Below are 230,686 nucleotides of genomic sequence, written 5' to 3'. Positions count from 1 at the left end.
ACATCGATGAGTTCGCGCCGATCGCGACGCTCCAGCAACCCACCGCTGACGTCTACGCCGTGATCAACGTTGACCGGGGTGATGCGACCCGCAACCTCACCCCGGATGAGGCCATGGCCCAGTTCGCGCCCGAGGGACGCAGTCCACTCACCATCAGCGAGGGCATCGCCTACTTGCTCCACTACCCGCACGCGCTGCGCAAGAACCACTGCTTCCAGACGGCTGGGTCCCGGCGCGAGGACCGCCGCGTCCCCGGCATCTGGATCAGCAACCGCGCCCCGAAGATCGGTTTCTGTTGGGCTGGGAACCGCCACACCTGGCTCGGCATCGCCTCGGCCATGGACCGCGTGCCCGCGTAGGCGCCTATCCGGCAGCCGAAGCGAGCTGCCGCCGCGGGAGCCCGAAAGCACGGCCCACTCACTACGGCCATCACGGCGCGGGATGCAGCAGCCGCCAATGCTCGGCGATATCGATGCGCCGGGTGATCCACACATGCTCGTAGGACTGGATGTGATCGAGGAACCGCTCGAGCGCCGCCGCCCGCGACGGACGGCCAACGATGCGGCAGTGCAAGCCCACCGACATCATTGACGGGCGCCCCTCCAGGCCCTCCCGGTACAGCACATCGAACGCATCCCGGAGGTGATGGAAGAACTCGTCGCCGTTCGCGAAGCCCGCGGGGGAGGAGAACCGCATGTCATTGGTCTCCAACGTGTAGGGGACCACCAGATGCTGGTGCACCGTGCCCCCGGCCTCGACGGGAGCCCAGTACGGCAGGTCGTCGGCGTAGGAATCGGCGTCATAGGCGAAGTCGCCGTGCTCGACCACGAGGCGGCGCGTGCGCGGCGAGTCCCGCCCGGTGTACCAGCCAAGCGGGGCCGCGCCGGTGATATCCCGCAGGATCGCCACGGCTTCCGCCATGTGTGCCCGCTCCGTTGCCTCGTCGACGTCCTGGTAGCTGATCCAGCGCAGGCCATGGCACGCGATCTCATGGCCGAGCTCGCCGAACGCGGCCGCGGCCTCCGGATTGCGCTGCAGGGCGCGCGCGACGGCGAACACCGTGAGGGGCAGGCCGCGCCGCTCGAAGATCCGCAGCACCCGCCACACTCCCGCGCGGGAACCATACTCATACAGCGATTCCATGCTCATGTGCCGGTCCGGGAACGCCACGGCGGGCACGATGTCGGACAGGAAGGTCTCGGAAGCGGCATCCCCATCGAGGACGCTGTTTTCGCCACCCTCCTCGTAGTTGAGGACGAACTGCACCGCGACGCGGGCGTTGCCGGGCCACCTCGGATCGGGTGGAGTGCGGCCATAGCCGACAAGGTCGCGCGGATAGCTCACTGCCCGCCACCTTCCGCTGGAGTGCCCCAGGCACGCAGCCGGCTCATGCCGCCATCGGGGAAGATGTCGAGCCGCAGATCGGTCACCACGGCGTCGACCGCCACGGGAAATCGATGCCGCGTATCCGGCTGGAGCGCCGTTCGAGGCAGGAGTTCGAGCCACTCGTCGTTGCCCGATCGTCCGCGGACCCGGGCTGAACCTGGCGCATTGTGCAGGAAGCATGTGGTGTCGAGCTCCAGCATGGTCAGCTTGCCGCTGGTGCCGAGACGGATCTCCACCCAGTCATTGTGCGCCTCCCAGTCGCTGGTGCCGAAGCGCCGCCGGGCAGTTTCCCACCCATCGCCCATGATGTGCGCGAACCCGGGCATGAGCAGGTTGTTCGGCGAGCTGTAGAACAGGTTGGAGCAATCGGTGACGTGTCCGCCATTCTCGATAGCCGCGAGATCCACAGCACCAGGGGGGCGCAGCGCGGGGTCGGGGCGGGCGATGCCGTGGACCCGCATGCGCGCGACCCCGCCGTCGGGATGCATGGTCAGCCGGACATGCGTGACGGTCCGGTGGTCGTCCACCACGAACGGGTTGAGGGTGTCGCCCTCCACGCTGCGGCGCGGCACGAGCGGGAACCAGTCGGCACTGGCATTCAACCCGCCAGCATCGGGGTATCCGTCGATGCGGGCTCCCTCGACCGAGATCTCGGGGGGAAAGTTGCCGGTGAACCATGCGGTATCCACGATCACGCCGTGCACGATGCCGGGCGCCCCGAGCCGCACGATCGCATGATCGGAACCGGGGGAGCGTCGGCGACGCGTCTCCCACCCGTCATAGACCTGCCCCTTGTGGCCGAACGTCGCCGCGGAATGCTGGGGCGCCCCGGGGCGGATGAGGTTCTCCTTCTCGGCGAAGGACTCGTCGCTCGCCCACACCACCGCACCTCCGAGCAACCGGGCCGCGAGGTCGGGGAGGCGGGTAAAGGGTGGGGGAGTGGTCACCGCTCCAACCTACTGCGGCCACGTTTCACCGGCGTGAAATCGGGCCCCGGGGCTTGCCTTGCGCGGGCGGGAGATCAGGGCAGCACGCGCGCGGCGAGGCTCTCGAGCGTGGCGCGGGTGCACGGGGGCGCGAGCGCCACCACATCGGCCTCATGGAACGCACCGGCCTCGAGGCCGCGCAGCACGATGGTGGCGAGCGCTTGCGCGGTGGCTGGCTCGTCGATCACCTCGCTGGTCCCACGTTGCAGGTAGGTGCCCAACCGGGGCGCTGCGATGCGCAGGGAATCCCGGTAGAACCGGTAGGTCGCTGCCCAGCGCGTGATGAGATGCCCGGGGTGCATGTCCCAGCCCTGGTAGTAGCCACCGGCAAGGGACCGTGATACCAGCCGGAAGTGCAGATCCAGCGCGCTGGCCTGCTGGGTGGCGCTGCCGGCCGGAACGATATTGGTGGAGCCATCGCACACCCACACCCCGGTCTGGGCGGCCGCCGCGAGCATCACGGCCTTGGCGTGATCAGCGACAGGATGCTCCAGGGTCTGGTGCTGCGGGGCGATTCCGCAGGCCGCGCTGTAGTCGAAGGTGCCATAGTGCAATCCAGTGAGGCGCGGGCCCGCGGCGTGGATGGCGCGTGCCACCGGGATCGTCCCATCGGCGGCGATGATGGCCTGGGGGGACTCGATCTGTAGCTCGAAGCGCAACTCTCCCTCGGCGAGGCCATGCGCGTCCTCGAAGTGCTCGCAGATTGCGACGATCGCCGGGACCTGGTCGTGGTGCCGCAGCTTGGGAACGGTGAGCACGAAACCAGCAGGCACGCCGCCCGCGGAGTCGAGCACGAGCTCCACGGTGCGCAGCATTCGAGCCCGCTCATGGGCCGCGAGGCCTTTCGCGCGGATGCCCACGCCGCGAGGCCGGTCCGCGCTTCCGGCGAGAAGCTCGCCCACCGCGCGGGCATGCGCATCCTCGGTGGCATCGGTGCGCCAGCCGTAGCCGTCCTCGAAGTCGTAGCGGAGGTCAGCGATGGGATCGTTGCGGAGGCGCTCGGCCACCCCGTCGAGGACATCGGCCCCCGCGAGCCCGGCAAGATGGTCGCGATGCTGGTCGAGCAGCTCGCGAGCGCGGCTACCCCAGGTGGTGACCGTTCCGGCGGCGGCGTCGGATGCCGCTACATACACGGTGTGCGGGGGCTGGCCCGGGCTGAGCACTGCGGGGTACCTCGCGGAGAGGAACTCATCCACGGGATCGAGCAGCGAGGCCAGGCGGGCGGCGAGAGGCTTCACGCATCCACCTTGTCGCGTGATGCTTGCGCTCGATCAGGCGGGGTGGTGGCGGGGCCGCGTCGCGGGGCCAGGACCAGGATGGTGACGACGGTGACGACCACGAAGACGAGGGGGAACACCGCGCGCAGCAGGATGACCAGCGCGGGATCCGGGGGCAGCAGCATGAAGGTGCCGATGGCGTAGAACACCCCGCCTGGCTGCAGCGGGTCGATGAAGGTCTGCACCCAGCTGATCGCGGGGATGGCCGCCGCCACCGGCAGGAGCCACGCGATGAGCCGGTGCCGCGAGATCGCGGCGTAGTGGCTGAGCGCGATGATCAGCGGCACGAACCACACCCAGTGGTGCCCCCAGGAGAACGGGGAGATCGTGGCCGCGGTGAGGCCCGCGATGGTGCCGGCGAGGAGTTCCTGCCCCGCGCGGTACGCCAGCCACATGGCGGCCAGCCCCAGGGCGAGGGCGAGCAGCGACAAGGATCCGACCGCCCACAGCGGTGGCTCGGCCGTGTGCATCAGATGGGTGAGCGCGCCGGTGATCGACTGGTTGGACGGGGCGTTGACCGCTCCGATCCGCTCGGACTCGAACAGGGTGCCGCGCCAGAAGCGCAGCGAGTCTCGCGGAATGACCAGTCCAGCGATGAGGATCGTTGCAGCGATGGTGCTGGCCGCGGTGACCAGAGCGCGCCACTGCCGCGTGATCGCGAGGTACACGAGGAAGAAGCCAGGCGTCAGCTTGATGCCGGCCGCGAGACCCATGCCGATGCCGCGCAGCTTGCTGCCCCTGGCGCGCGAGAGATCCCACACGACCAGGAGGAGCAGGATGAGGTTGATCTGCCCGTACCAGATGGTCGTGCGCACTGGTTCGAGCAGCGTCGCGATGACCATCATGGGCACTGCCGAGGCGAGCAGGGCCGCGCCGACCCGGTAGCCCAGGGCCTTCCACGAGAGCACGATCGTCGCGTACAGGGCCAGTGCCGAGAGCACGGTCCAGGTGACCTCGAGAGCGGTGTCCCCCAGGCCCGCGATGGCGGTGAAGAGGATCGCGGCGAACGGTGGATAGGTGAACGCCATGCGCCAGTACACCGGGCCCTCGTAGACGGCACGGTCCTCGAGCACCGCGAGGCCGCCCCCGGCATAGACATGCACATCGAGCATGTTTCTGAACAGCCCCCAGTGCTCGGTGCTGATCGGCACCACGCGGATGTGGAACCACACGGTCGCGATCGCGCCTGCCAGCAGGGCTGCATGGATCCACCATCGCGGCGCGAACTCCCGCGGTGGCGCGACCCGTCCCCCCACGTGCATGATCCCCCTCCTTGATCCCCGCCAGACGCGTACAGCCTGACGCGTATTGCTGTGTGAAAGATAGCGCGCCATTGTGACAAACCTAGGCCCCTGCCGCTACGACACGGAAAATTCCGGAGAATAGGGGCATGACTACCTCTCGAACCGGACAAACCCACCTGACCGACAATGACCTGCGGGAACTCCGCGAGCTCCAGGAAGAAGGCAAGCGCGCGACGGTCTACCTCCGCGAACCGATCGCCGGGCTCGGGCTCGATGAGGGCGCCTCGGCGCGGGTCCTCTCCATCGAGGGGAGCAGCCTCATAGTCAAGCCCACCGGTGTCAATGACGAGATCCCGTTCGAGGCGCACGAGCTGCGACGCACCCGCGCGGCGCCGCAGCCGGCCAAGCGCGCGCCACGGAAGAAGGCGGCTGCTACGGCGGGCAGGCCGCCCGCGCCGAAGGGTGCGGGGCTGGGTGCGCCTGGGCCCGGCGTCGAGGTGCCCGCGACCAAGCCGCCCGCACCCAAGCCTCCGGCGGCACCGAAGCCTGCGCCAACAGCGGGCAAGCCGCCCGCGGGCTCGTCAGCAGGCCCCGCCAAGCCATCGTCCCCCCGTGCCGCGAGCGACCGGACCGCACCAGGGACGTCCGGCAAGCCGCGTGGCAAATCCGCCGAGTGCGCCATCACCCTGCGCGCGGACGAGGAGGGCGCCTGGTCGATCGAGGTCGACCGGCCGGGCGGGCTGTCGCTGAAGCGATCGACCATCACGCCCGATGCAGTGCTGCGCGCGATCCAGCAGCTCGATCACCCCGGTGCTCTCCGTGCGGCGCAGGCCGCCCTGAACGCCGCCCGGAAAGCGGCCGAGCAGCGCGTGGCCGAGCTGCGGAAAGAGCTTGCCGAGGCCGAGTCCGCGCTCGAGTCGCTCAAGGCCGACTAGCAGGGCGCGGCGGCGGCGAGGGCGGGCTCGGCTAGACGGCTGCGAACGGGAGGCGCTCAGGCCTCACATGGCCAAAAGCACTGGAAATCGGCAAACGCGATAGAAACTCCACCCATTCCAGAGCGGCTTCTATCGCGTTTGCGGCGAGGGACGGCCAGCGACCCGCGAGGAACAGCCAGCGGTCCCGGCCTCGAGCCCCAGGGTCAGGCGAGCGCGCCCGTCGCGCGGCCGCCCCGCACGGGAACGACATCCTGGACGAAGCGGCCGATCTCGTTGATGGCGCGGGCTGCTTCGGGCACGAGGCCCGCGGCCGCCTGGAACACATGCACCTGGCGGTCCCACACTTGTAGCTGGCAGGGCACGCCGTGGTGGGCGAGCCGCTCGGCCATCATCTCGGAATCAGGGAATAGCAGCTCGGAGGAGCTGACCTGCAGGAGCGTGGGAGGCAGGCCGCTGAGGTCGCTGTCGATCGGGCACACCCGCGGACCTGGCGCGCCGTCGATGAGCAGGCGTTGCTCGATGCGGTTGGCGTACTCGGTGAAGACGCTCATGACATCGGCGGAGAAAAGAGCGCAGGTCTTGGAGTTGGGGTGCGCCATCTTGGAGGCAGGGTTGAGATTGGTCAGCGGAGCGAGGCCGACGATCCCGGCGGGCACCGGTATGCCCTGGGCGCGCAGGGCGAGGGCGACCATGAAGGCCAGGTAGCCGCCCGCGGAGTCGCCGCCGATGACGATCTGCTCGGGCCGGTAGCCGCGGCGCAGCAGCCAGCGGTAGGCATGCAGGCCGTCGGCGACGGAGTCGTTGATGGTGTAGCGCGGCAGCATGCGGTAGTCAACGCTGAGGACCGGGGTGCGCGCGGAGGCGGAGATCAGGGACACGAGCCGCCGGTGGGTGCGCAGGCCGCAGGTGACGAACGCGCCTCCGTGCAGGTAGAGCATCACGCGATGGGGGTGGGTCTCCTGGCCGCGGACCCATTCGGCCTTGCAATGGGGGAGCTGGACGGGGCGGTAGCGGGTGCCGGGCACATCGGGGAGGACCGTGCCCGCGAGCTCCACCGCGCCAGTGGGCCAGGGCAAGTGGGGCCATTTGGCCCATACGCGGAGCAGTGGCTTGACGGTATAGCGCAGCGTGTTGGCGAGGATCTGGGATTGCAGGCTCGCGCCGAAGTAGTTCTCGCGGGTGATCGGCGCTGGCTGGGACAGCGAGAGAGCGGCGGCGCCATGCGCTCCACCGGTCGCGCTGTTGCCTACGGAGTGCAGCGTCCTGATGTGATGCGTGTCATGTGGCATCGTGTCGCCTTCCCGCTTGGGCTATGCAGGGCCTGTCTGGCAGTACTCTATAACTGGTATCGGTGATTTCCGTCACTTTGTTACGCAGTTGTTTCCATAGGGTTTCCTGGGGCTTCAGCGTAATGTGAGGTTCACCACGGGGTAGGTCAGCGAACGGGAGGAAGCTGATGGGTTTGATGGCGCCGCAGGATCTGATGTTCCTCGCGATCGAGAGCCGCGAGCATCCGATGCATGTGGGTGGCCTCGAGCTCTTCTCTCCTCCGGAGGGCGCGGGCCCGGAGTTCGTGCGGCAGCAATACCAGAAGCTCATCGACTGCCCGGACGTCGGCGTGAAGTTCCGCCGCCGCCCCGGCACTCCCTTCAACACCCCGCGCAACCTCCTGTGGGCCACCGACGAGGAGATCGACCTCGACTACCACGTGCAGCTCTCCGCGCTGCCGCAGCCTGGCCGCATCCGTGAGCTGTTCTCCATGACGTCGCGGTGGCACAGCTCGCTGCTCGACCGGCACCGGCCACTGTGGGAGATGCAGGTGGTCGAGGGGCTCGACGATGGCCGCTTCGCCGTCTACACCAAGGTCCACCACGCCCTGATCGACGGGGTCACCGCGCTGCGGACCCTGCAGTCCGTGCTCTCGGACGATCCCTCGTTCACTGATTGCCCCGCCCCGTTCGCTGCGCGGCCGCGCCGGGCGATCGAGGGCAAGCGGTCCCGGCTCAACCCGCTCGGCCTTGCGAGGTCCGGGGCCGGCCTGATGGGCGACGTCGCCGGGGGAGTGCCAGCGGCTGCCCGCATCGGTTGGCAGGCACTGCGGGAGCGTGACATGGTGCTGCCCCTGCGTGCTCCCCGGACGATGCTGAACGTGCCCATCGGCGGGGCGCGGAGGTTCGCGGCGCAGTCCTGGTCGATGGACCGGATCATGGCCATCCGCAAGGCCGCCGGTTGCACCATGAACGACGTCATCCTCGTCATGTGCGGCGGCGCGCTGCGCGATTACCTGCTCAGCCAGGACGCGCTGCCCGATGAGTCCTTGATCGCGATGGTCCCGGTGTCGTTGCACTCGATGGTGGAGGGCGAGGGCGGCGGAAACGCGGTCACTGCGGTGCTCGCGAGCCTCGGGACACACCTCGACGACCCACTCGACCGTCTCGAGTGCGTCACGAATTCCATGCAGCAGGCCAAGCGCGCGCTCACCGGCCTCAGTCCCATGCAGGCGATGGCAATGGGGGCATTCATGGTCTCGCCCCTCGCGCTCGCGCCCGTCCCGGGATACGTCTCCCACTCCCGGCCTGCTTTCAACATCGTCATCTCGAACGTGCCCGGGCCACGAAAGCCCCTGTACTGGGATGGTGCGCGCCTCGACGGCATCTATCCCCTCTCGATCGCCATGGACGGGCTGGCGCTCAACATCACGCTCACGAGCAACGCGGATACGCTCGATATCGGCATCGTGGGATGCCGCAAGGCTGTGCCGCACTTGCAGCGGCTCCTGACGTTCCTCGATGACTCTCTCATCGCGCTGGAGAAACAACTCGGTATCGACAGCGCATAGCTGCGGGGATGGCCTGCTGATCGCTGCTGCGGGGTGGTTCCCATAGCGGCCGATTACCCGTACTCTTCTTAGGAAGACCCTGTCGCGTTTTCAGCTGATTCTCAGCAAGTTCGCAGTGGTCGTTCATCTTCCTCAATCATCAGTCCCGGGGAGCAGTCCACGATGCGCGCAATGCCACATGACCCGACCGCGCCAGGCACGCACGACCTCGCGCAGCTAGCGCCCGCTCCGATGACCAGCCCGGTCCCGGAGGCTGTCAGCGCGGCCACGCCCAAGCGGTCCGCGCGGCGACGCATCGAATGGGTCGACATCGCCAAGGGCACGAGCATCATCCTCGTGGTCATCCTGCATTCGGCGAACCTTCTCGTCTCCAAGGGCCTCGCTCCCGAGGTCTGGTACACGATCAACAGCTACCTGCAGCCCGTCCGCATGCCCCTGTTCTTCGTCGCCTCCGGACTGTTCGCGCAAGGCATGGTCGCGATGGCCTGGCCGCGGATGCTGCGCAGTCGCATCGCCCACCTGATGTACCTCTACACCCTGTGGCTGGTGATCTTCCTCGGCGTCCACAACGTGCTGCCCAGCGATGTGCGCCACGAGGGCTACGCGAGCTGGATGAACGTCGTGGGCGGCCTGTACATGCCCAACAGTGCCCTCTGGTTCATCTACGGGCTCGCCGTCTTCGCCGTCGCAGCCAAGGCGATGACCCGCCTGCCGCTGTGGGTTCAGCTCGGAGCGGCGGTCGCGCTGAACGTCTACTCCCAGTACCAGCCCGTGGTGAGCTGGTCCTGGAACAATCTCGCCGAGTACTTCATCTACTTCCTGCTCGGCCTGCATGCCCGCAGCCTCATCATCACTGTCAGCCGCCGCACGGCGCTGCCGTGGATCGCTGCATCCATCGCTGCCTACGCCGCGATGTACTCCATGCTCGCTGATGCTGATGCTGGCGCCCAGGGGCTCACCATCGTTCTCACCACTTTCGGGCTCGCGGCGGGCGTGCTCGTCTCGGCCGCCGTGGTGGGTACTCCGGTAGGCGAGGTCCTCAACAAGGTTGGTCGCACCACGCTGCCCGTCTACCTGATGCTGGACATGTTCATCGCGCTGCTCGGCTATGTCGTGATCAAGCTGTCGATCATCAATGAGCTGCTCGTGGTGCAGGCGATCGCCCCGCTCGCTGTCGCGGCAGGCACCGTCGTGCTGGCGCTCTACGCGCACAAGATCCTGCTCGCGCTGCGCCTGAACTGGCTGTTCGAGCTCCCGCCACGGCTTCGCGGCACCGCGATCCGCAAGCCCTGAGCAGCGGCTGGCGGCCAGGCCCCTTCTCGGGACCTGGCCGCCATGCTTCCAGCCCTTGGGGCTACGCCCAGATCTTGACGCGCTGCTCCTCGGGCAGGAACAACTCATCGCCATCCCGCACGTCGAACGCGTCGTAGAACTCATCGAGGTTGCGCACCACGCCATTGCACCGGAACTCGGGCGGGGAATGCGGATCAGTGGCCAGGCGCCGCTCGGCCTCCTCGTTGCGGACCTTCGCTCGCCACACCTGCGCCCAGCCCAGGAAAACGCGTTGCAGCCCGGTGAGCCCGTCGATCACGGGGGCCTCCTCGCCGTCGAGGGAGATCTCGTAGGCCTTGAGCGCGATGCCCAGCCCACCGAGGTCGCCGATGTTCTCGCCGATGGTGAACTCGCCGTTGACGTTCTTCCCCGGCAACGCCTTGGGCTCGAACCGGTTGTACTGGTCGATGAGCATGGCGGCGCGCTCGCTGAACTCGGCGCGGTCCTGCTCGGTCCACCAGTTGACGAGGTTGCCGTCGCCGTCGTACTTGGAGCCCTGGTCGTCGAATCCGTGACCGATCTCGTGCCCGATGACAGCCCCGATGCCGCCGTAGTTGGCGGCGTCATCAGCGTCGGCGTCGAAGAACGGGGGCTGCAGGATCGCGGCGGGGAAGACGATCTCGTTCATCCCCGGGTTGTAGTAGGCGTTGACGGTCTGCGGCGTCATGAACCACTCGCCCCGGTCCACCGGCCCACCGAGCTTGGCGAGCTCGCGATCATTCTCGGCGGCCGAGCCGCGGCGCACATTGCCGTAGAGATCCGTCGGGTCGATAGCGACGTCGGAGTAGTCGCGCCAGGCATCGGGGTAGCCGATCTTCGGCGTGAACTTGCCCAGCTTCTCCAGCGCCTTGTCGCGCGTGCCGGGGCTCATCCACGGCAAGGTCGAGATGGATCGCCGGTACGCCTCGATGAGGTTGGCGACCAGTTCCTCCATCCGGGCCTTGGAGCGGGGCGGGAAGTGCCGCTCGACGTAGAGCTTGCCCACGGCCTCGCCCAGCAGGTGCTCGACGAGCGAGACGCCGCGCTTCCAGCGCTCGCGGATGACCTCGGCGCCGCTCATGACGGTGCCGTGGAAATCGAAGTTGGCCTGGACGATCTCCTCGCCGAGGTAAGGCGCGCGCGTGTTGATGACGCGCCAGCACATCCACGCCTTCCACGCATCCAGTGGCTCGGACTGCCACAGCGAGGACAGCGTCGCGAGGAAGTCCGGCTGGCGGACCACGGTCTCGGCGAACTGCTCGGGCGTGCCGCCGATGCCAGTGATCCAGTCTGCCCAGGGGAACGCCGGGGCGGTGGCGCGCAGCTCGTCGAGGCTCACCAGGTTGTAGGACAGCTCCGCGTCGCGCCGCTTGACGACATCCCAGTGCCCGGCCGCGAGCTTGGTCTCCATGCCCAGCACTAGATCAGCGTCCACTCCGGCGCCGGTGAGGGAGATCATGCGCGCGATGTGGTCGCGGTACTTCGCGCGCAGCTCCGCGTACTGCTCGTCGCGGTAGTAGGACTCATCGGGCAGCCCGATGCCCGACTGGGTGAGGTACGGAAGGTAGCGGTCGCTGCGCTTGGCGTCGGTGTTGATGTAGAAGCCGATGGCGCCGCCCGTGCCGTCGCGCTGCAGCCGCCCCATGATGCCCGCGAGCTCGTCGATCGAGGCAGCCGACTGCACCAGGGAGAGCTCCTCTTGCAGTGGGGCCACGCCCGCCTGCTCGATCCGCGTGGTGTCCATGAAGCTGGTGTAGAGGTCGCCGATGCGTTGTGCATCCGTGCCCGCCGTTGCCCCGGCGTCGGCTGCTTCCTCGATGATCGCGCGGACGTTCCCTTCCGCCTCGTCGAACAAGGTGCGAAAAGCACCGTCGAGTGCTCTGTCGGCGGGGATCTCGTGCTCGGCGAGCCACTTGCCGTTGACGTGCTCGAACAGGTCATCCTGGGGGCGGGTGGACTCATCGCGGTGGGCGAGGTCGATCCCGGAGTTCACTTCGGTAGTCACCCCACCATCTATACCCGCGCGCACCGACGAACGGGGAGGCGTTCGTTGCCGCGATGGGGCGCGTGGGGCACGATCAAGGTGTGGAGCGGATCGAACGAGGGACGATGCCCCGTGCCCGATGACCTGGGGCCGGATGACACTGGGCCGGATGACCCAGGGCCGGACAACACTGGGCCGGATGACCTCGAGGCGTTCCGTCGCGATCTCGCCGATATCGAGCACCGGGTGCAGCGCGAGTTCGGCACCGGCGGGCGCACGGGCCGCATCCTCCTAGCGGTGGCAGGCCTGGTGGTGGCGATGCTGATGCCGCTGACCGGCTCGGCCCGCGCCTGGACGATCCTCTCGAGCGGTATTGGTGACGATGAGCTCGGCAGCGTCTTCATGCGCGTGTTCATCGTCCTGGCTCTGGCCGGGGGAATCGCGGGCTCCCTGCTCGCTCTCCTCACCAGGCGGTGGGCGGTGGCGTGGGCGACGATGTTCTCCCAGGGGCTCGGCGTGCTGTTCGGCATGTTCGCCTTGTGGGCCGAATCCACGGCCCATCCCCATGCCCGCACCCCCGCCCTCGCGCTGTACGTGGCGTTCGCGCTCACCGTCGTGCTTGCCTACCAGTGGATCCGGGTGGTGACGAACAAGGAGAACATCCTGCCACCCGTGCGCCGCTACCCGGAGCAGGATTCGTAGCTGGTTTCGGCGGTTTCGGGCTTCCCGGCCTGGGCGCGAGTGTGCGAAGAACGACAGGTGTGAGCACTGGAGCAGTCGTTTTTCGCACACTCGCGGTCGGCCTCCGTCGGCAGGCGCCCGGCACGCACCCCCTCAGCGGCCAGGCCCAGCGGTCGCTACCTCGATGCCGTGCTCCGCGAGACCATCGAGCACATCGCTGGTGATGGCGCTGGTGATAGCCCGTACTCCCCGGATCGGCGTGACGAACCGGACTGCCATCTCCAGGCAATCAGTGCCGATCCGGGAATACACGGTCGGCTCGGTATTGGTGTCCTCGAGGAGGAATCGCCCCCGCATCCGCAGCAGGGAGCGCTGCACGCCCCCGGGATCGGTCACGGCATGGCGGGACGCGGCCTCGCGCAGAACCCTCGCCACGGTTTCGCGGTCCACATCGTGGCGCAGCGGAATGCTGATCTCCTCCCAGAGGTAAGGGAACTCGCGGCTGTAGTTGAACACGGGCCGGTCGAAGATCTCGCTGTTCGCGACAGTGACGATGCGTCCGGTGTACTGGCGCGAATGCACCCAGGACTCGCTGGCGGACCCGCGCGCGGTCGGCGGCTGGCCCATCTCCATGACCGTGGTGCGGAGGAACCCGAGGCGCACGACGTCGCCCCGCACGCCTCCCATGGTGATCCGGTCGCCCACCGAGAACGTCGCCCCGCGCAGGATCACGAAGTACGCCGCGAGCGAGGTGATCACCTTCTGCAGCGCGAACGCCAGCCCGGCGGTGATGAGTCCGATCATCACGCCGAGGTCGGTTCCCGGGGTCGCCCAGATCGAGACCAGGCCAATAGCCAGGATGATGGTCGTGATCAGGAGGATCGTTTGCCGCTTCCAGAAGCGACCGCGCCGGCTCGCACCAGGGATGGCACGGTCGGCCAGGGCGATCACGATGCGACGGAGGAGCAGCACCACCGCGATGAGCAGCAGGCTGAAGGCGACCTTCACCAGGGTGGTGCTGTTCACCCCGACCAGGGTCACGCCGAAGATCTCGATGGACTCGCGCGAGAATTCCACACCCACGCCGCAACCCTAGCGCGTGCAGCGTTGTGCCCGGCGAGTGTGCGAAGAACGACAGCGGTGAGCACCCCGGCTGTCGTTCTTCGCACACGCGCGGGGAGTGCGCCTCAGCCGGAGTACCTTCCGGTTGTGCGGTCACCGGGGCTGTGGAACGATCCTCGGCAGGGAGCTGTACGCGATATAGCAACTGGACGATCGGCAATGGTCATGCGCGGGGGGAGCCAGCGCAGGGGAGGAGCGCTCGTGGGTGGTCTGGTCGACGCTGCTCTCGGCTTCCCCGCCGTCATTTTCACGTTTGCTCTGCTCGTCGTCCTCGCCTACTGGGTGCTCGTCCTGGTTGGCGGCGCAGCGCTGGACATGCTCGATGGCGATGCGGACGTCGATGTGAGCCCCGATGACTCGGGGATCCTCAAGTCCTTGGGCCTCGAGGGCGTGCCTCTGACAATCCTGCTGTCGCTGTTCGTGCTCGCGGCATGGTTCGCGAGCATCGTCGGCGTCGTGGTCCTGGAGTCGCTCGGTACCGGCGGTCTGCTCGGAGGATTGGCACTGCTCGTCATCCTCGTGGGCGCCGCGCTGATCGGGCTCGTCGTGGCCAGGGTTGGGGCGGCACCGCTGCGCCGGATCTTCCACCACGCGGCAGCTCCGAGCCGCTCGGATTTCGTGGGCAAGCTGTGCGTGGTCCGCACGAGCACCGTAGCCCCGGACTTCGGGCAGGCCGAGATCACCTCGAAGGATGGCTCGACCGCCGTCATCCAGGTGCGCCAGACCGCCGAGCATGCCGCGGGCGGCGAGCTGCGCTCCGGCAGCACCGCGTTGATCTACGACTATGACATCGACGGCGAGTTCTTCTGGGTATGCCCGGTGGATCCCTCGCTCGGTCACTACACCTGACGCTAGGTCTTCCAGCTAGATCTTCCAGATTATCGCGACGCCCGGCCGGGGGTCGCCGAGAGATGAAATGAGGGCAGTCCGTGGATGTGATCGCCACCAGCCTGGGCGTGGTTATCGCCATAGTTCTCGTCATCCTGCTCGCGGTGGCCTTCATGGTCACCCGCCTCTACAAGAAGGTGCCGCAGGGCAGCGCCCTCATCATCTCCAAGCTGCGCACCGTGGAGGTCACCTTCACCGGTGCGGTGGTCCTGCCGATCCTGCACAAGGCCGAGACGATGGACATCTCGGTCAAGACGATCGAGATCGAGCGGGTCGGTCATGACGGCCTGATCTGCCGCGACAACATCCGCGCCGATATCCGCATCACCTTCTTCGTGCGGGTCAACAAGACCGCCGAGGACGTCATCAAGGTCGCCCAGGCCATCGGCACCGAGCGTGCCAGCGACCAGACGACGATGCAGACGCTGTTCAACGCGAAGTTCTCCGAGGGGCTCAAGACCGTCGGCAAGCACCTCGACTTCGTGGATCTCTACACCAAGCGCGACGAGTTTCGCGACCAGATCATCCGCGTCATCGGCACCGACCTCAACGGCTACAGCCTCGAGGACGCGGCCATCGACTACCTCGAGCAGACACCGATGTCGCAGCTCGACTCGAAGAACATCCTTGATGCGCAGGGCATCCGCAAGATCACCGAGCTCACCGCCATCGAGAACATCGGCACCAACGACTACCGGCGCAACGAGGAGAAGGAGATCAAGCGCCAGGACGTCGAGGCGCGCGAGGCTATTCTCGAGCTCGAGCGGCAGCAGGCAGATGCCGAGGCCAAGCAGCAGCGCGAGGTCGAGACCGCGCGGATGCGCGAGGTCGCCGAGACGCAGCGCGTGCAGGCCGAGGAGCGGCTCAAGGCCGAGACCGCCCGTATCCGCACCGACGAGAACGTAGGCGTGCAGGAGCAGAACCAGCAGCGCGAGATCGCCGTGGCGGAGAAGAACCGCGAGCGCGTCATCGCTGTCGAGTCCGAGCGCATCGAGAAGGACCGCCTCCTCGAGGTCATCAACCGCGAGCGCGAGACCGAGCTGCAGCGCATCGCCAAGGACCGCGAGGTCGAGACGGAGCGGCGCAGCGTCTCCGAAGCCGTCCGCGAGCGCGTGGCCGTCGACAAGACCGTTGCCGAGCAGGAGGAGAGCATCAACCGCCTGCGTGCCGTCGAGGCCGCGGAGCGTGATCGCCAGGCGATCATCATCCGGGCCGAGGCCGAGGCGCAGCAGGACCTCGTCAAGGACATCAAGGCTGCCGAGGCCGCGGAGGCCGCCGCGAAGCACAGGGCGAAGGAACGACTCACCCTCGCCGAAGCGGCCCAGCAGGCCGCGGAGCTCGACGCCCGGGCAAAGATCCGGCTCGCCGAGGGTATGCAGGCCGAGTCCGCCGCGACGGGCCTCGCCGACGTGCAGGTCCGCGAGCGCGCTGCGGAGGTCATCGAGAAGGAAGGGCGCGCCCAGGCCCAGGTCGATCGCGAGAAGGCCCTCGCTGCGGCGGAAGGCATGCGCGAGAAGATGCGCGCCGAGTCCGAGGGCCTCACCGAGAAGGCCGACGCCATGTCGAAGCTCGATGCCGCCACCCGCGAGCACGAGGAGTACCGGCTGCGCCTCGAGATGGAGAAGGACATCCGACTCGCCAGCATCGACGTGCAACGCCAGGTCGCCGAGCAGCAGGCAGCCGTGCTCGTGGCGGGGCTCAAGGAAGCAGATATCAGCATCGTCGGTGGCGAGAGCGTCTTCTTCGACCGGCTCCTCGGCTCCATCGCCATGGGCAAGAGCGTGGACGGCTTCGTCGAGCATTCCGAGGTCGCGCGCACGCTCGGGGGCGACTGGCTCGACGGTTCCCAGAGCTTCAGCGATGATCTCGCCAACGCGATCGCCGGAGCCGGCACCGAGGACGTCAAGAACCTGACCGTCTCGGCGCTGCTGATGCGATTGATCAAGGCTGGCGGACCGCAGGCTGGCCAGTTCGAGCAGCTCCTCTCCGGAGCCCGCAAGCTTGGCATCGCTGACGCTGCCCTCGCTCCCAAGCAGCCATGACACCGCCGCAGGACCACGCTGGCACGGGGGCAGCGAGCACGGCCCGCGGCGAATCAGGCCAGGATGCGCTCGACGCGGGCACCTACGAGGTCCTGCGCGCCCGGCTCGTCGAGCATTCCGGCGAGCTCGCCCGCCGCGCCGAGCAGCTCAACGCCCGCCGGGTGGAAACATTCGGCGGCACCGAGATCGCCCTGCTCGGCAGCGAGCGCATCCGCACGGAGAACAACTGCGTCCCCCGCGACATCGTTGCCGTGCCGCTCAAGGGCGACCTGCATGGCGGGATCATGCTGTTCGGCTACAACGTGTTCATCGGGCTGAAGTCCGAGACCGCGGTATCCGACGTGTTCGCGCTGCACCGATTCGCCCGCGACGGCGATTCCTTCACCTTCTCCGATGCCAGCGGGGAACTGCCGGGCCTGCTCGACGATCCCGCGTTCCTGCGGCACTTCTCCGAGCTGTACCGCTACTACCGCGAGACGCGGCTACTGCAACTGCGCCGCACCGACACCAAGCTGCTTGCCATCTTCCAGACCGGCGCCCGCACCGAGGACATCAAGGTGCTGCGCTGGCGGATCAACGCCGATGGAAGCCTCGCCTACCAGGACAACCGGGGCGAGCGCGACCACCAGTTCCCGCCCCAGCATGACTTCGAATGGGTCGAGACCACCCGCGCTGATCACGTCCTTGGTCGGCACCCGCACATCTCCATCCTCGACACGGTGTTCGTCGAGACCGTCGGCGGGCACCTCACCATCAAGGTCGAGGACAACACCGAGACCGGGGAGGGTATCTACCAGGAGCCCGTCGACGAGCCGCTGCAGAGCCTCGCCGACGCGGACGTCCACTACGCCCAGGTCGGTCCGCTCATCCTGCTCAAGATCAAGCCGTACAACGAGACGACGTGGCGCTACCTGGTGTTCAACACGCGCACCCAGGGCATCTCCCGGCTCGATGGCATCGGCCAGGCGTGCCGACGGTTGCCCGAGGATCACGGCATCATCTTCCCTGGCGGCTACTACCTCGCCACCGGCGTTTCCCGCACCTTCGACACCGACACCGCTGATCTCGAGTACGAGCGCATCATCCGCTCCAGCAACGGCGAGGACGTTCTCTTCGTCTTCCACGCCCGCAGCGAGGGCCGGACCCTGTTGCTGTCCTACAACGTGATCCGCAAGGAAGTCGCCACGCCGCTGCCGTGCCACGGCTACTCGCTTTTCAACGACGGCACCCTCGTTGTGTTCCGAGCTGGATCCGACGAGCCCACCCGCGTGCACCCCATGCAGGTGTGGAGCACGCCCTTCCAGTCCGACGAGTACGCCGCCGCCCAGCCCGTCGGCAACGGCCCCCTCGAGCGCATCGGCAACGCGGAGCTCGTGCGCGGCATCTCCGACGCGCTGTCGCTGGCCCGCATGGTCACCGAGATGGCGCCCGCCACCGCAGTGTTCGAAGCGATCATCGCGGCGTGCGGCCGTGCCACCGACCACTACCACTGGCTCGACGACACTGAGCTGGGCTTGCTCGGCGAGCCCATCGGGCAGGTCCGTGCCACCGCTGAGCGGGTGCTCGACGAGTTCGAGAAGGTCACCGCCCTCACTGCGCAGGCGAGCAAGGCGGTCGAGGAATCCGCCACACGCATCGCCAGCCTCATCCGCATGAGCCGCGGCAGCGCCCCACGCACCGCGGACGCCTGGGTGACCCTGCTGTCGGACCTGCGGCACGAGCAAGGACACCTCGTCACCCTGCGCGACATGCGCCACGTGGACACCGCCCGGCTCGACCAGCTCGACGCCGACCTGCGCGACGCCCTCGACGAATCCGGCCAGCGAGCCGTCGACTTCTTCAGCCGCGACGACGCATTCGCAGCATTCCACCGCGAGATCAACGAGCTCATCGAGCAAGCCAGCACCCTTGCCTCCGTCGCTGAGGCGCGGCCTATCACCGAGCGGCTCGCCACCCAGTCCGATGGGCTGCAAGTAGTCACCCGCATCGTTTCCTCCCTCGACGTGGGCGATGCCGTGGTGCGCACCCGCATCCTCGAGAGCATCAGCGAGGTGCTCGCCGCGGTCAACCGGGCCCGCGCCACCGTCGAGGCCCGCCGCAAGCAGCTCCTCGACCAGGAGGGCCGCGCCGAGTTCGCCGCCGAGTTCGGGCTCCTCGGACAGGCCATCACCGGTGCTCTCGCCGCCGCCACCACCCCCGACACCTGCGACGAGCAGCTCGGTCGGCTCATGCTGCAGCTCGAGAACCTCGAATCACGGTTCAGCGAGTTCGATGACTTCCTCGACGAGCTCTCCCGCAAGCGCGAGGATGTCTACGAGGCCTTCTCCTCGCGCAAGCAGACCCTCCTCGACGAGCGCTCCCGCCGCGCCGACCGCCTCGTCGACTCCGCGCAGCGCATCCTCGGCTCCGTCACCAAGCGTGTCGCCGGGATGGACAGCGTCGACGACATCAACACCTACTTCGCGTCCGATCCCATGGTCGCCAAGCTGCGCGCCCTCGGCACCGAGCTGCGCGAGCTCGGCGACACGGTGCGCGCCGAGGAGATCGACGGCCGCATCAAGGCAGCACGGCAGGAAGCCGGACGATCCCTGCTCGACCGCCAGGACCTCTACGGCGCCGGTGGCGACACCATCCGCCTCGGACGGCACCAGTTCGCCATCAATACCCAGGCCACCGATCTCACACTGGTGCCGCGCACTGTCGACGGCGACACGCGCATGGCGTTCGCGATCACCGCCACCGACTACCGCGACGACATCACCGATCCCGGATTCGCCAGCACGCGCCCCTACTGGGACCAGTTGCTCGTCTCCGAGACCACCGACGTCTACCGCGCCGAGTACCTCGCGGCGTCGCTGTTGCTCGAAGCCGAGGCCAACGGCACCATCGATGCCCTTCGTGAGGAGGCAGCCACCGGCAAGGACCTCGACCAACGAGTGCGCAGAGCGGCCGAGGCGCGCTACGACGAAGGCTACGAGCGTGGCGTCCACGACCACGACGCCACCCGCGTCCTCGCCGAGCTGCTGCGCCTGCACGCCGGCGCCGGACTGCTCCGCTACCCCGCTGCGGCACGAGCCGCTGCGCAACTGTTCTGGGCCCACCTCGGCGACGCGCGCGACGATGCACCAGCGGCCCAGCAGGCCTGGACCGTGCGCGCCGCCTCGCTGGCCCGCGCCCGCGCCGCCTTCGGCTCGACGCCCGCGCTCACCGCGCTCACCGCGGAACTCGCCACCGCCATCTCCGGATTCCACGCCACGCTCGGCCTGCCGCTGGGCAACGGGGACGATCCGCAGCTCGCCACCCTCGCCGGCGAATACCTCATGGAGGAGCTCGCCCACGGCAACGCCCGGTTCGTCGCCAGCGCGGGCGCCCGCACCCTGCTCGACCGCTTCCAGCGTGCCCTCGGCGGCACGGTCGCGAAGTCGCGGCAGGACTACGACACCGACCTCCGCGCCCTCGAGGACGATGTTTCAGCGCGGCGCCAGCTCGTGGAGGCATGGCTCGCCGCCTATCTCGCCACTAGCGAGACCGCCGAGAACCACGCCGACCTGGACGAGGCCATCGCGATGGAGACCACGGGAGCTCGCCTCGAGCGCTACGAGTCATCCGCCGATCTCGCCGCGACCGCCGCCCCCATGCTCGGCTCGCACCCCCGCATCCGGGATCGTGCGCTGAGCCTTCGCCTCGACGAGGTGCTCGCCCGCATCCGCGACCACCAGGCCCGTCGCGTCCCCGGTTTCCGAGGTTTCCAGCAGCAACGCAACCAGCTCATCGCCACCGAGCGGCACCGCCTGCGTCTCGACGAGTACAAGCCCACCGTCATGAGCGGATTCGTCCGAAACCGGCTCCTCGACGACGCCTACTTGCCGCTGATCGGTGACAACCTCGCCAAGCAGCTCGGCACCACCGGCGACGACCGCCGTACCGACCAATCCGGGCTGCTCCTGCTCATCTCGCCTCCCGGCTACGGCAAGACCACCCTCATGGAATACGTGGCGAACCGGCTCGGTCTCGTATTCGTCAAGGTCAATGGCCCCGCGCTCGGGCATCACGTGACCTCCGTCGACCCTGCCGAAGCGCCTAACGCCACCGCCCGCCAAGAGGTCGAGAAGATCAACTTCGCCCTTGAGATGGGCAACAACGTGCTGCTCTACCTCGACGACATCCAGCACACCAACCCCGAGCTGCTACAGAAGTTCATCTCCCTCTGTGACGCGCAGCGTCGCATGGAAGGCGTCTGGAACGGCCGCACCCGCACCTACGACATGCGTGGCAAGCGGTTCGCCGTCTGCATGGCCGGCAACCCCTACACCGAGCAGGGCAAGCGCTTCCGCATCCCCGACATGCTCGCCAACCGGGCTGACGTATGGAACCTTGGTGACGTGCTCTCCGGCAAGGAGCACCTCTTCGGACTGTCCTACATCGAGAACGCGCTGACCTCCAACCCCGTCCTCGCCCCGCTCGCAGCACGGGAGCGCACCGACCTCGACCTGCTCGTACGTCTCGCCAGCGACGACACAACCGCCCGGCCCGACCAGCTCCACCACCCCTACTCGGCCGCCGAGCTCGACGACGTGCTGTCCGTCCTCCGCAAGATGCTGCACGTCCAGCGCACCCTCCTCGCGGTCAACCAGGCCTACATCGCCTCCGCCGCCACCGCGGAGAGCAACCGCACCGAACCGCCATTCCAGCTGCAGGGCTCCTACCGCAACATGACCAAGCTCGCTGGGCGCATCGCCCCCGTCATGAACACCGAGGAGCTCGAGAACGTCATCGACGACCACTACCTCGGCGAGGCCCAGACCCTCACCTCCGGGGCCGAGGCCAACCTCCTCAAGCTCGCCGAGCTACGCGGGCGGCTCACCCCCGAGCAACAACAACGCTGGGTCGACGTCAAGGCAGGCCACCTGCGCGCCCAGGCGCTCGGCGGCGCCGAGGATGACCCCATTGCCCGAGCGGTCGGCGCTGTAGGGCTCCTCGCCGATCGCGTCGGCGGGATCGAAGCGGCCCTGCGCGAGAAGTAGCAGGGGGCCGATCCGCCGTGCCCGCCGCCTAAGCGGTGGCAGTCCCCGCACCACGCTCGTCGGTGCTTCGTGCCAGGATGTAACCATGCCCCATGGTGACGGTGGGTCGATCGCCGGATTGTTCGAGACCCTTGGTGGGCAGCCGCCAGGGGTCGTCGCTCTGATCCTGTGCGGGCTGCTGATCATCCAGACGACATTTCTCGTGGGCTTGCTGCTTCCGGGCGATTTGTCCCTGGTGCTGGCCGGGATGAGCGTGTCCGGTCCCGCCGAGTGGCTGATCGTTGTTGGCGGTGGTGTGGTGGGCTGCGTGCTCGGCGCTTCCGGCTCGTATGTGCTGGGATCGCGGTGGGGGCCGGGGATTCGCCGCTCGCGCCTGGGCCGCGTGGTGGGGGAGAAGCGCTGGTCGCGCGCCGAGAGCTATCTGCAGGGCACTGATGGCGGCCCGACGATCATGGTGGCGGTGTTCATCCCGGTGGTGTTCGCGCTGACGCCGTTCACTGCGGGCGCGCTGCGAGTGCCGTACCTGGTGATGATCCGGTGGTGGTCGCTGGGAAGCCTGGGATGGGTGGCGATCTATGTGACGCTGGGCGCGGTGGCGGGAGAACTGGCTCGCCGCTATCCGGGCTGGTCGGTGCTGTTCGTCACGGGCACGGTGGTGCTGATCGTCCTGCTGGCGGGCACGATCCGGCACAAGTCGCACCAGTCGGCCCGCCCGCAGTAGGGGATGCTCTCAGTGCTTCTTGACGGCGGCGAGCACGTCCTTGACCGGCGGGTAGTGGCCGAGGGTGTGGCCGCGGTGCAGTAGTGCGATGGTGCCATCCGCGCCGAGGATGGCGAGGCCGGGGGCCTGGAGAGGATGCCCGGTGATCTTGCCCTGGCGTGCTTTGAGCGCGGCCTTCGCGTAGCGCCACCACGTCTCGGGGCTGAGCATCATCCACCAGTGGATCCGGGTGATGTCGAGGGCCTTGTACAGGGTCAGCTCGGGGTCGAGGAGCAGCGGGAAGCGCACGCCGTGGTCGATGAGGTGGCGGGCCTGGTAGTCGGCGGCACCACCGACACCAATGACGTCGGACCCCGCAGCGGTGAATTCGTCGAGGTGCTCGCTCATCTCCTTGAGGTAGGCCTGGCAGGGCATGCAGCCGTAGTAGCGGACCATGACGATGACGGTGGGGCGGGTGAGCAGCGCGTCGAGCTCGATGGGCTCGTTGTCGATGCTGTAGAGCGTGATGCCGGTGACGTGGTCGCCGACCTGGGCCTGGGTCTCCACGGTGGGATCCTCCTCTGGGTGTTGTTCCTGGGGATTTCTATTTCTGGGTGGCGGGTGCCGCGGAGGGAACCCGGCCAGGTTGCCGGGCCATTCCCGCGATGACGTGGCGGGCCTCGATCGGAACACTGAGGTTGATCGACGCTCCGGGTGGGAATGGCTGGGCGATATCGACCTCTGCCCACACGCTGGCTCCCCCTGCATCGGGGTCGATCCGCAGCCGCTGCCGCGCGCCCATCACGCGTGCCTCCATGACGGTTCCGGTGATGGCCGCACCGGTGGTTCCAGCCGAGTGAACGCGCACGCTCTCGTGCCGGAACACCAGCGTGCCCGGTCCTGGGGGCAAGTCCCCGGTGATCTCGTGATCACCCAGCACGCTGCGGTGCACCGTGCCGTCGCCGTGGCTGTGCAGCGTCCCTGGGATCTCGTTGAGCCCGCCCATCATGCGGTGCACGGCCAGCGTCGCTGGCTGGGTGTAGATCTCGCGCGGGGCAGCCACCTGCGCGAACCGGGCCTCGAGCAGCACCGCGATCCGATCGGACAGCACGGCCGCCTCCTGCTGGTCGTGGGTCACGAGCACGATCGTGGGCCGCAGCTCCGCCCGGACCTGCCTCAGCAGATCATGCATCTCGGTGCGCAGCGTGGGATCGAGCGCGCTGAACGGCTCATCGAGCAGAAGCACCCGCGGCGTGGCGGCGAGCGCCCGCGCGAGAGCCACCCGTTGTGCTTGCCCGCCGGAGAGCGCGCCCGCGCGCCGGTGCGCGAGATTCCCGAGCTGCACGACGTGCAGGTAGTCGCGGGCATGGTCGCGTGCTGCCCGCCGGCCCTTTCCTGCCGCGCGCGCGGCGAAGGCGACGTTGTCGAGCACATCGAGGTGCGGGAACAACAAGGGTTGCTGGAACATCATCGAGACGCCACGCTGCTCGGCGGGGACCGCGCTCATGTCCTGGTCGCCGAGAAGGATGGTGCCTCGAGTCGCGGTGTCGAGGCCGGCGATGATCCGCAGGATCGTGGACTTGCCCACCCCGGAGGGCCCGAGCACCGTGACGCATTCCCCGGCCTCCACATCAATGGAGACGTCATCAAGCACCACGTGCTCGTCGAACGACTTGCACAGGTGGTCGAGTCGCAGAGCCACGCTCATGAGCGGCGTCCTCTCAGGGCTAGCAGGGCAACAAGCAGCAGCAACGGAGGCAGCACGGCGGCCACCGAGAGCGCAGCGGTGATGGGCTGGTTGCCGGTGCCGGAGGCATAGGAGCCCACCAGTACCGGAACCGTCACCATGCGTCCGCCCCCGATGAGCAGCGTCACGATGTAGTCGGTCCAGCCGACAAGGAACGCGAGGAAGGCCGCTGTCGCCACCGGCGCGGCCAGCAGCGGTGCCTGGACATGGCGCATGACGAACCAACGTGATGCGCCCAGCACGCGCGCCTCCTCCTCGTAGCGCACATCGTAGGCACCGAATCCCACCCGCATCACATAGGTGGTGTAGGGGATCGCGAGGACCGTCAGGATCAGCACCACGCCAGCGAAAGCAGGAACACCGAGCCGCAGGAACAGCACATCCAGGCCCATCGCCACCGCGAACGGCGGGAACGCCAGGGGAGCGAGCAGCAGCGCCGCCACCACACCGCGGCCCCGAACCCGATGCAGGGCCAGCGCCCGGCCCGCCAGGATGCCCGCTGGCGTCGCTAGTGCTGCCACGCATGCCCCGAGCAGGGTGGATGCCACGAATGCGCTGCCCGCGCCCGCCTCGATCGCGGTGCGCGCGCCACGCAGCCCCCATTCCTGCGGCAGCACAGCGGGGAACGCCCACTGGTTCGCCAGCGCCCACAGCACCAGTGGCACGAGAGGCAGGGCGAACCACGCCACCAGTAGCCAGCGTCCCGGGCTCCATCTCCGGGGGCGGGCGCGCGTCACTACCGCCATAGCGAGGACCTCCGCGCCAGCACCAGCGCGATCGCCAGCACCGTCACCGACAGGATGCTCGACACCAGGGCCGCGGCCGCCGCGTCCGGCCTCGATGCCAGATCGATCGAGGAGAAGACCCGCACCGCCAGCACCGGCAGGGGCTCGGGATACGGACGCCCCAGCAGCAACGGGACCTCCACCGAGCCGAACGAGTACACAAAGGTGATCATCGCCGCCGCAGCGAGGGCGGGGGCCGCGAGGGGAAGCGTGACCAGCCGGAACCGCGTGGCCCGCCCCGCGCCCAGCGTGGCCGCGAGATCGGAGTAGCCCTCGATGCGGGTAGCCAGCGTTCCCGCGACGACGATCGCCACGAACGCGGATTCCTTCCAAGCGAACTCCAGGATCACCGCGACCCACCACGGCCCGCCAACGAGTTGCGGCCACTGCGCGCCCTCGATTCCAAGAAGCCGAGGAAGCAAGCCGGAATCCGCCACCAGCAGTCCGATCGCGGCAGCACCGATCAAGTGCGGCACCGGCACGGTCACCGCGGCGAGCACCGCGACCACCCGAGCGCGCGCGGCGATAGCGATGCCTGCGGCCAGTCCCACGATCACCGCGAGGACGGTCGAGGCGGCCGCGATCCACACCGACACCAGCGATGCGCGCACGAGGTCCTCGGCCTGCCCGGTGAACGCGCCCACGCTCAATGACGGCTCGCCCACCAGGGGCATCAGGCCCAGCGCTTGCAGTGCTGCCGTGCCCAGCCCGGCTCCGAGAACGAGCGCCACCGGCCCGCACGCGGGAACCAGCAGCAGTACCGGGCGCACGCGCGGCTACCGCCCGGCGAGCACGGACCGCCGCCAGCCCTCGTCGATCGCGGGCACCCACGCCGTCTCCAGCTCGGGCCGCGCATTGCGGGAGAGCTCCTCGTACGACGGCACGATCGGCGACGACGGCAGGGCCTCGAACGCCTCCCGCTCCGCTGCGCTGAGCCGGTCCAGATCGAGCACCGTGAACTGCCCCCACACCTCCGGCTTGGCCTTGCTCAGTTGCTGGTCCGGGGAGAGGGCCACGTTCGCCACCACCCGAGCGCCCGCGCTGCTGCCCGAGGTGGAGGGGATGGCGAGGAAGCTCGCGTTGCCCACCGTGCCTTCATCGAGGGTCAGCACGCGCGTGCTCGGCGGGAACGTTCCATTGGCCACGAGCTCGGTCAGCGTCGCGGGGCCGTAGGTCATGGTCATGTCGACCTGGCCATCAGCGAAGAGCTGATTGAGCTCCTCGATATCCTGCTGATACGTGCGCCCCTCCCGCCACAGCGCGGGCGCGAGATCGTTGAGCTCGTCGAACAATGCGGGCGCGTGCTCGTCGTAGGCCTCGTCGCTGTGCTGCAGCGGCACATCCTCGGACACGCGGGTGAGGACTTCCCGGATGAACACCGAGCCGGTGAAGTCCGGCGGCGCCGGGTAGGTGAAGCGACCGGGGTTGGCGCGCGCCCAGTCGAGCACCCCCTCGAGCGTCGTGGGTGGCTCGGCGATGCGTGCCTCGTCGTAGACGAGCGTGAACTGGGCCTTGTGCCAGGGGGCCTCGCAGCCATCGACGGGCGTGCCGAAATCGGAGATCAGCAGCGGATCCTCCGGATCGGTGTACTGCATGCTGGGGAGGCCGGAGGTCCAGTCGCATAGCCACGCGCCGGCCTGCTTGCCGGTGGCGAAGTTATCGCCGTTGACCCAGACTAGGTCGATCTCGCCATCGGTGATGCCGGCCTGCCGTTCGGCGAGCACGCGGTTCACCGCGTCGCCGGTATCGGAGACGGGGACGCGGCGCAGGGTCACGCCCTGCTCGGCCACCGCCGGAGCGAGGATCTCGTCGACATACCGGTTGCCCTGCTCATCGCCGCCCCACATCCACAGCGACACCGTTTGCCCCTGCGCGGACTCGACGACCTCGTCCCAGCTCCCCTCGGTGGGGGTCGGTGCATCCGAGGACGGCGCCGCGCAAGCGGACAGCATCACCGCTCCCGCCGTCGCTGTCGCCGCGAGCAGCCATCCGGCCCGGCGTTGCCTCGTCCTCATCCTTGCTCCTGACATCCTTGGCCCGTCCTAGCTCGACTGCTCCCGGCCCATCGATTGTGGCGGGAGCAACACTTCGCCGGGAACACTATGGGTAGTTCGGAGCATTCCCGTTACAGGACTGCCCACCCGAGAGGACCATCGTGAACGAACCCGCACGGCGCACCACGCTCATCAAGCTAGCCATGCTCGCGCTGCTGCTCGGCGTCGCCACGATCATCGCGCTGACCGTGGACGTGCCGGGGCCCGAGGAGATCCGGGACCGGGTCGCGGCCGCTGGGGCGATCGGCGTGATCATCTTCGTGCTCGCCTACGCGGGGCTGAGCCTCACCCCGGCACCGGCAAGCGTGTTCAGCATCGCCAGCGGGGTGCTGTTCGGCCTCGTTGGCGGCGCCCTGGTGGTGTTTTCCGCAGCCATGATCGCGGCCACCGTTGCTTACGGGATCAGCCGCTACCTGGGCGCGGAAGCAGTTGTGCGGTACGGCGGTGATCGCGCCGCGCGGGCCGTGGCATTCCTGCGCGAGCGTGGACTGGTTTCGGTGCTGCTCGCCCGGCTCATCCCGCTGTTCCCGTTCTGGCTGGTCAACTACGCGGGCGGGCTCGGCGGCATCGCGTTCCGCCACTACACGATCGGCACCGCCATCGGTATCATCCCGGGCGTGCTCAGCTACGTCGCGCTCGGCGCGTTCGGCACCGACCCGCTCTCCTGGCCGTTCCTCGCCGCCATCGCTGCGTTCCTGCTGCTCACATTGGTCGGCGGCTACTCCGCCCGCCGGATGCGCAGCAGCAAGCCGATGCTCGTGGAGGAGGCCGGGCATGCTTGACGCCCCGCTACGCGCCCGTCTCGATGCGCCGCTGGCCCGGGCAGCGAAGGCGCTGGACCGGCCGTGGATCAGCCCCGATCGCATCACCACCGCGGGACTGCTGCTCGGCCTCGGCAGCGCCGCCACCGCCGCTGCGCAACTGTGGGCGATCGCCCTGCTGCTGTGGCTGCTCTCCCGGCTCGCCGACGGGCTCGACGGGCCGCTCGCCCGGCTGCGCGCCCAGCGCTCCGGCACCGAGAGCGGCGCGGGCGGGTTCTACGACATCACCGCCGATTTCGTCGTCTACGGCACCACCGTCGTCGGTGTAGCGATCGGCGCGTCCGCCGCGTACGGCGTCTCGCTGTGGCCATTCCTGCTCGTGCTGCTCGCCTACTACCTCAACGGGGCCGCGTTCCTCGCTTTCTCCTCCATCGCCGAGCGCCACCACCGCACGCTCGACGACGGACGCTCCCTGTCCTTCCTAGGAGGCCTCGCCGAAGGCACCGAGACCATCATCGTCCACAGCCTGTGGCTGATCCTGCCCATGCTCGCCTGGCACATCGCCATCGGCTGGGCGGCGATCGTCGGCATCACCGCGGCCTGGCGCATCCACGCCGGGTACCAGGCGCTGCGATAGCGGCGGGGGGATTGCTGGGGCGGCGAGTGGAAACTTTTTCCGCTGGGAGCGGGAAAAGTTTCCACTGTCGCTGGTCAAGGGGACCAGCGCGAGGCGGCACCCCGGGAATGCGCGCGGGCAGCCAGCGGGTTCCGGAAGCTACAACCCGGAGAAAGCCCCGCCCCGCACGATGCCGAGGAGACCATGACTATCGAGATCCTGCACGTCCCGCATTGCCCGCACGTCACCACCGCCGAACAACGCCTCCACGAGGCCCACGACCGGCTCGGCCTGCCCCGCCTCGCTATTGTCCGAACCGAGCTGGCCAGCGAGCCCGAGACCCGCGATCACCCATTCGCGGGATCGCCCACCATCCTCATCAACGGGCGGGACGTGATCCCCGGCGCGCCACGGGTCCATCAGCTCGCGTGCCGCATCTACCGCACAACCGCGGGGCCGGACGGCGCCCCCAGCGTCGATCAGGTCATTGAGTCACTGCGTGCGGGTGAGTCACCGTAGCGGCGCGCGCCCCACAGCAGCCCGGCGAGCAACGCACCCACCGCCAGCGGATACAGCACTCCCCGCAGCGGCAGGAACACCGGTGCCGAGCAGCAGCAAGAACGTCGGCGCGCAGCACGCGAAACCGAGCAGGAAAACCGGAAGCACTCCCGCGAGCCGCGCCACGCCACCGGTTCGGCAGCGGGACACGTGCCGCGACGCGTGGACCGCGCTCAGCACGTTCGCCACGACCAGGATGGCCACCACGAGGCCCAGCAGCAGGTTGACCGGGCTGATGAACACGCTGGCATGCCCGCCGAGGTGCAGGGCAGCGACAGGCTCGAACACATACGGTGCCCGGGCTTGCCCCGCTGCCGACCAGCCCACGACATCCACCCCGCGCCCCGAGAGTGACCCGGACCACGAGAACACCACGTCGCCGATCGACACCAGGTACAGCGCGAGCACCACGAGCCCCGCCGCGAGACCAGAACGGCGCGCCACACGATCGGTCCAACCGCGCCTCGCCATCCGGACCGCCAGCGCAGCGAGCTCCACGATCCGGTCGCTCGCGGATTCGACGGCAGCGATCCCGCGCACTACTCGCGATGTCACCACTACCTCCGCTCCAGCAGCGTGGTCCGCGGATAGAAAGCCACCCAGGCGAACCACATTGCTTCCATGTAGTCGGCGGGCTCGCCGGTATCGGCCCGCACCACCCGCGCGGTCTCGAGCGCGGCATCCCACGAGGCGGTGCAGTGCTGCCCGCCCACCTCGAGATCCACCGTCCCGCGGTCCCGCACCACATCCTTGGGTATCGCCGCGGTCTCGCCACCGGCCCGCACGCCCAGCACCACTGATTTCGCCGACAGGGAATCATCGAAGTGCAGCGTCCGGAACATCACCGCATCATCGGCGTAGTACCCGCTCTGGTCGCGGTACGAGCCGTAGGGGTCCGAGCCATAGTTGCGCAGCGCCCCCGTATCGGTGGTCAGCACGACCGTATCGGGATGCTGCGCGCGCCACCGCCCCCACGTCGTCCACACCAGTGGGTGGGTGGGTAGCACAGTCCCGGCGAGCTTTCCGGTAATGGCGGTGCCGAGGATCTGCGGCCAGCGCGAGCCAGCCGGGCGGTCATACATCAACAGGTTCGAGTTCACGAGGTTGCCGCTAGTGCCGAACGAGACGACATCTTCGCCCGGGATCCCGGTGAAACCGACCGCCGTGCCTGTCAGCGGGCAATATGTCACCGAGATAGGTCGGCCCGCGACCGTGTCGTTGAAGATCTCATGCCACACCAGCACGAGCTGCGGGTACGCGCGATGCTCCCCGCCGAGCTCGAGGCCGAAAACAATGTCGTCATCGCGGGGGAACGTGGCATCGGAGGCCGCGACGAACCGTGGCTGGTCGATCGGCGGGATCCCATCGATGCCCGGGCCTCCCGGAGTAATTGCCCCCGCGAGGTCCGAAAGCTCGGGCGGCACCGGCGGCTCGTCATTGCACATCCCAGCACCTCTCGGAACACAGAACCTCGTAGAACTTCGTGTGCCGTGGAAACCCTGTCAACCACGGCGCGCCTTCCCAGGGGCACGCGATGCGCTCAGTGATCCCCGTGGTCGTGCTCCACCGTGCCCACCACGCCCGGGGCCGAGGACGACAGATCGATGTCGTCGAGGAACTCGCTGCTCGTCCGGTATGCCTGAGCGGCCAGCATCGCCGACTGGGAGAAATCGATGGGCACCACCCGCATGGGGCACAAGGTGGGCAGCACGATGATCGGAGCGGTAGTTGGAACCGTGGCAAGATCGGCACTGAGCTGCTGGTTCAGCACGATCGTCAACGCGTGCAACGCGATCGCCAGCGCGCTCGATGGGGACCTCTCCAGCGAGCACGCGAATCCCGTAGGCAGAACGAACACCCGATCGGCGCCTGCCTCCAGCGCCAGGCACACCGGATTGTTGGCCGTCACCCCGCCGTCGACGAGAAGCTCCGTGCCCCACCGCACCGGGGGAAGCAGCCCCGGGATCGCCGAGCTCGCCATGATCGCCTCCACCGCGGGTCCCTCCGACAAGCTCATCGCCTCGCCGGAGCGCACATTCGTCGCGATCACATGCAGCGGGATGCGGGCGTCAGCGAGGTCATCGAACGCCAGCCAGCGAGACACCAGGCGCCGCAATCCCGAGCCGGGCACCAAGTGATCACTGCGGCCGACCAGTCCGCGCACGCCCTGCATCACGCTCACCGGGAACACCTCGCGGAAGCTGATGCTCTCCCACACGCGACGCAGCTCCAGCGCAGTATCGGGGGTGGCCGCGCGCGACGCGAGGAACGCCGCGTTCAACGCACCGACCGAGGTGCCGACGAGCAAGTCAGGGACGACGCCGTGCTCGTACAGCGCGCGCACCATGCCGACCTGTACCGCGCCCGCGCTGCCGCCACCGGACAGGACGAATGCCGTCCGGCCACGGAACTCCGTCGACTCTCCCATGCGAGGTAAACCCGCGTGGCACCCCTCACCCTTCCCGGGCGCGGCACCCCGCGGGAATGCGCGCGGGCAGCCAGCGCGTTCCCGGAGCGAGACAACAGATCAAGACCTGCTGCGATCGATGCCGAGGAAACCATGACCGAGCCCGCTGTGACGTTCTACTGGCGTCCGGGATGCCCTTTCTGCACGTCGCTGCGTGCCCGGCTGCAACGCCTCGGCATCGAGCTCGACGAGCGCAACATCTGGCAGGACGAGGAAGCCGCCCGTGCGGTGCGCGCCGCCAACCGAGGCAACGAGACCGTCCCCACCGTGATGGTGGGTTCCACGCCGCTCACCAATCCGTCGCCGAAGCAGGTGCTGCGGGCAGCGCGCGCCCAGTATCCGGGGGCATACCCCGGCGCCGACGAGGCCCCGGCGGAGGGGCAGGGCACGGGGCGCGACTCCTGGCTGCTCGTGCTCCTGCCGGCCGTCGCGATCATCCTGTTGTGGCTCGTGCTCGCGGTCGCTAGGCCCGAGGCGACGTTCCACCTCGCGCCCCTGCTCACTGCCGGGATCCCTGCGTGGATCGCGAGCCGGCCGGGAGGCAGCGCGGAGCGCGCGTTCATCGTCGCCAGCGCTGCTGCCGGCGGAGCGATCACGATCATTGCCGCGACATTCCTCGAGCAGCTCGGGATGCTCGCCGGGCCCGCTCTGCTCGGCCTGCCGAACGCATGGACGGAAGCGGTCATCCTCGCGCTCGCGGGCAGCGTCCTCAGTGGCCTGCTCGGTGTGTGGCGGTCGCGCGCCTGACGCGCCATGCGGCCGTTGCGAAGGGCTAGGCTCAGGGGCATGCTGAGCCGCCCCTACCGCGAATGCGTCGTCGCCGACCGATTCGTGCTGGTCCTCGATAACCGGGTCCTGGAAGTCTTCGACCGGGGCGGGGTATCGCGCCGCTGGCACGTGCTGCACCTCGGGGTGACCGCCCGGCGCACCCGCACGGGCCTGGAGATCGTGGTGGGTGCTCGCGCGGACGAGGGCGGGCTCGAGCCGGCGAGCAAGCCCATCATTCTCGATGTGCCCGAGGACGAGTCGGCGCGCGTCGAGGAGTTCTTCGACGAGGTCAAGCGCGCCCGCGAGTAGGCAATTCTCCCCCTGGATAGACAATTCTCACAGTCTCGCGAGGCGTTGGCTGTGGCACCCTGGATGGGCAGGACTGGGGGTCCTGCGGCACGCGAAGGGGGAGGCGATTCATGGGCGCGCACGAAAGCGGCGATAGGTACCAACCATTCGGCCCGGACCATCAGGGTATTCCGCAGGATCACGATCCGTGGAGGCCACCGAGCCAGCGAGGCCCCGCCTGGCAGCCGCCCGGAATGCCGCCCGGTGCCGCGATGGGCCCGCCCCCGGCCATGCCCCACGCCGCCCACCAGGGCCTAGGGCTCCCGCGCAAGAAATCCCTGATCGGGCTGCTGATCCTGCTCGTGGTCGTCATGTTCGGCCTGCTCGCAGGGTTCATCGGATTCCTGTACTGGATCTTCGAGGTGCGCGGCGCGAGCCTGGTGCCTGATCCCGAGCCGGTGCCGGTGGCTCCCGGCGAATCATTCGACCAGCCCGCCACGCAGGATGATCCGCTGTCCTTCTCCGACGGACCAGCGCGGGAGCAGAGCACCTCCTCGCCCGCGGCGGGCGTGCGGCCCTGCCCATCCGCGCCCCGCGCAGGGGACCGCTGGCCCAGCGTGGGCGTCGGCACCACGACTACCTCGTGCGCGTTCGCCGAGCAGGTTCGTGTTGAGCTCAACACGATGGATATCGCCGTCGACGAGGTTGTCTGGACCGTGGTCGCCGACAGCCCCGTGACTGGCCAGTCCTACTCTCTGACCTGCCTCTACTACCCCGCGGGGACGGAATCGGTGGGCTGCGTGGGCGGCGATGGTGCCATTGTCAACGCCTGGTAGCGCCCTGCACGGCTAGCTGCTCCCGGAACGCGCGAGCCCCGCGCCAGCATGATTGCAGTGGCGCGGGGCAGCGGGATAGAGGCGGAGCTGGACTAGCGGTGGGCGCGACGAGCCGCGAGGGGCAGCAGCACCAGGGCGAGCACCACGCCGAACAGGATGTGCTCGGTGATGAACGTCGGGTAGCCGACCATAGTGGCCATATCGCGGATCGGATCCCCGCCACCGAGGATCGACGCGGTCAGCGGGAGCAGGACCCAGGTGCTCGCGACGAACACGGCGAAACCGTAGACGGCACCGGCGACAGTGAGCACCGCGCCGCGCAGGGCAGCGATCTTCGCGATGACGGCGAAAACGATTCCGTAGCCCGCGCCGATCATCATGTGCACCATTGCGCCCACGACCGCCGGGCCAGCGACGAACACGAAGTTGTTGCCCTCCATGGCGCCTTCCATGGACTGCATCATCGCGTCACCAGAAATGACGGAAGACGCGATGTGATAAAGCGGGGTGAAGAACCCGACGCCCTGATAGGTGACGGCCGCCATCATCGCGAACGCCGCCATCGCCAGGGAAGCAATGACACCGGCGATCGCACCGGTCACGGCCCACTTTCCCCATCCTGCGGTGTCCGTCCCATGCCCAGCAGCGTGTGGAGTGTGCGTGGTCATTTCTATTCTCCTTCGGTTGGTCCACGACCGGTCCTGGCCGTACGCAACCGAAACCCGGCCAGTGCCAGGCGGCATTCCGGTTTGGGGGAATTTATTGCACGGATTGTTGCGGTGGCGGGACGCCGTGTCATGCCACGGGCGCAGCGAGCTGGAAAGCCCCAGCGTGCCTCGGGGCGGACTTCGTTAGCTCCGTAACACGGAGCACGCTCCGGGCGATATACGGCTAAAATCACGCGTCGATTCCGCCGCGAAGTCACCGAAACACAGCGCCACAACGGGGGAGCAAGCATATGCCGCGCGCATCAACGATGGTAGGAATCGGGGCCGCAGTCCTTTTTGTCGGCGGGCTCGTTATCACACCGACGGTCGAAGAAGGGCCCGGCAGCGCTGCGGTAGAAAACACGCAGGCGCAGGCACCGACCACCAGTGCGCAGCCGCAGGCTACTGCGGCACCCGATGAGGCACAAGAGAGCAGTCGCGACAATGGTTTCAACATCCCCGATGATGCCTCGGACGAGCTGCGCCGTGCCTACCAGCAGCTTGCCTCGCTCGAGGTCAAGGGTCGCGCGCCCAAGACCGGGTACGACCGCGACCTGTTCGGATCGGCCTGGACTGACGATGTGAGGGTCGAGGCCGGTCGCAATGGGTGCGACACGCGCAACGACATCCTGCGCCGAGACCTCGACGACATTGTCATCAAGTACAACAGCAATGGGTGCGTCGCGCAGTCAGGCGCCCTCGACGGCCCCTATACAGGCCAGGCGATCTCCTTCGGGCGGGGCGGGGACACTAGCGATGTGCAGATCGACCATGTCGTAGCACTGTCGGACGCATGGCAGAAGGGTGCCCAGCAATGGAGCCCGGCCACGCGGCAGGATTTCGCCAACGACCCGCGCAATCTTCTCGCTGTCGATGCCGGAGCGAACATGGAAAAGTCAGACGGTGACGCTGCGACCTGGCTCCCCGCGAACAAGGCGTTCCGCTGCACGATGGTCGCGATGCAGGTCAACGTGAAGGCCAATTATGGTTTGTGGGTCACCCAGTCCGAGCGCGACGCGATCGAGCGGGTGCTCGACTCGTGCGCGGGGATCGACTTCCCGGGCCCGGTCCCGGGCATGATGCGCGACCGCGAGTCCGAGCCCCCAGCTCCAGTACGCACGCCGGAGCCGGAGCCGGAGCGTGCGCCCGCCCCGGAACCGGTCTACACCCCAGCACCTGAACCGGTGTACACGCCGCCTCCTGCCTCGGCTCCAGCCAGCGTGTACTACTCCAGTTGCAGCGCGGTCAAGGCGGCCGGAGCTGCCCCGATCCGTATCGGTGATGCCGGGTACAGCAGGAAGCTCGACCGTGACGGCGACGGCATCGCCTGCGAGAACTAGAAGAGAGGCAACCACGATGATCGGAAAGATCCTTGCCGGACTGTGCTGGGCCGGGCTGGTCTTTTTCGGCCTGGCGACTTTGGGCGGAGTGGCTGCGTGGCTAGTCGAGGGGGACCCGGCAGGACCTGGAATGACGATGGTAATGCTGTCGTTCGCGATGCTGTTCGGGTTCTTCCTGCTGCGCCGCCGCGAGAACAAGCACCGGAATGTCTCCGACCCGGTGCAGACGCACTTGACTGCGAGCAGCCTGTAGGCGGTTTGCTGGAGTTGTTCGCAAGCAGTATCACGCCAGCCGCATCGCCACCCGGTTTTCTGTGGCTGCTTCCACGCGGCACCCTCGGCGCAACAGGAAAATAGCGCCCCTACCGAGCGATCCTCAGCCAGGTCCGCCGCAGCGACGACAATGCCCCCATCGCGCGCTGGGCGCCAGGCGATTCGAGTTGCTCGCGGGTGTCTGCGATCGCGGCGTTCCAGATTCCGTCGTTGTAGGTCGGATACGGGTGCATCGTGGAGGCGAGATCGCGGGCGCGTAGCCCGAGCCGCACCGCGAGCGTGACTTCGCCAATGGTCTCGCCCGCCCGTGGGCTGACCACGGTGCCGCCGATGATGCGTGCCTTGTGGTCGAGGATCAGCCGGGAGAATCCGTTGGTGGAGTGCTCGGTGATTGCCCGATCGAGGTGGTCGTGGCTGATGGTGCGGGCCGTCAACCGGCTCGCGGAATCCGGATCGCTCACGCCCACCGATGCCACCTCGGGGTCGGTATAGGTGACCCGGGGGACCACTGTGGTGCCAGCCTTGCGGCGAAGCCCAAGCACCGCGTTGCTCGCGGCGATGCTGCCGAACGAGCCAGCGGCGTGGGTGAACTGGGGGAGCGGAGTGACGTCTCCTGCGGCCCAGATGCGTGGATTGGTGGTGCGCAGCGTGGGCGAGACGATGACCTGGCCACGATCGTTGGTGCGGACGCCGATCTGATCGAGCCCGAGGCCGGCGGTGCGGGCAGCACGGCCCACGCTCACCAGTACCCGGTCGAAATCGACCACCGTGCCATCGGACAAGCGCGCCCGCGAGTCCGCGATGCTCTCCACGGATGCGCCCGCAATCACAGTCGCTCCATCATTCTTGAGCGAGCGGGCCACGATCCGCGATGCATCCTCGGGCTCGCCCATCAGGATGCGGGGTGCTGCCTCAACGATCGTTGTAGTGGAGCCGAGACGCGCGAGCGCTTGTCCGAGCTCGCAGCCGATGCTTCCCCCGCCGATCACCAGCAGTCGTTGAGGCAGCTCCGTCAGCTCCCAAATGGTCTCGCTGGTCAGCGGGGCATGATCCGCGAGGCCCGGGATCGGGGGCAGCACGGGCGAAGCGCCGGTGGCGATGACGGCCTGGCGGAACCGGATGGGGTCGCCTTCGACCAGGACGGTGTCGTCGGTCGCGAATACGGCGTGGCCCGACCGCACCTCGATGCCCTCTGTCTCCAGAGCCTCCGGGGTATCGATCGGCTCGATCGTGGAGATCGCCGAGCGCACATGCCGCATCACCGCCGCGAAGTCCACAACTGGCTCGTCGAAATGCACCCCAAGGCTCGTGGCACGACGCGCGGCAGCCACATGATGGGCCGCAGCGAGCAATGACTTCGACGGCACGCATCCCGTCCACAAGCAGTCGCCACCCGTGCGGGCGGATTCGATCAGGACGGCGCTGGCACCGAGCTTGACCGCTGTCTTGGCGGCCACGATCCCCGCCGCGCCGCCACCGACGACCACGAGGTCGCGAATGTCGCTGTCACTGCTCACTGGTTCTCTCCCCTGGACAAGCGATCAACGAGCTCGTGCATGCGCTGCAACGCTGGCTCGGGCGGCAAGGACCGGCGTGCCCACGTTCCGACCGCGCCGTGCAGGAACCGGTACTCGTCCGCAAGGCCCTGGCATCGCTCGCACTGCGCGAGATGTGATTCCAGCCGGTGGGTCTCGTCAGCCGTCAGCGGCGCTGCCGGATCACGGTCCAGGTAGCGCTGGATGCGATGAGCAGACCAGTGGCAGGCCAGCATGGTGGCGAGGGTCCGGATCATTGATCATCTCCTGTACTCGGACCAGGGCAGGGCCGGGCGGTGGCAGCGGTCTGGGCGGTAGGCAAGGCACAGTAGGAAGCGGTCACGGGGAAGGAACACGATCACTGGCCGGGTTCCTTCCCCGACCACATCCTGTCGCCCGAAGCTACGCCTGCCCTGGCGAAGCACGCCACACCACGACCGCGTGACAGACCCGCGAGAACCAGGGAGCCCCATGCCCGCCATCTTCCCCTCCAAGTACACCGTGTCCGCCCGCTTCTACGACGCGATCTCCGCGGAATGGCCGGTCTACGGCGCGGGGCGTGAAGCAGCGATCCCCTTGCTCCGGCTCGACGAAGGCGCCCAGGTGCTCGACATCGGATGCGGCACCGGGCTGAACTTCCCCGGGCTGCAGCAACGCATTGGCCCCGGAGGACGCATCATCGGCGTGGACGCGAGCGCGCACATGGGCGAGCAGGCCCGCCGCAAGGCCCGCAGGCGAGGATGGTCGAACGTGCAGGTGCTCGAGGAGGACGCCACTACGGTTTCCGCCGCGCGATTGCGCGAACAGGTCGGCGGCGCGGGCTACGACGCTGTCATCGCGAGCTACGCGCTGTCGCTGATGGACGACTGGCCTGCCGCGCTCGCCACCATGGTCGCGGCATGCCGTCCAGGGGCGCGCGTCGCGATCATCGACATGCAGCCACCGCAGGGCCGAGCCGCGGTGTGGTCCCCGCTCGCCCGGCTGGCCTGCCGCGCGGGCGGCTCCGACATCCATGCGCGCCCCTGGACATTGCTCGACCAGTATTGCGAGGACATCGCCGCCCGCAGCGTGCGTGGCGGGCACATCCAGGTCCGGGTCGGAACGGTGCGGTAGGGGGTGCGGCGGGAGCGTGCGACGGGAGTGGAAACTTTTCCCGCCTCAACCGGGAAAAGTATCCACTGGCGCCCGGCGTCCGGTGCCCGAGAATGCCGCCCTACCTGACCGCGGTATGCGGGCCGAGCACGCCCTGCTCGCGGAGGCTGCGGCGCATGCGATCGCGGGCACGGCTGAGGCGCGACATGACCGTGCCAATGGGGACCCCGAGCACTTCGGCGGCCTCGGCGTAGCTGAGCGAGTCCACATCGACGAGCAGCAGCGCGGTACGGAACCGCGGATCGAGACCAGCGAGGGACCGCTCGATCTCGCTGCTCAGCGTCGCGTCGAGGACCTGGTCCTCCGGAGTGACATCGGCCGTGGCGTTGAACGCGGGGCGGGCCCGGTGCTGGCCGGCGGGGTCCTCGATCACGTCGGGGCGCTGGCGCCGGTTCATGTTGATGTGGGTGCGGCGCAGGATCGTGAGCAGCCAGGCGCGGGGGTACTGCCCGTCGAAGGAGTCGATGGCTCGCCAGGCGCGGATGAGGGTCTCTTGCACGAGGTCCTCGGCATCGCTGTGGTTGCCGGTGAGGGTGCGGGCTACCCGCAGCATCACCTCCACCTCGGGCGCGATGTGGGTGCGGAATGCTTCGGCCGGCGAGAGGGGTGATGTCATCGTTCAGCCCTCGATCCTGCCGGTTCCCGGCGCTGTGCCCTCAGCAGGACCGTGGCGGCGAGGCCAGCGGCGAGCAGCGCGGCGATGGTGAGCACTCCCACCACGCCGAGGGAGTCGACCAGGCCCGCGAGGAACTGCTGCGCGGAGAGGGCCCCATCGACGATGGGGTCGACGACGGGACCGTCGGAGTAGATCAGGCGCAGCTCCCACACCCCGTAGTAGGCGACATAGGCGCCCGCGGCGAGCATGAGCCCCCCGGCGATGCGATTGACGTGGGGGAGCAGTCGTCGCATCGACTGGACGAGGCCGGAGCCCGCGAGGACGATCGCGATCGCGAGGATCCCCACGACCACGGCCATGCCGGTGCCATAGGCGAGGAAGGCGACAAGGCCATCGAGGAACGTGCCACCACGGAACGTGACGGCGGTGACGGCGAGGAACGGCCCGATGGTGCACGACAGCGATGCGGTGGCGTAGGCGAGGCCGTAGCTGAACATCGATCCGATGTGGCCGGTGGGGGAGCCGCCCCGCATCTTCGGAAGCATCACGGTCAGCTCGCGCCCCGCGAGGAGCCAGGCCCCGAGACCGATCAGCCCGAGACCGATCACGACGGTGACGAACGGCAGGTATCGCGCGGCCTGGGACGCGAGGGGGGTGATGATCAGCCCTGCCGCGCCGAAGACAGCAAGGAAGCCCGCGGTCATGGCGGCGGTGGCGGTGAGTGCCCGGCCGAGCGACCTCGTGAGGCCCGGCTCCTCATCGCTCGAATCCTCGCCGGCGATGACCAGGGTCAGGTAGGCGGGCAGCATCGCGAACCCGCACGGGTTGAACGCCGCCACCATCCCCGCGGCGAGCGCGAACCCGAGCGCTGCGAGGTCCATGGCTAGTTCCTGGTCAGCGTGTCGAGGCGCTCGGTGAGCTCGTCTGGCGAGAGGGTGCCACGAACCACGTCGATCTCGCCGCTATCGGACACGAACGCGAACGCCGGTTGCTGCGTCACGCCGAACCCCGCCCACACCGCGGCGTTGGCATCGTTGATGTGGCTGAAAGCGCCCACGTCGTACTTGTCGACGAATTCCTGCATCGCTTCCGCGCTGTCCTGCGCGGCCACGCCCACGAAGTCGACCTCCGACCCGTAATCCTCGGCGGCATCGGCGACGTGCGGGGCCTCGCGCTGGCAGACCGGGCACCACGGTGCCCAGAACCAGAAGACAGTATCTTGACCCAGGTAGTCGCTCCCGTTCACGGGCTGGCCCTCGAGGGTCTCGGCAGCGAAGCGCAGCTCATTGGGAACCTCGACCTCCTGCCCATCGACGCTGACGCTCTCCGGTGCCGCGGGCGCGGCTGCTTGCGGCTCGGTGGTACTCGAGCCGCACGCACCGAGCGCGAGCGCGCTGGCAGCAGTGAGGGCGCTGAGGCTCGCGAAGCGTGGATTCCAACGGCGGGGCAAGCTCATCAGGGGAAGATCCTCCAGGCAGCAGTATCGATGACGCTATCGACGCTATGCAGGGGCGCCGCGCCGCGCTGCCGCCGTGTCACCGAGATGACAAACTCCTTACACCCGGGCGCGTGATCCCCCGACCGGGAGGCCGAGCAGGCACCATGGAGGGCATGGGAGTCCCGGGCTTATCACGTGCTCCGCTGGGTCGCGCCGCCGCGCTGCTCGGCGATGATCCGCATAACGACGCCGGCCTGCGCCATGCCGCGTGGGTGGCGCGGTGCGTGGGCCGGGGCGAGGCGGCACCGCTGACCGTCTCGGACGTCACAGCCCTCGCCGAGCACATCCAGGTGCGTTCCTACGAGTTCGCCGAGCGGATCTTCCACTCCGACTCCCCGCCGGGCGGGGTGTGGATCGTCAAGTCCGGCAGGGTGGAGCTCACCGTCGGCACCGGACCGCGCAAGCTCGTGGTGCAAGTACTGCGGGGCGGCGATGTCGATGGCGACGTGCAGCACTTCCTGGACATGAACATGCCCTACGACGCGCACGCCCTCGAAGGAGCGACGCTGCTGTTCCTCGACAGCAAGGCATTCGATGCGCTTCTCGCCGAGCGGCCCACCGTGGCGCGGCGCTGGCTGCTCAGTGTCGCCCAGCGTGTTGCCACGAGCCAGAACCGCATCATCGACCTGCTCGGCTGCACCCTGGCCGAGCAGGTGGCGAAGACGCTGCTCGCCGAGGCCGTCGGAGATGTGGTGGAACTGCCGCAGAAGACCCTCGCAGCGATGCTCGGCGTGCAGCGGCAATCCCTCAACCGGGTGCTCAAGAAGTTCGAGCGCGACGGGTTGGTCGGGATCCGCTACAGCGCGGTCGATATCCGGGACTCGGCACGACTAGGGGCGATCGCGCGTGCCTGAGTGGTCGCGCCCATAGGCTGGCAGCTCCAGCTTGCTCGCCGCCGCAGTATCCACGACGAACGTCGCGCGCGGATGCCATTGCAGGATCGACGCCGGGCACCGGGCGGCCAGCGGCCCCTCCACGGCGGCAGCGACGGCGGGTGCCTTGCGCGCGCCCGTCGCGATGAGCACGATCTCGCGCGCCTCGCTGATCGTGCCCAGGCCCTGTGTGAGCGCCAGTTGGGGCACGTCATCGAGGTGATCGAAGAACCGGCTGTTATCCATTCTCGTCTGCTCGGCAAGCGCCACTACGCGGGTGCGGCTCGACAGCGATGACGGCGGCTCGTTGAACCCGATGTGCCCATTCGTGCCGATGCCGAGGATCTGCAGATCGATGCCCCCATGCGTGGTGATCAGGTGATCGTAGCGATCAGCCTCGGCGATCAGATCGGACGCATCACCCCGCGGCCCCTCGATACGACTCTCGGGAATGCCCGCGGCCTCGGTGAGATCGCGGCGGATCACCTGGTGGTAGGACTCCGCGTGCCCGCGGGGAAGGCCCACATACTCATCGAGCAGGAACACCCGCGCGTGGGCGAACGACAACTCGCCGTGCTGCACCCGCTGGGCCAGCTCCTGGTAGGTGGGCACCGGCGAGGAACCCGTCGCGACGCCCAGGTTGACCACCCGGTGCCGGAGCGCGCGAGCGACGATATCGGCAGCAGCCCTGGCGACCCCGGAGGGATCGGCCGCGATGACGACCTCCACTCGTCGGTTCCTCCTTCCGGCATGCTGGGGCGCGGCCCGGCCTGCGTGGCGGCCCGCTCGATCCCATGCTGCCCCATCCTTCGTGGCCAGGTGGCCGGAACGCGATCATGGTGGTGTGCTGGGCGGGTGGCCTTGCGCGCGGGGGCCGCCATTATCGGTGAGCGGCCTGGTCGGCAAAAGCACCGGAAACGGGTAAACGCGATAGAAGCTGGCCCGGATTCCCCGCGGTTTCTATCGCGTTTGCATCCTCGCTAACACCCTCGCTGCCCGACGCCCCCTAAGCGACGCCCGCCGCAAACCCGCAGCGCTACCCCCACAGCCCGGCGTGCATCTCCCACACCAGCACCTCGGCACCATCCTCGCCAGCCGTGAAACCACCACCCGCGCCGGTGAGCCGCACGGAGTCCCCGGCCCGTAGCTCGATCTCGCCGCCAGAAGGCTCGCCAGAAAGCTCGCCGCCGAGGCGATCGCCGCCAGAAGCCGCGCCGCCGGAATCGTCCGCTACCGCCCCGCCCCGGAACGTGACAGTTCCGCGCGCCACATGCAGGTGGATCCACGGGGCCGAGGGCAGTTCGAGCGAAGTGCCCGCACCAGGCCGCACGGCGTGCAGGGCAGCGTGTGTGTTGCCGAGCGTGACGGCGGCAGTGCGCTGGTGCTCGGCCATGCCGGAGGCGAGGACGACCCACGTCCCGCCCTCGAGCGCGGTGCTGACGTCGGCCTGCGCGTAGTCGGGGGTACCACCGGTGCTGGTCGGTGTCACGGTCATCTGCAGGAACCGGACGTGGGCACTGGGCAGGTCGGTGGATCCGGGGGCGGGGTCGTTGCGCTCGGAATGCTCGATGCCACTGCCTGCGCTGAGCCGTTGCACCTGGCCGGGGCGGATGATGCCGGTGTTGCCGCTGGTGTCGCGGTGCACGAGGCTGCCCTCGAGCACCCAGGTGATGATCTCGTTGTCGCGGTGTGGGTGAAGGTCGAAGCCGGTGCCGGGCGCGAGGGTCTCGTCGTTGTGGATGAGCAGGCAGCCGTGGTGGGTGTTGGCGGGATCGTAGTGCGGCCCGAAGGAGAAGCTGTACCAGGCATCGGACCAGGTGGTGCTGGTGCGGAAGCGCTCCTCGGCGCGAACGATGCGTACCGAGGACGAGGGCCGGGGCATGGATGGCCGAGGTGATCGAGGGGGCATGTCAGCTATTCCGTTCGCGTGCGTTCTGCGGGCGCGCCCGCTGCGCCACCACCGCTCCGAACGATCGGGTGCCTACAATCGAGCCCGTGGAGCATTCGGAGTCATCGTTCAATGGCGTGCAGGGAACACAGATTGTCTACCAGGTATGGAAGCCTGATGCCGATCCCACGGCAGTGATGGTCATCGCGCATGGCCTGGGCGAGCATGCCCGGCGCTACGCGGATGTGGCGGCGGAGCTCACCGCGCGGGGCATCCTGGTGTATGCGCTGGATCATCGGGGCCATGGCCGATCGGCTGGACGTCGCATGGCGCTGCGGGAGTGGCAGGACTTCCTCGACGATCTGGGCACGATGCTGGGCATTGCTCGCGATGCGGTGCCGGACGTGCCGCTGATCCTGCTGGGCCACAGCATGGGTGGGGCGATCGCCTTGACCTACGCGCTGGATCGCCCGCGCGATCTCGATGCGCTGGTGCTGTCCGCGCCGGCGGTGAGGCTTGCCACGGGTACGCCCAAGGTCGTCATCGCGGTCGGCAAGGTGCTCGGGCGGTTCCTGCCGTGGGTGCCGGTGGAGAAGATCGATCCCGCATCGGTCTCCCGCGATCCCGAGGTGGTGGAGCGGTACAAGGCGGATTCGCTGGTGCATCACGGCATGATCCCGGCCGGCATTGCCCGGCACCTGGTGCTGACGATGGAGTCGCTGCCCGCGCGCATCCCGGCGCTGCGCGTGCCGACGCTCGTCCTGCATGGCAGCGCCGACCAGTTGGCGGACGTCTCGGGCAGCCGCATGATCCCGGAGCTCGTCACCGGCACGGAATGCACCTTGCATGTGTACGACGGGCTCTATCACGAGGTGTTCAACGAGCCGGAGCGCCAGCAGGTGCTCGGGGACCTGCTGGAGTGGCTTGCCCCTCGGCTGGTTTCGGCGCGCACGGGCTAGCTCGCTAGGAGCGCGGCCCGTCGAGCAGCAGGGCCTGCACCTCGTCGCTGTGCGCGAAGGGGCCGAACAGCCGTTGGACGATGCTTGTGAGCATGCCGTTGGCGGCGGTGAGCTCGAGGATCGGGGGAGCGAAGCGCAGCGCCTCCTCGATCATGTCGTCGCGGCTGACCCCGACCTCGTCGAGCAGTTCCGCGAGGGTCACGGCGGAGTACTTCTCGAAGAAGTAGGCCACGCCCTCGCTGACGATGCTCCGGAAATGGGTGGTCTGGCGGAAGTCGCGCCAGAACTCGAAGCCCAGGATGAGGAAGTCCTCGATGTCATCGGGGTCGACCGCAGCGATCACGGATCCGACGGGATCGCTCGAGTGCTCGTCCCACAGCTCGAGGATCGCCTCGACGAGCGGCTCGTTGTCCGAGAGGACTCCGTCCACGTGCGTGCGGGAGATCAGCCGCTGGGTGGTCCGCTCGGCGAGCTCCCGGACAGCGATCTCCAGGGAGTGGCCTGCTCGCGGCGCGATCCTCGAGGTGATCCGCTCGGTGACGTCGAGCAGCGTTCCCAGGCCCGGTAGCGCCCGCGCTGATTCGTGCTGCCGATGCAGCTTGCCCGCTGCGGACCGGTAGAGGAACAACGAGATCCAGCGCGCTGTCACCGGGCTGCTGACGATCTCCTCGAGGAGCCTGCGGAACGCCGGCAGGCTCGTGACCTTCTCGGCGAGCCCCGCGAAGTGCTCATCGTCGACGACATCACTGATGGGAGCCTCGCTGGCGAGGAGCGTGCGGGCATGCACGCGCCGCGCGATCTCCCCGGAGAGCTCCGGGATCGCGCCCTCGATGCGCCACTCGGACGCATACTTCAGGGCTACTCCGGCCACCTGCTCGGCGGTCATCACCTCGCCGAGGGTCAGCATCTCGGCAGCCTCGAGCGCATGATCGACTTCCTTGTGCACGAGCTCGACGAAGCGCTCGCCGGTCAGTTGCTCGATCATGTACCGCGCGAACGCATCGACGAGCAGGTCGGAGCTGGACGAGGATGGGGTCGCATCGGGGGTAGTCACGCACCCCAGGATAGGGTGCGCCCGGGCCGGGTGCTTGCCTGGGATTCCGGTAAGAATCACGCTGCTGGCTACGCATAGTTGAAACGGACAGGCACAATCGGGTCTGTGTGCCCCGCAGCCCTGTTCCCCGCGCGACGCCGCTACCGCGCGGCGCTGGCGCTGGCGCTCGCGGGAATGCTGGGCGCGGTGATGCTCACCGCGTGCGAGGCAGACCCTGCCGGGGCTCCCTCGCCGTTGCCGGTGATCCGGGATTTCACGACGGCCCTGGCGGCCGGTGACCTCGATGCGGCAGCGAGCCTCACCACCGAGCCCTCGCGGGCAGGCGATGGCCTTGCCGCCATCTTCGGTGCCCTCTCGGGCAATGGCGCGGAGTTCGCCGTGCAGGGCCTCGACGTGGACCGCGACGAGGCCAGCTTCACTCTGGGCGCGGCCTGGGACCTGGGCGAGAGTGCCTACGGGCCGCGACGGTGGGTGTTCTCCACGACGGGGCTCGCCTCGCAGACCAGCGATGGCTGGCGGATCGTCTGGCGCCCCGATGTCATCATCCCCGGGATGACCGATCAGCAAACGGTGCGCCTGCGGCCCGAACCGCCGCCGCCCACCGAGATCCTGGACCGCGATGGGGCTCCGCTCCTCGCGCAGTCCATCGTCCACGTGGTCACCGTGGACCCTGCCGAGGCATCGAGCAACGGCCGTCTGGCGGAGGATCTCGCGGGATTGCTCTCTCCGGTGGATCCGCGGATCACCCCCGCCTCGCTGCTGCTCGCGATCAACGCGGGCCAGGGCCAGGAGGTTCCCGTCGTCGAGCTGCGCGACGAGGACTACCAGCCGCTCGCCGACCAGATCGCCAGCATGGGTGGTGTATCGGTGGAGCAGCGGCGGGGCATCCTCACCGCTCGCGACGACCTTGCTTCGCCCCTGTTCGCCCAGCTCCGTGCCGAATGGCAGCATCGCCAGGATGTCTCCGCGGGCTGGAGCGTCGAGCTCGTCGACCGGAGCGGGGCGGTGACGGTGCTCGAGCAGTCCCCAGGGATCCCGCTGCCTGACATAACCACCGAGCTGGACCTCGATGTCCAGCTCGCCGCCCAGCGGGCCGTCGAGTCTGTCGCCGACAGCCCCGCCATGATCGTCGCGCTGCAATCCAGCACGGGTGCTGTCCTATCGGTCGCGCAGAATCCCGCCGCCGACGTCATCGGTCCTATCGCGCTCGCTGGCCTGTACGAGCCGGGGCCGGTCTTCGGGATGGTCACTGCGATCACTGCGCTCGAGAATCGACAGATCACCAACAAGTCGACGGTCTCCTGCCCGCCCGAGGGCACGTACGGAGATCGGCATGTCGCCAACCCTGGCCTGCTCGATCTCGCCGAGGTGACGTTCGCCGAGGCGTTCGCGCGATCCTGCGCCACCACCATCGCGGACCTCGCCACCGGCATGGACAGCGGTGAGCTGCACGGCACGGCGGTGCGCCTCGGCCTTGGCAGGGACTTCTCGATCCCCGGCATGACCACGGTGTCCGGAACGATCCCGATGACAGGATCGACCGCTGATCGCGTGGCCACCGCGCTCGGGGCCGGTGGCACCATGGTGTCGCCGTTCAGCATGGCGCTGATGGCGGCAACGATCGCGCGCGGCACCACGCCGGCCCCGATGCTCCTGCGGGGCCGTCCGGCTATCACTGGCGAGCCAACGGCAGGAATCGCCTATCCGGTGCTGCGGGATGCCCAGCGGCTCATGCGGGGATTCGTGGAAACGGGTGCCGCCGCGAGCCTGGCGGAGTACCGAGGCCTGATCGGCGTGACTGGCTCCGCCAGCGATGATGCCGGGAGAAGCATCAACGATTGGTTCATCGGAGTGGACGGCAACCTGGCGTTCGCCGTCCTTGTCACCGATCCGTCCGCCACGGGCGCCGTGGCGGTAGCTGGCCGGTTCCTGGATCCTCTCGTTGACAAGGAGGCCACGAGCACGGACGAGGCCGCCGTCATCACGGAAGCCCCTCTCGCGGGCGTGCCCACCACGGAACGGCCGAGCAGCGGCGGCAAGAACTAGCAGCGGCGCGGGCGCCTAGGCCGCGGCACTGGGCGCATGCCCGCCGCGCAGCCGGATGAAGATCCTGGCGATCAGTCGCCAGCCCAGCAGCAGTGCCGCGGTGATGATCGCCGCGGTCAGTATGAATGGCCACGGGATCGCGGTCGCGGTGAGCAGCCGGAGGACGATGCCGCCGGCCATGGTCCATGCCCACACCGCGACGCCCGCGGGGAACAGCTTGGTCACGTCGGCGGAATCGAGCGCGCGCAGCACGGTGAACCAGCCCGCCGCCAGCCCGATGAGGAAGGGCCAGGCTGTCTCCAGGACGGCACCGGGCGTCACGATCTCACCGTGAGTGATGCGACCGGCCGTGGCGAAAGCAATGATCGCGACAACATCAACGACGATGGCGGCAGCAACAACGCGAGGGGAATGCACGAGGCCAGACTAGCCGTTGCGACCGATCGGGGACCAGTGCGCCGCCAGCGGGCGCATCGCGCCTAGCGCGGAACGGCCAGCCTGGTCGGGGTGGGGCGGCCCCGCAGGGTCACCGCGGATGCTGGCTGCCAGCGCGCGGCCTCCGCCGCGTCGGCCTGCCGCACCACCTTGTAGGCCGCGAGGACCCGCCCGTTCCAGGACTTCGCGAGGTCGGTCAGGCGGGCGGCCTCGTTGACGGGATCGCCGATCACGGTGTACTCGAGGCGATTGCGGGCGCCAACGTTGCCCGCGACGGCCTTGCCGACGGAGACGCCGATCCCGAAGTTCAGCTTCGTCGTCGCGGGAATCCGGGATCGCAGCTCGCGGGCGGCAGCGAGCGCGGCACCGGCATGGTTGGCGCGCGCGACCGGCGCTCCGAACACCGCGAGCACCGCGTCGCCAGTGAACTTGTTGACCATGCCGCCGTGGACATGCACGGTATCGACAACGACCTCGAAGAACTCATTGAGCATCGCGGTGACCCGATGTGGTGGCCACGTCTCGATCAGGCGCGTCGAGCCGACGAGATCGACGAACATCACCGATACCTCGCGCAGCTCGCCGCCGAGCGAGCCGCCACGCTGGAGGACTTCCTGGACGACATCCTCGCCGACCCGTGCCCCGAACAGCTCCGAGATGCGCTGCCGCTCGGCGAGCCCCCGCACCATCTGGTTGAAGCCGTACTGCAGGCGGCCGATCTCCGAGCCGTCGTAGATGGGCACCGAGATGTCATAACTGCCCGACTGGACCTGGGTCATCGCGGAGCTGACCTGCTTGATGGGGTCGGCGATGGACCGCGCGACGACGGCCATGCCGAAGAACCCCACCACGATGGTGAGGAGCCCCAGGATCACCACGGCCGATGCGGTCTGCTCGGTATCGGGCAGGAACGAGGAGAAGAACCGGAACGACACGACGAATGCGATCCACACCAGGGGGATCGCGGCGGTGACGAGCCACATCATCATCAGGCGCAGCGCGACGGTCGTCGCGGACCGCGAGTCCACGCTGCGGCCGCTCATGGCGTCGGCGATGGTGCGGCGCAGGATCCGCTCCGCGACGAAGTAGCTGATCGCGCAGCAGATGATGCCGTTGGACACGAAGGTCGAGAACACCATCGCCACGAGCTGCGGGCTTCCGGTGCGCACGATGCTGACGCTGAACATGATGCCGATGGCGAACCAGAGCATGCCGATCAGGCCGGTCTGGCGGGCCGGGGCGCTGACGATCAGCTCGTACTGCCGCGTCGAGGGTATTCCGCCGTGCTTCATCCAGAAGAAGATCGGGCGCCCGTGCCAGATCGAGATGGCGCAGGCCACGGCGACCGCGAGGGGTATGGAAGTGACGAGGAGCATGGTGTTCGATGCCCGGATGTCCGGGGTCACGGCCGCATTGGCTGGCAGCGGGATGATGTAGCGCAGCAACGCGAAGCTCACGATGACGCCGACGACGTTGGTGACCGTCAAGGAAGTGACATACGCGATGGTGACGGGCTTGAGCAGCTGGTTGAGGATATCGACGAACTGCTGGGTGACGGGCCTGCGCCCGGTCCGGGTAGCGGTCATTCCGTCACCTCGTCGGGCGCGAGGGGCTCGGCGACCCGCTCGTCGCCGATGGTCACGAACGACCAGTGCGGAGACTGGCGGGGCGCGGCGAGCAGTGTCACCGCGCTTGCCACGACCCGGCCCGGGCGCTTCTTGGCCAGGTCGCTGAGACTGGCGGCAGCGATGACGGGGCCGCCCAGGATGGTGTACTCGAACCGGTTGGTGGCGCCGATGTTCCCGGCCAGCGCGGTGCCGGTGGCGACACCGATGCCGAAGTCCAGGGCGATGCGGCCACGCAGCGACTGGTGCAGCGCCAGCGCGCACTCGAGCGCCTCGTGCTCGGGATCGCTCAGGGAAATGGGCGCGCCGAAGACAGCGATCGCCGCGTCCCCCTCGAACTTGGTGACGAAGCCACCGTGCTCGGCAACCTCGTCGACGACATGCTCGAAGAACTCGTTCAGCGCGCCCACCACCTCTTCGGGAGAATGCGTGGTCGCCATCGTGGTGGAGCCCACGAGGTCGACGACAAGCGCTGTCACGGTCACCAGCGAGCCACCCCTGTTGTTCCCTTGCTCGATCGCGGACCGCGCGATCTCCTCGCCGACATGCTTGACGAACAGCTCGGAGAGCCGCCTGCGCTCGGACAGGCCGAGCACCATGCGGTTGAAGCCGGTCTGCAGCTCGCCGATCTCCGAGCCGTCGTACACATTGACCCGGATGCCAAGATCCCCAGCCTCGACCCGCGACATGCCATTGCTCACCTGCCGGAGCGGATCGGAGATCGAGCGCGATACCGCCACGATCCCGATCATGCCGATCACCATCGCGATTGCCACCTGGACGAGAACGGCGAGGTTGAGGCCCGGATTGACGGGCCCCTCCTGGTCGACGATCTGCGAGAGGGACACCAGCACGATCCCGAAGGTGGGAACCGCGGTGGTCAGGCCCCAGATGAGCAGCACGCGCGCGCCGACGCCGGGGGCATGTATCTGCTCGGGAGTCTCCACCGACATCGCGATCGCCGTCAAGGGGCGCAGGATGCGCTCGCCGAGCACGTAGTTGAGCGCCGTCGATACCGCGCCCGACATCGACAGCGTGATGATGATCAGGATGATCAGCTGGGTCGAGCCGATGCTCACGTTGATCACGACGAAGCCGATCACCGCGACGGCCCAGGTGATCGCTTCCACGACGACCTGCCGGGTGGTCTGGCGCAGCGCGACCCGTGCCTCGTGCGGGCGGGGGAGGCCGCCACGCGCCAGCCACTCGAGGTTGGCCCAGCTCAGGCGCAAGTGGATCAGGGGCGCGGTGATCGCGACGATGCTGCCGCCTACCACTGACCAGGCGACGTTGCGCTCCCAGATCCCCACTGGGTCCGGCAGCGCGGGGATAGGGATAACGGTGCCGACCAGGACCAGCGCGGTCATGGCCGCGATGAGCGAGACCATCAGCACGCTCAGGACGTAGGTCAGCACGATGGGGTGCGCGAGCTGCCGGAGCACATCAAGTCGGTTCATGGGCGCGCAGGGCTCCTCACCGGCTCACGCCCCTTCGCGATCATGCGGGCGGCGCGCAGCGGTGCCTGGCAGCTCGCGCGCGTCCGCGCCACCAGCCGGAGCAGGGGCATGCCCGGGGGCCGGCGCCGCCTGGTCCTCGCTGGCCGGGGCGGAGCGGAACATCACGAGGAACACGATCCATCCCGCGATGTTCAGCAGCACCAGGGTGACCAGCCGGTAGACGAACACCGCGGCGAGCGCCTGCGAGGCGGGCAGCCCCGCGGAGACCGTGAGCGCCACCACCAGCGTCGCGTCCACGGTGCCGATGCCGCCGGGGGCGAGCGGTACCGATGCCACGGCCTTGGACGCGGTGAACGCGATGATCAGGCCAGCGATGCGCGGATCCGCCCCCACGGCCAGGCACGCGAACCACAGGCACGCCACATCGGTGCTGCGATGCACCAATGACCACCAGAAAGTTCGCGTGGCATCCCACGGGCCCAGCCGCACGGCCTCGATCTGGTCGAGCACGGCCCGCACCCGATCGACGCCCTGGCGCGGGGGCCTGTGCCGCAACCTGTTCGCCAGCCCCACGATCCGCCGGCCCACATGCTCGAGGCGGCGCGGATTGCGCTGCGCGAACCGCAGGGCCAGCACCAGCGCGAGCACGCCCAGCAAGGACATGCTGAGCGTCAGCGGGCTGATGCTGTTGCCCACCGCGATGGCACCGATCGTCCCGACGACCGCCAGCGTGGCCGTGGCGATCACCCCGGCCATGGCAAGCTGCCAGGTCGCCACCACATGCGTGGCGCCCCAGCGTCGCGTCTGCCGATAGGTGAAGGCCGCGGAGAATACCTGTCCCGCGGGCAGCGTCAGCGTCATTGCCGTCGAGGCGTAGAGCACCGCCTCGGAGCGCCGCTGCGATACCTCCACGCCTCCAGCATGCAGCAGCACGCGCTGGACGCCCCCGAAACCGGTCATCGATAGCGCGGTGCCCGCGATGCACGCGAGGAACCAGCCGACGTGCAGCTCGCGGATGGCCCGCACCGAGTCGGAGAATGTCGGCCACAGCACCACCCCCTGGATGATGAGCAGTGCCGCGAGCACCAGGGCCGCGACCATCCGCCACCGGCGGAAGCGACCTCCCTTGCCCCGCATGGCAGCATCCACGCTAGGTGCCGTGGCCCCATCGGGGTGCTGCGCGGACGATGTCACGTCGCCAGAGTATCGACTCGCGTGCCGCCACGTGGCGTTGGTGGTGGTTTGTTATCGCGATTCAGCGCTGGAGGGAATCGCGGTGGTGGCCTGCGTGGCGCCGCGGGCGCGTGGCCAGGCCAGCTGGGTCAGCTTGATGCGTCCGCGCAGTGCAACGAGCTCCCCGAGCTCCCAGTGCTCCTGCTCCTCCTCGCTGGCGAAGTACACGGTGTGGCTGGATGCCAGCACGCTGCCGGGGCGCTTCTTCGCCAGCTCGGTCAGCCGTGCCGCCTCGTTGACGGGATCGCCGATCACGGTGTACTCGAAGCGCTCCACCGAACCGATATTGCCTGCCACGACCGTGCCGGAGGACACCCCGATGCCGATCCGCACATCGGGCAGGTCCTCGAGCTCGGCACGCAGCTCGCGCGCCGCCGACAACGCCGCGGTGGGGGCGTCCGCCCGGTACAGGGGCGCGCCGAACACCGCGAGCGCCTCGTCGCCGACGAACTTGTTGACGAACCCCCCGTGGCGCTTGACCACGCCGATCACGATGTTGAAGAACTGGTTGAGCATCGCCACGACCTCGGCGGGCTGCATCGTCGCGACGATGCGCGTGGAACCGACCATGTCGACGAACAGCACCGCCACGAACCGCGTCTCGCCACCGAGCTCGGTGCCGAACTTCAACGCCTGCCGGGCGACATCCTCGCCCACATGCTGCCCGAACAGCTGCCGCAGCACGCGCCGCTCCGCGGAGTCGGCCATCATGCGGTTGAAGCCGACCTGCAGCAGCCCCACCTCGCTGCCGTCGTACACCTCGACCTGCACGTCATCGCCCCGTTGCGCCTCGGTCACCGAGCGCGTGAGATCCCGCAGCGGGATGGAGACCTGCCCGGAGAGCAGCGCCGTAGTGATCATCGCCGCCACCATCATCACGATGGCCACGATCAGCACCGACCACGCGAACGAGCGCGGCGCATACATGTGCGGCGTGGCGAGCTGGGTGATGCACAGCGCCGCGATGGCCACCGCGGGCACCAGTGTTCCAGTGATCCAGCCGAGCGTCATGCGCAGCCGCACGCTGGGGACCATCCGCCGGTCCGGCACGCCCATCGACAGCGCGCGGGCCGAGATCGGGCGGATCAGTTGCTCCCCGATCAAGTAGGACAGGCCGAACACCACGATGCCGGCGAGCATGACGGTTCCCGCGGCGGCGCCCGTGAGCTCGGGCAGCTCCATCCTCACGAGGACCACGAACAGGATCCCGCCGACCGCCCACAGCACGAGGTGGACCAGTGCCTGGAGCAGGGGCCCGCGCATCGCCATGAGCTGCTCGCGCCGGGTGGGCGGGCCGCCGCGCACGTACCAGCGCAGGATGATGCGCAGGATCTGGATGGCGCTGCCCAGGATCACCAGCCCGCACAGCGCCATGTACGCGGACAGGATCAGCTGGCTGGCCTCGCCCTGCACGATCAGGCCCGGCCCGGGCGAGGTGGGCAGCCCGTAGCGGATGAACGAGAGCACGAACACCGCGCCCAGGAAGTTGAACGCGAGCATGAAAAGCACAAACAGCACCCAGCGAATGCTGAGCGTCCGCGACAGCGAACCCGGAATGAGCTTCACCGCTCTTACGGTACTGCCAGCGCGGGAGCATCGGCATCGGTTGCGCGCTGATGCCCTGTTGAGAGAATACTGAGAGGCCCGCGGCGGAGGACGGGCAGAGGCGAAAGGGCGTGGGCGGCGTGGACGAGAAGGACCTGCGAGTATCCGATGCCGAGCGCGAGCACATCGGCCAGCTGCTCCAGCGCGCGGTCGGGCAGGGCTACATCTCGATCGCTGAGTTCGGCGAGCGCATGGACCAGGCGATGGCGGCACGCACCCGCGGCGAGCTGAACGCCGTGGTCATCGATCTCCCCGGCATGCGCCTGCACGCCGAGGCGCGCGAGCCAGTCCCGGCCTCGCCCCTCGCGCAGCCGATCCCGGGCAGCGGGCCGGGCCAGGGGAGCGTCCTGCTCCGGGAACGCTTCGGTACGTTGACGAGGAAAGGAAGCTGGACCGTTCCGGGCCGGATCGAGCTGCGCACGCTATGCAGCGACGTCACCCTGGACTTCACCAGCGCGCGCCTCGCGAGCCCTGTCCTGCACATCGCCATCGACGACAAGGCATCGACGATCGTCCTCATCGTCAACGAGAACACCACTGTCGACACGAGCGCGGTGGAGACCATCGCGGGAACGGTGACCACCCGCATCACCCCTTCGGCGGCGGCGCCCCGGCTTGCGATCATGGTCAGCGGCAAGCTGTGGTTCGGCACGCTGAAGGTCCGCCACCCGCGCGGGACCACCCTGCGCAGGATGCTCGGCTCCTAGCCGCCCCACGTCGCCGCGCGCTTCACAGCATGCCCGCTGCCGAAGCCGCGATCACGAACGCCAGCAGCCCGCCAGCCGTGTTGGCCACCACATTGATCCCCGCGATGCCCCGCGCACGGTGCTCGGCGAGCCGCACCGTGTCGAGCGCGAACGTCGAGTAGGTGGTCAGAGCGCCGCACAGGCCCACGCCCACCAGCAGCACGAGGTCCCCGGGCAGCGCGAGCCCTGTCACCGCACCGAGCAGCCCGCACCCGGCGACATTCACCGCCAGCGTGCCCCAGGGGAACGCTCCGTCATGGAACGTGCTGATCCACCGATCAGCGAGATACCGCAGGGGAGCGCCCACCGCGGCGCCGATGACGACCAGCAGCCAGTCCATCATCGTGGTTGCCCGTCATTGGACCGCGCGAGCACGAGGCGGGCGGCGCGCGTTCCCGCCCAAGCCGCTGCCAGCGCGGCGAGCAGAGTGAGGACGAGGTACGTCCCGCCGAGCATGATGCTGCCACCGGAGAGCAGGCCCTCTGCCTCGCCCGCGTACGCGGAGAAGGTGGTGTATCCGCCGAGGAAGCCCGTGCCGAGGAATGGCCGGGCCAGCGGGGGGCCCTTCATCGCTTCGGCGACAACGACCATCAGCACCCCGATGGCGAGGCATCCGGTCGCATTGACCAGCAACGTCGCCCAGGGGAAGCCACCGGAATACGGCAGGAGCAGCGACAACCCATACCGGGACGCCGCGCCCATGGCGCCGCCGAGGGAGACCACCGCGATGGCGGGCCCCTGCCCGGCGAGAACGGTCGTGGCGCGTGCCATTGCTGGGCTAGCCGACGCGGTCCGGCACCGGGCCAGCCGTCGAGGAGTCCTCCACGGGCACGGGATCATCATGGCCGAGCTCGTCGGCGAGCTCATGCTCCTGCAGCCCGATGCGCCGCTGGATGCGCTTCATCCATTCCGGCGCCCACCAGCACTCGTCGCCCAGCATCGCCATCACCGCGGGCACGAGCAGCATGCGGATCACGGTCGCATCGATGATGAGCGCGGCGATCATGCCGAACGCGATGTACTTCATCATCGCGATCTCCGAGAGGCTGAACGCACCGGTCACCACGATGAGGATCAATGCCGCGGCGGTGATGATGTGACCAGTCTGCGCCGTTCCCATCCGGATGGCCTCGGTGGTGGACGCGCCGCGCGCCCGCGCCTCGACCATGCGGGAGACGAGGAACACCTCGTAGTCGGTGGACAGCCCGTAGATGATCGCGATGATCAGCACCACCACCGCTGCCATCAGCGGACCAGGGGTGAAGTCCAGCAGGCCCGCGCCGTGGCCCTCCACGAAGATCCAGGTGAGGATGCCGAGAGTGGATCCCAGGCTCAGGCCCGTCATGACCACGGCCTTGATGGGCAGGGTGAGCGAGCCAAACGCCAGGAACATCAGCAGCGTCGTGATGACGATGACCATCACCGCCATGTAGGGGAACGTATCGACCATCGCATCGATGCTGTCGCGCTCGATCGCCGGACCGCCACCGACGAGCACCTCGGTGCCCTCGGGAACGTCCATGGCGCGCAGCTGCTCGATCGCGGCGGCGGACTCGGCCTCATCGACCAGCCCGGCGCTGAGCATCACGGCATCGCTGTTGCGCTGCTCGAGGGTGAACTGGCCGGTGAAGCCGTCGACGGCGTTCGCCTGCCGCAGCACCTGACCAGTGGCGGAGAGATCACCGGTGATGACGACTTGCACGGGCTTGGTGCGGAACTCGGGGAAGAGCTCATCGAACTGCTCCTGCGCCTGCCGCGTCTCGTTGGCCGGCGGGAGGTACTTCTCGGACAATCCGCCGAACGCGATATTGCCGATGGGGATGATCAGCAGCAGCAGGCCAACGACGACGGGGATCGCGACGCGCATGGGTCGCTTGATGGACCAGTTGGCGATGCGCCCCCAGAACGTGTGCTGCATCTGCCCGGCAGGCAGCGTCGGGCGCAGGCGGGCGAACCCGAGAGCATCGATCCGGCGGCCCAGGATCGACAGCATCGCCGGCAGCAGCGTCACCGCGAGCAGCGCCGCGATGGTCACGGCCGCGATCGCGCCGTACGCGACGGACTTGAGGAAGCCCTGCGGGAACACCAGTAGCCCGCCGAGGCTGATCGCGATGATCGTCGCGGAGAACACCACGGTGCGGCCCGCGGTGGCCACGGTTCTTCGGACGGCATCACGCACCTCGTAGCCCTCGGCGAGCTCCTCCCGGTAGCGGCTCACGATGAACAAGCCGTAGTCGATGGCAAGCCCGAGGCCGATCAGGGAGATCACCGACTGCGCGAAGACGTTGACCTCGACCACGTTCGTCAGCAGCCGGGTCGCGCCCCAGGCCCCAGCGACGGTGAGGACGCCGGTGATCACGGGAAGCGCGGCGGCGACGACGCCGCGGAAGATGAGGAACAGCAGCACGGCGACGGCGGGGAGCGCGATCAGCTCCATCCGCTTGATGTCGTCCTCCATGCCCTTGCTCAGCGCGTTGGCCACCGGCTGCAGCCCGGCGAGCTCCACATCGAGGCTCGTATCGAGCAGTTGCGGCTCGATGGCCTGGTAGTTCTCGAGCACCTCGGTGTCGTTGGCGCCGAGCAGGCCAACGCTGGCGATCGCGTGCTGACGGTCGCGGGTAGCCATGACGCTGAAGCCGGAGGTCCAGTAGGACTCGACGAAGTGCACCTCGTCCGGGTTGCGATCACGCACCCCGGCTAGCAGTTCCTGGGCCTGCGCGGCGAACTCGGGATCATCGACGGTGCTGCCCTCGGGCGCGGTGAACAGCACGACGATGTCGCCGCGATTGTCACGGCCGAAGTTCTCGTTGACGATGCGGTCCGCGGCGACGGACTCGCTGCCCGGATCGTCCCAGCCGCTCTGCGACAAGCGATCCCCCAGGCCGAGGCCGTAGGCGCCAGTGGCGAGCAGGAGCCCGACCATCACAGCGAGGACGGTGAACCGCGCGGTGTAGACGAACTGGCCCGCCTTCGCGAACAATGTGTACTCCTTCGAACGAGCTATCCCGCTGCCGCGGCAGCCACGACCTCCAACAGTGGCAGAACGTGGCGCGAATGTCAGCGTATGGTGAGCAACGCCGCAAGCGGCCGGAACGGCTGCAGCCAGGCGCCCTCGTCGGGCAGCGACTCGAGGCTGACCCTGGGCAACGGCTCGCGGAACACCCCGGTGATGTCCTCGAGGTCGACGAACTGCAGCAGCGTCGAGGCCACCGCCCAGCTCGCGTGCTCGCGGAACCCGATGACCTGCACGGGCACATCGTCCTCGGCGAGCTCCTCGAGCGGCTCGCGGAACGCCTGGCCATCCGCGGACGCCACCATGAGGCCGGCCAGGCCGTCGGTGGCGTGGCGCATCTCGATGTGGTCGAGCATGTCCGCGTCGACATCGCTGTCATCGTCGATCTTGGGCTTGGCGAACACCGCGAAACCAACATTGCGCAGTGCCTCCACCCAGGGACGCACCACGTCGGCGCTGCCGGGGGCGATATTGGTGAACACTGTCGCCTCGGGCTCGAACGAGCCGGCGGGGGCGCCGGTGCTTCGCTCGAGCTCGGCGGTGCGCTGCAGCAGCCATCTGCCGAGGGCGTCGAAGCGGGGACGGTACGCGGCGGTGGGGCGGCCGCCAAGGATCGCGCCGAGGCCCATATCGAGGTTGGGGGCATCCCAGACGAGGAGCACGCGACGGCGATGCCCGCCCCCGCTCGGGCTGGCAGGGCCGCCCGCGTGGCTGGCAGTGTCGTCGTTGCTGAGACTCATCGTGGAAGCTTCCCCCATGCGAAGTCGGATATCGAGTTACCGATGCGGGCCGCCCGGCCCTCGAACTTGGTCTCCGGGCGGGCACTGCTCATCGGCCACGGCCACGTGACCGGACCGAGCAGGGGCTCAGCATTGCCGGATTCCTCGATGAACCCAGCGTACTCGGCATGATCGGTCGCGACGTGCACGACCCCGCCGGGCCGCAGCCGCGTCGCCATCAGGTGGAACATCGCGGTCGTGAGCAGCCGGCGCTTGTGGTGGCGCTTCTTCGGCCACGGATCGGGGAAGAAGACGCGGAAGCCATCTACGCCCTCCGGCGCGAGCATGTCCTCGAGGATCGATACGGCATCGCCGCGCAGCACCCGGATATTGGTGATGCCGTTGTCCTCGATGAGCTGCAGCAGCTTCGCGAGGCCCGGCTTGTACACATCGATGGCGACGAGGTTGATGCCCGGCTCGGCGAGCGCCATTTCTGCTGTCGCGGTGCCCGTGCCGCAGCCGATCTCGACCACGAGGGGCGCCTCCCTGCCGAACCACTCGGTGGCATCGAGCGGGGAATCGCTGGCGTCCCGGCCGAGAATGCCCCATTGGCGGTCCCACACATCCTGGCGGGTCGGCTTGAGCACACCGGTGCGGGTGCGGAAGCTCGTGATCCGCGGATGGGCGGGCGCATCGGTGTGGCCTGGGCCAGCGCTGGCGGCCTCATCGCCGGGATGCGGCGCGGGCTCGGGCGTCGACGCGGACGGGGGCTGCTGGGGGCGGGAATCACTCGGCACGTCCCTATCGTCCCTGATTCGGGCGGGAACACCATCATGGGGGCCGTCGCTTGGCGCTGCCCGGTGGGCCCGGCCACACTAGTACCGGGGAGACCGGTGGAGGAGGACGGCATGGGGGAGCAGCAGCTCGCGCCAGGCGCGGGACTGGTCCGGGTGATCGGCACGCCAGGTTCCGGGGTGTCCACGCTGGCCGGCGAGATCGCCTCCTGGTGGCCGGGCGAGGCACCATCCGGGGGGCGATGGCTCGAGGTGCGCGAGGGCCGGATCACGGTGGCGGGCACGATCGAGTGGGACGGGCCGCCGCCAGCGGCGCGCGGGGTGGTGGTCCACGTGCTCGGGCAGCGATCGCGGCCGGAGGACAATGCCGCCCCCGGCGCGCTGCCGCACGATCATCATCCGCGCGGCCAGGAATGCCCCGGCGAGGAATCCTGCTCGCGGGTCATCGCCGTGCGCGCGCGGGCCGACCTGTGGTGGCCCGCTGAGCGGGGATCGAGCGAGGAATCGCGGGTTTCGGCGCGTCACCACGCCAGTTCCACCGATCGTGATCCCACAATGGACGTGGTTGCCCTCAGTGCGCTCCACGGCCGGGCGCCCCGCGTGCTCACGCTCGCCGACCTCGAGTCGCTGCGGGCGCTCGCGAGCGCGTCGGCGTCGGGCACGGAGGCGTACTGGCTCGCCGGGGACCTGTTCGCCCGGGGAGCAACCGCTATCGAGGCCGCGCAGCGGCAGCGCCTGCTCGAGGTGCTCGACCTGACGGGCATCAGGATCGCGGTGGACGCGCTGCGGGCCAACGAGTACCTGGCGCTCGACGAATTGGGAGAGCTGATGCAGCAACACAGCGGGATCGGTGCACTGCGGGAGCGGCTCGCGCACGCCCTGTGGCGCGCGTCTGCCCTGCGGGCCGGTGACGCGCGGATCGATGGCTCCGATGCGGTGGCAACGATCCTCGACGTTCCCTGGAGCCCGATCGCGGCGGCCGTGGACCGCGCCAGGCTGATCGAGCTCGCCGCGGATGCCCGCGCCCGGGCCCGCGCCGCGATGACCCCGCGCTCGGCACGGGCAGCGCTCGCCGAGTACCAGCACATGGTGCGGCTCGCGCAGGGATGCGCGCAGTGAGCACCAACGAGGCTGTTCGCGCCGCCATCCAGGACAACGTGGCCGCGCGCATGCTGGCCGATGACCTTCATCGCACGCTCGCCGCGCACGAGCCCGACTCAGCGGCCGAGCTCTCGGGGCTGCGGTCCATCCGTGCCCCGCGCACCCGCGACGCCATCGACGTGGTGGTGATCGGGGCCGGGGACCCGGGCCGCAATGGGCTCGTCGAGGCCCTCAACGCCACTGATGCGACGGGTGGAGTGCGCTACGTCGAAAGCGAGCTCGAGCCGGGCTACGAGGACAGCGTGACGATCCCGGTGGCACTGATGGTCTTCGATGCTGCCGGGCCCATCGGGAGCACCGAGCTCGCCGAGCTGCGCGCCCTCGCCCACAGCGTCGACCAGGTCGTCTTCGCCATCACGAAGACCGATATGCACACCAACTGGCGGCAGGTCCGTGACCGCGACGCCCAGCTGCTGTCGATCCACACTCCGCGCTTCACCGGCGCCGAGATCCATCCCGTGGCGACTCCGCTCGTCCACGCCGCCAATGACCGCCGCGATACCGACCCCGAGGCCGCCCGATCGCTCGCTGACTCCGCCGGCATCGATGCGCTGCATGCCGCGGTGCTCGCGCGCCTCCCCGCGCCCAGGACCGACTACGTCGCTCGCAACGTGCTGTGGTCGATGGTCGGGGCGCTGCAGGACGCCCAGGCCGCGCGCCAGCGCATCGGCCGCGACATCCAGAACAACCCCGAGATCAACCGGTTGCACCGCGTGCGCGCGGAGCTGCTGCGCACCCGCGGCGCGGGCCGCACCGAGGACCTGACCACCGTGCGTGCCGACATCCAGCGGGCCCGGGTCGACCTCGGGCATGAGGTCACTGGGTGGGCGTCGAGCACAGCGGCGCTCGCCCGCAACGAGATCGATGCCCTCGACGGTCGCGCGCTCGCCGACTACCCGGCCCGCATCAGGAAGCTCGCCCGGGCCGGGCGGGAGCAGAACCAGGCCCGGATCACCGAGCGGGCGACCGAGCTGTTCGCCACTCGCTCGCTGCCCGTGCCCGAGCCGGTCGCCGATACCGCCGCGCAGCGGGCCAGTGACGCGCCCAGCGGCCAGGCCAGCGCCGAGGCGCCAGACATCATGCCCCGCCGCGGGCCCGAAGACTATGTGATTGCCGTCCTCGGTGCTTCCGCCGGGCTTGGCCTCGGTCGCCTGTTCCTTGGCCCGCTTGCCCTCATGCCGGTGATCGACATGATCGCCATCCCCCTGACGCTCCTGCTCGGCGTGGTCGCGGCGCTATGGATGCTGCGCGTGCGCCGCCAGGTGGTGGCACGCGGCCGCCTGCGCGAATGGACCGCCACGCAGATCAGCCAGGCGCGGGCGCTCATGGAGCGCGAGGTCGCCAACCGGCTCGTCACCGCCGAGCAGCACCTCGTGACCGCCACCAACGGGGCGCACGACCGCAGGCTCGCCAGCACCGATGAGGACATCAGCGAGCATGAGGCGAGCCTGCGGATGCTCACCGCGCGCCGGGATGACCGGCTCGCCGAGCTGACCGGCGAGATCAACGAGATGAACCGGGCGATCGATCGGGCCATGGCGTTCCTCCGAGGGCCCGGTGAGCCAGCGGAACAGGCCGGATAGCCCTAACGTGAGGAGGGTGAAGACCCGCACCCTGCTCGTGCTCGGCGCCAATGGCGACCTCGCTCACCGCCTGCTCCTGCCCGGCCTGCGCAGCCTGATCGATGCCGAGCCCGGTCTTGATGTGCGCCTCATCGGGGCGGGCCGCAAGGACGTCCCGGACGAGGACTGGAAGCAAGGCCTCGCGGAAGCCCTCGGCGTGAAGGATGAGCATGCCCCCGACGGCGCGAGCGCCCGGCCGCTCGGGGTCGTCGAGAGCTCGCGCTACGTGCAGGCCGATGTCGCTGATGCCCGCGACCTGCAGCGGCTGCTCGAGGCATGCCCCACCGCGCCCGCCGTGTACTTCGCGCTGCCACCAGCGGTGACCATCGCGGCCTGCGAGGCCCTGCGCGGGATCGAGCTGCCGCCCGGCACCGTGCTGGCGCTCGAGAAGCCGTTCGGCACGAGCGTGGTTACCGCCCGGCAGCTCAACGAGCTGCTCGCCGCCCTCATCCCGGAGGAGCAGGTGTACCGGGTCGACCACTTCCTCGGCAAGTCCACGGTGCTCAACCTGCTCGGCCTGCGATTCGCCAATCGCATCTTCGAGCCGGTGTGGAACAGCACCTCGGTCGATCACGTCGAGATCATCTATGACGAGAAGCTCGGCCTCGAGCAGCGCGCCGGCTACTACGATCATGCGGGCGCGCTGACCGACATGATCCAGAGCCACCTGCTGCTCGTCCTCGCGCTGGTGTGCATCGAGCCCCCGTCCGGCCTCGACGCCGACGACCTGCGGGGCGAGATGGCACAGGTGCTCCGCGCCACCCGGCCCTATGGGGGTGATCCGGCAGCGGCATCGCGCCGGGCCCGCTACACCGCCGGAACCATCGAGGGCCGCGCGTTCCCCAGCTATGCCGACGAGGAGGGCGTCGATCCCGCGCGGGGCACCGAGACCCTCGCGGAGCTGACGGTGGGAGTGGAGAACTGGCGGTGGTCGGGGGTGCCGTTCACGCTGCGGTCGGGCAAGGCGCTCGGGGACGCCCGCAAGGAGATCATCATTACCTTCAAGCCGGTGCCGCACCTGCCGACCGGGTTCCTGGGCTGCGCGTCGCCGCCACGGCTGCGGATCATCCTGGGCCCGGATTGCTTGCACCTCGACCTGAACATCAACGGTGCCGGGGATCCCTTCACGCTCGAGCCCGTGACCCTCTCGGCCCAGTTCGCGAAGGGGGACATGACGCCCTACGGCGAGGTCCTCGGGGGCATCCTCGACGGGGACCAGCTGCTCTCCATCCGCGGCGATGTGGCCGAGCAGTGCTGGCGCATCATCGAGCCCGTGCAGCAGGCATGGCGGGCCGGTGCCGTGCCGCTCGAGGAGTATCCAGCGGGGACCCCGGGCCCGGCCGGGTGGGGAGCGCACTGAATCCACGGGAATTCTGCGCCGGAGGGGAACCAAGCGGGAGGCTGGTGCGTCCAAGCCAGTGCGGGAGGGCTCCGCGCGAAGAGGAGGACAAGCACCATGTGGACACCGGATGAGCTCGCGGGCGGGGGATGCCTCGGCGATCTGCTCGGGGAACGGGAGGGGCGCGCCGGCGTGTCGCCGGAGCTGTGCAGGCCGGAGCTGCTGAACCCGTCGCTGGACCTCGATGGTGATGGAATCCACGACAGCGCTCGATTGCTCGTGGGGGAAAGCGTGATCGTGGCCACGGATTACTCCGCGGATGGGTACATTGACTCCGTTGCCAGCTTCGATGCTGATGGCACGTACACGGTGTGGAATGTGACGAAACCGGCAGCTAGTGAAGGTGAACAGTGGCAGATCAACGATGAGGGGCTGCTAGCCTAGGGGCGAGGTGCTGCATCGGTGCTCGACCGTGAGCGCGCGGTGGGGCCGGTGCTGCGGATCCGCTCTCACAAAGGGCTGGCTGGGTCCGCTGCGGTGGTTCCATGCGGCACTCGCAGTGGCCAGAGGCGCACAACCCCTCGCGTCGGCGCTAACCTGTTTATTAGGACACCAGGTGTTTGCATTTTCGGTCGACCGGAATCAGCATGTGCTTCCGGTTGTTCGTAACAGTGCAGGCACCGAACTGAGTGGATGCGGCAAGGCTCGCCCATCCCGGCCGCCCGGCCCGGGATACGAGCCGCGACCGGTCCCATACCAGGAGAGGCTGATGACAGCAGCGACCATTCCAGGGCTGAACGGAACGGGCGATACGGTTCCGACGAAGCATGCAGAACTTCTCGCGTGGGTGCAAGAAGTCGCCGAGCTCACCCAGCCGGATCGCGTCGTGTTCGCCGACGGTTCCGACGCCGAGTGGGAGCGACTCACCGATCAGCTGGTCGAGGCCGGGACCTTCACCCGCCTCAACGACGAGAAGCTGCCCAACTCGTTCCTGGCACAGTCCGATCCATCCGACGTTGCCCGCGTGGAATCGCGCACCTACATCTGCAGCGAGCGCGAGGAGGACGCCGGGCCCACGAACAACTGGATGGCGCCCGACGAGATGCGCCGCACCATGACCGAGCTCTACCGGGGCAGCATGCGCGGCCGCACCATGTTCGTGGTGCCCTTCTGCATGGGCCCGCTGGGCTCCGATGACCCCAAGCTCGGTGTCGAGATCACCGACTCCGAGTACGTCGTGGTCTCCATGCGCGTGATGACCCGCATGGGCAGCGCCGTCATGGATCTGCTCGGCGAGGACCGGCCCTTCGTCAAGGCACTGCACTCCGTGGGCGCGCCCCTCGAGCCAGGCCAGGATGACGTTCCGTGGCCCTGCAACGACACCAAGTACATCACCCACTTCCCTGAGACCCGCGAGATCTGGTCCTACGGATCCGGCTACGGCGGCAACGCCCTGCTCGGCAAGAAGTGCTACGCGCTGCGCATCGCGTCCGCCATGGCCCACGACGAGGGCTGGCTGGCCGAGCACATGCTCATCCTCAAGCTCATCTCGCCCGAGGACAAGGTCTACTACATCGCGGCTGCGTTCCCGAGCGCCTGCGGCAAGACCAACCTCGCGATGATCCACCCGACCGTGCCGGGCTGGCGCGCCGAGACCCTCGGCGATGACATCGCCTGGATGCGCTTCGGCGAGGACGGGCGCCTCTATGCCGTCAACCCCGAGTTCGGCTTCTTCGGCGTGGCACCGGGCACCAACTGGAGCTCCAACCCCACCGCCATGAAGACGATCGAGGCTGGCAACACCGTCTTCACCAACGTCGCCATGACCGATGATGGTGGCGCGTGGTGGGAGGATCTCGAGAACCAGCCCGAGCACCTCATCGACTGGCTCGGCCAGGACTGGACGCCGGACTCCGGGCGCAAGGCCGCCCACCCGAACTCGCGGTACTGCACCCCGATGTCGCAGTGCCCCACCCTCGCCCCCGAGTGGGACGATCCGCAGGGCGTGCCGATCTCCGCGATCCTCTTCGGCGGTCGCCGCAAGAACACGGTCCCGCTGGTCAACCAGTCCTTCAACTGGCAGCACGGTACCTTCATGGGCGCCACCATGTCCTCCGAGCAGACCGCTGCCGCCGAGGGCCAGGTCGGCTCCGTGCGCCGCGATCCGATGGCGATGATCCCGTTCCTCGGCTACCACGTGGGCGACTACCTGCAGCACTGGATCAACATCGGCAAGAACTCCGACGAGTCGAAGCTGCCGAAGATCTTCTACGTCAACTGGTTCCGCCGCGGCGAGGACAAGCGCTTCCTCTGGCCAGGATTCGGCGAGAACAGCCGCGTCCTCAAGTGGATCGTCGAGCGCATCGAAGGCACCGCGGACGCGCAGGCCACCCCCATCGGGTACGTGCCGACCGCCGCCGACATCGACCTCGAGGGCCTCGACGCCGACCGCAACGACGTCGATGAGTCGCTCTCGGTCAATGTCGACGACTGGAAGGCCGAGATCCCGATGATCGAGGAATGGCTGCAGTTCGTCGGCGACAGGCTGCCGAGCGGCATCCGTGACGAGTTCGAGGCACTCAAGGAGCGCCTCGACAGCTAAGCCGTCGCGCATCCATGCCTGCAAGAGGACCGGCCTGCTAGCCAGGCCGGTCCTCTTGTGCATCCAGGACTGCCCGCGGGGCCGCGAAACCGCTGCGCCAGCCCCGCGATCATGGGAACAATGGGGGAACCGGTAACCCCCGAGCTACAGGAGCACCCATGGCAGACCACACCTATCGCGTCTCCGAGATCGTCGGAACCTCGCCGGACAGCATCGAGGACGCCGTGAGCGGCGCTATCGGGCGTGCATCGCAGACCCTGCGCGGCCTCGACTGGTTCGAGGTCACCGAGATCCGCGGCCACATCGTCGACGGGGCCGTCGCCCACTACCAGGTAGGCATGAAGGTCGGCTTCCGCCTCGAGGAGCCCAGCTAGCCCGCCTCGCGCTTGCGCAGCACCAGCACCAGGTTGCTGGTGATCACCTCGCGCAGCACCGGTACCCGCGCTGCCCACCATGACCACCACGGGTTGTAGCGCGGGAACGCCGCCACGAGCTCCGCCGGCCCCCCTGGCGCGCTCGCGGCCCGCGCCCACCGCAGGCCGGCCGCAGCGGTGATCGGGAACAACGACACCCCAAACCGGTTCTTCGGCTCGTGGCCGTGCACGCGGCGATACCGGCGTGCCGCGAGCTCGCCGCCGAGGAAATGCCACTGACCGGTTTCGTGCCCGCCGAAAGGGCCCCACCACAGGGTGTAGGACAGCACCACCAATCCGCCCGGACGGACCACTCGCACCATCTCGTCCGCCAGCATCCACGGTGTGGCCACATGCTCGGCCACGTTCGACGAGAAGCACATGTCCACGCTGTCGCTGCGGATGGGCAGCGCCATGCCCGAGCCCCGCACCGAACCGGGGTGGCGGATGCCCGCAGCATGCATCTCCGAGGCATCAGGCTCCACCGACACATAGCGCGCGCCGAGCTCATCGAACGCCTCGGAGAAGTACCCCGGCCCTCCGCCCACGTCCAGCACGAGACGCCCCCGCAAGTCCTGGCCAGTCGCCCCGGCCTGCACCTCGGCGAGCATCAGCGCCGTATCGTCGGCGACCGCTCCGTAGAACCGGGCCGGGTCGGACTGCTCGAAGCGGAAAGCCCGCAGCAGCGACCAGGATCGTCGCAGCGACGCATGCCGTGCGAACGCGCGCGAGGCTGGCGGGGGAGCTAGGAGAGGCGACACATCGATACAGCGTAGTGACGATCACGGAACGGCACACCCTGGCCATCCGTGGTGGCAGGCAGCCGCGCACGCGTCTATCGTGTGGCAGAGCCCATCGCGGGCAGGGCACCGCCGGTGCCCGCGGCGGAGCGCTGGTCGAGGAGTTGGGAGCAACGCGTGCGCGAGGTCTTGCTGTTGTGCTGGCGCGATACCAGCCATCCGCTCGGCGGCGGCAGCGAGCGCTACCTCGAGGAGGTCGGGGCCGGACTCGCCGCACGGGGAGCCCGGGTCACCCTCCGCACTGCCCGCTACCGCGGCGCGCCCCGATCAGAGGTGCGCGACGGCATGCGCATCAGCCGCGGCGGCGGTCGCCTCACCGTCTACCCCTGGGCGCTGCTGGCCATCGCTGGAGCCCGGCTGGGGATCGGCCCGCTGCGCGGCTGCAAGCCGGACGTGATCATCGATACGCAGAATGGCGTGCCGTTCTTCGCCCGGCTGGTGGCGTCCGCGCCCGTGGTGCTGCTTGTGCATCACTGCCATCGCGAGCAGTGGCCCGTGGCCGGGCGGCTGCTGGCGCGGCTCGGATGGTGGATCGAGTCGTGGCTCTCGCCCCGGCTGCATCGCCGCGACCAGTACCTGACCGTCTCCTTGCCGTCGGCCGACGAGCTCATCGGCCTCGGTGTCGCGCCCGCCCGCATCGCGGTGGCTCGCGCTGGCGCGGACGCTCCGCCCCCCAGCGTGCCCCCCGGGACATCCGCGACCAGGTCCGCGAGCCCCACCATCACGGTGCTCTCGCGGCTGGTGCCGCACAAGCAGATCGAGGACGCGCTCGTCGTTGTCTCACGGCTGCGCGAGACCATTCCTGGCTTGCGCCTCGATGTCATCGGTGACGGATGGTGGCAGCCCCGGCTGCGCCGAGAGGTCGCTGCCCTGCGGATCGACGACGCGGTCACCTTCCACGGCCATGTCGACGAGGAGACCAAGCATCGCCTCCTGTCGCGCTCCTGGCTGCACCTGATGCCCTCCCGCAAGGAAGGGTGGGGCCTCGCCGTGATCGAGGCGGCCCAGCATGGGGTACCGACCATCGGCTACCTCTCTTCGCGCGGCCTGACCGACTCGATCATCGATGGCGTCACCGGGCGCCTCGTCACCGATCGTGACGAGCTCGTGGAGGTGGCGCGGGAACTGCTCGACGACGATGTCGAGCGCGCGCTGCTCGGCGAGAAGGCGCGCGCCCGAGTGGCGGAGTTCTCCTGGGAGCAGTGCGCCTCGAGCGTCGAGACGGTCCTCGCGGCCGCAGCGCGCGGGGAGCGCCGGTCGGGGATCATCGCTGGCGGGAGCGGGGCGAGCCTGGACGGCATCACCCTGTCATCGCGTCCCGACCGCCGTTCTGCCTGACCTTCCACGGCCGCGTCCCGACCGGGCCACCGTGCTCGCGAGCAGCGCGGACCCCGCAACGAGCAGCGCGAGCCACGCCACGTGCGCTACCAGCGCAGCTACGAAGGCCCTGTCATCGCGCGCTACGGGCGTGATCGGTCCGGGCACCTCGTGCAGCACCACATCAGTGCCCGCCACGACCACGGGCAGCGCCGCCAGCACCGCTGCGGACTCGCCGCGTTGCCCCGCAGCAGTGGGCTGATCGACCACCCAGCGGATTCCCAATGCCGCAAGGTCCTCCGGCGCGCCTCCTGCCAGCAGGATCGCCTCCACCGCGCGGGCGCGCGAATCCTCGCCCCGGACCACCGTGCCCCCCACCGGAAGATCGCTCGTGATCACCACATCGCGCGGCAGCATCCGCGGCGCGGGATCCAGCACCACCTCGCCCGGCGCGTAGGGATAGCGCCGCAGCAGGCCCGCGGGCAGCACCGCGACATCGCCGGGGCCGGAGGCCTCCTCGAGGTGCTCCGCCACCGCTGACCATTCGTCCGGGTACTGGATCGGTCGCAGTACCCCTCCCGCGCCCCAGGCGGCGTCCGGCAGCACCGCCACCAGCATCACCACCAGCAATGCCGGGACGGCACGAGGGGCGCGCGCCTGGGCCAGCCAGCGCGTGGCAGCCGCGGCGCACAGCACCAGGAAGGGCACCGCGAGCGCCACCCACTTGTGCGTGTCGCGCAGCAGGCCCCCGCCCGGCAGCGCGACCAGCACCTCCATCGCTCGCAGCCCGGGACCGGTGGCCGCGAGGGCAGGACCGAGCACCGCCGCCGCAGCGAGGATCGCCAGGACCAGGCCCGCGCGGGGCGGCGCGATCCCTGGCTCCAATGGGGCGGCACCGCGCGGGCCACTCCGGAACAGTGCCCATCCGCCCGCCAGCACGATCAGCACGATCCACGCCGTGGCCAGCACGCCGAGGCCCGCGGCCCGGCTCTCCGGTACGGCACCGGCGTTCCAGATGCCTCCGAGGCTCACCAGGCTGCCCAGTGTGCCCAGGCCCGTCTCGGCGCGTGCCGCGAACGCCGCCACCCCGGCAGCATCGCTGGCGCCTGCCTGCCCCGACACCACTGCCGCCACCACCCACGGAGCTGCCACGACCACGCTGATCGATCCCAGCGCGCCCACCGCGCGCGCCACCCGTGGCGGCGGGAACGCGATCAAGCCAGCGCACGCCGCCACGACCGCGAGGACCGCCCCCGTCGGGGTCAAGCCTGCTACTGCCATCGACACGACGAGCAGCGGGAAGCCACCAGGAGCACGCCGATGGATCCGCGCGGCCGCGACGATGACCCAGGGCAGCGCGCCATAGCCGGCGAGCAAGCTCCAGTGCCCCTGCAGCAGTCGTTCCACCACATAGGGGTTCCACACGGCCAGGGTCCCCGCCACGACCTCCGCGCCCGTCCTGCCATGACCGGGCGCCCACCACTGCCGCACCAGCGCGATCGCGCCCCATCCCCCCGCGAGCAGGAACAGCGACAGCAGCACTGTGACCAGCACGCCACCATCGATCCAGCGGGAGAGCAGGGCCAGCAGCCAATCCTGCGGAACCGCGCGCGGCGCCGATCCCCCCACGCCGAGCGCCGAGCTCGTCATGTAGGAGCGAGGCGTGGCGACCGCGTCGCGGTGCAGCAAGTAGCCGGGCCGCCACAATGGCAGCAGCATCACGGTGACCAGCAGCATCACATGGGCAGGGCCGGCCCAGCGCGACCAATGCCGGGCCCGCGGACCAGGAAGGGGCATGCCGGAACGATACGTGCCACCGGGCGCGGCTGGCTTGCCGAGGCGTGGGCACGCCATGATGGTGGCGTGACTGGACAGGCGCGCGCGGGCACTCTCATGGCGGGGATGTCCCTGGTGACGGCTGGGTCGCTCATCGCCAACGCCGCCTCGTACCTGCTTCATGTGCCCGCGAGCAGCTGGCTGGGGCCAAGCAGCTATGGCGCGTTCGCCAGCCTGCTCGCCGCGCAGCTCATCCTGGCGGTCCCGGCGCTGGCCCTGCAGATGGTGGTGGCACGCCGCATCGTCACGGGACGCCTGGCTGGCATCGAGCGGACCGGGGAGGCACGCCACCTCGGTGCCGCGACGGTCATGCTCGTCGCCGTGGTGGCGCTGGTCGTCGTGCCCGTCGCCTCGTGGGCGCTCGGGACCTCGCTGCTGGCGACCTTGCTGGCGCTGAGCACAGCACCCCTGCTGGTGGTGCTCGCCGCGGAGCAGGGCATCCTGCAGGGCACCGGGCGGTTCGGGGCGCTCGCGCTGGTGATCGCCGGTGCCGGGCTCGCCCGGGTGGTGCCCGCCATCCTCGTCCTCGCGCTGGGCGGGGGAGTGGAAGGGGCGCTCGGGGCGGGAGCTCTCGGCACCATCGTGGCGGCGATCGCTGCCCGGCGCCTGGTCGGGGCGGCTCCGCGGGAATCTGGCGCGCAGGGCCAGGCCCGCCCGGATGTGGCCGCGGTCCTTCGCGCCTCGCAGGTGCAGCTGGTGATCATGGCGTTCACCGCGATCGACCTGCTGATCGCGCGCATGGTGCTCGACGAGGTGGCCGCCGGGGTGTACGCGCTGGGCACCGTCGCGGCGAAGGTGGCGTTCTGGCTGCCGTTCGCGGTGGGGGTCGTGCTGTTCCCGCGGATGGCGGACCCCGCGCGCACCCGAGAATCCCTTGGCTCGATGCTTGCCGTGCTCGCTGTGCTGGGCACCACGATCACGGTATCGGCGTGGCTGCTCGCGCCGATCGTGCCCCAGGTAGTGGGGGAGGACTATCGGCCCGTCGTGGGCGTGCTGTGGCTGTTCGCGGCCCACGGCGCCATCCTCAGCGCGGTGCAGGGCGCGCTGCTGTCGGTGATCGCACGGGATCGCACGGCCGTCGCGGCGCTCGCCTGGACCGGCCTGGCAGTGCTGGCCGTGGTGCTCCTGCTGGTCCCCGGCACGGTCACGGGCTTCATCGTCACCTCGTTGCTGGTCGCCACGGTGACGCTGGTCGCGGTGGTGACGGCGGTGCTGTGGTCGCTGCGGGAGCCCTACCCGCGCGCGCCCGTGTAGAGCTTCACGGCGGGGTCATCGTCCGGATCCGCTCCGCTGCCGGGCCCGCCGCTGTCGCTGGGAGCCTCCTCGGGCCGGGACGCGCGGAGCCCGAGAGCGAGGCCCGCAGCGAGCGACACGAGCCCGAGCACCACCAGGATCCACGATGCGTGGATCGATACCGGGCCAGCGCCGATCGCGAGCTGCACCCGGTCCCGCTCGGTCCGCGCAGCGTCGAGCTGGGTAGCAGTGGTCGCGCTGGTGAACGCGAGATCATGCTCGGAGACCAGCAGGGCCTGGTCTGCTGGACCGGTGCCGAAGAACTGGCTGGCCTGCTCGCGGGCGTCCACGATGGTGCCGGAGACCGGCTCGACCCACAGGTCGCGCAGCACGGTGTAGTAGCGGTTCATGAACACGATCTCCCCGACATCGGCCGCGGACTCCTCCACCAGTCCCCATGCCGAGCGCGTCATGCCGACCCGGTTCGCCTGGTCGCGGGTGGCAAGGAACAGATCCACCGGCCCCAGCGATTGCTGGTAGTGGCGCACGGTCACGCCGTCGAGCTCGGTGTCCGCCACGAACTCCGCTGCCGAGGCCTCGCGGGCGGTGAGGTCATACACCGGGTATGACTGGGGTCCCGCCCCATACGGGAAGCGGTACTGGAGGCCGTCGCGGGGCAATTGCACGGCCGGGGACTGCCGATCGATCTGCAGCGAGGCCACTGGCTCGGCCAGGGGCATCGCGTCATGCCGGTCGATCGTCACCCGATCGATGTGCGCCGAGACCAGGCCACGGCCCGGCGTCGAATCAGCACGCATCAGCGCGTAGCCTGCCTGCAGCGTGGCGGCCTCGCTCGACACCGGATCCTCCACGGTCACGCGCGTCTGGCTGCGCAGCGCGATATCTTCCTCCCACGGATCCTCGTCGCCCCTCGCGAGCCGCGCCGCATCGAGCAGGGTGCCGGAGCCCTCCATGATGCGGGTGGACTCATGACCGAGGGGCAGCCGCTCGAGCCGTGGCGCGGTATAGAGGGGAAGCAGCACCGCCACGACCAGGAGGAACACCGCGAGCCCCACGAGCAGGGAAGCGGCAAGACGGGCGGCGCCCCCGGAACGTCCAGCCATGAAGGATTCCCCCGTAAGCATCATGCACAGTGAAACTCGACTACGATCGACCGACGATAACAGCTGTCCCAGCGGACCACCCGGCAGGAATTGCTGCCGTTATGCAACCAATACCCGCGGGATACGGGGGCGACACTGATGAGCATGGAACCGCGCAGCACGAGCACCACAGTGGCCTCGCCAGTAGCGGGCGCGGCCGGATTCCTCCCGGCCTGCGAGGGGCTGCGCGCCGCTGCCGCGCTGGGCGTGCTCGTCACCCACGTGGCCTTCCAGACTGGGTCGGTCACCGATACGATGATGGGCCGGATCTGGGGCCGATTCGACCTCGCCGTGGCCGTGTTCTTCGCCCTCTCCGGCTTCCTGCTGTGGCGCCCGCACGCCCGCTCCGCGGGGGCTGCTGCCGCCGCCTCGCCCGGCAGCACGACCCGCTACCTGCGGCACCGCATCGTCCGGATCATGCCCGCGTACCTCGTCGTGGTGATCGCCGTGCTGGTGCTGCTTCCCGAGGCGCATGGTGCCTCGCTGCAGACCTGGCTCGGCAACCTCGCGCTGGTCCAGGTATTCGTCCCCTACAGCCTCACCAGTGGGCTGACCCAGATGTGGAGCTTGTCGGTGGAGATGGCCTTCTACCTGCTGCTTCCGCTGCTGGCATGGGTGCTGTGGCGGTTGCGGGGGCCCGCCGCGCGATGGCGCGTCCCAGTCATCGCCGGCGCAGCGCTGCTCAGCCTGGCGTGGGGTTTCCTGCCCATCCCCACGGCCGATGGGGTGCATCACGACAACTGGCTGCCCGGCTACCTGGCGTGGTTCGCCGCAGGGATGATCCTCGCCGAGCAGGCCATCCGGCCACCGGCCTGGGCGGTGCGGCTGGCCCGGGCGCCGGGGCTGATGCTGGCCCTCGCAGTGATCGCCTTCGCCGCCGCCGCCTCCCCCCTCGCCGGGCCGCCCGGGCTCGTCGACCTCGTCGCCCACGAGTACGCCGCCAAGATCGCTGCCGGAGCGCTCCTGGGCTACGCCCTCCTCGCGCCGATCGTGCTGGGCGAGCCTGGCCGGTCGCACCGTATCCTCGCGCACCCGGTCGCGCTGACGCTGGGCCGTTGGTCCTACGCGCTGTTCCTCTGGCACGTCGCCGTGCTGATGGTGGTGTTCCCCATCCTTGGCGTGCCGCCCTTTTCCGGCTACATGCTGGTGGTGCTGCTGCTCACCGTGGCCATCAGCGTCCCGATATCGTCGATCAGCTTCGCGCTGGTGGAGGAACCATCGCGCCGGGCGCTCCACGCCTGGGAGGAGCGGCGCTACGGGTCCCGCCTGGTCGGCCAGGCGGCGATGACCACCGCCGCCACAGCCACGAGCGCGAGCGCCTGCGTCGAGGCGTCGTCGCCCAGGTAGCCGCTCGGTGATCGCCAGGGCCCCGTCGACAGGACCGCGGCGGACAGGGCCATCGCGGTGCCCGCCCCGATCGCTAGGCCGCGGCTCGCCCGCGCTGGGCCCCACTGGCGGGAGATCCCCCACGCTGACGCCGCGACCAGCAGGTACAGCACTGCCCCGGGCACTCCCGCGATCAGGGCGGCCGCAGCCAGGCCGCCGAGCATCGCGAGGCGGCGGGATCGCCACGCGCGCGACGGCGGAACGTCCGTGCCCTCATCCTCGCGGCGCAGCAGCAGCACGGACCCGAGCGGAACCAGGAGCGCGAGCCCGCCGAACAGGGCGAGTCGGTACCCGGTGTCCAAGGGATACGACAGCGTCACCGAGCCCGTGGTCCCTGCCGGGATGACCCAGCCCTGCTGCCACCCGTTGATCGTCACCGGGTCCAGCCGCGTCCCGTCCGGCCCGTGCGCCACCCACCCGGTGTTGCGGCTCTCCGGAATGACCAGAAGCTCATCGGACGCGGCATCGACCTCGACGACACGATGCGCGGGTGACCATTCCGTGGCCTCGACCGGCATGGCCGATCCACTGCCGCCGACAGGCGCCGCGGGGATTTCCAGCCGGGCTCCGTCGACCTGAAGCACCTCGCCCGGATCCACGGTCACCATGCTGGTCCCGGGCCCGAGCTGCACCACCGAGGAATCGCACGGGATCGCCTCGACCATGGAACCTGCCCGGGCCTCGGCCTCCGTCATCGTCACCGAGAACCGCACGGTGTCCTCGCCCACCGCTAGCCGGGGCCCATCCTCGCAGTCGATCTCGATCACGCGCGGTGCCTCGTCGCGCGCCCCGATGACGCCGTCGCTGCTCCGCACCGCGATATCCGCGATGCCGGGCGGAACCGTGCTCGACAACCCGAAAGGCTCGGTGGTGCGGGTCTCGCGCCAGTCGAGGATCGTCACCTCCACCTGGTCAGTGGTCACCGCGGGAACGGTGATCGAAACCGATCCTTGCTCCCGCTGCGCGGCGGTGACCTGCACCGTGGTCGTCGATTCCCCGGTATCCACCCGTAGCGCCGTCGGCATGGCGGGCACCCGCGCGCGCGGCAACGTCACATCGACGCCCGTGACCTCGTGCTCGCCCGGCAGCTCCACGGTCACCGTGGGAAGATCGCGGGCGGCAACGCTCGAGGTGGCCGGCGCGTACCACACCGTCCGTGGGTCGCCATCCGCCGCGGCGAACGCGCTGCCCCGGGTATCGCCGATGCTCGTTGGCCCCACGCCACGCGGTGCATCCTCACCGGTCAGCAGCTCCTCGAGGCCCCCGCTTTGCCGCGACCGGACGAAGAGGCGCGCGCTCGCTTCGATCTCCTCGTCGGTGGTGATGCGCCGCGATAACACCCCTGGCTCCTCGGCGGCGCGGCCCAGGGACGGCAGGCAGATGGCCTGCACGGGCCCATCGAGGCAGGGCAGCCGCTGCGGGTGCTCCTGCCCGAGGTCCCATGCCGTGACAGTCGCCCCGGCCGGGGCGGGAGGAACGTCGAGGACCCGCCCCAGCTCGACCTCCCGTCCTTCCGCGGCCACCGAGAGCTCCGCGATGCCGAACTGCCCACCGAGGGAACCGTCCTCCGTGGACCGCGCGGTGATGCGCGCCCAGGTCGTCGATCCGAGCGGCAGCGCCGCCACGACTTCGTCCCCGGCCTCGGGCACATGCACGGTGGATGATCCGTTCTCCGTCCTGACCTCGAGGAAGCGGACCTCGGGCCCTGCCGCGGCCGTGCTGGTGGTGATGCGCAGCACGGCTTGCTCGATGGGATCCTCGAAATCCAGCTGGAGCCACTGGCCCACCGCGGCCTCGCCACTGTTCGACAGCCAGGCCGTTGAATCGTTGCCATCCACGGCCGCGGCGGGCCCCGCTCCTGGCTGCACCGCGCCGATCTGCGTCGCATCGCCCGCCGAGGACGACACCGTGATGCTGGGGCCGACAGGAACAGCGTGGACGAGGGGCTCCTCGGTGGCGTAGTCCGCGACCCGGTTGCGGGTGCGGCGCGGATCATCCCGGCTCAGCGCGTGCGAGCGCTGGTGATCGACCCGCCCGAAGTCAGCTTCCCGGGCCACTGGTGTGTCCGTCACGGTGATTGGCCCCACGGGCAGGCCCGCAGCGAGCGCGTCCCGCGAGAGCACATGGGGAACGGCTTCGTCCGGATGCGCGCGCTCATGCAGGCGCAGCAGGACCTCCGGGCCGCCCTGCACGACCGGGACATCGGCCACCGGAATCGTGCGCGCGCCAGCAGGGAAGCTGGGGTCGGTGACGACCTCGAAGATCTCGATGGCAGGGAAGCGCGGGCGCGTCCCCGCGCTCGCCACCGTGATCGACTCGTCGTCCCCGCCATCCGACTCGGGCGGCCGCGGTCCAACAGGCCCGCCGAAGGTCTCCGCCTCGACCAGGCCCGGGGAACCCAGCAGCGTCTGGCGGGCGATCGCTGGCGACACCGACTGCCCGGTGACGGGGTCGATATCGTTGCGCAGCACCACATGCCGGATGCCTTGTGCCGCGAGCATCGGTGCCAGCCCTGCGGAGGGCTGGCCCGCGACGAGCAGCCGCTGGACGGAATCGAGCATGCGGATGCCGCCGGGCGGGATCAGCGGAACGATATCCCGGCTGCCCCAGGGCGTGGTGGCCAGTGGTTGCAGCGGCTCGTCGCGGGTCAGGCCCCACACTTGCGAGCCGAACGGCGCGGCGGGGACCACCAGCGCGCGCGACGGCAGGCCCGTCTCAGGGCCCTCGGAGTTGCTGGCGAGCCATTGCGCCGCCTGCGCCCAATAGTCCGGGATGCCGCCGTGCGCGCCGCGCGGGGCGAGCTTGCCCGTCCATACCAGCGATGTCGCGACCGCCACGGCAAGCACCACCGCGGTCGCTACCGCCATGATCGGCGCGCGCTCGGGGTGGGCGATCGCGCGGCGCCACACTGGCCGCGGGACCGCTCCCGGCAGCGGGGCCCGCGCGAGCAGCGCCGCCAGCCCGACGGCGAGCGGCAGCCGGATCAGCGGCTCCAGCTTGTGCACGTTGCGCATCGGTGCGCCTGCGCCATCGAGGAATGTCCGTGCGATCTCGCTGATCGGGGATCCCCACGCGCCGGCGTACCCCACGCCGATGCCCACCAGGCCGATGACCAGCACCAGCACCAGGCGCCCACGGGCGGGGGAGGGCAACGCCAGGCCTGCGAGCCCGGCTGCCGCGACCAGCCCGGTGGCGAGCACCGAGACCGGCTGGGTGACGAGGATCGCCCCGGCCATGCGATCCGGGGAGATGAACGGCGTCCAGCTATCCGTGCCCCGCAGCACCTCCACCAGCGACGTCCACCGCGTGGTCGTCCCCGCGGACTCGATGTAGTCCAGGAACGGAGGGCTGACCGAGCCCAGCATCAGCAACGGCACCGTCCACCACGCGGTCGCGACGATGCCCAGCGGCACCCACCATGCGGTGAAGCGCCACCACCGTCGGTCCGGGCGATGCGCCAGCCACCACACCACCGCGACCGCCGCGCCGAATGCCGTGGCCACCGCGTTGATCGCGCCCATGCAGGCCACCGCGAACGCTGATGCTGCCGCGAGCTGCCACAGGGGCCGCCGGGACCGACCGTCGAGCGCGAGGATCACCGGCAGCAGCACCCACGGGGCGAGCATCATCGGTGTGGTCTCCGAGGAGATCGCGCCGATCGTGGTCAGGACGCGCGGCGAGCACGCATAGGCGGCCGCGGCGATGATCCGGGACGGACGCGTGCCGATGCCCAGCGCCTCGGTGACCCGGATGATGCCCCAGAAGCCCGCGGCGAACAGGATCGCCCACCAGATCCGCTGGGCCACCCACGCTGGCACCGCCAGGGCATCGGTGGCGACGAAGAAGGCGCCCTGCGGGAAGAAGTACCCGTAGGCCTGGTTCTGGGTCTGCCCGAACGGGGCGAGGCTCGACCACAGGTGGCTCGCGCGCTCCAGGAAGCCGCGCGGGTCTACGACCAGATCAAGCTTGGTGTCGGCGACCAGCAGGCCCGGGGCCTGCAGCAAGCTCGCGACGAGCGCGACCAGGACGACGACAAGCAATCCCCATCGGGGAAGCGGGCGCGAGGCGCCCGGCACCGCGTCCCCCGTGCGGGCGGGCGCGGGATCGGCTCCGGCTGCCAAGAACTCGCGGCCGCTAGCGGCTGCCGTACTCAGGCTGGTTGAGCAACGCCGACTGCGCCTGCTCGGACTGATCCACCTCCGGGCGGGTGTTCTGCTCCGCCAGGCCAGTCCCAACGATCACCAGCGCGAACGCCAGGGTGGTACCAGCCAGCGCGGCGATCGCCCCGGGGACGAGGAACTTCATGGAAACACTCCTAGGATCGGGCGCGCGGTGCAGTCCGCAACAGGATAGCGGTCCTGGACGCGTTCCCGCACGCTACACGCCCTTCAGCATGTCCGAAGGCACGCCCAGCGCCCCGAGCAGCGTCCGCAGCTTCGCGCTCGTCTCGTCGAGCTCGGCACGCGGATCCGAGCCTGCGACGATGCCACCGCCGGCGAACGCGCGCGCCCGGTCCCCGCGCAGCTCCGCGCACCGGATCGACACCATCCACTCGCCGTCGCCCTGCGCATCGCACCAACCGACCGCCCCGGCATAGAAGCCCCGGCTGCCCTCGGAGTCCCGGATCGCCGCGAGCGCAGCCTCGTGCGGGGTGCCACCCACCGCAGGGGTGGGGTGCACGTGCAGCGCCACATCCAGCGCCGAGGTTGACGGATCCCGCAACGTTCCCTCGATGCGGGTCCCGAGGTGCCACACCTGCGGCGTCGCCACCACTGACGGGCGTGGCTCCACGCGCAGCCCGGTGCACAGCGGTGCCAGGCGCTCGCGCAGCCACTCCACGACGAAGCCATGCTCGTGCACGTTCTTCGCCGAGCTCGCGAGCTCCTCGGCGCGCTGGGCATCGACCACTGGATCGGGGGAGCGGGGAGCGGTGCCCGCTAGCGGCCAGCACGACACCGATCGGCCGTCGCGGCGCACCAGGGACTCCGGGCTCGAGCCCACCAGGAACGCATCCTCCATGCCCGGGCCAGCCGGGGAGAGGTCCGCGCAGAACCCGTTGCCCGCATGATCGCGGCCGACGAGCGCGGCGAGCAGGGCGCGGGGGTCGATGCGCCCCGCGCACTCCACCTCCACCGACCGGGCCGCCACGACCTTCGCGAGCTCCCCCTTGTCGATCCGCGCCACCAGCGCCGCGATCCGGCGCACATGCTCGGCCGCGGAGGGCTTCTCGCGCGCGCCCACGACGGCGGGCAGCGGGGGTACATCGGCGACGGGGTGCCACCTGCCGTCCTTGGTGGCGAACCTCGCTGGCACGGTCAGCGCGCAGGGCTCGGAGAGGTCGAACGGCAGCGCGCCCACCACGGCCGGGGCCGATCCGTCCGCGAGCGCCCGCAGCGCGTCCCCCGGACGATCGAACACGCCGAGCCTGCCCTCGCCGATCACGGACCGGTGGGGGCGGGACAGCACGAAAGCGGATCGATCCATCCCTGTGAGTATTCCTGGCCGTGCTGGCGACCCGCAGGGCGGGGGAGGCGCGGATTCGCGCCCGCGCGCGGCGGGCGGGACTAGCCCTCGCTCGGCGGCACGATCAGCACGGGACGATGGCAATGCTTGAGCACCTGGTCAGCGACACTGCTGTGCAGCAACGCCCTGATGCCGGTGGCGCCGCGGGTGCCCGTCACCAGGATGCTGACGTCATACTCCTCGGCCGCATCGACGATGGCAGCCCATACCGTGGTGACGGTCTCGATGCAGTGGCCCTCGCAGCGCAGGCCGACCTCGCCCGCGAGCCGCACGCCTTCCTCGTTGACGACCCGGGCGTCCGCGAGGGCCGCGTCCTCCGCCTCGGTATCCGGCACCCAGCCGGGCTGCATGACGCCGCTGAGGCCGGAGATGCGAGCGGCCTGCCGGGAGAGCGGCTCCCAGGCGGTGACGATGATCGCGCGGCTCGCGCTGAGGAAGTGGCCCGCGTGCCGGATCGCGCGCTTGGCGTTGTCCGAGCCGTCATAGGCGATGAGAACCAGATCCGAAGCTCCCGATGCCATGATTGCCTCCCGGAACGATCAGTCTCAGTGGTCACAAGACTACTCCGCTACCCGCGCCAGCGCGGCGATCTTGTTCGCCCGGGAAGCGCTGGACGTGTCGGCGCGGGCAGCGCCCGCGGTTGAGTAGGATCCTGCACAGTCGATGAAGGGATGGGCGCGATGCTCACGCAGACCCGGACCGCGGCGCGGCTCGCCGCGCTGCTGCTGGCCACAGCCACCGCGACAGGCCTCGTCGCCTGCACCAGCAGCGAAACCGCTGGCAACGGAGGAGCGGATAGCAGCGAAGCTCTCACCACGGTCACCTCGCCGGTCGCGCACACCCCGGCCCAGGGCACCGGGTCCCTCGGGCTCCCGTGCGGCGAGCAGGAGTTCCTCGCCCGCTTCACCACGCGGCAGAAGCTCGCCCAGATGCTCAATGTCGGCGTCACCGGCGAGGCCGACGCCCGCCGGGTGATCGAGCAGGAACAGATCGGCGGATTCTTCGTCACCAGCTGGGCCGACCCCAGCTTCCTGGCGAGCGGGCGCGTTGCGGCCGTGGCTGCCGAGTCCGAGGTCCCCGTGATGGTCACCATCGACGAGGAAGGCGGACGGGTCAGCCGCGCCAAGCACGTCATCGGCGCCTCCCCGTCCGCGCGCGAGCTCGCCCGCACCCGCAGCGCCGAGGAGGTCTACGAGATCGCCCGGGAGCGCGGCACCGCGCTGCGCGGGCTCGGCATCACCGTGGACTTCGCGCCCGTCGTGGACGTCACCGATCAGCCCGGCAACGCTGTCATCGGGGATCGCGCGTTCGGAGCCACGCCTGATGTGGTCACCGAGTATGCCGGCGCCTACGCGCGCGGCCTGCGCGACGCCGGGGTGCTGCCCGTGCTCAAGCACTTTCCTGGTCATGGGCGCGCCACCGGCGACTCGCACCTCGAGGGCGTGACCACTCCGCCCCTGCCGGAACTGCTGGGCCATGACCTCGTCCCGTTCCGCTCGCTCATCGGTACCGGGGCGGCAGTGATGGTCGGTCATCTCACCGTTCCCGGGCTCACGGAGCCGGGCACGCCCGCGAGCCTCAGCCCCGCCACGATGAACCTCCTCCGCACCGGCGTCGGCTACGGTGCCGCGCCCTTCGATGGGCTCATCTTCACCGACGATCTCGGCAGCATGCGGGCGGTCACCGATCTGTTCGACATCACGGAATCCGTGCTGCGCTCGCTGCAGGCCGGCGCCGATATCGCCCTGTGGATCTCCACGGATCGTGTCACCGATGTGCTCGACAGGCTCGAGTCCGCCGTCGCGAGCGGCGAGCTGCCGATGAGCCGGGTCGATTCCTCGGTCGTGCGGATCGGCAAGGCCAAGGGGCTCATCGACTGCTGAACCCGCGTGCCGGAGTCGCGCGCTGGTGCGCCGACCCGTAAACTTACCGGCGGGTAAGTTTCTACGGTGAGGGTAATGATGGCTGGTCGGTCCAAGCGATTGCCACGGGCGATCCGCGAGCAGCAGATGCTCGACGCTGCCATCGACGTCTTCGCCGAGCACGGCTACCACGGTGCCTCGATGAACGCGATCGCCGCCGAGGCGGAGATCTCCAAGCCCATGCTCTACCTGTACTACGGGTCGAAGGACGAGCTGTTCGCCGCGTGCATCCGCCGCGAGAGCACCCGCTTCCTCGATGCGCTCACCGGGGCGGCCGATCCGAGCCTGACCCCGCGCGAGCAGCTCGAGCATGGCATCCGGGTCTTTCTCGGGTTCGTCAATGACAACCGCAAGGCATGGAAGGTGCTCTACCGGCAGGCCCTGTACCAGAACGAGTTCGCCGAGCTCGTGCTGAGCAGCCGCGACCGCGCGGTGGAGCTGACCGGGCTGATCCTGCGCTCGAGCAGCCGCGACGAGCGCAGCAACGATCAGTACCGGCTCATGGCGACCGTGCTGATCGGGGCGGGCGAGGCAGTGGCCGACCTGATCGCCAACGGAACCGCGCAGCCCGAGGAAGCCGTCACCTTGCTGACCGACCTCGCCTGGCGTGGCCTGGCGGGGCGCAAGCCGGTCCACTAGCGCGTCCTGCTGCGGTTCCTGCCGCGCGGCGCGCTGGAGGCGCCTCGCAAAACGCAACCAGCCCCAGGGGAGATCCCCTGGGGCTGGAGTCTTGCTCGGAGCGCTGCTACCGCGCGGTCACCTTCGCGGTGAGGTGCGTGTAGCCCTTCTTCGGGTGCCGCAGCGCGAGGTCCCAGCCATTCGCGGACTTGTCCGCGTAGACCTTCACCTTGGCGGGGAGCACCACTGGCTTGCCGAACTCGACGGTGTAGTCCACCGCGTCGGGGATGCGGCCCTCGATGATGCCGAGCACCGCGGCCGAGCTCCACATGCCGTGCGCGATGACCGACGGGAAGCCGAATGCCTTCGCGCCGACCTTCGAGATGTGGATGGGGTTGCGATCGCCGGAGACATCCGCGTACTGGGAGATCAGCGCCGGGGTCACCTTGGTGGTGGTGTTGGCGACGCGACCATCAGCGCCCGGGGCGGTATCGGTGCGCTCCGGCCGCGGCTCATCGCTCAGGCTGGTCCGCTGCTTGCGCAGGAACGTGCTTGCCTGCCGCCACACCAGCTCGCCCTCGACGGTGATCTCTGTGATCAGGTCGACGAGCAGGCCGGACCGGTGCTCCCGGAGGTCAGCAGCGTGCACGTCGATGGTGAGCACGTCGCCGACGGAGATGGGCTTGATCTGCTCGATGCTGTTGGACATGTGCACCATGCCCATGGCGGGCAGCGGGAAGTCCTTGGCCACGAGCAGGCTCATCACCGCGGGGAAGCTGAGCACGAACGGGTACGTCACCGGCACGGTGTCGCGCAGGCGCAGCCCGCACACGTGGTTGTAGTCCGCGAGGTTATCGACGTCGATGCGGACGTTCTCGATGCGCAGCACACGGTCGGGCAGGCTGGTTGCCTTGGCGCCCGGCAGGGGCAGCATGCCTGCCACGGCCTTGGCGTAGTTGCCCAGCATGCTCTGCTTGTCGAGTACCTCGATGTTGGTTGGCTTGCCCATCAGGCACCCAGCAGGCTCTGGCCGCACACGCGGACGGTGTTGCCGGTGACCGCGCTGGACGCGGGGCTGGCGAAGAACGCGATCGTCTCGGCGACGTCCACGGTCTGGCCGCCCTGGAGCAGCGAGTTGAGGCGACGGCCGACCTCGCGGGTGGCGAGCGGGATCGCGGCGGTCATCTGGGTCTCGATGAAGCCCGGGGCGACCGCGTTGATGGTGATGGACTTCTTGCCGAGCTCGGGAGCCTCGGCGTCGACCATGCCGATCACGCCGGCCTTGGAGGCACCGTAGTTGGTCTGGCCGCGGTTGCCGGCGATGCCAGCGATGGACGAGACATCAACCACGCGGCCGCCTTCCTTGAGGCCACCGTTGGCTACGAGGCCCTCGGTGATGTTCTTCGGCGCGATCAGGTTGACGGCCATCACGGAGTTCCAGCGGCCGTCATCCATGTTGGCGAGCATCTTGTCGCGGGTGATGCCGGCGTTGTGGACGACGATGTCGAGGCCGCCGAAGCGCTGGGCGGTCTCGGCGATCTTCTCAGCGGCGTTGCTCGCGGTGACGTCGAGGGCGAGGGCCACGCCGCCGATCTTGTTGGCGACCTCGGAGAGGGCGTCGCCGGCCTGCGGCACGTCGGCCACGATCACCTTCGCGCCGTCGCGGGCCATGACCTCGGCGATGGTCGCGCCGATGCCGCGTGCCGCACCGGTGACGAGGACGACCTTGCTGTCGAGGGGCTTGTCCCAGTCAGCGGGAGCCTCGGCGGTCTTCTCGTCCACGCGGACGACCTGGCCGTCGACATAGGCGGACTTGGCGGACAGGAAGAAGCGCAGCGGCGCGGCGAGCCCGGTGAAGTCGTTCTTGGCCTTGGGGGAGACGTACAGGAGGTTCGCGGTGGCGCCGCGGCGGAGCTCCTTGGCGATGGAGCGGCTGAAGCCCTCCAGGGCTCGCTGCGCGATGCGCTCGTCGGTCTTCTTCACCAGCTCGGGAGTGGTGCCGATGATCAGGACGCGGGCGCAGGGCGCCATCTTGCGCATGAGCGGGTTGAAGAAGTCGTGGAGCTGCTTGAGCCCCTCGATGGTGGTGATGCCGGTGGCGTCGAAGACCAGGCCACCGAACTTTTCGGTGCTCTCGTCGCCGAGCTCGTAGTCCGACAGCAGATCGCGGATCGGCTCGACCAGGCGGCCCTCGCCACCAACGATGACGGGACCGGGGAGCGCGGGCTCGCCAGCCTTGTAGCGACGCAGCTCCTCCGGCTGCGGCAGGCCCATCTTGCCCGCCAGGAACGCGCCTGGGGCGGATGAGATCAGCGTGGAGTACAGATCAGTGCTTCCCTTTTTGCCTGACACGGGTCACCTCTCGTGAGTGTAATCACTCGTCGCAGTTTCGCTTGTCGCAGTTCGCTACCGCACGGTCATTGACCTGCGGCGCGCCGCCGGGATGGGCGACATCCGCACATTGCTCCCGGCCGCGTTGTATCCTCCCGGAATGTACGCCGGAGTGCACGGTATCGACAACTAACTTACCGGTGAGTAAGAATACGTGGTAGTCCAACACTCCCGAATTGTTTGGAGACTGACAGTGACATCGTCGAATAACGCGGCCAAGGCCCCCGAGGGCCGGCAGACCCGCCCGGTAGCCATCCTCGGCGGCAACCGCATCCCGTTCGCGCGCAGCAACAAGGCCTACTCGAAGGCCTCCAACCAGGACATGTTCACTGCCGCGCTCGACGGGCTCGTGAGCCGGTTCAGCCTGCAGAACGAGCAGCTCGGCCTCGTCGCCGGCGGCGCCGTGCTCAAGCACTCGCGTGATTTCAACCTCATCCGCGAGTCCGTGCTCGGTAGCGCCCTCTCGCCCTACACCCCCGCGGTCGACGTGCAGCAGGCCTGCGGCACCGGCCTCACCGCCATCAGCATCGTCGCGGACCAGATCGCGCTCGGCCGCACCGAGTCCGGCATCGGCGGCGGCAGCGACACCACCTCCGACGCGCCCATCGCGGTCAACGAGGAGCTGCGCAGCCTGCTGCTCGACCTCAACCGCGCCAAGACCACCGGCGACCGCATCAAGCTGCTCGGCAACCTGCGCCCGAGCCAGCTCGTGCCGGCCATCCCCAGCAACGGCGAGCCGCGCACCGGCCTGTCGATGGGCGAGCACGCCGCGATCACCGCCAAGGAGTTCGGCGTCTCCCGCGAGGGCCAGGACGAGCTCGCGGCGGCCTCGCACCAGAACATGGCCAAGGCATGGGACGCCGGGTTCTTCAACGACCTCACCACCCCCTACCTCGGACTGACCCGGGACGACAACCTGCGCCCCGACTCCAGCGCGGAGAAGCTCGCCAAGCTCAAGCCGGTGTTCGGCAACTCCCTCGGCGACGCCACCATGACGGCCGGCAACTCCACCCCGCTCACCGACGGTGCCTCCACGGTGCTGCTGTCGAGCGACGAGTGGGCAACCGAGCGCAACATCCCCGTCCTCGCGTACCTGCGGGACTACGAGACCGCCGCCGTCGACTTCATCCACGGCCCTGATGGCCTGCTGATGGCGCCGACCTACGCGATCCCGCGGATGCTCAAGCGCAACGGGCTCTCCCTGCAGGACTTCGACTTCTACGAGATCCACGAGGCATTTGCCTCCGTCGTGCTGTGCACCCTCGCGGCCTTCGAGTCGGAGGAGTACTGCAAGGAGCGCCTCGGCCTCGACAGCGCGCTCGGCAAGATCGACCGCAGCAAGCTCAATGTCAAGGGCTCCTCGCTCGCGGCCGGGCACCCGTTCGCCGCGACCGGTGGCCGCATCATCGCCTCGACCGCGAAGATGCTCGCCGAGAACGGTGGTGGGCGCGCGCTCGTGTCGGTCTGCGCCGCTGGCGGCATGGGCGCTGTGGCCATCGTCGAGGCGTAGGTCTCGCGCATAGGCGGGCCTCGGTAGGCCTCGCGCATCGGCATCTGGCCGGTAGCGGGGCGTAGCTGGTCCTGCTTGCTAGCTTGCGGGAGCCCCCGGGCAGTTGTTGCGGCCCGGGGGCTTTCGCGTTCCAGCGTCCCTGCGAAGCTGGTCCGGCTCGCGGTGGGTGATGCGTGTAACACCATGCGGGGCAACGCCGATACGGCAAGTAAGTCCCGCGCGTGGACCCGAAACCCCGACCCGGGTTCCGCGCGGGACTTCCTGCGCGGATGGGCCCGCTGCACGGCGAGCGGGCGGCGAGATCTGGCTGGATCGGTTTTGATCATGCCGCCGCGTGAACACGATCGCGCGGGGCATAACCTAGTAGGAAGCGTGTTACCGGAGCCGCATGCGCGGCTGGGAGGCGACTGTGGCGAATCGCAGAAGTTCAAGAGCACGGCCGCTGGTGGTCGTGGCGGGCTTGCTGATAGTGCTGGTCCTGGCCGGCGCGGTGGCGTACGCGGTGGATTGGTTCGTATCGCGGGATAAGATGCCGCGCAACGTGACCGTGGCCGCCGTCGAGATCGGTGGGTTGTCCCCCGAGGACGCGCGGCAGCGGCTCGAGACCGAGCTCCTGCCCCGCGCCGAGGAATCGTTCGTGGTGATCGCGGACGAGGTGGAGACGTCGATCCTGCCGCAGGAGGCGGGCCTCGCGCTCGATCTCGACGCGACCATCGAGCAGGCCAGCCGGCAGCCCCTGAACCCGGTGACGCGGCTCGTTGACCTGTTCCGTACCCGCGAGGTCGGTTTCGCCAGCACCGTCGACGGTGACCGGCTCGGGGCCGTCGTTGATGAGGTGAAGGCCAGCGTCGACGAGGAGGCCGTCGAGGGCGACATCGTTTTCGTCGACGGTGCGCCCCAGCTCATCCAGCCGCGCGACGGTCTTGTCGTGCCCGCCGACGAGGCACGCGCCAAGATCGTGGAGCAGTGGCTATTCCCCGAGCCCATCCAGCTGCCGGTGCAGGTCGAGGAAGTCACCGTCACCGAGGAAGGCCTCGATGCGGCGCTGACCGAGTACGCGCAGCCCGCGGTGTCCTCGAACCTGGTGGTTCGGGGCAAGGACGACGCCGAGGCCGTGCTGGCGCCGGAAGAGGTGGGCGATGTCGTGTCGTTCACGCCCGATGGTGACGGTGGCCTCGAGCCCGAGTACAGCGTCGATGCGGCGCGACGGGCATTGGCCCCGCAACTGCGCGAGACCGAGGTACCCCCCGTGGAGGCCACGGTACGGCTCAGCGACGATGGGCCCGAAGTGGTGCCGGACCAGGTGGGCACCACCGTCGATTGGGAAGCCACCCTCGCGGACCTCCCCGAGCTGATGCAGCGCGTCGAGGGACGAACCGTGGATGCGGTCTACGAGGACACCCAGGCGGAGTTCACCACGGCGGACGCCGAAGCTCTGGGGATCAACGAAGTGATCGCCGAGTTCACCACGGGCGGGTTCGCCGCCGCCTCGGGCGTCAATATCCGCCAGGCCGCGGAGGAGACCAACGGCGCGATCATCAAGCCGGGCGAGACGTTCTCCCTCAACAACCACACGGGCACCCGCAGCTACGCGCAGGGCTACGTCGATTCCGGCATCATCCTCGGCGGCCGCCCCTCCACCGCGGTCGGTGGCGGTGTCAGCCAGTTCGCGACCACGCTGTACAACGCCGCATACTTCGCCGGGCTCGAGGATGTCGATCACACCGAGCACAGCTACTACATCTCGCGGTACCCGGCGGGCCGCGAGGCGACAGTCTTCGAGGGCTCGATCGACCTACAGTTCCGCAACCAGTACGACACCGGCGTGCTCATCCAGTCGTTCGGTGATGCATCATCGGTGACGGTGCGCATGTGGGGCACCAAGACCGTCGAGGTCGAATCGGTCAACGGTGGCCGGTGGGACTACACCTCGCCGCCGCGGATCACCCTCCGCGAGGGCCCCAACTGCCAGCCGAGCTCCGGGGGCCAGGGATTCACCACCAGCGACACCCGCATCATCCGCGATGCTGGGTCGGGCGAGGAGATCTCCCGCGAGACCCGCACGGTCCGGTACGTGCCGCAGCCCGTCGTGGTCTGCGAGGCACCGCCCCCGCCGCCGCCACCACCCTCGGAGGATGGCGATGATGGAGACGAGGGCGAGGGCGACGAGCGTCCCTCCGAGGAGCCCGAGCCTGCTGACCCCGAGCCTGCTCCGCCTGCTGAGCCCGCGCCTCCGGCCGAGCCCGCTCCGCCCGCTGAGGGCTAGCTCCACCGAGCATTGACGAGCGCCTCGCGGTTGCTATGCAGCCGCGAGGCGCTTTCCGTTGGTGGGGCGCGCGCTGGGCGTGCGCCGGCGGGTGCGCGCTGGCAAGGTCTGGGTGCTCCGCGCCAAAGTCCCGCAAACGCACCGGAAACTCGCTGATAGTCGGCGTGTTGCACCGGCGTGTCGAGCAGCTTCTATCGCGTTTGGCGGCGGATCACGCTGCCGCCGCGCACCCCACCGCCGCCGAGCGCTGCATCACGCCGGGATCGGTGGGTGCAGGCGCTTCATGCTCCATTCCTGCTGGCGCCGCGCGGCGAAGGCCGAGATCGCTATCGAGACTACGAGCATGCCCACCAGCACGATCACTGATTGCCAGAGCCGTCCGTCCGCGCCGCCGATGATGAGCTGGCGCAGCCCGGTCACCGAGTAGGTCATCGGCACGTAGGGGTGGATGGCCTCGAACAGTCGGCCGGTCGTCTCGGGCGGGTAGAGGCCCCCGGCGGAGACGAGGTTGATCATCAGCAGGGCGAGCACGGCGACGCGCGCGGTGGAGGAGCCGAGGAGCACGAAGATCATCTGGATGAACGCGAGGAACGCGAATCCCACGAGGAGCAGGAACGCGAGCAGGCCCGCGGGGTTGGCGGCCTCGAGGCCGATGGCGTAGCGCACCACGAGGAAAGTAACGATGGCCTGCGCGGCGCTGACGAGCATCGCTGGCCAGTAGGACGCAAGGATGGTGCGCAGCCCGCCGAGCCCGGCGGCGAGCGGCCGGGTCTGGAGGGGCCGCATGAGCATCCAGAGGATGAATCCGCCGATGAACAGGGCCAGCGAGATGAAGAAAGGGGCCATTCCGGTGCCGAAGGTGGAGGCGTAGGCGACGTGGCGGGGGTTGACCTCGAGAGGCCCGCCGATCACTTCGGCGTGCTCGAGGCGTTCCTGCTCGTTCCAGGCGGGGATCTGCTGGGAGCCCGCGGCAAGCTCGCTGGCGAGGAGGTTGGCGCCCTCGTCGAGACGGCTGGTGCCGTCGGTGAGCTGGCCGACTCCGCCGACTAGTTCTCCGCCGCCGTCGGCGAGCTGCCGCAGTCCGTCGGCAAGCTCGACGGCACCGTTGTTGATCTCCTGCGCGCCGTCGCGGAGCTGCTGGAGCTGGCTGCGCGACTCGGGCCCGAATCCTTGCCGGTTGATCTCGTCGCGGATCCTGTCGAGCTCGGCGGCTCCGTCGTGGGCGACAGGGTGGGGGACGGTACGCAGGAGCGTAGCGACCTCGCCGAGGGTGCCGGTGACGTGCGCCTGCTTCTCGGCGAGCACGTCGAGCTGGCTGACGAGCTGGTTCACCCCGCCGCTGAGCTGATCGGCACCGTCGCCGAGCTGCTGGGCACCGTCCTGGAGGTCGTCGAGCCCTGCCGCGAGGGGGAGCACCCCATCAGTGAGCTGCTGGATGCCTGCGGAGAGCTGTCCGGTGCCGTCCGCGAGCGCGGTGGCTCCGTCTCGGGCGGTGACGAGGTTGGTGGCGAGCAGCTGCGCGCCCTCGCCGAGCTCGGCCACGCCGTCGCGGAGCTCGCTGGTTCCGTCGGCGAGCTGCTGGCTGCCGTCGGCCGCCTCGACGAGGCCGCCGCGCACCGTCTGGAGACCGACGAGCACCTGATCGACCGACTGGGCGCCGATGGTCTCGGACATGACGTTGAGGATGCGATCCATCGCGGTCTGGGCGATGGTGGTGCCGATGGCGTTGGTGGCGTCGTTGTAGGTGACCTTGATCGTGGCCTTGCGCGGGTCGTCCCCCGCGGCGGAGACGAGTGCCTCGCTGAAGTCCTCGGGGAACTCGACGGCGAAGTAGTAGGTGCCGTCCTCGACACCCTGCTGTGCTTGCTCGTGGTCGACGCGGACCCAGCCGAGATCGCCGCGCTGCTGCAGCTCCCGGGTGACCTGCTCGCCGAACCGGACCGTGAGCCCGTCGATCCGGGCGCCGGTGTCGCTGTTGACGATGGCGACGGGCATCTGATCGACCTTGCCGAGCGGATTCCAGTACGCCCACAGGTACATCGCGCCGTAGAGCAGCGGCAGGAAGATGATCGCCACGATGGCGAGGCGGGGGAGCTTCTCGCGGCCGAACCTCTTGAGCTCGGTGCCGAAGGACAGTGCAGCGACCATGGGTGGTGCCTCCAGGACAGGGTTCAGTGACGGCTGGCGGCGAGCTCGAGGCGAAGCACCGCGGGATGGTCGGCGAGCGGGTCGGCCGAGGTCGTGAGCACGGTCGCGAGCTCGGAGAGGGCGGCGAGCCGCTCAACGAGGAAGCCGCGCTCGGTGCTGTCCTCGATCTGGCCGAGGTCATCGACGGCGAGGATGCGTGGGCTGCCCATCATCGATAGCGAGATCTTCAGCAGGAGCCGGTCGAGCTGGCTCAGGTCCCACAGCACGGTCTTGGCGGTGGGGATGGGGCGCTCGCCGAACACGGGCGCGCACGCTTGCTCCACGTCCGCGTCGCCGGGGCGGCCGACGGGCCGGTACCAGGGAGCGTTCCAGGTGGCGCGCTCGCGCAGGACATCGCGGACGGTGAGGCTGTCATCGAGGTCGTCGATGGTGTGGAAGCCCGCGATGGCGGTGTGCTTGCGGATGCGGTGGCCCCGCTTCGGGTAGGGCAGGCCAAGGATGGTCGCGGAGCCGGAGCTGGGCCGCATGCGGGCGGTAAGGGTGAGCAGCAGCGAGGTGCGTCCGGTGCCTGGCGGGCTCTGGATGACCGCGAGGCTGCGGTCCTCGATGTCGAAGGTGTGCGGGCCGTAGACGGTGCCGCGCTCCCCGCGGAGCGACAGCTCGTTCACGGAGATGATGGGTCCGGCAGTGTCGTCGCCGCGCGCGTCGTCCATGGATGGTTCCTCCGCAGTTTTGCCGCAGTGTTCCCGCGATGCCGTGTTGTGGCTGGCAGTGGGGCAGGTCCTGTGGTGACCACTATCGCGGACGCCGCTCGGTCGTGCCCGTTGATTGACGTTACTGACTGCTGATCAATCACGTACGGGAAGGTGGCGGAAATCATGCGGGATCGCCTGCTTGAATCCACCCTGGCGCACGAATCCAGAAAGCGAAGGGGCGGACCGCTTGCGCGGCCCGCCCCTCCTAGGTGCTCGGTGGTGCGAGGTGGATCAGAACGCGGCCTCGTCGAGCTCCATCAGGTCGAGATCGATGTTGGTGAGGACCTGCCGGATGGCGTGGATCTCGGGCAGCATGTTCTTCGCGAAGAACGAGCCGACGGCGACCTTGCCCTGGTAGAACGGTACGTCCTTCTCGCTGGCGCCGTTGTCGAGCGCGGCGAGCGCGACCTCGGCCTGGCGCAGCAGCAGCCAGCCGATGAGCAGGTCGCCCACGGCGAGCAGCAGGCGCACGGAGCCCAGGCCGATCTTGTAGAGCTCCTCGATCTGCTCGGCGGCACCCATCAGGTGGCCGGTGAAGGTGCCCAGGATCGCCTGGATGTCCTCGAGCGCAGCGTTGAGGAGCTCGCGCTCGTTCTTCAGCCGCTCGTCGCCGTTCTCGTCATCGATGAACTTCTTGATCTCGCCAGCGACGTGGGCGAGCGCAACACCCTTGTCGCGGGCGATCTTGCGGAAGAAGAAGTCGAGCGCCTGGATGGCCGTGGTGCCCTCGTACAGCGAGTCGATCTTCGCGTCGCGGATGTACTGCTCGATCGGGTAGTCCTGGAGGAAGCCCGATCCGCCGAGGGTCTGCAGCGACTCGGTGAGGTACTGGTAGGCACGCTCGGAGCCGACGCCCTTGACGATCGGCAGCAGCAGGTCGTTGATGCGGTAGGCGAGGTCCTTGTCGACGCCCGCGACGATCTTCGCGGCGGATTCGTCCTGGTGGACAGCCGTGTAGAGGTAGACCGCGCGCAGGCCCTCGGCGTATGCCTTCTGCGACATCAGGCTGCGGCGCACGTCCGGGTGGTGGGTGATGGTGACGCGCGGCGCGGTCTTGTCGGTCATGCGGGTCATGTCCGAGCCCTGCACGCGCTCCTTGGCGTAGGAGAGCGCGTTGAGGTAGCCGGTGGAGAGCGTGGAGATGGCCTTGGTGCCGACCATCATGCGCGCGTGCTCGATGACCTCGAACATCTGCGCGATGCCCTCGTGCACCTCGCCGACCAGCCAGCCCACGGCGGGCTTGCCGTTCTGGCCGAAGGTCAGCTCGCAGGTGGCGGAGACCTTCAGGCCCATCTTGTGCTCGACGCCAGTGACGTAGGCGCCGTTGTGCTCGCCGTACTCGCCGGTCTCCCAGTCCACGTGGTACTTCGGGACGAAGAACAGGCTCAGGCCCTTCGTGCCGGCGCCAGCACCCTCGGGGCGCGCCAGGACGAGGTGCATGATGTTCGGGAAGAGGTCATCGGAGGTGGCGGAGGTGATGAAGCGCTTCACGCCCTCGATGTGCCAGGTGCCATCCTCCTGCTTGATGGCCTTGGTGCGGCCCGCACCGACGTCGGAACCGGCGTCAGGCTCGGTCAGGACCATCGTGGCGCCCCAGCCGTGCTCCACCGCATGCTCGGCCCACTTCTTCTGCTCCTCGGTGCCGAGGTGGAACAGGACGTTCGCGAACGACGGGCCCGCCTGGTACATGAAGGCAGCGGGCTGCGCGCCGAGCAGCATCTCCGCGATCGACCACACGAGGATGCGGGGCGCGGGGATGCCACCGATCTCCTCGGACAGTCCCATGCGGTACCACTCGCCGTCCCACAGTGCCCGGAAGGACTTCTTGAAGGACTCGGGAAGGGTGACCTCGTGCGTCTCGGGGTCGAAGACAGGGGGGTTGCGATCCGCATCAGCGAAGGACTCGCCCAATGGGCCCTCAGCAAGACGCGAGACCTCGGACAGCATGTCGCGCACGGTGTCGACGTCCAGGTCGCCGAACTCGCCGGACTTCAGGACATCCTCGAGGCCCAGGAACTCGAAGAGGTTGAACTCCAGGTCGCGAACGTTGCTCTTGTAGTGGCCCATTCTTACACTCTCTCCGTTGAGATGTTCGTCGGATTCCCTACCAGCAGGATGGTGCCGTGGCCGCCATGCACAGCACGGTCAGCCCAGCAACCTACTCGCCAGTAACTTTGGCCAGTTTACGTCCCGGCCGCGCACATGCCAATAGTGCGACCTGCGAACTGCACCACAATCACAGCAAAGCCTCGCTGCTCCCGGGCTCCCGGACCGCCTCCCCGAACTCGCGCACGGTCGGAGGCAGGATCAGCACAGCGACCAGCGCCTCGCTCACGAACAACCACCAGCCGACCGCGGCCAGGCCATGATCATTGATGAAGAGCGCGACCCCCACAAGGAACACCACGGTCGTCCCCGAGCGCGCCGCCACCACCCGCCCCACCAGGCCATTGATCCGCGCCAGCGACCCATGCAACGCCTGCAGCGCAATGAACGGGAACGCAGCGGCACCCGCGTACAGCAATGCCGCGCTATGGGTCCCATAGCTGTCATCGATGAGCCCGAACGCCGTCGGGGCCAGGATCGCGAGGAACATCGACACCGCCAGCGCCATCAAAGCCAGCAGGAACGTGAACCGATAGACCAGACCGGGCAAGTCCCACGCCGACCGGTCCGCCGCGCTCACGAACGGTCCCATTACTGCCGTTACCATCGTCGCCAGCATCAGGATCAGGAAGAACGCCGGGATGAAATGCCCCGCCGCGATCGGACCCAGGTTCACGATCACCAGCAGCGGCAGCACCGTCGGCATCACCGCTCCCAGCGCCGCCGGGCCATACGCCCGCAGCACCCCCCGCATCATCTGCCCGCGATCCACCTGCTGCGGCGCCAGAGCCGCGAACTCGCTCCTGCCGATCCTGCGCGCGATAACCGCCGTCAGGATCGGCACCAGCACCATCATCGGCACGAACCAGGCCATCGCGATTCCCGTTGACCCCAGCGAGAACAGCCCTGCCGCCACCAGCAGCACCAGCCTCGCCCCCGCCTGAGCGACCATCGCTATCGCGCTCCACCGCGCACGCCCGAGCCCCGAGACCATCGAGTCATACGACGCCAGCACCGACAACCCCGCCACCAGCGGCGGAAAGGCCCACGCCTGCCAGGGAAGCTCGAAAACCACCTGCCGCGGGACGACCAGCACCACCAGCGTCCCCGCCAGCATCGCCACGATGAACACCGCCGCATTGCCACGGAAGAACCAGCCCAGCGCCTTCACGCCCGAGAACGGCACCACCCGCGACACCACCGCGCCGATGCCCAGGTTCGCCAGCGTCGACACCCCCGTAGCCGTCGCCACCAGCACCCCAGCGAATCCCAGAGCCTGCACATCGAACAAGAACGCGGCAACCACCCAGAACACCGCCGTGAAGCTCGCGCCGAACACATTCGACACCAGCGCCGCCAAGGCATCCGAATCCAGCACCCGGCGCGACGCCAGCCCCGCCGACGGCGTCAAGTCCCAGCTGTTCGTATTCGCGCTCTCCGACACGCCCCAAGCCTAGTGAAGCCGACCGCCGCCCCGGGGGCGAAGGGGGAGACGGGGCTGGGGTGGTCCAGGTGCGACGCGGCGATGGCGGGCGATCGGGGCATCTTGTCAGAGCCCGGAGGCATTCGCCCCATGCGCGGCCTGCTCCGGGGTGAACCCATCGAACTCCAGCTGATCGATCAGGCCCTGCCGAGAAAAGCCCATGACCTCGAGATAGGACTCTGCCACCCGCTCAGCCTGCTCGAACCAATCCACCTCGATGCGATCGACCGCGAACGTTGCATCCTCGGTGGAGTAGCCCTCGAACCCCAGCTGATCGATCAGGCCCTGCCGGGAGAAGCCCATGACATCGACATAGCTTTCCGCGTTCCGCACAGCATTTCGCTGGCTCACCGTCATGCCAGGATCGGCTGCCGGGGGAGGAGACGCGACGGGCGGCGGGGAAGGCGCATCGCTCGTCACAGCCTCTGTCGGACTAGGCGCAGCGGGGGCGCTCGTCGCCGGAATGGGTTGAACGGCATCGGTCGTCGCAGCGGCTGCCTGAGTGGATGCGCTGGTCTCGACCTCAGTCTCGGGCGCGGTACCGCCACAACCACTGAGAAATCCACCGATACCAAGGAAGATCGCCGCCGATACCGGCAACACGAGGTGCCGCCCCTTACGCCGAGTGCTTGTGCGGCTGGAAGCGGGAGCGGAGCGCAAAAACGAAACCGGTTCGTTGTTCATCTCCAGAACCTATCGCGTCCGATATGTACGAGTGCAGAAGATTCAGGAACGATGTGCACGCGCTGCGATTTTGCGGGAGATCGGCGCTGGTGCGATCAAGGTTGATCTGCCCGCCCACGGCCGCAATCCCAAACGGCCCGGTGCGATGCGGGTGGAGCGCACCGCCATTGTGGTCAACGGCGGCCCAGGTGTAGGAGGCCCCCAAGACGCGCGGCAGCCGCCGCCGAGTGCCGCTAACGTCAGCCACCACGGCGCTGCTGCGCGCGTACCTGGCGCGGCACCCCCGCGCCCATTGCGCCACCGCGCCGCTGTTCCCGGCGTCCCGGCTGATCCCGGAGCGGCCTACCGGGGTTAGGGCCGCCCGCCCGGCGGCACAGGTGCTGGGCGACCTGTCCGCGGAGCAGACCGCCGCGCGGCTAGACCTCGACTGGGACGCCCCGCTGCGCCGCCAGAACTTCTACAAGGCGGTGTACCGCCCGGCCGTGCTGCGCGCCAACGGGCTGGCAGGGGCGGGGTTGCCCGCCGATCTGTGATTCCACGCTCTGCGCCACGCGTACGCCAGCTTGTGCGTGGCGGCGGGGCTGCCCGCCCTGGCCATAGCCAAGTACATGGGCCACGCCAAGGTCACCACCACGCTGACCATCTACGCGCACTTGTTTGACGACGACCACACCGACGCCATGGCTGCGCTGGGCGCGCTGGGCCAGCCCACCCACCACGGCGACAACGTGGTCCCGATCAGGGGAGTGGGATAGTCGGTTTACATTTGGCTTCTCAGTCTCCGAGGCTTGGCTTGCGCAGATACTTTCCAACCGCAGGCAAGGCTTCCCAATCGGATTCTCCGATCACCGCAGAGCCCTCGGAGTCAACGCTGATTTTCCGCCAGCCTGACGTGCCGAATGCGGACCGTTCCAGATGAGCTCGTGCGCGGTTTCGAAACAAGGAGCCAGCTACGGGTTCACTGGGGCTGCTTGTCGGTTTCCATTCGGGTAATATCAATTCCTCGGCAAGCCACAGTTGGAGCTCGTTTGACTTTGCGTGGTACTCATCGACTTCAACTTTCACTGCTTCTTTGACCTGATCCCAGAACCAGCCGTAGAATTCCTGAGCTCTCATAGAGTATTTATCAATCAATGCGAGAAACTCGACATCTTTATCGCATGTCCTGAGAAACCGTTTGGCCGGGCCGCTCCAGCCGGAGAATTTGTCGAGTTCTGCGCGCTTCAACTTCACTGTATTTGCCCATTGAGGTGGCGCAGGTGGTTGGTGGCTAAACGTTGTACTGATCGACAGAAGCGGCACGGTGTGGTGGAGCGTGCAATTGCGAAGGTCGAAGAGAAACTTGATGTCATCATCGCCAAGCAGTTCGTCGACCTTGGGTTTGTAAAAGTCTACTTCCCATTTCGTCCGAAGGTCGTCCTTGCCTACCCGTTCTGATTCGTGGATTCTCTCCGTCCAGATCTTCCGATGCGTGGTGCGCTGACTATCGCGTAGCGTTGCGACTGACGCAATGAAATTATGGAATAAGCGTATTGCCTCGTGCTCAAAATCGTCGGTAAGATCGTCTACGTGCCGGGGTGTCTCGATAAACTGTGCAAGGTGTTTAGCAAGCTCGCGGCCATTCGCGCTGAATAACCTGATGGTTCGGTTCAAGGTCTCGAAGCGTTCGTGGTGGTATTTTCCGGGCAAGGTGCTGAGCATTTGCAGCCTGCGCTTGCGCTCGACCGACCAATCTGCTTCCCACCTTTGGTGAGCTTCCCTCAATCTCGCGCCGCCTCCCGTGTCTCGCTGCTCTAGGTGGCACGTTTGACATCCAGTCCGACAAGTCCGTCCTGTCGCACCCCGTGCCTGAGGTGCTGTGGAGGTGCCAGCATGCCCCGCAACGCACAACGCCAGCTCAGATACATGCTCTGAGCTGGCGTTTTACGAGAGCCGATGACGGGAATCGAACCCGCGTATTCAGCTTGGGAAGCTGATGTTCTGCCATTGAACTACATCGGCGCTGCAGCGTGCGTGCTGCGGTATGCGAGTGTAGCAAGCTTTCGCGCCCGGTTCCCGTCGTGGGTGGTCGAGGCGGGGAGCGTGTCGGGCCTTGCCCGGGCGGCCGTGGGGCCGGAGAGGTCCGAAGCCAGCGCGAGTGGAAACTTTTCCCGCCTGTAGCGGGAAAAGTTTCCACTCGCGGCACGGGCAACCGCCGGGCTGGGGGAGTCGGCACCCGCCCCACGCCAAGCCGGCCCCCACCCACGCTAAGCCGGCACCCACCATGCCAGGCCAGCAGCGCGCCCCCGCGGCGGTAGGCTGTGCCGATGCTTCTTTCTGATAGGGATATCCGCGCGGAGATCCAGGCGGGCCGGCTGGGCCTGGAGCCGTTCGATGATGTGCTGGTGCAGCCGTCGAGCGTGGATGTGCGGCTGGACAACATGTTCCGGGTGTTCAACAACACGCGGTACACCCATATTGATCCGAAGCTGCAGCAGGACGAGCTGACGTCGCTGGTGGAAGCGCCGGAGGGGGAGCCGTTCGTGCTGCATCCGGGCGAGTTCGTGCTGGGCTCCACGCTGGAGGTGTGCAGCTTGCCGGATGACCTGGCGGGCCGGCTGGAGGGCAAGTCGTCGCTGGGGCGGCTGGGCCTGCTGACGCATTCGACGGCGGGGTTCATCGATCCGGGGTTCAGCGGGCACATCACCCTGGAGCTGTCGAACGTGGCGAACCTGCCGATCACGTTGTGGCCGGGCATGAAGATCGGCCAGTTGTGCTTGATCCGGCTATCGAGCCCTGCGGAGTTCCCGTATGGCAGCGCGCGGACGGGGTCGAAGTACCAGGGGCAGCGGGGGCCGACGCCGTCGCGGTCGTACTTGAACTTCCGCACGTAGCAGCGCGCCGCCAGCAAGGCGGGGATGCAGCAACGGAGAGATACGTCATAGTGAACCGAGGGCCGGACTTCACCGATTGGTCGGACTTCATTAACTCGCACTGCCTAGGGTTTGGGTCATGGCGATTCGGATGACGGTGTTCGGTACGGGCTACCTCGGTGCGACCCATGCGGCATGCATGGCTGAGCTTGGCCATGAGGTCCTCGGTGTTGATGTCGATGCGGACAAGATCGAGCGGCTCAAGGCCGGTGATGTGCCGTTCTACGAGCCCGGGCTGCCGGAGGTCCTCAAGCGCAACATCGAGGCGGGGCGCTTGTCGTTCACCACGTCGTACGAGGAGGCCGCCGAGTTCGGGGATGTGCACTTCATCGGTGTGGGCACCCCGCAGCGGCGTGGCGAGTACGCCGCGGACCTCAAGTACGTGCACAAGGTGATCGACACGCTGGGTCCGCTGCTGACGCGCCCGGCGCTGATCGCGGGCAAGTCGACGGTCCCGGTGGGCACGGCCACGGAGCTGGCGGAGCGCGTGGCGCGGCTCGCCCCGGCTGGTGATCAGGTGGAGCTGGCGTGGAACCCCGAGTTCCTGCGCGAGGGCTTCGCCGTCAAGGACACCCTGGAGCCGGACCGGATCGTGGCGGGCGTGCAGCCCGGCGGCCGGGCGGAGTTGATCCTCCGGGAGGTGTACGCCAAGGCGGTCGATGCCGGTGCGCCCTTCCTGGTGATGGACTACGCCACCGCGGAACTGGTCAAGGTGAGCGCGAACGCGTTCCTGGCGACGAAGATCTCGTTCATCAACGCGATGGCGGAGATGTGCGAGGCCGTGGGCGGGGACGTGACGCTGCTGGCCGACGCGATCGGGCATGACAAGCGCATCGGGCGCCGGTTCCTCAACGCTGGCCTCGGTTTCGGTGGGGGCTGCCTGCCCAAGGACATCCGGGCCTTCATGGCGCGGGCGGGCGAGCTCGGTGCTGATCAGGCGCTGACGTTCCTGCGGGAGGTCGACAACATCAACATGCGTCGGCGCAGCCGCATGGTCGAGCTCGTCTCCGAGGCGCTCGGTGGCACGCTGATCGGCAAGAACATCGCCGTCCTCGGTGCGGCGTTCAAGCCGGATTCCGACGACGTGCGCGACTCCCCGGCACTCAACGTCGCGGGGATGCTGCAGCTCAAGGGGGCCGGGGTCAGTGTGTATGACCCGAAGGCCATGGACAACTCGCGCAAGGTGTTCCCCACGCTCGGCTACTCCGAGTCCGTGGTCGATGCCTGCGAGAAAGCCGACATCGTGCTCGTGCTCACTGAGTGGCAGGATTTCCGGGATCTCGACCCGGCGGAGCTCGAGGGCGTGGTGCGCGGCCGCATCATCGCCGACGGGCGGAACTGCCTCGATGCCCGCAAGTGGATGGATGCTGGCTGGACGTATCGTGCGCTGGGCCGCAATCTGTCGACGGTCTAGGACGGGTCCGCCCAGGAGTGTCCCGTGGAATTCGCGTTCGGTGACCGATCGGTTTCGATTTGACTGCGAAGCACTACAGTTGCCAGATTTCCGCGACGGCGAGGCTTCACACTCATCCCTAACGGCGTGCGGGCCAGCGTAAGGCCGCTACGGAAGGGACGCTAGGTGGGATCGTTACTGGGAATCGCGATGGACGCAGGACACGTGCGGTCCGCGTTGCGTTACCCCGACGGGGCCTGCGACGAGCAGTGCATTCCCATCATCGATGGTGCCTACGCGGAAGCCGTGGTGACCGCTGTCACCGCGATGCAGGACTGGGTGGCGCGGACGAAGGCCAGCCGGTTCACCACCGTCGTGGTGGCGTGCCCGATGGAGTCGCAGAACGCTCCGGTGCTCGAGGCTCTCTCCGCGATCGGATCGCTCACGGTGCGGTTCGTGGACTTCGCCGAGGCGCAGTGGGCGTACCTCGAGGAGATCGGTGCCTACACCCCGCCGGGCAATGTCATCCTGCATGGGCAGGGCGATCAGGGGACGATATTCAGCCTCATCGATCCGGTGGCGGGCCAATGCCTCTCGCGGGCATATGATCCCACGCTGAGCCTGCGCACGATCGATGACGCGATCGCCGCGATCGTTGGTGATCGCGCGCGCACCGACCAGCTCCGCCGCACGCTCATCGACCGGGAGTCGATCACGCTGAGCCGTCGCCGCACCCTCGACCGCGAGGACGTGGCTCGGGCCATCGACGGCGTGGCGCAGCGGTCATTCCGGAGCTCTCTCGACGTGGCGCACCAATTCGGGCTATCGGCGGAGTCGATCGTTCTGCTCGGCACGGCATCCGTGCTCATCGCACCGATAGCCCGCAACTACCGGTCTGTTCCACTCGTGGTCGCGGAGGATCCCACCGCGATCGCGGCGATCGGCGCTGCCGTGCTGCTCGTCCGCACCGACCCTGCCGCCGGTGGCGCGCCGGTGGAGTTCGGGGCCGGGCTGGTAGTGCCCCGCTCGGCGGATCAACGCGAGAGGGCGCAGGGGCGCAGCTCCCTCGCGTCCCGTGGTCTCACGCGGGCGGCGGCTGTCATCGCGCTCCTCGCCGTCACTGGGCTCGGGATCCACTTGACGACCGACATGACCTCGTCGGGCTCGGCATCGATGGTCGTTGACGGAACGCTCGCGGAATCCCTGCCAGGGCAGGGCGCCGGAACGGAAGAGGAAGCGCTGCCCGAGCGCTCCACGCCGCGCGCGGCCACGGAGCAGGACGCCGAGCCTGATCGATCGCCGGACCAGTCGCTCGAGGATGCGCAACCGCCTGAGCCAGCGCCGCCTGAGCCGGGCCAGCCCGCGGCAGCCTCCCCCGGAGAGCCCGACCAGCCGATCGTGCCGCCCCGGCGCCAAGAAGGTTGGTTCCCCGCCGCCGAGCCCGCACCGGCCCCCGCTCCTGCGCCGCAACCACCAGCTCCTGCGCCGCAGCCTGCCCCCGTTCCCGAACGCGCGCCTGCCCCCGCCCCCGAGCCTGCTCCGGTACCTCAGCAGGCCCCCGAGCCTGCCCCTGCGACCCAGCCTCAGGCTCCCGCCCCGGAGCCCGCTCCTGCCCCGGAACCTGCTCCTGCCCCGGAGACTGATACATCGATCAGCGAGGTTCCCCTGGACCTCGGCTGAGGCGCTCGCGACACCTACTGCGAGTAGCTGGCGAGGAAGTTGCCGATCCGTTCGATCGCCACGGTCAGGTCCCGCGAGTAGGGCAGCGTGACGATGCGGAAGTGGTCCGGGTCCGGCCAGTTGAAGCCGGTGCCCTGGACGACAAGGATCTTCTCGTGCAGCAGCAGGTCCTGCACGAACTGCTCATCGTTGTGGATCTCATGCACCTCGGGATCGAGCCGGGGGAAGCAATACAGGGCTCCCCTCGGCTTCACGCAGCTCACGCCGGGGATCGAGTTGAGACGTTCCCAGGCAGTGTCGCGCTGCTCGAGCAACCGGCCTCCCGGCAGGATCAGCTCGTTGATGGATTGGTGCCCGCCCAGCGCCACCTGGATGGCGTGCTGCGCCGGAACGTTGGGGCAGAGCCGCATCGAGGCGAGCAGGTTGATGCCTTCGAGGAAGCTCGTTGCATGATCCTTGGGGCCGGTGATCACCAGCCAGCCGGACCGGTAGCCCGCCACCCGGTATGCCTTCGATAGCCCATTGAACGTCAGGGTGAGCAGGTCTGGGGCGAGGGTCGCGAGCGAGACATGCTTCGCGCCGTCGTAGAGGATACGGTCGTAGATCTCGTCGGCGAGCAGCAGGAGCCGGTGCTTGCGAGCGAGGGAGACAAGCTCGTTGAGCACGTGCTCCGAGTAGACGGCACCGGTCGGGTTGTTGGGGTTGATCACCACGATCGCCTTGGTCTTCTTGGTGATCTTGGACTCGATGTCCGCGACATCGGGGTTCCAGTCGTCCTCCTCCGCGCACCGGTAGTGCACGGGAGTTCCGCCCGCCAGGCTGGTGGCCGCTGTCCAGAGCGGGTAGTCGGGCGCCGGGATGAGCACCTCGTCGCCGTTGTCGAGCAGGGCCTGCATGACCATCACGATCAGCTCGGATACCCCATTGCCGAGGAATACGTCATCGACGTCGAACTCGGGGAATCCCGGCTCGAGCTCGTAGCGGGTAACGATGGCCCGCCGCGCCGAGAGGATGCCCTTGGAGTCGGAATAGCCCTGCGCGTAGGGGAGCGCGGCGATCATGTCCCGCATGATGACGTCGGGAGCCTCGAACCCGAATGGGGCGGGGTTGCCGATGTTGAGCTTGAGGATCCGATGCCCCTCTGCCTCGAGCCGGGCCGCGTGCGCGTGCACGGGTCCACGGATCTCGTAGAGGACGTCCTGCAGCTTGCTCGACTGCTGCAGGACGCGTGGCTGGTAGTGATGCGGGTGCAGGGGATCGTTTCGGCTCACGTGTTCATCGTGCCACTGCTGTCGAGCTAATAATGCACGGACCGGCCGGATGAGTGCATGGCGCCCGCTCAGCTTGGCGGAATGCCTGGCGCGGGCTGCTGAATTGCTGTGGCCCCGCTCCCCGGGAACGGGGAGCGGGGCCACAGTGCTCGTGCCGTGCTCGGCTAGCTTGCGCCCTGCCCGGGGCGCTTGGCGCCGGGCTGGATCCCGAGGCCCTTCGGCTTGGGCTTGTCGGCGGCCGCTGGCTTCTCGGCAGCTTCCGAGGAGGAGGCATCGCTGGAATCACCAGCTGCTTCCGCTGGGGCCTTGGGCTCCGCGGGCTCGCTCGGAGTCGGCTCCGGCTTCGGCTCGGCAGCCTTGGGCTCGGGGTCCTTTGGCTCGGCTGCCTTCGGCTCGTCAGCTTGCGCAGGCTTCTCCGGGGCTGCCTTTGCTGGCGCAGCCTTCTCCGCGTCAGGCTTCGCGGTTGCCGAAGCCTGCGACCCTGGCCGCTTGGCGGCAGCCTTCATCTGGAGCCCGCCCTTGGCCGGGGCCTTTGCCGGTGCTTCCTTCTGGGTTGCTTCCGGCTTGGCCTCCGAAGGAGCCTCGGCGGGCTTCTCGGCAGCGGCCTCGGCGGGCTTGTCCGCTGCGGGCTTGGCTGCGGGTGCGGCTGCCTTGGCGCCGGGGCGCTTGGCGGCGGCCTTCATCTGCAGTCCGCCCTTGGCTGGGGCCTTTGCCGGTGCTTCCTTCTGGGTTGCTTCCGGCTTGGTCTCCGAAGGAGCCTCGGCGGGCTTCTCGGCAGCTGGTTCGGCGGGCTTGTCCGCTGCGGGCTTGGCTGCGGGTGCGGCTGCCTTGGCGCCGGGGCGCTTGGCCGCGGTCTTCATCTGCAGTCCGCCCTTGGCCGGTGCCTTGGCGGGTGCCTCAGCCTCGCCCTTTGCTGCCTCGCCCTGTGTCGCAGCGGGCTTCTCGGCCGGGGTGGCCTTGGCGCCGGGCCGCTTGGTGGCCTTGACCTGCAGTCCGCCCTTCGCGGGAGCCTTGGTAGCGGCCGGCTTGGCCGGTGCATCACCGCCAGCGGCGGGGGCTGCTTCCTTGGGCTCGGCCTCCACGGCAGCGCTCGCCTTGGGTGCTGCGGTGCTAGCCGCGGCGACACGGGCGGGGGAGCGCTTGGAGCCGACGGTCACTCCCTCGGGCAGCCCGCGCTTGACGCCCTCGAGGAGCATCATCGCGACATCGACGACCTCGACGCCCTCGCCCTTGCCGGATTCCTGGCGGGCGGTCACGCCGTCGGAGATCATCACGCGGCAGAACGGGCAGCCGGTGGCGATCTTCTGGGCGTTGGTATCGAGGGCCTCGTCGGTGCGCTCGACGTTGACGCGCTTGCCGAGGTGCTCCTCCATCCACATGCGTGCGCCACCAGCGCCGCAGCACAGCGACCGCTCGCCGTGGCGTGGCATCTCGGTGAGCGTGGCGCCCGAGGCCGAGACGAGCTCGCGGGGCGCCTCGTAGATCTTGTTGTGCCGCCCGAGGTAGCAGGGGTCGTGGTAGGTGGTGAGGCTCTTTGTCGGCTCGTTGACGGGAATGAGCCGCTTGTCGCGCACGAGCCGGTTGAGCAGCTGGGTGTGGTGGACGACCTCGAAGTCGCCGCCGAGCTGCGGGTACTCGTTGCCGATGGCGTTGTAGCAGTGCGGGCAGGTCACGACGATCTTGCGCTGCGCCTGCGCCCGGCCCTCGAAGACGTCGTTGAACGTCTCGATGTTCTGCTGGGCGAGCGTCTGGAAGAGCAGTTCGTTGCCAGCGCGGCGGGCGGAGTCACCGGTGCAGGTCTCGCCGGTGCCGAGCACCATGAAGTCGACGCCCGCGATGTGCAGGAGCTCCGCGACGGCCTTGGTGGTGCGCTTGGCGCGGTCCTCGAAGGCGCCGGCGCAGCCGACCCAGAACAGGTACTCGGTGTCGCCGAACTCGCCCTCGTAGACGGGGACGTCGAAGTCGACCTCGTCGATCCACTTCACGCGATCCTTCGCGTTCTGGCCCCAGGGGTTGCCCTTGACCTCGAGGTTCTTGAACAGCCCGGCGAGCTCGGAGGGGAAGGCCGATTCGATGAGGACCTGGTAGCGGCGCATGTCGATGATGTGGTCGACGTGCTCGATGTCGACGGGGCACTGCTCGACGCAAGCGCCGCAGGTGGTGCAGCTCCACAGCACCTCGGGGTCGATGATGCCGTCGGTGGCGGGGTCGCCGGTGATCTCGCCGACGAGGGGTCGTCCGGCCTCGATGCGGGCGGCCTCGGGGATCTTCGCGAGGGCTTCCTCATCGGGGTTGCCGTCGGCGTCGACGAGGCCGATCTCCTCGCCGGCCATGTCCTTGCGGCCTCCGGCGAGCAGGTAGGGCGCCTTGGCGTAGGTGTGGTCGCGCAGCGACAGGATCAGCAGCTTGGGGGAGAGGGGCTTGCCGGTGTTCCAGGCGGGGCACTGGGACTGGCAGCGGCCGCACTCGGTGCATGTAGTGAAGTCGAGCAGGCCCTTCCAGGAAAAGTCCTCGGCCTTGCCGGCGCCGAACGCATCGGTCTCGGGATCGGCCTCCTCGAGCTCGAGGACCTTGCCGCCGGACATCATGGGCTTGGCGGCGCCGAGCGCGACCCCGCCGTCGTCCTCGCGCTTGAAGTAGATGTTGAAGAACGCGGAGAAGCGGTGCCAGGCCACGCCCATGGTGATGTAGCGGCCGACGATGAGCAGCCAGATCATGCCGGAGAACAGCTTGATCATGGCGAAGATGGAGACGAGCACGGGCTCGGCGGGCAGCAGCTCAGCGATCCAGCGGGTGGCGAAGTAGGCGATATCGTTTCCGCCGTAGACGGCGTACTTGGAGGCGCGGACGAAGACGACGCCGAGGCCCTCGATGAGGACGACGGCCTCGACGAAGTAGGCCTGCCAGAAGCTCGAGCCGGAGAAGCGGGACATCCGGTCGGGGCGGCGCGGGTGGTTGCGCTGGCGGATGATGATGAGCGCGGTGATGCCGACGACGGTGCCCACGCCGAGGAACTCCATGAGGAGGCTCCAGATGAAGAGGTCACCGATGATGGGCCAGTGGAAGTGCGGGTTGTACGTCTCGCCGTAGGCCTCGAGCCAGGCGGAGGCTCCGAGGAGGAAGCCGAGCATGACGAGCCAGTGCGCCCAGCCCACGGAACGGAACTTGTTCATGCGTGTGTGGGCAAGGAACTCGATCATGAGTTGCTTGAACCGCGGCCAGACAGGGAACAGGCGGGTTCCGTCGGGCTGGCCGAGCCGGATGGTCTGCACCATCCTCCACGCCCCGGCCCAGAAGATGATCCAGCATGGAATGCTGACGACTGCGGCGATGGTGCCGAGCGTCAGCGTAACGGGCGTCACGTCGCTCATGTCGTCGTGGCCTTTCTGTCGTGGCGGTGTGTGCCGCCAGCCGTAAGCCGTCCGCTTCCCCTCTATGTTACCCGCGGGTAACTTGCGCTGCGCTTCCCGCGTGGCGCGAGGGGATTCCTGTGCGGTTGTGTCGCGGCGAGGCCTGCGCATCCCATGCCCGCCCTGCCCGGCGCCACTGTTGCTGCGGGCCGGTTGGGGCGTGAGCACCTGATCGCGCGCACACTCGTCTTTCCTAACGGTATTACGTGCCCTGGTAGCTGCTTTCGCGCAGGCGAGCCTAACTTGAACATTATGGTGCCCTGGCAGCGCGAAAGCCCTGGGATCGCTGGATTCCCAGCCATCCCAGGGCGCTGCCGGTTGGTGCCCCCCGGGGGCCTATCCGGTGGTGAGGCGGACCCCGGGCTCCCGGGCGAGGACATCATTGATCGGGGTCGCGTAGAGCAGCGGCGTCTCCCCGTAGATCGCGGTCTCCTCGATGGCGGCGGAGCATGATGTGAAATCACCCACGTCCGAGGCGCTGGAGATGCCCACGGCGCGGGTGCCGCTGATGATCGCGCCCCCGGAGTCGCCCTGCAGCGCGCAGATGCTCGAGGTGAACGCGTTGCCCAGGGTGCGGGGCCCGATCTGCAGGGTCAGGTTGGTGGCGGTGACCACGCCGCAGCTGAAACCGGTGGTGACGCCGGACTTGCACACGGGCATGCCGATCACGGGGTCCGCGGTGCCGGTGATGCGCAGCTCGCCCCCGCCGCGGATCCCGGCGGACGAGAACGCCTCCTGGTGCGCGTCGTCGATCTCGATGACGGCGTAGTCGACCTTGTCCATGTTCGTCGCGGTGAAGCGGCCGAAGACCTGACCGGCGAGCGGCCCCTGCAGGAAGCGGGTGGGCGTGCCAGAGGTGCCTGGTCCGTCGGGGTTGCAGTGCCCGGCCGTGAGGTTGATGGCCTTGCCGTCGTCGTTGATCCCATTGAAGCCGAGCGAGCAGCGCAGCGACGTGGCATCGCCAGCGATGAAGGCATCGCCGCCGAGTGCCTCGAACGGCGTCACGACCGTAGCGCTCGCGGGAGGGAGATCCTCCTCGTCCTGATCCTGGGGCTGGGGCTGGGGCTGTAGCGGTTTGTTGCTTCCGCTGCCAGCGAGGGGCTGCTCATCGATGGTGTCCTCGCCGGGGACGACCTCGTTGGCGGGGGTCAGCACCACGCCAGCGCGGTCGAGCAGCTCCGGCAGCTCGATGGCGGCCCCGAGCTCGCTCTCGGCGAGGCCGAGGACGACGGTGTTGCGGGTCAGGTCGATGACGGCACCGCGGAACATGCCGTTGAGCGGCGCGGGGAGCGCATCGATCCAGCGCTGCAGGTCGGCGAGCTCGGCACGCAGGGCGGTCTCGGTGCGCGATACCTCGGTGACGGCGAAGCCTGCCTCCTTGGCCTCGTCGGCGAGCGTGCTCGTTGTCGCGGCGATGGTGGGGACGCCGTTGTCGAGCCAGGCGCCACCGAACTCGTCGGGGAAGCGGGCCCGGAGATCGTGCGCGAAGGTTGCGAGATCCTGGGCGATCGCGGAGCGCTCGAGGAACTCCTCGGCGGTGATGCCGAGGTCCCGCTCGAGGGCCTCGATGAGTGCCGGGGGCAGTCCTGTCGCGGCGGGGGCAGGGGCTGGCTCGGCATGCGCGCTGGCGAGCGGGGCCATGCCGAGAACGAGGGCCGCGAGCGCGGCGGTGCCCGCGCGGCGAAGTGGTGAGGTGCGCATCGTTGGCTCTGGTCGCCCTTTCTCGGGTTGGCGCTGCGTGAGAGCAGGCGTCGGGATAACTCTAGGTCCGGGAGGGCCTGCTGGACCAGGGTCGCGGGCAGGACGTCATGAGATCGTGACGGCGGTGTGGCGTGGATCTCAACAGGCGTGGGGATGCCCGGGAACAAAACGCCGTGGGCCGACCGTTGATCCCGATGTAAGGTTGAGCGAGATAGGCTCAGGTGGCTGGCGCGATCGTCGGATCGCGCGTAGCTTTGAGTCGCATCCACTCATCTTTGATCGGATGCCAGGAATATCTACAAGGAGGAACACCATGGCGCGAGCGGTCGGAATCGACCTCGGCACCACCAACTCGGTCGTATCAGTGCTCGAGGGCGGTGACCCTGTTGTCATCGCCAACGCAGAAGGTGCGCGGACCACGCCGTCGGTGGTGGCATTCGCGCGCAACGGAGAAGTCCTCGTCGGCCAGCCCGCGAAGAACCAGGCCGTCACCAACGTTGATCGCACCATCCGCTCGGTCAAGCGCCACATGGGCACCGACTGGAAGAACGACATCGACGGCAAGAACTACACGCCGCAGGAGATCAGCGCGCGCGTGCTGATGAAGCTCAAGCGCGACGCCGAGGCGTACCTGGGCGAGGACGTCACCGACGCCGTGATCACCGTGCCGGCCTACTTCGAGGACGCGCAGCGGCAGGCCACCAAGGAAGCCGGGCAGATCGCGGGCCTCAACGTCCTGCGCATCGTCAACGAGCCCACCGCGGCAGCGCTCGCCTACGGCCTCGACAAGGCCGGCAAGGAACAGACCATCCTCGTCTTCGACCTCGGTGGCGGCACCTTCGACGTGTCCCTGCTCGAGATGGGCGATGGCGTGGTCGAGGTCCTCGCGACCGCGGGCGACAACCACCTCGGTGGCGACGACTGGGACCAGCGCATCGTTGACTGGCTCGTCAACAAGTTCAAGCTGCAGAACGGCATCGACCTGACCAAGGACAAGATGGCCATGCAGCGCCTCCGCGAGGCCGCCGAGAAGGCGAAGATCGAGCTGTCCTCGGGCCAGAGCACCACCATCAACCTTCCCTACATCACGGTCGACGCGGAGAAGAACCCGCTGTTCCTCGACGAGCAGCTCAGCCGCTCCGAGTTCCAGAAGATCACCGCTGATCTCCTTGACCGCACCCGCGCGCCGTTCCAGCAGGTCATCAAGGACGCGGGCGTCGCGATCGGCAACATCGACCACGTCGTGCTCGTCGGTGGCTCCACCCGCATGCCTTCCGTGTCCGACCTCGTCCGCGAGCTGTCGGGCAAGGACCCCAACAAGGGCGTCAACCCGGACGAGGTTGTCGCTGTCGGTGCCGCGCTGCAGGCTGGCGTGCTCCGTGGTGAGGTCAAGGACGTCCTCCTGCTCGATGTCACCCCGCTCTCGCTGGGCATCGAGACCAAGGGCGGCGTGATGACCAAGCTCATCGAGCGCAACACCACCATCCCGACCAAGAAGTCCGAGACCTTCACCACGGCCGAGGACAACCAGCCCTCGGTGCAGATCCAGGTCTACCAGGGCGAGCGCGAGATCGCGCGGCACAACAAGCTGCTCGGCTCGTTCGACCTCGCGGACATCCCGCCCGCACCGCGCGGCGTGCCGCAGATCGAGGTCACTTTCGACATCGACGCGAACGGCATCGTCCACGTCACCGCCAAGGACAAGGGCACCGGCAAGGAGAACACCATCAAGATCCAGGGTGGCTCCAGCCTGTCCGACGACGAGATCAACCAGATGATCAAGGACGCCGAGGCGCACGCGGAGGAGGACAAGAAGCGCAAGGAGGAGGCCGAGGTCCGCAACCAGGCCGAGTCGCTGGTCTACCAGACCGAGAAGTTCCTCAAGGACAACGAGGAGAAGATCGACGGCGAGGCCAAGGGCAAGGTCGAGACCGCGCTCAAGGGCCTGCAGGATGCTCTTGCTGGCACCGACGCCGAGGCCATCAAGACCGCGATGGAGACCCTGAGCACCGAGTCGCAGGCCATGGGCCAGGCGATGTACGAGTCGGCGGCCCAGGACGCGCAGGGCGCCGAGGGTGCTGGCGCGGACACTGGCGCCGAGGATGTCGTCGATGCCGAGGTCGTGGACGAGCCGAACGATAAGGACACCAAGTGAGCGGATCCGACGCACGTGATCAGGAACCGGTAACGATCACCGACAAGCGGAAGATCGATCCCGATACTGGCACGGCCCGGAACGGCGAGGCTGGGTCGGCGGCGGACGCGCCCCTCGAGGGCGATGTCGTCGACCCGGCGCCCGCCGCTGGCGGGGACGATGCCGGCACCGAGGATGGCGCGGCCGCCGACGAGCCGGAGGACCAGGATGCCCGGGCCCGCGAGCTCGAGGCCCAGCTGGCGGAGCGGACCGCGGACCTGCAGCGGTTGCAGGCCGAGTTCGCCAACTACCGGCGGCGGGTCGAGCGCGATCGTGCCGCGGAGAAGAGCGCGGCCAAGGCCACTGTGGTGGGCGAGCTCCTCGGTGTGCTCGATGACCTCGCTCGCGCCCGTGCGCACGGCGACCTCGAATCGGGGCCGCTGAGGTCGGTGGCCGACAAGCTCCAGGCCGTGCTCGAGGGCCAGGGCCTCGCCGCTTTCGGCAGCGAGGGCGATCCGTTCGATCCGTCCCTGCACGAGGCCGTCCAGCACGAGGGCAGCAGCAGCGAGCCGGTCGTCGGAACGGTGCTCCGGCAGGGGTACACCTTCGGTGACAAGGTGCTGCGGCACGCGATGGTCGCGGTCGTCGACAGTGACACGGCCGAGGGCGACAACGATGATGCCGCGCCTGGTGGAAGCCCGGACGCGGAGTAGGAACACTGGAGGAAGGAGGGGCGCCCGATGGTTCAGCGTGAATGGCTCGAGAAGGACTTTTACAAGGACCTGGGCGTCTCCTCGGATGCGTCGCAGGAGGAGATCAAGAAGGCGTACCGCAAGCTCGCTCCCGTTCTGCACCCTGACGCGAATCCGGGGGACAAGCAATCCGAGGAGCGGTTCAAGGCGGTCTCCGAGGCGTATAAAACCCTGAAGGACCCGGCCAAGCGCAAGGAGTACGACGAGGCGCGGCGGATGTTCCGGGTCGGCCACCGCCCCGGCGGCTTCGATCCGCGCGGCGGCTACCAAACAGCCGGCGATGCCGATGCGGGGTTCAGCTTCGGTGACATCTTCGGTGGTGGTGGCGGCGGGGGCGCTGGTGGCTTCGGCGACCTGTTCGAGGGCCTGTTCAACAGGCAGGCCCAGCCGGGCGCCGCGCGCCGTCCGCAGCGTGGCCGTCACCTCGAGACCGATACGCGCTTGACGTTCCGCGACGCCGTCCTCGGCACCACGGTGCCGCTGCGCATCACCTCCCCGGCGGCGTGCACCACCTGTCATGGCAGTGGTGCGCGCCCCGGCACCGCGCCGCGCACCTGCCCAAGGTGCAACGGCGCTGGCGTGATCAGTAGCAACCAGGGCGCGTTCGGGTTCAGCGAGCCGTGCGAGGACTGCCGCGGCACGGGCTCGATCATCGACAGCCCCTGCGCTGATTGCTCGGGCACCGGCGTGCAAACGCGGAGCCGCACGATCACCGTCCGTATCCCGCCTGGCGTGAGCAATGGCCAGAAGATCCGCATCGCGGGCAAGGGCGAGGCCGGGATGCGCGGCGCGGCGGCGGGCGATCTCTACGTCACTGTGCACGTCGATCCGCATCCCGTGCTCGAGCGCTCCGGGCAGGACCTGACGGTGACGGTGCCGGTGTCGTTCAGCGAGCTCGCGCTCGGCACCACCCTGTCCGTGCCCACGCTCGATGGCCGGATCGGGGTCAAGGTTCCCGCCGGCACGGGGGATGGGCGAGTGTTCCGCGTCCGCGGGCGGGGAGTGCCACGCAAGGTGGGCGATCCGGGTGACCTGCTCGTCACGGTGGCGGTGAAGGTTCCCTCGTCGTTGCCCGCGGATGCGGTCGAGGCGCTGGAGAAGTATGCGGCGGCCGAGCGTGCCGGTGGTTTCGATCCGCGGGCTGGATGGGCGGGTGCGTGATGGATGATCGGCATGACCCATCGGTCCCGGGCTCGCCCGATCCGACTGCTGGCATGTTCGCGATCTCCGTGGCGGCCGAGCTCGCGGGCATGCATGCGCAGACGCTGCGCACCTATGACCGGCTAGGACTGGTGACCCCTCATCGCGCCAGCGGTGGGGGGCGCCGGTACTCGCAGCGCGACGTGGACCTGCTGCGGGAGGTGCAGCGGCTCTCCCAGGAAGAGGGCGTCAACCTTGCCGGGGTGAAGCGGATCATCGAGCTCACGAACCAGGTCGAGGCGCTGCGGGCGCGGGTCTCGGAACTGCTCGATGAGGTATCGGCGCTGCGCTCCGCGCGCGGCGAGCTGGTGCCCCTGCCGCGTAGCAACGCGCTGGTGGTCTGGCAGCGCCGGAGGACGTAGCGGAGCTGCAATGCCTGGAAGAACGCGTCTTCTAGCCACGATTCACTACCCATTTGGTGAGTTTTTCCATAGACTCACCGAGATATGCCCCTAGAAATAGGGGCAAAGGGAGGTGTGTAGTGCAGAATACCCACGTGGCTACCAACAGTGACCTCGGCAAGCGAGGCAACAAGCGTGGCGCGACGGCCAAGCTATCGCGCGAGGAAATCGTCCAGGCTGCCCGGCAGCTCATCGAGGCCGAGGGGCCCGATGCGCTATCCATGCGACGTCTCGCCGGAGTGGTGAAGAGTTCCCCGATGGCGCTCTATCACCATGTCGATGGCAGGGCGGACCTGCTCGCGGCGGTCCTGCAGGTCATCTGTGCCGAGCTGCCGCGTCCACTGCTGCCCGATGATCCGCAGGAGCGGATGGTCCGGCTCGCGTCGCTCGTGCAGCAAGTCATGCTCCAGAACCCCTGGTCGCTGGAGATCCTCAGCACGAACACGGCATTCGGGCCTGACTCGCTCTGGTTCCTCGAGGAGTTCCTCGCCGCCGCGCGCGAGGCCGGTCTCAGCGAGGAGCAGGCCGGGCTAGCGCTGCTGTCGTCCTGGCGGGTCATGATCGGCAACGTCGCGGTCGCGCTGAACCTGCGGGCCATCCGGGCATCGGAGGCCGACCCCTGGTTCGCCGGCATCGGCAAGGATTCCGCCGAGCGGGCTCCGCTGTTCGCGTCCATCGCGCCGCGCTGGCTCGAGCTCGACAACGAGTGCAGCCCGGAATCAGCGCTGGGCCCGATCATCGCGGCGATCATCGCGGATGCCCGTTCACGGTGCGTCGATGAGCCGGTGCGCGCGGCTGTGTGATCGCTGGGCAGTAGTGGAAGGACGTCGCGGACGACGATGTGATGCCCGGCACTTTCCGCCCCATCCATACTTGAGTGGAACAGACTCAACTCTTTGATCGTTGTAGTAGCTAGGATCGGTCGTGCCTGCCAACCAAGCGGGTGCCACCGCCACCCGCTCCCACTACACGATCAGTCGAGTCACAGGGGTGTGAACACATGGACGCTTTCTCGCCCACCACCAAGGTCCAGGCAGCTTTGTCCACCGCGATGCAGAACGCATCAGCAGCAGGCAACCCGGACATCCAGCCGCAGCACATCCTCGCGGCCCTCCTCGAGCAGCCCGACGGAATCGCGGTGCCGCTCCTCAAGGCCGTCGGAGCCGATCCGGCCGCCATCGACCGCGAGCTCGCGCAGCTCCTCGACCGCATCCCCGTGGTCACCGGGCAATCCGCCACGCCTCAGCTCGGGCGCGAGGCTCTCGCCGCGATCACCACCGCGCAGAAGCTCGCCACCGAGCTCGGCGACCAGTACGTCTCGGCCGAGCACATCATGGTCGGGCTCGCCACCGGCAGCGGGGACACTGCCCGCCTCCTGCAACGCCATGGCGCCACCGACCAGGCCCTGCGCGAGGCCTTCACCGCGGTCCGTGGCAGCTCCCGGGTCACCAACCCCGACCCCGAGGCCACCTACCAGGCCCTCGAGAAGTACAGCACCGATCTGACCGCGGCCGCCCGCGAGGGCAAGCTCGATCCCGTGATCGGACGGGACAACGAGATCCGCCGCGTCATCCAGGTCCTCTCCCGGCGCACCAAGAACAACCCCGTCCTCATCGGCGAGCCAGGCGTCGGCAAGACCGCCATCGTCGAGGGGCTCGCCCAGCGGGTGATCGCCGGTGATGTGCCCGAGAGCCTGCGCGGCAAGACGGTCATCGCCCTCGATCTCGGCTCGATGGTGGCCGGGGCGAAGTACCGCGGCGAGTTCGAGGAGCGGCTCAAGGCCGTCCTCGACGAGATCAAGCGCTCCGACGGGCAGGTCATCACCTTCATCGACGAGCTGCACACCATCGTCGGTGCGGGCGCGACGGGAGAGTCCGCGATGGACGCGGGCAACATGATCAAGCCCATGCTCGCGCGCGGCGAGCTCCGGCTCGTGGGCGCCACCACCCTCGATGAGTATCGCAAGTACATCGAGAAGGATGCCGCCCTCGAGCGTCGCTTCCAGCAGGTCGTCGTCGGCGAGCCCTCGGTGGAGGACACCGTCGGCATCCTCCGCGGCCTCAAGGAGCGCTACGAGGTCCACCACGGCGTGCGCATCACCGATTCCGCGCTCGTTGCCGCCGCGACGCTCTCGGACCGGTACATCACCGCGCGCTTCCTGCCCGACAAGGCGATCGATCTCGTCGACGAGGCCGCATCGCGCCTGCGCATGGAGATCGACTCGCGCCCGGTGGAGATCGACGAGATCGAGCGCATCGTGCGACGCCTCGAGATCGAGGAGATGGCCCTGGCCAAGGAGACCGATGAGGCCAGCAAGGAACGCCTCGGCAAGCTGCGCCAGGAGCTCGCGGACGGCCGCGAGAAGCTCTCGGGGCTGACCGCGCGCTGGCAGCACGAGAAGAACGCCATCGACTCGGTCCGCCAGATCAAGGAGCAGCTCGAGAACCTGCGGGGCGAGTCCGAGCGCGCCGAGCGCGACGGCGACCTCGGCAAGGCCGCGGAGCTGCGCTACGGCCGCATCCCCGAGCTCGAGAAGAAGCTCGACGCCGCCGAGCAGGCCAGCCACGGCAACGGGCCCGGGGACTCGGCTGTGATGCTCAAGGAGGAGGTCGGGCCCGACGATGTCGCCGATGTGGTCTCCGCCTGGACCGGAATCCCTGCCGGTCGCATGATGGAGGGCGAGACGGCCAAGCTGCTCCGCATGGAGGACGAGCTGCGCCATCGCGTCGTGGGCCAGGACGAGGCCGTGCAGGCGGTCTCCGATGCGGTGCGGCGGGCCCGGGCAGGCATCGCCGACCCGAACCGTCCCACGGGATCGTTCATGTTCCTCGGGCCCACCGGTGTCGGCAAGACCGAGCTGGCCAAGGCGCTCGCCGAGTTCCTGTTCGACGACGATCGCGCGATGGTGCGCATCGACATGAGCGAGTACTCGGAGAAGCATTCGGTGGCCAGGCTGGTCGGCGCGCCCCCCGGCTACGTGGGCTACGAGTCGGGCGGGCAGCTCACCGAGTCCGTCCGCCGACGCCCCTACACGGTGATCCTGTTCGATGAGATCGAGAAGGCGCACCCGGATGTGTTCGACATCCTCCTGCAGGTGCTCGATGACGGTCGCCTCACCGATGGCCAGGGGCGCACCGTGGACTTCCGCAACGCCATCCTCATCCTGACGTCCAACCTTGGCGCGGGGGGCGATGCGGAGCGGGTCATGGCCGCGGTGCGGTCAGCGTTCAAGCCCGAGTTCCTTAACCGGCTCGACGACATCGTTGTCTTCCACGCGCTCGGGCGCGAGCAGCTGGAGTCGATCGTGCGGATCCAGCTCGACGTGCTCCAGCAACGGTTGCGGCAGCGCCGGCTCGAGCTCGCTGTCTCGGACGCCGCGCGCGAGTGGCTCGCGGCACGGGGCTACGACCCGGCCTACGGGGCCCGGCCGCTGCGCCGGCTCATCCAGCAATCGATCGGCGACCAGCTCGCCAAGCTGGTGCTTGCCGGTGACGTGCGCGATGGCGATACGGTGCCGGTCGGCGTCAGCGAGGATGGCGAGTCACTGGTCCTCGGCTGAGAACCGGACGATGCCCGGATGGGGCGGCGCGGGCGACCGTGCCGCCCCATCCGGCTTCCTCAGTATCGGATTGGCAGCGAAAACGTCTCGACGTGGGTGTTTGCACCATGTACTTGCCGCATGGAGCGACTAGCATCTCCGCAATGGCTGTGGTGTGGTTTGTACTTGGAATCGCGGCCCTCGCGGGGGCCGTTGTCTTGCTGCGCATCGACAGTCGTCGGCGCGCCTGGCGGAGGAAGATCCGCAGCATCTGGGGCGCCCGGCGGGGACTGGAGTTCATGCGCAAGGTGCCGCGGATCGCGGCGCAGTGGCGGCACGGCATGATCGGCCGCCACACCCTTGTCGACGGGGCCAATGTGGTCCGCGGGATGCCGCGCCTCGCGGTCGAGGATGCCTCGGAGCACGTCCTGTTCGATCTGGAGGACTCGGCGACGATCTTCGCGGTGCGTGCCCAGCACGTGTCCGCAATCGTCTTCGAGGCCGCACGGACCGATCCCGAGGGCCGCCCCGCGAGCGCAGCGCTCGCCCGCGCCTGCCCGGGAACCTCGGCGGCGGCGACGGTCGGGGAGTGGACGATCTTCTCCGACGACGTGGAGGCAGCGCGGCGGACCGCCGACATGCGACTGGTGGCGTTCCTGGATATCGTTCCGGACTTCGTCGATGTGATCTGGGCCGAGGGGGAGTGGGTCCTCGCGAGCTTCCCGCAAGGCACGAGCTGGGCGGAATGGGATGACGTGGAGGGGATCCTGCACCAGTTCGCGCGCTTGATGCGCGTGCTGCCCCCGGCTCACCGCGAACGTGCCTATAGCTAGTCCATCTGTCTCGCCCTGACGGTGCTGCCGGGCACGGACCAACGAGGGAACCGGTCCGTGCCCGGCAGCATTTGCGGCTGCCGTGATGGTAGGCAATAGTGGCACCGAATGCTCGAGGAAAGGATCACGATGGCTGTCGATGCGCGAGCCCGGGAGACGCTAGCCGCGCTCATCCGTGACCACGCGGTGGTGCACGGCAAGGTCACCTTGTCCTCGGGGCGCGAGGCCGACTACTACATCGATCTGCGCAGGGTGACCCTGCACCATGAGGCGGCCCCGTTGATCGGCGTGCTGCTGCGCGGGATGACCGCGGACTGGGACTTCGTCGCCTCTGGCGGCCTGACCCTCGGCGCGGATCCGGTCGCGGCTGCCATCATGCATGCGCCGGGGCGCCCGATCAATAGCTTCGTCGTGCGGAAAGCCGCGAAGGCGCACGGCATGCAGCGCCAGATCGAGGGACCTGATGTGACGGGCCGGCGGGTCCTCGTCGTGGAGGACACCACCACGACCGGCAATAGCCCGCTCGCGGCCGTGGCCGCGCTGCGCGATGCCGGCGCGGAAGTGGTGGGCGTCGCCACCATCGTGGACCGGGATACCGGAGCGCGGGAGGTCATCGAGGCGCAGGGCCTCGCGTACCGCTCGCTCTTCTCCCTCGGCGACATCCTCGGCACGGGGTGGCAGGAGTCACCCTAGCCGCTGGCGGGGATGCTCCGAATACCTATCAAGTGTTGTCAGTGACATGGCGGACATGTCGTCCTGGGAATTTCCGAACGGGGCCCCGGGTGGCTACAGTTCGCGTGATACTTGCTGCCGGAGGAGGTGGACCGTAGCCGGATGAGTGCCGCAGTGCAACTGTCAGAGGCGTTGAGTAGCCTTGAGTGACTGCGATCTCAGCCGGGCGCGCGGTCCATTGCGATGTTCGTGCGGTAATTGGGAAACATGCAGCATAGTGCCCATGTTCTTGGGATTGTTGACAAGATGTGCCGAAGGCGAAGAAGAGGACTTGCAGTTGAAGGCCGCGTTGCGGATTGATCGAGTTGCACGCCGTGCGCACGGGGGAGTGCGTCGCGGCGATTCCGTATTCGTACAGGCTCAAGGGGGTTGGACGTGGTGCTGACAGGTGGTTCCCAGGACGATTGGCTGCGCTGGCTGGCACCGCACGAGGACTCGTTCGAGCCGTTCCCGCTCTCGCAGGCCCAGTACGGGATGTGGTTCGCGCAGCAATTCGACCCTGACGTACCCGTGGTCATCGCCCAGTACATGGACTTCAACGGCGAGGTCGATGTCCAGCTGCTCGAGCGCAGCATCGACCAGGCCCGGTGCGAGATCGGTTCCGGCGCTCTGAAGATCCTCCTCGATGACAACGGCGATCCCCTGCAGTGCATCGACCTCGGCGATCACCGATACATCGATTACCGCGACTTCCGCGACGAGCCGGATCCGTTCGCCGCGGCCCTCGACTGGATGCATGACGAGTACAGCAGGCCGATCGATCTCTTGAACGGACCGCTGGGCAACAGTGCGTTCCTGCAGATCGAGGACCACCGGTACCTCTGGTACGGGCGGATCCATCACATCGCGCTCGATGGATTCTCCGCGGCACGCTGGGTCTCCCGCTCAGCGGAGCTGTATACCTGCGCGGTCGAGGGCACCGAGCCTCCCGCGCCGAGGTTCGCCTCGCTGCGCTCCCTGTATGAGGCAGACGTGCAGTACCGGAACTCCAGCCGGTACGCCATCGACCGCGACTTCTGGATCGAGCGGCTGAGCGGCTGGGGCGTGATCTCCAGCCTCGTCGAGGGCACTGCACAGGCTGTTCCCCGCACCAAGCTCGAGACAGCCCCGATCAGCCCTGGGATGGCGGAGCGGCTCGAGAACTCCGACCAGTCCTTCGGGGTGTCCGCCGCGCTCGTGCTGATCAGTGCGTTCGCCCTGTATCTCTCGCGCGCGACCGGAGAGCGCGATGTGACCGTGAGCACCACGATGCTCGGCCGCATCAACCGGCAGCAGCGCGAGTCCGGCGGCACGTTCGCCAACATCGTGCCGCTGCGCGTGAGCATCGATCCGGGCAGCACTCTCGAGGAACTGTTCAAGACGGTGTTCCGCGAGCAGATCGGCGCCCTCAAGCACCAGCGGTTCAGCGTCGAGCAGATCCGCCACGAGATCGGCCTCGGTGATTCGGAGCGCCGGCTCCTCGGCCCCATCGTCAACCCGATGCTGTTCGACCAGAACATCACCTTCGGCGACGTCAGCGGTGAGTTCAACATCCTCACCTCCGGCCCCGTCGAGGATCTTCTCGTCAACATCTACCCGCGCGGTCGCACCGGGCGCACTCACGTCGACTTCCGGGCCAATCCGGGTCTCTACTCCGATGAGCTGCTCGCCGAGCAGCATGGCCGGTTCATGGCGTTCCTCGAGGACTTCCTCTCCTCGAGCCCCGACCGGGCGCTCGACGATATCCACCCGGAAACCGTCGAGATCGGTCGGGCCGCTGCGCTACGCCGGGACGCGGAGAAGTACTGGAGCCGTGTTCTCGATGGCCTGCCCGAGGCGCTCGACGTGCCGGGGGCGCAGGCCGGGGCCGAGCCCAGCACGGCGAGGGTCGAGCTCACGACCACGAGCGAGCAGCTCCAGAGCACCGTCCGTGAGCGCGGAGCGGGCACGGAGCCCCTGCTCATCGCTGCGGTAGCGGCCACGCTGGCCCGGTTGACCGGAGAGCCAGACATCGCGGCCATCATTCCTGCCCCCGAGGGCAATCCCGCCGTCATCCGGCTCGCGGTCGACACCGCGCGATCCTTCGACGAGCTCGCCGAGCAGGCCGGGGAGCGCGCTACCGAGGCTCTCGCGCATGCCACGCTCGACGCGCCCGGCCTCGCCAAGGCCGTCGGCACCACCCATGTCCCGGGTCATGTCTCCCTGGCCGTGCGCACCAGCGATTCGCCCGCGGTTGCCGCGCCTGCCGCGCGGATCGCGATCGAGCTTGACCTCGCTAGCGCCGTGCCAACGCTCGTCGTCACGGCCCCCGGAGCCAGCGGCGCCGTGCGCGAGATCGCCAGCCGGATCGACACGATGCTCGCCCGGTGCCTCGCCGCGCCCGCGAAGGCCATCGGCGACCACTCCATGCTCGCCGAAGAAGAGGTTGAGCTCCTCGTCCCGGTGGAGGGCGCAGCATCGAGCACGACGCGCACCCTCGGAGAGCTGTTCACCGATGTCGCCGCGGCCAACAGCGACGTTCTCGCCGTCATCGCTGATGACCAGGCCCTCACCTACCGCGAACTGGACGCGCGGGCCAACCAGGTCGCCCGCTACCTCATTGCCACGGCGGACCCGCGCGCCGAGCAACTCGTCGCCCTCGGCATCTCGCGCTCCGTCGCATCGATCCTCAGCACCTGGGCGATCACCAAGACCGGCGCGGGCTTCGTCCCCGTCGACCCGAACTATCCGAAGGACCGCGTCGAGCACATGCTCGACGATTCCGGCGCCGTCATCGGCGTCACCGTGGCCGCGCAGCGAGCGAGCCTGCCCGACACCATCGATTGGGTGGTGCTCGATGACCCGGCAGTGAGCGCCGCCATCGACGCGTATCCCAGGGGGCCGCTCGCGCCAACGGAGCTCCGGGCACCGGTCCGGCTCGACAACGTCGCCTATGTCATCTACACCTCCGGCTCCACCGGCAAGCCCAAGGGCGTCGCCGTTACCCACCACGGCCTCGAGAGCTACGCGGCCGAGGAGCGGGAGACGTTCGACGTCACGCCTGGCTCGCGAGCCTTGGCCTTCTCCTCGCCCAGCTTCGACGCCTCGCTGCACGAGATCCTCTTCAGCCTTGGCAACGGCGTCACCATGGTCCTCATCCCCACCACCGTCTATGGCGGCGATGACCTGCGTGACCTGCTGATCCACCACCGGGTCACCCATGCCTTCATCACGCCGCTCGCGCTCGCATCCGTCGAGCCCTCCGGCGTCGATGATCTGCGTGTGATCGCCGTCGGTGGCGAGGCGCTGCCCCGTGACCTGCTGCAGACGTGGTCGCGCGGCCGGGTATTCCACAACGTCTACGGCCCTACCGAGACGACGATCGTCACCGCGATCAGCGAGCCGCTGCAGCCTGACGACCCCATCTCCATCGGTGGCCCCATCCGCGGCACTCGCATGGTGATCCTCGACAACCGCCTCCAGCCCGTCCCCATGGGCGTGCCCGGCGAGCTCTACATCACCGGCCTCGGTCTCGCCCGTGGCTACCACGAGCGCTTCGACCTCACCTCCAGCCGGTTCGTCGCCGATCCATACGGCCCGGCCGGGGCCCGGATGTACCGAAGCGGCGACCTCGCCCAGTGGGCTCGAGCGCCCCGCACCGGCCACCTCACTGTCGAGTACGTCGGTCGCTCCGACTTCCAGGTCAAGGTGCGCGGCTTCCGCATCGAGCTCGGCGAGATCGACACTGTCCTCGCCGACCACCCCAAGGTGGCTTTCGCCGCGACCCTCGGGGCCAACGGCCCCAATGGCGAGACCGCGCTCGTCGCCTACATCAAGCCCGAGGACGGACAGGATCCCACCACCGAGGAACTGCAGGAGTACCTCGGGGAGTTCCTGCCCGCGCACATGGTGCCGTCGCTGATCATCCCGATCAACGAGATCCCCCTCAACCCCGTCGGCAAGCTCGATCGCAAGGCGCTGCCCGAGCCCGACTTCACCGGGACCGGCAGGGCCGCTACTTTCGCGGCGCCTTCCAACCCGGTCGAGGAGATCATCGCCGCGATCTTCGCGGAGCTCCTCGGCGCCGAGACCGTCGGCATCGACGACAGCTTCTTCGACCTCGGCGGCAACTCCCTCGTTGCTACCCGAGCGGTCGCGCGCATCAACGCCGCGCTCGGATCGAGCATCAGCGTGCGCGACCTGTTCGAAGCCACCACCACCCGCGAGCTCGCGCACCGCGCCGAAGGCGGACAGGCAGCGGCACGCCGCCTCCCGCTCGTGCCGCAGGAGCGCCCCGACCGCATCCCGTTGTCGCTCGCCCAGCAGCGCATGTGGTTCATCAACCAGTTCGATCCGGCCTCGCCCGCCTACAACGTGCCCATGGCCGTCGCGATGACCGGGGAGCTCGACCACGAGGCAGTGCAGCAGGCCGTCCTCGACCTGCTCGAGCGCCACGAGTCCCTGCGCACGCTCTTCCCCACCAGCGAGGAGGGCGCCCACCAGGTCATCCTTCCCACCGGATCGGTCCGCCCCGACCTCGCGCCGCGCCCAGCAGCCTCCGACGAGGAACTCGCCGCGGCCGTCACCAGCATGGCGACCGAGGGCTTCGACGTCACCCGCGAGATCCCCGTCCGCGCCGCGCTCTACCAGCGCGACGACACTCACCACACGCTGGTGTTCGTGCTCCACCACATCGCCTCCGACGGCTTCTCCCTCAAGCCGCTCGCCACCGACTTCATGCGCGCCTACACCAGCCGCGCCGCCGGAGCCGAGCCGGACTGGAAGCCGCTCGAGGTCCAGTACGCCGATTACGCGATCTGGCAGCGCGCATACCTCGGCGACGAGGATGACCCTGACAGCGTCCTCGCCGAGCAGATGGACTACTGGAAGACAGCGCTCGCGGGCACGCCCGACCTGCTCGAGCTGCCCACTGATCGGCCCCGCCCTGCCGTGCAATCACTGCGCGGAGCCGATTACGCCTTCACCGTGCCCGCTGATGTCCACAAGCAGCTCCGCGCCCTTGCCAAGGACAACGGTGCGACCCTGTTCATGGTCATCCATGCCGCGCTCGCTGCGCTCCTCGCGCGGCTCGCCGACACCGACGACGTGACCATCGGCACCCCCGTCGCGGGTCGTGGTGAAGCGGCGCTCGACGAGCTGATCGGCATGTTCGTCAACACCCTCGTGCTGCGCACCGCCGTGCACGACGACGAACCCTTCACCGCGCTGCTCGACCGCGCCCGCACCACCGACATCGGGGCATTCAGCCAGGCCGATGTGCCGTTCGAGGGACTCGTCGAGTCGCTCAAGCCGCACCGCTCCACCGCGCACGCCCCGCTCTTCCAGGTGATGCTGGAATTCCAGAACCTCGGCGAGGCGCACGTCCAGCTGCCCGGCCTCGATATCGCCGTCCAGCCGCTCGGCACCTCCACCGCCAAGTTCGACATGCAGGTCATCCTCGCCGAGAAGTTCGGCGAGGACGGTTCCCCGGCCGATCTCGAGGCCACCATCACCTACGCCACCGACTTGTTCGCGGCCACGAGCATCGCTCGCCTCGCCGACCAGTTCCGGGGCGTCCTGCGAAGCATCGCCGCTGATCCTGCCACCCCGCTCGGCGCGATCGAGCTCACCACCAGCGCCGAGCGCGACCACCTCGTGCGGGTGCTCAACGACACCGCGGCACCTGTCGCCGACGAGAACCTCGCCACGATGTTCGCCGACCAGGTCGCCAGGACCCCCGATGCGGTCGCCATCGAGTTCGACGGCACCGCGCTGACCTATCGCGAGCTCGACGAGCGCTCCAACCAGCTCGCCCGCCACCTCATCACCCTCGGCGCGGGCCCCGACACCCATGTGGCGCTAGCGATGCGCCGCTCCATCGAGCTGCTCGTCGGCATGTACGCGGTGATGAAGTCCGGCGCCGCCTATGTCCCGATCGACCCGGACAGCCCCGCCGACCGCAACGAGTACGTCCTCGGCCTCGCCGCACCCATCGGTGCCATCGCCGTCGATGCGGCGGACCTTCCCGAGGGCTCCACGGTGCCCGCGATCATCCTCGGCGGCATCCCGCTCGAGGACTACTCCGCCAGCCCCATCACCGACGCGGATCGCATCAACCCGCTGCGCGCGGACAACCCCGCCTACGTCATCTTCACCTCCGGCTCGACCGGCAAGCCCAAGGGCGTGTCCGTGCCGCACCGCGGCATCGTCAACCGGCTCGCCTGGATGCAGCACGAGTACCAGCTCAGCTCGTCGGACACAGTCCTGCAGAAGACCCCCTACACCTTCGACGTCTCTGTCTGGGAGTTCTTCTGGCCCTTGCAGGCCGGCGCGCGGCTGATCATCGCCAAGCCCGAGGGTCACCGCGACCCCGGCTACCTCGCCGACCTCATCGGCAGCTCCGGCGTCACCGTGCTGCACTTCGTGCCCTCGATGCTCGCGACCTTCGCCTCCTCGCTCGGCGCCGAGCAGCGCGACAAGCTGTCCACGCTGCGCGCGGTGTTCTGCAGCGGCGAGGCCCTGCCACCCGCAGTGGTCGAGGACTTCCGCGCCCTCAGCGACGCGCGGATCCACAACCTCTACGGCCCCACCGAAGCGTCCGTCGACGTCACCTACCACGAGTACACCGAGTCCGACGCCGTGTCCGTGCCCATCGGTGCCCCCGTATGGAACACTCAGGTGTATGTGCTCGACCGCAACCTGCGGCCCACCCCGGTCGGCGTGCCCGGGGAGCTCTACCTCGCCGGCACCCAGCTCGCCCGCGGCTACGTCCAGCGCGGCGACCTCACCGCCGATAGGTTCGTCGCCAGCCCCTACGGCGCTCCCGGCGCCCGCATGTACCGCACCGGCGACCTCGTGCGCTGGCGCGCCAGCACTGACGGCACCACCGAGCTCGACTACATCGGTCGCACCGACTTCCAGGTCAAGCTCCGCGGCCTGCGCATCGAGCTGCCCGAGATCGAAGCCGTGCTTCTCTCCGACGAGACGGTCGCGCAGGCAGTCGTCATCGTCCATCGCGACGAGCACACCGGCGACAGGCTCATCGCCTACCTCGTCGCCGCGCCCGGCCGCAGCATCGACACCGATGCCCTGCTCGAGCATGCCGCGAAGGAACTGCCCGCCTACATGGTGCCCGCCCAGGTGGTCGCCCTCGACGCGTTCCCCCTCGGCAGCACCGGCAAGCTCGACCGCAAGGCCCTGCCCGTGCCCGATTTCGTGGCCGCGAGCGCCGAGCACGTGGCGCCGCGCAACGCCATCGAGGAAGTGATCGCCTCGATCTTCGCCGACCTGCTCGGCACCGATCGGGTGAGCGTCCACGACAGCTTCTTCGACATCGGCGGCAACTCGCTGATCGCCGCCCGGCTCATCGCCCGCGTCAACAACGCCCTAGATGCCAGCATCGGGGTGCGCGACCTGTTCGATGCCCCCACCGTCGCCACCCTCGCGGTCCGTGCCGAGTCCGCGCTTGGCCGCGAGCGCCCGCCACTGGACAGCGTGGAGCGTCCCAGCCCTATCCCGCTCTCGCTCGCGCAGCAGCGCATGTGGTTCATCAACCAGCTCGACAAGAGCAGCGCTGCCTACAACTCCCCGATGCCCGTGCGGCTCACTGGCCCGCTCGACGTCACCGCCCTCGAGCAGGCGCTGCGCGACGTTGTCGAGCGGCACGAGACGCTGCGCACCCGCTACCCCGAGGGCATCGATGGCCCCACCCAGGACATCCTCGGCACCGACGATGTGGCGATCCCCCTCGTGCCCGAGGACGTGGCCGACGAGGCAGAACTGAACCAGCAGGCCGCAGGGTTCGCGTTCACCGGGTTCGACGTGGCCAGCGCGGTGCCGCTGCGCGCGCGGCTGTTCCGCCTCGCCCCCGAGGAGCACGTCCTGCTCGTGGTGATCCACCACATCTCTTCCGACGGGTTCTCCCTCGCCCCGCTCGCCCGCGACGTCGTCGTCGCCTACACCGCCCGCGCCCGTGGGCTCGCCCCCGAATGGTCCCCGTTGCCCGTGCAGTACGCGGACTTCGCGGTGTGGCAGCGGCAGGTCCTCGGTGACGAGAACGACCCCGCTTCCCTGCTCAACGAGCAGCTCGCCTACTGGCGCCACGCCCTCGCGGGGCTTCCCGACGTGCTCGAGCTGCCCACGGATCGCCCGCGGCCGGCCAAGCAGTCACTGCGCGGCGCCGTCGAGGAATTCGACATCAGCGCCGAGCTGCACCAGCGCATCCTCGACCTCGCTCGCGCCCACAACGCCAGCGTGTTCATGGTGATGCACGCGGCCATCGCGCTGCTGCTCGCCAAGCTCTCCGGAACCCAGGACATCGCCGTCGGCACGCCCATCGCCGGACGTGGCGAGGCCGAGCTCGACGATATCGTCGGCATGTTCGTCAACACCCTGGTGCTGCGCACCGAGATCGATCTCGACGCCACCTTCGTCGACCTCATCCATCAGGCCCGTACCGCCGACCTCGGCGCGTTCGGCCGCTCCGATGTGCCCTTCGAGCGGGTCGTCGATGCCTTGAGCCCGCAGCGCTCCGAGGCGCACTCGCCGCTGTTCCAGGTGATGCTGGAGTTCCAGAACAACGAGAAGCCACGCCTCGACCTGCCCGACCTGTCCGTCGAGGCCGTCGACATCCCCATCGACATCGCCAACTTCGACCTGCAATTCATCCTCTCGGAGCGCTACGAGTCCGGCGCCAGTGGCATCACCGCCGGCCTGCGCTACGCCACCGATCTGTTCGACGCCAGCACCGTCCGCGGCTTCGCCCGGAGACTGCTGCTGCTCCTCGACAACGCCACCGCGCGCCCCACCGCGCCGGTCAGCCGCATCGACATCCTCGACGCCGACGAGCGGGCCGAGATCGTCTCCATCAATGGAGGCCCCGGCAACCGTGCCGAGGTGCTGCCGGACCTGCTCACCATGGGCATCCGCGACCAGGACGCGCCCGCCGTCATCGACGGTGACCGGCACATCACCTACCGCGAGCTCGATGAGCTGTCCAACCGCATCGCGCGCATCCTCATCGAGGAAGGCGTCACCACCGAGAATTTCGTTGCCCTCGGCTACGCCCGCTCCATCGAATGGCTCGTCTCGCTGTGGTCGGTCACCAAGGCCGGTGCCGCGTTCGTCCCCGTGGACCCCACGTACCCGCGCGAGCGCATCGAGCACATGCTCACCGACTCCGGTGCCGTCGCCGGCCTCAGCATCGAGGCCAACCACGAATTCCTGCCCCCGCTCGTGCCGTGGATGTTCCTCGACGACCCAGCCTTCCAGGAGCGTGTCGCGCGCACCTCGGCCGCGCCGATCACCGATGCGGACCGCAACGCCCCCATCCTGCTCGAGAACTCCGCCTACCTGATCTACACCTCGGGCTCCACGGGCAAGCCCAAGGGCGTGGTGATCTCCCACCGCGGGCTCGACAACTTCACCCCGGCGATGGTCGCGCACCCCTCGGTCACCCAGCACTCACGGGTCCTGTCGTTCGCCTCGCCGAGCTTCGATGCCTCGCTGCTCGAGGTCCTGATGGCATTCGGCGCGGGCGCTGCCATCGTGATCGTGCCCCCGCACGTCTACGGTGGCGACGAGCTCACCGCCGTCATCCGTGACCACCACGTCACCCATGGCTTCATCACGCCGCTCGGACTCGCCTCCGTCGACCGATCACAGGTCGACCACTTCGAGTTCGTCGTCGTCGGTGGCGAAGCCGTCCCGCCGGAGCTCGTCAACGAGTGGGCGCACGGCCGCAAGATGTACAACGGCTACGGGCCCACCGAGGCCACCATCGTCGCCACCCTCAGTGATCCCATGCAGCCCGGCCAGCCCGTGCGCATCGGCCGCCTGTTCAATGGCGTCACCGCGGTCGTGCTCGACACCCGCCTGCAGCCTGTTCCCAAGGGTGTCGCCGGCGAGCTGTATGTCTCGGGCCTCGGCCTCGGTCGTGGCTACCACCAGCGGTTCGGGCTCACCTCCGACCGGTTCGTCGCCAACCCATACGGCGAGCCGGGGGAGCGCATGTACCGCACCGGTGATGTGGTCCGGTGGGTCGATGACTACCAGCTCGAGTACCTCGGGCGCTCCGACTTCCAGGTGAAGGTGCGTGGCTTCCGCATTGAGCTGGGCGAGATCGACTCCGCCCTGCTGAGCCACCCGAGCATCGACTTCTCCGTCACGCTCGGCCGCACCAGCCCCTCCGGTGCCACCGCGCTCGTGTCCTACGTCCGTGCGGCTGCTGGGCACGAGGTGGACACCGCGGAGCTCACCGAGCATGTCGCAGGCTTCCTGCCCGCCTACATGGTGCCGTCGGTGATCATGGTGATCGAGGAGATCCCGCTCGCCGTCACCGGCAAGCTCGACCGCAAGGCCCTGCCGGATCCGGACTTCACCCTTGCTGCTACCGAGTACCGGGCACCCACCAACCCGATCGAGGAGACCCTCGCCGGCATCTTCGCCGACGTCCTCGCCATCGACCGGATCAGCATCGACGACAACTTCTTCGATGTCGGCGGAAACTCGCTGATCGCCACCCGTGTGGTTGCCCGCGTCAACGCCGCGCTCGGCATCCGCATCGGCGTGCGCGAGCTTTTCGACGCGCCGACCGTCGCGGGGCTGGCTGCCATCATCTCCGAGCATGCCAGCGAGGCGACCGACCGGCCCGCGCTCGTTCCCCAGTCACGACCCGAGCGGATCCCGCTCTCCTCCGCGCAGCAGCGCATGTGGTTCATCAACCAGTTCGACACGGAGTCGGCCGCCTACAACGTGCCTATGGCCATCCGGCTCAGCGGCACGCTCGACCTGCCGTTGCTCAACACCGCCATCCGTGATGTGATCGCGCGGCACGAGTCGCTGCGGACCGTCTTCCCGAGCATCGACGACGAGCCCGTGCAGGTCATCCTGCCGTCCGACGACGTGGCGCTCGACCTCGAGCCTGTCGGCACCGCGCCTAGCGACCTCATCGCCACGATCGAGGCATTCGTCGGCCAGGGCTTCGACGTGACCACCGCCGTGCCGATCCGGGCCAGGCTGCTCCGGCTCGCCGCCGACGAGCACGTCCTCGTCCTCGTCGTCCACCACATCTCCGCGGACGGCTTCTCCATGGCGCCGCTCGCCACCGACGTGATGATCGCCTACCACTCCCGGCTGCACGGCGACGAGCCCGCCTGGAAGCCGCTCGACGTGCAGTACGCCGACTTCGCGCTGTGGCAGCGCAAGCTGCTCGGCGAGGAAGCCGATCCAGGCTCGATCCTCGCCCGCGAGCTCGGCTACTGGAAGAAGGCCCTCGCCGGGCTGCCCGACGTCGTGGAGCTGCCCGCCGACCGGCCCCGCCCGGTCAACGCCTCCCTGCGCGGCGGACTCGTGCGCTTCCCGATCGACGCGGACACCCACCAGGCGCTCGCCGAGCTCGCCCGGGCCCACGGCGCCACCATGTTCATGGTGATGCACGCCGCCCTCGCCGTGCTCGTCTCCCGACTCTCCGGCGAGAACGACCTCGCCATCGGCACGCCCGTCGCCGGACGCGGCGAGGAAGCCCTCGACGGTGTGGTCGGCATGTTCGTCAACACCCTCGTCCTGCGCACCGAGATCGACCACAACGAGTCCTTCGCGGACCTGCTCAGCGAGGTCAAGAACACCGACCTCGGGGCGTTCACCAACGCCGACGTCGCGTTCGAGCGGCTCGTCGAGATCCTGCGGCCCGACCGCTCCACCTCGCACTCGCCGCTGTTCCAGGTGCTCATCGAGTTCCAGAACAACCCCGAGGCACGGCTCGAGCTGCCCGGCCTGACCATCGAGCCGGTCATGTTCGAGGACCACATCTCCAAGTTCGATCTGCAGCTGTCGCTGCGGGAGAGCATCACCGAGGACGGCGCGCACGCCGGCATCGACGCTGGCTTGATCTACGCCACCGATCTGTTCGACGAGGACACCGTCGAGGTGTTCGCGCAGCGGTTCCAGAGCATCCTCGCCGCGATCGTGGGCGATCCCACGGTGCCCGTCGGCGATATCGCCCTGCTCAGCGATACCGAGCAGCACACCATGCTCACCGCATGGAACCACCCGGGCACGATCGTGCCCGAGCGCACGCTCGCCGATGCCTTCGCCCACGCCGCCGAGCGCTTCCCCCACCGCATCGCCGCGGTCTCCGAGATCGACGGTGAGCGCATCGAGCTCACCTACGCCGACCTCGATCAGCGCTCCAACCAGCTCGCCCGGCGCCTCATCGCCGCCGGGGCGCGGCCCGAGACGCTCGTGGGCGTGGCGTGCCCGCGCGATGCCAGCCTGGTCATCGCGCTGCTCGCGGTCATCAAGTCCGGCGCCGCCTACCTGCCCGTGGACACGACCTACCCGTCCGATCGCCTCGAGTTCATGCTCACCGACGGCGCGCCCGTCGCGATCATCACCACCAGCACCGAGCAGCACCTGCTGCCCGCCACCAGCAGCGAGATCCTGCTTCTCGACGAGGATGCCACCGCCCACAGCGCGGCGCCGATCACCGACAGCGACAGGATCGCCCCGCTGCGCTGGGACAACACCGCCTACGTCATCTACACCTCCGGCTCCACCGGCAAGCCCAAGGGCGTCACGGTGCCCCACCGCACCGTCCTCACCCTGTTCGCCAACACCCAGGCCAGCTTCGGCTTCGACGAGAACGACGTGTGGACGATGTTCCACTCCTACGCGTTCGACTTCTCCGTCTGGGAGCTGTGGGGACCGCTGCTGCACGGCGGCACCCTCGTGGTCGTCGACTACTTCACCGCCCGCAGCCCCGAGCAGTTCCACGCGCTGCTGCGCCGCGAGCACGTCACCGTGCTCAACCAGACACCGTCCGCGTTCTACCAGCTCGCCGAGATCGACCGGCAGGCAGGCGCGGGCGACGACCTCGCGCTGCGCTCCATCATCTTCGGCGGCGAGGCCCTCGACCTCGCCCAGCTCGACCGCTGGTACGCCCGCCACGCCGACGACGCGCCACGCCTGGTCAACATGTACGGCATCACCGAGACGACCGTGCACGTCACCTACCTCGAGCTCGACCGCGAGTTCGCTGCCAGCGCCGCCGCCTCGGTCATCGGCCAGGCCCTGCCCGGCCTGCGCGTCACCGTGCTCGACGCGCGCCTGCGACCCGTGCCGCCCGGCACCATCGGCGAGATGTACGTCTCGGGCGCGCAGCTCTCCCGCGGCTACCTCGGCCGCCCCGACCTCACCGCGGGACGCTTCGTCGCCGACCCCTACGGGGAGCCAGGCTCGCTGATGTACCGCTCCGGCGACCTCGCGCGCTGGAACAAGGACGGCCAGCTCGAGTACCTCGGCCGCTCCGACTTCCAGGTGCAGCTGCGCGGCTTCCGCATCGAGCTCGGCGAGATCGAGGCTGCGCTGCTGCGCTACCCCGGCATCGCCCAGTCCGCTGTGCTGCTGCGCGCCGACAACGGTCCCGGATCCGAGCGGCTCGTCGGCTACGTGCTGCCCGAGGCCGGGCAGGCGCCCGAGCCGCAAGCGATCCTCGATGCGCTCGCCGATACCCTCGCCGCGCACATGATCCCCGCCGCGGTGCTCGTCGTCGACGAGTTCCCCCTCACCGCCAACGGCAAGCTCGACCGCCGTGCCCTGCCCGCGCCGGACTTCTCCGCCCTCGTCACCGAGGGCCGCGCCCCGTCCACCCCGGTGGAGGAGAAGCTCGCCGAGGTGTTCGCCCAGGTGCTCGGCCTCGACTCGGTGGGCGTGGACGACTCGTTCTTCGCCCTCGGCGGCGACTCGATCATGTCGATCCAGCTCGTCACCCGCGCCAAGGCCGTCGGCATCCAGCTCAAGCCCCGCGACGTGTTCAACCTGCGCACCGTCGCAGCGCTCGCCAGCGCGGCGGTGCTCACCGAGGACGAGGAAGCCGTCACCCTCACCGAGCTGCCCGGCGGCGGGACCGGCCCCATGCCGCTGACCCCGATCATGGAATGGATGCTCGAGCGCGGCGGCGCCTACAACCGCTACTCGCAGTGCGCGCTGCTCACGCTGCCGCCCGGGATCGACCGCGAGGGAATCGCCGCGACGCTGCAAGCCGTCATCGATCATCATGACCTGCTGCGCGCTCGCCTCGACGGGCACGAGCTGATCGTCGCCGAGCCTGGCAGCATCAACGCCGATGACCTGATCGACCATGTCGAGGTTGATTCCGAGCCTGGCAGCGACGCGTTCACCCGCGCTGCCGAGAAGGCGCTCGACGCCGCCGCGGACAAGCTCGACCCCGAGAACGGCACCATGCTGCGGGCCGCCTGGATCGCGCCCCGCACCAGCAGTGCCGGACGCATCGTCCTCGCCATCCACCACCTCGCCGTGGACGGTGTGACCTGGCGGTTCCTCGTGCCAGACCTCGCGACGGCCTGGAACCAGATCGCCAACGAGCAGCCCGTGCAGCTCGATGCCAGCACCACCTCGTTCCGGCGCTGGGCCCACGGGCTGGCCGAGAACGCCCCCGCCCGCCACGACGAGCTCGACACGTGGCGCCGGTTCCTCGACGGCACCGAGCCCCACCTCGGTTCGCGTGCCTTCGACCCCGCCGTCGACACCAATGCCACCGTCGAGCGCATCGATGTCTCGGTGCCCAGCTCGGTCACCGATGCCCTGCTCACCCGGGTGCCCGAGGCATTCCACGGTGGGGTCAACGACGGCCTGCTGGCCGCGCTCGTCCTCGCGCTCGCCCGCTGGCGGGGCGCCACCACGCCGCTCGTGGGCCTCGAGGGCCACGGCCGCGAGGAGAACGCCGTCCCCGGCGCCGACCTCGGCCGCACCCTCGGCTGGTTCACCACCATCATCCCGATCCGGTTCGACGCCACCGGCATCGACCTCGATGATGCCTTCGCTGGCGGTGCCGCCACCGGCGCACTCATCAAGAACGTCAAGGAATTGCTGCGGTCGCTGCCCGACAACGGCATCGGCTTCGGCCAGCTGCGCTACCTGTCCCCGGATACCGCCGACGAGCTCCGCCCGATCAGTCGGCCCCAGGTCAGCTTCAACTACCTTGGCCGCTTCACCACCGGCGAGCTCACCGATGAGCTGCGCGCCCTCGGCTGGCTGCCCGTCGGGGACAACGAGGACACCACCAACCTCGCGGCCCGCCAGAACGACGACATGGCCGCGATGGCGGTGCTCGACATCAACACCGTCACCGAGGCCACCGCGGACGGCCCCGTGCTGCGCGGCACCATCGGATTCCCCACCGGGCTGCTCACCGAGGCAGAGGCACGCGAGTTCGCCGGATTGTGGACCGAGGCGCTCACCGCCATCGCCAACCACGTCTCCCGGCCCTCCGCCGGGGGATTCACCCCCACCGATCTCGACCTGGTGCGCATCGACCAGCCCTCGATCGACCGGCTGGAGAAGCAGTACCCCGGCCTCGCCGATGTGTGGCCGCTCTCCCCGCTGCAATCCGGCCTGCTGTTCCACGCGGTGCTCGCCGAGCAGACCGTCGACGCCTACATGGTCCAGCTGGTCCTGCACCTGCGCGGCGTTGTTGACGAGGACCGCATGCGCCGCACCGTGCAGGCCCTGCTCGGCAGGCATGCCAACCTGCGCGTCGCCTACGCTTCCGACAACACCGGGCAGCCCGTGCAGCTCGTGCTCGATGACGTCGAGGCACCCTTCACTGTGGTCGATCTCTCCACCGCCGCGGACCAGGAAGCCGCGCTCACCGAGGTATTGCGCGCCGACCACCAGCGCCAGTTCCAGATGGGCACCGCCCCGCTGATCCGCTTCATGCTCGTCGATCTCGGAGGAGGCGAGTACCGGTTCGTCATCACCAACCATCACATCCTGCTCGATGGCTGGTCGACACCGCTGCTGCTGACCGACCTGATCGGCCTCTACATCCTCGACGCCGACCCGTCGGCGCTGCCGCCCGTGCGCTCCTACCGCGACTACCTCGCGTTCGTCTCCTCGACCGATCCGCGGGAATCGCTCGCGGCCTGGGTGGAGGCATTCGCCGGGGCAGAGGAGCCCACCACGATCGTGCCGCTCGACAGGTCCCGGCAGCATGATGCTGGCTCCCGCGAGACCATCGTCGACTTCACCGAGGACGAGACCGAGCGCTTCACCACCCTTGCCCGCGACCTCGGCATCACCCTCAACACGATCGTGCAGACCGCCTGGGGCATCATCCTGGGCACGCTCACCTCGCGCGATGACGTCGTGTTCGGCACCACCGTCTCGGGACGGCCACCGCAGATCCCCGGCATCGAGAAGATGATCGGCCTGTTCATCAATACCCTCCCCGTGCGGGTGACCCTGGACCCGGCCGAGTCGCTCACCGACCTGCTCAAGCGGGTGCAGTCCGAGCAGGCCAACCTGCTTGACCACCACTACGTGCAGCTCGCCGACATCCAGCGCGAGGTCGGCGCGGGCGCTACGTTCGACACCCTCGCCGTGTTCGAGTCCTACCCCGTCGACACGGCCGGCGCTACCGAGGAGACCGACCTCGGCGGCATGCGCATCGTCGGGTTCGACGGCGTGGACGCCGCTCACTACCCGGTGACCCTCGTTGCCTACACCGACGATGCCCTGCACCTGAAGCTCAAGTACTTCCCCGACCTCGTCGACGACGCGACGCTCGATGGCATCCAGCAGCGGCTCGCTGCGGTGATGCGCCAGCTGCTCGACGAGCCGGCGACGCGATACGCGCAGCTCGATGTGCTCACCGCCGCCGAGCAGGAGCGGTACGTGCCAGTCTCCGGCCAGCCTGGCCAGACCACCCGCACCCTCGCGCAGGTCCTCACCAACGCCGCCGCAGCCGACCCCGAGCGGGTAGCGATCATCGATGGTGACCGTGAGATCAGCTACCGCGAGCTCGACGAGCGCTCCAACCAGCTCGCTCGCTTGCTGCTCGACCGTGGTGCCCGCCCCGAGGCGTTCGTGGCGCTCGGCATCTCCCGCTCCATCGAGTCGATCCTCGGGATCTGGGCGGTCACCAAGACCGGTGCCGCTTATGTGCCCGTGGACCCGACCTATCCGCGCGACCGCATCGAGCACATGCTGACCGACTCCGGCGCGCGGACCGGGCTCACCACCAGCAACCGCATCGATGCGCTCCCGCAGGATGTGCCCTGGCTCGTCCTCGACGATGCCAGCACCATCGCGGAGATCGACCAGTACCCGGCCACGCCGATCCGCGCGGACGAATTGCACGGCACCGTGCACCTCGATTCCGCGGCGTACATCATCTACACCTCGGGCTCGACCGGAACGCCCAAGGGCGTGCTCGCCACCCACCGTGGCCTCGAGAACTACGCCACCGTCGCGCGCGAGCACTTCCGCACCGGGCCCGACGCCCGGGTGATGCACTTCTCGTCACCGAGCTTCGATGCCTCCGTGCTCGAGCTGCTCCATGCCTTCGGCAGCGCCGCGACCATGGTGATCGTGCCGCCGGAGACCTACGGTGGCGAGGAGCTCGCGCAGATCCTCGCGAGCAAGAACGTCACCCACGCCTTCATCACGCCGCTCGCGCTCGGCTCCATGGACCCGGCAGCACTGCCTGGGCTGCAGGACATCTCCGTCGGTGGCGAGGCAGTGCCCTCCGCCCTCGTCGAGGACTGGGCACCAGGCCGTCGCCTCTACAACGGCTACGGTCCGACCGAGACGACGATCATGGTGCTCATCGGGCAGCCCATGCGCCCCGAGGGCCCGGTCCGGCTGGGCGCGCCTATCCGTGGCACCGACGCCGTCGTGCTCGACGCGCGACTGCAGCCCGTGCCCGTCGGCGCGGCCGGCGAGCTATATGTGACGGGGCTCGGCCTGACCCGCGGGTACCACGAGCGCCGTGGGCTGACCTCCGAGCGGTTCATCGCCAATCCCTTCGGCGAGCCCGGCACGCGCCTGTACCGCACCGGCGACGTGGTCCGCTGGGCGCCGCGCGACGACGGCACGCTCGAGCTCGACTATGTGGGACGCTCCGACTTCCAGGTGAAGGTCCGTGGCTTCCGCATCGAGCTCGGCGAGATCGACGCCGTCCTTGGCAACCATCCCACCGTCAATGTTGCGATCACCGTCGGCCACACGCGGCCCAACGGGCAGACCATGCTGGTCTCGTATGTCTCGCCGCGCGAGGGCGCGACCATCGACACCGCTGAGCTCACCGTGCACCTCGGCGAGTCCCTGCCCTCGCACATGGTGCCGTCGCTGATCATCCCGGTAGCAGCCATGCCGCGCACCCCGGTCGGCAAGATCGACCGCAAGGCACTGCCCGAGCCGGACCTCTCCGCCCTCGAGATCGAGTACGTGGCCCCGCGCAACGTCATCGAGGAAGCCATCGCCGGGGTATTCGCCGAGGTGCTCGCCGAGGAACGCGTCAGCGTGCTCGCGAACTTCTTCGACCTCGGTGGCAACTCACTGATCGCCACCCGCGTGATCGCTCGCGTCAACGACGCGCTCGGCACCGCCCTCGGCGTGCGGGAGCTGTTCGATGCCCCCACCGTCGAGACACTCGCCCTGCGCGTCGAGCAGGCCGGGGCTCCCGAGCTCGCCGCCGTGCCACTCGAGCGGCGCGAGCGGCCCGCGCGCGTCCCGGTCTCGCTCGCGCAGCAGCGCATGTGGTTCATCAACCAGTTCGACACCACGTCGCCGGCCTACAACGTGCCGCTCGCGGTGCGGCTCACCGGCGACCTCGACGTCCATGCCTTCACCGAGGCGCTGCACGACGTCATCGACCGCCACGAGGCACTGCGCACCGTGTTCCCGCGCACCGATGACGGCCCCACCCAGGTGATCCTCCCCGCCGACGCCGTGGTGAACGGACTCGCGCCGCACGACATCCCCAGCGAGGAAGTGCTCCGCGACCGCATCATCCGCATCGCTGGCCAGGGCTTCGACGTGCAGTCCCAGGTTCCGCTGCGGGCGAGGCTGTTCCGCCTCTCGCCGACCGAGCACGTGCTGCTCGTCGTCGTGCACCACATCTCCGCCGACGGGTTCTCCATGATGCCGCTCGCCCGCGACATCATGGTCGCCTATCACGCGCGGCGAGCGGGTGCGGAGCCTGGCTGGAAGCCGCTGCGCGTCCAGTACGCCGACTACACCCTGTGGCAGCGCGAGGTGCTCGGCGACGACACCGACCCCGCCAGCCTCGCCGGGCGGCAGATCGACTTCTGGAAGCGCACCCTCGCCGGTGTTCCCGACGTGCTCGAGCTGCCCACCGACCGGCCCCGGCCCGCCCAGCAGACCCTGCGCGGCGCCGATGCCCGGTTCACCATCCCCGCGGCGCTGCACAGCCGGATCGACGCGCTCGCCAAGCGCAACGGCGCCACCACGTTCATGGTGCTGCACTCCGCGCTCGCGGTCCTGCTCGCCAGGCTCTCCGGCAGCGAGGACATCCCCATCGGCACGCCCGTCGCGGGGCGCGGCGCCGCCGCGCTCGACGACCTCGTTGGCATGTTCGTCAACACCCTGGTGCTGCGTACTCCTGTCCCGGCGAGCGCGAGCTTCACCGACGTGCTCGCCACCGCCAAGGACACTGATCTCGCCGCGTTCAGCAACGCCGATGTGCCATTCGAGCGGCTCGTGGAGGTCCTCAAGCCGGAACGCTCCACCGCGCACGCGCCACTGTTCCAAGCCACCATCGAGTTCCAGAACATCGGTGCTCCGGGCATGGACCTCGACGGTGTCCGCGTCGAGCCGCTCGAGTTCCCCACGGTCGTCGCGAAGTACGATCTCGAGCTGATCCTCAGCGGCGACGGCAGCGGCAAGGGCGATCTCGAGGCGGCGTTCACCTACGCCACCGACCTGTTCGACCCTGAGACGGTCGAGCGCCTGGCCGAGCGGTTCCTGCGCATCCTCGATGGGGCCGTGCGGGACCCAGCCCGGCCCATCGGGGACATCGAGATGCTCGACGCTACCGAGCAGGAACGCTTCGTCCCGGTCCACGGCCCCGCTGGGCTCGAGCCCGAGCTGCTGCCCGGGATCCTCGCGCGCGCTGCGGCGCACGACCCGGGAAGCACTGGCCTCGAGCTGGGGGAAACCTCGCTCACCTACCGCGAGCTCGACGAGCAGTCCACCAAGCTCGCCCGGCACCTGATCACCCTCGGCGCGGGGCCCGAGACGGTAGTCGCGATCGGCATGGCGCGCTCCATCGAATCCGTGCTCTCCGTGTGGGCCGTCGCCAAGACCGGCGCCGCGTTCGTTCCCGTGGACCCGAGCTACCCGGCCGATCGCATCGAGCACATGCTCACCGACTCGGCGGCCGTCGCGGGCATCACCATCGCCGCGCACCGGTCCGCGCTGCCCGGGCTCGTGGAATGGGTCGAGCTCGATGACCCAGCGACCCAGGAACGCATCGCATCGCTGCCCGCCACACCGATCACCGACACTGATCGCGCGCAGCCACTGCGCGTGCACAACCCGGCGTACCTGATCTACACCTCCGGCTCCACCGGCAAGCCCAAGGGCGTCGCCGTCACCCACGCCGGGCTCGCCAGCCTGGCCGCGGAGGAGCACGATCATCTCGGTGTCGAGCCAGGGTCGCGCGTCCTGCACTCGGCGTCCCCGAGCTTCGACGCATCCGTGTTCGAGATGCTCATGGCGTACGGATCCGCCGCGACCCTCGTCGTGGCACCGCCCAGCGTCTTCGGTGGCGGGGACATGGCCGAGCTGCTCCGGAGCAAGCGGATCACCCACGCCTTCTTCACTCCGGCCGTGCTGGCCTCGGTGGAGGACGACGGCGTGGACGATCTCCGCTCCATCCTCGTCGCTGGTGACGTCTGCCCGCCCGAGCTCGTGGCCCGCTGGGCGCCCGGCCGCTCCATGGTCAACGCCTACGGACCCACCGAGACCACCATCATGAGCAGCATCACCGCGCCCATGAAGGCCGGCGAGCCCGTCACCATCGGTGCCACCACCCGTGGCTTCACCGCGATGGTGCTCGATGGACGGTTGCAGCCGGTGCCACCCGGCGTGGCAGGGGAGCTGTACCTGGCCGGCCCCGCGCTCGCGCGCGGCTACGAGGGCCGCCCGGACCTCACCGCGCAACGCTTCGTCGCCAATCCGTTCGGGGCACCGGGGGAGCGGCTGTACCGCACCGGCGATGTCGTGCGGTGGATCGACCGCGCCAACGAGCCCGAGATCGAGTTCGTGGGCCGCTCCGACTTCCAGGTCAAGATCCGCGGCCTGCGCATCGAGCTCGGCGAGATCGACACAGCCCTCGCCAGCCACTCGAAGACCAGCTTCGCCACCACCACCGGCTACCAGCGCGAGACCGGCGACACCATCCTCGTCTCGTACGTGCGCCTCCACGACGGCGACACCGCTACCCCGGAGGAGCTGCGCGCCTACGTCAGCGAGTTCCTGCCCGGCTACATGGTGCCCTCGGTGATCGTGCTGCTCGACGAAGTGCCGCTCACCCCGGTCGGCAAGCTCGACCGCAAGGCCCTGCCCGCGCCGGACCTCGACGCGTTCCGCAAGGAATACGTGGCCCCGCGCAACGACGACGAGCGCATCGTCGCCGAGGTGTTCGCCTCCATCCTCGGGATCGAGCAGGTCAGCGTGCACGACAGCTTCTTCGACCTCGGCGGCAACTCGCTGAGCGTCACGCAGGTCGTCTCCGCGCTCGAGAAGGAGACCGGCCGCGCGCTGCGCCTGCAAGCGGTGTTCCTCGACCCGACCCCCGCCGGCCTCGCCGAGCGGTTGCAGCGGCCCGACGAAGCACCCAGCGAGCTCGCCGGGCAGCTCCTCGCGCCCGTGATCCGGCTGCGCCCGAATGGCCGCAAGGAACCACTGTTCTGCGTGCACCCCGGCGTGGGCCTGTCCTGGGCATACACGGCACTGACCGCGCATGTCCCCGAGGACCGCCCGGTGTTCGGCCTGCAACTGCCCTCCCTGACCGGGGCGCAGCCGGCGGAATCGATCAGCGAGCTCGCCGCGGACTATGTCCGGCACATCCGTGACATCCAGCCGCAGGGGCCCTACCACCTGCTCGGCTGGTCCCTCGGTGGCGTAATCGCCCAGGAGATGGCCGTGCAGCTCCGCGCCGCGGGCGAGGACGTCGCGACCGTTGCCCTGCTCGATAGCTTCGTCGTCGCCGAGACCGAGGTGCCGACCATGGCCGAGCTCGTGGGCAGCTTCGGCATCGTCGACGGCGCGAGCGAGGACCTCGACTACGAGGACGCGGCACGGCTCGTCGACGAGGGGATCGGGCAGCCCACCGGGCTCACCGGTACCCACATGGAGCGCATCCACCGCGGGTTCGAGGACGCCGCGCGCATCATGGCCGACCATGAGCCGTCCGTCCTCGATGCCGAGGTGCTGTTCTTCGCGGCCCGCGGCACCATCGATCCGGCCGGAGCACTGCGCACCGCGGACGAATGGCGACCACTGACCAGTGGGGCGCTGCACGTCCATGACGTGCCGGTCAAGCACCAGCAGATGGTCGAGCCGGACGCCCTCGCGGTGATCGGGCCGATCCTCGCCCGTCATCTCGACGATCACTGACCGGGAGCTGCCAGCACGCCACGCGCCTGCTGGCAGCTCGCCGCTCATGGTGTGGTGGCAGCGGGGCCAGGCATGCTCGGCTAGCATGGGAAAAATGGCGCAGACCAGCATCACGTACCGCATCGAGGGCCCGGTGGCGCACGTCGCGCTGGCCCGTCCCGACAAGCTCAACGGCCTCACCCTCGACATGCTCGCCGAGCTCGTCGAGGTCGCTGGCAAGATCAAGCAGGATCGCTCCGTGCGCGCAGTGATCCTCACCGGCGAGGGTGGCTCCTTCTGCGCCGGGCTGGACTTCCCGTCCGCCACCAAGGAGCCCAAGCGCATCGCCAAGTACTTCGTGCCGGTGCCGTCCTTCGTGCCGCTGCCAGGCCGGGGCACCAACATGTTCCAGCGGGCGTGCTGGGCCTGGCGGGAACTGCCGGTTCCGGTGGTCGCCGCCATCCACGGCCATTGCTACGGAGGTGGCCTGCAGCTCGCGCTCGCCGCCGATTTCCGCTTCGCCGCCCCGGATGCGGAACTATCCGTCCTCGAGGCGAAGTGGGGAATCATCCCCGACATGACCGGCACCGCTACCCTGCGCGAGCTCGTGGGCATCGATGTCGCGAAGCTGCTCACGATGACCGGCAAGATGCTCACCGGCTCCGAAGCGGGGGAGCTTGGCCTGGTCACCGAGGTGCATGACGATCCCGCGGCGGCAGCGCAGAAGCTCGTGGATGTCCTCGTGCAGCAATCGCCGGATGCCGTCGCGGGTGCCAAGAAGATCTTCAACGCTGCTTGGTCCGGCTCGCCGGAGCGTGCCTTCGCCGCCGAGCGCCGCACCCAGCTGCGGCTGCTCACCGGCGAGAACAGCAAGATCGCCCGCAAGGCCCGCATGAAGGGACAGCAGCCCGAGTACCGGCCGCGGAAGCTCTACTGACCATCGTGGACGGGGAAGCCACGGACAAGGCGCAATCCGGCGGTGACGCGCGCGGTGACGCGGGGGCAGCCGCCGGGGACGCATCCAGCGATGCCCTCGAGCTCGTGATCGCTGTGCATCGGCTCGTCCGCAGCCTGCGGCGTGCCTCATCCAACCGGGGCTACTCGTCCACCCAGCTCGTGGTGCTCACCTACCTCAAGGATGTCGGCTCCGCCCGGATCGGTGAGATCGCCGCGCATGTCCCGTGCTCGCAGCCCACCGCCACCACCGTGGTCAACGGCTTGCAGAACTCGGGCCTCGTCGAGCGGGTCCCCGACGAGGGCGATCGGCGCGCCACACGGGTGACGATCACCAAGCTCGGCCTCGCTGCGGTGCGCGCCGTCGCCGAGAGCCGTGCCTCGGCACTGTCCCGGCGCCTCGACACCCTCGATGACCACTCGCGGGACCTCGTGCGCGAGCTCATCCCGCTGCTCACCGCGCTCGCCGATGCGCCCGGTGAGGAAGCAGGCCGGGAGGAACCGGCCGGGTCCTGAGCCAACGAGGCCGGGACAAGCTGGGCCTGGCGGACGGGGCGCGGGCGGACGGGCGATGATCGCCCGCCTCCCGCTATCGTGGAGTAATGCTGACCATGCCGCTGCACCGCCTCCGCAGCGTTGCTGTCGGCGCGGTCACGATCGCGGTGGCCACCGCTGCGCATGGCGCGGCGGGAGGCGGGGTCCTCGCGGGATCGGGCCTGGTGATCCTGCTCCTCGTGGGCGCGGTAACCGGTGGAGCGGCGATGAGCCTGGGCGCCATGCCAACCGCGCGCACGGCCTATCGCTCGTTGCTGCCGATCCTCGCTGCGGGCCAGGTCGCCGCGCACGTGGTGCTCTCCGCGGTTCTCGGCCAGCACGGTGCAGCCCATCCCAGCGCCGTGCATCCCAGCGCCGTGCATCCCAGCGCCGTGCATCACGGTGCAGCCCATCACGGCGTCGGCTATCACGAGGCAGTGCCCGCCGTGCATGGCGAGTCGCTTCCCATGCTGCTGGCTCATGCAGTAGCGATCATCGTCGCGGCCACACTGATCCAGGCGGGCGAGCGCGGCTGTTCGTGCGTGACTGGCTTCATCAAGCAGGCAGTGGCGCTCCTCGCCCGCGTTGCCCGCGTTGCCACTTCCGAGCTGCCCGACGTATTCGGTGCCGGAGAGCAGGAGCCGCCGCGGCTTCGCCCCAGGCTGCTCGTCGCGGGACTATCCTCGCGCGGCCCTCCAGCCCCCGCATTCCAGTAGCCAGGGACCGTTCCTTCCGGGCGGTTCCCGTTCCGCGCGCGCCACCGATGGCGATGCGCGGCAATCCCATCGTGCTCCGCGCCCTGATGGATCTGGTGCCCCTTGAGCCTGGTGCCGCTGTGCCGCCGGTCCGCGCGGAGTCGTCGAGAACCTGGAGTGTTCCCATGAAGACCACGCGTGCTTTCCGCATGCTCGCGATCCTGCCCATCGCCGGCGTCATGCTGGCATCGGGCTGCTCGAACGATCCTGCGCCCGCCCCCAGTGACCAGGCCAGCTCGGTGACGGTCACTGATGCCTGGGTGCGCACCGCCGAGGACGGCATGGTGCCCGCCTTCGCGCAGCTCACCAACTCCGGTGACCAGGAAGCCCGGCTCGCCAGCGTCGAGTCCGAGGCCGGGGGATCGACGGAGATCCATGAGGTCGTCACCCTCGAAGGCGCATCGGTGATGCGCGAGAAGGAAGGTGGCCTCGCGATCGCCCCCGGCGCCATCTACGTGCTGGAACCCGGCGCTGACCACATCATGCTGATGGGGCTGCTCGATCCCATCGATCCAGGCGAGGACATCCCCATCACGCTGCGCTTCGCCGACGGCACCAGCCAGGAGGTCATCTTCACCGGCCGCGACTTTGCCGGCGGCACCGAGGACTACATGCCCGGAATGGATGAGGGCATGGACGGCATGGAGCATGGGACGGACGATGAGTACTGAGGCCCGCGCGCCCGGTATCTCCCGCCGCCACCTGCTCGGCTCGGGCGCGGTGGCGGCGGGAGCGGCGGGGCTCGGCTGGGGCGGACGCTCGCTGGCGGACCAATCCGCCGCCAGCACGATTCCGGCGGGGCAGCAGATCGTGCCGTTCCACGGACCCCACCAGGCCGGCATCACCACGCCACCGCCGGCCCATGCCACGTTCGTGGCGCTGGACCTCCAGCCTGGGCTGGACCGGAGCGCGATCATCGGCCTGCTCAAGGCATGGACGCAGGACGCCGCACGTCTCGCCGAGGGCCGGCCCGCGCTGGCGGACTCCGAGCCAGAGCTTGCCGCCGCGCCCTCGCGACTGACCACGACGATCGGTCTCGGGCCCGCCGTGTTCGATGTGGCCGGGATAGCGGACCGGCGACCATCGTGGATCGCGCCGCTTCCACCGTTGCCCATCGACGAGCTCGACCCGCGCTACAACGACGGCGACCTGCTGCTCCAGGTGTGCAGCGATGATCCCGTCGTGGTGGCGCACGCGGTGCGCATCCTCACCCGCAGCGTCCGCTCCCTTGCGACGGTCCGCTGGACGCAGCGCGGGTTCCGGGAAGCACGGGGCTCCCACCCCGAGGGCCACACCATGCGCAACCTCATGGGTCAGGTCGACGGCACCAACAACCCGAAGCCACGTGAGCCAGGCTTCGAGCAGGTGCTGTGGCACGACGACCCGGCCTATCCCTGGCTGCGCGGTGGAACGTCGATGGTGGTGCGGCGCATCGCCATGGATCTCGACACCTGGGACGAGCTCGGGCGGCGCGACCGGGAGCTGTCCATCGGCCGCACGCTTGGCAACGGGGCGCCACTGACCGGCACGAAGGAGCACGATCCGCCCGACTTCGGGGCGACCGACCAGTTCGGCATTCCGATCATCCCCCCGTCGTCCCATATCGCCAGGGCCCGCGCGCAGGCGCCGGAGGAGGTGTTCCTGCGGCGCGGCTACAACTACGACGACCCGCCCGAACCAGGCAGGACCAGCAACAGCGGGTTGATCTTCGCTACCTTCCAAGCAGACATCGCGAAGCAGTTCCTGCCCGTCCAGCGGCGCATCGCCGAGTTCGATGTGCTCAACGAATGGACCACCCCGATAGGGTCCGCCGTGTTCGCCATCCCGCCCGGGTGCGAGCCCGGCGACTACATCGGTCGTCCATTGCTCGAGGGGCCCGGATGACCACCCCCATCACATCCTTGCCAGGCCACGGCCTGAGCGGGGGAGGAGGAGAATCATGAGCAACCGTCCATCCCGCGGGTTGATCACCCAGCAGAAGGTACGCGACCAGAGGCGCGCGGCTCTCCGGCGCACCGTGATCACCGCCCTTATCGTCGTGCTGGTCGTCGGCGCGGTGATCTTCATCATCTCGCAGCGCACCGACGAGAGCACCGAGGCAACCGTCAATACCGAGGTCGTGGAACCTTCCGGGGCTGCGGTCACCGACGATGCGGGCATCGCGTTCGGGCCCGAGGACGCCGAGGTCACCGTCGCGGTCTACGAGGACTTCCTCTGCCCGGTCTGCAAGCAGTTCGAGGACCTCTCCGGCGAGACCCTGCGCGATCTCGCCGCGTCCGGCGATGCCCGGGTGGTCTACCACCCCATCGCCATCCTTGATCGTCTCTCGTCCACCGCCTACTCGAGCCGCGCGGCGTCGGCAGCGTTCTGCGTCGCCGAGCACGCCAGCGACGAGTGGCTCGACTGGCAGCTCGAGATGTATGCCCAGCAGCCGCCGGAGGGCGGGGCTGGCCTGCCCAACGACGAGATCGCCGGCATGGCTGCCTCGGCGGGCGCGGACTCGCCCGAGCTGCAGCAATGCATCGCGGACTCCACCTACCAGGGCTACGCCATCCAGGCGACCGACGATGCTCTCGCCGCGGGCGTGCAAGGCACCCCGACCGTGATGATCAACGGGGAACCGGCGGAGAACCTCACCCCCGAGGGCTTGCGCGAGGCCGTGGATGCTGCCCGGAACTGACACCACGCCTAGCGCGCCACGCGTGGCTCGGGCAGCTACCGGCTGGGCATTGCTCGTGCTGGGGCTGCTCGGGCTGGCGGCGGCGTTCGTGCTCGCCGTCGAGCGGGTGATGCTGCTCGCCGATCCCGACTACATCCCCTCGTGCAGCCTCAATCCGGTGCTGTCCTGCGGCTCGGTCATGACGACCGAGCAGGCACAGGTGCTCGGCTTCCCGAACCCCTTCATCGGGATCGTGGCGTTCACCGTCGTGGTCACCACCGCAGTGGTGGTCCTCGCCGGTGCCGCGCTGCCCCGCTGGTACTGGGCCGGGCTCGCCATCGGCTCCGTGCTGGGGCTGGCGTTCGTGCACTGGCTGATCTACCAGAGCCTGTACAGCGTCAATGCGTTGTGCCCGTACTGCATGGTGGTGTGGGCGGTGCAGTTGCCGCTCACCATCATCGCGGTGGGCCGCGCGTGGCCACCAGGGAAGCTGGCGGAGGCTGTGGCACCGTGGCGCTGGCACATCCTGGTGATCTGGTACGTCATCGTGGTCGCGCTCATCGCCGAGAGGTTCTGGTACTACTGGTCGACGCTGATCTAGCCAGCGCGGTTGGTCCGCGGCGGTGGTGGTGGGACGTGGTGGTGGGACGTGGTGGTGGGCTGGCTGCAAGCGCGGCGGGTCGGCTGCCTGCAAACGCGATAGAAACCGTCTGGGGACCCCGGCGGCTTCTATCGCGTTTGGCGTTTTCCGGTGCTTCTGGCGCTGGAAGTCCGCGGAGGCGCTCCGGGGCGGCTCCGCCATCGACCGCCCGGCGGAAGTGTGAGGTTTTGCACCGTCCAAGGCGCGGCGGCGGGTGCAAAACCTCACAGAACCGAGCAGCACCGACCCGCCCCGACCGCGCCAGCTAGCTCGTGGCATATCCCGGCGGCCGGGCGAGCAGCACCGCGATCGCGCTGGTCAACGGCACGGAAAGGGCGAGCGCGATGCCACCGACGAAGGAGCGCGAGAGCTCGATCGCGACGACCTCGCCGGTGACCACGTCCGAGAGGGACCGGCCTGCGACGGAGAACAGCAGCAGGAGCGGGAGCGCGCTGCCGGCGTAGGCGAGCACGAGGGTGTAGACGGTGGAGGCGATGTGGTCGCGGCCCACCCGCATGGTGCCGGTAAAGACTTGCGCGCGGGTGGCGGTCGGTTCGAGGCGGGCTAGCTCGAAGGCGGTCGCGGCCTGGGTGATGGTGACGTCGTTGAGCACGCCGAGCGAGCCGATGATGAAGCCGGCGAGCAGGAGCCCGCTGATGCTGATCTGCCCGAGATACACCTGGATGTTGGTGTTGTCCTCCTCGGACAGCCCGGTGAGGCTGGCGGTCTCGATGACGAGCCAGGACAGGAATGCCGCGATCAGCAGCGACGCGAGCGTCCCGAGCAGCGCCGAGCTGGTGCGCAGGTTGACCCCGTGCGCGAGGTAGAGGGCGGCGTAGAGGATCAGCGCGCCGCCGACGATGGCGACGGGGACGGCGGGCTTGCCGTCGAGGAGGGCGGGCAGCACGAAGTAGACGAGGACGAGGAACGCGACGGCGATGCCGAGCAGCGCGCGCAGCCCCCGCCAGCGGGCGACGGCGATGACAGTGAGGGCGAACGCCGCGGCGAACAGGCCCAGCGGCAGGCCGCGCTCGTAGTCGTAGAAGTTGTAGCGCGTGGTCTCGGTGACGTCGATGCCGCGCTCGAGGCGGATCGCCTCGCCCGTCGCGAGGTCGGGCTGCCCAGGGCCGGGCGCGAGCTCGAGGAGGGTGTTGTTGCCCTCGTTGGGGCCGGAGTCGATGCGCACGAGGCTGCGGGCGCACTGGTAGGACGCGTTGGGCGGCGGCAGGGGATCGCCGCTGAACACCATGCCCGCCGAAGGCGATCCGCAGGCCCCAGTGGTGGTGTCGAGGACGGTCCCCGCCTCGGTGCTCACTGCTCCACCGGCGGCGCTCTGCAGCGGCAGCGGCACCTCGAACTTCTGCTGGCCTGGCCACAGGATGGCGGCGCCGATCGCGGTCAGCATGCCGAGCACGATGAGGGTGGCTACGACGACGCGGGCGGCGAGCGGCCCGAGTGGCGGGGGGCTGCCGTCGTGGCCGTGCGAATGGCCGTGGCCGGTGGCACCGGCGAACGGGTCGGTGCCCTTCTTGCTCCCGCTTGGCTGGTTGCTGCTGTTCACGGTTGTCACACTAGTTCGCCCACGGGCGCGGGATGGATTAAGCACAATGAAAGCCGTGGATGAAGCGGCAGCGGGTCAAGAGTCGTCCGGGCCTGTGGTGTTCCTCGCCGATGCCCGCACGAAGGTGGAGCGCGAGCTCATCGCGGAGTGGCTCGATGCGGGGCATGCCGATGAGTTCGCGGCGGGCGTGGGGGAGCGGCCATCGCGGTTGCTGCTGGACTCGATGCGCATCGCGGGAGCGCTGTCGGGCCGGGCCGATGATCCGCTGGTGGTTCCGGTGCGGGTGACGTGGCTGCCGCCCGAGCGCGATGGTGACCGCAATGCGCGCTGGGCGGATGTGCTGACGCTGAACAATCCGCGCAACCCGAACGTGCTCGCGCAGCGGCGGATCGTGCGGGACTCGCCGGAGCGGGCGCAGGTCGTGGTGGGTGCTCCGGCGCGGTTGAGCGCGCTGCGGCAGCGGCATCGCCGCGAGGTGGGCGATGCGAGCCCGGATTCGCTGGCGCGCTACATCCATCGCTCCGCGGTGGTGGCGCTGGAGCGGGCGGAGCGCACGGTTACCGGTGACCGGTACAAGGTGCCGCGCCTGGTCGTCGAGCAGATCATGGATTCGGTGGGCTTCCGGGCACGTTTGCGCGATCTCGCGCGGGACAACGATATCGAGCAGGCCGAGGCGGTGCGGCGCGCGCGTTCCTGCCTCAAGGAGCTCGTGGCGGTGCAGAGCAAGGTGGCGACGGACTTGTTCGCGCAGACGATGCGTCCGTTGCACTCGTCGGCATGGTCGGTGCATGCGGGGGCCAGCCAGCTCGATGGGCTGCGTGCCTTGAACCGGCGCTTCCCGATCGTGTTCCTGCCGTCGCACCGCTCCTACGCGGATGCGCTGGTCTTCAACGATTTCCTGGCCCGCAACGACTTTCCGCGCAATCACATCATGGGCGGGGCGAACCTCGCGTTCTGGCCGGTGGGTCCGCTCGCGCGGCGCGCGGGGACGGTGTTCATCCGGCGCAGCTTCGGTGACGACGAGATCTACAAGGCGTGCGTGGAGGAGTACTTCGCGTACTTGCTGGCCAAGCGCTTCAACCTGGAGTGGTACTTCGAGGGTGGCCGCTCGCGCACCGGGAAGCTGCGCGCGCCGCGCTATGGGCTGCTGAACTATGTCGCCGAGGCGCTGCGCGCGCGACGCGTGCCCGACGTGATGATCGTGCCGGTATCGATCGCGTATGAGCGCTTGCATGAGCTCGAGGCGATCGCTGAGGAGCAGCGCGGCGGGAAGAAGAAGGCCGAGGGGCTGGCGTGGCTGGCGAAGTACGCGAAGGCGCAGCGGCTGCTCGCCGGGAATGTATACATCCGGCTCGGTGAGCCGCTGTCGATGAAGGAGCGGCTCGCTGCCGCGGGCGATCCGCTGGGCGCGACCGATATCGACAACGAAGCGGCGGACGGCGAGGACCTGGCGTCCCGTCAGCGTGGTGCGCTGCAGAAGCTGGCGTTCGAGGTGGCGGTCGGCATCAACCGAGTCACCCCGATCACGGCGAACGCACTGGTGACGCTGGCCCTGCTCGGTGTGCGGGATCGATCCTTGACGGTGGGCGAGATCACCGCTGCGATCGCTCCGGTCCTGCGCTACATCGAGCGGCGTGGCGTGCCGACGGGCAACGTGGCGGTGCTGCGCTCGACGTCCGGCCTGCGCGCGGTGCTCGCGGACCTCACCACGGCGGGAGTAGTGACCACCTATGCCGACGGCGAGGAGCCGGTGTACTCGATCGAGCCCGGGCAGCATCTCGTGGCCGCGTTCTATCGCAACAGTGGCATCCATTGGTTCGTCAACCGTGCCATCGTGGAGCTCGCGATCCTCGATGCCGCCGAAGCAGGATTCGTCGATCCGATCCGCGAGGGCTGGAAGTATGCCAACGTCCTGCGCAACCTGCTGAAGTTCGATTTCTTCTTCCCTGATCGCGAGACCTTCGAGGAGGAGCTGCGCGAGGAGATCACCCTGATCGATCCGCAGTGGAACGAGCGGCAGCCCACGGTCGATGAGCTGGCGGCAGCGCTGGAGGGGACGGGTTTCATCATGGCCCACCGGGTGCTGCGTTCCTTCTTCGACGCGCAGCTCGTGGTCGCCGAGCGGCTCGCGGTCCGCGCGGCGCCCGGCCTGGATGATCGTGAGGCGTTCGTCGATGAGTGCGTGCGCGTGGGGCAGCAGATGATGCTGCAGGGCCGGTTGCATGGCCCGGAATCGGTGTCGACGGAGCTGTTCGCCACGGCATTGAAGCTCGCCGCGAACCTTGGGCTCATCGCGGGGCCGAACGACGCTGGCGCTGCCGAGCCGGGCGGTGGTAACGAGGAAGGTGCAGGCATAGGGGTGCTTCGCCGTGAGCTAGCTGGCACGCTTGCCACAGCGGTCGCGCGCATCCGGCTCGCGGAGGCGCTGGATCCGTCCAACAGAAAGGCCTTGCCCGGTGGATATTCGTGACATGACAGACCAGGTCCGGTCCGGGCCCGGTGGCGCGCAGATCGGTGCGTTCCTCGACTTCACGGGCACCATCCTGCAGGGCTACTCGCCGCTGCGCCCCATGCAGGTCAAGACGAACATCGAGGATGACCAGGACCGGGATGTCTCCCTGGACCTGATGAAGACGCTGCGTGCCTCGAAGGCTCCGCAGTTCGTGGAGGACATGGTCGCCACTGTCTATCCGAGCTGGCGGGGCAAGTCCGAGGACGACATCGCGCGCGTGGCCAAGCGCCTGTTCGAGCGGCACGTGGCCGGCCGGTTATTCCCTGAGGCGTGGCAGCTGATCCAGGCGCATCGCGACAAGGGGCACACGGTGGTCATCGTGACCTCGGGGCCGAGGTTCATCGCCGATGCGGCCGCCGCGGCGCTGGGCGCGCAGTTCGTGCTGGCCACGGAGCTGGAGAAGCGTGACGGGGTGCTGACCGGGCTCGTCGACGGGGCGGTGCTGTGGCGCCGCGCCAAGGCCAGGGCGGTGCGCGACTTCGCCGAGCGGGAAGGCATCGATCCGGCGGCGAGCTACGGGTACTCGCATGGCAGCGAGGACATCGAGGTGCTCTCCGCGGTGGGGCATGCGGTGGCGATCAATCCTGATCGGGCGCTCGCGAGGATCGCGGAGCAGCAGGACTGGCCGGTGCTGCGGTTCGCGCCGCGCGGAACGGTCAGCCCCTTGCAGGTGGGACGCACCCTCATCGGCTACGGCGGTTTCTTCGGTGCCGTCGGCGCGGGGCTCGCCAAGGGCGCGATCAAGCGCGATCACCGGCTAGGCGTGGATACGGCCATCGGGAACAGCGCGGATGTGGCGCTGCGGATCGGCGGCGTGCACGTGAATCTCACGGGCGTGGAGAACGTGTGGTCGCACCGGCCCGCGGTCTTCATCTTCAATCACCAGAGCCAGGCGGACGTGCTGGTCCTCAGCAAGGTGCTGCGCGGGGGCTTCACGGGCATCACCAAGAAGGAGATGGCCACGAGCAAGCTGTTCGGAGGAGTGCTGCGCATCGCCGATGCGGTCTTCGTTGACCGGGCTGACTCGGCGAGCGCCCGCGATGCGCTGCGCCCGGTGGCGGACACCCTGCGCGGCGGGCTGTCCGTGGTGATCGCGCCCGAGGGCACCCGCTCGCTCACGCCGGGGGTGGGCCCGTTCAAGAAGGGCGCGTTCCATATCGCCCAGCAGGCCGAGGTGCCGATCGTGCCGATCATCATCCGCAATGCCGGGGAGCTGATGTGGAAGCACGGGCGGGTGCTGCGCAGCGGAACCGTGGACGTGATCGTCGAGAAGCCCATCGATGTGTCCGGGTGGGGGCTCGAGGAGTTCAGCGACCGCATCGCGGAGGTGCGGGAGATGTATGTCCGCTACCTGGAGAACTGGCCGCACTAGCGCTCGCGAACGGCGCCTACAGGCGGTTGGCGGCGGCGATGACCGCGCGCAGGGACGACTCGACCGGATCCGCGGTGATGGACATTCCCCATGCCTGCCGCTCGTCGCGCTCGGCGAGCAGGAACGTCGCGGTGCGGTCCCCGATGGGGCGCTGGTGGAGGCCGTGGATCTCGATGTTGCAGCCGAGCTCGTACAGCATGCCGGTGAGGGCGCCGATGGGGCCGGAGGACATCGCGGTCATCGTGTGGGCATCGCCGTCCTTGCGGATCGTTGCCTCGAAGACCGTCTTGCCCGAGCCGATCTGGTGGACGCGGAAGTGATCGAGCCGGAACTGCCCGTTGCGGGGCGAATAGATCTGGTCGAACATGTCCCACGACATGGATCCGGCCTCGCTGCGCAGGCCCGCGGGGAGCGACACGCCGTAGCGATGCTCGAAAGGATCCAGCTGTGCGTCGTGCGATGATGATTGCGCGAATTCGCGATGCATAAGGTTCATCAGAAGGCTTCCTAGTACGAGGCGGAATGGACTGGCGCGACGACACCCCGCAGCGAGGTGCCTGTCCGGTACTAGGCCTCGCTGCGGCTGCTTACTGCGCGCACCCGCTTCATGTGACCAAATCTACCCGCGCGGACAGGGTGTGACAACCAATACTGGCTTGCCGGATTGCCAACGACGGGCAAACTTGGCACCGTGAGCACGTGAAAACCGGCCCCGAAGCGCCCGATCCGCCAGCCTCTGATCCGCAGCTCACCAGCAACGATTCCAGCGCGGATCCGCCGGGTCCCACCGAGTGGGGCGCTCCAGTCGGAGTCGGCCCGTGGGCCACCACTCATGGCCTGCCACTGCCCACCGGCGACCACTTTGATCCGGACCTGCTCCGTGATGGCGACACGCGCAATGTCGTCGACGCCTACCGCTACTGGCGGCGCGAGGCCATCATCGCCGACATCGACGCTCGCCGGCATCCCCTGCACATCGCCATCGAGAACTTCGCCAACGACTCCAACATTGGCACCGTGGTGCGCACGGCCAATGCTTTCGCTGCCGCTGCGGTGCACATCGTGGGCCGCCGCCGCTGGAACCGGAGGGGCGCGATGGTCACCGACCGCTACCAGCACATCCACCACCACGCCACCGTGCGGGACGTCATCGACTTCGCCGAGCGGGAAGGACTGACCGTCGTGGCGGTGGACAACACACCAGGATCGGTGCCGCTCGAGACCGCCGACCTTCCCCGCCGCTGCCTGCTGCTCTTCGGCCAGGAGGGTCCGGGGGTGAGCGAGGAAGCCCGCGCCACAGCATCGATGACCGTCTCCATCGCGCAGTTCGGCTCGACACGCAGCATCAATGCCGGCGTTGCCGCGGGAATCGCCATGCACGCCTGGGTCCGCCAGCACGCGGATCTCCGCGCCTCCTGGTGATTTCGCGTCGCACCCCGCGCGCCGGCGGTGCAGGATAGAAGGCATGGGCATGTGGGCGCGGCGAGCGGACCAGGCGGAGAACGCCATCTTGGGGCGGCACCTCCAGCCGCTCTGGCTGCTGCCCGGAACCGCGCTGGGCGTCATCTCCTGGCCCCCCACCACGCGTGACCGCCTGTTCGTGCGCTGGCACTACTGGTGGCAGGCGCACCTGCTCGACTGCATGGTCGACGCCGCGATGCGCGCGCCCACGCCCGACCGGCGGCGCCGCGTCCGGGCCCTCTCGCGCACCCATCGGCTCCGCAACGTCGGCCGGTGGACCAACAACTACTACGACGACATGGCCTGGCTCGGTCTCGCGCTGGAACGAGCCGGGCGGCTCGATGGCGTGTCCCGCGAGACGGCCGCCATCGACACTCTCGCCGACGAGCTGTACGAAGCGTGGGACGAGGGGTCCGGCGGCGGCATCCCCTGGCGCAAGAAGGACGACTTCTTCAACACCCCGGCCAACGGTCCCGCGGCGATCCTCCTCGCGCGGCTCGGCAGGATCAACCGGGCAGAGGAGACCATGGACTGGGTCCACGCCCGGCTCCGCGACCCCGAGCGTGGCCTCATCTACGACGGCGTGCGCGGCGACGGCCGCTTCCTCACCAACATCTACACCTACTGCCAGGGCGTGGTGCTCGGTGCCGAGACCGAGCTCGCCCTGCGGGCCGGCGATCCCCGCCATGCCGAGCGGGTCCGCGACCTCGTCTCGGCCGTGTCCCAGCACCTCGCGCCGCGCGGGGTGATCAAGACCTCCGGCGGTGGAGATGGTGGCCTCTTCCCGGGAATCCTCGCCCGCTACCTGGCGTTCGTCGCCACGCGGCTGCCGTTGACCAGCGAAGCCAACCAGCAGGCCCGGCGCCTCGCCCGCGGCATCGTGCTGCGCTCCGCCGAAGCGGCCTGGCGCAACCATCTCGACGCGCCCGCGGGTCCCCTGTTCGGCGCGAACTGGGCCGTGCCCGCCACCTACCCCGATGCGCGCAGCGCCCCCTCGAAGAAGCGCAATGGGGCAGTGGGCGCGTCGGCCGTGCCCGAGCGGGATCTCTCCGTGCAGCTCTCCGGATGGATGCTGCTCGAGGCGGCCGCCGCATGCGAATAGGCGCACGCGGGCAGGATGGTCGTGGCGCGCGCGACCGCACCGGCAGCGGGTTGCCATACTGGAAGCGCGCGATAATAGCGACTGTCCGCGATCGAACCTGATTTGGAGGGCCCTGATGCCAATCGCCACCCCCGAGGCATATGCCGAAATGCTCGACCGCGCCAAGGCTGGTGCCTACGCGTTCCCCGCGATCAACTGCACCTCGTCGGAGACGATCAACGCAGCCATCAGGGGATTCGCCGAGGCCGGAAGCGACGGCATCATCCAGTTCTCCACCGGCGGGTCCGAGTTCGCCTCCGGCCAGACCGTCAAGGACATGGTCACCGGAGCCACCGCCCTCGCCGAGTTCGCGCACATCGTCGCCGCCAAGCATGACGTCACCATCGCGCTGCACACCGACCACTGCCCCAAGGACAAGCTCGATGGCTTCGTCCGCCCGCTCCTCGCGATCTCCCAGGAGCGCGTCAACGCCGGTCGCGCGCCGCTGTTCCACTCGCACATGTGGGATGGCTCGGCGATCCCCATCGAGGAGAACCTCCGCATCGCCGAGGAACTGCTCGAGCTCTCCAGGGCCGCGAAGATCATCCTCGAGGTAGAGATCGGCGTCGTCGGCGGCGAGGAGGACGGCGTGGAGAACGAGATCAACGACAAGCTCTACACCTCCGCGGCGGACTTCGAGATGACCATCGACGCGCTCGGTGGCGGCGAGAAGGGCCGCTACATGCTCGCCGCGACGTTCGGCAACGTGCATGGCGTGTACAAGCCCGGCAACGTCAAGCTGCGCCCCGAGGTCCTCAAGGAAGGCCAGGAGGTCGCCGCGCGCAAGCTCGGGCTCCCGGGCGACGCCAAGCCCTTTGACCTCGTCTTCCACGGTGGCTCCGGCTCGCTCAAGTCCGAGATCGAGGACTCCCTCAACTACGGCGTCGTGAAGATGAACGTCGACACCGACACCCAGTACGCCTTCACCCGGCCCGTGGCCGACCACTTCTTCAAGAACTATGACGGCGTGCTCAAGATCGACGGCGAGGTCGGCAACAAGAAGGTCTACGATCCGCGCAGCTACCTCAAGCAGGCCGAGGCCGCCATGGCCCAGCGCATCGTCGAGTCCTGCACCGACCTGCACTCCGTCGGCAAGTCGATCAGCGCCTAGGTTCATCGGCTGGGGTTCCGTCCCCGCCGCAATCCTCATCCCAGCCGCTCAGGGCCCAGCCGCTCAGGGTCCAGCCGCAAACGCGATAGAAGCTGTTCCGAATCCGGGTTCGTTTCTATCGCGTTTGGCGTTCTCCGGTGCGTTTGCCGTTGGAGCTGCCGGGTGCGGTCCTGCGTCGGCGGGCTACCTATCGAGGTAGAGGTCGAGCGCGACACCCTCGGATGGCCCGTACGGGGTGAGATCGGTGATGCCATGCGCGGCGAGAACGTCGACATCGATCAGTGCGCGCCCCGAGTTCTCGGCGGCGCTGCTGCTCAGAATGAGGATGGCTGCGTCCGCCATGATCTCGGGCTTTCGCGAGACCTCGGCCTGCTTGTCGCCCATGAGCATCTCAGTGGCGGCGGTCGCGATGACCGACTCCGGCCAGAGGCAGTTCGCGGCGATCCCGTCCGGCTCGAGCTCGGCGGCGATGCCGAGGGTCAGGAGCGTCATGCCGTACTTCGCGAGCGTGTAGGGCGGGAAGGCGCCGAGCCATCGGGGGGAGAGGTTCAGGGGCGGCGAGAGCGAGAGCACGTGGGGATTGCGAGATCTCCGCAGGTGCGGGATCGCAGCGCGCGTGAGTAGGAACGTGCCCCGTTGCTGGATCGATTGCATCAGGTCGAACTGCTTCGGCGATGTTGCTTCCGTGCCGGTCAGCGAGATCGCGCTGGCGTTGTTGACCACGACATCGACACCGCCGAACTCGCGCACTGCTTGATCGATGGCATTGTTCACCGACTCCTCGTCGCGCACATCGCCGACGACCCCGAGCGCTTGGCCGCCTGCGGCACGGATCTGTTCCGCCGCGGTATGCACGGTGCCCTCGAGGCGCGGGTGCGGCCTGTCGGTCTTCGCGAGCATGACCACGTTGGCGCCGAGGCGTCCTGCGGCGATCCCGATCGCCAGGCCTATCCCGCGGCTGCCGCCGCTCATGACGATCGTCTTTCCGGCTAGATCGTGCTGCATGCTCATGTCCAGCTCCTTACCTGGCACTCGCCGCTCATCGTGGCAACGATCTCGCCGCTGGTATCGGTGATCTCGACGTCGAGCTGCCAGGACGCGCGACCTTGGGCCGTGACGTCAGCGCGCATTCGTTCCAGCGTCGTCGTGTCGAGCTCCGCGGTCGCGAGGACATCGGTGCGGGCTGGGCGGAGGTAATCGATGGCCAGGTGCTTCACGGTGGGGTAGTACGCGGCGAAATCGAAGCTGGGCGCCACCAGGACCCCTGCGAGCAGTTCGCCCGCGCAGAACAATGAACCGGCGTACATGGCGCCAAAATGGTTGGCATTTCCCTCGAGCGGAAGCGCGCTGACCGCGCGGCCCTCGCGGAGCTCCACCACCTCGATGCCGAGGCGGGGCACCGCGGGAATGGACTGCTGGATAAAGGCATTGATGATCGACCTCGTCCGGGGCTGATCGGTATCGATTGGGGGCACGGGAGATCCTCTCGCCAGTCCTTACCGATCGAGTGATCGGTTTCTTGTCACGGTAGCTTCCCGGTCAGCTGATCGGCAAGGGCTAGAGTATTCGCGTGACCTCGACTGGTAGCCGTACCCAGCGCCAACGGAGCGCCGAGATGCGCGCGCGGCTGATCGACGCGACAATCGATTGCCTGCGACAAGGTGGCTACAGCTATGCCACCACCAGGAACATCGCGGCGAATGCCGAAGTCTCGCTCGGTGCCCTGGCGCACCAGTTCCCGGGCCGCATCGCGCTCATTGCTGCCGCGATCGATGAGGTCGGGCGCCGCTGCGTCGACGAGCTGGCGCGTCTCGTCCAGAGCATTCCCGCCGAGGATCCCGGCCGACCGGGCGCGCTGCTCGATGCCGCCTGGGCGATATTCGATAGTGATCTCTTCGTGGTCTGGATCAAGGTGTGGACGGCGGCGGCGGAGAACGAGGACCTCTATGCTGCATTGGCTCCAGTGGAGAGGAAGCTCTCCAGGGCGATCGCGGCGACGGTTGACCAGCTCATCCCGGCCGGAATGCCAGTCGACCGGTGGAAGGCGCGCAGCAGTGTGGTCCTAGCCGCGCTGCGGGGCGTGGCGTTTGCCAACGCGCTGGAACCGCGGGATTCCACCACGGCCGATAGATGGCCGATCATCAGGGCGGAGCTGCTGGTCCTGGTCCAGTCTCCGTGAGAACTCGCAGGGATCCGTATCCGCAAACGCGATAGAAACCGCCGGGAAACCAGGTTGATTTCTATCGCGTTTGGCAGTTTCCAGTGCTTCTGCATCCAGGCCGCCAGCTTTCCTGCCCGCCAGCAGGCCCAGGGCCAGCCTCGTTACTCGATTCCGAGATGCTGCGCGAGTTCGAGCATGAGCTCGAGGGTCTCGTGGTCGAGCTGCTCGTCGGCGTGGATGTTGCGGTAGCGGGCCTCGCCGCCGAAGAGCGACAGGGTGACCACGAGCAGGGCGCGGCGCTGGCCCTTGTGGAGGTGGGCGAGGGCGGGCAGGGAGTCCGCGGCGGCCTGGATCGCTTCGGTGTAGCGGTGGAAGGTGGGGCTGATGCGTTCGCGCAGCTGGGTGTCGGTCCGGGCGTTGATGAGCAGCTCGTCCCAGACGGCGCTGTAGGGGGCGCGGGCGATGGCACGCTGTGCCCCGAGGAGCCTGGCGGCGTTCACGGGGGCGGGACTGCTGTCGAGGATGCGGAGGAACTCGCGGACCTGGCGGGCACCGACTTCCTCGGCAGCGTCGACGATCACGTCGAGCCGGGTGGGGAAGTGGCGGAACAGGGCGCCCTGGGAGACGCCTGCGCGGGTGACGATCTCCTGGATGGTGGTGCGCGCGTAGCCAGCCTCGGCGATGGCGTCGATGGTGGCCTCGAGGATCGCGGTGATGGTGGCGTGCTTGCGCTCGGCCTGGGTGCGCCGTGGCTTGCCGGGACCAGCGCTAGGGTGCCCAGTCTCGGGTTGCCCGCTCTCGGGTTGCCCAGTCTCGGGTTGCCCGCTCTCGGGGCGGGTGCGTGATGCCACGTGCTTGATCGTATCGGAGCAACTTCCTATGAAAGAAAGAAAGCAGATGCTATCTTCCTAGGTGATCCACGTCATCCTCCCCAAGGAATGCCTTGTGCCTCACACCCCACGGACCGCGACGCTGAGCGCTGCCCTCCTCCTCGCGGCCACCCTCCTGCTCCCGCTCGGCATCCCTGGCGGCACCGCCCACGCCTCCCCGGGCCTGCCGGTCGACGGTGGCCAGCACGCGCAGCAGTGGGCCGCGGTGGCCCAGGAATACCCGGGCATCGCGGTTGCGGAGGACGTCGAGATCCCCATGAGCGACGGCACCATTCTCCGCGCGACCGTGTACCGCCCTGCCGACGCTGCGGGCAACCCGATCGCCGAGCCCCTGCCGGCGCTGCTCAACCTCACCCCCTACACACGGCTCGTCGACACGCTCGTCGATGCTGTCACCGAGCATCCGGAGCTGCGCCCGCTGCTCGATTCGGTGATCGCCGACGCCAGCCTGTGGGACGCGCCGCTCGACGGCCTCCACGAGCTCGCCCAGGTCATCCCGGGCGGTGGCGCGCGATTGCTCGGCATCAACCGCGACCTCATCCGCAGCGGATACGTGCAGGTGATCGCGGACGTGCGCGGCACGGGCTACTCGCAGGGAGCCTGGCAGGTGCTGCAAGGCCGCGAGCAGCAGGACTCCCTCGAGATCCTCGACTGGATCAGCAAGCAGGACTGGTCCAACGGCGATACCGCGATGGCCGGGATCTCCTACTCCGCCATCAACAGCCTGCAGGCCGCCGCGCTCCGGCCGCCCTCCCTGAAGGCCGTCTTCGCCGTCGAGCCCGCCGAGGACCTCGCCCATGACATCGTCATGACCGGCGGCGCCGGGGGAGTGGGCTTCATGCCGCTGTGGATCGCGCTCGTCAACGGCCTCAAGTTCCTCCCATCCCTGGATGCTCTGCTCACCGGGCAGTTCGATCCCGCCTGGCTCGCCGATCGCTTCGCCGATCCGCTAGTGATGGGGCCCGAGCTCGTCGAGGCCGCGCTCCTCGGCAGTGGCCCCGCCGCCCACGACGGCGCCTTCTACGCCGGCATCAATCCCGCCATCGAGAACATCGCCGTGCCCACTTTCGTCGTCGGGGCCTACCACGACATCTTCTCCCGCGGCCAGGCCCGCGTCTTCGAGCGGCTCCAGCTCCCCGCCGCGCGCAAGAAGCTCCTGATGGGGCAGAACTACCACATCAATCCTGGCTACCGCACCGGTGGGCCGGGGCAGCCACCCACGCTCGACACGCTCGAGAGTGCCTGGTTCGACCGATGGGTTCGAGGGGTACCCAACGGGATCGAGAACTACGGCCCGATCATCTCCGACCAGATGGGTGGTGGCTGGACGGCTACCACGGCGCTGCCCCGGCCCGGCTCCCAGCCGCGCAAGCTCTATCTCGACGCGGCGGCGAGCGGCACCGCCCCGCATGCCGCGCACGACGGCAGCCTTGGCGACGCGCCCGCGGGTCCTGCCCGGCTCAGCATCGGCCCGGGCGTGCAGAACGCTTGCTCCCGCGACGCCGCCCTCGGCACCGCGGGCCTCCTCACGATCCTCGGCGCGCAATGCACCCGCGACAATCGCACCGCCGAGACCGAGGCGCTGACCTTCACCAGTGAGCCCTTCGGCACTACCACCAGCGTGTCCGGGCCGATGAACCTGCGGCTGGTCACCACCACTGACCTGCCCGAGGGCATGTGGCACGTCACCGTGCAGGACGTGGCGCCGGACGGCACCTCCACCACCCTCACCAGCGGCGGGCTGCTCTCCTCCCGGCGAGCCATCGACCAGGCGCGCAGCACGACCACGGCCAACGGCGACTACCTCGACGCGGTGCACCCGCTCACCCGCGGATCCGTCCAGCCCGTGATACCGGGCCAGCGCACCGTCCTCGATATCGACCTGCGCCACACCGATGCGCTCCTCGAGCCCGGGCATCGGCTCCGCGTGAGTGTCGCCGCGGGCAACCCGGTTCGGTACCTGCCACTGCTGCCGAGCCTGGCGGCGACGGGGCTGCAGCCGCAGCACATCGAGCTCGATCCCGCCGCGCCCAGCTGGCTGCTGCTCACCACCAAGTAGCGGGCGCGCGGGCCAACCGGGACTAGCATGGCCGCATGACGTCTTTTGGTGATCTCATGGGCCCCCAGCCCGTCCTCCTGCCCGGCGATGAGGAAGCGGAGTCCGATCTGCTCAACCACGTGGACCCGGAGCAGGTCGCGGCCAAGTACCCAGCAGCATCGATCGCTTGGGCGGCGTTGGCGGAACGGGCGCTGGATGACGATCAGTTCGTCACCGCCTACGCGTTCGCCCGCACCGGGTACCACCGCGGGCTAGACCAGTTGCGCCGCCACGGCTGGAAGGGCTTCGGCCCGGTGCCGTGGAGCCACGAGGGCAACCAGGGCTTCCTGCGCGCGGTGGGAGCGCTCGCTCGCGCCGCCAAGGGCATCCGCGAGGACGCGGAGCATGCTCGCTGCCTGGACCTGCTCGAGGATTGCGATCCCCGGGCAGCGCACGAGCTTGGTCTCGGCTAGGCGCATCGACGCGTTCCTGCGGCAGCTCGCGCACGATCTCTCGGCGCGGCTGCCGCAGCGCGTTCGCGACCCGGTTCGACGGCTGGTCCTGTCGACGATCCCGATCATCCAGTGCGCCACCGCCGCGGGCCTGTCGTGGTGGATCGCCAAGGACGTGGTGGGCAACCCGCAGCCGTTCTTCGCTCCCATCGCGGCGGTAGTCTCCCTCGGGCTGACGCTGGCCACGCGCGTGCGGCGGGTGTTCGAGCTGCTCGCCGGAGTGTCGGTGGGCATCGGTGTCGGCTCGCTGCTGATCGGGGTCATTGGCACCGGGCCCTGGCAGATCGCGATGGTCGTGGGCCTCGCGATGGCGGTGGCCGTGCTCGTCGATGGTGGCCCTGTTATCACGATGCAGGCCGCCACCTCGGGCGTGCTGGTGGCGACGCTGCTGCCGCCTGGTGGCGACGCGGGCCTCAGCCGTGTGATCGATGCGCTCATCGGCGGTGCCGTGGGCGTGCTCGTGGTGGCGATCCTGCCGACGCATCCCGTGCGGCGCGCCCGGCGGGACGCGGGAGCAATCCTCGCCGAGGTGGTGGCGGTGCTGCGGCAAGTGTCGCGCGGGCTCGAGGAAGGCGATGCCAGCACGATCGACGTGGCGCTGCGCCGTGCCCGGGCAACGCAGCCGGGCATCGATCAGCTGCGCTCGGACCTCAAGGGCGGCCGCGACATCAGCAGGCTGGCCCCGGTCTACTGGGGATCGCGGTCCCGGCTCGACAGGCTTGCCGCGACGGCCGACCCCATCGATGCCGCGGTCCGCAATACCCGGGTGCTGGCGCGGCGCGCGCTGACGCTGGTGCTTGACGGCGAGCGGCTCGATCCGGAGCTGGTCGAGCTGTTGCGGGAGCTCGCAGCGGCTGCCGATGTGGTGCGACAGATGGTGCTGGCAGCCCCGGGGGACAAGCCCGATGAGGCAGAGGCAGCGCGTCGATTGCGGACGGTAGCGCGGCGGGCCCGGTTCGAGCTGGTGGAGGGGCGCGGATTGTCCTCGGGCGTGGTGCTTGCCCAGGTGCGATCGATCCTGGTGGACCTGTTCCAGGTGAGCGGCTTGAAGCGGGTGTCGGCGCTCGCGACGCTGCCGCCGACGGTGGAGCATCCCGCCGTGCCGCCGGAGGATCACGAGGACTAGGGCGAGCAAGCTGGCGGAATGCAGTCGCCTCGGCTCCTTGCTCGCATAGCCGCCACGGAAGCTGCGTAGATGCCACCCCTGCGCGAGCCTGCCACCCCTATTTGGGTGGCTGCTGCTAGCGAAGGGTGGTCGAAGTGCGTCAAGGGTGGCAAATCGCCGAGCCCGCGCCGCCCGCGCCGAGCCCCTGCGGGCGCAACCGCCAACCGGGCGCCAGCGGCTCATCCAGCGTGGCCACCATCACCCCGCCATTGAACAATACATGCGAATGTGTGCATACTTGGGGCGTCGAGCGAAACCAGCGCGAAACCATCGCGAACCCGGAGGAGGCACCATGGGCGCGGGACACGGCCACGGGCACGGCATCGAGCCAGGCGAGAAGCCCACCCGGGCGCGCATAAACCGGATGCTCATCGGGCTCGCCATCATCGTCGCGTTCCTCATCCTCGAGGTCGTCGTCGGCGTCATGATCGGATCGCTGGCGCTGCTCGCCGACGCCGGCCACATGGCCACCGACGTGATCGCGCTCATCATGGGCGTCACCGCGCTCATCCTCGCCCATCGTGGCAGCACCAACCCCGGTCGCACCTTCGGCTGGCACCGCGCCGAGGTGCTAACCGCGATCCTCAACGCCGCCCTGCTGCTCGGCATCTCCGCCTACATCCTCATCGAGGCCATCGAGCGCATGAGCTCGCCGCCCGAGGTCCCGGGCCTCCCGATGATCATCGTCGCGCTCGCGGGGCTCGCCGCCAACATCGTCGTGCTCGTCATCATCCGCAGCGGGTCCCGCGAGTCCCTCGCGATGAAGGGCGCCTACATGGAGGTCCTCGCTGACGCCGTGAGCAGCGTGGGCGTGCTCATCGCCGGAGTACTCACCCTCGCCTTCGGCTGGACCCGCGCGGATGCCATCGCCGGCATCCTCATCTCGATCTGGATCGTTCCCCGCGCGCTCAAGCTCGCCGCGCAAGCGCTACGCATCCTCACCCAGGCCTCGCCCGCCGAGGTCGATGTCGCCCGGGTGGAGGCGGACCTCTCCGCGATCCCGTGCGTGGATGATGTGCATGACCTGCATATCTGGAGCCTGACCACTGGCATGGACGTCGTTACCGTCCACCTGACCACCAGCTCGGACAACCAGGAGATCCTGCGGCTAGCGAAGAATGCCCTCGCCGCGCACGGCCTCGAACACGCCACCATCCAGATCGACTCCCCGGAGGAGAAGCGCCACTGCGAGCACACCGTCACGTGGTGACGCGGGAGCACACTGTCACCTGGTGACGCGCTCAATCGCGCACGCACACCAATCGCCAGTTCTCGGTGTGCCGGTAGAACGTGGAGCGGGTGATCACGCGCGGATGGTCCACGCCATCACGGGTGAGCACGATCTCGCGGGCACCGGTCTGGATGGCCCGGCCCTGCAGCCAGCGCCTGCGCGGCATCCGCCCGAGCATCGTGGCCCGCACGCCGGGCAGGCGGTGGGAGGGCCTGATCTCGATGCCACGCGCGGGGCCGCGGAACAGGCGCTCATCATCCACGTATGCCTCGCCGAACAGCTCCTCGCCACCGGTGCCGCGCATGATCGCGGAGCCCACGATCACGGTGCCGGTGTCATCCCGGATCAGTGGGAAGGGCTGGGCGGAGCCCTCGAGCGCTAGCCGGACCGCTGTCCGTCCGCCCGGTAGCCGGTAGTTGCGGGCCGCGCGGGAGGATCCAGTCGGCACGAGCGCGACATCCACGTGGAGCCTGTCCTTGCGCATCAGCCGGGTGACGATGGCCGCGAGCAACGCATCGTCGCCGACCACGATCACGCGCCGGGCTTGCTCTGTGGCACTGTCGATCCCGGAGCGGGCGGCGGGGCTTTCGAGCGTGATCCCAGGGAGCTGGCGCAATGGCGCGGGGACCGTGGAGCCCTGGAGTGTGAGGACAACGGTGGTCATCTCGGTCTCCTGGGATAAGGTGGTCATCTGGTTGCGTGCGAATTCTGACCTTATCGCTTCGTTGCCATGCAGCGTGGCCACGCTCGCGGCCAGAACCACAACACAGGAGTGAGGGAATGCCGGCAATCGTCCTGATCGGTGCCCAATGGGGCGACGAGGGTAAGGGCAAAGCAACGGACCTGCTCGGCGGACGGGTCCACTGGGTGGTCCGCTACCAGGGGGGCAACAACGCGGGGCACACGGTTGTCCTGCCCAACGGGGATCACTTCGCGCTGCACCTCATCCCGTCGGGAATCCTCACCCCTGAGGTCACCAACGTCATCGGCAACGGCGTGGTCGTTGATCCAGCGGTGCTGCTCGACGAGCTCTCCGGACTCGAGGCTCGCAACGTCGATACCTCCCGGTTGCTGATCTCGGCCGATGCGCACCTGCTGATGCCCTACCACGTGGCCATCGACAAGGTCACCGAGCGCTTCCTCGGCAATCGCAAGATCGGCACCACGGGGCGTGGCATCGGGCCGTGCTACCAGGACAAGATCGCGCGCGTGGGAGTACGGGCACAGGACGTGCTCGACGAGAGCATCCTGCGCCGCAAGGTCGAGGCAGCGCTCGAGGTGAAGAACCAGATCCTCACCAAGATCTACAACCGGCGCGCGCTCGATGCCGACAAGATCGTCGATGGCGTGCTCGAGCAGGCCGAGGGGTTCAAGCATCGCATCGCTGATACCGGCCTGATGCTCGGCAACGCGCTCGATCGCGATGAGGTGGTGCTGCTCGAGGGCTCGCAGGGGACCATGCTCGATGTCGATCACGGCACCTATCCGTTCGTCACCTCGTCCAACCCGACCGCCGGCGGTGCTTCGGTGGGCTCCGGGGTGGGCCCGACGAGGATCACGACCGTCCTGGGCATCCTCAAGGCCTACACGACCCGCGTCGGCTCGGGGCCGTTCCCCACGGAGCTGTTCGACGAGCAGGGCGCCTACCTCGCGAAGCAGGGTGGCGAGGTGGGAGTCACCACCGGCCGCGCGCGCCGCTGCGGATGGTTCGATGCTGTCATCGCCCGGTACGCCACCCGTGTCAACGGCATCACCGATTACTTCCTCACCAAGCTCGATGTTCTCTCGGGCCTCGAGACCGTGCCGATCTGCGTGGGCTACGAGATCGACGGCAAGCGCATCGATGACATGCCGATGACGCAGACCGACATCCATCACGCCAAGCCGGTGTACGAGGAGATGCCGGGCTGGTGGGAGGACATCTCGGAGGCCCGCACGTTCGAGGACCTGCCGAAGAATGCCCGCGACTATGTGCTGCGGATCGAGGAGCTCTCGGGCGCGCACGTCAGCTGCATCGGCGTTGGCCCCGGCCGCGATCAGACCATCGTGCGCCGCGACATCCTCGCCTGAGCAGGGCTTTGTCCCCGCGAGAGCTGGTGATCCTGGGGACGGCCAGCGCCGTCCCCACGCGGCAGCGCAACCACAACGGGTACTTCCTGAGGTGGGGTCGTTCGGGCGTTCTCTTCGATCCCGGCGAGGGCACCCAGCGGCAGATGTCGCACGCGGGCATTTCCGCGCATGACATCAACCAGGTGTGCATCACCCACTTCCACGGTGACCATTGCCTCGGGCTGCCGGGAATCATCCAGCGCATCGCGCGCGATGGGGTCCCGCACGAGGTCACTGTGGCCTATCCGGCGGCAGGGGAGCAGTACTACCAGCGGCTCCGGTGGGCCAGCGAGTTCCATCCCACGGACAGGATCCGGCCGCACCCGCTCGAGGGCGCGGAGCCGGCCGGGTTCGGGGAGCCACGGATGAGCGCGCTGCCGCTGGTGCACAGCACCCCCGTCTACGGCTATCGCATCGCCGAGCCCGATGGCGTGCACATGCATGCCGAGGAGCTCGCGGCGATCGGGGTGACCGGGCCGCGGGTCGGTCGGCTCAAGCAGCAGGGGCATCTGAAGCTCGAGTCGGGGCGCATCATCGAGCTGGAGGATTTCTCCACGCCGCGCCGGGGCGCGTCGCTGGCGTTCGTGATGGATACCGGCTGGTGCGACAACGCCATCGCCCTCGCGCGGGAGGCGGACACGCTCGTCATCGAGGCGACGTTCCTCTCGGCGGAGGAGGACATCGCGGCCCGGTACCGGCACCTCACCGCGCGGCAGGCAGGCCGCATCGCGGCGCTCGCGGGCGCGCGCAGGCTCGTGCTCACGCATTTCTCCCAGCGCTACGGGCTTGGTGGCATGCAGGCCTTCGAGGACGAGGCGCGCGGCGAGTTCGACGGGCCGATCCACATCGCGCGCGATCTCGACGTCATCGCGCTGTAGGCGCGGTGCTCAGGAATCGTCGGCGTCGTCTGGCTCCCGTGCTGCTCGCCGCTCGCGCTCACGGTTGGCGAACGCGGCCCGCTGGATCTCGTCGGTGTCCTCGGCGCTGGATCCGAGCGCGCCGGCCACGGTGCCCATCGACGCGGACAGCCACGCCAGCTTCGCGTAGTCCGCTAGCGATGCCGGCTCGCCCAGCGTGGAGCCGAGGAACTCCCAGGAGATGACGATGAGCGCGGCGACGAACGTGGCGATGTAGAGGCCGGCGTACATCAGGCTGACACCGAGGCCCACGGTGAGCACGGTGGCGAGGTTGTAGACCGCGGCGTGGGTGTGCGTGCCGCGGGAGCGAGGGGGATCCCAGAGGCGGTTGTAGGCGATGAGCCACAGCGTCATGGCGACGATCGACATGATGGTGACGAGGGTGAGCCTGGCGGGGTGCAGCGCGGTGGCCATCTTCCAGATGCTGGAGAAGAAGATTCCGAAGGCGGCGGTCGCGGCCGCGGCGGCCATCGCGCTCGACAAGCTTGGGACGAGCCGCCATGGGCGGTTGACGCGGATCATTCCGAGCAGCACGCGTATCCAGCGGGGGGAGCGTACACCGAAAGAGGTGCGCTCGCCGTCGGTGCCGGTCTCGAGCACGGTCTTGAGGGCGTCGGCGACCTTTCGGGCGTGCCCTGTGGCGCCGAGCCCGGGCAGGGAGATCAGGGCGGCGTCGGCGCGTGACTCGATATCGATCGCGATGGGGCCGCTCTTGGCGAGACGGGGCAGCTCGGTCACCCCGATGATGATGTCGGGCGCGTTGCCCTCGCCGGTCTCCGATGCGGTGCTGCTGAGAATGATCTCGCCGTCCTCGTCGAGGGGCAGGGACCGCGTGGTGACCGTGATGTCGTAGTGCTGGGCATCGAGCCGCTTCACGGCCTCGCGCGATGCGTGGGTGGCCAGGCCGGGCTCGGCCAGTACGAGGACTCGCTGGGGGTTGGCTGGGCTCATGGCTTCGAAGCTACCCAGGATCGAGCAGATCAAGCATGAGTGATGCGCGACACACACCTGCCGCTGCTGCATCGACGCTGGTGAGCGGTGTTACCAGATTGTTCCCACATCAATTGTGCCAATGAGCATTGACATGTTTGCCGGGGCAGCTTACCGTCGGAAGCGTCTCACATGAGACACCGTGACCAAGATACTCTTTGAGGAGTAATCATGACGCTTTCCATCGACGACGCTGTGAAAGCCAGCCAGTACACCGATCACCTCGCGACGCTCTCCGAGGGATCGACGCGCAAGCACTTCGATCCCTACGAGGACATAGCCTGGGACTCCGACGAGTACGCCGTCATCGCCGACGACCCTCGCTGGATCCTCCCCAAGGCCGATCCGCTGGGCCGCCACCCCTGGTACCTCGCGCAGCCCCGCGAGAAGCAGATCGAGATGGGAATGTGGCGCCAGGCCAACATCATGAAGGTCGGCCTGCACTTCGAGAACGTCCTCATCCGCGGCATCATGCACTATGCGTTCATGCTGGACAACGGCAATCCGGAGTTCCGCTACGTCACCCACGAGGCTGGCGAGGAATGCAACCACACGCTGATGTTCCAGGAAGGCGTCAACCGCATCGGCGCGGACGTGCCCGGCATGACTGGCCTGCTGCGCAAGCTCGTGCCGCTCGTCGGCGTGGCCGTGCGCATCTACCCGGAATGGTTCTTCACCTTCGTCCTCGGCGGCGAGGAGCCCATCGATCACGTGCAGAAGTCTGTCCTGCGCGCGGGCGGCGAGCTGCACCCCATGCTCGAGCGTGTCATGCAGATCCACGTGGCCGAGGAAGCCCGGCACATCTCGTTCGCGCACCAGTACCTCCTGCGCAACGTCCCCGCGCTCAACCCCGTCAAGAAGCACCTGCTCTCGGTGCTCTTCCCGGTCACCATGCGCTGGATGTGCGACATCATCGTCATCCCGCCCCAGCAGTACATCGACCGCTTCGAGATCCCGCGCTCCGTCATCAAGGAGCTCTACTGGGGCTCGCCGGAATCCCGCGAGACCCTGCGCGACATCTTCGGCGACGTGCGTGCCCTCGCCCGCGACGCCGGCCTGATGAACCCCGTCTCGAAGGCAGTGTGGAAGCTGTGCGGCATCGCCGGACGGCCCACCCGCTACCGCAGCGAGCCCACCTCCGACCAAGCGATGGTCGCGAGCCTCACCCGGGCGGCGTGATCCGAGCATGCCCCACGTCGTCACGCAGGCCTGCTGCGCGGACGCCTCCTGCGTCTTCGCCTGCCCCGTCAACTGCATCCATCCCAGCCCCGACGAGCCGGACTTCCTCACGGCCGAGATGCTCCACATCGACCCGGAGTCCTGCGTCGACTGCGGCGCATGCGTCGAGGCATGCCCGGTGGATGCCATCGTGCCCCACCGCAAGCTCGAGCCGCACCAGGAGGAGTTCCGCCAGATCAACGCGGACTTCTACCAGCAGCCCCGGCCCCGCACACCGCTCGCGCTGATCCCCATCTCGCCGCGCAAGCAACCCTCGCCGGACCCGTTGCGCGTCGCCATCGTCGGATCGGGCCCGGCCGCGATGTACGCCGCCGACGAGCTGCTCAAGCAGCGCGATGTGGCCGTCACCATGCATGAGCGGCTCGATAGGCCCTACGGCCTCGCCCGGTACGGGGTGGCCCCGGACCATGAGGCCACCCGCCAGGTCGCTGGCTTGTTCGACATCATCAGCAGCGACCGTAGGCTCGAGCAGCGATTCGGCACCGAGCTCGGGGTGGACGTGACGGACGCGGACCTCCACGAGACCCACCACGCGGTGATCTACGCGACCGGCGCCTCCTCGGACCGGCGTCTCGGGATCCCCGGGGAGGATCTTCCCGGCAGTGTCGCCGCCACCGACTTCGTCGCCTGGTACAACGGCCACCCCGACCACGCTGACCGTGACTACCCCCTTGACCACGAGCGGGTCGTCATCATTGGCAACGGCAACGTCGCCCTCGACATGGCCCGTATCCTCACCACCGACCCCGAGAAGCTAGCCGCCACCAGCATCGCGCCGCATGCCCTCGAGGCACTGCGGGCCAGCGCTGTCCGCGAGGTAGTCATCCTCGGGCGCCGCGGACCCGCCCAGGCCGCCTACACCTTGCCGGAGCTGCTCGGCCTCGCCCGCAAGCATCCTGCCCGCCTCGTCATCGACAAGCAGGAGCTCCACATCGACGCTGCCACCGAGCTGCAGCGCAACAATGGCACCCTCGCCCCGGCCACCGAGCGCAAGCTCGCGATCGCCGAGGAGATCGCGCTGGACATGGGAGAAGCCACCCCGGACGAGCGGCGCATCGTGCTGCGATACCTCGCGTCGCCACGGGAGATCCACGGCGGCGAGCGGGTCACCAGCATCACCGCCGAGCACAACGAGCTGGTCGAGCAGGACGGCAGCGCGCGGGCAGTCGGCACCGGCCACACCGAGACCCTCAGCACCGGCCTGGTCATCCGATCCGTCGGCTACCGGGGCAGCGCGCTGCCAGGCGTGCCGTTCGACGAAGCGCGCGGCATCATCCCCAACATCGAGGGCCGCGTCACCGGGATCGACGGTGCTCCACGTCGTGGCAGCTACGTCACCGGCTGGATCAAGCGCGGACCCTCCGGCTTCATCGGCACCAACAAGACGTGCGCGAAGGAAACCGTCGATCACCTCATCGAGGACTACAACAATGGTCTGCTCCGCGGAGCGTTGCGCCGCTAGTCGCCCGGCGCATCCGCACCATGATCGCCCGGGCCATCGGCCTCGGATAGCGGGAGCCTCAGCGCCATGATTGAGTAGCGGCATGATCTCTGCCGTCCTGTTCGACGTCCAGGGCACCGCCACGGACTTCCACAGCACCGTGACTAGGGCCTGCGATGCGGATTTGGGCCCCGCGCCCACCGAGGCGGGATGGGGTGGCTTCGTCAACGAGTGGCGGGCCCTGTACTTCGAGGCGCTCACCGTGCTCGGCGGGCACACCGGTGACTGGATCAGTGTCCACTCGGTGTATCGCACGGCTCTCGATGAGCTGCTGCACGAGCATCGGATCGACGCGACCGAGGAGCAGCGGGAGCAGCTCGCGCGGTCCTGGCAGCGGCTCGACCCCTGGCCGGACGTCATCGATGGAGTACGTGCCCTCAACGAGCACGTCGTCACTGCCACGCTGTCGAACGCTGACGTGTCCGCGGTCGTGGGCATCACCCGGCATGCACGAATCCCCTGGACTGTGCCCCTCGCGGCGGAGATGTTCGGCGCCTTCAAGCCCGACCCGCGGGTGTATCTCGGGGCTGCCCGCTACCTGGGCGTGCCACCCAGCGAGATCCTGATGGTGGCGAGCCACAAGTACGATCTTCATGCCGCGCGGTCTCTCGGGCTGCGCACCGCCTTCGTGGCGCGCCCCGACGAGCACGGTCCTGGCGCTGAGGTGGACGTGGAGCCGGAGGACGTGTTCGACGTCAACGTCACCAGCTTCGGAGAGCTCGCCGACTGGGTGGCGCGCAACCGCTAGGCCGCGGCACCGCCTCGGCGAGGGCTGCTAGAACAAATGCTCATGCTCGTTCCCGCCGTTGCCGGTGCGCCGGGGGAGGCAGGCCTGGGCGAGCGCGGCCGAGATCAGCGAGAACGCAAGCGTGACAGTGGCAACGACCATCAGTTCCACGAGGGTGAGCGCGGTGACGCTGCCCGCGCGGGCGGTGGCGAGGGCGGAGAGAGCCAGGCCAGCGCCGATCAGGACGGTCGCGGCAACCGCAGCGGTGTAGCGCCTCCGCCATGCGAAGCCCGTGGGGGAGGGGTGGCGGGACTCGAGCCGCAGCGCGAGCGTCGCTCCCACGGTGGCGAATGCCCCGACGAACAGCCCGATGGCCATGCCCACCGCGAGCGCCGGAACCCACTCGCCCAGCCCGGACGCGCGCATGGCTATGCCGCCGGCGATGCCCGCGAGCGCATGGATGGCGAGCAGGCGCAGGGCGGTGCGGGATGTCATGCGCGAGCGTCAGGCGTCGGTCGAGGTGGTGGTGGGCGCGGTCCGCGGTGCCTCGTAGCGGCGGGCGATGATCATGATCGACAGGACCGTGATAGCGCCAGCAGCCATGAGCAGAAAGGTGACGGGCACATCACCGCTGGGCGCGAGGAGCTCCCGGCTGTCGGTCTGCCAGGGCCACAGGGCGCGCAGCGAACCGAGCAGCAGGCCCGTCATCACCACCATGGTGAGGTGGTGGTAGTGCTCGAGCAGCCACTGGAGGAGCTTGACGAACACGGAGAGCCCGAGGAACGCGCCGAGGCCGAAGAAGAAGATGTAGCCGAGGTCGCGGTCGTTCACCGCGTCGAGGGTGGTGGTGTAGAGCCCCATGGCGAGCAGCATGAACGAGCCCGAGACGCCGGGCAGCACCAGTGCGTTGATGGCGATGGCGGCGGCGCCCATGATGATCAGTGGGCTCGGGTCCGAGGCGTTGCCCTCGGGGAAGCCGGTGAGGAAGAACGCGGCGACGGCGGCGGCGAGGGCGACCAGATAGTTCATGCCGGTCCAGCGCATGCCAGTGTGGGTGTAGGGCACCCAGATCGAGGCGAGGACGAGGCCGAAGAACACGGCGAAGGAGCGCTGCGGGTGCTCCTCGACGAGTGGCGCGAGGATCTTCGCGGCGAGCAGCAGCATCGCGACCATGCCAGCGAGCACGCCGATGATCATGAGCCAATCGACCTTGCGCAGTTCTGCCATGGCGCGGCTGGTGCCTTGGCCGCGCGGAATGTCGGCGACGGCGATGCGGAGCCCGCTGACGGTGTGGCCGGCGGAGAGAATCAGCCGGTCGTACAGGCCGGTGATGAGCGCGACCGTGCCGCCACTGACTCCGGGGATCACCTCGGCGGTGCCCATGAGGCCGCCGCGGACAACGTTGAGCACATGCGTGCTAGGAGCATTCGCCATTATTACAGGGTAAGCGGCCCGGCGGGGAATCAGCGTGTGATCCACGCTGCACCGGCCGTGGCGGCTCAAGCGGTGACGAACTGCGCGGCCACGAACCCCGAGAACAGCACGACGAAGCCACCGATCTCCGCCACGATCAGCGCGATCATGAACGCGTGCAGCCCCCGCACCGGGCTCGCGAACTGGTTCGTCGTATCCCGCAGCCAGCCATGCACCATGTAGGACACGATCGCCCCGACGAAGAACACCAGCACCGCCAGCACGGCCACCACGTTCACCCACGAGGCCCAGGCGCTCAGCTCCGCGAAGACAGCCAGCAGCATCGAGGCGAACGAGTACAGCAGCGCCGCCCGGTGCGCGATGTCGACGTAGGGATGCGCCACGTGCTCCGGGGAGCGGGCCATCTGTACGTACTTCCATACTCCGAGCAGCAGCGCCCACAGGAATATGCCTCCTGCGGCGAGCAACGAGATCCTCGTCTCCAGTGCCAATGCCACATCCATGCATGCATCTTCTCACCCGCTAGGCTCTACACGTCAGGCGAGAGGCGCACGGAGAGGGAACACTAGGTGATCATCGGTACACCGCTGAGCGACGGAGCAACCCGCGTCATGCTGCTCGGGGCAGGCGAGCTCGGCAAGGAAGTCATCATCGCGTTCCAGCGCCTCGGCGTGGAGGTCATCGCCGTCGACCGCTACGCCAAGGCTCCCGGCCACCAGGTCGCCCACCGCTCGCATGTCATCGACATGACGGACAAGGACGCGCTGCTCTCGCTCATCAAGCACGAGAAGCCCCACTATGTCGTCCCCGAGATCGAGGCCATCGCCACCGATGCCCTCGCCGAGGCCGTGGCCAGCGACATCACCGAGGTCATCCCTACCGCTCGCGCGACCCAGCTCACCATGAACCGCGAGGGCATCCGCCGCCTCGCCGCCGAGGCGCTCGGCCTGCCCACCTCGCCCTATGCCTTCGCCGATACCTACGAGGAGCTCGCCGCCGCCACCGAGCGGATCGGCTACCCCTGCGTGGTCAAGCCGATCATGTCCTCATCAGGCAAGGGGCAATCCGTCGTCCATGATGCTGACGGTCTCGAAGCCGCATGGGAGTATGCCCACGCCGGCGGTCGCGTCCACAACGATCGCGTCATCGTCGAGGGCTTCGTCGACTTCGACTACGAGATCACCCTCCTCACCGTGCGATCCACCCATTCCGGCGCCATCACTACCTCCTTCTGCGCGCCGATCGGGCACCGCCAGGTCGCGGGCGACTACGTCGAGTCCTGGCAGCCCCACCCCATGAGCGATGCAGCGCTCGCCGCGGCCGAGGGCGTCGCCGAGCGCATCACCGCCGCGCTCGGCGGTCGCGGGGTGTTCGGCGTCGAGCTGTTCGTCAAGGGCGACGAGGTCTTCTTCTCCGAGGTCAGCCCCCGACCGCACGACACGGGGCTCGTCACTCTCGCCACGCAGCGGCTCTCCGAGTTCGAGCTGCATGCCCGCGCGGTGCTCCGGCTCCCCGTCGACACGACGCTGCTCAGCCCGGGAGCATCCGCGGTGATCTACGGCGGCGTCGACGCGCGCTCCATCCAGTTCACGGGCGTCGACGAGGCACTCGCTGTTCCTGGCACCGATATCCGGCTCTTCGGCAAGCCCGAGAGCTTCGAGAACCGCCGCATGGGTGTCGCGGTGGCTGTCGCCGGGACTATCGACGAGGCTCGCGAGAACGCCACCAAGGCTGCTGCCTGCGTCACCGCCGTCACTCCTTAGCTGCTCCCAGCTGGCTACCTAGTGCCGTGCGCGCGGCCGCCAGTGTGCGAATTGCCATGCGTCGGCCACCAGTGTGCGAATTACGTCAGCATCCGCGGAATTTCCTGTCGTTTCTCGCACACTCGCGGGGCGATCGTTCCAAGGCAGGGCACACTCCCGGGGCGGAGGCTGGTGCTGCGCCGCGGGAAGATCGCTGGATGTGACGTCGATCGCATGCGGGGAAGGGAACCTTCCGGCTACGCGCAGCATCTGTCTCCCCTGAAAGGGATGATCCTGGCTGCGATCCGGCGGCCAACGCGGAGGTGCCATGGATGACACGGAGCTTGTAGCGGATACCGGAGCGCTCAGCGCCCTGGCAGCCGAGGTCGACCGCTGCGCCGATGGCGTCGGTTCGATCGAACTGGGCGCGGGCGCGCCACCGGGTCTCGCTGGCTCGGGGCTCGATGCGGCGGTAGCGGAGATCGTTGACGCATCCCTCGCTGTGCGAGAGGCGCATGTGGATGCATTGCGAAGCCACGGCCGACGAGTCGCCGCTGCGTGCGACGGCTATTGCACCACCGAGGCAGCATCCACGCAACGGCTCCTGAGGGCGTGGCCGTGAGCTCCATGCCGTTGTCGCGCGCACGGGCCCTGGCCTGGGAAGGCCTGGAGAACCACGCGGCACTCTACGAGAACGCTGCCTCCCGCCTAGTGGCACACTCCGATGCGGCGCTGGATGCGTTCGACAGCGTGCACCCACCAAGCTGGGACGGCAGCGCGGCTCGCCTGGCACGGGAACGCTTCATCGAGCAGCGGGCCGCGGGCCGGGCATCGGCCACCGGCTTCGAGGCAGCCGCAGAGGCCATGCGCCAGGTCGCCCGCATGATGCGGACGCAGCAATCAACCGCGATGAGCGCAGTGGGTGCAGCTATCGCGGATGGCTTCGATGTCAGCGACTCGTGGGTCGTATCCGCCCGGCAGGGCGCTAGCCTGCCCGAGGAGCGCGCGCTCATCCTGGCGCGCCACCACGAGCAGGTGAGCAACGCCGCGAACGCCTTCCACGGAGCGCTGGCGAGGTCGATCACGGTATTGCGCGAAGCGGTGCCTCAGCAGCGCTCCGTGGAAGGCCGATCGGGTGAGGGGGAACGTGCTCCCGAGCCCCCTGCGGATGCATCGGCGAAGCAGAACCGGGAGTACTGGGACTCGCTCACGGAGCAGCAGCGGGCGTGGGTGCTCGAGAAGCATCCGGAGTGGATCGGTGATCTCGATGGAGTGCCCTCGGGCGCGCGGCACGAGGCGAACATCGCGCGGATCGATAGCGAGCGCGAGCGCCTCGACAACCAGCGCGAGGAGCTTACCGAGGAGCTCGAGGACAACATGTTCGGCGGAGCATTCACGAACGCGGATGCTGAGCTCTGGTACACCGAGCGCAAGCTGCAAGACCTCGACACGATCGAGAACATGCTCGACGACTATCCGGAGGGCCGGTTGATGCTTCTCGACATGAGCTCGGGAGAACGAGGCATGGCAGCGTTCGCGATCGGCGACCCCGATTCCGCTGACCATGTGTCCGTCACGACCCCAGGCTTCACCACCACCATTTCCGGTTCCTTCGAGAGCATGGTCAAGGAAACGGCAAGCCTGCAGCGCGAGGCCGAGCGGCAGTTGTTCAACAACGGCAGAGGCGAGGAGACCGTCGCTTCGATCGCGTGGCTCGGGTACGAGCCACCGCAGAAGGATGGCCCCGGTTGGGCAGACGCGCCCGCTGGCTTCGCCGATGTCGCCCAGAGCGATCATGCGGAGGAAGGCGCGGCGCGGCTCGCTTCCTTCTATGACGGGATCGCGGTGGCCTCCGAGCAGGATGACCCACACATCACGGCGCTCGGCCACTCCTACGGCTCGTACACGACAGGGCTCGCGCTGCAGGATCCAGGCCCCGGCCAACCCGTCGATGACGCGGTGTTCTACGGCTCGCCCGGCGTCAATGCCAGCGACGAGAAGGACCTCGGCCTCGATGAAGGGCATGCGTACGTGATGGAGGCCGAAGGAGTATGGAGCTTCCTGGGTGGTGACGGCGACCCCGTCGGTGATCTGGGCAACGTTGGCTCGTTCGGCCCCGACCCCGCCGAGGCTGCCTTCGAGCAACTGTCCACCGACGCCTTGGTCACCCCCGACGGTATCGAGCGCGAGGGCTCGACCGGGCACAGCGAGTATTCCCGCCTCGGATCCAATGGCGAGCTGAGAACATCGGGCTACAACATGGCCGTCATCGTGGGCGGTCTCCAGGATCAGGTGGTGCGCGGATGAAGCGACCAGGCAGGCTGGCGATGGCAGCGCCGATGATGGCTACCGTCATGGCCGCGAGCGGATGCGGAGGCATCATGGAGAGTCCCTACAACCATTCCGATGCGGAGATCGACCGTGCCGCTGAGCTGATGTGCGACCTGCCGGCGCTGGAGGAGACCGAGGCCACGATGGTCGCTGTGATCGAGGAGATCAAAGACGTCGCGTCCGGCATCAGTCCGGCGCTGCAGTGGGAGGAGGCCCGGCCACGGCGCGCAGAGGGGTGCGGCGGGGCGTTCGCCAGCACGGACGGCTCCAGCGTGCGCATGCCCTTGTGGGGATCGCAGGCCCCCATCCCCGATGCGGACTGGCCGGCGATCCTCGATGCTGTCCGCGGGATCGCAGCGCGCGCGGGCCTCGCCGATGTGACGGTCAGGGTCGATAGGCCGGGCGACCATGATGTCGTCCTCGCTGGCGGCAACGGCAACCGGATCCAGATCGGGAGCAAGGTCGCGGCGAGCATCACCGGGGAGACAGGCTGCCGGTACAAGGCGGAGAGGATGCCTGGCGCGAACGGCGACCGGATACGGTAAGCCGCATGAACCTGCTAGGCGAGCTGATCGTCGCCCTCGTCATCGTCATCGGCATCATCGGTACGGTGCTGCCAATCCTGCCTGGCGTGATCGTCATCTTCGGGGCAGTTCTGGCCTGGGCCATCTTCGAGGGCACCACGCAGGGCTGGATGATCTTCCTCATCGTCACGGCGTTCATCGTCATCACGGGCGTGCTGCAGTACACCTGGCCAGGGAGGTCCCTCCGCGAGGCCGGCATCCCCACCCGATCGATCGTGGTCGGCCTGATCCTCGCGGTGGTCGGGTTCTTCGTCATCCCGGTGATCGGGTTGTTCATCGGCTTCATCGGCGGCACGTTCCTCGCCGAGACGGCCCGCGTCCGCCAGGCTGACGCAGCATGGAACGCCACGGTGCATGCCACCAAGGCGGTCGTTCTCTCGACGTTGATCCAGCTTCTCGGGGCGCTGGCGGCCGGCGCGACCTGGGCGATCGGCGCCTGGGTGCTCTAGCTACCGGAAGTCGCAAGCCTCCGCATCCCAGCCTGCAACGCAGCAGCCCCCGGCTGGTCCACGTGGATCCAACCGGGGGCTGCGGAGCAGGCGCGGGCTACTCCTCGTCGCTGACTCCGCTGGCGCGCAGCATCTCGTCGCGCTCGACGACCTTGATGCGGGGCCGGCCGTGCGGCTCGCCGAGGGCCTTCTCGTGCGCGTCGAGCCGGTACCAGCCATCCCAGGTGGTGAAGGGGACGCCTTTGCTGGTGAGGTGGTCGGTGATCGCGTCCTCGCGGGGATCGGCAGGCTCGGGCAGCGAGGGCGCGTCCTCGAGCAGGCACGCGATGGTCTCGTTGGCGTCGCCCTTGGTGTGGCCGATCAGGCCGATGGGGCCGCGCTTGATCCAGCCGGTGACGTAGATGCCGGGCAGTGGCTGGCCATCGTCACCGGTGACGCGCCCGGCCTCGTTGGGCACGGTGCCGGCCTGCTCGTCGAACGGCAGCTTGGCGATGTTCTCCGACAGGTAGCCCACCGCCCGGTAGACGGCCTGGACGTCCCAGTCGGTGTACTTCCCGGTGCCGCGGACGTTGCCGGTGCCGTCGAGCTCGGTGCGCTCGGTGCGCAGGCCGGTGACCTTGCCGTCAGTGCCGAGGATCTCGGTGGGGCTCTCGAAGAAGTGCAGGTAGATCTTGTTGGGCAGCCCCTTGGGGTCGCGGATCGCGTAGTCCTGGATGATGTTGGCGACCTGGTCGACGATCTTCGAGGAGCGCCGGGCGATCTCGGAGGCCTCGTCGTAGTCGATGTCCAGCGGATCGACGATCACATCGACATTGGGGGAGTGGGAGAGCTCCTTGAGCTCGAGGGGGGTGAACTTGGCCTGGGCGGGGCCGCGGCGGCCGAAGACGTGGACCTCGCGGGCGCGAGAGGCCCGCAGTCCCTCGTAGACGTTGTGCGGGATCTCGGTCTCGAGCAGCTCGTCGGCGGTCTTGGCGAGCACGCGGGCCACGTCGAGGGCGACGTTGCCGACACCGAGGACAGCGACCTTCTCGGCGTCGAGGGGCCAGTCGCGGGGCACATCTGGGTGGCCGTCGTACCAGGAGACGAAGTCGGCGGCGCCGTGGGAGCCGTCGAGCTCGATGCCGGGGATCCCCAGCGCGCGGTCGGCGTTGGCGCCGGTGGCGAAGATGACCGCATCGTAGAGGGAGTGCAGCGTGGGCAGGTCGATGTCGGTGCCGTAGTCGACATTGCCGAACAGGCGGACCTCGGGCTTGTCGAGGACCTTGTGCAGCGCGGTGATGATGCCCTTGATGCGGGGGTGGTCGGGGGCGACGCCATAGCGGATGAGGCCGAAGGGGGCGGGCATGCGCTCGAAGATGTCGATGCTGACCCCCCGTTCGGCGGCGGTGTCCGATTTCATCAAGGCGTCAGCGGCATAGATGCCGGCGGGGCCGGACCCGACGATTCCAACTCGCAACGGCCGATTCTGGTCAGTCATCAGAAGCGCTTAACCTCATTCTGGGGTGGACAGTCGAGTGTCCAGTGTAGAGTAGAAATTCCGGCACTGGTAAGCCTGCTCTAACCTGCCAGGTTCCCCGCCCTTTTCCAAGCCGCTAGCGACATGTGCCGTCCAGTGTGCGCGCGGGCCCCCCGGTATGGAACGCTGTAGGGGTGAGCTACGCAGGTGACATCAGCCCCGAGCAGGCATGGCAGATGCTCGAGAACGATCCCGAGGCAGTCCTCGTCGACGTCCGTACACAGGCCGAGTGGAGCTATGTCGGTGTGCCCGATGTCTCACCACTGGGCAAGCGGACCGTCTTCGTCGAGTGGGTCGGTTTCCCCACGGGCGCGCGCAACGCGGACTTCCTCAACGAGCTCGCTGCCGCGGGCATCCATCCGGGCCAGCCGCTGGTTTTCCTCTGCCGGTCGGGCCAGCGCTCCATCGGTTCGGCGCAGCTCGCCACCTCCGCGGGCCTCGGTCCTGCCTACAACGTCCTTGATGGTTTCGAGGGCGCTATCGACGACCAGGGGCATCGCGGCCATCGCGGCTGGCGTGCGCTCGGCCTGCCGTGGAGGCAGTCGTGAGCCTCCCGCCGCAGCGCCCGCTGCCCGAGGGCGTGCGACCCGAGACCATTGGCGTGCGCGGCGGGCTCGCGCGGTCCGGCTACGAGGAGACCGCCGAGGCGCTCTACCTCACCTCCGGCTATGTCTATGAGTCCGCTGGTGCCGCCGAGCAGGCTTTCATCGATGGTGATCGCTTCGTCTACTCCCGCTACGGCAATCCCACCGTCGCGATGTTCGAGGAGCGGCTGCGCCTGATGGATGGCGCCGAGGCATGCTTCGGCACGGCGAGCGGCATGGCGGCCGTGTTCGTGGCGCTCGGCGCGCTGCTGAAGGCCGGCGATCGCCTGGTGGCGGCCCGCAGCCTGTTCGGCTCCTGCTTCGTGGTGTGCAACGAGATCCTGCCCCGCTGGGGGATCGAGACCGAGTTCGTCGACGGCGAGGACCTCGACCAGTGGGAGCGGGCGCTGGCGAAGCCGACCGCCGCTGTGTTCTTCGAGACCCCGGCCAACCCGATGCAGGCACTCGTGGATGTGCAGCGGGTATCCGAGCTCGCGCATGCCGCGGGCGCGCAGGTCGTGCTCGACAATGTGTTCGCCACCCCCCTGCTGCAGCGGGGCTTCGACCTCGGTGCGGACGTGATCGTGTATTCGGGCACCAAGCACATCGATGGCCAGGGCCGCGTCCTCGGTGGCGCGATCCTTGGACCGAAGGACTACATCGATGGTCCGGTGCAGACGCTGATGCGCCATACCGGTCCCGCGCTGAGCCCGTTCAACGCCTGGGTGATGCTCAAGGGCCTCGAGACCCTGGGCATCCGCGTCCAGCAGCAGAACGCGTCCGCCCATCGCATCGCTGAGTTCCTTGATGAGCACCCCGCGACGCGGTGGGTCCGCTACCCGTTCCTGCCGTCGCACCCGCAGTACGAGCTCGCGAAGCGGCAGATGCTCGGCGGCGGCACCGTGGTGACGTTCGAGCTCGATGCCGAGGACGGCAAGGCGCGGGCCTTCGAGGTGCTCGACAAGCTGCGGATCATCGATATCTCCAACAACCTCGGGGACTCGAAGACCCTCATCACCCACCCTGCCACCACCACGCATCGCGCCATGGGGCCGGAGGGCCGGGCCACCGTAGGTATCACCGACGGTGTGGTCCGCATCTCCGTGGGGCTCGAGCACGTCGACGATCTCCTCGAGGATCTCCAGCAAGCACTCGCGTAGGCCGCGGCAGCCCTCGCCGGGTAGCGTGGATCGTGGCGAAGGGAGGCACACCAGTGCTCAAGCTCGGGTACAAGGCATCGGCGGAGCAGTTCGCGCCCCGTGATCTCGTGGAGCTCGCCGTCAAGGCCGAGCAGTGCGGCATGGATTCCGCCACCGTCAGTGACCATTTCCAGCCGTGGCGGCACACCGGCGGGCACGCGCCGTTCTCCCTGGCGTGGATGACCGCGGTGGGGGAGCGCACCAGCCGCATCCAGCTCGGCACTTCGGTGATGACGCCGACTTTCCGCTACAACCCGGCCGTCATCGCGCAGGCCTTCGCCACGATGGGCGTGCTCTACCCCGGCCGCATCATGCTCGGCGTCGGCACCGGCGAGGCGCTCAACGAGATCGCCACCGGGTTCAACGTCTCCGACGATCACCCCTGGCCCGAGTTCAAGGAACGCTTCGCCCGCCTGCGCGAGGCCATCCGGCTCATCCGCGCGCTGTGGACCGAGGACAACGTCACCTTCGAGGGCGACTACTACAACACCGTCGACGCGACCCTGCATGACCGCCCCGAGCAGCCCCTGCCCGTGTACATCGCTGCCGGTGGGCCGGTGGTCGCCAAGTACGCCGGCCGGGCCGGGGATGGCTTCATCTGCACCTCCGGCAAGGGCATGGACCTCTACACCGACAAGCTGCTGCCCGCCGTGCAGGCTGGCGCGGAGGCCGCGGGGCGCGATGTGAGCGGGATCGACAAGATGATCGAGATCAAGATCTCCTACGACACCGATCACGATGCCGCGCTCGAGAACACCCGCTTCTGGGCGCCGCTGAGCCTCACGCCCGAGCAGAAGCACTCGGTGAGCAGCTCCACCGAGATGGAGCGCCTCGCCGATGAGCTGCCCATCGAGCAGGTCGCCAAGAGGTGGATCGTCGCGTCCGACCCCGACGAGGCGGTCGAGCAGATCAAGCCCTACCTCGACGCCGGGCTCAACCACCTCGTCTTCCACGCCCCCGGCCACGATCAAGCACGCTTCCTCGACCTGTTCGCCCGGGACCTCGCTCCGCGCCTGCGCGCCCTCGGCTAGGGCTCCTCGCCAGGCTCGCGAGGGGCGCTATATTCGCCCCAATTCGCGCGCGCGGGCGGGCAACGGTTAAGAATAGGAACATGCCGTCGAGTGTGTACGTTGCCGCGCCATCCGGGGATACCGGGAAGTCCACCATCGCGCTGGGGGTGCTGCACTTCCTCGCGGCCTCCGCCGCGCGGGTGGGGGTATTCCGGCCGATCTCGCGCTCCAACGATCACACCGACTTCATCCTCGAGATGCTCCTCGAGCACACCACCGCCGACCTCGAGTACGAGCAATGCATCGGTGCCACCTACGCGGAGGTCCACGCCGACCCCGAGCGGGCCCTGTCCGACATCGTCAGCCGCTACCACGTCGTCGCCGAGAAATGCGACGCCGTCGTCATCGTGGGCTCGGACTACACCGATGTCGTCAGCCCCACCGAGCTGACGTTCAACGCCCGCGTCGCCGTCAACCTCGGGGCCCCCGTGCTGCTCGCGCTCTCCGGCAGCGGGCGCGACGCCGAGACCATCGCGCATGCCGCGGAGCTGTGCCTGAGCGAGCTGCGGACCATGCGCGCCCACACCGTCGCGATCATCGCCAACCGGTGCGCGCCCGACCAGATCGACGACATCACCAAGGCGCTCGAGAAGACCGGGGTCGCGGCCTGGGCGCTGCCCGAGGTGCCACTCATGGTGGCCCCCACCATGCAGGAGCTGCTCGATGCGCTCGGCGGCGAGCTCTACAGCGGCGACCCCGAGCTGCTGCAGCGCGAGGCAACGGCGGTGCTCGTCGGTGCCATGACGGCCGAGCACCTGCTCGAGCGGCTCCAGGAGGGTGCTGCCGTCATCGCGCCCGCTGACCGCTCCGACGTGCTGCTTGCCCTCGTCAATGCGCACGAGGCAGAAGGCTTCCCCTCCCTAGCTGGGATCATCTTCAACGGTGGCCTGCTCCCGCACCGGTCCGTGGCCTCCCTCGTCGAGGGCCTCAAGCCGAAGCTGCCCATCATCACGACCAACCACGGCACCTTCAAGACCGCGAGCATCGCCGCCGAGACCCGCGGCCGCGTCGGCGTCGGCTCCCAGCGCAAGGTCGATACCGCGCTCGGACTGATGGAGAAGCACGTCGACGCGCCCACCCTCATCGAGCAGCTCAACGTCACCATGCCGTCAGTGATGACGCCACAGATGTTCGAGTACCAGCTCATCGACCGCGCCCGCGAGCACCGCAAGCACATCGTTCTGCCCGAGGCCACCGATGACCGCATCCTCCGCGCCGCCAGCCGGTTGCTGCAGCGGGAGGTCGCCCAGCTGACCCTCCTCGGCGAGGAGGCCTCCGTCCGCAAGCGCGCCGCCGAGCTCGGCCTCGACCTCGGGGCCGCCGACATTATCAATCCCGCCACCTCGGACCTGCTCGACAAGTTCGCCGCCGAGTACGCCCGCGTCCGCGCCCACAAGGGCATGACGGAGGAGCGGGCCCGCGAGATGATGGTCGATGTCGCCTACTTCGGCACCATGATGGTGCACATGGACATCGCCGACGGCATGGTCTCTGGTGCCGTCCACACCACTGCCCACACGATCCGCCCCGCGTTCGAGGTCATCAAGACCGTCCCCGAGTGCTCCATCGTGTCCAGCATCTTCCTCATGTGCCTAGCCGACGAGGTCCTCGCCTACGGCGACTGCGCGGTGGTGCCCGTTCCCACGTCCGAGCAGCTCGCCGACATCGCCATCTCCTCCGCCGAGACCGCCCGCCAGTTCGGCATCGAGCCCAAGGTGGCCATGCTGTCGTACTCGTCGGGGGAGTCCGGCAGTGGCGAGGACGTCGACAAGGTCCGGCGTGCCACCAAGATCGTCCAGGAGCGCCGCCCCGACCTGCTCGTCGACGGCCCCATCCAGTACGACGCCGCCGTCGAGCCCTCCGTCGCGCGCAGCAAGATGCCGGATTCCAAGATCGCCGGCGAGGCCACGGTGCTGATCTTCCCCGACCTCAACACCGGCAACAACACCTACAAGGCCGTGCAGCGCAGCGCCGGCGCCGTCGCCATCGGACCCGTCCTCCAGGGCCTCAACAAGCCCATCAATGATCTCTCCCGCGGCGCCCTGGTCCAGGACATCGTCAACACTGTCGCCATCACCGCCATCCAGGCCCACAAGGAATAGGAGGCCGTGGTGGCCCGCACCGTCCTCGTCATCAACTCCGGCTCATCGTCGATCAAGTACCAGCTCCTCGACCCAGCATCCGGCGAGGCCCTCGCCAGCGGCGTCGTGGAGCGCATCGGCGAGAACGACGGCATCATCACCCACGCCGATAGCGCCGGCGAGACGGAGCAGCGTGCTCCCATCGCCGACCACAAGGCCGGGCTCGCGCTCGCGTTCGACATGTTCACCCGTGATGGTGGAACCCTCGACGATCTCGGCATCGCCGCTGTCGGCCACCGCGTCGTCCACGGCGGAACTATCTTCACCAGGCCCACGATCATCACCGATGATGTCGTCGCCGAGGTGGACAAGCTTTCCTCCCTCGCGCCCCTGCATAATCCGCCCAACCTGCTCGGCATCGAGGTGGCGCGATCGCTGCTGCCCGATGTGCCGCACGTGGCGGTCTTCGATACCGCGTTCTTCACCACCCTGCCCGCGGCGGCCAGCACCTACGCCATCGACCGCGGCATCGCCGAGCAGCACGGCATCCAGCGCTACGGGTTCCACGGCACCTCCCATGACTACGTCTCGCACCAGGCCGCCGAGCATCTCGGCCGGCCCTACGACACGGTCAACCAGATCGTCCTGCACCTGGGCAACGGCGCTTCGGTCTCGGCCATCCGCGACGGGCAGGCTATCGACACCTCGATGGGACTGACCCCCCTCGAAGGGCTTGTCATGGGCACTCGCAGTGGGGACATCGACCCTGGCGCGCTGCTGCACCTGCTGCGCGTCGCGGGCCTCGGCATCGACGAGCTCGACGAGTTGCTCAACCGCCGCTCCGGGCTCAAGGGGCTTTCCGGGGTCAATGACTTCCGCGCGCTGAGCAACCTCATCGATAGTGGCGACAGGGATGCCAAGCTCGCCTACGACGTCTACATCCACCGGCTCCGCAGGTACATCGGCGCCTACCACCTCGAGCTGGGCGGAACCGACGTCATCACCTTCACCGCCGGGGTCGGCGAGAATGCCAGCAATGTCCGCGCCGATGCGCTGGCCGGGCTCGAGCGCCTCGGCATCATCCTCGACCAGGAGGCCAACGCTGCACGCGCCAAGGAGCCCCGCATCATCTCGACCCCCGAGAGCGCGGTGACCGTCCTCGTGGTGCCCACCGACGAGGAGCTGGCGATCGCCCGGGCGGCCTGGGAGCTTGCGAGCAGGTAGCGCGCGCAGCCGGGGAAAGCAGCAGCGGGCTTGGCCCGGGGACCGATCCAGGGCACGCCGAATGCGTCCGATCCGCGAATATTCCCCCGTAGCGGCGCAAGACACTGTGTGAAAAATTGCATTGCCGGTTGTCAGGGGTGGCGCCTATGGTGAATCCGCGCGCTACACCGGCCTCCGGCACACCGGCGGGACCGCAGCGCCCCTGACCACCTGCGAAAGGCCTGCTCGTGCCCGAGAACCAGCCGAAAAGCCCCGCCACCACCGTGCCGGCGCCGGACGGCACACCCGCAGTTCCCGCGCACGGCGAGACCCTGCCCGCCCCCGAGGTGCCCCCTGTGCCCGCGGTGGTTTCCCGTCCGGGGAAGACCCCGCCCGTGCTGCACTGGCTCGTCGGCGCGACCTTCATCGTCATCCTCAACGAGACGATCATGATGAACGCGCTGCCCCAGCTCATGGAGGTATTCCAGGTCACCGAGCGCACCGTGCAGTGGCTGTCCGCCGCGTTCATGCTGACCATGGCGGTGGTCATTCCCACCACCGGCTGGTACTTGCAGCGCGTCACCACGCGCACAGCGTTCGTCTCCGCGATGTCGGTGTTCCTAGCCGGCACCGCCATCGCCGCCGCCGCACCGATCTTCGAGGTCCTTCTTCTCGGCCGCATCGTGCAAGCCGTCGGCACCGCAGTGATGCTGCCGCTGCTGATGACCACCCTCATGACCGTTGTCCCCGAGCATGACCGGGGTCGTGTCATGGGCAACGTGATGCTCGCGATCTCGGTGGCCCCCGCGATGGGCCCGGCCGTCTCGGGCCTGCTCCTTGCCGTCGGCTCGTGGCGGCTCATCTTCATCGTCGTGCTGCCCATCACCGCCGCTATCATCATCGCCGGGTTGCGCTACCTCATGAACGTGGGGGAGAACGAGAGCGGGCCGCTCGACAAGCTCAGCGTCGTCCTCTCCGCCCTGGGCTTCGGCATCACCGTGTACGGGCTCAGCGAGATGGGCGCGGACGATCCCGGCCTGAATCCCGTGATCATCATCGTTGCCGGCCTCGCAGGCATCGCCCTGTTCGCCGCGCGCCAGCTCCAGCTCCAGCGCACCGGCGCGCCCCTGCTCGACCTGCGCACCCTCACCCACCGGACCTATGCGCTCGCCCTCGGGCTCATGGCCGTCGGGTTCATGGCCATGATCGCCGCGATGGTGCTGTTCCCGCTGTTCCTCCAGAACGCCCGCGGCCTCAGCGCGTTGCAGACCGGCCTGCTCATGATGCCCGGCGGCCTCGCGATGGGCCTGCTCGGACCCACCGTCGGGCGCGTGTTCGACAAGCACGGCGCGCGGCTCCTCATCGTGCCCGGCGCCATCGGCGCCCTCGTCGGGCTCGCAGTCTTCGCCCGCATGAGCCTCACCATGCCCCTGTGGGTGGTGCTGGCCGCGCACATCCTGCTGATGATCTCGCTCGCCGCTGTGTTCACGCCGGTATTCACTCTTGGGCTCAGTGCCGTGCCCCCGCACCTGTACTCGCACGGCAGCTCGCTGCTCGCCACGCTCCAGCAGGTCGCCGCTGCCATGGGCACCGCCATCGTCATCACCGTCATGGCAGCCCGCGCGCGTGTCCTCGAATCCGCCGGGGCAGAGAAGATCGACGCCCTCGTCGGTGGCATGCAATGGGCCTTCGGCGTCGGAGTCATCCTGGGGGTTGTCATGGTGGCGGTGGCGTTCCTCATGCCGCACCGGCCCGATGGGTTCGGCGAGGACGCGGCTGGTGCTGGTGGGCCTGGCGCGGGTGAGTCGGTCGAAGCTGGGGATCGCTAGCCACTTGAAGTTGGCGATCCACCTCCGGAATCCCTCCGGAAGCGTGCGCTTTTGCACCCTCTTGCGCACCGTGAAGGGTGCAAAAGCTCACACAACTGGTCGTGCCGGGGCGCGCCGCGAGCCAAGAGCCGAGCTGTGCCAGGAGCCGCAACAGACCGCAACAGGCCGCCCCGGCAGCGAGGAGCCGCCCAGCCCCCGTCAGAACAGGCTGCGGGGCCGGATCGCGTTGGCGAGGTCGATGAGCCGGTAGCGATGCCGCCGCTCCGGGGCATTGCGGGCGAGGACCCGCAGCGCGCGCTCGGTGCTGCCACGCAGCGTTTCCTCGGTGAGCGCCACGCCGAGGAAGGGCTCGGGGTAGCGCGCGCGCTGGCCCGAGCGGACCCAGTCGAGCGCGACGCCGAGCACCACGACCCGCATCTGGATGGCACGGCGCTCGGTCTCGGGCACCATCTCGACGCGTCGCGCGGCCTCGCGGAGCTCGTTCTCGGTGATGTCCTCGACGGGCCTGCCGCCGATGAGCGCCATGACGCTGGAGAGCCGCGCGATGTGATAGTGCCGGGAGCTCAGCGGCACCTGGTCGAGGGCCCGGACGCCCCCTGTCCGGTTGCCTGCGTGCACGAGCTGCCGGGCGAGCCCGAACGCGGCGCTGACGACGTTGCGGTCGGTGCGCCAGACGGTCCGGTAGTACTTCTCGGCGAACTTGTGCCAGGTGAGGTCGTCGTCAGTCTCCCAGTGGTCGAGGATGAGCTCGGCGGTAGCGGCGAGAGCGACCTTGGGGGCGGATTCGCCGGGCAGCGCGGTGAGCACCGTCTCGAAGTGGTTGAAGGCATTCTCGAACTCACCGAGCAGCAGCTCGGTGAAGGCGCTGTACCAGTCGAGCCGCCAGTGCTGCTTGTCCGCGCGCAGCTTGCGCAGGATCCGTTCGGCATGCTCGGGCTCCTCGAGGTCGAGGTGTGCCCGGACCTCGGCGAGCGGGATGGCGAGGCTCTTGTCGAGGATGTGCTTCGCCTCGTCGTCGCCGCTGGTGGTGGTCTCGCGGATCTTGCGGATGGAGTCAAGGATCTCGTTCGGCTCGCTCGAAGCGGTCGCGGTGAGCAGGCTCGCTGCGGGATCGAGCGGATCGATGAGCGGAATGGGCAGTGCCGCGACGATCTCGCGGGCCTCCATGTGCATGTCGCGCATGTGCCCGTCGATGTAGACGTCGGTCTGGCGGACGGCCTGGTCGGTGCCGAAGGTGGTGCGCTGCGGCGAGAATACGGTGGACATGCCCGGATGGGGCTCGCCGCGCTTGTGGGCGAGGACTTCCCGCAGGACACCGCTGAGCTGGCTGGACATCTCATCGGCCGAGGCGAACCGCTGGGCGTGGTCGGGGTTGGTAGCGCGCAGCAGAGCGCGGTAGAAGAACTCGTTCTCCCGGTAGAGGGGTTCTGATTCGGGGCTGGGCAGGCCGGGCTTGTAGACCCCGTCCTTGGACGGGAGGCGGGCGGTGAGCACGGCGAGGGTGCGGCCGACGGTGTAGATGTCGGAGGCAACGGTGGGGCCGGTCTGCGCGAGCTCGGGGGCCTGGAATCCGGGGGTGCCGAAGATGTAGCCGAAGCTCTCGAGGGAGGCGACGGCACCGAGATCGATGAGCTTGATGCCCTCATCGGTGATCATCACGTTCTCTGGCTTCAGGTCATTGTAGGCAAGGCCGGTCGCGTGCAGGTAGGACAGGGCCTGGAGGGTTTCCTGGACGAGGACGATCGCTTGCTCGATGGGCAGGCACGCGCTGGTGTCGCCGAGGTCCTTGCGGCGGTTGTGGACGAGGTGGCGCAGCGTGGTTCCGCCGACGTACTCCATGACGATGTAGCCGACGGGGTTGCCCTCGCGGTTGATGTGCTCGACGAAGTTGTAGATCTTCACGATGCTCGGGTGCGAGACCTCCGCGAGGAACCGGCGCTCGGCCATGGCCACGGCCTGGGCCTTCGCGTCGCCGGATTGCAGCAGGCCCTTGAGCACCACCCAGCGGTCCTCGACGTTGTGGTCGATGGCGAGGTAGATCCAGCCGAGGCCACCGTGGGCGAGGCAGCCGCGGATCTCGTACTGCCCGGCCACGAGGTCGCCGGGGCGCAGCAGCGGCGTGAACCAGTAGGGTGTGCCGCAGTTGCCGCAGGTGCCGTCCGGTTCGCCGGGACCGTTGGGGCCGGACCTGCCGACTGGTCGCCCGCACTTCTTGCAGAAGCGCTTGTTCTCGGGCACCGCGGGATCAGTGAGGATCGCGGAGACCGGGTCGATGGGAGGCACGCGGGGGATCGGGACGAGGCCCGCGCCGAGCCGCTGGTGCGGACCACTGCGCGTGCGCACGTAGCGGCCACTGGTGCGGCCGCTCGACACGCTGCCGCCGGAGCTCGCGCGGCCCTGGGATCCGGTGGTGCTGCTCCCGGATGTCGCTACTGCCTCCGTGCCAGCCTCTCCGGTGTCGGTGCCCTCGGAATCAGCGAATGGATCGAACGGCACCGCGTCGGTCTCGGCGCCCTCGGTGCTCGCCATCCCCGTGGTAGCCATCCCGGTCGTGGCCGGGCCCGTGTCCGCCATGCCGGTGGCGACCATCTCCGTGTTCGCGGAGGCTTCATCGGAGTCGGACGCCTCGTCGGCAGCGGTCCCGTCGGCGGCGAGCTCGTCGGCGGGATCTTCGGGCTTCTGGGAGTTCATGGCTGCATCCCCTGCGGTTTCCGTCGGTGGCATGGCGGCTCAATCCCGGTAGCGGGCGGGAGGGGGCCCAGGGGAGGGGCCCAGCACTGATAGCCATCGCTGGTAGAGCTCGTTCCAGGTGCCGTCCTGGCGGATCCTTTCCAGCGTTGCGTTCACGAACCGCACCAGGTCCGGATTGTCGAGGTTCGCGCCTACCCCGTAGGGCTCCGAGCTGAGGAAGCCGCCAACGATCTCCAGGTAGGGGTCCTGGGCCTTGAGCCCGCCCAGGATCGAGTCATCGGTGGAGATAGCGTCGGCCTGCCGCTGCTGCAGCGCCACTAGGCAGTCCGCCCATGAGGGCACCCCCAGGATCTGTGCGTCCGGCGCGATCCGCTGCAGCCTGGCCAGGGACGTCGTTCCCTTGGTGACGCACACGGTGCGATCGGCGAGATCCTCCGCGCTGCTGATCCCCGATCCGCTCACGGTGAGGATCCGCTGGTAGGCCTGGAAGTAGGCGGTGGAGAACTCGACGAGCTCGCGCCGCTCGCAGGTGATCGTCATCGTCTTCACCACGATATCGACGCGGGAGTCCTGCAGCGCCGGGATGCGCTGGGCCGAGGTGAGGATCTCGAACTCGATGCGATCGGGATCGCCGAAGATGTCGCGGGCGATCTCCCGGGCGATATCCACGTCGAATCCCACGAGATCACCGCTGAGCGGATCCCGGAAGCTGAACAGGTTGCTGCCGGCGTCGAGACCAACGATCAATCGGCCCCGCTCGAATATCTCCGCCACCGCGTTCTCCGGCGGGATCTCGCCGGGAGGCGGGTTCGGGCCCTCGGGGCGGAGGCTGGCCGTCGGATCGCAGTCCAGGCTCGGCGGGGGCTCGAGCTCGCTGGGGCGGGGGATCTGCTCGGCCCCGGCAGGCAGCGGGAACGGGGGATACGTCGGGGGCACTCCAGGCAGGTCATCAGGCACCGAGCAGCCCGCGATGAGCCCGGCGCAGAGCAGCGCGGTGGCGACGAAGCGCCCCGCCAGCCCGACCCGGCGCCCGGGGATCCCTGCGCGGCGGCTCATTGGTACTCCCTCAGCCGAGGCCACACCCCGCCCGCGATCGCGAGGCTCGCGAGCACGGACAGCGCCATGACCCCGCCCGCGGCGAACGCTAGCGCGGTGCGGGCACGGGTGATCGCGGTGCGCAGCTCCGCCCGGGTAGCGGCGATGCCGTCCTGCAACGCCTCGTCGAGCGCTGCGAACTGGGCCGTGGAATCCTCTTCCCCGGCACCGACAGCGACGCGCGCGGCACCGAGGTGATCGCCCGCCGCGTAGAGGTCGGACATGCGATGGTGCGCGTCGCGCCAGCCCTCATGGGCGGCGATCGCGGTGTCGATCGCGCGCGTGCCGACCGTCACCCTCTCATCCTCCTGCAGCGCGTTGAGCTTCTCGGACAGTTCCGCGGAAGCCTCGGAGAAGCCTTGCTCGATGTCGCTGGACTCGCCCCGCCGCGCCAGCCCGAGAGTCTCGTCGGCGCGTGCCTGCTGTGCCAGGATGCGCGAGGTCGCCAGCGCATCGAGAGGCCGCACCCCCTCGTCGAGGGCGCGGTTCGCCTCGGCGCGGGTGAACAGCCCCACCACGAGCAGCCACAGCAGCACCAGCGTCATGATGAGCGAAGCGATCACCCAGCCCAGGTTGAGCGTGCGCTGCGTCTTGCGCGCCAGGCGCACCTGGGCCGCGGCGAGCACCACGACCACCAGTAGTACGGTAGCCATGGCCACCCACGGTGGATGCACGAACCGCCCGTGTGATTCCGCCACCCGCTGCGCCTGCGTCCGGTACAGCTCCTCCGAGATCGGCAGCACCCGGTTGCGCATCATCTGCGAGGCCTCGTTCAGGTACGCGGCGCCCACCGGGTTGCCGACCCTGTTATTGGCCCGGGCGCTCTCCACCAGGCCCGCGTACATCGGCAGGTGCATCGAGATCTCGGCGAGCATGCGCTGCGCGTTCCCGTCGCCATCGCCCACCTGGGAGGAGGCGTTCACCAGCGAGCGGGACGCATCGAAGTTGGCACGCAGGTACCGGTCGCGCAGGTCCTCCGGCTCGATGCCGCCGAACACGAACGCCGTGCTCGCTGCGGCATCCGCGATCGACAGCGCCGAGTACAGCTCGAGCGAGGAGCTCGCGATCGGCTCGGTGCTCGCGATGAGGGTATCGAGCTGGTCCTGCCGCGAGCTGATCGACGTCGCCGTCACTGCCCCCGCGCCGAGGCACAGCATGATCAGCGCGAGCGCCGCGATCACCAGCTTGCCGGGGCTCGACAGGGCGAGGTCCGAGACCGCGCTGGCCTGGTTCGGGTAGTACTTGGCGTACTTGCGCGAGAGGGGCTTGCGGGCCCGCGGCATCAACCATTCAGGCTCGTCACCGCCTGCTGGCGGCACGGCGGAGGGATCGATGCCGAACCGGTTGAAGCCGAACGATGCAGGCTCGTGCTTCTGCGCGCCCGTGGTCCTGGACATCGCTCCACACCTCCCCATCAGCTCGCACCATGCGTCCGGTGCAACGGTCGCGTGGCATACGACTACTCCTTAACTACTCATCTTCCACGGTGTGCTCTGCATTACTCGTGGCGGGGGGTGTGTCGGGATCGTCACTGATTCGTGACCACCAACTACCCTGGGGCTGGCAACCACCAAGGACAGCGAGGTTCCCCGATGCGCGGCGATGGCGATGGCTGGGTGATCGGCGCCCGTGGCGCGCGACGATGGGGCAAGCACGGTGCGGCGGGGCTCTTGCTGCGTTGCCCCGACGAGCAGGGCGAGCCGACTGTCCTGCTGCAGCATCGCGCCCCCTGGTGCCACCACGGCGATACGTGGGGCCTGCCCGGCGGTGCCCGGGACAGCCACGAGACCCCCATCCGCGCGGCGCTGCGCGAGGCGCGCGAGGAGACCGGGATCCCGGCCGACGCGGTCCGGGTCCGGGCGTCGCGGGCAACCCCGTTCGAAGGCACGGGCTGGGAGTACACCACCGTGGTCGCGGATATCGCTACCCGCCCCGGCACCACCCCGAACGCCGAGGGCATAGAGCTGCGCTGGGTGCCCGAGCCCGAGGTCGCGGGCTATCCCTTGCATCCGGGGCTCGCCGCGGCGTGGCCGGAGCTCCAGCTGGAGAAGGTGCGCGTCATCGTCGATACCGCGAACGTCGTGGGTAGCCGGGCCAATGGCTGGTGGCGCGATCGTGCCGCAGCGACCCGCGCCCTGGCGGAGGAGATCGCCGAGTCGCTTCCCATCACCTGCCCGTTCACCGATGGCCGCTACGGCTGGATCAACCACATCGAGATGGTGCTCGAGGGACAAGCACGCGGCACCGGTGACGCAGCGATACAACCCGCTGGGATCACCTTTCACCGGGCGCCGGGCAGCGGTGACGATCACATCGTGGAGCTAGCCCGGGAGGAGGCTCCGCTGCGCACGGTGGTCATCACCGCGGATCGCGGCCTGAAGGAGCGTTTGCCCGATGACGCCGCGGCCTGGGGCCCCAAGCGATTGCTGGGCTGGCTGCCCTGAGTGCGTGGCTGCCCTAGCGCTAGTTCCTAGCCGAGCGGTGGCAGCGCCGCCTTGAGCCGCTGCGCGGCGGCACGGGGATCGGGCGCCGCGGTGATGGCGCGGACCACCACGATGCGGCGCGCGCCGTGGCCAACCACCTGGCCGACGTTGTCCTCGCCGATGCCGCCGATGGCGAACCACGGCCGCGCCGGGCGCAGGTCAGCAGTAGCGTGCACGAGCCCCAGCCCGGCCGCGGGACGATCCGGCTTGGTGGGAGTAGGCCAGCATGGCCCGACGCAGAAGTAGTCGACGCCCTCCTCGCGGGCCGCGTCCGCTGACTGCTTGGCATCATGGGTGGAGCGGCCGATGACGACACGGTCACCGACGATCGCGCGGGCATAGTGCACCGGCAGGTCCCGCTGCCCGAGATGCAGCACATCCGCGCGGGCAGCCACGGCGATATCGGCCCGGTCGTTCACGGCGAGGAGGGCACCGTGCCGGCGAGCAGCCGCCGATAGTACCGCGAGCGCAGCGAGCTCATCGCGCGCCTCGAGCGGGCCGTACCGTCGCTCGCCCTCGGAGCCCTTGTCCCGCAGCTGGATGACATCGACCCCGCCAGCGAGGGCAGCGTCGGCGAACTCCGCGAGGTCGCCGTGCTCGCGGCGCGCATCGGTGCACAAGTAGAGCTGGGCGGCGTGGAGACGGTCACGTGGCGATTGCACACCAGTGACCGTAACGGGCTACCGTGGAGATGTCACCCATGGTTCGCGCGGGAGCTCCGGTCCGGGAGCTGAGAGGGAGCACGCCGCTCCGACCGTCACACCTGACCCAGGTAATGCTGGCGCAGGGAGTTGGAGGATTCTTGTGATGCCCGACGCCACCGAGCGTTGCTCCGTCGCGGTCATCGGCGGGGGAGTGATCGGATCGACCGTCGCCTGGCAGCTCGCCGAGAACGGCTACCGCGTCACCCTCTTCTCCGAGCCTGCTGTCGAGCATTCCACCACGTGGGTGGCCGGCGGCATGATCGCTCCCTGGAGCGAGGCATGGCCCGGCGAGGGCGCGCTGCTCGACCTGTCGCTGGCCTCGATGCGGGCCTGGCCACGGTTCGCTGCCCGCCTCGAGGAGAACGGGCATGAGGTCATCACCGCGCGGGGCTCGCTTGCGATCGCCGCCGATGACGGCGACGTGGCCGACCTGCACCGGGTCATGGCCTGGCTCGAGCAGCGCGGCGAGCCCGTCGCGCCCCTGTCACGCCGCGAGGCGCGCGCGCTGGAACCAGGCCTCGCGCCGAGCATGCGCCCCGTCTTCCAGGTGAACGACGAGATCGCCGTCGACAACCGTGCCACGCTGCTTGCTTTGCGGGACCGCGCGGCCGCGGCAGGGGCAATCCTCGTCGAGCGACGCATCAACGACCTCGCGAGCCTGCCCCAGGACCAGATCGTCGTCGCAGCGGGCCCCTGGACCAGCGAGCTCCTGCCCGAGCTGCGCGTCCGGCCCGTCAAGGGCGAGATCATGCGCCTGGCCCGCCGATCATTCAGCGCCCCACCGCCCCGGAGCATCGTGCGCGGCTGGGTGCGCGGGCGGCACGTCTACCTCGTGCCGCGCCCCGACGGCATGGTCGTCGGCGCCACCCAGCACGAGGCCGGGTTCGACACGACCGTCACAGCGGGCGGAATCCGCGATCTCCTCGCCGACGCCGAGGCCGTGTTCCCCGGCATCGCCGACTACGCCATCACCGACATGTCTGCTGGCCTGCGCCCCGTCACCCCCGACAACATCCCGCTGATCGGACGCGTCGATGACCGTACCCTTGTCGCAGCGGGGCACGGCCGCAACGGAATGCTGCTCGCGCCCCTGACGGGCAGCGCCATACTCGCCGAGCTCGACGGCCAGCCCCTCGCCGAGGCGGCCGCCGCACACCCCAGGAGGTTCGCATGAGCACCACCACGACCATCGAGGCACGCGTCAACGGCGAATGGCGCGCCATGCCGCGAGGCAGCACCCTGCACGACCTGCTAGGCATCCTCGGGCTGCCCGCGAAAGGCATCGCCATCGCCGCGAAGGGCGACATCGTCCCTGCCGAGCAGTGGAGCAGCCACACCGTCGAGCCCGGCGACGCCATCGAGATCGTCACGGCGGTCCAAGGTGGTTGATCCGCTCGTCATTGCCGGAACCGAGCTCGGATCGCGACTGATCACCGGCACCGGGGGAGCCAGCAACCTCGACGTGCTCGCCGACGCCCTCGTCGCCTCCGGGACCGAGCTGACCACCGTCTCGATCCGGCGCGCCAACCTCGCCGGTGGCGACGGCACCCTCGCGCTGCTCGAGCGGCTCGGCATCCGGGCACTGCCCAACACGGCCGGATGCCGCACCAGCGCCGAAGCAGTGCTCGTCGCGAAGCTCGCCCGCGAAGCGCTCGGTACCAACTGGATCAAGCTCGAGGTCATCGCTGATGACCGCACCCTGCTGCCCGATCCCGTGGAGCTCCTCGACGCCGCCGAGCAACTCGTCGACGACGGGTTCACCGTCCTGCCCTACACCAACGACGATCCCGCTCTCGCCCGCAAGCTCGAGGACGCCGGATGCGCCGCGGTGATGCCCCTCGGCTCGCCCATCGGCACCGGGCTGGGCATCAACAATCCCCACAACATCGCCATGATCGTCGAGCAGGCAGGCGTACCGGTGATCCTCGACGCTGGCATCGGCACCGCGAGCGATGCAGCGCTGGCGATGGAGCTCGGTTGCGACGCGGTGCTGCTGGCGACCGCCGTCACCCGCGCCACCAACCCCGTGCGCATGGCGACCGCGATGGCGCACGCGGTGCAGGCCGGTCGCCTGGCCCGCCTGGCAGGGCGGATCCCCAAGAGGCAATGGGCGCAAGCCTCCTCGCCGCGGCCCGACCACCCCGAGCCCTGATGCGGGAACACCCCGGGCTCCGAGGGCAGTGGGTCATACCTAGGTATGACGCAAGTCCAGACTTCCGGACGATGCGGACGCCATGACGCGTAGGGCAGAGTAATCACCATGATCCAAGTACGCGGCCTGACCAAGGCATACGGGCACACGAAGGCAGTGGATAACCTGACCTTCGACGTCCGGCCCGGCATCGTGACCGGCTTCCTCGGCCCCAACGGCGCCGGCAAGTCCACCACCATGCGCATGATCCTGGGGCTCGACCGGCCGACCGCCGGAACCGCCACGATCAACGGCAAGAAGTACACCGAGCTGCACCAGCCCCTCCAGCACGTGGGCGCGCTGCTCGACGCCAAGTGGGTGCATCCCAACCGCTCGGCCCGCAGCCACCTGCGCTGGATGGCCGCGAGCAACGGCATCCCCGCCAAGCGCGTCGACGAGGTCCTCGAGCTCGTCGGGCTGACCGCCGTGGCGAAGAAGAAGGCCGGTGGATTCTCCTTGGGCATGTCACAGCGCCTCGGACTGGCCGCGACCCTCCTCGGCGATCCCGAGGTCCTGCTCTTCGACGAGCCCGTCAACGGCCTCGACCCCGAAGGCATCCGCTGGATCCGCCTGTTCATGCAGCGCCTCGCCGCGGAAGGCCGCACCGTCATGGTGTCGAGCCACATGCTCTCCGAGATGGCCCAGACCGCCGAGCACCTCATCGTCATCGGCAAGGGACAGCTCATCGCCGATACCACGGTGCAGGAGTTCGTCGACCGCGCCTCGGGCGCCACCGTCAAGATCCGCACCCCGCAGCTCGACACCCTGCGCACCGCGCTGACCAGCCAGGGCCTCACGGTCCGGGAGGACGGCACGGGCGAGTCCTCGCTGCTCGTCGTCGGAACCACCACCGACGCTGTCGGCGAGATCGCCGCGGCCAACCGCATCACCATCCATGAGCTTGCCGCCCAGCGCGGATCGCTCGAGGAAGCCTTCATGAAACTCACCGGCGACTCCGTGGAATACCACGGCGCTGGCCTCAACGCAGCAGGAGGGAACAACTGATGGGCGTCCTCGCAGCAGAGCGCATCAAGCTCACCTCGGTCAAGTCCCCCTGGTGGTGCAGCGGCATCGTCGTCGTGCTGGGCCTCGGGCTCGCCGCGCTCTTCGCCGGCACCACCCGCTCAACGTACGAGAACATGAGCAACCAGGGCATGCCCACGCAGCCGCCCATGACGGCCTTCGAGGCCACCATCGGCGTGCAGCAGATCGGCGTCATGGTGCTCATGGTCCTCTCGGCCCTCGTCGTCACCAGCGAGTACCGGTTCGGTGTTATCCGCAACACGTTCATGGCCAGCAACAACCGCACCGCCGTGATGCTCGCCAAGGCTGGTATCGCCGCGCTCTGGTCCGCCGTGCTCACCACGGTCCTCGCTGCCGCGGCCATCATCCTCGCCCGCGTCATCGCAGGCCCCGAGGTTGGCGCCAACCTCACGTTCAGCAACGGCGACACCCTCCGCGTGCTGTACACGGTGCCGATCTACGCTGCTCTCGCCGCGATCCTCGCCGTCGGAATCGGCGCGCTCGTCCGGCAGACCGCCGGAGCCGTCACCATCCTGCTCCTGTGGCCGCTGCTGCTCGAGAACATCGCCTCGGTACTGCCGAAGATCGGCGAGCACATCTCCCCGTTCCTGCCGTTCCTCAACGCCAGCTACTTCCTTGCCGGCGACAACGGGATCTCCGCCGGGCCGATGATGGACTTCTTCCACTGGGGCCCCTGGGCCGCGATCGTGTACTTCGGCCTCGTCGCCGGCGGCATCTTCGGGCTCAGCGTGATCGTGGTCAACAAGCGCGACGCCTGACGGCCATAAAGGCTTGTGATTGCTAGTCGGGAGCAATCACAAGAACCGAACTCCGGGGTGGTGGTGCGCCCCGTCGAGATCGGACACGACAACCCGGTGCCTCCCCATTGGCACCGGGTTGTCGCACGTCTAGGGGCTGGTGGTGATGTGGTCGGCTTGGGTGCGCAGCCTGTCCTGGGCGCACGGCCCGTCCGCCCGGCCCACCCCGCACGGCCCACCCCGCACGGCCCCTCGCGCTCCAAACGCGATAGAAACCGCGAGAATCTCGGCGCTGTTTCTATCGCGTTTGGCAGCTTCCGGTGCTTTTGCGGGAGGAGGATGCCGCGGGAGGGCGAGGCCAGAGGCCAGCTACCCCAGCCGCCACAGCGGCGAGACGGGCCCGTGCCCGCGGCCGAGCGGGTATGCCGCGCGCAGGCATTCGGTGACCCATCGCTTGGCATAGGCCACCGCGCTGGGCATGTCGAGGCCGTGGGCGAGGGCGCAGGTGATCGCGGCGGCGAGGGTGTCGCCACCGCCGTGATCGTGGCCGGTCGGGATTCGTTCCACCGTGTATTCGTGCTCGTCGGCGCCGTCGGTGAGCAGGTCCGTGCTGCTGGGGGATTCGCGCAGGTGCCCGCCCTTGATGAGTGCCCAGCGCGCGCCGAGGTCGAGGAACGCCTCTGCCGCGGCGCGCTGGCTGGCAGCGTCGGTGACCTCGATGCCGGTGATCAGGCGAACCTCGTCGAGATTCGGCGTGACGATGGTGGCGCGGGGCACGAGCTGGTCGCGGACGGCGTCGAGCGCGTCGTCGCGCAGCAGGGCGTCACCGTGCATCGACGCTGCCACCGGGTCGACGACGAGCGGGATGGTGTCGTCGCCGCCGATGCCGAGGCGCGCGCACGTCGTCACGACAGCCTCGATGATCTCTGCGCTTGCCAGCATCCCCGTTTTGGCCGCGAGCACTCCGATATCAGTGACGACGGATTCGATCTGCGCGGCCACGGTCTCCGGCGGAATGGTGTGCACCCCGGTGACCCCGACGGAATTCTGCACCGTGACGGCGGTGATGGCGACGCAGCCGTGCACGCCGGTGAGCGCGAACGTGCGCATGTCCGCCTGGATGCCGGCGCCGCCGCCCGAGTCCGACCCGGCGATGGTGAGTGCCCGCGCCGGAGTGCTGCCCGGCGCGGGCGGGGGGAGGAGCCAGTCCATCAACTCGTGGCGAGCGGCAGGTAGACCTGGTTGCCGTGGTCGGCGAACTCGGCGGACTTCTCGGCCATTCCCTGCGCGAGCACCCGGTCGATGTCCTCCTGCGTGTTCATGCCGTTGCGCTCCGCGTACTCGCGCACATCGGCAGAGATTCGCATGGAGCAGAACTTCGGCCCGCACATCGAGCAGAAGTGGGCAGTCTTCGCGGGCTCGGCGGGCAGGGTCTCGTCGTGGTACCCGCGGGCCGTGTCGGGATCGAGCGAGAGATTGAACTGGTCGTTCCAGCGGAACTCGAACCGCGCCCGGGAGAGGGCGTCGTCGCGCTCCTGGGCGCGCGGGTGGCCCTTGGCGAGGTCGGCGGAGTGGGCGGCGATCTTGTAGGCGATCACGCCCTGCTTCACGTCGTCGCGGTTGGGCAGCCCGAGGTGCTCCTTGGGCGTGACATAGCACAGCATGGCGGTGCCGGCCTGCGCGATGATCGCCGCGCCGATCGCCGAGGTGATGTGGTCATACGCTGGGGCGATGTCGGTGGCGAGCGGGCCGAGCGTGTAGAACGGTGCTTCCTCGCACAGTTCCTCCTCGAGCCGCACGTTCTCCACGATCTTGTGCATCGGCACATGGCCGGGGCCCTCGATCATCACCTGCACGCCGTAGGACTTCGCGATGGTCGTCAGCTCGCCGAGGGTACGAAGCTCCGCGAACTGCGCCTCGTCGTTGGCATCAGCGATCGAGCCGGGACGCAGGCCGTCACCGAGGGAGAACGTGACGTCGTACTCGCGGAAGATCTCGCACAGCTCCCGGAAGTGCGTGTACAGGAACGATTCCTGGTGGTGGGCGAGGCACCAGGCGGCCATGATGGAGCCGCCGCGCGAGACGATGCCGGTGACGCGCTTGGCAGTCAGCGGGACGTAGCGCAGCAGCACCCCCGCGTGGACGGTCATGTAGTCCACGCCCTGCTCGCACTGCTCGATGATGGTGTCGCGGTAGATCTCCCAGTTGAGCTTCGTCGGGTCGCCCTTGACCTTCTCCAGCGCCTGGTAGATGGGCACGGTGCCGACGGGCACGGGGGAGTTGCGCAGGATCCACTCACGGGTCTCGTGGATGTTCTTGCCGGTGGAGAGGTCCATGATGGTGTCGGCGCCCCAGCGGGTGGCCCAGACCATCTTCTCCACCTCCTCGCCGATGGACGAGGTGACAGCGCTGTTGCCGATGTTGCCGTTGATCTTCACCGAGAACGCCTTGCCGATGATCATCGGCTCGATCTCGGGATGCTTGTGGTTGGCGCAGATGACGGCGCGGCCGCGCGCCACCTCATCGCGCACCAGCTCGGGGGAGACGCTCTCGCGGGCAGCGATGAAGCGCATCTCGTCGGTGATGATCCCGGCGCGCGCCCAGGCGAGCTGCGTGGCTGCTCCGTCGATGGGGGCTGGCTTGGTCCAGCTGTCGCGAGCGCGGGGCAGGCCCTTCTCGATGTCGATGGTGGCGCTGGTATCGGTGTATGGCCCGGAGGTGTCGTACAGGTCGAGGTGCTCGCCGTTGCTCAGGTGCACCCGTCGCATGGGAACGCGCAGGCCTGGCGCTTCGGGGACCTCGACATAGATCTTGCTGCTGCCCGAGATGGGGCCAGTGGTGATGGCCTGGTCGGCAGGATTGTGGACAGATGAAAGCGTCACGATGGACGTCCCTCCCTACGCCGGCATTACCCGGTCAGGTTCATACGGTCGACAGCCCTAGCTGTCCTCTCAGCCCGCTGGTGCGAGCCCCCGTGGAGATGTGCTGTTCCTGGATGAAGTTGTGGCCCTCACCATAGCGGAGTGGCTGCTAGCTCGCAGGCGGGTGGGTGCACGCATCCCCGTGGCTGGCATGCCGCGGCGTGCCACCACGGCGCTGGCACGGATCGCGGGCATAGACTGGGGCTCCAGGCACGAGCGCGGGAGGAAGACTATGGCGTCCCACGGAGACCAGGCCCAGGCGGACCGGGCGCACGACGCCCCGGCGCGGATCGCCGTGATCGACAACCAGTCGCGGTCGCGGTACGAGATCTGGGTCGATGGCGAGTTCGCGGGGCTCGAGGGCTACGAGATCGGCGACGACGGCGTGATCACGTTGCTGCACACGATCATCGACGAGGCGTACAGCAGGCAGGGGTATGCGCGGGCGATGGTGAGCGCGATCCTCGACGGCATGCGCGCGCGGCAGCAAACGTTCCGCCCCGTGTGCTCGTACGTGCAGAGCTTCCTCGACCGCTTCCCCGAGTACCGGGAGCTCGTCGCGCCGTAGCGCCGTAGCGCTTCCTCTTCTAGCGCCGCCAATGTGCACAAAACGACAGGTCCGGCGCGAATTGCTGTCGTTTTTCGCACACTCGCGCGCAGCCCAGCCCCACCAGCCCGGCCCCAGGAGAGCTTGTCGCCCGCCGCGCTGCGCCGTGGCAGAGCCAGTGGCAGCATGGGGCGAGGCGTACTGACGGGGAGGGGACGCATTGTCTTGGCTTGAAATCGTGGCCGCGGCGCTGTTCGTGGCCGCGCTGCTGTTGGTAGTCGGCTACATCGCGGCTGCTATTACGACGGAGGCGCGGCGCAGGCGCGCGAAGCTGGCACTGCCCCGGAGGGCCTCGGCGTGGCAGGCGATGGAGCAGTCGGCGCGCCCGACGATCAGCATCGCTGCCCTGACCGCCTTCATCACCAGTTTCCTCGTCAACGGACGTGACCCGTTCGGGGAGATCGCAGTGATGGTGGCTCTCAGTGGCGTGATCTTCGGCTGGGGCGGCGCCGCGGTGCTGGACCTTGGCGCCTCGTCCCGAGGCTGGTCGCGCCGCGCGGTGGTCGCTGGGGCATTCGTGATGATCGTCGTGGGGCCGGTCGTGTACGGCATCGCCAAGCCCTAGAGGCAGGGAGCGGTCCTGCCCCGCCCTGAAGCCCCGCCTCGGCGCCGCCAATGTGCGCAAAACGACAGGTCCACCGCGAATTGCTGTCGTTTTTCGCACACTCGCGCCCCAGCCCCCAGCAGCCCCCAGCAGCCCCCAGCCCCGCAGCGACCTACCGCGCGATATCGACCACTACCGGCGCATGGTCGCTGGCGCCCTTGCCCTTGCGCTCCTCGCGGTCGATGTGAGCGTCGGTGATCCGCTCGGCGAGGGTGGGGGTGGTGAGCACGTGGTCGATGCGCATGCCCTGCCGCTTGGGGAAGCGCAGCTGCGTGTAGTCCCAGTAGGTGTAGACGCCGGGGCCCGGGGCGCGGGGGCGCACGACGTCCTGGTAGCCGATCTCGGTGAAGCGGGTGAACGCATCGCGCTCGGGCGCGGAGACGTGCGTGGAGTCCTCGAACACGGCCATGTCCCAGACATCCTCGTCGAGCGGCGCGATGTTCCAGTCGCCGGTCAGGGCGATGGTCGCGGAGGGTTCCTCGGTGAGCCATTGCTCGGCGCTGCGGGAGAGCGCGGCGAGCCATTCGAGCTTGTAGGTGTAGTGGGGATCGTCGAGCGTGCGTCCGTTGGGCACGTACAGGCTCCACCAGGTGATGCCGGCGCAGGTCGCGGCGATGGCGCGCGGCTCGACGGATTCAGTGCCCTGCCACTCGGGCTGCCCGGGGAAGCCGATCTGGACGTTGTCGAGCCCGATGCGGGAGAGGATGGCAACGCCGTTCCATTGGTTGGCGCCGTGGTGAGCGACCTCGTAGCCGAGGTCGGTGAACCGCTCGGTGGGGAACTGGTCGTCCCGGCACTTGGTCTCCTGGATGGCGAGCACATCGGTGCCGCTTCTCTCCAGCCAGGCGCAGATGCGGTCCGCGCGGGCGCGGGCGGAGTTGACGTTCCAGGTGGCGAAGCGGAGCGAGTCTGTCACGGGGGTTCCCTCAGTCGTCATGGCCGAATGGGTCGGGTACTTCGCCGGGGGTCCAGGAGAGACCTGGCACGCCCCAGCCGTTGCGCTTCACTGTCTTCTTCGCGGCGCGCGCGTTGCGGCCGATCAGGTGGTCGAGGTAGAGGAAGCCGTCGAGGTGCCCCACCTCGTGCTGCAGGCAGCGGGCGAAGAGGCCGGTCCCGGAGATGTCCACGGGCTCGCCTTTGACGTCGATACCGGTGACGCGGGCCCATTCGGCGCGCCCCGTCGCGAATTGCTCGCCGGGCACGGAGAGGCATCCCTCGAGATCATCGTCGGGGTCGGGCATGGACTCGGGGATCTCGGAGGTCTCGAGGACGGGATTGATCACTTCGCCGCGCTTGCGGATCGTCCTGCCGGATTCGTCGGTGGCGGGGCAGTCGTAGACGAAGAGGCGCAGGTCGACACCGATCTGGTTGGCGGCGAGGCCCACGCCGTGGGCGGCATCCATAGTCTCGTACATGTCCTGGACCAGTTCGGCGAGCTCTTGCGGTGGTTGCTCGACGAGGCGGGTAGGTGTGTGCAGGACAGGATCGCCGACTACGCGGATCGGATGGATGGCCATGGCTGCACAGATTACCTAGCGATGCCGACAACCTTCGACTCGCCGCGATGCGTAGCGAAAAACTGACAGTCATCGGTGGTTGAATGTGGGCTACGAAGGCTTGGATCGGCATCGGTCCCCCACGTGGTGGCAGCCGGGGCGCGGTACGGTCGCGGGCGAAGCGATCGACCGCTCGCCGATGGCTCGCCGCCGTCCCGCGGGAATGGTGAAGCGAGGAGCGAGATGGATAGCGCCGCGGCACGAGATGATCGCGCAGGAGCACGGGACGGCGACAACGTCGTGCCGCTGCCGGGCGTCGCGGGCGATGCTCCTGTGCCGGAGGGCTCCGGGGCGGACTCGCAGTCGGCCGTCGCTCCGGGGGCGGGCAGTGCTCCCGCGACGGGTGATTCCAGCGGCCTGAGCGAGCGCGATCTCGAGGTCCTTGCCTTCGAGCGACAGTGGTGGAAGTACGCCGGCGCGAAGGAGGAAGCGATCAAGAATCTCTTCGGCCTGTCCGCGACCCGGTACTACCAGTTGCTCAATATCCTGCTCGATCGGCCAGAGGCATTGCGCGCCGACCCTATGCTGGTCAAGCGGCTGCGGCGGCTTCGCTCGGGCAGGCAGAAGGCGCGTACCGCGCGTCGGCTGGGCATGAGGTCAACCTAGTGGGGAGAAGCTGATGGGCAACCCGAATCCAGGCACGAGCACGCTGCCGCTACGTTCTTTCGCGTTCATGCTGCTATCGGCCGCAGTGGTGTTCTTCGTCATCGGTGCGCTCGTGCTGCGGGGGCCAGGCGGAGGCAATGACTCTGCTTCAGCGACCGCCTCCGCGGTCGATGCCGTGGGCTCCACCGCTTCCCGCGATGGTGCTGCTGGCGATGGCGGAGACGACGCTGCGCGCGAGGAGGGCAGCACCGAGACCGTTGCCGGAAGCGAGTCGCAGCAGCACGGCAGCGATGCCGGCGCGGGCGATGATCGCGGCACGGAGGAGGACGGTGCTCCCGCCGGTTCCGAGGATGACGCCGAGGCGGACGAGGACGAAGCCCCCGCTACGACGACCGAGCTCGCGCCACCGCCGGCGACAGCCACTCAGGTGCATGTTCTCAACAACAGCACGGTCGCGGGCCTGGCCGCTCGCACCGCCGATGCGCTTCGCGGGTCCGGCTGGCAGGTAGGCACCGTCGGCAATTTCAGCGACACCGCCCTGGGCGCTACCACGGTCTTCTACGGGACCCAGGCGGAGCGGGCCCTGGCGGAGCAGATCGCGGAGCAGATCGGGGCGCGGGTGCAGGCCCGCATCGGCGCGCTCGCGGGGCAGCCCAGCGGCATCGTCGTGGTTCTCACCGGGTAGTTGGCCATCCGGTGCATCACCAGCGTTGGCGTGCCGATATGCTGTGATGTGCGTTGATCGGTCTCGATCCACCTCGTGGTTTGTCCAAAGGAGCTTTAGTGATGGCCTCACCTGCACGGCAGTTCGTTCTCCGGCGGGGTTCCGCCTTGCGCAAGCCTGGCCTTGTTGCCAGTGCCCTTGCAGCGGGGGCGCTCGTGCTCAGTGGCTGCGCGGCACCCTACGAGGCGCCGAGCGACAGCAACGAGGAGTACACCGCGCCTCCTGTCTGGACTGGTTCGCCCGCTCCTGCAGGGCACGGCGAGGAAGATGACCATTCCGGCGATGACTCGGGCGGCCCGTCGCGAACGGTGCGCGCCACGCTGAACGCGGCCGACGGAACCTCCGTGGGCACCGTCACGATCAGCGAGAGCGCTGACCATCTCGAGATCCGTGCCAAGGTTGATGCTGATTCCGAGCTCCTCTCACCCGGTTTCAAGGGCATGCACATTCATGAGATCGGTGAGTGCGAGCCGGATAGCCAGGCGCCCGACGGCGAGAACACTGGTGACTTCCTTTCCGCGGGCGGGCACCTCCAGCTCGAGGGCGCGACGCATGGTGGCACCGGCATGAGTGGCGACCTCACCTCGCTCTACGTCCTCGAGGACGGCTCCGGCGAGCTTGTCACCCTTACCGACCGCCTGACCATCGACGACCTCCTCATCGGTGACGGCACCTCGATCATGATCCACGAGGGCCCCGACAACTTCGGCAACATCCCCGAGCGCTACACCGGCGGGGCTGGCCCTGACGAGCAGACCCGCAACACCGGTGACGCGGGCAGCCGCGTTGCCTGCGGCGTCATCGAGTAGCGAGCGCCTAGCGCGACGCAACTGAGCACCGAGGCCGCTGCCCTGCACGGGGCAGCGGCCTTGTGGTTCCATTCAAGGGTGGAACTCCGCTTCGCAGGATCGCCCCGCCCCACGCTCGGGGTCGAATGGGAGCTCGCGCTCGTCGACCGTAGTGCCCGGGACCTCGCCAACCAGGCCGAGGACGTGTTCGAGCTGCTCGAGTCGCAGCACGGGATCATCGCTGGGACCCGCGTGCACCGGGAGTTCCTGCGCAACACCGTCGAGATCGTCACGGGCATCTGTGATACCACCGCGCAGGCAATGGGCGAGATCAGCGATACCCTCGCCGCGCTGCTCGATGTGGGCGATCAGCTCGGGCTCGACTTCCTCAGCGCGGGCACCCATCCGTTCGCGCAGTGGACCGACCACATGCTGACCGACAAGCCGCACTACCGCGAGATCATCAACCGCAGCCAGTACTGGGGGCGCCAGATGCTGATCTGGGGCGTGCACGTCCACGTTGGGGTGTCCCACCCGGACAAGGTGTTCCCCATCCTCAACGCCTTGCTGATGAAGTATCCGCATCTCCTCGCGCTGTCGGGCTCCTCGCCGATGTGGGACGGGCAGGACACCGGCTACGCCAGCACCCGTGCCTTGCTTTTCCAGCAGTTGCCCACTGCGGGCCTGCCCTTCCAGTTCGAGACGTGGCAGCAGTTCGAGCAGTTCACCGCGGACCAGGTCACCACGGGCATCATTGAATCGGTCGGTGGCCTGCACTGGGATATCCGGCCCAATCCTGCCCTCGGCACGATCGAGATCCGCGTCTGCGACGGCACCCCCACTCTGCGGGAGCTCGCCGGGCTCGTGGCGCTGATGCACTGCCTGGTGGTGGATCTCGATGAGCGGTTCACCCGGGGCGAGCAGTTGCCGTCGATGCCGCCGTGGCTGGTGCAGGAGAACAAGTGGCGGGCGGCGCGCTATGGCCTCGATGCCGAGATCATCACCGATGATGCCTGCACCGAGCGACTCGTCACCGATGAGATCACGAGCATGCTCGAGCAGCTCGCGCCGGTCGCCCAGCGGCTCGATTGCAGCGCCGAGCTGGCATCGGTGGCCGATATCCTCCGTATCGGAGCCTCCTACCAGCGCCAGCGTGCCGCAGCGAGGGCTGGCGGCATGACGGCAGTGGTCGACCAGCTCGTCGCGGAACTGCGTGGGAGCATCGGGGCGGGAGCATCGGGCAGGACCTAGTCGTCGCGGTTGGGCTCCATCTGGTCGATCGTCATCAGGTCGCGCCGGTACAGGCCCTCGCGGTGCGCGAGCCGTCCCACGCGGTGGCCGACGACGGGAATGGTGAGGCAGGCGAAGAAGATCGCGAGGACGAGCATCCCGGTCTCGCGGCTGCCCCAGCTCGCTATCGCGGCCGCGGCGAGGGTGAGGATGAGGCCCACGATCTGGGGCTTGGTGGCGGCGTGCATGCGGGTGAGGGTGTCGGGGAAGCGCACGACGCCGATCGCGGCGATGAGCCCGAGCGTTGATCCGGCGAGGGCGAGCAGCCCAGCGAGGATCATCATGTGCCAGTCTCCTCGGTCGTGGTGCCAGCAGGAGCAACGGGTTGCTCGATCCGATGATCGGGCACGCGGTAGCGGGTCACCGAGATGGATCCGACGAACCCGAGCAGGGCGAGGACGACGATGGCGGGAACGATGGTGGTGTCCCGGGTGTAGATCGTCCAGACAGCGAGCCCGCAGATCATCAGGGCGACGAGCATGTCGACCGCGACGAGCCGGTCGAGGCTGTTGGGCCCGCGGACCAGCCGGTAGGAGGAGATCAGCGTGGCGAGGACGAGCATGCCGCCGCTGAGTCCGAGGATCAGGGTCATTGGTGCAGCCTTCCTCGTGCCGTGACGCTCCCGGGTATGGCATCGCGCCACTCGTCGGGGCGCTCGAACGCGCGCACGAACCATTTCTCCAGCAGGTCGGTGTCGCGGTGGAACTTGGTTACCGCTTTCTTGTCGCGGACGTCGAGGACGTGCACGAAGACCACGCGCTGCACCTTGTCGACCTGCACGACGAGGCTGCCGGGGATGAGGCTGAGCGCATCGACGAGCAGGGTCAGCACGAGGTCGGACCTGATGCCCACGCGCCGCTTGAGGATCGCGCTGCGTGGCGGGGCACCGGGCTTGAGCACGAGCCACGACACCTCGATGGTGGCGCGGACCAGCAGGCCAGCGATGACCAGGTTGAGGATGATGAAGGAGAGTGGATGGAACGTGCCGCCGATCGGGATGCGGGGCAGCGGCAGCAGGTAGACGACTCCCAGGCCGACGAGGATGCCGGCGAGGATCGTGCCGGGCGCGAGGTCGCCCCAGAGGAGCACCCAGATCGCGGCGAGCCAGGCAGTGGCGGCGAGCTTGCGGACCAGGTCGCGTGTCATCGGTCGCCCCCTTGCACGGTGGATCCACTGATCGGCTCGGTGGGCAGGTCGAGGGAGGCCTGGTCCTCGCCGAGGACAGTGCTGATGTAGTCGGTGCCGCCGCGCAGGTTCGCCGCGGTGCGGGAGGTGAACTCCACGAATGGTCCAGCGAGCACGGTCAGCACTAGGCCCATGACGATCAGGCCGATCGTGGGCAGCACCATGAGCACGGGCATGCGGCCGACGTCCTTGCGGTCGGTGAGCTTGATGTCGAAGGAGTCCTCGATCATGACGGTCGGGGTGGAGGCAACGAGGTCGCCCTCGGGGGCGTCGGCCCGCTCCCGCCAGAACGCCTTGGTCCAGATCCGCGCCACGACGTAGAGGGTGAGCAGGCTCGTGATGACGCTGCCCGCCACGAGCGTCCAGGCGAGGAAGCCCGCATCGTCGGCACCGGCCTGCAGCAGTGCCACCTTGCCGATGAAGCCGCTGAATGGCGGGATGCCGCCAAGGTTGAGCGCGGGCACGAGGAAGATCACGGCGAGCAGCGGGCTGGCCTTGGCGAGGCCTCCGAGGCGCCGCAGCGAGGACGAGCCTGCTTGCCGCTCGATGAGCCCCACGATCAGGAACAAGGTGGTCTGCACGATGATGTGGTGCGCCGCGTAGTAGATCGCCCCGGAGAGCCCGAGAGTGGACGACAGCGCGATGCCGAACACCATGAAGCCGATGTGGCTGACCAGGGTGAAGGAGAGCAGGCGCTTGATATCGGACTGGGCGATGGCGCCGAGGATCCCGACGATCATGGTGATGAGCGCGGCGACGAGCAGGATGCTATCGAGCAATCCGCTGGGGAAGATCAGCGTGTGCGTCCGGATGATCGCGTAGATTCCCACCTTGGTGAGCAGGCCAGCGAACACCGCGGTCACCGGCGCCGGGGCGGTGGGGTAGGAGTCGGGCAGCCAGCCGGAGAGGGGGAAGATGGCGGCCTTGATGCCGAACGCCACGAGCAGCACGGAGAAGATCGCGGTGCGGGTTCCCTCGGGCACGTCCTGCATGCGCACCGCGATGTGCGCGAGGTTGAGGGTGCCGACGGCGGCGTAGGTGAATCCGATGCCGAGCAGGAAGATGATCGATGACACCATCGAGACGAGCACGTAGGTGATGCCCGCCCGGACCCGCTCCTTGCTGACACCAATGGTCAGGAGCACGAAGCTCGCGACGAGCAGGATCTCGAAGCCCACGAACAGGTTGAACAGGTCACCAGCGAGGAAGGCATTGCTCACGCCCGCGGTCAGCGCCAGGTAGGTGGGCACGAAGATCGAGACGGGTTGCTGGTGGTTGCCGTCGCGGATGCCCTGCCCGACGGCGTAGACGAGCACGGCGAGCAGCACCGCGGAGGAGATCAGCAGCATCAGTGCGGAGAGCCGGTCGGCGACGAGGGTGATGCCGACCGGCGCGTCCCAGCCACCGACCTGCACCGCGTGCGTGCCGTGGACGTCCGTCAGGTACATCAGGATCGCAGCGATGACGAACACCGCGGAGAGCACCGCGAGAGTGATGTAGCGCTGCACGCGGTAGTGGCGGCCGAAGAACAGCGATGCTGCCGCTCCGAGGAGGGGAAGCAGCACGGGCAGCGGCAGCAGGATGCTAGCCAGGTCGGGGGAGAGGAGGGGCGTGCTCATCCGCGATCCCCTCCCTGATCCCTGTTGCCGAAGTCGGTCTGGTCGAAGTCGGTGTCCGAGCCGTCCACCGGCGGCCCGTGCCGGCCCCCGGGCGGCGTGGGTGGAGCGGGCCTGGGCAACTCGTAGTCGGGTGCCTCCGCGCGTGTCCGGCGGGGCAGCTTCTTGTCCTCGGCGTCGTCATCGACGTCCTCGCGGGTCTGCAGGGTGAACGAGCGGTAGATCAGCGCGATCACGAATGCCGACAGTCCCATGCTGATCACGATCGCGGTCAGGATCAGCGCCTGCACCAGGGGATCCGCCATCGAGGAATGCGCCTCGGAGGTCCGGCCGACGATCGGCGGCCCGCCCGAGCGCCCGCCCATGCCCAGCAGCAGCAGGTTCACCGAGTTGGTGAGCAGAAGCAGGCCGAGGAGCGCCTTGAGGATGCTGCGCTCCATCACCAGGTACACGCCGCATCCGAAGAGGACGCTCGCGATGACCAGCATTCCGATGCTCGTGGTCACTGGCGCTCCACCTCGATCCGCGAATCCAGGCGCGCGCCCAGGCTGCGCAGCACATCGACAACGAGCCCGATCACCAGCAGGTACACGCCGATGTCGAAGAACAGTGCACTGACCAGCTTGACCTCGCCGAAGACCGGGAGATCGAAGTACCAGGTGGCCGAGGACAGTGCCGGTGCCCCGGCGAGCAGCGAGGCCATCGCGACCATCGCCGCGATGCCGAGGCCGACACCGAGGATTCGCCCGGCATCGAAGGGCACCGACTCCCCGAGCTCGTACTTGCCGCCCGCGAGGTAGCGCAGCACCAGCGCGAGGCCCGCCACGAGCCCGCCCGCGAAGCCCCCGCCGGGAGCATTGTGGCCGGCGAACAGGAAGTACACCGACAGCACGATCATCGCGGGGAACAGCAGCCGCGTGGTCACCTCGAGAACATACGAGCGGTTGCGCGGGTTGCGCAGCTCGCTGCCGCGGAGCCACACGATCTCGGTGTACTGGAGGTGGCGCCGGGCAGGCATGGCAGCGACCTCCGGCAGCCGTTCCTCGCTGAAGTCCTCGTCGGCGAACGAATGATGATTCTCGCGGTGCGCGGAGGCAGGCGCATCAGCGATGCGGGGAGCGCTGCCGAAACGGCGGTTGCGGAAGATCAGGCTGGCGATGCCAGTGGCCGCGACGAGCAGCACGCTGATCTCGCCGAGGGTGTCCCAGGCACGGACATCGACGAGCACCACGTTGACGATGTTGGCGCCGTTGCCCTCCTCGTACGCGAGGTAGGGCAGGTAGGCCGAGACGGGCATCTCGGAGCGGGTGCTCACCGCGAGCAGCCCGACGACGAGCACCAGCAGTCCCGATCCGATGCCGAGCAGCGCGCGGATAGCGTGGTGGCCCATCGCGCGAGTGGGCGGCGGCTCTGCGGGCAGCTTGCGCAGTAGCAGCACGAAGATCACCAGTGTCAGTGTCTCCACCACGACCTGGGTGAGCGCGAGGTCGGGGGCACCGTGGAGGGCGAAGATCGCTGCGGTGCCATACCCGGTGATGCCGATCAGCAGGATTCCGCTCAGCCTGTTGTCGAGCATGGTCGCGGTGATCGCGGCTATCACCATCGCGATGCCCACGCCGATCTGCACCGGCGAGCCGAGATTGCCCTGCGGGGCGATCGACCAGTCGTTCCAGATGATCAGGGTCAGCGCGGGCAGCCAGATCAGCGTGGCGAGGATCGTTGCCTGCGTGAAGGGCAGCGAGCCGCGCTGGGTGGCGCCCGTGACGCGCTGCGCGAGCGCATCGATGACCCGGAGCACCGCATCGTAGGCACGGTCCGCGTTGCCCAGCGGGGGAGTGTCGAAGCGGAGCCTGCTCACCTGGCGGTGGGCGATGAACAGCCCCAGGCCGCCGAGCACGGCAAAGGCGCTGAGCGCGAGCGCGAGCTCCGATCCGCCCAGCTTGGGCTTGGCCCCCTCCTCGCCGACGGGGAACTGGTCGATGTAGGGCAGCATCCCGCTGACCAGCGTGGCAGTGGCGAATCCCGCGACGAGGCCACCCACGGACAGCACCGCTGGGGAGAGGGTGAAGACGAATCCGGGACGGACCATCTCGGCGACGGCCGTGCTGGGCTCGCGGTGATGCTTGCTGGCGAACGCGCCGGAGACGAACCGCAGGCTATATGCCGCGGTGAACACCGAGCCGAGCACGACGGCGGCGAGGGTCGCCCAGCGCAGTGCGGGAGGCAGCACTTCCGTCTCGGCGATCGCGGTGAACGCGGTCTCCTTGCCGTAGAAGCCAAGGAACGGGGGCAGGCCAGCCATGCTCGCGGCGGCGAGCGTGGCGACCACGGCGAGCACCGGCGCGCGCCTGCCCAGTCCCCATAGCTTGCGCACGTCCCGCGTTCCGGTGCAGCGGTCGATGATGCCGACGACGAGGAACAGGGTTCCCTTGAACAGGGCGTGGGCGATGATGAGCGCGACCGCGGCGAGCGCGGCATGGCGGGTGCCCAGGCCCGCGAGCACCATGAGGAAACCCAGCTGGCTCACGGTGCCGAACGCGAGGATCAGCTTCAGGTCGAACTCGCGCAGCGCGCGCCAGCCCGCGATCACCATCGACAGGGCACCGAGGGTGATGATCAGCGGCCGCCAGGTGGAGGCATCGGCGAAAGCCGGAGCGAGGAGCGCCATGAGGAACACGCCGGCCTTCACCATCGCCGCGGCGTGCAGGTAGGCGCTGACCGGAGTGGGCGCGGCCATCGCTGCGGGCAGCCAGAAATGCAGGGGGACGATCGCCGATTTCGACAATGCCCCCACGGTGACCAGGGCCAGCGCGACGTCCACCAATCGGCCCGAGGGCGGATCGGCAAGCAGGTCGGAGAGCAGGTAGCTGCCCGTCAGCTGGCCCAGCATGATGATGCCCACGAGCATCGCCAGGCCACCGAAGGTGGTGACGAGCAACGCTTTCGTCGCGGCGCGGCGGCTATCGAGCTTCTCCTGCTTGTAGCCCACCAGCAGGAACGACAAGACTGTGGTGGCTTCCCAGAAGACGTACAGCAGCAGCATGTTGTTGGAGGTGATGATCCCGAACATGGCGCCAGCGAATGCCACGAGGTATCCCGAGAACGAACCGAGCCGCACTGCCGAGGCCGGGAAGTAGCGCGCGCAATACAGCAGGACCAGCGCGCCCACGCCCAGCACGATGCACGCCATGATCGCGGTGAGCCGATCGAACCACAGGTCGATGCCCAGTCCTAGCTCGGCGGCCCACGGGATCGAGACGCGGTGCGGGCTGGAGAAGCTCGATACCACCCAGCCGAGGCTGGCGAGCGGCACGAGCGCGAGCACCATGAAGGCGTTCCTGCCCAGGAAGCGAACCAGGACCGGCGCGATGAGGGCGGCGAGCGCATGCGCTACGAGAACCGCGATCAAGGGCAACTCCGTCCGGGTCGTGGGCATGAGGGCCCTGGGCGGATACCTGGCTAGTCTAGGGGGTCGCTGCGCTTCGCGCCGGTCCATCGGAGGGTGCCATAGGCGATGCCGAGGATCCCGGCGCCACAGAGCCCCACCACGCTCACCGCGATGATGCTGCCACTGCTGGCCGGGATCACCTGGAACCAGAGCGCGGGCAGCTCGGAAGCAGCACGCACCGTGGCCGAGGGGATCGCCCCCTGGAACAACGGCTGCGATACCAGGGCAATGATCGTCAGCGACATCAAGGGCGAGAGAACCGCCAGGGCGATCCCGGACGGGCCGGCCCCGGGCAGCGCCGAGCCAAGGGCGATGCCCGTCCCTAGAGCGATCAGCATCAACTGTCCCGCGATGATCGCGCCCGATCCTCCGGCGATGACACCGATGACCGGCACCGCAGCGAGGATCAGCAAGCCGTTAAGGACGTGATAGCTGCTGTGCCGCAGCACCGCGCCGAGCGCGAGGCTCGCGAGCAGCAGGAGCGTCACCGGAGTCGCCCACGCGACGGCGATGCGCGGGACGTGGCCGATCACCGGTGCCGCCGCGGCGGTGAATGCCACCATCACCAGCAGTGCGGTGCCCGCCCACGGGCTGATGGTGAGCGCGAGGCGCAGCGCCACTAGCCAATGCGCCACCATCAGGACCGCGATCGCCGCCGTCGCCATGCTGAACCTCGCCAGCATTGGCCAGCCCCGCGAGGACTCAGCGACCAGGGCGATCGCGGCGATGTGCGCGGCACCGAGCCCGGCCGCGAGCATCAGGAGCTCGCGCAACCGTGGCGCCGCGAGCACGTGGCTCGCCCCTGCCGGGAGGGGCGAATCGAGGATCACCCCTGCCGTGAGGGCCGCGAGGCCCAGCACCAGCAGCATCCACGTCGCGGACGTCCCTACCGTGCCTGCCGCGAGCAACCGGCCATTGAGGTAGATGCCCGACGCGGCCCCGGAGATGAAGCCGGACAACAGGACCGGGCCAAGCACCCCGGCGGCCGCGGCCAGCGCGGGGGCAGCGCTGCGGAACGACCACGAGCGCGAGAGCACCGCGCCGATCACCACCCCGGCCAGGATGGCCGAGGCGACGCGCAGGCCCAGGTAGGCCTCCACGCCCAGGGGAGCGCTGTAGCCGTCGGCGTGGAAGAACCGCAGCACCACCATGCATGCCAGCAGTGATCCACCTGCGATGAGCCAGGCGCGCGAGGACCTGCCCAGCCGCGCGGCCGCCCACACCGCCGCGAGCACGGAGCATGCGAGAGCGATCGGTTCCCCGACCGCGAGCGCCCCGCCCGCGCGCGCGTACTCGCGGGCATCGAGCGTCATGGGCAGCGCGCCCACGAGCACCGCGGTGGCTGCCGCGGGCGCGAGGAACCCGATCATGGTGGCGAGCAGCAGCTCGAGACGGGGACGGGCCGTCGATGTCGAGATCGTCATCATGGAGATCAGTCGGCCGCCCGCCGGTCAGCGAATGCCTTCAGCGAGGCCACTTGATCAGGGTCCAGAGATGGCCGCACGGCCTTTCGCGCGGATTCCACATCCTCGGCAGTCACGACCGTCGCCTCCACCGAGCGGCGCATAGCGGCGAGAGCGGCCTCGCGCAGCAGCGCGGCGCAGTCCGCTGCCGAGTACCCATCGAGCTGATCAGCGAGCTCGTCGAGCCGCACGTCCTCGGCGAGCGGGATCGCCGCGCCCGCCGCGCGCAGGATCGCGGTGCGGGCCTCGGCGTCCGGCGGCGGGACGAACACGAGCCGCTCCAGCCGGCCCGGGCGCAGGATAGCGGGGTCGATCAGCTCCGGCCTGTTGGTGGCGCCGAGCACGATCACATCGCGAAGGGGCTCGGCACCGTCGAGCTCGGTGAGCAGCGCCGCCACGACCTTGTCGCTGACCCCAGAATCGGTGCTCTGCCCGCGCCGGGGCACCATCGCATCGATCTCATCGATGAAGATCAACGAGGGCGCTGTGTTGCGTGCCCGCTGGAACAGGTCGCGCACGGCCTTCTCCGAGGATCCCACCCATTTGTCCATCAGCTCGGAGCCCTTGACGGTGTGCACGCTCAGTTGCCCGGAGCTCGCGAGCGCCCGCACCACGAAGGTCTTGCCGCAGCCGGGCGGCCCGTAGAGCAGCACGCCGCGCGGGGGCTGCACGCCGAGGCGCGCGAACGTGTCGGGGTGCCGCAGCGGCCACAGCACCGACTCGGTGAGCGCCTGCTTGGTCTCGACCATGTCACCGACGTCCTCGAGCGTGATGCCGCCCATCGAGATCTCCTCGGTCCCCGACCGCGACAGGGGCCTGATGACCTCGAGCGCGCCGAGCAGGTCCTCCTGCTTGATCACGGCGGGAGCGCCCTCCCTCGACGCGCGCGACGCGGCACGCAGCGCGGACTCGCGCCGCAGCGCCATCAGGTCTGCCGCGACGAACCCCGGGGTGCGCAGCGCGATCACCTCGAGGTCGAGATCGGTGGTCGGCACGTCCCGCAGCAGGTGGTCGAGCAGGGCGCGGCGGATGGCTCCGCCCGGCAGCGCGATGGTCAGCTCGCGGTCGCACAGGTCGGGCGCGCGTAGTCGTGGATCGGTGAGGTCCGGGTGCGCCGTCGTTGCCACGAGCACCACTTGATCGTTGGCGATGGCGCGGCGCAGCCTGCTCAGGATCAGGCTGGATACGGGCTCGGGGTCGCGTGGCAGCAGCGCATCGATCTCGGTGATGAGCAGTACTCCACCGCCGCGCGCGGCATCGATGGCCTGCGACACCGTCTCGGCGCGGCTGCCGGACTCGAGCGCGCCGGTTCCGGGGCCGTCGAGCTCGATCACGTTGCGGTCCGCGCACACCGAGCGCACCAGGGTGGCCTTGCCGGTGCCCGCCGGGCCAGTAATGACGATGCCGAGCCGCGGCGATGCACCGAGGGAAGTGAGCAGCTCCGGCTCATCGAGAGCAAGGCTCAGCCAATCGGTGAGCTTGGCTACCTGATCGGCGACACCCACCAGTTCGCCCACCGGCACCGGTGCCTCCGCAGCTACCTGCGTGGGCCGCGCGGAGGGTCCAGCGCTGCCGCGGGGAGCTGGCGTCGCTCGGGCAGCGGTCGCCGTCGTGCCCCCGCTTCCGTCCCCTGTCCGGCTCCGGCTACTGGTGATCAGCGGATCCTGCCCGCGCCCCGGATTGTCCGTCGACGATCCTGGCCAGGCCATCGCAGTATTGGGCTGCACGCTCACCGCTCCGCGCGGCTCGGTCTCCACGACGGTCAGCAGCTCGGAAGTCCAGGTGATGCCCACGGCGCGCCGCAGGGCCTGCGTGGCGTCAGAGGTGCTCGTGCCTGGTCCGAGGTCGCGCGGCAGCAGGGACACCGTATCGCCGACAGTGACGACCTTGCCGAGCAATGCCTGGCGCAATGTGTTCGGCGTCAACGAGGTCATGGCCAGGGAGGAGCCGCTCACCACGATCCGGCGCGCGCCCTGCACCGCGACGGGCCGCACCACCACCGTGGCATCCTCGCGGATCCCCGCATTGGAGAGGGTCACATCGTCGAGCAGCGCCACCCGGGGCGCGGAACCCTGCGGCGCGCGCGCCACCACGGCCGCGGTGCTGCGGGTGCCATAGATCTCGATCGCGTCCCACTCGCGGAGGTCCAGCGCGGAGAGCACCTCGGCATGGACCCGCACCACGCCCCGGCGCGAATCCATGTGGGCGGTGGAGAGGCGGGCCGTCAGGGTCACGTGGGCCGTGTCGTTGGCGGGATTCACGTGCACGAGCCTAGACGCTCGATGCGCCTCGGCGCCCGCGGATGCGCGGTGGTGCGGTCACCGGCGGGGCCGGGCGCGCCCCGCGACGCGCGACAGCCGACCGCGAGGCTTGGACCGGCGCAGGCCCAGCCGGGTCAGCGAGCGGCGCTGCGCGCTCGAGCGACGGATCGCGCGTCGCTCCGCCGGGGGGATGTCCCACGTCTCGGGCCGTGCCGCCACCCAGCGCTTGGTACGGATGGCATACGGGATGTGCGCGAGGTAGAGCAGCACCATGAGCACCAGCACCACGTACGGATAGGTGATGAGCCCAGCGGCGATCAGCGCGACGAGGATCAGCAGCAGCGCGGCGATGCGCGGTGGCACCGACACTTGCTTCATCGCGAGCGTCGGGACCCGGCTGACGATCAGCGCCGCGGCACCGATCATCCAGGCCGCGACGAAGATGAACGACGTCCACCAGCCCTCGCCCCAGTACTGGAACGCGGCGAGGGGGGCGATGGCAACGAGCGCCCCGGCGGGGGAGGGCACGCCGACGAAGAAGTCCTTCCGGTAGGCCGGGGCATCCTCGTCATCGGTGAGCACGTTGAACCGGGCCAGCCGCAGCACGATCGAGACGACGTAGACCAGCGCGATGATCCAGCCGCCACTGTTGCCATGCAGCAGGGTCACATAGATGACGAGCGCGGGCGCGACGCCAAAGTTGATCGCGTCCGAGAGGGAATCGAGCTCGGCACCGATCTTGGTGGTGGCATCGAGCAGGCGCGCGATGCGCCCGTCCACGCCATCGAGGATCGCGGCCGCACCGATCGCCGCGATGGCTAGGTCGCCCCTGCCCTCGAGCGCGAACCTGACCGCGGAGAGCCCCGCGCACAGCGCGAGGATGGTGACCGCGCTCGGCAGCAGCCGGATGCTAGCGCTGCGAATCGGCGGTGATTGCTCGCTCGTCGTGTGCTCGCGGGCATGGTCCGGGCGCGCGCGCATCTGCCGTGAGTGATCCCTTGGTTGTCCGTCGCTCAATTGACACCTCACTCGACAGTGGCGTGGCCTCGGCTCACGCTAGTTCCGCGATTACCGTTTCCGCGCCGATCACGCGCTGGCCGCGCTCGACGAGGATGCGGCTGCCCTCGGGGAGGTAGGTATCCACCCGTGAGCCGAACCTGATGAGGCCGTAGGTCTCGCCGAGGGGAAGGACGTCGCCGGCCCGGGCATCGCAGACGATGCGCCGCGCCACGAGGCCAGCGATCTGGACGACCACGACCCGCTTGCCATCGACGGTCCGCAGCTCCATGCTGCTGCGCTCGTTCGACTCGCTCGCCTCATCGAGATCCGCGGAGAGGAATGATCCTGGCCGGTGGATCACCTGCACCACCTGCCCCGCCACGGGGCTGCGCTGCACGTGCACGTCCAGGATCGACAGGAACACGCTGACCCTGGGCACCGGTGCATCCCCGAGGGAGAGCTCGGCCGGTGGTACCGCGGAATCGACGATCGTCACCTCGCCATCGGCGGGGGAGACAACCACGCCGCTGCGCGTGGGCGGCACGCGCTTCGGGTTCCGGAAGAACGTGGCGCACGCGAGGGCCAGGCCGATGCCCGTGCGGCGAGCTAGCCGCGACCGGTGCCCGGCGGCGGCCACCGCGAGCGGCACCGCGATGAACGGGATGCCCGCCGGATGCACCGGGGGAACGGCATCGCGCACGAGGCCGAGCGCGTGGGCGACAGGATTGCGGGGGGCTTGCCCGGGCGGAGCGGGTTTGCGGGCCACTTCGGGTCGACCTCATCTCGTTCGTCGGTGCCATGATGCGCGAGCAGGATGTCGCGCTGGCGTGCTCCGCACAAGCCTACGGCACGGGGTGGCGCGATCGGCGGCGGTCAGGAATGTCCGGGAGCGCCTGGTTCACGGCCGCGACAGGTCCCACACATCCACCGCCTCGCCCGCGGGGATCCGCTCGGTATCGGCCGGGATGTCCACCAGGCAATCGGAGGATGCCAGCCACCGCAGGAAGTGCGATGCGGGCGGGCCGATGGTGCGCACCGTTCCAGTCGCCCGATCCAGCAGGCCGCGCCGGAACTGCCGCTTGCCGCGAGGCGAGCGGATGTCCTCGGCGAGGGTCGCGGAGACGACTTCGCGGCTGGTGCGGGCGTAGCCCATCGCGGCGCGCAGCGCGGGCCGCACGAACACCTCGAACGAGATCAGCGCGCTCACCGGATTGCCGGGCAGCGTGATGATCGGGGTGCCCTCGAAGGTACCGCTGCCCTGCGGCATGCCCGGTTGCATCGCCACCTTCACGAACTCCACGCCGCGGTCGGCGAGGGAGTCCTTGACCACCTCGTACGCCCCGGCGCTTACGCCCCCGGACGTGAGGAAGACGTCCGCGTCGTGGGCATGGGCGCGCAGCGTGGCGAGGAATTCGTCGGTGTCATCGCTGACGAAGCGGAGCTGCGCGGCCACCGCGCCGGCTTCCCGCGCCGCTGCGGCCAGCATGATGCTGTTGGACTCGTAGATCTCGCCGGGGCGCAATGCCTGCCCGGGCGCGACGAGCTCGCTTCCCGTGGAGAGCACCATCACCCGGATCGGCGGGATCACTGGCACGGTCGCGTAGCCGAGGGCGGCGAGCAGGCCGAGCTGGGGGGCGCCCAGCGTGCTGCCTCGCTCGAGCGCGATCTCGCCCTTGGTGATGTCCTCGCCGTTGCGCCGGATGTGCTGGCCGGGCTCGGTGGACGCGGTGATCCGCACTGTCGTCGTGCCGCCGTCGGTCCGCTCGACCGGGATGACGGAGTCCGCGCCGGGCGGCAGCGGGGCACCCGTCATGATCCGGTGCGCCGTGCCCTCGTGATGCTCAGGGATGTCGGTGCGGCCAGCGGGGATGTCCTCCGCCACCGGCAGCGCTATCGGGCTTGCCTCGCTCGCGCCCGCGATGTCGGCGGCGCGCACCGCGTAGCCGTCCATCGCTGAGTTGTCGAAGCCGGGGAGCGATCGCGGGGCGATCACATCACGAGCGAGCACGCTCCGGTGCGCCGCTGCGAGGGTGGCTTCCTTCTCGGGGCGTGCTGGGACGAGCGCGGCGATGGCAGCCGCATGTTCAGTGACCGAGCGCATCCCCCTATTGTGCGGTGCCGTGGCGCTGGGTGGCAGCAGGTGGGTCGATTCGTGCCGTTAGTGGTCATTCCCGACGGCAATTCCGGCTCCTTGTTGCGCCGCCCGGGGCCGTCGTGAGTAGTGTCGGAGTCATGGCTCGCGTTGAGGGCGTTTTGTTCGATATCGACGGGGTGCTCGTGACCTCCTGGCAGGCCATCGAGGGCGCTGCCGATGCGGTGCGCGCCGTGCGCGAGTCCGGCCGCCCCTGCGGGTTCCTGACCAGCACGACGTCGCTCACGCGCGAGCTCATCGCCGCCAAGCTCACCAAGCTCGGCATTCCCGCTGAGCCGGACGACATCATGACCGCGGCGTACCTCACGGCGCAGCACGTGCGGGAGAACCATCCCGACGCGCAATGCTGGGTGCTCAACCACGGCGATGTGTTCATCGACATGGACGACGTCTCGTGGGCGGCCAAGAAGCCGGACCTGATCATCCTGGGCGGGGCGGGGCCAGAGTTCAGCCACGAGGCGCTCAGCCGGGTGGCCGAGCTGATGCTCGCCGGGGTGCCTGCCATCGCGATGCACCAGGGGCTCACCTGGGCCACGAGCTCGGGGGTGAAGCTTGATGTCGGCGCCTACATCCCGGGGCTCGAGGCAGCCGGGAACAGCCGCATCACCGTGATCGGCAAGCCGTCGCCCGGCGCTTTCGAGAAGTCAGCCCGGATGCTCGGCGTAGCGCCCAAGCACACCCTGATGATCGGCGATGACCTCAACAACGATGTGCTCGCCAGCCAGCGCGCGGGCATGCGGGGCGTGCTGGTGCGCACCGGCAAGTTCCACCAGCCCGTCCTCGACGCGAGCAAGGACAAGCCGGATCACGTAGTGGATTCCGTGGCCGATCTGCCTGAGCTGCTGGGCTCCCTCTGATCGCGGCCAGTGCCGCGCCAGGAATGTCGTCAGCGGGCGTGCTCGAGGACGCGTGCGCTGCGGAATGATCGTTGCTGGCTGGTGAAGGGGTCGGTGAACGCGATGCTGGCGGCGAGGAGCTGCAGCGGGTCGGTGAAGTCGTCGTCGGCGCGCTCGCGGATCGCGGGGTACAGGTCGTCGCCGAGGATGGGGGCGCCGAGCGCATTGAGGTGGACCCGTAGCTGATGGGTGCGGCCGGTCTCGGGGCGCAGGTGGTAGAGGGCGCGGCCGTTGCCGAGCGCTTCGGCCCCCTCGATGTGGGTGATGGCGTTGATCGTGCCCGCCTGCTCGGTGGCTTGCCGCTCGCCGGGCCGCTTGGTGATGTGGCTGCGAACGGTGCGCGGAAGCTCGATTCCCGGGAGGCGGGGTGCGACTGCGAGGTATTCCTTGGTGATCCGGCGCTGGGCGAACATCTGCTGGTAGGGCGCGCGTGCTCCGGGATGGGTGGCGAGGAGCAGCACGCCCGCTGTGGTGCGGTCGAGGCGGTGCACCGGGGTGAGGTGGGGGAGGCCAAGCATGATCCGCAGCCGGACCGTTGCTGATTCGGTGACATGGCGCCCGCGCGGCATGGTGGCGAGGAAGTGCGGCTTGTCCGCCACGACGAGGTGGTCGTCCTGGTGCAGGACGGCGATCTCGAAGGGGACGCGGGCCTCCTCGGGGAGGTCGCGGTAGTAGAACAGGGTCATGCCGCGCTCGAGGGGCTGGCTGCTGTCGACGGGCACGCCGCGATCATCGACGATCTGGGCGCTGGCGAGGCGGTGGCGGAAGCGCTCGCGGTGCTCGGGGTAGGTCGCGGCGAGGGCTTCTCCGATGGTCTTCCAGGGGGCGTGGTCGGGGAACCGGACCCAGGCCGCGTCGACGCCGTGGCGCGGGGGGAGCGGTGATCGTGTTGTTGGCGAGCGGTGCCCCACGGCTGTGCTCCTTCCGGCTGGCTGGCGATCGGGGGCGGCTGCTGGGCCCCTTGTTGTTCGCTGTGCGCGGAGCCGGGGGCGCGCCCGGGCCCGCGTCTTGCACTCGCATGGCCCGAGTGCTAAACATGATTCTGGCACTCAATACACGAGAGTGCTAGGTCGGGACGGTGAGGCCAGGCGCTGACACCCTGGTCGTCCGTCGCGGGCACCGCGCCTGGCCAATAGCGCAAATGGGACGCGCAGCCGCTGCACGTTCCGTGTGTCGGCCTCATCACCTGGAGGATCACTTCGCAATGGCCAAAATCATCGCGTTCGACGAAGAGGCCCGCCGTGGCCTCGAGCGGGGACTCAACGCCCTCGCCGACGCAGTCAAGGTAACGCTCGGCCCCAAGGGTCGCAACGTTGTCCTCGAGAAGAAGTGGGGCGCCCCCACGATCACCAACGATGGTGTTTCCATCGCCAAGGAGATCGAGCTGGACGACCCGTACGAGAAGATCGGCGCAGAGCTGGTCAAGGAAGTCGCCAAGAAGACCGACGACGTCGCTGGCGACGGCACCACCACCGCAACCGTGCTCGCCCAGGCGCTCGTGCGCGAGGGCCTGCGCAACGTCGCTGCTGGCGCTAACCCGATGGCGCTCAAGAAGGGCATCGAGAAGGCCGTCGAGACCGTCGTCGCGCGCCTGCTCGATACCGCCAAGGAGATCGAGACCAAGGAGCAGATCGCTGCTACCGCTGGCATCTCCGCCGGTGACCCCCAGATCGGCCAGCTCATCGCCGAGGCGATGGACAAGGTCGGCAAGGAAGGCGTCATCACCGTGGAGGAGGCCCAGACCTTCGGCCTCCAGCTCGAGCTCACCGAGGGAATGCGCTTCGACAAGGGCTTCATCTCGGGCTACTTCGTGACCGACCCCGAGCGCCAGGAAGCTGTCCTCGAGGACGCCTACGTCCTGCTCATCTCGTCCAAGATCTCCACGGTCAAGGACCTGCTGCCGCTGCTGGAGAAGGTCATCCAGTCCGGCAAGCCGCTCGCCATCATCGCCGAGGACGTCGAGGGCGAGGCCCTCTCCACCCTCGTGGTGAACAAGATCCGCGGTACCTTCAAGTCCGTCGCCATCAAGGCGCCCGGCTTCGGTGACCGCCGCAAGGCAATGCTGCAGGACATGGCCATCCTCACCGGCGGCCAGGTCATCAGCGAGGAGGTCGGCCTCTCCCTCGAGACCGCCGGCCTCGAGCTCCTTGGCCGCGCCCGCAAGGTCGTCGTCACCAAGGACGAGACCACCATCGTCGAGGGCGCTGGCGATGCAGCCCAGATCGAGGGCCGCGTCAACCAGATCCGCGCCGAGATCGACAAGTCGGACTCCGACTACGACCGCGAGAAGCTCCAGGAGCGCCTCGCCAAGCTCGCCGGCGGCGTTGCCGTCATCAAGGCCGGCGCGGCCACCGAGGTCGAGCTCAAGGAGCGCAAGCACCGCATCGAGGATGCCGTGCGCAACGCCAAGGCAGCCGTCGAGGAAGGCATCGTCGCCGGTGGCGGCGTCGCTCTCCTCCAGGCCGCCCCGTCGCTCGACGAGCTCACCCTCGAGGGCGACCAGGCCACCGGTGCCAACATCGTGCGCGTGGCGCTCGAGGCACCGCTGAAGCAGATCGCGTTCAACGCCGGCCTCGAGCCTGGCGTCGTCGCGGAGAAGGTCCGCAACCTGCCCACCGGCCACGGCCTCAACGCCGACACCGGCGTGTACGAGGACCTGCTCGCCGCAGGCATCAACGACCCGGTGAAGGTCACCCGCTCGGCGCTGCAGAACGCAGCCTCCATCGCGGCGCTGTTCCTCACCACCGAGGCCGTTGTCGCCGACAAGCCCGAGAAGAACGGGGCCCCGGCCGGCGATCCGACCGGCGGCATGGGCGGCATGGACTTCTGATCCACCCCCGCTAGCCCACGAGGCCCGGAGCAGCATTCCTGCTCCGGGCCTCGTGCCGTCTAGCCCGGCCTCCTGCTGTCTAGCGCAGGGCCGCGACCTGCGCCAGGAGCGTTGGGCAGAGCTGCGCGGCGATGCTCGCGGGCTCGCGCTCGTCGTTGGTGAACGTCGCCTCGGCATCGAGCGGGGGCTCATAGGCGTGATCGATGCCAGTGAAGTTCGGGATGCTCCCCGCCCTCGCGCGCCGGTACAAGCCCTTCGGGTCGCGCTGCTCGCAGACCGACAGAGCAGTATCCATGTAGATCTCCCAGAAAGGGAGCCCATCCTGCTCGTGCGTGGCGCGGGCAAGGCTCCGATCAGCGCGCAGTGGGCTGATCGCGGCGACGATAGCGACGAGCCCGGAATCCGCGAGCAACCGGGCGACCTCAGCGAGCCGGCGAACGTTCTCCGAGCGGTCCGCCATCGTGAAGCCGAGGTCGGAATTCAAGCCGTGGCGCATGTTGTCCCCATCGAGCCGGTACGCGGGCTGTCCCGCCTCGATGAGCGCGCGCTCGAGCTCGCAGGCGAGCGTGGACTTTCCCGCGCCGGATAGGCCGGTGATCCATACCGTCATTCCCCTGCTGATGCGGTCGCGACGGGCGATGCGTGCATCGTGCCACTGGAGGGGCGGTGTTCTCAGGCTCTCGCCCATGTCTCTCCGCTTCGTAGTGAACGTATGGCCAGCTCGGTGTGCTCGGATGAAGGATTCCACGCTAGCGCAGCTAGTACGCGCCCTCACCCTTCACCACGACCCGCGCGGTGCGCCAGAGGATGATGAGGTCCTGCATGAAGGTCCAGTTCTCCACATAGGACAGGTCGAGCCGCACGGTTTCCTCCCAGGTGAGGTCGGACCTGCCGCTGACCTGCCAGGGACCCGTCATGCCAGGCCGGACGAGCATTCGGCGATTGATCCTCCGCGTGTAGCTCGCGACCTCGCTGGGCAGCGGCGGTCGGGGGCCCACCAGGCTCATCTCGCCGCGCAGCACGTTGAACAGCTGTGGCAGCTCGTCGAGGCTGTACTTGCGGAGGTAGCGTCCGATCGGGGTGATGCGCGGATCGTCCCTCATCTTGAACAGCGGGCCATCGGCATCGTTGCCATCGGCGATACGAGGCTGCTGGGCATCGGCGCCCACCACCATCGAGCGGAACTTGATCATGGAGAATTCGACGCCGTCGGTACCGACCCTCGTCTGGCGGTACAGGACAGGCCCGCGGTCCTGGTACTTGATGCCCAGCGCGATGAGCACCATGAACGGACCAAAGACGGCGAGCGCGAGGAGGGCACCAAGACGATCGACAAGTGCCTTGCCGAGGCGGTGCGCGCCCTGGTACTGAGGCGCCTCCACATGGAGGAGGGGCATGCCTCCGGTGGGTCGGATCTTGAGCCGTGGCTCCGAGACATCGGTGACTCCAGGGTGCACGACGAGATCCGTCTTCTCTGCCTCGAGCTCCCAGGCGAGCTCGCGGAGAATATCGGCGCCCAGGCGCTCGGTAGCGGTGACTGCCACCACATCGGCGTTCGCGCGGCGAACCGCCGCGAGGACGGAATGCTCGTCGCCGATGACCGGCACGGCGATGCCATCCACCTCGAGGGAATCGCTGGGGGAGAGGGCGTGATGGTCCTGGGGAACGCAGACCCCGACGATGCGGTGGGCGTGATCGCGCCGGATGCTGCGGATCATGTCCTCCGCGCCGCGGCCGCTGCCCAGGACCACGACGTTCGTGATGAACCTGCCGCGCCGGATCTTGGTGACCAGCCATCGTCGCCACGACCAGCGGCTCGCGACGATACCGACCACGCCGACGGGCAACGCGATGGCCAGGTAGCCGCGCGCGATGCCCAGGTCCAGCAGGAATGCGACGATAGCGATGATGCCGAAGACCTTGACGGATGCGTGGATGATGCGCTGGTACTCCAGTGCCCCCGCGCCAATGATGCGGACGTCGCGGGTGTTCTCGAGCTTGAGCGCGGCGAGCCAGGCCAGCGCGATCACGATGGAGAGCCCGGTGTAGCGCAAGGTGACGCCGGAGGTGCTGAGCAGCGCATGATCAGTGGTGCCGAAGCGGGCTAGCTGGGCGATCGCTACAGCGGCGATGATGATGATGTGATCGGTGATCCGGATCCGCCGGGCGAATCCGCGCCGCCAGGTGTGCGCGGGCACGGCCAGGGTGGAACGGCGTGGCGGCGCGATGGCGTTCCCGGTGGCGTCCGGGTGCTCCTCATGGCGCTGCGCGGGCTTTGCGGCCAGATTGCCTCGTTTGTCTATTTCGCGAATGACATTCACGGACTCTTCGCCGGGGCGGCGGGACTCCACGAGGCTCGGCACTGGCATCCCCCGGATAGTGAATCGGTTTCGGTGAGCTTGATCATAACTGATTAGCCACTTTTGCGTAAATATTCCCCTTGAGCAGTCTATATGTGTTGCGCAATGGAGGCCTGCTGTTCAATTGCCCCCCCAAATTGGGGGCAGGCGGAGGTTCCTGACATTTTGTACTTAATTTGCTCGTGATATCCTATTGCGCCAAGTCGTTTCTGACGGGTTGAATCATTCTGATGACGCCCAGCTATCTCGATGGTGCAACCAGCTGCCTTCGCCGAGGACCAGATCCGCGGGTAGTCTGAGCGCGCGCCTCCCGAGCGCCCAGGCCCGGGGGCCGAGGCCTAGCCCATGCGCCCCGGTCGCTCGGAACTTGCCCGAAACGACAGTGGAGCAGCAACTCATGCCATCGGTAGCAATCCTCGGCTCGCGCGGCTACCCCAGCTACTACGGGGGCTTCGAGACGCTGGTGAGGATTCTCGCGCCCTACCTAGCGGACCAGGGGTGGGACGTGACGGTGCTGGGCCGACCGCGCTCCACGCGCATCGATGACCCCGCTGGCGACCCGAGGATCCGCGCGGTGCGCACACGAGGCATCGAATCACGCTCGGCCAGCACCCTGTCCTACGGGCTCACCGGAGCGCTCTGGGCACGGTCGGCGCGGCCGGACGTCGCGCTCGTCCTGAACGTGGCCAATGGATACTTCCTGCCGATCCTCTCCCGCGCCGGCATCCCCACGGTGGTGAACGTCGACGGCATCGAGTGGGAGCGCGCGAAATGGGGCCGGGCGGCGCGGGCGGTGTTCCGCGGCGGTGCCGCACTGACCGCCCGATACGGCACGACGCTTGTCAATGACAGCGAGGAGATCGCGCGCTACTGGACCCGGCGCTACGGCACGACTGGCACGTATATCCCCTACGGCGGCACTGATCCCGGTCAGCTTCCGGCGCCCGAGGGGCTTCCCTCCGGGGGCTACATCCTCATGGTCGCTCGATTCGTCCCCGAGAACACGGTGCCCGAGTTCCTCGCCGCGGCCGAGGTGCTCGCCGACCAGGCTCCTGTGGTGATCGTCGGATCCTCGGGCTACGGTGGCCCGTTGGACGAGCAAGCCCGCCAGCTCGCCGCGTCGTACCAGCGGATCCACTGGTACGGTCACGTCTCTGACGATCGCCTCCTGCACTCCCTGTGGCAGCACGCCGGAGTCTATTTCCACGGCCACAGCGTCGGCGGGACCAACCCGGCCCTGGTGCAGGCGATGGCTTGTGGAGCGCCCATCGTCGCGCGCGATACCGTCTACAACCGCGAGGTGCTCGGCGAAGCCGGTCGGTACACCGAGCCCAGCGCATCCGCGATCACAGAGGCGATCACCAGCCTGCTGCGGGCGCCCGCTGAGCAGGTAGAGCTCGCAGCGGCTGCGCGGGCGCGCGCGGCCGAGCGGTTCACCTGGGAGAACGTCTGCCAGCAGTACGACCAGGTGCTCCGGGATGCGATAGCCCTCAGCCGTGCCAAGCCAGCGCTCGGGAGCCGACGATGAGCACTGAGCCCGAGCGCGCCCCAGTTGCCAAGCGGAGCATGTCACGCCGCCGCCGGACCCTCCTCATCCTGGCTGTCGCAGTGGCGATTCCGCTGGTGTGGTTCGCATTCATGACCCTCCGCGCATACACCGCGGTCAATGAGATCGAGGATCGTGCGGAAGCTGCCCGGACGCTGATCCTCGGCGGCGATATCGATGCGGCAAAGGTAGAGATCCAGGGAATACCGGAAGCAGCTGCCCGGGCGAGCGCCGCGACCGCCTCTCTTCCCTGGCGCGCCGCTGCATCGCTCCCCTGGGCGGGCGACGCATTCGATACGGTCCGGGAATCGACCGTCATCGTCGATCGGATCGCTTCCGGCGTGGTCGTGCCCGCGCTCGACGCCGGAATGCTCGACATGCTGGGCGGCAGCGACAAACCTGGTCAGATCATCGACGTGGATGCGGTGCGCGGGCTGGCTCCCCGCGCGGGCGACATCGCGCGCGAATCGGCCGCCATCAGCGAGGCCGCCCGGCAGATCCCCGTAGCGCGATTCCCGGGCCGGGTCAACGATGCCCGCGAGCAGCTCATCGACCAGGCAATGATGCTCGCCGAAGCCACCGCGAGCGCGGCCGATGCCGCGCGCGTGCTGCCCGGCTTCCTCGGCGCGGATGAAGCACGGCGGTACCTGGTGGTGTTCCAGACCAACGCCGAGTCCCGAGGCACCGGGGGCCTGATGGGCGGAGCAGGAATGCTCCGGATCGACGATGGCGCCATCACCTTCGAGGACTCGGTCAGCAACCAGGAATTGCCACTGACGGCAGAGCCGATCGATCTCGGTCCCGGCTTCGACGCGCTCTACGGCCGGTACCAGAGCACCCAGAACTGGCAGAACGCTAACTTCAGCCCGCACTTCCCGCACGCCGCGCGGATCTGGCGCTCCATCTGGCAGCAGCACATGAACGAGCAAGTGGATGGCGTCATCGCGACCGATCCGGTCGCGCTGAGCCACCTGCTCGGGGTCGTCGGACCCGTGACCCTCGGCGATGGCGAAACGATCACCAAGGACAACGTCGTGGAGATCACGCTCAATGAGGCGTACTTCCGGTTCGGGGACCGGCAGCTCGCGCGAAAGGCGTACTTGCAAGAGATCGCCGGTGCCGTGATGGCCCGCGTGAACACCTATGACGGGCCGAAGGGTCCGCTCGCGCGTGCCCTCGCCAGGGCTATTGAGGAGCAGCGAATCCTGGTCTGGAGCGCGCAGCCGGACGAGCAGGCCGTCCTCGGGGAGAGCATCGTCGGTGGCACTCTTCCGCAGGACGACGCCCCCTACGCGCATGTGGTCCTGAACAACGGCGCGGGCGGCAAGCTGGACTACTACCTCCAGCGATCGCTCGAGTACCGCGCTGGATCCTGCGAGGGGGAGCGCCGGGAATCAGAAGTCACATTGCGGCTGACCAATACGGCACCGCCGCTCGACGAGTACCCGGCCTATCTCATGGGTCGGCTCACCCCCGAGACCCAGTACGCCGGGCCGCCGGGCACCAATCGCACAGTGATCAGCTTGTTCGCCACTCCCGGTGCCAGGCTCGCCAACACCTATATCGATGACCGGCGCGTTCCCCTCACCTTCACCAATGAGCTTCTGGGCCACCCTGTCTTCACCGCGGTCGTGCTCACCGAGCCAGGGGAGACCGTCACCGTTCGCTACGACCTCGACGAGCCGACCCACGCCGGGGAGGCCACGGTGCCGCTGCAGCCACTCGTCGACGATCCCCAGGTATCGGTGGATGTACCGTCCTGCGGGCCTTCCCCGGAGGGATGACGCGCGCGATGCCGCACATGATCCGTGTCAGCACGATCTGGCTCGCTACGCATGTGCGGATCATGCTGCTCCGGTCCCCGGTCACGTTCATGATCCGTAGCCGACGGACGCGGCCTGTCATCCGGCCGTTCGATCGGGCACCGACCGATCAGCGCGACCGCGTTGCGCCCGACCCTGCCGGGCAGCCGAACCGGCTCGTCGTGCTCATGCACGTCTACTACCAGGACGCGCTGCCGCGCCTCATCGAGCTCCTTCACGCCATCCCCGCGCGATTCGACCTGGTCATCACGAACTCGAGCGGCGCCCCGCTGCTCCTGCCCGATGATCTTCCCGGCGAGCTCGACGACCTACGGATCCTTGATGTGCGAAACCACGGACGCGATATCTGGCCCATGGTGCAGGTCATCAACGATGGCTTGATCGACAAGCATGATCTGGTCCTCAAGGTCCATACCAAGCGGAGCGCGTGGCGTGATCGGCACAGCCTCGCGGGGACGGGGGCCGAATGGAACGAGCAGTTGCTCGAGGCGACCCTTGGCGGGCCGGGGCGTATCAGCACCATCCTCGACGTATTCGCCCGCGATCCTTCCCTGGGCCTGGTGACGGCGCCGGGCTGCGTGCTCGGTCCGGAGCGCTGGGGCCAGAATCATTGGGCGACGAGGATCCTTCTCCGGCGCATGGGCCTGCCGATGCGCACCTATCGGCTGCGGTTCCCGAGCGGCTCGATCTACTGGGCGCGGGCATCCATCCTGCGGAAGCTCGGGCAAGCCACGCTCGAGGAATGCGACTTCGAGGCCGAGGCAGGGCAGGTCGACGGCACCACCGCGCATGCGATCGAACGGGGCATCGGATACTTATGCATCGATGCGGGGCTGCGAATGGCCACTACGGATGAGCTCTCCGCCGCGTGGATTCCGTAGCAATTGACCTACAGATCTGCATGGTGACCGCGCGCCGTCGCTCGATCTCTCCAGGGCCACGGAATAACGAAGGCGCAACACAATTCCCTTCCTGCGAGCCAGGTCCAATAGGAACCCGGCGAAGGAGCGAGCCTCGCGCTAGAGTGCCTGACGATGGCTGGCACGGCACGATCGTCCAGGAAACCTTCATGACAGGCGGAGCACCGGCAATGACCACGACACGTCGCCAGATCTCAGCGCGGGCACCGAAGGCGCGAACATCTAGGGCGCGGGCGCGGAGGAGCAGCACCATCCTCGGGATCTGTGCAGCGCTCGCCCTCACCGTCTCTCCCGCCACCCACGCTCAGCCCACCGCACCGGAGGCTCCGGGCAGCTTGCGGGTCGAGAGCACCAACGGCCGCGAGATGGTCGCGCAGGTGTACTCGCCGTCGATGGGCAGGGACATCAAGGTCGAGATCGTCCGGCCTCGCGACACCAGCCGGCCCAGCCCCACCCTGTATCTCCTCGGCGATCTCTGGCTCGACAAGACTGATGTCCTGGACTTCTACGAGGACAAGAACGTCAACATCGTCATCCCACGCGGCGGTGCCTACACCTACTACACCGATTGGCGAGCGCCGGACCCCAAGGTCGGTGTGGCCAAGTGGGAGACCTTCCTGACGCGCGAGCTGCCGCCGGTGATCGATGCGTCCCTCGGTGCTACGGGACGGAACGGCGTGGCTGGCATCTCCATGGCCGCGACCTCGGTGCTGACCCTCGCGATCAATGCTCCGGGAGTGTTCGAGGCCGTGGGTTCCTACAGCGGCTGCGCGCAGACCAGTGATCCGCTGGGCCAGGCGTTCGTCCGGGCCCTCGTCGAAGGCCGTGGTGGCGCGGACACCCTCAACATGTGGGGGCCGCCGAGCGATCCAGCCTGGGCGGCCAATGATCCCTACCTGAATGCCGAGGGGCTGCGCGGCACGTCAGTGTTCATCTCCAATGGCAGCGGGCTACCCGGGCCGTACGACACGCTCGATTCCCAGGACATCGAGGGGGACCCCGGCAAGCTCATTGACCGGTTCGCCGTCGGTGGCATCCTCGAGGCCGCGACGAACGTGTGCACGCACCGGTTGGTGGATCGGATGAACGAGCTCGGCATCCCGCATGAGTTCAAGTTCCGGATGAACCGGACCCATGCGTGGGCCTACTGGCAGGAGGATCTGCACGACTCCTGGCCGATGTTCGCCGACGCGCTCGGTTCCTGAGCCAGCTGGTCGAAGTTTTCCTCGTGTGAGCTGGTGGTTTGTGCTGGGGGCGCGGGGGGTGTAGGTTTTGTCCTCGCTGCCGGGAACGGTCGGCGGGATCGGCGGGGCCCCGGGAACGGGGCGCGCGGATCGTCGCTGGTCGGCCTGCCTGGCCGCCGAGGGCACGGGATTTGACGCGCTGGCGGTGGTGGGGTTAGTCTTGGTGGCTGTGCCTGGGGGAGCTTCCCCGCCGTGTTCGGCGGGGTGCCTGGTGGGCGT

Annotated in this window: 185 protein-coding genes, 1 tRNA gene and 2 riboswitches (1 of these 188 cut by a window edge); of the genes, 100 read left to right on the top strand and 86 right to left on the bottom strand. The window is 68.7% G+C overall.

Translation table 11 applies throughout. The features are described from left to right. Window positions 1-359, top strand: the 3' portion of a protein-coding gene (locus tag FXO18_RS14970; protein WP_149361931.1) for a DUF5701 family protein. The gene continues 298 nt to the left of window position 1, outside the view; 359 of the gene's 657 nt are visible here — the last part of the coding sequence; the start codon falls outside the window, past its left edge; it ends in the stop codon at window positions 357-359. Between the two features lie 70 nt (window positions 360-429). Here FXO18_RS14970 and puuE read toward each other — a convergent pair whose 3' ends face one another. The 4 genes from puuE to FXO18_RS14950 all read right to left on the bottom strand — a co-directional run bounded on the left by puuE (window position 430) and on the right by FXO18_RS14950 (window position 4,911). After that, a complete protein-coding gene (puuE, locus tag FXO18_RS14965) occupies window positions 430-1,344 on the bottom strand; it encodes an allantoinase PuuE (RefSeq protein WP_149361930.1) in 915 nt (304 codons plus the stop codon). Then, window positions 1,341-2,333 carry an allantoicase gene (alc, locus tag FXO18_RS14960; RefSeq protein WP_149361929.1) on the bottom strand — a complete coding sequence of 331 codons (993 nt, stop codon included), beginning with the start codon at window positions 2,331-2,333 and terminating at the stop codon, window positions 1,341-1,343. Before alc ends, puuE begins: the two co-directional genes overlap by 4 nt. Window positions 2,334-2,407: 74 nt before the next feature. Next, window positions 2,408-3,610, bottom strand: coding sequence for a DUF6986 family protein (locus tag FXO18_RS14955; RefSeq protein WP_149361928.1), 1,203 nt, complete (start codon window positions 3,608-3,610; stop codon window positions 2,408-2,410). Beyond that, window positions 3,607-4,911: a glycosyltransferase 87 family protein gene (locus tag FXO18_RS14950; RefSeq protein ID WP_187774385.1), complete on the bottom strand. Its 1,305-nt coding sequence runs from the start codon at window positions 4,909-4,911 to the stop codon at window positions 3,607-3,609. The genes FXO18_RS14955 and FXO18_RS14950 overlap by 4 nt, the downstream gene beginning before the upstream one ends. A gap of 128 nt (window positions 4,912-5,039) precedes the next feature. Between FXO18_RS14950 and FXO18_RS14945 the strand changes: the two genes are divergently transcribed. After that, window positions 5,040-5,828: a translation initiation factor gene (locus tag FXO18_RS14945; protein WP_149361926.1), complete on the top strand. Its 789-nt coding sequence runs from the start codon at window positions 5,040-5,042 to the stop codon at window positions 5,826-5,828. Window positions 5,829-6,031: 203 nt separating this feature from the next. On the opposite strand, the gene FXO18_RS14940 is transcribed toward FXO18_RS14945, so the two are convergent. After that, complete coding sequence (locus FXO18_RS14940; RefSeq protein WP_149361925.1) at window positions 6,032-7,117, bottom strand: alpha/beta hydrolase; 1,086 nt, start codon at window positions 7,115-7,117, stop codon at window positions 6,032-6,034. Between the two features lie 167 nt (window positions 7,118-7,284). On the opposite strand from FXO18_RS14940, the gene FXO18_RS14935 reads away from it, so the two are divergent. Beyond that, window positions 7,285-8,667 carry a WS/DGAT/MGAT family O-acyltransferase gene (locus FXO18_RS14935; RefSeq protein ID WP_149361924.1) on the top strand — a complete coding sequence of 461 codons (1,383 nt, stop codon included), beginning with the start codon at window positions 7,285-7,287 and terminating at the stop codon, window positions 8,665-8,667. A 171-nt stretch (window positions 8,668-8,838) separates the two neighbouring features. After that, the gene (locus tag FXO18_RS14930; protein WP_235900703.1) at window positions 8,839-9,960 is read left to right on the top strand and encodes an acyltransferase family protein; all 1,122 of its coding nucleotides are present in this window, start codon (window positions 8,839-8,841) and stop codon (window positions 9,958-9,960) included. Between the two features lie 61 nt (window positions 9,961-10,021). Here the strand turns inward: FXO18_RS14930 and FXO18_RS14925 are convergent, their stop codons facing one another. After that, complete coding sequence (locus FXO18_RS14925) at window positions 10,022-11,983, bottom strand: M13 family metallopeptidase (protein ID WP_149361922.1); 1,962 nt, start codon at window positions 11,981-11,983, stop codon at window positions 10,022-10,024. Between the two features lie 111 nt (window positions 11,984-12,094). On the opposite strand from FXO18_RS14925, the gene FXO18_RS14920 reads away from it, so the two are divergent. Then, the gene (locus FXO18_RS14920) at window positions 12,095-12,664 is read left to right on the top strand and encodes an Rv2732c family membrane protein (protein ID WP_149361921.1); all 570 of its coding nucleotides are present in this window, start codon (window positions 12,095-12,097) and stop codon (window positions 12,662-12,664) included. A 132-nt stretch (window positions 12,665-12,796) separates the two neighbouring features. Here the strand turns inward: FXO18_RS14920 and FXO18_RS14915 are convergent, their stop codons facing one another. Continuing rightward, on the bottom strand, window positions 12,797-13,726 hold the full coding sequence (locus FXO18_RS14915; RefSeq protein WP_149361920.1) for a mechanosensitive ion channel domain-containing protein: 930 nt from the start codon (window positions 13,724-13,726) through the stop codon (window positions 12,797-12,799). 240 nt (window positions 13,727-13,966) lie between these two features. Here FXO18_RS14915 and FXO18_RS14910 point away from each other — a divergent pair, with 240 nt between their 5' ends. From FXO18_RS14910 to FXO18_RS14895, 4 genes are all read left to right on the top strand, one after another. After that, window positions 13,967-14,614 (top strand): OB-fold-containig protein, encoded by a 648-nt coding sequence (locus FXO18_RS14910; protein ID WP_149361919.1) that lies wholly within the window; start codon window positions 13,967-13,969, stop codon window positions 14,612-14,614. Between the two features lie 80 nt (window positions 14,615-14,694). Further along, entirely contained in the window at window positions 14,695-16,695 is a 2,001-nt protein-coding gene (locus tag FXO18_RS14905) for a flotillin family protein (protein ID WP_149361918.1), read from the top strand. Beyond that, entirely contained in the window at window positions 16,692-21,719 is a 5,028-nt protein-coding gene (locus FXO18_RS14900) for a DNA repair ATPase (protein ID WP_149361917.1), read from the top strand. Before FXO18_RS14905 ends, FXO18_RS14900 begins: the two co-directional genes overlap by 4 nt. An 85-nt stretch (window positions 21,720-21,804) precedes the next feature. After that, window positions 21,805-22,440: a DedA family protein gene (locus tag FXO18_RS14895; protein ID WP_149361916.1), complete on the top strand. Its 636-nt coding sequence runs from the start codon at window positions 21,805-21,807 to the stop codon at window positions 22,438-22,440. Window positions 22,441-22,449: 9 nt separating this feature from the next. On the opposite strand, the gene FXO18_RS14890 is transcribed toward FXO18_RS14895, so the two are convergent. The 5 genes from FXO18_RS14890 to FXO18_RS14870 are packed head-to-tail and all read right to left on the bottom strand — an operon-like array spanning window position 22,450 to window position 26,966. Beyond that, entirely contained in the window at window positions 22,450-22,986 is a 537-nt protein-coding gene (locus FXO18_RS14890; protein ID WP_187774384.1) for a peroxiredoxin-like family protein, read from the bottom strand. Between the two features lie 37 nt (window positions 22,987-23,023). After that, window positions 23,024-24,127, bottom strand: coding sequence for an ABC transporter ATP-binding protein (locus tag FXO18_RS14885; RefSeq protein ID WP_149361914.1), 1,104 nt, complete (start codon window positions 24,125-24,127; stop codon window positions 23,024-23,026). Further along, the gene (locus FXO18_RS14880; RefSeq protein WP_235900702.1) at window positions 24,124-24,855 is read right to left on the bottom strand and encodes an ABC transporter permease; all 732 of its coding nucleotides are present in this window, start codon (window positions 24,853-24,855) and stop codon (window positions 24,124-24,126) included. Before FXO18_RS14880 ends, FXO18_RS14885 begins: the two co-directional genes overlap by 4 nt. A 47-nt stretch (window positions 24,856-24,902) precedes the next feature. After that, a complete protein-coding gene (locus FXO18_RS14875) occupies window positions 24,903-25,721 on the bottom strand; it encodes an ABC transporter permease subunit (protein WP_235900701.1) in 819 nt (272 codons plus the stop codon). A gap of 6 nt (window positions 25,722-25,727) precedes the next feature. After that, window positions 25,728-26,966 carry an ABC transporter substrate-binding protein gene (locus FXO18_RS14870; RefSeq protein WP_149361912.1) on the bottom strand — a complete coding sequence of 413 codons (1,239 nt, stop codon included), beginning with the start codon at window positions 26,964-26,966 and terminating at the stop codon, window positions 25,728-25,730. 140 nt (window positions 26,967-27,106) lie between these two features. Here FXO18_RS14870 and FXO18_RS14865 point away from each other — a divergent pair, with 140 nt between their 5' ends. From FXO18_RS14865 to FXO18_RS14855, 3 genes are all read left to right on the top strand, one after another. Next, window positions 27,107-27,787, top strand: a complete 681-nt coding sequence (locus tag FXO18_RS14865) for a TVP38/TMEM64 family protein (protein WP_235900700.1) — start codon at window positions 27,107-27,109, stop codon at window positions 27,785-27,787. Further along, window positions 27,780-28,403: a CDP-alcohol phosphatidyltransferase family protein gene (locus FXO18_RS14860; protein WP_149361911.1), complete on the top strand. Its 624-nt coding sequence runs from the start codon at window positions 27,780-27,782 to the stop codon at window positions 28,401-28,403. The genes FXO18_RS14865 and FXO18_RS14860 overlap by 8 nt, the downstream gene beginning before the upstream one ends. 183 nt (window positions 28,404-28,586) lie before the next feature. Beyond that, entirely contained in the window at window positions 28,587-28,901 is a 315-nt protein-coding gene (locus tag FXO18_RS14855) for a thioredoxin family protein (RefSeq protein WP_149361910.1), read from the top strand. Here FXO18_RS14855 and FXO18_RS14850 read toward each other — a convergent pair. The 3 genes from FXO18_RS14850 to FXO18_RS14840 all read right to left on the bottom strand — a co-directional run bounded on the left by FXO18_RS14850 (window position 28,893) and on the right by FXO18_RS14840 (window position 31,368). Further along, window positions 28,893-29,495, bottom strand: a complete 603-nt coding sequence (locus FXO18_RS14850; RefSeq protein ID WP_149361909.1) for a hypothetical protein — start codon at window positions 29,493-29,495, stop codon at window positions 28,893-28,895. The two genes, FXO18_RS14855 and FXO18_RS14850, sit on opposite strands and share 9 nt — an antisense overlap. A gap of 2 nt (window positions 29,496-29,497) precedes the next feature. Beyond that, on the bottom strand, window positions 29,498-30,385 hold the full coding sequence (locus tag FXO18_RS14845; RefSeq protein ID WP_149361908.1) for a DUF3179 domain-containing protein: 888 nt from the start codon (window positions 30,383-30,385) through the stop codon (window positions 29,498-29,500). A gap of 95 nt (window positions 30,386-30,480) precedes the next feature. Then, the gene (locus FXO18_RS14840) at window positions 30,481-31,368 is read right to left on the bottom strand and encodes a patatin-like phospholipase family protein (RefSeq protein ID WP_149361907.1); all 888 of its coding nucleotides are present in this window, start codon (window positions 31,366-31,368) and stop codon (window positions 30,481-30,483) included. Between the two features lie 15 nt (window positions 31,369-31,383). Here FXO18_RS14840 and FXO18_RS14835 point away from each other — a divergent pair, with 15 nt between their 5' ends. From FXO18_RS14835 to FXO18_RS14825, 3 genes are all read left to right on the top strand, one after another. Beyond that, a complete protein-coding gene (locus FXO18_RS14835) occupies window positions 31,384-32,154 on the top strand; it encodes a glutaredoxin family protein (protein WP_235900699.1) in 771 nt (256 codons plus the stop codon). Window positions 32,155-32,193: 39 nt separating this feature from the next. Next, the gene (locus FXO18_RS14830) at window positions 32,194-32,484 is read left to right on the top strand and encodes a hypothetical protein (protein WP_149361906.1); all 291 of its coding nucleotides are present in this window, start codon (window positions 32,194-32,196) and stop codon (window positions 32,482-32,484) included. Between the two features lie 233 nt (window positions 32,485-32,717). Then, complete coding sequence (locus FXO18_RS14825; RefSeq protein WP_149361905.1) at window positions 32,718-33,299, top strand: hypothetical protein; 582 nt, start codon at window positions 32,718-32,720, stop codon at window positions 33,297-33,299. A gap of 92 nt (window positions 33,300-33,391) precedes the next feature. Here the strand turns inward: FXO18_RS14825 and FXO18_RS14820 are convergent, their stop codons facing one another. Further along, on the bottom strand, window positions 33,392-33,901 hold the full coding sequence (locus tag FXO18_RS14820) for a hypothetical protein (RefSeq protein ID WP_235900698.1): 510 nt from the start codon (window positions 33,899-33,901) through the stop codon (window positions 33,392-33,394). Window positions 33,902-34,257: 356 nt separating this feature from the next. On the opposite strand from FXO18_RS14820, the gene FXO18_RS14815 reads away from it, so the two are divergent. Then, window positions 34,258-35,346, top strand: coding sequence for a GmrSD restriction endonuclease domain-containing protein (locus tag FXO18_RS14815; protein WP_235900697.1), 1,089 nt, complete (start codon window positions 34,258-34,260; stop codon window positions 35,344-35,346). Window positions 35,347-35,476: 130 nt separating this feature from the next. After that, a complete protein-coding gene (locus FXO18_RS16195) occupies window positions 35,477-35,599 on the top strand; it encodes a hypothetical protein (RefSeq protein ID WP_268884987.1) in 123 nt (40 codons plus the stop codon). Window positions 35,600-35,708: 109 nt separating this feature from the next. On the opposite strand, the gene FXO18_RS14810 is transcribed toward FXO18_RS16195, so the two are convergent. Together FXO18_RS14810 and FXO18_RS14805 are read right to left on the bottom strand one after the other, a co-directional pair. After that, window positions 35,709-37,136: a dihydrolipoyl dehydrogenase family protein gene (locus FXO18_RS14810; RefSeq protein ID WP_235900696.1), complete on the bottom strand. Its 1,428-nt coding sequence runs from the start codon at window positions 37,134-37,136 to the stop codon at window positions 35,709-35,711. After that, window positions 37,133-37,411: a zf-HC2 domain-containing protein gene (locus tag FXO18_RS14805; RefSeq protein WP_149361904.1), complete on the bottom strand. Its 279-nt coding sequence runs from the start codon at window positions 37,409-37,411 to the stop codon at window positions 37,133-37,135. Before FXO18_RS14805 ends, FXO18_RS14810 begins: the two co-directional genes overlap by 4 nt. 214 nt (window positions 37,412-37,625) lie before the next feature. Here FXO18_RS14805 and FXO18_RS14800 point away from each other — a divergent pair, with 214 nt between their 5' ends. Continuing rightward, window positions 37,626-38,267, top strand: a complete 642-nt coding sequence (locus tag FXO18_RS14800) for a class I SAM-dependent methyltransferase (RefSeq protein ID WP_149361903.1) — start codon at window positions 37,626-37,628, stop codon at window positions 38,265-38,267. Between the two features lie 100 nt (window positions 38,268-38,367). Here the strand turns inward: FXO18_RS14800 and FXO18_RS14795 are convergent, their stop codons facing one another. Genes FXO18_RS14795 through FXO18_RS14785 form a run of 3 tightly spaced genes read right to left on the bottom strand, consistent with a single transcriptional unit; the run spans window position 38,368 to window position 40,378 of the window. Then, window positions 38,368-38,922, bottom strand: a complete 555-nt coding sequence (locus FXO18_RS14795) for an RNA polymerase sigma factor (protein ID WP_149361902.1) — start codon at window positions 38,920-38,922, stop codon at window positions 38,368-38,370. Continuing rightward, a complete protein-coding gene (locus tag FXO18_RS14790) occupies window positions 38,919-39,803 on the bottom strand; it encodes a cytochrome c biogenesis CcdA family protein (protein ID WP_149361901.1) in 885 nt (294 codons plus the stop codon). Before FXO18_RS14790 ends, FXO18_RS14795 begins: the two co-directional genes overlap by 4 nt. A gap of 2 nt (window positions 39,804-39,805) precedes the next feature. Further along, window positions 39,806-40,378, bottom strand: a complete 573-nt coding sequence (locus tag FXO18_RS14785) for a redoxin domain-containing protein (RefSeq protein ID WP_149361900.1) — start codon at window positions 40,376-40,378, stop codon at window positions 39,806-39,808. 155 nt (window positions 40,379-40,533) lie between these two features. Here FXO18_RS14785 and FXO18_RS14780 point away from each other — a divergent pair, with 155 nt between their 5' ends. Beyond that, window positions 40,534-41,274 (top strand): Crp/Fnr family transcriptional regulator, encoded by a 741-nt coding sequence (locus FXO18_RS14780; protein ID WP_149361899.1) that lies wholly within the window; start codon window positions 40,534-40,536, stop codon window positions 41,272-41,274. Here the strand turns inward: FXO18_RS14780 and FXO18_RS14775 are convergent. Both FXO18_RS14775 and FXO18_RS14770 read right to left on the bottom strand, forming a co-directional pair. Further along, the gene (locus tag FXO18_RS14775) at window positions 41,251-42,021 is read right to left on the bottom strand and encodes a glucosamine-6-phosphate deaminase (RefSeq protein WP_149361898.1); all 771 of its coding nucleotides are present in this window, start codon (window positions 42,019-42,021) and stop codon (window positions 41,251-41,253) included. The two genes, FXO18_RS14780 and FXO18_RS14775, sit on opposite strands and share 24 nt — an antisense overlap. A 307-nt stretch (window positions 42,022-42,328) precedes the next feature. Beyond that, window positions 42,329-43,201: a pirin family protein gene (locus FXO18_RS14770; RefSeq protein WP_235900695.1), complete on the bottom strand. Its 873-nt coding sequence runs from the start codon at window positions 43,199-43,201 to the stop codon at window positions 42,329-42,331. Between the two features lie 86 nt (window positions 43,202-43,287). Between FXO18_RS14770 and FXO18_RS14765 the strand changes: the two genes are divergently transcribed. Continuing rightward, window positions 43,288-44,139: an alpha/beta hydrolase gene (locus FXO18_RS14765; RefSeq protein ID WP_149361897.1), complete on the top strand. Its 852-nt coding sequence runs from the start codon at window positions 43,288-43,290 to the stop codon at window positions 44,137-44,139. Window positions 44,140-44,143: 4 nt separating this feature from the next. On the opposite strand, the gene FXO18_RS14760 is transcribed toward FXO18_RS14765, so the two are convergent. Further along, window positions 44,144-45,193: a hypothetical protein gene (locus tag FXO18_RS14760; RefSeq protein WP_149361896.1), complete on the bottom strand. Its 1,050-nt coding sequence runs from the start codon at window positions 45,191-45,193 to the stop codon at window positions 44,144-44,146. Window positions 45,194-45,298: 105 nt separating this feature from the next. Between FXO18_RS14760 and FXO18_RS14755 the strand changes: the two genes are divergently transcribed. Beyond that, complete coding sequence (locus tag FXO18_RS14755) at window positions 45,299-47,239, top strand: penicillin-binding transpeptidase domain-containing protein (protein WP_149361895.1); 1,941 nt, start codon at window positions 45,299-45,301, stop codon at window positions 47,237-47,239. A 15-nt stretch (window positions 47,240-47,254) separates the two neighbouring features. On the opposite strand, the gene FXO18_RS14750 is transcribed toward FXO18_RS14755, so the two are convergent. The 5 genes from FXO18_RS14750 to FXO18_RS14730 form a co-directional block, all read right to left on the bottom strand. Further along, window positions 47,255-47,656, bottom strand: coding sequence for a DUF3054 domain-containing protein (locus tag FXO18_RS14750; protein ID WP_149361894.1), 402 nt, complete (start codon window positions 47,654-47,656; stop codon window positions 47,255-47,257). Between the two features lie 62 nt (window positions 47,657-47,718). Next, window positions 47,719-49,260, bottom strand: a complete 1,542-nt coding sequence (locus tag FXO18_RS14745) for an adenylate/guanylate cyclase domain-containing protein (RefSeq protein ID WP_149361893.1) — start codon at window positions 49,258-49,260, stop codon at window positions 47,719-47,721. After that, complete coding sequence (locus FXO18_RS14740) at window positions 49,257-50,756, bottom strand: adenylate/guanylate cyclase domain-containing protein (protein WP_149361892.1); 1,500 nt, start codon at window positions 50,754-50,756, stop codon at window positions 49,257-49,259. The genes FXO18_RS14745 and FXO18_RS14740 overlap by 4 nt, the downstream gene beginning before the upstream one ends. 24 nt (window positions 50,757-50,780) lie before the next feature. Then, window positions 50,781-51,950: a lysylphosphatidylglycerol synthase transmembrane domain-containing protein gene (locus FXO18_RS14735; RefSeq protein ID WP_235900694.1), complete on the bottom strand. Its 1,170-nt coding sequence runs from the start codon at window positions 51,948-51,950 to the stop codon at window positions 50,781-50,783. Window positions 51,951-52,001: 51 nt separating this feature from the next. Then, window positions 52,002-53,498, bottom strand: a complete 1,497-nt coding sequence (locus tag FXO18_RS14730) for an adenylate/guanylate cyclase domain-containing protein (protein WP_149361950.1) — start codon at window positions 53,496-53,498, stop codon at window positions 52,002-52,004. 167 nt (window positions 53,499-53,665) lie between these two features. On the opposite strand from FXO18_RS14730, the gene FXO18_RS14725 reads away from it, so the two are divergent. Next, window positions 53,666-54,301, top strand: coding sequence for a DUF1707 SHOCT-like domain-containing protein (locus FXO18_RS14725; RefSeq protein ID WP_235900693.1), 636 nt, complete (start codon window positions 53,666-53,668; stop codon window positions 54,299-54,301). A 22-nt stretch (window positions 54,302-54,323) separates the two neighbouring features. Here FXO18_RS14725 and FXO18_RS14720 read toward each other — a convergent pair whose 3' ends face one another. The 5 genes from FXO18_RS14720 to trmB form a co-directional block, all read right to left on the bottom strand. After that, the gene (locus tag FXO18_RS14720; protein WP_235900692.1) at window positions 54,324-54,683 is read right to left on the bottom strand and encodes a fluoride efflux transporter FluC; all 360 of its coding nucleotides are present in this window, start codon (window positions 54,681-54,683) and stop codon (window positions 54,324-54,326) included. Then, complete coding sequence (locus FXO18_RS14715) at window positions 54,680-55,111, bottom strand: fluoride efflux transporter FluC (RefSeq protein ID WP_149361891.1); 432 nt, start codon at window positions 55,109-55,111, stop codon at window positions 54,680-54,682. The genes FXO18_RS14720 and FXO18_RS14715 overlap by 4 nt, the downstream gene beginning before the upstream one ends. A gap of 7 nt (window positions 55,112-55,118) precedes the next feature. Beyond that, window positions 55,119-57,320 (bottom strand): MMPL family transporter, encoded by a 2,202-nt coding sequence (locus FXO18_RS14710; protein ID WP_149361890.1) that lies wholly within the window; start codon window positions 57,318-57,320, stop codon window positions 55,119-55,121. 77 nt (window positions 57,321-57,397) lie between these two features. Beyond that, window positions 57,398-58,093, bottom strand: coding sequence for an NYN domain-containing protein (locus tag FXO18_RS14705; RefSeq protein WP_235900691.1), 696 nt, complete (start codon window positions 58,091-58,093; stop codon window positions 57,398-57,400). Continuing rightward, window positions 58,090-58,869, bottom strand: coding sequence for a tRNA (guanosine(46)-N7)-methyltransferase TrmB (gene trmB / locus FXO18_RS14700; protein ID WP_149361888.1), 780 nt, complete (start codon window positions 58,867-58,869; stop codon window positions 58,090-58,092). The genes FXO18_RS14705 and trmB overlap by 4 nt, the downstream gene beginning before the upstream one ends. A gap of 111 nt (window positions 58,870-58,980) precedes the next feature. Here trmB and FXO18_RS14695 point away from each other — a divergent pair, with 111 nt between their 5' ends. The 6 genes from FXO18_RS14695 (at window position 58,981) to FXO18_RS14670 (ending at window position 65,964) form a co-directional block, all read left to right on the top strand. Beyond that, entirely contained in the window at window positions 58,981-59,985 is a 1,005-nt protein-coding gene (locus tag FXO18_RS14695; protein WP_149361887.1) for a hypothetical protein, read from the top strand. Next, entirely contained in the window at window positions 59,982-61,610 is a 1,629-nt protein-coding gene (locus FXO18_RS14690; protein WP_149361886.1) for a hypothetical protein, read from the top strand. The genes FXO18_RS14695 and FXO18_RS14690 overlap by 4 nt, the downstream gene beginning before the upstream one ends. 16 nt (window positions 61,611-61,626) lie before the next feature. Further along, window positions 61,627-63,009 (top strand): glucose-6-phosphate dehydrogenase, encoded by a 1,383-nt coding sequence (locus FXO18_RS14685; RefSeq protein WP_149361885.1) that lies wholly within the window; start codon window positions 61,627-61,629, stop codon window positions 63,007-63,009. A gap of 96 nt (window positions 63,010-63,105) precedes the next feature. Then, window positions 63,106-63,432 (top strand): DUF6802 family protein, encoded by a 327-nt coding sequence (locus FXO18_RS14680; RefSeq protein ID WP_149361884.1) that lies wholly within the window; start codon window positions 63,106-63,108, stop codon window positions 63,430-63,432. Window positions 63,433-63,757: 325 nt separating this feature from the next. After that, on the top strand, window positions 63,758-65,590 hold the full coding sequence (locus FXO18_RS14675) for a phosphoenolpyruvate carboxykinase (GTP) (protein WP_149361883.1): 1,833 nt from the start codon (window positions 63,758-63,760) through the stop codon (window positions 65,588-65,590). A 158-nt stretch (window positions 65,591-65,748) separates the two neighbouring features. Continuing rightward, complete coding sequence (locus FXO18_RS14670; protein ID WP_149361882.1) at window positions 65,749-65,964, top strand: dodecin; 216 nt, start codon at window positions 65,749-65,751, stop codon at window positions 65,962-65,964. Here FXO18_RS14670 and FXO18_RS14665 read toward each other — a convergent pair. Continuing rightward, window positions 65,961-66,764, bottom strand: coding sequence for a class I SAM-dependent methyltransferase (locus FXO18_RS14665; RefSeq protein WP_149361881.1), 804 nt, complete (start codon window positions 66,762-66,764; stop codon window positions 65,961-65,963). The genes FXO18_RS14670 and FXO18_RS14665 overlap by 4 nt on opposite strands. Window positions 66,765-66,920: 156 nt before the next feature. On the opposite strand from FXO18_RS14665, the gene FXO18_RS14660 reads away from it, so the two are divergent. Further along, window positions 66,921-68,141 carry a glycosyltransferase family 4 protein gene (locus tag FXO18_RS14660; protein WP_149361880.1) on the top strand — a complete coding sequence of 407 codons (1,221 nt, stop codon included), beginning with the start codon at window positions 66,921-66,923 and terminating at the stop codon, window positions 68,139-68,141. On the opposite strand, the gene FXO18_RS14655 is transcribed toward FXO18_RS14660, so the two are convergent. Continuing rightward, a complete protein-coding gene (locus FXO18_RS14655) occupies window positions 68,112-69,917 on the bottom strand; it encodes a hypothetical protein (protein WP_149361879.1) in 1,806 nt (601 codons plus the stop codon). The two genes, FXO18_RS14660 and FXO18_RS14655, sit on opposite strands and share 30 nt — an antisense overlap. Before the next feature lie 66 nt (window positions 69,918-69,983). Between FXO18_RS14655 and FXO18_RS14650 the strand changes: the two genes are divergently transcribed. Next, entirely contained in the window at window positions 69,984-71,210 is a 1,227-nt protein-coding gene (locus FXO18_RS14650; protein WP_328593444.1) for an MATE family efflux transporter, read from the top strand. Here the strand turns inward: FXO18_RS14650 and FXO18_RS14645 are convergent. Next, the gene (locus tag FXO18_RS14645; protein WP_187774382.1) at window positions 71,189-72,313 is read right to left on the bottom strand and encodes a DUF3068 domain-containing protein; all 1,125 of its coding nucleotides are present in this window, start codon (window positions 72,311-72,313) and stop codon (window positions 71,189-71,191) included. The two genes, FXO18_RS14650 and FXO18_RS14645, sit on opposite strands and share 22 nt — an antisense overlap. Window positions 72,314-72,457: 144 nt before the next feature. Between FXO18_RS14645 and FXO18_RS14640 the strand changes: the two genes are divergently transcribed. Continuing rightward, a complete protein-coding gene (locus FXO18_RS14640) occupies window positions 72,458-73,699 on the top strand; it encodes an acyltransferase family protein (RefSeq protein WP_235900690.1) in 1,242 nt (413 codons plus the stop codon). Here the strand turns inward: FXO18_RS14640 and FXO18_RS14635 are convergent. The 4 genes from FXO18_RS14635 to FXO18_RS14620 form a co-directional block, all read right to left on the bottom strand. Further along, a complete protein-coding gene (locus tag FXO18_RS14635; protein ID WP_235900689.1) occupies window positions 73,606-77,859 on the bottom strand; it encodes an alpha-(1->3)-arabinofuranosyltransferase in 4,254 nt (1,417 codons plus the stop codon). The two genes, FXO18_RS14640 and FXO18_RS14635, sit on opposite strands and share 94 nt — an antisense overlap. Window positions 77,860-77,872: 13 nt before the next feature. After that, the gene (locus FXO18_RS14630) at window positions 77,873-78,043 is read right to left on the bottom strand and encodes a DUF2613 domain-containing protein (RefSeq protein WP_149361876.1); all 171 of its coding nucleotides are present in this window, start codon (window positions 78,041-78,043) and stop codon (window positions 77,873-77,875) included. A 72-nt stretch (window positions 78,044-78,115) separates the two neighbouring features. Then, window positions 78,116-79,222 carry an isochorismate synthase gene (locus FXO18_RS14625; protein ID WP_149361875.1) on the bottom strand — a complete coding sequence of 369 codons (1,107 nt, stop codon included), beginning with the start codon at window positions 79,220-79,222 and terminating at the stop codon, window positions 78,116-78,118. An 80-nt stretch (window positions 79,223-79,302) separates the two neighbouring features. Next, a complete protein-coding gene (locus tag FXO18_RS14620; protein WP_149361874.1) occupies window positions 79,303-79,782 on the bottom strand; it encodes a universal stress protein in 480 nt (159 codons plus the stop codon). A 159-nt stretch (window positions 79,783-79,941) separates the two neighbouring features. Here FXO18_RS14620 and FXO18_RS14615 point away from each other — a divergent pair, with 159 nt between their 5' ends. Together FXO18_RS14615 and FXO18_RS14610 are read left to right on the top strand one after the other, a co-directional pair. Next, entirely contained in the window at window positions 79,942-81,144 is a 1,203-nt protein-coding gene (locus tag FXO18_RS14615; protein WP_149361873.1) for a glycoside hydrolase family 3 N-terminal domain-containing protein, read from the top strand. Between the two features lie 78 nt (window positions 81,145-81,222). Then, a complete protein-coding gene (locus tag FXO18_RS14610) occupies window positions 81,223-81,822 on the top strand; it encodes a TetR/AcrR family transcriptional regulator (RefSeq protein WP_149361945.1) in 600 nt (199 codons plus the stop codon). 106 nt (window positions 81,823-81,928) lie between these two features. Here FXO18_RS14610 and FXO18_RS14605 read toward each other — a convergent pair whose 3' ends face one another. Both FXO18_RS14605 and FXO18_RS14600 read right to left on the bottom strand, forming a co-directional pair. Continuing rightward, a complete protein-coding gene (locus FXO18_RS14605) occupies window positions 81,929-82,810 on the bottom strand; it encodes a MaoC/PaaZ C-terminal domain-containing protein (RefSeq protein WP_149361872.1) in 882 nt (293 codons plus the stop codon). Further along, complete coding sequence (locus FXO18_RS14600; protein ID WP_149361871.1) at window positions 82,810-84,153, bottom strand: 3-oxoacyl-ACP reductase; 1,344 nt, start codon at window positions 84,151-84,153, stop codon at window positions 82,810-82,812. The genes FXO18_RS14605 and FXO18_RS14600 overlap by 1 nt, the downstream gene beginning before the upstream one ends. Before the next feature lie 232 nt (window positions 84,154-84,385). On the opposite strand from FXO18_RS14600, the gene FXO18_RS14595 reads away from it, so the two are divergent. Beyond that, complete coding sequence (locus FXO18_RS14595) at window positions 84,386-85,702, top strand: acetyl-CoA C-acetyltransferase (protein WP_149361870.1); 1,317 nt, start codon at window positions 84,386-84,388, stop codon at window positions 85,700-85,702. A gap of 409 nt (window positions 85,703-86,111) precedes the next feature. Next, window positions 86,112-87,968: a VanW family protein gene (locus FXO18_RS14590; protein WP_235900688.1), complete on the top strand. Its 1,857-nt coding sequence runs from the start codon at window positions 86,112-86,114 to the stop codon at window positions 87,966-87,968. Between the two features lie 252 nt (window positions 87,969-88,220). Here the strand turns inward: FXO18_RS14590 and FXO18_RS14585 are convergent, their stop codons facing one another. The 5 genes from FXO18_RS14585 to FXO18_RS14565 all read right to left on the bottom strand — a co-directional run bounded on the left by FXO18_RS14585 (window position 88,221) and on the right by FXO18_RS14565 (window position 95,144). After that, window positions 88,221-90,116, bottom strand: coding sequence for a YhgE/Pip domain-containing protein (locus FXO18_RS14585; RefSeq protein ID WP_149361868.1), 1,896 nt, complete (start codon window positions 90,114-90,116; stop codon window positions 88,221-88,223). 23 nt (window positions 90,117-90,139) lie between these two features. Next, complete coding sequence (locus FXO18_RS14580) at window positions 90,140-90,829, bottom strand: P-loop NTPase family protein (RefSeq protein WP_149361867.1); 690 nt, start codon at window positions 90,827-90,829, stop codon at window positions 90,140-90,142. A 273-nt stretch (window positions 90,830-91,102) separates the two neighbouring features. Further along, window positions 91,103-92,938, bottom strand: coding sequence for an acyl-CoA dehydrogenase (locus FXO18_RS14575; RefSeq protein WP_149361866.1), 1,836 nt, complete (start codon window positions 92,936-92,938; stop codon window positions 91,103-91,105). Window positions 92,939-93,107: 169 nt separating this feature from the next. Further along, window positions 93,108-94,421, bottom strand: coding sequence for a hypothetical protein (locus FXO18_RS14570; protein WP_149361865.1), 1,314 nt, complete (start codon window positions 94,419-94,421; stop codon window positions 93,108-93,110). A 105-nt stretch (window positions 94,422-94,526) separates the two neighbouring features. Next, window positions 94,527-95,144 carry an Ltp family lipoprotein gene (locus FXO18_RS14565; protein WP_149361864.1) on the bottom strand — a complete coding sequence of 206 codons (618 nt, stop codon included), beginning with the start codon at window positions 95,142-95,144 and terminating at the stop codon, window positions 94,527-94,529. Window positions 95,145-95,371: 227 nt separating this feature from the next. Here FXO18_RS14565 and FXO18_RS16125 point away from each other — a divergent pair, with 227 nt between their 5' ends. Continuing rightward, window positions 95,372-95,677 carry a hypothetical protein gene (locus tag FXO18_RS16125; RefSeq protein WP_235900687.1) on the top strand — a complete coding sequence of 102 codons (306 nt, stop codon included), beginning with the start codon at window positions 95,372-95,374 and terminating at the stop codon, window positions 95,675-95,677. A gap of 75 nt (window positions 95,678-95,752) precedes the next feature. Next, entirely contained in the window at window positions 95,753-95,899 is a 147-nt protein-coding gene (locus FXO18_RS16115) for a hypothetical protein (RefSeq protein ID WP_235900708.1), read from the top strand. A 19-nt stretch (window positions 95,900-95,918) separates the two neighbouring features. Here the strand turns inward: FXO18_RS16115 and FXO18_RS14555 are convergent, their stop codons facing one another. Together FXO18_RS14555 and FXO18_RS14550 are read right to left on the bottom strand one after the other, a co-directional pair. Beyond that, the gene (locus tag FXO18_RS14555) at window positions 95,919-96,845 is read right to left on the bottom strand and encodes a hypothetical protein (RefSeq protein WP_149361863.1); all 927 of its coding nucleotides are present in this window, start codon (window positions 96,843-96,845) and stop codon (window positions 95,919-95,921) included. Window positions 96,846-97,074: 229 nt separating this feature from the next. Continuing rightward, window positions 97,075-97,145: transfer RNA gene (locus FXO18_RS14550), tRNA-Gly, on the bottom strand. Window positions 97,146-97,450: 305 nt separating this feature from the next. On the opposite strand from FXO18_RS14550, the gene dcd reads away from it, so the two are divergent. The 3 genes from dcd to FXO18_RS16000 all read left to right on the top strand — a co-directional run bounded on the left by dcd (window position 97,451) and on the right by FXO18_RS16000 (window position 101,129). Next, window positions 97,451-98,017 (top strand): dCTP deaminase, encoded by a 567-nt coding sequence (dcd, locus tag FXO18_RS14545; RefSeq protein WP_149361862.1) that lies wholly within the window; start codon window positions 97,451-97,453, stop codon window positions 98,015-98,017. Window positions 98,018-98,135: 118 nt separating this feature from the next. Then, window positions 98,136-99,470, top strand: coding sequence for a UDP-glucose dehydrogenase family protein (locus tag FXO18_RS14540; protein WP_187774381.1), 1,335 nt, complete (start codon window positions 98,136-98,138; stop codon window positions 99,468-99,470). A gap of 189 nt (window positions 99,471-99,659) precedes the next feature. Beyond that, on the top strand, window positions 99,660-101,129 hold the full coding sequence (locus FXO18_RS16000) for a hypothetical protein (RefSeq protein WP_223114786.1): 1,470 nt from the start codon (window positions 99,660-99,662) through the stop codon (window positions 101,127-101,129). Window positions 101,130-101,143: 14 nt separating this feature from the next. Here the strand turns inward: FXO18_RS16000 and FXO18_RS14530 are convergent, their stop codons facing one another. The 3 genes from FXO18_RS14530 to FXO18_RS14520 all read right to left on the bottom strand — a co-directional run bounded on the left by FXO18_RS14530 (window position 101,144) and on the right by FXO18_RS14520 (window position 107,511). Further along, window positions 101,144-102,400 carry a pyridoxal phosphate-dependent aminotransferase gene (locus FXO18_RS14530; protein WP_149361861.1) on the bottom strand — a complete coding sequence of 419 codons (1,257 nt, stop codon included), beginning with the start codon at window positions 102,398-102,400 and terminating at the stop codon, window positions 101,144-101,146. 164 nt (window positions 102,401-102,564) lie between these two features. Continuing rightward, entirely contained in the window at window positions 102,565-105,771 is a 3,207-nt protein-coding gene (locus tag FXO18_RS14525; protein ID WP_149361860.1) for a heterodisulfide reductase-related iron-sulfur binding cluster, read from the bottom strand. A 375-nt stretch (window positions 105,772-106,146) separates the two neighbouring features. After that, on the bottom strand, window positions 106,147-107,511 hold the full coding sequence (locus FXO18_RS14520; protein WP_149361859.1) for a S1 family peptidase: 1,365 nt from the start codon (window positions 107,509-107,511) through the stop codon (window positions 106,147-106,149). Between the two features lie 313 nt (window positions 107,512-107,824). Here FXO18_RS14520 and dnaK point away from each other — a divergent pair, with 313 nt between their 5' ends. The 16 genes from dnaK (at window position 107,825) to FXO18_RS14440 (ending at window position 144,984) form a co-directional block, all read left to right on the top strand. Beyond that, the gene (dnaK, locus tag FXO18_RS14515; protein ID WP_149361858.1) at window positions 107,825-109,666 is read left to right on the top strand and encodes a molecular chaperone DnaK; all 1,842 of its coding nucleotides are present in this window, start codon (window positions 107,825-107,827) and stop codon (window positions 109,664-109,666) included. Next, the gene (grpE, locus tag FXO18_RS14510; RefSeq protein ID WP_149361857.1) at window positions 109,663-110,358 is read left to right on the top strand and encodes a nucleotide exchange factor GrpE; all 696 of its coding nucleotides are present in this window, start codon (window positions 109,663-109,665) and stop codon (window positions 110,356-110,358) included. Before dnaK ends, grpE begins: the two co-directional genes overlap by 4 nt. A gap of 27 nt (window positions 110,359-110,385) precedes the next feature. Further along, a complete protein-coding gene (dnaJ, locus tag FXO18_RS14505) occupies window positions 110,386-111,558 on the top strand; it encodes a molecular chaperone DnaJ (protein ID WP_149361856.1) in 1,173 nt (390 codons plus the stop codon). Then, a complete protein-coding gene (locus FXO18_RS14500; RefSeq protein ID WP_149361855.1) occupies window positions 111,558-111,959 on the top strand; it encodes a heat shock protein transcriptional repressor HspR in 402 nt (133 codons plus the stop codon). Before dnaJ ends, FXO18_RS14500 begins: the two co-directional genes overlap by 1 nt. Before the next feature lie 134 nt (window positions 111,960-112,093). Continuing rightward, window positions 112,094-112,801, top strand: a complete 708-nt coding sequence (locus tag FXO18_RS14495; RefSeq protein ID WP_187774380.1) for a TetR/AcrR family transcriptional regulator — start codon at window positions 112,094-112,096, stop codon at window positions 112,799-112,801. A 197-nt stretch (window positions 112,802-112,998) separates the two neighbouring features. Continuing rightward, window positions 112,999-115,557 (top strand): ATP-dependent chaperone ClpB, encoded by a 2,559-nt coding sequence (clpB, locus tag FXO18_RS14490; RefSeq protein WP_149361853.1) that lies wholly within the window; start codon window positions 112,999-113,001, stop codon window positions 115,555-115,557. Between the two features lie 143 nt (window positions 115,558-115,700). After that, window positions 115,701-116,369 (top strand): type III secretion system chaperone family protein, encoded by a 669-nt coding sequence (locus FXO18_RS14485; RefSeq protein ID WP_149361852.1) that lies wholly within the window; start codon window positions 115,701-115,703, stop codon window positions 116,367-116,369. Between the two features lie 129 nt (window positions 116,370-116,498). Then, on the top strand, window positions 116,499-117,062 hold the full coding sequence (gene pyrE / locus FXO18_RS14480) for an orotate phosphoribosyltransferase (protein WP_149361851.1): 564 nt from the start codon (window positions 116,499-116,501) through the stop codon (window positions 117,060-117,062). 414 nt (window positions 117,063-117,476) lie between these two features. Continuing rightward, window positions 117,477-139,502, top strand: a complete 22,026-nt coding sequence (locus FXO18_RS14475) for a non-ribosomal peptide synthase/polyketide synthase (RefSeq protein WP_235900686.1) — start codon at window positions 117,477-117,479, stop codon at window positions 139,500-139,502. An 85-nt stretch (window positions 139,503-139,587) separates the two neighbouring features. Further along, a complete protein-coding gene (locus FXO18_RS14470; RefSeq protein ID WP_149361850.1) occupies window positions 139,588-140,418 on the top strand; it encodes a crotonase/enoyl-CoA hydratase family protein in 831 nt (276 codons plus the stop codon). A gap of 5 nt (window positions 140,419-140,423) precedes the next feature. Continuing rightward, window positions 140,424-140,951 (top strand): MarR family winged helix-turn-helix transcriptional regulator, encoded by a 528-nt coding sequence (locus tag FXO18_RS14465; protein WP_149361849.1) that lies wholly within the window; start codon window positions 140,424-140,426, stop codon window positions 140,949-140,951. An 86-nt stretch (window positions 140,952-141,037) separates the two neighbouring features. Next, entirely contained in the window at window positions 141,038-141,685 is a 648-nt protein-coding gene (locus tag FXO18_RS14460; RefSeq protein WP_149361848.1) for a hypothetical protein, read from the top strand. A gap of 164 nt (window positions 141,686-141,849) precedes the next feature. Then, a complete protein-coding gene (locus tag FXO18_RS14455; RefSeq protein WP_187774379.1) occupies window positions 141,850-142,395 on the top strand; it encodes a copper chaperone PCu(A)C in 546 nt (181 codons plus the stop codon). Next, on the top strand, window positions 142,385-143,608 hold the full coding sequence (locus FXO18_RS14450) for a Dyp-type peroxidase (RefSeq protein ID WP_149361846.1): 1,224 nt from the start codon (window positions 142,385-142,387) through the stop codon (window positions 143,606-143,608). The genes FXO18_RS14455 and FXO18_RS14450 overlap by 11 nt, the downstream gene beginning before the upstream one ends. 55 nt (window positions 143,609-143,663) lie before the next feature. Further along, window positions 143,664-144,404 (top strand): DsbA family protein, encoded by a 741-nt coding sequence (locus FXO18_RS14445; protein ID WP_149361845.1) that lies wholly within the window; start codon window positions 143,664-143,666, stop codon window positions 144,402-144,404. After that, entirely contained in the window at window positions 144,388-144,984 is a 597-nt protein-coding gene (locus FXO18_RS14440) for a vitamin K epoxide reductase family protein (protein WP_149361844.1), read from the top strand. Before FXO18_RS14445 ends, FXO18_RS14440 begins: the two co-directional genes overlap by 17 nt. Before the next feature lie 304 nt (window positions 144,985-145,288). Here FXO18_RS14440 and FXO18_RS14435 read toward each other — a convergent pair whose 3' ends face one another. Continuing rightward, window positions 145,289-146,584 carry a YibE/F family protein gene (locus FXO18_RS14435; protein WP_149361843.1) on the bottom strand — a complete coding sequence of 432 codons (1,296 nt, stop codon included), beginning with the start codon at window positions 146,582-146,584 and terminating at the stop codon, window positions 145,289-145,291. 46 nt (window positions 146,585-146,630) lie between these two features. Here FXO18_RS14435 and FXO18_RS14430 point away from each other — a divergent pair, with 46 nt between their 5' ends. After that, a complete protein-coding gene (locus FXO18_RS14430; RefSeq protein WP_149361842.1) occupies window positions 146,631-149,054 on the top strand; it encodes a glycerol-3-phosphate 1-O-acyltransferase in 2,424 nt (807 codons plus the stop codon). A 1-nt stretch (window position 149,055) separates the two neighbouring features. Then, complete coding sequence (locus tag FXO18_RS14425; RefSeq protein ID WP_149361841.1) at window positions 149,056-150,468, top strand: HAD-IB family hydrolase; 1,413 nt, start codon at window positions 149,056-149,058, stop codon at window positions 150,466-150,468. A gap of 16 nt (window positions 150,469-150,484) precedes the next feature. On the opposite strand, the gene FXO18_RS14420 is transcribed toward FXO18_RS14425, so the two are convergent. Then, a complete protein-coding gene (locus FXO18_RS14420) occupies window positions 150,485-150,964 on the bottom strand; it encodes an alpha-isopropylmalate synthase regulatory domain-containing protein (RefSeq protein WP_149361840.1) in 480 nt (159 codons plus the stop codon). Window positions 150,965-151,167: 203 nt separating this feature from the next. Between FXO18_RS14420 and FXO18_RS14415 the strand changes: the two genes are divergently transcribed. From FXO18_RS14415 to fbaA, 3 genes are all read left to right on the top strand, one after another. Continuing rightward, the gene (locus FXO18_RS14415; RefSeq protein ID WP_149361839.1) at window positions 151,168-151,890 is read left to right on the top strand and encodes a TrmH family RNA methyltransferase; all 723 of its coding nucleotides are present in this window, start codon (window positions 151,168-151,170) and stop codon (window positions 151,888-151,890) included. Window positions 151,891-151,933: 43 nt separating this feature from the next. Beyond that, window positions 151,934-153,031 (top strand): glycoside hydrolase family 76 protein, encoded by a 1,098-nt coding sequence (locus tag FXO18_RS14410; RefSeq protein ID WP_149361838.1) that lies wholly within the window; start codon window positions 151,934-151,936, stop codon window positions 153,029-153,031. A 115-nt stretch (window positions 153,032-153,146) separates the two neighbouring features. Further along, window positions 153,147-154,181, top strand: coding sequence for a class II fructose-bisphosphate aldolase (gene fbaA / locus FXO18_RS14405; protein WP_149361837.1), 1,035 nt, complete (start codon window positions 153,147-153,149; stop codon window positions 154,179-154,181). A gap of 183 nt (window positions 154,182-154,364) precedes the next feature. On the opposite strand, the gene FXO18_RS14400 is transcribed toward fbaA, so the two are convergent. Beyond that, complete coding sequence (locus FXO18_RS14400) at window positions 154,365-155,192, bottom strand: SDR family oxidoreductase (RefSeq protein ID WP_223114782.1); 828 nt, start codon at window positions 155,190-155,192, stop codon at window positions 154,365-154,367. Further along, window positions 155,189-155,656, bottom strand: a complete 468-nt coding sequence (locus tag FXO18_RS14395) for a PaaI family thioesterase (protein ID WP_187774378.1) — start codon at window positions 155,654-155,656, stop codon at window positions 155,189-155,191. The genes FXO18_RS14400 and FXO18_RS14395 overlap by 4 nt, the downstream gene beginning before the upstream one ends. Window positions 155,657-155,751: 95 nt before the next feature. Between FXO18_RS14395 and FXO18_RS14390 the strand changes: the two genes are divergently transcribed. Further along, window positions 155,752-156,360 (top strand): TetR/AcrR family transcriptional regulator, encoded by a 609-nt coding sequence (locus FXO18_RS14390; protein ID WP_149361835.1) that lies wholly within the window; start codon window positions 155,752-155,754, stop codon window positions 156,358-156,360. A 143-nt stretch (window positions 156,361-156,503) separates the two neighbouring features. On the opposite strand, the gene FXO18_RS14385 is transcribed toward FXO18_RS14390, so the two are convergent. Further along, a complete protein-coding gene (locus tag FXO18_RS14385; RefSeq protein WP_187774377.1) occupies window positions 156,504-157,193 on the bottom strand; it encodes a TetR/AcrR family transcriptional regulator in 690 nt (229 codons plus the stop codon). 94 nt (window positions 157,194-157,287) lie between these two features. On the opposite strand from FXO18_RS14385, the gene FXO18_RS14380 reads away from it, so the two are divergent. From FXO18_RS14380 to FXO18_RS14365, 4 genes are all read left to right on the top strand, one after another. After that, window positions 157,288-159,291, top strand: a complete 2,004-nt coding sequence (locus FXO18_RS14380; protein WP_149361833.1) for a CocE/NonD family hydrolase — start codon at window positions 157,288-157,290, stop codon at window positions 159,289-159,291. Between the two features lie 35 nt (window positions 159,292-159,326). Next, a complete protein-coding gene (locus tag FXO18_RS14375) occupies window positions 159,327-159,743 on the top strand; it encodes a DUF3151 domain-containing protein (RefSeq protein ID WP_149361832.1) in 417 nt (138 codons plus the stop codon). Continuing rightward, entirely contained in the window at window positions 159,676-160,908 is a 1,233-nt protein-coding gene (locus FXO18_RS14370) for an FUSC family protein (RefSeq protein WP_149361831.1), read from the top strand. The genes FXO18_RS14375 and FXO18_RS14370 overlap by 68 nt, the downstream gene beginning before the upstream one ends. A 331-nt stretch (window positions 160,909-161,239) precedes the next feature. Further along, window positions 161,240-162,157 carry a cation diffusion facilitator family transporter gene (locus tag FXO18_RS14365; protein WP_149361830.1) on the top strand — a complete coding sequence of 306 codons (918 nt, stop codon included), beginning with the start codon at window positions 161,240-161,242 and terminating at the stop codon, window positions 162,155-162,157. Window positions 162,158-162,188: 31 nt separating this feature from the next. Here FXO18_RS14365 and FXO18_RS14360 read toward each other — a convergent pair whose 3' ends face one another. Beyond that, window positions 162,189-162,842, bottom strand: a complete 654-nt coding sequence (locus FXO18_RS14360; RefSeq protein ID WP_149361829.1) for a hypothetical protein — start codon at window positions 162,840-162,842, stop codon at window positions 162,189-162,191. 116 nt (window positions 162,843-162,958) lie between these two features. On the opposite strand from FXO18_RS14360, the gene FXO18_RS14355 reads away from it, so the two are divergent. Together FXO18_RS14355 and FXO18_RS14350 are read left to right on the top strand one after the other, a co-directional pair. Then, the gene (locus FXO18_RS14355; protein WP_149361828.1) at window positions 162,959-164,248 is read left to right on the top strand and encodes an adenylosuccinate synthase; all 1,290 of its coding nucleotides are present in this window, start codon (window positions 162,959-162,961) and stop codon (window positions 164,246-164,248) included. A gap of 8 nt (window positions 164,249-164,256) precedes the next feature. Further along, on the top strand, window positions 164,257-165,165 hold the full coding sequence (locus tag FXO18_RS14350) for a ribonuclease Z (protein WP_149361827.1): 909 nt from the start codon (window positions 164,257-164,259) through the stop codon (window positions 165,163-165,165). A gap of 9 nt (window positions 165,166-165,174) precedes the next feature. Here the strand turns inward: FXO18_RS14350 and FXO18_RS14345 are convergent, their stop codons facing one another. Beyond that, a complete protein-coding gene (locus FXO18_RS14345; RefSeq protein WP_149361826.1) occupies window positions 165,175-166,155 on the bottom strand; it encodes a hypothetical protein in 981 nt (326 codons plus the stop codon). 210 nt (window positions 166,156-166,365) lie between these two features. Between FXO18_RS14345 and FXO18_RS14340 the strand changes: the two genes are divergently transcribed. The 3 genes from FXO18_RS14340 (at window position 166,366) to FXO18_RS14330 (ending at window position 169,682) form a co-directional block, all read left to right on the top strand. Then, window positions 166,366-167,373: an AurF N-oxygenase family protein gene (locus tag FXO18_RS14340; RefSeq protein WP_149361825.1), complete on the top strand. Its 1,008-nt coding sequence runs from the start codon at window positions 166,366-166,368 to the stop codon at window positions 167,371-167,373. A gap of 7 nt (window positions 167,374-167,380) precedes the next feature. Further along, window positions 167,381-168,895, top strand: a complete 1,515-nt coding sequence (locus tag FXO18_RS14335) for an FAD-dependent oxidoreductase (RefSeq protein ID WP_149361824.1) — start codon at window positions 167,381-167,383, stop codon at window positions 168,893-168,895. 82 nt (window positions 168,896-168,977) lie between these two features. Beyond that, window positions 168,978-169,682 (top strand): haloacid dehalogenase type II, encoded by a 705-nt coding sequence (locus FXO18_RS14330; RefSeq protein ID WP_149361823.1) that lies wholly within the window; start codon window positions 168,978-168,980, stop codon window positions 169,680-169,682. 27 nt (window positions 169,683-169,709) lie between these two features. Here FXO18_RS14330 and FXO18_RS14325 read toward each other — a convergent pair whose 3' ends face one another. The 3 genes from FXO18_RS14325 to FXO18_RS14315 form a co-directional block, all read right to left on the bottom strand. Continuing rightward, a complete protein-coding gene (locus FXO18_RS14325; protein ID WP_149361822.1) occupies window positions 169,710-170,156 on the bottom strand; it encodes a hypothetical protein in 447 nt (148 codons plus the stop codon). 9 nt (window positions 170,157-170,165) lie between these two features. Next, window positions 170,166-171,095, bottom strand: coding sequence for a DUF368 domain-containing protein (locus FXO18_RS14320; protein ID WP_235900682.1), 930 nt, complete (start codon window positions 171,093-171,095; stop codon window positions 170,166-170,168). A gap of 65 nt (window positions 171,096-171,160) precedes the next feature. Next, a complete protein-coding gene (locus tag FXO18_RS14315) occupies window positions 171,161-171,598 on the bottom strand; it encodes a hypothetical protein (protein ID WP_149361821.1) in 438 nt (145 codons plus the stop codon). Between the two features lie 66 nt (window positions 171,599-171,664). On the opposite strand from FXO18_RS14315, the gene purT reads away from it, so the two are divergent. The 5 genes from purT (at window position 171,665) to FXO18_RS14290 (ending at window position 176,201) form a co-directional block, all read left to right on the top strand. Next, window positions 171,665-172,858: a formate-dependent phosphoribosylglycinamide formyltransferase gene (purT, locus tag FXO18_RS14310; protein WP_149361820.1), complete on the top strand. Its 1,194-nt coding sequence runs from the start codon at window positions 171,665-171,667 to the stop codon at window positions 172,856-172,858. 307 nt (window positions 172,859-173,165) lie between these two features. Further along, entirely contained in the window at window positions 173,166-173,459 is a 294-nt protein-coding gene (locus FXO18_RS14305; RefSeq protein WP_149361819.1) for a hypothetical protein, read from the top strand. A 5-nt stretch (window positions 173,460-173,464) separates the two neighbouring features. Then, a complete protein-coding gene (locus FXO18_RS14300) occupies window positions 173,465-175,144 on the top strand; it encodes an alpha/beta hydrolase (protein ID WP_235900705.1) in 1,680 nt (559 codons plus the stop codon). After that, window positions 175,141-175,713 (top strand): LppA family lipoprotein, encoded by a 573-nt coding sequence (locus tag FXO18_RS14295; RefSeq protein ID WP_149361817.1) that lies wholly within the window; start codon window positions 175,141-175,143, stop codon window positions 175,711-175,713. The genes FXO18_RS14300 and FXO18_RS14295 overlap by 4 nt, the downstream gene beginning before the upstream one ends. 5 nt (window positions 175,714-175,718) lie before the next feature. Next, the gene (locus FXO18_RS14290) at window positions 175,719-176,201 is read left to right on the top strand and encodes a DUF456 domain-containing protein (RefSeq protein ID WP_149361816.1); all 483 of its coding nucleotides are present in this window, start codon (window positions 175,719-175,721) and stop codon (window positions 176,199-176,201) included. A gap of 97 nt (window positions 176,202-176,298) precedes the next feature. On the opposite strand, the gene FXO18_RS14285 is transcribed toward FXO18_RS14290, so the two are convergent. Further along, the gene (locus FXO18_RS14285) at window positions 176,299-177,678 is read right to left on the bottom strand and encodes an FAD-dependent oxidoreductase (RefSeq protein WP_149361815.1); all 1,380 of its coding nucleotides are present in this window, start codon (window positions 177,676-177,678) and stop codon (window positions 176,299-176,301) included. A gap of 173 nt (window positions 177,679-177,851) precedes the next feature. Between FXO18_RS14285 and FXO18_RS14280 the strand changes: the two genes are divergently transcribed. The 6 genes from FXO18_RS14280 (at window position 177,852) to FXO18_RS14255 (ending at window position 185,683) form a co-directional block, all read left to right on the top strand. After that, on the top strand, window positions 177,852-178,265 hold the full coding sequence (locus FXO18_RS14280; protein WP_149361814.1) for a rhodanese-like domain-containing protein: 414 nt from the start codon (window positions 177,852-177,854) through the stop codon (window positions 178,263-178,265). Further along, window positions 178,262-179,461 carry an O-succinylhomoserine sulfhydrylase gene (locus FXO18_RS14275; protein ID WP_407936484.1) on the top strand — a complete coding sequence of 400 codons (1,200 nt, stop codon included), beginning with the start codon at window positions 178,262-178,264 and terminating at the stop codon, window positions 179,459-179,461. Before FXO18_RS14280 ends, FXO18_RS14275 begins: the two co-directional genes overlap by 4 nt. A gap of 53 nt (window positions 179,462-179,514) precedes the next feature. After that, entirely contained in the window at window positions 179,515-180,531 is a 1,017-nt protein-coding gene (gene fgd / locus FXO18_RS14270) for a glucose-6-phosphate dehydrogenase (coenzyme-F420) (protein WP_149361940.1), read from the top strand. A gap of 80 nt (window positions 180,532-180,611) precedes the next feature. After that, a complete protein-coding gene (gene pta / locus FXO18_RS14265) occupies window positions 180,612-182,672 on the top strand; it encodes a phosphate acetyltransferase (protein ID WP_149361812.1) in 2,061 nt (686 codons plus the stop codon). Between the two features lie 9 nt (window positions 182,673-182,681). After that, window positions 182,682-183,875 (top strand): acetate kinase, encoded by a 1,194-nt coding sequence (locus FXO18_RS14260; protein WP_407936483.1) that lies wholly within the window; start codon window positions 182,682-182,684, stop codon window positions 183,873-183,875. A gap of 227 nt (window positions 183,876-184,102) precedes the next feature. Then, window positions 184,103-185,683, top strand: a complete 1,581-nt coding sequence (locus FXO18_RS14255) for an MDR family MFS transporter (RefSeq protein ID WP_328593443.1) — start codon at window positions 184,103-184,105, stop codon at window positions 185,681-185,683. A gap of 198 nt (window positions 185,684-185,881) precedes the next feature. On the opposite strand, the gene FXO18_RS14250 is transcribed toward FXO18_RS14255, so the two are convergent. Genes FXO18_RS14250 through FXO18_RS14240 form a run of 3 tightly spaced genes read right to left on the bottom strand, consistent with a single transcriptional unit; the run spans window position 185,882 to window position 190,866 of the window. Beyond that, the gene (locus FXO18_RS14250; RefSeq protein WP_235900681.1) at window positions 185,882-188,374 is read right to left on the bottom strand and encodes a serine/threonine-protein kinase; all 2,493 of its coding nucleotides are present in this window, start codon (window positions 188,372-188,374) and stop codon (window positions 185,882-185,884) included. A 39-nt stretch (window positions 188,375-188,413) separates the two neighbouring features. Beyond that, window positions 188,414-189,430: a glutamate ABC transporter substrate-binding protein gene (locus tag FXO18_RS14245; RefSeq protein ID WP_149361810.1), complete on the bottom strand. Its 1,017-nt coding sequence runs from the start codon at window positions 189,428-189,430 to the stop codon at window positions 188,414-188,416. Continuing rightward, on the bottom strand, window positions 189,427-190,866 hold the full coding sequence (locus FXO18_RS14240) for a hypothetical protein (RefSeq protein ID WP_149361809.1): 1,440 nt from the start codon (window positions 190,864-190,866) through the stop codon (window positions 189,427-189,429). The genes FXO18_RS14245 and FXO18_RS14240 overlap by 4 nt, the downstream gene beginning before the upstream one ends. Window positions 190,867-191,061: 195 nt before the next feature. Here FXO18_RS14240 and FXO18_RS14235 point away from each other — a divergent pair, with 195 nt between their 5' ends. Beyond that, window positions 191,062-191,913, top strand: a complete 852-nt coding sequence (locus FXO18_RS14235) for an NUDIX hydrolase (RefSeq protein ID WP_149361937.1) — start codon at window positions 191,062-191,064, stop codon at window positions 191,911-191,913. 26 nt (window positions 191,914-191,939) lie between these two features. On the opposite strand, the gene thiE is transcribed toward FXO18_RS14235, so the two are convergent. After that, window positions 191,940-192,614, bottom strand: a complete 675-nt coding sequence (gene thiE / locus FXO18_RS14230) for a thiamine phosphate synthase (protein WP_149361808.1) — start codon at window positions 192,612-192,614, stop codon at window positions 191,940-191,942. Between the two features lie 37 nt (window positions 192,615-192,651). Further along, window positions 192,652-192,759, top strand: a riboswitch (TPP riboswitch). On the opposite strand from thiE, the gene thiO reads away from it, so the two are divergent. From thiO to FXO18_RS14205, 5 genes are all read left to right on the top strand, one after another. Then, window positions 192,760-193,830, top strand: coding sequence for a glycine oxidase ThiO (thiO, locus tag FXO18_RS14225; RefSeq protein ID WP_149361807.1), 1,071 nt, complete (start codon window positions 192,760-192,762; stop codon window positions 193,828-193,830). It abuts the riboswitch before it with no gap. Then, window positions 193,827-194,045, top strand: coding sequence for a sulfur carrier protein ThiS (gene thiS, locus FXO18_RS14220; RefSeq protein WP_149361806.1), 219 nt, complete (start codon window positions 193,827-193,829; stop codon window positions 194,043-194,045). The genes thiO and thiS overlap by 4 nt, the downstream gene beginning before the upstream one ends. Beyond that, window positions 194,038-194,808: a thiazole synthase gene (gene thiG / locus FXO18_RS14215; RefSeq protein ID WP_149361805.1), complete on the top strand. Its 771-nt coding sequence runs from the start codon at window positions 194,038-194,040 to the stop codon at window positions 194,806-194,808. Before thiS ends, thiG begins: the two co-directional genes overlap by 8 nt. 108 nt (window positions 194,809-194,916) lie before the next feature. Further along, window positions 194,917-195,852 carry an ABC transporter ATP-binding protein gene (locus FXO18_RS14210; protein ID WP_149361804.1) on the top strand — a complete coding sequence of 312 codons (936 nt, stop codon included), beginning with the start codon at window positions 194,917-194,919 and terminating at the stop codon, window positions 195,850-195,852. Next, window positions 195,852-196,649, top strand: coding sequence for an ABC transporter permease (locus FXO18_RS14205; protein ID WP_149361803.1), 798 nt, complete (start codon window positions 195,852-195,854; stop codon window positions 196,647-196,649). The genes FXO18_RS14210 and FXO18_RS14205 overlap by 1 nt, the downstream gene beginning before the upstream one ends. A gap of 348 nt (window positions 196,650-196,997) precedes the next feature. Here the strand turns inward: FXO18_RS14205 and thiD are convergent, their stop codons facing one another. Continuing rightward, window positions 196,998-197,840: a bifunctional hydroxymethylpyrimidine kinase/phosphomethylpyrimidine kinase gene (thiD, locus tag FXO18_RS14200; RefSeq protein ID WP_149361802.1), complete on the bottom strand. Its 843-nt coding sequence runs from the start codon at window positions 197,838-197,840 to the stop codon at window positions 196,998-197,000. Continuing rightward, window positions 197,840-199,510: a phosphomethylpyrimidine synthase ThiC gene (gene thiC, locus FXO18_RS14195; RefSeq protein WP_187774376.1), complete on the bottom strand. Its 1,671-nt coding sequence runs from the start codon at window positions 199,508-199,510 to the stop codon at window positions 197,840-197,842. The genes thiD and thiC overlap by 1 nt, the downstream gene beginning before the upstream one ends. Next, window positions 199,506-199,614: riboswitch (TPP riboswitch) on the bottom strand. It overlaps the preceding gene by 5 nt. A gap of 167 nt (window positions 199,615-199,781) precedes the next feature. Here thiC and FXO18_RS14190 point away from each other — a divergent pair. Together FXO18_RS14190 and FXO18_RS14185 are read left to right on the top strand one after the other, a co-directional pair. After that, window positions 199,782-200,117 (top strand): GNAT family N-acetyltransferase, encoded by a 336-nt coding sequence (locus tag FXO18_RS14190; protein WP_149361801.1) that lies wholly within the window; start codon window positions 199,782-199,784, stop codon window positions 200,115-200,117. Between the two features lie 199 nt (window positions 200,118-200,316). Further along, on the top strand, window positions 200,317-200,721 hold the full coding sequence (locus FXO18_RS14185) for a hypothetical protein (RefSeq protein WP_149361800.1): 405 nt from the start codon (window positions 200,317-200,319) through the stop codon (window positions 200,719-200,721). A 151-nt stretch (window positions 200,722-200,872) separates the two neighbouring features. Here FXO18_RS14185 and FXO18_RS14180 read toward each other — a convergent pair whose 3' ends face one another. Together FXO18_RS14180 and FXO18_RS14175 are read right to left on the bottom strand one after the other, a co-directional pair. Beyond that, window positions 200,873-201,676, bottom strand: coding sequence for an exodeoxyribonuclease III (locus tag FXO18_RS14180; protein WP_235900680.1), 804 nt, complete (start codon window positions 201,674-201,676; stop codon window positions 200,873-200,875). A gap of 10 nt (window positions 201,677-201,686) precedes the next feature. Beyond that, complete coding sequence (locus tag FXO18_RS14175) at window positions 201,687-202,277, bottom strand: peptide deformylase (RefSeq protein WP_149361798.1); 591 nt, start codon at window positions 202,275-202,277, stop codon at window positions 201,687-201,689. Between the two features lie 222 nt (window positions 202,278-202,499). Between FXO18_RS14175 and FXO18_RS14170 the strand changes: the two genes are divergently transcribed. The 4 genes from FXO18_RS14170 (at window position 202,500) to FXO18_RS14155 (ending at window position 205,685) form a co-directional block, all read left to right on the top strand. Further along, window positions 202,500-202,922 (top strand): DUF3263 domain-containing protein, encoded by a 423-nt coding sequence (locus tag FXO18_RS14170; protein WP_149361797.1) that lies wholly within the window; start codon window positions 202,500-202,502, stop codon window positions 202,920-202,922. Between the two features lie 13 nt (window positions 202,923-202,935). Next, the gene (locus tag FXO18_RS14165) at window positions 202,936-203,607 is read left to right on the top strand and encodes a LytR C-terminal domain-containing protein (RefSeq protein WP_149361796.1); all 672 of its coding nucleotides are present in this window, start codon (window positions 202,936-202,938) and stop codon (window positions 203,605-203,607) included. 101 nt (window positions 203,608-203,708) lie between these two features. Further along, window positions 203,709-204,455: a superoxide dismutase[Cu-Zn] gene (gene sodC, locus FXO18_RS14160; protein WP_149361795.1), complete on the top strand. Its 747-nt coding sequence runs from the start codon at window positions 203,709-203,711 to the stop codon at window positions 204,453-204,455. 78 nt (window positions 204,456-204,533) lie between these two features. Next, on the top strand, window positions 204,534-205,685 hold the full coding sequence (locus FXO18_RS14155) for a glutamate--cysteine ligase (protein ID WP_149361794.1): 1,152 nt from the start codon (window positions 204,534-204,536) through the stop codon (window positions 205,683-205,685). Here the strand turns inward: FXO18_RS14155 and mnhG are convergent. From mnhG to moeA, 11 genes are all read right to left on the bottom strand, one after another. Beyond that, a complete protein-coding gene (gene mnhG / locus FXO18_RS14150) occupies window positions 205,682-206,008 on the bottom strand; it encodes a monovalent cation/H(+) antiporter subunit G (protein WP_149361793.1) in 327 nt (108 codons plus the stop codon). The two genes, FXO18_RS14155 and mnhG, sit on opposite strands and share 4 nt — an antisense overlap. Next, the gene (locus tag FXO18_RS14145; protein WP_149361792.1) at window positions 206,005-206,316 is read right to left on the bottom strand and encodes a monovalent cation/H+ antiporter complex subunit F; all 312 of its coding nucleotides are present in this window, start codon (window positions 206,314-206,316) and stop codon (window positions 206,005-206,007) included. Before FXO18_RS14145 ends, mnhG begins: the two co-directional genes overlap by 4 nt. Further along, window positions 206,313-206,870, bottom strand: coding sequence for a Na+/H+ antiporter subunit E (locus FXO18_RS14140; RefSeq protein ID WP_149361791.1), 558 nt, complete (start codon window positions 206,868-206,870; stop codon window positions 206,313-206,315). Before FXO18_RS14140 ends, FXO18_RS14145 begins: the two co-directional genes overlap by 4 nt. Then, window positions 206,867-208,528, bottom strand: coding sequence for a Na+/H+ antiporter subunit D (locus FXO18_RS14135; protein WP_149361790.1), 1,662 nt, complete (start codon window positions 208,526-208,528; stop codon window positions 206,867-206,869). The genes FXO18_RS14140 and FXO18_RS14135 overlap by 4 nt, the downstream gene beginning before the upstream one ends. Next, the gene (locus FXO18_RS14130; protein ID WP_235900679.1) at window positions 208,525-209,031 is read right to left on the bottom strand and encodes a Na(+)/H(+) antiporter subunit C; all 507 of its coding nucleotides are present in this window, start codon (window positions 209,029-209,031) and stop codon (window positions 208,525-208,527) included. The genes FXO18_RS14135 and FXO18_RS14130 overlap by 4 nt, the downstream gene beginning before the upstream one ends. Beyond that, window positions 209,028-211,934: a Na+/H+ antiporter subunit A gene (locus tag FXO18_RS14125; protein ID WP_149361789.1), complete on the bottom strand. Its 2,907-nt coding sequence runs from the start codon at window positions 211,932-211,934 to the stop codon at window positions 209,028-209,030. Before FXO18_RS14125 ends, FXO18_RS14130 begins: the two co-directional genes overlap by 4 nt. Before the next feature lie 50 nt (window positions 211,935-211,984). Continuing rightward, window positions 211,985-213,400, bottom strand: a complete 1,416-nt coding sequence (locus tag FXO18_RS14120; protein WP_149361788.1) for a hypothetical protein — start codon at window positions 213,398-213,400, stop codon at window positions 211,985-211,987. 5 nt (window positions 213,401-213,405) lie between these two features. Further along, window positions 213,406-215,637, bottom strand: a complete 2,232-nt coding sequence (locus FXO18_RS14115; protein ID WP_149361934.1) for an AAA family ATPase — start codon at window positions 215,635-215,637, stop codon at window positions 213,406-213,408. 117 nt (window positions 215,638-215,754) lie between these two features. Then, complete coding sequence (locus FXO18_RS14110) at window positions 215,755-216,678, bottom strand: CDP-alcohol phosphatidyltransferase family protein (RefSeq protein WP_149361787.1); 924 nt, start codon at window positions 216,676-216,678, stop codon at window positions 215,755-215,757. A 70-nt stretch (window positions 216,679-216,748) separates the two neighbouring features. Further along, window positions 216,749-217,462 (bottom strand): phosphatidylserine decarboxylase, encoded by a 714-nt coding sequence (locus FXO18_RS14105; protein WP_149361786.1) that lies wholly within the window; start codon window positions 217,460-217,462, stop codon window positions 216,749-216,751. Between the two features lie 132 nt (window positions 217,463-217,594). After that, a complete protein-coding gene (gene moeA, locus FXO18_RS14100) occupies window positions 217,595-218,797 on the bottom strand; it encodes a molybdopterin molybdotransferase MoeA (protein ID WP_149361785.1) in 1,203 nt (400 codons plus the stop codon). A gap of 131 nt (window positions 218,798-218,928) precedes the next feature. Between moeA and FXO18_RS14095 the strand changes: the two genes are divergently transcribed. After that, window positions 218,929-219,705: an HAD-IIA family hydrolase gene (locus FXO18_RS14095; RefSeq protein WP_149361784.1), complete on the top strand. Its 777-nt coding sequence runs from the start codon at window positions 218,929-218,931 to the stop codon at window positions 219,703-219,705. Window positions 219,706-219,734: 29 nt separating this feature from the next. Here FXO18_RS14095 and FXO18_RS14090 read toward each other — a convergent pair whose 3' ends face one another. Next, the gene (locus tag FXO18_RS14090) at window positions 219,735-220,655 is read right to left on the bottom strand and encodes a pseudouridine synthase (RefSeq protein WP_149361783.1); all 921 of its coding nucleotides are present in this window, start codon (window positions 220,653-220,655) and stop codon (window positions 219,735-219,737) included. Between the two features lie 293 nt (window positions 220,656-220,948). Between FXO18_RS14090 and groL the strand changes: the two genes are divergently transcribed. Beyond that, entirely contained in the window at window positions 220,949-222,574 is a 1,626-nt protein-coding gene (gene groL, locus FXO18_RS14085) for a chaperonin GroEL (protein WP_149361782.1), read from the top strand. 79 nt (window positions 222,575-222,653) lie between these two features. Here the strand turns inward: groL and cysC are convergent, their stop codons facing one another. Beyond that, window positions 222,654-223,262 (bottom strand): adenylyl-sulfate kinase, encoded by a 609-nt coding sequence (cysC, locus tag FXO18_RS14080; protein ID WP_149361781.1) that lies wholly within the window; start codon window positions 223,260-223,262, stop codon window positions 222,654-222,656. Window positions 223,263-223,332: 70 nt separating this feature from the next. Next, on the bottom strand, window positions 223,333-224,943 hold the full coding sequence (locus FXO18_RS14075) for a sugar transferase (RefSeq protein ID WP_149361780.1): 1,611 nt from the start codon (window positions 224,941-224,943) through the stop codon (window positions 223,333-223,335). A gap of 388 nt (window positions 224,944-225,331) precedes the next feature. Here FXO18_RS14075 and FXO18_RS14070 point away from each other — a divergent pair, with 388 nt between their 5' ends. The 4 genes from FXO18_RS14070 (at window position 225,332) to FXO18_RS14055 (ending at window position 230,428) form a co-directional block, all read left to right on the top strand. Beyond that, on the top strand, window positions 225,332-226,462 hold the full coding sequence (locus FXO18_RS14070) for a glycosyltransferase (RefSeq protein ID WP_149361779.1): 1,131 nt from the start codon (window positions 225,332-225,334) through the stop codon (window positions 226,460-226,462). Beyond that, entirely contained in the window at window positions 226,459-228,264 is a 1,806-nt protein-coding gene (locus tag FXO18_RS14065; protein WP_149361778.1) for a DUF4012 domain-containing protein, read from the top strand. The genes FXO18_RS14070 and FXO18_RS14065 overlap by 4 nt, the downstream gene beginning before the upstream one ends. 17 nt (window positions 228,265-228,281) lie before the next feature. Next, a complete protein-coding gene (locus FXO18_RS14060; RefSeq protein ID WP_187774375.1) occupies window positions 228,282-229,184 on the top strand; it encodes a rhamnan synthesis F family protein in 903 nt (300 codons plus the stop codon). 209 nt (window positions 229,185-229,393) lie between these two features. Further along, window positions 229,394-230,428 carry an alpha/beta hydrolase gene (locus FXO18_RS14055; RefSeq protein ID WP_187774374.1) on the top strand — a complete coding sequence of 345 codons (1,035 nt, stop codon included), beginning with the start codon at window positions 229,394-229,396 and terminating at the stop codon, window positions 230,426-230,428. Window positions 230,429-230,686: the final 258 nt, after the last annotated feature.

The organism is Lolliginicoccus suaedae (assembly GCF_008312885.1).
Lineage (GTDB): Bacteria > Actinomycetota > Actinomycetes > Mycobacteriales > Mycobacteriaceae > Lolliginicoccus > Lolliginicoccus suaedae.
The sequence above is the reverse complement of the archived record's forward strand: the minus strand, read 5'-3'. Positions and strand labels throughout refer to the sequence as shown.

Excerpts from the sequence above, each read along its gene's own strand:
- FXO18_RS14175 (WP_149361798.1), bottom strand. The coding sequence starts at position 202,277 with ATGGCCATCCATCCGATCCGCGTAGTCGGCGATCCTGTCCTGCACACA.
- FXO18_RS14300 (WP_235900705.1), top strand. The coding sequence starts at position 173,465 with ATGCCGTTGTCGCGCGCACGGGCCCTGGCCTGGGAAGGCCTGGAGAAC.
- FXO18_RS14425 (WP_149361841.1), top strand. The coding sequence starts at position 149,056 with ATGACAGACCAGGTCCGGTCCGGGCCCGGTGGCGCGCAGATCGGTGCG.
- thiO (WP_149361807.1), top strand. The coding sequence starts at position 192,760 with ATGCCCGACGCCACCGAGCGTTGCTCCGTCGCGGTCATCGGCGGGGGA.
- FXO18_RS14325 (WP_149361822.1), bottom strand. The coding sequence starts at position 170,156 with ATGACATCCCGCACCGCCCTGCGCCTGCTCGCCATCCATGCGCTCGCG.
- FXO18_RS14825 (WP_149361905.1), top strand. The coding sequence starts at position 32,718 with ATGCCGCCCGGTGCCGCGATGGGCCCGCCCCCGGCCATGCCCCACGCC.
- FXO18_RS14520 (WP_149361859.1), bottom strand. The coding sequence starts at position 107,511 with ATGCGCACCTCACCACTTCGCCGCGCGGGCACCGCCGCGCTCGCGGCC.
- FXO18_RS14615 (WP_149361873.1), top strand. The coding sequence starts at position 79,942 with ATGCTCACGCAGACCCGGACCGCGGCGCGGCTCGCCGCGCTGCTGCTG.
- FXO18_RS14290 (WP_149361816.1), top strand. The coding sequence starts at position 175,719 with ATGAACCTGCTAGGCGAGCTGATCGTCGCCCTCGTCATCGTCATCGGC.
- FXO18_RS14485 (WP_149361852.1), top strand. The coding sequence starts at position 115,701 with ATGGCTGTGGTGTGGTTTGTACTTGGAATCGCGGCCCTCGCGGGGGCC.
- FXO18_RS14065 (WP_149361778.1), top strand. The coding sequence starts at position 226,459 with ATGAGCACTGAGCCCGAGCGCGCCCCAGTTGCCAAGCGGAGCATGTCA.
- FXO18_RS14235 (WP_149361937.1), top strand. The coding sequence starts at position 191,062 with ATGCGCGGCGATGGCGATGGCTGGGTGATCGGCGCCCGTGGCGCGCGA.
- FXO18_RS14815 (WP_235900697.1), top strand. The coding sequence starts at position 34,258 with ATGCCGCGCGCATCAACGATGGTAGGAATCGGGGCCGCAGTCCTTTTT.
- FXO18_RS14620 (WP_149361874.1), bottom strand. The coding sequence starts at position 79,782 with ATGGCATCGGGAGCTTCGGATCTGGTTCTCATCGCCTATGACGGCTCG.
- FXO18_RS14900 (WP_149361917.1), top strand. The coding sequence starts at position 16,692 with ATGACACCGCCGCAGGACCACGCTGGCACGGGGGCAGCGAGCACGGCC.
- FXO18_RS14165 (WP_149361796.1), top strand. The coding sequence starts at position 202,936 with ATGGGCAACCCGAATCCAGGCACGAGCACGCTGCCGCTACGTTCTTTC.
- FXO18_RS14785 (WP_149361900.1), bottom strand. The coding sequence starts at position 40,378 with ATGAGCTTGCCCCGCCGTTGGAATCCACGCTTCGCGAGCCTCAGCGCC.
- sodC (WP_149361795.1), top strand. The coding sequence starts at position 203,709 with ATGGCCTCACCTGCACGGCAGTTCGTTCTCCGGCGGGGTTCCGCCTTG.
- FXO18_RS14800 (WP_149361903.1), top strand. The coding sequence starts at position 37,626 with ATGCCCGCCATCTTCCCCTCCAAGTACACCGTGTCCGCCCGCTTCTAC.
- FXO18_RS14675 (WP_149361883.1), top strand. The coding sequence starts at position 63,758 with ATGACAGCAGCGACCATTCCAGGGCTGAACGGAACGGGCGATACGGTT.
- FXO18_RS14420 (WP_149361840.1), bottom strand. The coding sequence starts at position 150,964 with ATGAACCTTATGCATCGCGAATTCGCGCAATCATCATCGCACGACGCA.
- FXO18_RS14110 (WP_149361787.1), bottom strand. The coding sequence starts at position 216,678 with ATGCGCGCGCGCCCGGACCATGCCCGCGAGCACACGACGAGCGAGCAA.
- FXO18_RS14680 (WP_149361884.1), top strand. The coding sequence starts at position 63,106 with ATGTGGACACCGGATGAGCTCGCGGGCGGGGGATGCCTCGGCGATCTG.
- FXO18_RS14540 (WP_187774381.1), top strand. The coding sequence starts at position 98,136 with ATGGCGATTCGGATGACGGTGTTCGGTACGGGCTACCTCGGTGCGACC.
- FXO18_RS14370 (WP_149361831.1), top strand. The coding sequence starts at position 159,676 with ATGCTCGCTGCCTGGACCTGCTCGAGGATTGCGATCCCCGGGCAGCGC.
- FXO18_RS14670 (WP_149361882.1), top strand. The coding sequence starts at position 65,749 with ATGGCAGACCACACCTATCGCGTCTCCGAGATCGTCGGAACCTCGCCG.
- pyrE (WP_149361851.1), top strand. The coding sequence starts at position 116,499 with ATGGCTGTCGATGCGCGAGCCCGGGAGACGCTAGCCGCGCTCATCCGT.
- fbaA (WP_149361837.1), top strand. The coding sequence starts at position 153,147 with ATGCCAATCGCCACCCCCGAGGCATATGCCGAAATGCTCGACCGCGCC.
- FXO18_RS14330 (WP_149361823.1), top strand. The coding sequence starts at position 168,978 with ATGATCTCTGCCGTCCTGTTCGACGTCCAGGGCACCGCCACGGACTTC.
- FXO18_RS14460 (WP_149361848.1), top strand. The coding sequence starts at position 141,038 with ATGCTGACCATGCCGCTGCACCGCCTCCGCAGCGTTGCTGTCGGCGCG.
- thiS (WP_149361806.1), top strand. The coding sequence starts at position 193,827 with ATGAGCACCACCACGACCATCGAGGCACGCGTCAACGGCGAATGGCGC.
- FXO18_RS14720 (WP_235900692.1), bottom strand. The coding sequence starts at position 54,683 with ATGATGGACTGGCTGCTGGTCGTCATCGGCGCCGCGGTGGGCGCTCCC.
- FXO18_RS14780 (WP_149361899.1), top strand. The coding sequence starts at position 40,534 with ATGGGAGTCCCGGGCTTATCACGTGCTCCGCTGGGTCGCGCCGCCGCG.
- FXO18_RS14145 (WP_149361792.1), bottom strand. The coding sequence starts at position 206,316 with ATGACCCTGATCCTCGGACTCAGCGGCGGCATGCTCGTCCTCGCCACG.
- FXO18_RS14135 (WP_149361790.1), bottom strand. The coding sequence starts at position 208,528 with ATGAGCACGCCCCTCCTCTCCCCCGACCTGGCTAGCATCCTGCTGCCG.
- FXO18_RS14445 (WP_149361845.1), top strand. The coding sequence starts at position 143,664 with ATGAGCAACCGTCCATCCCGCGGGTTGATCACCCAGCAGAAGGTACGC.
- FXO18_RS14740 (WP_149361892.1), bottom strand. The coding sequence starts at position 50,756 with ATGAACCGACTTGATGTGCTCCGGCAGCTCGCGCACCCCATCGTGCTG.
- mnhG (WP_149361793.1), bottom strand. The coding sequence starts at position 206,008 with ATGATGATCCTCGCTGGGCTGCTCGCCCTCGCCGGATCAACGCTCGGG.
- FXO18_RS14930 (WP_235900703.1), top strand. The coding sequence starts at position 8,839 with ATGCCACATGACCCGACCGCGCCAGGCACGCACGACCTCGCGCAGCTA.
- FXO18_RS14895 (WP_149361916.1), top strand. The coding sequence starts at position 21,805 with ATGCCCCATGGTGACGGTGGGTCGATCGCCGGATTGTTCGAGACCCTT.
- FXO18_RS14075 (WP_149361780.1), bottom strand. The coding sequence starts at position 224,943 with ATGCCAGTGCCGAGCCTCGTGGAGTCCCGCCGCCCCGGCGAAGAGTCC.
- FXO18_RS14845 (WP_149361908.1), bottom strand. The coding sequence starts at position 30,385 with ATGTGCAATGACGAGCCGCCGGTGCCGCCCGAGCTTTCGGACCTCGCG.
- FXO18_RS14070 (WP_149361779.1), top strand. The coding sequence starts at position 225,332 with ATGCCATCGGTAGCAATCCTCGGCTCGCGCGGCTACCCCAGCTACTAC.
- FXO18_RS14285 (WP_149361815.1), bottom strand. The coding sequence starts at position 177,678 with ATGACTGACCAGAATCGGCCGTTGCGAGTTGGAATCGTCGGGTCCGGC.
- FXO18_RS14770 (WP_235900695.1), bottom strand. The coding sequence starts at position 43,201 with ATGCCCCCTCGATCACCTCGGCCATCCATGCCCCGGCCCTCGTCCTCG.
- FXO18_RS14940 (WP_149361925.1), bottom strand. The coding sequence starts at position 7,117 with ATGCCACATGACACGCATCACATCAGGACGCTGCACTCCGTAGGCAAC.
- FXO18_RS14410 (WP_149361838.1), top strand. The coding sequence starts at position 151,934 with ATGGGCATGTGGGCGCGGCGAGCGGACCAGGCGGAGAACGCCATCTTG.
- FXO18_RS14640 (WP_235900690.1), top strand. The coding sequence starts at position 72,458 with ATGGAACCGCGCAGCACGAGCACCACAGTGGCCTCGCCAGTAGCGGGC.
- dnaJ (WP_149361856.1), top strand. The coding sequence starts at position 110,386 with ATGGTTCAGCGTGAATGGCTCGAGAAGGACTTTTACAAGGACCTGGGC.
- FXO18_RS14840 (WP_149361907.1), bottom strand. The coding sequence starts at position 31,368 with ATGGGAGAGTCGACGGAGTTCCGTGGCCGGACGGCATTCGTCCTGTCC.
- FXO18_RS14655 (WP_149361879.1), bottom strand. The coding sequence starts at position 69,917 with ATGCCCCTTCCTGGTCCGCGGGCCCGGCATTGGTCGCGCTGGGCCGGC.
- FXO18_RS14945 (WP_149361926.1), top strand. The coding sequence starts at position 5,040 with ATGACTACCTCTCGAACCGGACAAACCCACCTGACCGACAATGACCTG.
- FXO18_RS14645 (WP_187774382.1), bottom strand. The coding sequence starts at position 72,313 with ATGGCTGGACGTTCCGGGGGCGCCGCCCGTCTTGCCGCTTCCCTGCTC.
- FXO18_RS14500 (WP_149361855.1), top strand. The coding sequence starts at position 111,558 with ATGGATGATCGGCATGACCCATCGGTCCCGGGCTCGCCCGATCCGACT.
- FXO18_RS14375 (WP_149361832.1), top strand. The coding sequence starts at position 159,327 with ATGACGTCTTTTGGTGATCTCATGGGCCCCCAGCCCGTCCTCCTGCCC.
- FXO18_RS14205 (WP_149361803.1), top strand. The coding sequence starts at position 195,852 with ATGGGCGTCCTCGCAGCAGAGCGCATCAAGCTCACCTCGGTCAAGTCC.
- FXO18_RS14115 (WP_149361934.1), bottom strand. The coding sequence starts at position 215,637 with ATGGATTCGCGCCGGGGCGTGGTGCGGGTCCATGCCGAGGTGCTCTCC.
- thiD (WP_149361802.1), bottom strand. The coding sequence starts at position 197,840 with ATGGACTGGCTCCTCCCCCCGCCCGCGCCGGGCAGCACTCCGGCGCGG.
- cysC (WP_149361781.1), bottom strand. The coding sequence starts at position 223,262 with ATGGGCGAGAGCCTGAGAACACCGCCCCTCCAGTGGCACGATGCACGC.
- FXO18_RS14190 (WP_149361801.1), top strand. The coding sequence starts at position 199,782 with ATGGCGTCCCACGGAGACCAGGCCCAGGCGGACCGGGCGCACGACGCC.
- FXO18_RS14630 (WP_149361876.1), bottom strand. The coding sequence starts at position 78,043 with ATGAAGTTCCTCGTCCCCGGGGCGATCGCCGCGCTGGCTGGTACCACC.
- FXO18_RS14055 (WP_187774374.1), top strand. The coding sequence starts at position 229,394 with ATGACCACGACACGTCGCCAGATCTCAGCGCGGGCACCGAAGGCGCGA.
- FXO18_RS14060 (WP_187774375.1), top strand. The coding sequence starts at position 228,282 with ATGATCCGTGTCAGCACGATCTGGCTCGCTACGCATGTGCGGATCATG.
- FXO18_RS14950 (WP_187774385.1), bottom strand. The coding sequence starts at position 4,911 with ATGCACGTGGGGGGACGGGTCGCGCCACCGCGGGAGTTCGCGCCGCGA.
- FXO18_RS14365 (WP_149361830.1), top strand. The coding sequence starts at position 161,240 with ATGGGCGCGGGACACGGCCACGGGCACGGCATCGAGCCAGGCGAGAAG.
- moeA (WP_149361785.1), bottom strand. The coding sequence starts at position 218,797 with ATGCGCTCGGTCACTGAACATGCGGCTGCCATCGCCGCGCTCGTCCCA.
- FXO18_RS16000 (WP_223114786.1), top strand. The coding sequence starts at position 99,660 with ATGGACGCAGGACACGTGCGGTCCGCGTTGCGTTACCCCGACGGGGCC.
- FXO18_RS14855 (WP_149361910.1), top strand. The coding sequence starts at position 28,587 with ATGACTATCGAGATCCTGCACGTCCCGCATTGCCCGCACGTCACCACC.
- FXO18_RS14565 (WP_149361864.1), bottom strand. The coding sequence starts at position 95,144 with ATGAACAACGAACCGGTTTCGTTTTTGCGCTCCGCTCCCGCTTCCAGC.
- FXO18_RS14830 (WP_149361906.1), top strand. The coding sequence starts at position 32,194 with ATGCTGAGCCGCCCCTACCGCGAATGCGTCGTCGCCGACCGATTCGTG.
- FXO18_RS14585 (WP_149361868.1), bottom strand. The coding sequence starts at position 90,116 with ATGGTCGCTGCACTGTCCTTCGGCACCGAGCTCAAGAGGTTCGGCCGC.
- FXO18_RS14360 (WP_149361829.1), bottom strand. The coding sequence starts at position 162,842 with ATGACCACCGTTGTCCTCACACTCCAGGGCTCCACGGTCCCCGCGCCA.
- FXO18_RS14315 (WP_149361821.1), bottom strand. The coding sequence starts at position 171,598 with ATGGATGTGGCATTGGCACTGGAGACGAGGATCTCGTTGCTCGCCGCA.
- FXO18_RS14805 (WP_149361904.1), bottom strand. The coding sequence starts at position 37,411 with ATGATCCGGACCCTCGCCACCATGCTGGCCTGCCACTGGTCTGCTCAT.
- groL (WP_149361782.1), top strand. The coding sequence starts at position 220,949 with ATGGCCAAAATCATCGCGTTCGACGAAGAGGCCCGCCGTGGCCTCGAG.
- FXO18_RS14795 (WP_149361902.1), bottom strand. The coding sequence starts at position 38,922 with ATGACATCACCCCTCTCGCCGGCCGAAGCATTCCGCACCCACATCGCG.
- FXO18_RS14525 (WP_149361860.1), bottom strand. The coding sequence starts at position 105,771 with ATGAGCGACGTGACGCCCGTTACGCTGACGCTCGGCACCATCGCCGCA.
- FXO18_RS14140 (WP_149361791.1), bottom strand. The coding sequence starts at position 206,870 with ATGACACGCGACCTGGTCCGCAAGCTCGCCGCCACTGCCTGGCTCGCC.
- FXO18_RS16195 (WP_268884987.1), top strand. The coding sequence starts at position 35,477 with ATGACGATGGTAATGCTGTCGTTCGCGATGCTGTTCGGGTTCTTCCTG.
- FXO18_RS14250 (WP_235900681.1), bottom strand. The coding sequence starts at position 188,374 with ATGAACTCCCAGAAGCCCGAAGATCCCGCCGACGAGCTCGCCGCCGAC.
- FXO18_RS14170 (WP_149361797.1), top strand. The coding sequence starts at position 202,500 with ATGGATAGCGCCGCGGCACGAGATGATCGCGCAGGAGCACGGGACGGC.
- FXO18_RS14870 (WP_149361912.1), bottom strand. The coding sequence starts at position 26,966 with ATGAGGACGAGGCAACGCCGGGCCGGATGGCTGCTCGCGGCGACAGCG.
- FXO18_RS14455 (WP_187774379.1), top strand. The coding sequence starts at position 141,850 with ATGAAGACCACGCGTGCTTTCCGCATGCTCGCGATCCTGCCCATCGCC.
- FXO18_RS14575 (WP_149361866.1), bottom strand. The coding sequence starts at position 92,938 with ATGGGCCACTACAAGAGCAACGTTCGCGACCTGGAGTTCAACCTCTTC.
- FXO18_RS14705 (WP_235900691.1), bottom strand. The coding sequence starts at position 58,093 with ATGAGTCTCAGCAACGACGACACTGCCAGCCACGCGGGCGGCCCTGCC.
- FXO18_RS14305 (WP_149361819.1), top strand. The coding sequence starts at position 173,166 with ATGGATGACACGGAGCTTGTAGCGGATACCGGAGCGCTCAGCGCCCTG.
- dnaK (WP_149361858.1), top strand. The coding sequence starts at position 107,825 with ATGGCGCGAGCGGTCGGAATCGACCTCGGCACCACCAACTCGGTCGTA.
- FXO18_RS14295 (WP_149361817.1), top strand. The coding sequence starts at position 175,141 with ATGAAGCGACCAGGCAGGCTGGCGATGGCAGCGCCGATGATGGCTACC.
- FXO18_RS14695 (WP_149361887.1), top strand. The coding sequence starts at position 58,981 with ATGGGGGAGCAGCAGCTCGCGCCAGGCGCGGGACTGGTCCGGGTGATC.
- FXO18_RS14605 (WP_149361872.1), bottom strand. The coding sequence starts at position 82,810 with ATGGGCAAGCCAACCAACATCGAGGTACTCGACAAGCAGAGCATGCTG.
- FXO18_RS14320 (WP_235900682.1), bottom strand. The coding sequence starts at position 171,095 with ATGGCGAATGCTCCTAGCACGCATGTGCTCAACGTTGTCCGCGGCGGC.
- FXO18_RS14715 (WP_149361891.1), bottom strand. The coding sequence starts at position 55,111 with ATGGCACGCGCCACGACCGTTCTCGCCGGGCAGGGGCCCGCCATCGCG.
- clpB (WP_149361853.1), top strand. The coding sequence starts at position 112,999 with ATGGACGCTTTCTCGCCCACCACCAAGGTCCAGGCAGCTTTGTCCACC.
- FXO18_RS14555 (WP_149361863.1), bottom strand. The coding sequence starts at position 96,845 with ATGCTCAGCACCTTGCCCGGAAAATACCACCACGAACGCTTCGAGACC.
- FXO18_RS14240 (WP_149361809.1), bottom strand. The coding sequence starts at position 190,866 with ATGTCCAGGACCACGGGCGCGCAGAAGCACGAGCCTGCATCGTTCGGC.
- pta (WP_149361812.1), top strand. The coding sequence starts at position 180,612 with ATGCCGTCGAGTGTGTACGTTGCCGCGCCATCCGGGGATACCGGGAAG.
- FXO18_RS14625 (WP_149361875.1), bottom strand. The coding sequence starts at position 79,222 with ATGGATCGATCCGCTTTCGTGCTGTCCCGCCCCCACCGGTCCGTGATC.
- FXO18_RS14610 (WP_149361945.1), top strand. The coding sequence starts at position 81,223 with ATGGCTGGTCGGTCCAAGCGATTGCCACGGGCGATCCGCGAGCAGCAG.
- FXO18_RS14860 (WP_149361911.1), top strand. The coding sequence starts at position 27,780 with ATGCTTGACGCCCCGCTACGCGCCCGTCTCGATGCGCCGCTGGCCCGG.
- FXO18_RS14355 (WP_149361828.1), top strand. The coding sequence starts at position 162,959 with ATGCCGGCAATCGTCCTGATCGGTGCCCAATGGGGCGACGAGGGTAAG.
- dcd (WP_149361862.1), top strand. The coding sequence starts at position 97,451 with ATGCTTCTTTCTGATAGGGATATCCGCGCGGAGATCCAGGCGGGCCGG.
- FXO18_RS14440 (WP_149361844.1), top strand. The coding sequence starts at position 144,388 with ATGCTGCCCGGAACTGACACCACGCCTAGCGCGCCACGCGTGGCTCGG.
- FXO18_RS14470 (WP_149361850.1), top strand. The coding sequence starts at position 139,588 with ATGGGAAAAATGGCGCAGACCAGCATCACGTACCGCATCGAGGGCCCG.
- FXO18_RS14340 (WP_149361825.1), top strand. The coding sequence starts at position 166,366 with ATGACGCTTTCCATCGACGACGCTGTGAAAGCCAGCCAGTACACCGAT.
- FXO18_RS14210 (WP_149361804.1), top strand. The coding sequence starts at position 194,917 with ATGATCCAAGTACGCGGCCTGACCAAGGCATACGGGCACACGAAGGCA.
- FXO18_RS14120 (WP_149361788.1), bottom strand. The coding sequence starts at position 213,400 with ATGATGACGATCTCGACATCGACGGCCCGTCCCCGTCTCGAGCTGCTG.
- FXO18_RS14745 (WP_149361893.1), bottom strand. The coding sequence starts at position 49,260 with ATGACCGCTACCCGGACCGGGCGCAGGCCCGTCACCCAGCAGTTCGTC.
- FXO18_RS14935 (WP_149361924.1), top strand. The coding sequence starts at position 7,285 with ATGGGTTTGATGGCGCCGCAGGATCTGATGTTCCTCGCGATCGAGAGC.
- FXO18_RS14580 (WP_149361867.1), bottom strand. The coding sequence starts at position 90,829 with ATGGACGACGCGCGCGGCGACGACACTGCCGGACCCATCATCTCCGTG.
- FXO18_RS16115 (WP_235900708.1), top strand. The coding sequence starts at position 95,753 with ATGGGCCACGCCAAGGTCACCACCACGCTGACCATCTACGCGCACTTG.
- FXO18_RS14790 (WP_149361901.1), bottom strand. The coding sequence starts at position 39,803 with ATGGACCTCGCAGCGCTCGGGTTCGCGCTCGCCGCGGGGATGGTGGCG.
- FXO18_RS14400 (WP_223114782.1), bottom strand. The coding sequence starts at position 155,192 with ATGAGCATGCAGCACGATCTAGCCGGAAAGACGATCGTCATGAGCGGC.
- FXO18_RS14245 (WP_149361810.1), bottom strand. The coding sequence starts at position 189,430 with ATGAGCCGCCGCGCAGGGATCCCCGGGCGCCGGGTCGGGCTGGCGGGG.
- FXO18_RS14450 (WP_149361846.1), top strand. The coding sequence starts at position 142,385 with ATGAGTACTGAGGCCCGCGCGCCCGGTATCTCCCGCCGCCACCTGCTC.
- FXO18_RS14885 (WP_149361914.1), bottom strand. The coding sequence starts at position 24,127 with ATGAGCGTGGCTCTGCGACTCGACCACCTGTGCAAGTCGTTCGACGAG.
- FXO18_RS14095 (WP_149361784.1), top strand. The coding sequence starts at position 218,929 with ATGGCTCGCGTTGAGGGCGTTTTGTTCGATATCGACGGGGTGCTCGTG.
- FXO18_RS14335 (WP_149361824.1), top strand. The coding sequence starts at position 167,381 with ATGCCCCACGTCGTCACGCAGGCCTGCTGCGCGGACGCCTCCTGCGTC.
- FXO18_RS14345 (WP_149361826.1), bottom strand. The coding sequence starts at position 166,155 with ATGAGCCCAGCCAACCCCCAGCGAGTCCTCGTACTGGCCGAGCCCGGC.
- FXO18_RS14430 (WP_149361842.1), top strand. The coding sequence starts at position 146,631 with ATGAAAGCCGTGGATGAAGCGGCAGCGGGTCAAGAGTCGTCCGGGCCT.